Source organism: Crenobacter luteus (assembly GCF_004345725.1).
Taxonomy (GTDB): Bacteria; Pseudomonadota; Gammaproteobacteria; order Burkholderiales; family Chromobacteriaceae; genus Crenobacter; species Crenobacter luteus.
This window is the reverse complement of sequence record NZ_SLXG01000002.1, coordinates 1-218636: the sequence shown is the minus strand read 5'-3', so window position 1 is coordinate 218636 and position 218636 is coordinate 1. Positions and strand designations below refer to the sequence as shown.

Sequence of the window (218636 nt, the reverse complement as noted above, 5' to 3'; positions counted from 1 at the left end):
ACGCCAACCTGACGCGACAGCAGGATGTGCTCGCGGGTCTGCGGCATCGGACCGTCAGCGGCCGAGCACACCAGGATCGCGCCGTCCATCTGGGCAGCACCGGTGATCATGTTCTTCACGTAGTCGGCGTGACCCGGGCAGTCGACGTGCGCGTAGTGACGGGTAGCGGTCTCGTACTCGACGTGCGCGGTGTTGATGGTGATGCCACGAGCCTTTTCTTCCGGCGCGCTGTCGATCTGATCGTAACCCTTGGCCTCGCCACCGAATTTCTTCGACAGAATGGTGGTGATAGCAGCAGTCAGAGTGGTCTTACCATGGTCAACGTGACCGATGGTGCCAACGTTTACGTGCGGTTTGGTCCGCTCGAACTTTTCCTTAGCCATGGCAAATTCCCTGAATCCGATACAAGGTTAAGCGATGGTGCCCATGGGCAGAATTGAACTGCCGACCTCTCCCTTACCAAGGGAGTGCTCTACCCCTGAGCTACATGGGCCCTTAAACAGGCAATTACGCTTGGAGCGGGTGAAGGGAATCGAACCCTCGTCGTAAGCTTGGAAGGCTTCTGCTCTACCATTGAGCTACACCCGCCTTTACGATTTAGAGCACCTCTGCTTCAGTGCCACGCCAAGTCGTCAAAGTAATCTGGTGGAGGGAGAAGGATTCGAACCTTCGAAGGCAGAGCCGTCAGATTTACAGTCTGATCCCTTTGACCGCTCGGGAATCCCTCCTGAAAGAGACCCGAATATTATAGATCGACCCGAATGTCGTCAACACCTTTTTGCGAGAATTTTCGGCTTTTCTGCAGGAATTCAAGCAAAACGCCCTGTCGTTCGACAACACGACAGGGCGTTCGCTTTCGGATCAAAGACTTAGGCCTTGCCGCTGATCACCAGGTATTTCTGGTACAGCTCTTCCTGGGTCTCCGGGTGGCTCGGGTCGAGCGGGATACAGTCGACCGGACAGACCTGCTGGCACTGCGGTTCGTCGTAATGGCCAACGCACTGCGTACAGAGGTTGGGGTCGATCACGTAGATCTCCTCGCCCTGCGAAATGGCGTTGTTCGGGCACTCCGGTTCGCACACATCGCAGTTGATGCATTCGTCGGTAATCATCAGGGACATGGACGGATTCCTTCACACTACTATCACGGACAGCCCGTGATTCTGGCAGCCGTCAACAGCGACGGCAAGCGCAATCGTTCATTAGCTTATTCCACACCGGGGCGCAACAGTACGCAGTGCACCTGGCCTGCGCGCGCCTCGCGGACGACGTCCCAACCCTCCAGCGGCGGCAGCCGGCGCGCCTCGCAGTAGAGCTGCCCCCCGTCGGCCAACAGCGCCCGCACGCGGGGCAGCACCTCGGCCAACAATTCGCTGTCGAACGGCGGGTCGAGCAGGATCAGGTCGAAGCGTTCGCGGCAATGCCTTATATATGTCTGCGCGTCGGCTTCGACGACCTCGATCTCGCTCGCGCCGAGCAGGCGCTGATTGGCGCGCAAGGCGGCGACCACCGGCCGCGACTTTTCGACCAGCACCACCCGCCGCGCCTCGCGCGACGCCGCCTCGAAGCCGAGCGCACCGCTACCGGCGAACAGGTCGAGGCAGGACCAGCCGTACAAGGACTGACCCAGCCAGTTGAACAGGGTTTCGCGCACCCGGTCCGGCGTCGGGCGCAGACCGGGCTGGTCGGGAAAGGACAAGAGGCGGCGGCGGTAACGGCCGGCGATGATGCGCACTTGGTTGCGTGTCGCGCTCATGGGCACTCCAGACGATGATGAGGCCGGCAGTTTAGCGCGTCATGCCGCCCGGCTCACCCGGCGCGTCGAGACTCGTCGGCCCGACGACGACGGTGTCGAGCCGCGCCGGGTCGAGCCGACGCCGCCACGCGTCGCGCACGTCGGCGACGGTCAGCGCGGCGATGCGCGCCGGATAGTCGCCGAGGAAGGTCAGCGGCAGTTCGTAGCGGCCGATCACGCCCAGATAGCCGAGCAACTTGCGGTTGCTGTCGAAGCGCAGCGGGAAGCCGCCGACGATGTTGGCCTTGGCCTGCGCCAGTTCCGCCTCGCTCGGGCCGTTCGCGACGAAGTCGGCGACGGTGGCGCGCGCCACCGCGAGCGCCTCGCCGACCTTGTCCTTGCGCGTCGAGAACGCCAGCTCGAAGGGGCCGGCGCCCTCCAGCGGCGCGAGCGAGCTGGACGCGCCGTAGGTCAGGCCGCGCCTGTCGCGCAGCTCGCGCATCAACCGCGCGTCGAAGCCACCGCCGCCGAGCACATAATTGCCGGCCATCAGCGCGTAATAGTCAGGATCGTGGCGGGTGATCATCGGCAAGCCCATCACCACGTGGGCCTGGCTGGCCGGATGGGCGATCACGCGCAGGCGGCCAGCCGCCTGCATCGACACGCCGGGCAGCGCGGCCGGCGCCGGCCGACCGGTGGGCAGGCCGGCGAGCAGACGCTCGGCCAGGCGCTCGGCCTCGGCGCGCGTCAGGTCGCCGACGATGGCGACCACCGCCGACTCGGGACGGTAGTAGGTGCGCCAGAAGGCCAGCAAGTCGGCGCGCCCGATGCGGCGCAGGCTGTCGGCCGACAAGCGGGCCCCCAGCCCGTAAGGATGGGCGGGGTACATCAGCCGCGACAGTTCGCGGCCGGCGAGAAAGCCCGGGTCGGTCTCGCGCTGGCGCAGGCTGTCGACGCTGCGCTCGCGCTCGCGGCGGAGCACCGCGTCGGGGAAGGCCGGGCGCGCGACCAGCTCGGCCAACAGCGCGACTGCCGGCTCGCGCACCTCGGGCCGGGCGAGCACGCGCAGCGTCAGGGTGGCGCTGTCGGCGTCGACCGAGCCGGACACGCTGGCGGCCAGATCGGTCAGCTTCTCGCGCACCGCTTCCTCGCCGAGCGTCGCGGTACCGGCGTCGAGCAGGCCGAGCGTCAGCTCGGCGACGCCAGGCTTGTCGGCCGGGTCGCGCCGGTTGCCGGCGTCGAAGCTGAGCTGCACGTCGACGATCGGGTTCTCGTGCGCCGCGACGAACAGCACGCGCGCGCCGCTGGCGGCGCGCCAGTCCTGGATCTGCGGCGCGGCCAGCGCCGGTAGCGCGAGCAGCGCGAACACAAGGGCAGTCCAACGGGGCGTCGGCTTCATCGGCTCACCTCCTCCAACTTGGCCGAGGCAGCGGGCCGGCCTTTCATTCCCTGGGCGAGCAAGGTCACGACGGTCAGCTTGTCGTCGACCAGCAGGCGGGCGGCACGCTGCACCGCGGCGGCGTCGACAGCCTGCAGCCGCCGGTTCATTTCGTCCTCGGCTCGCCATGAAAAGCCGAGGCTCTCGAGCGCGCCGATCTGCATCGCCTGGCCGAACATCGAGTCGCGTTCGAACACGCGACTGGCCTCGAGCTGACGCCGCACACGCGCCAGTTCGGCCGCGCCGACGCCGTCCTTCGCGATGCGCGCGACCTCGGCCTTGAGCGCCGCCTCGAGCGCGTCGAGCCCGACGCCGGCGGCCGGTACCGCGGTCAGCGTGAACAGCGCCGCTCCGCGACCGAGCGGGTCGTAACCTGACGAGGCGCTGAGCGCGATCTTCTTCTCGCGCACCAGCCGGCGCGGCAGGCGCGCCGCGTCGTGACCGTCGAGCAGTTCGGACAGCACGGACAAGGCGTAGGGGTCGACATCCGTCAGGCTCTCGAGGCGCGGCACCGGCCAGGCCAGCGTCAGGTAGGACAGCTCGGACGGCGCCTTGACCGTGACACGCCGCATCCCCTGCTGCTCCGGCTCGCGCTGCTCGCGGCGCTCGGGCAGGGGGCGCGGCTTGAGCGCGCCGAACTGCCGGCGCGCCAGCGCGATCACCGCCTGCGGGTCGACGTCGCCGACTACCACCAGCGTCGCGTTGTTCGGTGCGTACCAGTCGCGGTACCAGGCCCTGAGGTCGTCGGCCTTCATATTGCGGATGTCGTCCATCCAGCCGATCACCGGGTGACGCGCCGGATTGGCGACCAAGGCGCTGGCGTACAGCGCCTCGTGGAGCCGGCCGGTCGGCTGGTCGTCGGTACGCCAGCGGCGCTCCTCCCTGACCACCTCGATCTCGCGCCGGAAAGCCTCGTCGTCGACGACCAGGTTGACCATGCGATCGGCCTCCAGCTCGATCGCCAGCGGCAGCTTGTCGGCCGCCAGCTGCTGGAAGTAGACGGTGGCGTCGCGCGAGGTGAAGGCGTTGTCCTGGCCGCCGGCGGCGGCGATGCGGCGCGAGAACTCGCCGGCTGGCACCTTGCGGGTGCCCTTGAACATCATGTGCTCCAGCAGGTGCGACAGCCCGGTGCGGCCGTTGACTTCGTCGACCGAGCCGACGCGGTACCACAACTGCGACACCGCGACCGGCGCGCGCGCGTCGCGCCGCACCACCACCTTGAGGCCGTTTGGAAGCGTCGCCTCGACCGTTTCGGCCGCCGCCGTCGCCCCGCTTGCGGCGAAGACCCCGGCAGCCACGAGCTTGTGCCAGTTTTTCATAGGCTTATTGGGAGCATCCCGGTAATTGACGATACAATTGCACCATTTTCATCGAGTTGCTTGACTCCGGATTCGCATGTTTAGTTTCTTCAAGAAGAAAACCCCGCCCCCCGCCCCCGTCGAGCCGGCCAAGGAAGAGCCGGCCCTCCCCGTCGCCGGGACGACGGTCGAAACCGCTCCGCAAGCAGCGCCGGCCACGCCGCTGGAGCCGCCCGCCGTCGCCGTAGCGGCCGCGCCGGAGCCCGTCGTCACGCCCGAGCCGGCGCCCGTCGAGAGCGCGCCGGCCAAGAAACCGAGCTGGACCGAGCGGCTGAAGGCCGGCCTGTCCAAGACGCGCGACAAGCTCGGCAAGTCGCTGGCCGGCCTGTTCGGCGGCGGCCAGATCGACGAGGACCTGTACGAGGAGCTCGAAACCGTGCTGCTGACCGCCGACATGGGCGTGCCGGCGACCACCGGGCTGCTGAAGGACGTACGCGAGCGCGTCACGCTCAAGGGTCTGAAGGACGCCAGCGAGCTCAAGGGCGCGCTGAAGGAGTCGCTGCACGAACTGATCGCGCCGCTGGAAGCGCCGCTGTCGGTCGAAGGCCGCAAGCCCTTCGTCATCATGATGGCGGGGGTGAACGGCGCGGGCAAGACCACCAGCATCGGCAAGCTCGCCAAGTACTACCAGTCGCAGGGCAAATCGGTGCTCTTGGCCGCCGGCGACACCTTCCGCGCCGCCGCGCGCGAGCAGCTGATCGCCTGGGGCGAGCGCAACAACGTCACCGTGATCGCCCAGCAGGGCGGCGACGCGGCGGCGGTGTGCTTCGACGCGATCCAGGCGGCGCAGGCGCGCGGCATCGACATCGTGCTGGCCGACACCGCCGGCCGCCTGCCGACGCAGCTGCACCTGATGGAAGAGATCAAGAAGGTCAAGCGCGTGATCCAGAAGGCGATCCCCGACGCGCCGCACGAGATCATGCTGGTGCTGGACGCCAATATCGGCCAGAACGCGATCAACCAGGTCAAGGCCTTCGACGACGCGCTCGGCCTGACCGGCCTGGTGCTGACCAAGCTCGACGGCACCGCCAAGGGCGGCGTGATCGCGGCGATCGCCAAGGAGCGCCCGGTGCCGCTGCGCTTTGTCGGCGTCGGCGAGAGCATCGACGACCTGCGCCCGTTCGACGCGCGCGGCTACGTCGACGCGCTGTTCGACTGAGCGCGCCGACCGCGCCGCCGGACCGGCCGAGCCCGGCGGCGCCCGCTCCCGCTCGGCCAACCCGTCAACCCGCGACCTTCCCCGAGGCCCTCATGATCCAGTTCGATCAGGTCAGCAAACGCTACCCCGGCGGCATCGACGCGCTGAAAAACCTCTCGTTCACGATCGCAGCCGGCGAAATGGTCTTCCTCGCCGGCCACTCCGGCGCCGGCAAGTCGACGCTGCTGAAACTGGTCGCCGGCATCGAGCGCGCCACCGCCGGCAACGTGCTCGTCAACGGCCAGAACCTGTCCAAGCTGCGCGCCAGCCAGCTGCCCTACGTGCGCCAGCACATCGGCCTGGTGTTCCAGGACCACAAGATCCTCTACGACCGCAGCGTGCTCGACAACGTGATGATGCCGCTCGACATCATCGGTTACGACCGCCGCGAGGCGCTGCGTCGCGTGCGCGCGGCGCTCGACAAGGTCGGCCTCGCCGGCAAGGAGAAGACCGCGCCGATCCGGCTCTCCGGCGGCGAGCAGCAGCGGCTGTGCATCGCGCGCGCCGTCGTGCACCGTCCGGCCATCCTGCTGGCCGACGAACCCTCGGCCAACCTCGACCGCGCCTACGCGCTCGACATCATGGAGTTGTTCAAATCCTTCCATCAGGTCGGCGTCACCGTGCTGATCTCGGCGCACGACGAGACGCTGATGGAAGACTACGGCCGGCGTATCCTGCGCCTTCGCGAAGGACAGTTTGCCTCATGAAACACTACCTCTACCTGCACTGGCAAAGCGCCAGGACCGCGCTCGCCAAGCTCGTGCGCCAGCCGGTGGCCAACCTGCTGTCGCTGTTGATGCTATCGATCGCGCTAGCGCTGCCGATCTCGCTGTACCTGACCGTTTCCAGCCTGCAGGACTGGATAGGCCGGCTGACCGCGACGCCGCAGATCACGCTATTCATGGAAATGAGCGCCGAGCCGGCCGACCACGCCGCCGTCGACGCCACGCTCAAGGCGCACCCCAAGATCGCGTCCTACCAGTTCGTCAGCCGCGCGCAGGCGCTGGCCGACCTCGAGGCGCGCCACGCGCTCGCCGGCGTCGCCGAGGGACTGGACGGCAACCCGTTGCCCGACGCCTTCGTCGTCACGCCGACCTCGCTCGAGCCGGACGCGCTCGAGCGGCTGCAGAAGGAGCTGTCCGGCCTGCCGATGGTCGCGGAGGCGCAATTCGACGCCCACTGGGCGCGGCGCCTGTATGGGCTGATGGCGCTCGGCCACCATCTGACCCTGGCGCTTGCCGTCGCCTTCGCGGTCGCGCTGGTACTGGTCACCCACAACACCATCCGCATGCAGATCCTCGCGCGCCGCGACGAGATCGAGGTCGCCACGCTGATCGGCGCGCCGGACAGCTTCATCCGCCGCCCCTTCCTCTACCACGCGTGCTGGCAGGGCCTTTTGGCGGCGCTGATCGCCTGGGGCCTGTCGGCGCTGTTCGTCGCCAACGCCAACCCGGCGATCCAGGAACTGGCGCGACTGTACAACGAGCAGGTCGAGCTGCGCGGCCTGGCCCCGCGCGAGCTCGCGCTGCTGACCGCCGGCGCCATCGCGCTGGCCGCCATCGGCGCACGGCTGGCCACCCGCCAGCACCTGCGCCAGCTGGCGCCGCGCTGAGCCGACGCCCGTACGGCACGGCATAGCCCTGCCCTATCGGCCGATAAAAAATCTCATCGGCCGGGAACCGGCAAGCCGCTGGCACTCTCGAATTCCGAGTGCTAGGATTGCCCTACCTAAGGAGGTAGCCCATACATGACAGCGACTTTCGCCTTGCCCGTCCCTTCCGCCAGCGGCAGCCTGGAGCAGTACATCCAGGGTGTGAACAGCATCCCGATGCTCACCGCCGAAGAGGAGCACGCGCTCGCGACCCGCTTCTCCGAACACCAGGATCTGGAGGCCGCCAAGCAGCTGGTGCTGTCGCACCTGCGCGTCGTGGTGTCGATCGCACGCGGCTACGCCGGTTACGGTCTGCCGCAGGCCGACCTGATCCAGGAAGGCAACATCGGTCTGATGAAGGCCGTCAAGCGCTTCGAGCCGAACCGCGGCGTACGACTGTTCTCGTTCGCGGTGCACTGGATCAAGGCCGAGATCCACGAATTCATCCTGCGCAACTGGCGCCTGGTGCGCGTCGCCACCACCAAGCCGCAGCGCAAGCTGTTCTTCAACCTGCGCAGCATGAAGTCGGGCTTCTCGGCGCTGACCGACAAGGAAGCGCACCGCATCGCGAGCGAACTGGGCGTCAAGCCCGAGGAAGTGCGCGAGATGGAAACGCGCATGAGCGGCCAGGACATCGCGCTGATGGCCGACGAGGGCGACGACGAGGGCTTCGCCCCGATCGACTGGCTGGCCGACAGCGAGCACGAGCCGACCCGCCGGCTGGAAAAACAGGCCTTCGACCGCCTGCAAAGCCAGGGCCTGATCGACGCGCTCGACGCGCTCGACCCGCGCAGCCGCCGCATCGTCGAGGCGCGCTGGCTGGCCGACGACGGCGGCGCGACGCTGCACGAGCTGGCCGCCGAGTTCGGCGTATCGGCCGAGCGCATCCGCCAGATCGAAGCCAAGGCGCTGCAGAAGATGAAGGCCGCGATCGGCACCCGCGACGCCGCGCTGGTCTGACCCGCACCCCGCTGGCGACCCAAAAGCCCGGCCAACCGTCAAGGTTGGCCGGGCTTTTGTCATCGCCGGCGTGCTGCGTGCCGGAGCGGGCCGCTGGCCGCCCGGCACCGCGCGCGTCAGCGGTAGCGCTCGGGCAGCGCGGCGACCGCCGTTTCCAGTTGCCGCCGCAAGCCGGCGTAGGCCGGCTCGTCCGCCGGCAACTGCGCGAGAAAGCGCGGCGCGTAGGTCGGGAAGGACTCCAGCGCGCGCGCCAGATCCTGCGTCGCCGCCGCCCCGTCGCCGGCCAGCGCGGCCAGCCGCGCCGACTTGAACAGCACGTCCGGATAAGGACGGAACGCCGCCAGCTGCGCGATCCAGCGGCGCTTGGCGTCGAGCTCGCGCGCGTCGGCCGTCAGATAGTTATCGAGCGTATTGAGCGCGTGGAAGGCGAACAGCGGCTCGTCGCGGACGATCTCGGCCAACCTCGCGGCACGCGCGTCGTCGCGCGCCGCCAGCCCGGTCGGCGAATACAGGCCGACCATCTCCCAGTAACGCGGCACCGCCGCGAGCGACACGACGCCGAGCGCGACCGCGAGCACCAGGTTGGCCGAGCCCGCCGGCAAGGAGCGAGGCGATGCGGCCGGCGCCAGCGCGGTCATCATCACCGCCACCGCGAGAAAATACAGGTACCACAAGGGGTATTCGAGCTGGCTGTGGATCAGCGTCACCGCCAAGAGCGCGAGCGGCAGCAACTGCGCGGCACGCGCCGGCCGGGTGAAATAAGGCCATAGCGCCCACGCGAAGCCGCCCAGCGCCAGCAACGCCCCCGGCGCGCCCATCTCGGCCAACAGCTGCAGCTCGAGGTTGTGCGCGTTCGAGAACAGGCCGCTGTTGAAGCCGGCGTCGGCGAACTGCGGCAGCATCTGCAGCCGCACGCTCTCGGCGGCGAACTGCGACCAGCCGACGCCGCTCAGCGGCGCGGCCTCGAACACCAGCCAGGCCTTGTGCCATTCGTCGATCCGGCGCGCGCCCATGCCGTCGCCGCCGCCGCTCGCGAGCCGTTCGACGCCGCTCTCGACCGCCATCGGGGTATCGGTCAGCCGCGCCAAGAACTCGTTGACCCACGGCAAGGCGAATTGCAAGGCGACGACGGCCGCCGACGCGGCGGCGAAGGCGAACAGCAGGCGGCGCGACTCGTCGCTACGCACGCGCGCGTGCCAGACGCCGGCCAGCGCGACCAGCGCGAACGCGTAGAGCAGCACGGTGCGCGAGCCGGCCCAGGCGACGGACAGCGCCAGCCACAGCAACAGCGCGGTGGCGGCGCGGCGCGACAGCGCGCGCTGCGCGTACAGGTAAGCCGTCGCGGCCACGCCCCAGCACAGGTAATGCGCGTACTGGTTGCGCTGGCCGATATGGCCGAACACGTTGCTGGTCGGGTGCGCGCGGTCGTAGAACAGCAGGCCGCCCATCGCTTCGGCCAGGCCGGTCACCTGGCAGAAGCCGATCGCCGACTGGGCGAGCGCGCCGGCCAGCAGCGCCCAGGCGAGCGCGCGCAGCAGCGTCGCCTCGCCCCAGCGCTCGCGCAGGCCGGCGGTCACCGCCGCCAGCAGCGCCAGCGACAGAAAGCCGAGCGCCGTCGCCCAGTTCATGCCGGGAAAGGCCAGCGGCATCCACAACGGCTGCGCGGCCCAGAAGGCGGCCATCGCCAGCATCCACCACGTCGCGCGCGGCCAGGCGACGGCGGCGGCGCGCGGCGCCAGCAGCCAGGCAAGCACGACCAGCCAGACCACGGTGACCTCGCCCCACCATTGCGGCAGCGGCACATAGTGCAGACGGGACAGGAAGGGCAGCACCGCGACCGCGCACCACGCGACGAGCGCGGCGCGACCGGCAAGGGCGGAAAGGGGCATAGCTCGGTTCTCGGGCAAAACCGCCATGTTAGCGCATTCGACGCCCGATTCTTAATCGCGCAGGGCGCGGAGCCCCGCCGACGCCGCGTCGGCCGCCGCCGCCGGACCGCCGGCGCGGAAGGCCGCCAGCGCCGGCGCGGTGAAGGCCTGCAACGGCGCCGCCGCCGGGTCGCGCAGCGGCGCGAAGTAGGCCGCGTAGCTCGGCGTCAGCCCCGGGTAGGCGGCGATCGCCATCGCCATCGCCTCGACCGCGCCGCGCCGGTCGCCCTCCATCTGCCGCAGCAGCGCGAGCTGCTGCAGCACGCCCGGGTAGGGACGGTAGGCGGCCAGCCGCTCGAGCAGCGGGCGCTGCAGCGCGGCGAGCCGGCGGTTCGGCACCATGTAGCCGGACAGCACCAGGTCGGCCTCGTAGGCCCACAGCGGGTTGCGGCCCAGCGCGACCAGGCCCCGGATGCGCGCGGCGTTCTCGGTCGCGGACGGCGACGGGTGGATCCAGGTGGTCAGCGTGCGGAAATGGCCGACGCCGGTCGCGGCGTAGGCGAGCACCGCGCCGGCGAAGACCGTGACGATCAGCCGGCGCAGCAGCGGCCGCACCGGCAGCGTCACCGCCGGCGCCGGCGAAAAACCGAGCAGCAGCACCACGCCGAGCAGGAAGGGCAGATACCACAAGGGGTACTCGAACAGGCTGTGGATGCTGCTGATCATCAGCATCGACAGCAGGTACAGGCTGCGCACGTTCGCCTCGCGCCGCGAGAACAGCGGCCACGCCGCCCACAAGCCGCCGCCCACGACGACGACCGTCCCGACCAGGCCGGTCTCGGCCAACAGCTGCATCAGCAGGTTGTGCGAGTGCGTGAACAGAGCATCCTCGGGCACGCGGCCGGGCAACACCGCCGCTTCGAGCCGGACGCTCTCGTGCGCGTAGCCCCCCCAACCGACGCCGGTCAGCGGATGCTCGAGGAACACCTGCCAAGCCTTCGCCCACTCGACGCGCCGGCGCGCGCCGAAACCGGCGTCCAGAATGCGCTCCGCGCCGCTCCCGCCGCCGCTCAACCCCAGCCACTGCAACAGTTTGCCGATTTCGGCGCCGAAGAGCTGGGTCGCCGCCAGGCACAGCAAGGCGACGGCGGCGGCGGCGGCGAAACGGCGCAAGTCCGGCTCGCGCGCGCGCCTCAGCCAGAGCAACGTCAGCACCGCGAAGCCCAGCGCGTAGCCGAGCACGACGCGCGAGCCGCTCCACGCCATCAGCAGCGCCAGCACGAAGGCGACCGGCGCCAGCAGCGGCAGGCGCAGACGCCCCGCCGCGTGCAGGTAGCAGGCCGACACCAGCCCCCAGCCGAGATAGTGGCCCAGCAAGTTGCGCTGGCCGATATTGCCGATCACCGAAGTCGGCACCGCCAGATCGAACAGCAGCCAGCCCTGCGCCAGGGGGGCGAGGCCGAGCGCCTGCGCGAAGCCGATCGCCGCCTGCAACAGCGCGCCGACGAGCACGACGGCGGCGAACACGGCGAGCACCGCGTCGCGCCCGAGGCGCGCGCAGGCCTGCCGCTGAACGGCGACCGCCAGCGCCATGCACAGCGGCACCGCGACCGCCTGCACGCCGGGCCCCGGGTAGGCCGGCGCGGTCAGCGCGAGCGACAAGGCCCACCAGGCGGCCAGCGCGACCAGCACCAGCTGGGTGCGGTGCAGCGACGCAGCGTCCGGGGCCCGCCTGCCCCAGGCGGCGAGGAGCGCGGCCAGCGCGAGCGACGCGGCGGTCGCGACGTCGCCCGCCCAGTCGGGCAGCGGCGCGTAGCGCGCCGAATTGAGCAAAGCCAGCGCCAGCGGCGACAGCAGCAGCGCCAGCGCGGTAAACACGCGCAGATTCGACATAGCAAAAAGGCGCCCGCAGGGCGCCTTGTCCGTTTCGGTCAAGTTTTAAGCGAAGCGATCAAGATTCGCGGCAGTTGGACGGCAGCCATTTTTCGTCCATATCAGCACCTTTTTTGCACTTCCACTGGATGCCGCCGCTGGCATCGCTCGGCTCCAACTGCAAAACGGCACCATCTTTGACTTTGCCGTTATAGGTCACGGTCAAAGTGCCACTGCTGCCCAACGCCACCGACTTGACCGCATTGCCGCCAATTGCCGACGCGAGACCCGCCTTGGTCAGCGAGTCCGGCCAGGCCCCATTGCTGGCGTAATACTCGGTCACGGCGGTCTTGGCGCCGGCGGCCAGTTGCAAGCCCTCGCTCACATGCGCACGCTTGGTGTAATCCTGGTAGGCCGGGATCGCGATCGCGGCCAGGATGCCGATGATCGCCACCACGATCATCAGCTCGATCAGGGTAAACCCGTGCTGCTCTCGTTTCATTTTCACTCCCCGTGTCAAAAGAAGAAACAATGCCAAACAAATGTACCACAAACCGCGTCAGTCGCGGCAATTGGATGGCATCAGCCGCTGCAGCGTCGACTCGCCGCCGCAACGCCAGCGGTAGGCGCCGCTGACGTTTTCTTCCGGCGCCAGCCACACCTGGGCGCCGTCCTGCACCTTGCCGTTCAGCGTCAGCTGGATCACGCCGACCGCGCCGGACGCGACCAGGGTCAGCGACTCGACCGCCTGACCGCGGTAGGCCGCCGGCGCCTGCAGCCCGGCGGCGGAGGCGGTGGTCGGCCAGACGCCGTTGGCCGCGTGGTATTCCTCCAGCGCGGTCTTCACGCTGCCGGCGACGCCCATCGCCTCGGCCAGATAGGCGCGGCGGGTATAGTCCTGGTAGGCGGTGACGGCCATCGCCGCCAGAATGCCCACGATGGCCACGACGATCATCAGTTCGATCAGCGTGAAACCCTGCGTGCGATGCTTGTTCATGGCTTGGCCCTCGTGAGCATGTATCAATGGAAGGCGGCGGACGCCGCGCGCGGCCGGGCCGGATGCAGCGCCGCATTGCGTCGCTGCGGGTCGGCCGCGGCACTATGTTAGCATCGCCCATCCCCACCCGAACGGAGACGAACATGGACGAATCCCGCGACTGGCTGGCGCGCAGCCGCCGCGCGGTCTGGCACCCGTGCACGCAGATGAAGCGCCACGAGCGGCTGCCGCTGGTGCCGATCGCGCGCGGCGACGGCGCCTGGCTGGTCGACTTCGACGGACGGCGCTACCTCGACGCGGTCAGTTCCTGGTGGGTCAACCTGTTCGGCCACGGCCACCCGGCGATCAAGGCCGCGATAAAGGATCAGCTCGACACGCTCGAACACGTGATGCTGGCCGGCTTCACGCACGCACCGGTGGTCGAACTGTCGGAAAGGTTGGCCGAGCTGTCCGGCCTCGGCCACGCCTTCTACGGCTCGGACGGCGCCAGCGCGACCGAGATCGCGCTGAAGATGAGCTTCCACTACTGGAAGAACCTCGGCCAACCCAGCAAGTGCCGCTTCGTCAGCCTCGAGAACAGCTACCACGGCGAGACGGTCGGCGCGCTGGCGGTGACCGACGTGCCGCTGTTCTCGGCGACCTACGCCGAGCTGACGCGCGCCGGTCTGCGCGTGCCGACGCCCGACGCCCGCCTCGCCCTCCCCGGCGAAACCGACTTCGACGTCGCGGTCCGCGCGGCGACGGCGCTGGAGAACGTGCTGACCAAGCGCCACGGCGAAGTCGCCGCGCTGATCGTCGAGCCCTTGGTGCAGGGCGCCGCCGGCATGGCGATGTACCACCCCGAATACCTGCGGCGCGCGCGCGCCGCCTGCGACCGCTACGGCGTGCACCTGATCGCCGACGAGATCGCGGTCGGCTTCGGCCGCACCGGCACGCTGTTCGCGTGCGAGCAGGCCGGCATCCGGCCGGACTTCCTGTGCCTGTCCAAGGGCATCACCGGCGGTTTCCTGCCGCTGTCGTGCGTCTTGACGACCGATTCAGTATACGATGCATTTTATGACGAAGACGTCACGCGCGGCTTCCTGCACTCGCATAGCTACACCGGCAACCCGCTGGCCTGCCGCGCGGCGCTGGCGGTGCTCGAACTGTTCGAGCGCGACGACGTGCTGGCCGTCAACCGCGCCAAGGCCGAACGCTTCGGCCGGCTGATGGCGCCCCTGGCCGCGCACGACGCGACGCGCCATTTCCGGCACACCGGCATGATCTGGGCCTTCGACGTCGACAGTCCGCGCGCCGACTTCGCGCCGGCCTTCTTCGCCGCGATGCTCGACAAAGGCTGCCTGACGCGGCCGATCGGCAAGTCGGTCTACTTCATGCCGCCCTACGTCGTCGGCGACGACGAGATCGCCCGCCTCGTCGAGGCGACGCTCGCGACGCTGGCGACGCTCGCGCCCGGCGCGGCGGACGACAGCCCGGAAACCGCCCTACCCTGAATCGAAAGCATGGAAACGCTGCCGTTTGACACCGACCTCGACCGCGTCGCCGAACGCCTTAACCGGCTGCCCTACGCCCAACCCAAACTGGCTGCGCAATGGTTGGCCGAGGGCGTGCACGCCAGCCACCGCGCCGAGCTGAAGCCGGCGCAGCGGCAGAAACTGCTCGGCCTCTACGCCGGGGCGGCCGACACGCTGTGCCGCGCCGCCGAGCTCGTGCTGATGCGCGAGGAGCTCACGCTGTCGAAAGACGCCCAGATCGTCGCCTCGCGCACCCACCGCGCGCTGGCCGAACTGCTGCACGGCACGCTGCTGTGCCTGGCGGCCCAGTTGCAGAAACGGGGCTGGTTCGAGCGCGACCAGCACAAAGCCGAGCTGCTGCGCGAAGCGCTGCGGCGCGCGCGCGCGCTGCTGGGCTGGGCGCGCCAGTACTACCTGCCGCTGCCCAAGAGCTACTGGCAGGACGTGCACGGCCTCTACCGCACCGCGCACGCGCGCGGCTGGCTGGACGAGGGCGCGCGCGGCGAGACGCCGCTCGCCGTCTATCGCGAGATCCTGCTGCTGGGCCTGACCGACACGCGCGGCCTGCCGCCCGAACGGATCCGGCAGCTGCGCGACGCGCTGCCGGCGCTGGCGGACGCGATGCGGCTGCTGCCGCTCGACGGCCCGCTCGAGGGCGGGCGCGGCGCCTACCTCGTCGACACCCTCGCCGACACGCCGCCCTGCTTCATGGCGATCGCGCCGCGCGACGGCCGGGCGGCCTGGCTGCGGATCGACCTGCTCGACTCGCTCGCCGTACTCGCCGCGCACGAGGAAGCGCTCAAGGCCGCGCCGCGCCGGCCGGACGCAGACGACGCGGCGCTCGAGCTGCTCGAAACGCTCGCGCAGGCCTGGCTGCAGCCGCAGCGGCGGCGCCACCCGCGCGACGCAGCCTACGGCGAGGTCGGCGTGGTCAGCCAGCTGGCCGCCATCTGCCGCCACCTCGACCCGGCCGACGGCACGGAGCCGCCGCCGGCGCCGTGCACGCTCGGCGTCGTCAACCAGAGCCCGATCGGGCTGATGCTGCGCGGCAAGCCCGAGGGGCACGGCCTGCGCGCCGGCGACCTGTTGCTGATCAACGACGGCGGCAGCCTGCTCGGCCTGTTCTTCGTGCGCTGGCTGACGCTGCTCCCCGACAGCGCCGAGGTCGAATGCGGCGTCGAGCGCGTCGCGCTGCAGGCCCGCGCCGTCCGCGCGATGCCGAGCATCGCCCGCAGCGGCGAGCCGTTCGCGCCGGCGCTGCTGATCCCCGGCAACCCGCGCCAGGGCATAGGCGAGCGCCTCTTGATGGGCGGCCGCGCCTTCGGCCGGCTGCGCGAGTTCCGCCTCGTCGACGGCGGGACGGAAAGGCTGATCCGCGTCACCCGCCTCGTCAGCCAGTCACCGCATTACCAGTTGATGGAATTCCGCGCCAGCGAGGACTTCTGACCGCCCGACCTTGGCCGAGCCCCGCGCCCGGCCAAGCTCGGGGCCGGCCGCTGCGTTTTGCCGTCACACGCCAGCGCCCGTCGTATAATCCCCCGATCCGTTTTTCGATGAAGACAAGCATGCAATCGGTCATACACGCGGCCAGCCGCATCGTGGTCAAGGTGGGCTCCAGCCTGGTCACCAACGACGGCAAGGGCCTGGACAGGGACGCGCTGGCGCGCTGGGCGGCGGAAATCGCCGACCTGCGCCGGCGCGGCAAGGAAGTGGTGCTGGTCTCCAGCGGCGCGATCGCCGAGGGCTGCCAGCGCCTCGGCTGGAGCACGCGTCCGAAGGCGGTGCACGAATTGCAGGCTGCCGCCGCCGTCGGCCAGATGGGCCTGGCGCAGGCCTACGAGACCGCCTTCGCCCACCACGGGCTGAAAACCGCGCAGGTGCTGCTCACCCACGAGGACCTGGCCGACCGCACCCGCTACCTGAACGCGCGCTCGACGCTGAGCGCGCTGCTGTCGCTGAACGTGGTGCCGATCATCAACGAGAACGACACCGTGGTCACCGCCGAGATCCGCTTCGGCGACAACGATACGCTCGGCGCGCTGGTGACCAACCTGATCGAGGCCGACGCGCTGGTGATCCTGACCGACCAGAAAGGCCTCTACACCGCCGACCCGCGCAAGAACCCGGCGGCCGAATTCGTCCACGAGGCCGAGGCCGGCACGCCGGCGCTCGAGGCGATGGCCGGCGGCGCCGGCTCCAGCGTCGGCACCGGCGGCATGTACACCAAGATCATCGCCGCCAAGCGCGCGGCCAGAAGCGGCGCGGCCACCGTGATCGCCAGCGGCCGCGAAGCCAACGTGCTGTCGCGGCTGGCCGACGGCGAGGCGATCGGCACCCAGCTCATCGCGCCGACCAACCGCATGGCCGCGCGCAAGCAGTGGCTGGCCGACCACCTGCAGTTGTCCGGCCGCCTGGTGCTCGACGCCGGCGCGGCGCGCGCGCTGCGCGAGAACGGCGTCAGCCTGCTGCCTATCGGCGTGATCGGCGTCGACGGCGACTTTTTGCGCGGCGAGGCGGTCGCCTGCGTCGACGAATCGGGCGCCGAGGTCGCGCGCGGCCTGGTCAACTACAGCTCGGACGAGGCGCGCAAGATCATGCGCCGCCCGACGCGCGAGATCGAGGCGGTGCTAGGCTATCTGGTCGAACCGGAGCTGATCCACCGCGACAATATGGTCAGCCTGTAGCCGATACGAAAAAACCGCCCCGAGGGGCGGTTTTGCCATTGTCCCGCGTCCGATCAAAAGTGGTAGGCGAGACTCAGGCCGATCTCGTTGGTTTCGTTCTTCGGCTCCATGCCTTCGCCGACCTGCACACCGGCGGAGCGGATCGGCTGGACGTTGCTGTCGTCGATCCGCCACCCCCGCCAGAACGGCGTGATCGAAACCGCCTTGCCGGCGTCGACCTCGGTCACGAAAGACGCGCTCAGTTCGAAACCGTAACCCTTGGTCTGCTTGTTCGTCAGATCGCTAAAATTCGCGTCGACGTCTCGAAGGCGGGAAACCTGCTCACCCTCGATCAGATGGTTGTAGGACAGCTTGGGCTCCAGACGCCAGCCATTGCCCAGCTCGTGAAGACTGCGCACGCCGATGGTTGCGTAACGATAGGTCGACTCGCGGCGATAACCGCCAGGACCACTCTCTTGCAGATTGTCGGTCAGCTCGCGCACACCGACGCCGAACTCCGGAACGAAACGCACCCCCTTCGCAGTCAGCTCGTGCTGATAGACAAGCCGCAAGTCATGGCTGCGCCGCGACAGGCCGCTATAGCTGCCCGAATCGCTGTCGTAATCGGCATTCCCGCGTACGAAGCGTCCCTCCAGCGCCAAAGCCCCCTGCTCGGACACTTCCATGCGCAAGGCGCCGGTCAGGCCGTACATGCGGGCCTTTTCTTCCATGAAGCGGGAGCCGTCGACGGTTTCCTCGTAATGCTCCCGGTAGCCCTCGATCCCCAGCTTGACGAGGGGCTGCCTTTCGGCGGCGCAAGCCAGCGTCGGCGCCCCCAAGGTGAACAGCGCGGCAAGATAAAGCGATTTATGCATGGCAAGCGATCCTGGCCGTTTTCTGACAAGGGCTTGATTCTGTCATAACGCCCCTCTTTATGCCATAGGTATCACGGGCCGGCGCAGCTCGCGCCGGCCGTGCTGTTGGTCGGGATCGCCTTACTCGCCGTGCTGGCGCTCGTGATGCTTGATCTCGATCGCGCGCACGATCACGTAGGCGATCATGGCGGCGAGGAAGAACAGCAGCATCATCCACGCGATGCTCTGCAGCGTCTCGATCAGCGTGCGGTAGATCTCCAGCGTCCAGCGCATGCCGTTCAGCTCCAGCTTGCTGGCCTCGCGGCTGGCGGTGACGTACTTCTCCAGCTCCCACAGGCGCACGCCGCCCGACACGCCGACCACCATGATCGCGAAGCGCAGATACTTGCGCCACGCGTCGGCCAGTTCGTCGCCGACGATGCGGGCGAGGATTTTCTGCACCGCGGTATCGAAAAAGCGCGCGGTGACGTAGGCGGTGCCGAGCGCGACCACCAACGTCGCCAGCAACAGAGCGTAGAACATGCGACCCCCTTGGCAATGGATGCCGGCGATTGTACGCGAAACGCGTTCCGCCCCACCATTGCCCGTGCGGTCGTCATCGCGTTGACAACTTACCAAGTGGTAAGTAAGGTCGAACGCAAAGCCATGACTGGCAAACAAGGTATAACCGACCATCATGAATGGTGGCCAACACGAGGACGCTCCGATGACCGCTTACCCCACCTTGCTCGCCCCGCTCGACCTGGGCTTCACCACCCTGAAAAACCGCGTACTGATGGGTTCGATGCACACCGGCCTCGAAGAGGCCCCGCACGGCTTCGAGAAGATGGCGGCCTTCTACGCCGAACGCGCGCGCGGCGGCGTCGGCCTGATCGTCACCGGCGGCGTCGCGCCGAACGCGGAAGGCCGCGTCGGCGAGGGCGCGGCGATGCTCGTCGACGAGTCCGAGATGCCGCACCACAAGCTCGTCACCGACGCGGTGCACGAGGCCGGCGGCAAGATCTGCCTGCAGATCCTGCACACCGGCCGCTACAGCTATCAGGAAAACCTCGTCGCGCCGTCGCCGCTGCTGGCGCCGGTCAACTTCTACACGCCGCGCCAGATGAGCGAGGACGACATCCGCCGCACCATCGCCGACTTCGCTCGCTGCGCGAAACTCGCCCAGGACGCCGGCTACGACGGCGTCGAGGTGATGGGCTCGGAGGGCTATCTGATCAACCAGTTCATCGCGCGGCGCACCAACCGGCGCGACGACGACTGGGGCGGCAGCTTCGAGAACCGCATCCGCTTCCCGCTCGAGGTGCTGCGCGCGGTGCGCGCGGCGGTCGGGACGAACTTCATCATCATCTACCGCTTGTCGATGCTCGATCTGGTCGACGACGGCAGCAGCTGGGATGAAGTCGTCCAACTGGCCCGCGAAGTCGAGAAGGCCGGCGCGACGATCATCAACACCGGCATCGGCTGGCACGAGGCGCGCGTGCCGACCATCGCGACGCTGGTGCCGCGCGGCGGCTTCGCGTGGGTGACGAAGCGCCTCAAGGGCGAGGTGTCGCTGCCGCTCGTCACCACCAACCGCATCAACACGCCCGAGGTCGCCGAGCGCCTGCTCGCCGACGGCGCGGCCGACATGGTGTCGATGGCGCGGCCCTTCCTCGCCGACCCGGCCTTCGTCGCCAAGGCGGCCGCCGGCCGGCCCGAGACGATCAACACCTGCATCGGCTGCAACCAGGCCTGCCTCGACCATGTGTTCCAGGGCCGGCTGACTTCCTGCCTCGTCAACCCCTTCGCCTGTCGCGAGACCGAGCTGAAGGTCGAGCCGGCCGCCGTGAAGAAGGCGATCGCCGTGGTCGGCGCCGGCCCGGCCGGCCTCGCCTTCGCCTGCACCGCCGCCGAGCGCGGCCACGCGGTGACCTTGTTCGACGCGGCGGACGAGATCGGCGGCCAGTTCAACGTCGCCAAACGCATCCCCGGCAAGGAAGAATTCCACGAGACGCTGCGCTACTTCGGCGTGCGGCTGGCGGCCGCCGGCGTCGACGTGCGGCTCGGCCGACGCGTCGACGCCGGCGAGCTCGCCGGCTTCGACGAGGTGGTGCTCGCGACCGGCATCAAACCGCGCCAGCCGGACATCGACGGCATCGACCATCCGATGGTGCTCGGCTACCTCGACGTGCTGCGCCACAACAAGCCGGTCGGCCGGAAGGTGGCGATCATCGGCGCCGGCGGCATCGGCTTCGACGTCGCCGAGTTCCTGACGCAGGACGGCGCGTCGACCTCGCTCGACCCGGCCGCCTTCATGGCCGAATGGGGCGTCGACATGAACTACGCCCGCCCCGGCGGCCTCGCCGCGGCCGGCCCGCGCCCGCACCAGAGCCCGCGCGAGGTGTGGCTACTGCAGCGCAAGAACGGCCGCCCCGGCGAGAAGCTCGGCAAGACCACCGGCTGGATCCACCGCGCCAGCCTGAAGATGCGCGGCGTGCACATGCAGGGCGGCGTCAGCTACGATCGCATCGACGACGCCGGCCTGCACGTGACGATAGGCGGCGAGGAAGCGACGCTGGCGGTCGACAACGTGATCGTCTGCGCCGGCCAGGAGCCCTTGCGCGAGTTGGCCGAGCCGCTGGCGGCGCTCGGCAAGAGCGTGCACCTGATCGGCGGCGCCGACGTGGCGATGGAACTGGACGCCAAGCGCGCGATCGACCAGGGCACGCGCCTCGCGCTGAGCCTCTGAGGCCCAGGCAAAAAGGCTCGGCCAACCCTTTGGGGTTGGCCGAGCCTTTTGTCGCCGGCGAAGATGCGCCTCAGTCGAGCGCGCGGCGCATCTTGCGGCCGGCGACCGGCGCGAGGCCTTGCGACTGGTAAAAGGCGAACGAGCGCTGGAAAGCCGGCAGCGGCGGCGTGGTCACCTCGAGCGCGCGCCAGCCGGCCGCGCGCCCAAGCGTCTGCGCCTCGGACAGCAGCCGTCCGCCGACGCCGTGCGAGCGCCATTCGGGGCGCACGTAGCATTCCTGCAGCACGCCGACGCCGTCGTCGCCCGGCCGGGTCAGCGTCGCGACGCCGACGGCGCGGCCGCCCGATTCGGCGATCAGCGCGCGGGTGCCGCCGCCGAGCCGCTCGCGGCAGACGGTACGGTTTTCGGCGGCGTCGAAGGCGATCTGGCCGAGGTCGGTGCGGGCGCAGATTTCGGCCATCAGCGCCAGCACCAGGTCGGCCACGGTATCGGCGTCCTGGAGGCCGGCTTCGCGCACGGTCACGGGGTGTTGTGTCATGGCGGTTGCAAGCTTGGGGATACAACCGGAGTTTATCCCCTCGCGCGCCGCCGCCGATGTGCGGAGATTCCCTAGGTGTTGCGCCGCAGCAATCTCACAGCCGCGGCTCGACCGCCGCGCGCAGGTTGGCCTCGCTGACCTCGCCCAGCAGCCGCGCGACCACCTTGCCGTCGCGGTCGAGCACCACGGTGAACGGCAGGCCGGCGGCCGGGTTGCCGAGCGCGCGCATCAGCTTCATCGTGCCCGCGTCGCCGATCCACACCGGGTAGCCTATCCGCAGCGCCTTGACGAAGGGGCCAACCTCGGCCGGCGTGTCGAGCGCGACGCCGACCATCGCCAGACCGCGCCCCTTGAGCTCGCGCGCGACCTTGTCGAACATCGGCATCTCCTTGCGGCACGGCGCGCACCAGGTCGCCCAGAAGTTGACCACGGCGACCTTGCCGCGGAAGGCGTCGAGCCCGACCGGACGGCCGGACAGGTCGGCGAAGCGCGCCTGCGCGAGCGCCGGGTCGGCCGAGGCCGGCGCGGCGGCGAAGACGAGACAGGCGGCCAGCAGCGCGGCGCGCAGGCGGTTCTTGACGGTGTTCGGATTCATGCCAGCTCCATCGGAAAAATCGTGCACCATTGTAGGACGACCGCGCGCGACCGCGGCCCGTTGCCGCCCCGCACGCTCCCTGCTTGACCGGCTCGCGCGGAGACGGGTTCCGCGCGTGGTAACATCGATCGTTCCCTTAGCCCGCCCATCCTATTGCCATGAGCCTTCTCGTCTGCGGGTCGCTGGCCTTCGACACGCTGCTCGGCTTCGAAGACCGTTTCGCCCGCCACCTGCTGCCCGAACACCTGTCCAAGCTATCCGCCGCCTTCCGCGCGCCGACGATGCGGCGCGAATGGGGCGGCTGCGCCGGCAACATCGCGTACTCGCTCGGGCTGATGGGCGAAACGCCGCGGGTGCTCGGCGCCGTCGGCGCCGACTTCGCGCCCTACCGCGCGCACCTGGAGCGCCACGGCGTCGATACCGGCGCGATCCGCGCCTTCGACGACGCCTACACCGCGCAGTGCTTCATCATCAGCGACGCCGACGGCAACCAGATCACCGCCTTCCACCCCGGCGCGATGGACCGCTCGGCGCACTTGAGCGTCGCCGACCTGCCGGCTCGCCCGACGCTCGCCATCGTCGCGCCCAGCGGCCGCGAAGGCAGCCTCAGGTTCGCGCGCGAGCTGGCCGGACAGGGCGTGCCCTTCGTGTTCGACCCCGGCCAGGAGTTGCCGCTCTTTTCGCGCGACGAGCTCGTCGCGCTGGTCGACGCGGCCGCCTGGGTCACCGTCAACGACTACGAATCGGAACTGCTCATCGAGCGCAGCGGGCTGAGCCTGGCCGAGATCGCCGCCCGCGTCACCGCGCTGATCGTCACGCGCGGCGCAGCCGGCTCGACCATCTACGCCGGCGGCGACGCTCTCGAGATAGCCGCCGCACCGCTCGAGGCGCCGCTCGTCGACCCGGCCGGCTGCGGCGACGCCTACCGCGCCGGCCTCCTGTACGGCCTCGCGCGCGGCCTGCCGTGGGCCGACACCGGCCGCATCGCCAGCCTGTTGGGCGCGCTGGTCGCCGAACAGCCGGGCGCGCAGAACCACGCCTTCGAGCTCGCCGAGCTCGCCGCGCGCTACCGGCGCGCCTACGGCCGCGACTGGCCCGGCGGCGACGCGCACACGAGGACGTCATGCGGCGAGGGTTGAAGAGCGCGCGTCCAACCCCCACCATGAACAAGTTGCCTTCATCTCACTAGGGATCGCCATGCCGGTACCCCACCTCACCACCGCGCTGCAGGGCCCGCTGCTCGAGCTCGAAACGCGCATCCTCGCGGCGCAGCCGCAGATCGAACACTGGTTCCGCAGCCAGTGGCACCAGCACGCCGCGCCGTTCTACGGCTCGGTCGACCTGCGCAACAGCGGCTTCAAGCTCGCGCCGGTCGACATGAACCTGTTCCCCGGCGGCTTCAACAACCTGAACCCCGACTTCATGCCGCTGTCGGTGCAGGCGACGATGGCTGCGGTCGAGAAGGTCTGTCCGGAGGCGAAGAACATCCTGCTGATCCCGGAAAACCACACGCGCAACGCCTACTACCTGCAGAACGTCGCGACGCTGGTACACATCTTCGAGCAGGCCGGCCTCAAGGTTCGGCTCGGCTCGCTGAACCCCGAGATCACCGGCCCGACCGAGCTCGTCGCCGCCAACGGCGACACCGTCACCGTCGAGCCGCTGATCCGCCAGGGACGGCGCGTGCTGCTCGCCGACGGCTTCAACCCGTGCATGGTGCTGCTCAACAACGACCTGTCGGCTGGCCTGCCGGACATCCTCGACGACCTCGAACAGAACCTCTTGCCGCCCTTGCACGCCGGCTGGGCGGTCCGCCGCAAGACCCACTTCTTCGCCGCCTACGACCAGGTCGCCGCCGACTTCGCCAGGCTGCTGTCGATCGACCCGTGGTTCATCAACCCCTACTTCACCAAGGTGGCGGGCCTCGACTTCCACAGCCGCCAGGGCGAGGACGAGCTGGCCGCCACCGTCGACGCGATGATCGCGAAGATCCGCGCCAAGTACGACGAGTACGGCATCGACCAGGAACCGTTCGTGATCGTCAAGGCCGACGCCGGTACCTACGGCATGGGCGTGATGAGCGTAAAGTCGGGCGCGGAGCTGATCGGCCTGAACCGCAAGCAGCGCAACAAGATGGCGGTGGTCAAGGAAGGGCTGGAAGTCTCCGAGGTGATCGTCCAGGAGGGCGTCTACACCTTCGAGAGCGTCGACGACGCGGTCGCCGAGCCGGTGGTCTACATGATCGACCACTTCGTCGTCGGCGGCTTCTACCGCGTGCACACCGGCCGCGGCATCCACGAGAACCTCAACGCGCCGGGCATGCACTTCGTGCCGCTGTCGTTCGAGTCGCCGTGCCTGCCCGACAAGAAGGGCACGCCCGACTGCCCGCCGAACCGCTTCTACGCCTACGGCGTGATCGCGCGGCTGGCGCTGTTGGCCGCCGCGCTCGAACTGGAGGCGACCGACCCGGACGCGGCCTGAGCCGCCGTCCTGCCCCGCCGCCCCGCCCGCCGGGGCGGCGTCGTTTGCGCTACCCTAGAATCCGTTCCCGACGCCAGCCCCGAAAGACCGCCATGCGCATCCTGATCATCGCCGACCCGCTCGAGCAGTTCAAAACCTACAAGGACACCACCTTCGCCATGATGGAGGCGGCGGCGCAGCGCGGCCACGCGCTGTTCGCCTGCGAGGCCCGCCAGATGGCGATCGAGGGCGGCCGCGTGATGGCCGACGTCGCGCGCGTCACCCTCACCGGCGACAAGAGCGAGTGGTTCCGCCGCGGCGACCTCGAACGCCACCCGCTGTTCGCCTTCGACGCGGTGCTGATGCGCAAGGACCCGCCGTTCGACCTCGAATACCTGTACGCGACCCAGCTCTTGACCCTGGCCGAGGCCCAGGGCGCGAAGGTATTCAACAGCGGCCAGGCGATGCGCGACTTCAACGAGAAGCTCGCCATCCTCAACTTCGCCGACTACACCGCGCCGACGCTGGTCTCGCCCGAGCCGGCGCGGCTGAGGGCCTTCGTCAACCAGCACCAGGACGTGATCCTCAAGCCGCTGGACAGCATGGGCGGCGACAGCATCTTCCGCGTCACGCCGCAGGACGCCAACCTGTCGGTGATCATCGAAACGATCAGCCGGCGCGGCAGCCGCACCGTGATGGCGCAGCGCTACATCCCCGAGATCCGCGACGGCGACAAGCGCGTGATCGTGATCGGCGGCAAGCCGGTCGACTGGTGCCTGGCGCGCGTGCCGCTGGCCGGCGAGACGCGCGGCAACCTCGCCGCCGGCGGCACCGGCGTCGCGCGCGAGCTCTCGGCGCGCGACCGCGAGATCGCCGAGGCGCTCGGCCCGGAGCTGCTGCGCCGCGGCATCCTGTTCGCCGGCCTCGACGTGATCGGCGACTACCTGACCGAGGTCAACGTCACCAGCCCGACCTGCTTCCGCGAGATCATGGACCAGACCGGCATCGACGTCGCCGGCCTGTTCGTCGACGCACTGGAGGCCGCGTGCGGCCAGACGGCGTAAGCCGCAGCCAACCCGCGCCGCGAGCCGCCCCCCGGACGACGCCGTCGGCGCGCCGGCGCGGGGCTCGGCCAACCCTGGCCCTGCTCGCCGCCGTCGCCATGCTCGCCGGCTGCTCGCGCGCGCCCGAACCGTACCGACAGGAGAGCTACGCCTTCGGCACCCGCGTCGAGCTCGCCATCGCCGGCGTGCCCGAGGCGAGCGCGCGCCGCGCCGCCGCCCTCGTGCTCGCCGACCTCGACCACCTGCACCGCGCGCTGCACCCATGGCAGGCCGGCAGCCCGCTGGTCGCCGTCAACGCCGCGCTCGCCGCCGGCCGGCCGGCGCGCGTCGGCCCCGAGATCGCCGAGCTGGTCGCGCTGTCGCAGGACTACGCGCGCCGCGCCGACGGCCTGTTCGACCCGGCGATCGGCGCGCTGGTGCAACTGTGGGGCTTTCACGCCGACACTTACGCGCCCGCCGCGCCGCCGCCGGCGAAGTTGGCCGAGCTCGTCGCCGCCAGACCGCGCATGAGCGACGTGACGCTTGCCGGCGATACGCTCGCCTCGGCCAACCCGGCGGTCCAGCTCGACTTCGGCGGTATCGCCAAGGGCTGGGCGCTCGACCGCGCACGCGACACGCTGAAACAGGCCGGCGTCGCGTCGGCGCTGGTCAACATCGGCGGCAACGTGCTGGCGGTCGGCAGGAAGCCCGACGGCGCACGCTGGACCGTCGGCCTGATGGCGCCGCGCGGCGCCGGCGCGATGGCGACGCTGGCGCTCGAGGACGGCGAGGCCGTCGGCACCAGCGGCGACTACCAGCGCTACTTCGAATTGGCCGGACGGCGTCACTGCCACCTGATCGACCCGCGCGACGGCGGCACCGACTGCGCGCTGCAGGCCGCGACCGTCGTCGCACCACCCGGCGCCCGCGCCGGCGCGATCTCCGACGCGGCGAGCAAGCCGGTCTACTTCGCCGGCCCGGCGCGGGCGCTGCACTACGCGCGCCGCTTCGGCGTGCGCGACGTACTGCTGGTCGACGGCCGCGGCGCGGTCTGGCTCAGCGCCGCGCTCGCCGCCCGCCTCGCGTGGCTGCCGCCACGCCCCGCCGCCATCCACACACTGAACGACACGCCATGACACCCCAAGAAGAAAGCCCGTTCAAGGGCAAAACCGGTCTGAATCGCCTGATCAAGGCCTTCGGCTACTCGCTCGACGGCCTGAAAGCCGCATTCCGGCACGAGGACGCCTTCCGCCAGCTGACCGTGCTGGCGCTGATCCTGATCCCGCTAGCCTGCTTCTTGCCGGTCGACAAGGTCGCGCGCGCACTGCTGGTCGCCAGCAGCCTGGCGACGCTGATCATCGAACTGCTGAACTCGGCGATCGAGGCGGCGGTCGACCACACCTCGCTCGCGCGCCACCCGCTGGCCAAGCGCGCCAAGGACATGGGCAGCGCCGCGCAGCTGCTCGGCCTGCTGAACCTGGCGGCGATGTGGGGGCTGGTGCTGCTGGGCTGAGCCGCTCGGCACGCGGTGCGGCTTGGACGGGGCCGGCCCGGCGGCGGCCATCGGCGAAAACGCGCCGTGTCGATGGTAAAGCGGGGCACAACGAGAAACGCCCCGCACGATGGCGGGGCGTTTTCACCGGCTGCGTTCGGTGCTCAGTCTTCGAGACGACGGTAGATCAAGCCGGGACACACCCGGATCGCATTGCCAACGACCTTGACCTCGTCGTCCGGGCCCAGCAACTGCCAGCGCGCGTCGCGGCTTTTGAGCACCCGATACACCGGGTAGCCTGCGCGGTAGCCGATCAAGCCTTCCCCCGCGAAACCGTCCAGCGGCAGGAGGGGCATGTCGCAGCGCGCCAGGAACATCTCGGTCGCGCGTGCGTCCAGACCGGCCAGCTGCTCGCGATCGGCCCGGATCAGGCCGAGAAACAACACGAACAGCGCCAGCAACAGCAAGGGCCATGCTTCACTGATGAAGGCGATCGCCGCCAACACCGAACCGCCGGTGAAAAGGAAACTGCTGTTGGGCTTCATTTTCGGCGATTCATGAAGAAATAAAAACGCCGCCCAGTTCAGGCGGCGCTTCATGCCGAAGTGGCATTCCGGTTCCGTCGCGGTACCGTAATCGCCAGGCCTAACCTGGCTTCTCGATCAGGGCCAACCACACCCTTTACAGTGTTCACTATAAACCCGACCGAGGGATTTTCCAGCATAAAGTTTATTATTTGGCGATTCATTTCGGGTAAACTGCGACGCAGACAAGGGCGAACCCTTGTCGCCAATCATTTGCCGTCGCCAAACGCAAGAACGGCGCCCGCAGGCGCCGTCGTCGCTAGCGGTCGCGGCTCTTACTCCGCGATCTTCTCCTCCTTGCCCTCCGGCGGCGCGATCACCTCGCTATAGCCACACTCCTTCTGCGGGCAGACCTTCTCGGTGCCGCGGCGCTTGGTGGTCTTGATCGTCAGGATCGGCCAGTGGCACTTCGGGCATGGCTCGGCCACCGGCGGGTTCCAGGTCGCGTACTTGCACTTCGGATAGGTGTTGCAGCTGTAGAACAGCTTGCCGTAGCGGCTCTTGCGCTCGATCAGCGAACCCGTCTTGCACTCCGGGCAGGCGACGCCGGTGTCGCGCGGCTTCTCCAGGGGCTCGATGTGCTTGCACTTCGGATAGTTCGCGCAACCGATGAACTTGCCGTAGCGGCCCTTCTTGATGTGCAGCTCGCCGCCGCACTCGGGGCAGCTGCGCCCCTCGACCACGGTCGGCTCGTCGGCCGCCGCGCTCTCGGCGGTCTCGCCGATGTTGCGCGTGTAGTCGCAGTCCGGGTAGCCGGTGCAGGCGATGAAGCGGCCACGCTTGCCGAACTTAATCTGCAAGGGCTTGCTGCACTTCGGACACGCTTCGTCGAGGCTCTCGGTGGTGATCTCGGCGCGCGAGATGCCCTCCTTCTCGGCCAGCTGCTTGGAAAAGCCCTTCCAGAAGCTGTCCATCACCGGCACCCACGGGCGGCCGCCGCTGGCGATGTCGTCGAGCTGATCCTCGAGCTTGGCGGTGAAGTGGTAGTCGACGTACTGGCCGAAGTGCTCGGTCAGGAACTTGTTGACGATCTCGCCGGTGTCGGTCGGCAGGAAGCGCTTCTTGTCGAGCACTACGTACTCGCGGTCCTTCAGCGTCGAGATGATGCTCGCGTAGGTCGACGGGCGGCCGATGCCGAATTCCTCGAGCGCCTTGACGAGCGAGGCCTCGGAGAAGCGCGGCGGCGGCTGGGTGAAGTGCTGCTCGCCGGTGATCGCGTCGACCGGCAGCGTCTCGCCCTCTTCCAGCAGCGGCAGCTTGGCGTTGTCCTCGTCCTCGGCGTCGTCGACGTCCTCCTCGTACACGGCGAGGAAGCCGGCGAACACCAGCACCTGGCCGGTCGCGCGGAACACGCCGTCGCCGACGTTGATGTCGACGCTGGTGGTGTCGAACTTGGCCGGCGCCATCTGGCACGCCAGCGTGCGCTTCCAGATCATCTCGTAGAGCTTGAACTGGTCGGCGGTCAGGAAGGGCTTGACCGACTCGGGCGTGCGGTAGATCGAGGTCGGGCGGATCGCCTCGTGGGCTTCCTGCGCGTTCTTGGCCTTGTTCTTGAACGCGACCGGGTTTTTCGGCAACGACGCGGCGTCGAAGGTGTTCTCGATGTAGTGGCGGATCTCGGTCACCGCCTCGGCGGCGAGCGCGACCGAGTCGGTACGCATATAGGTGATCAGACCGACGGTGCCCTGGCCGACGTCCATGCCCTCGTACAACTGCTGCGCGGTGCGCATGGTGCGGTCGGTGGTCATGCCGAGCTTGCGCACCGCTTCCTGCTGCAGCGTCGAGGTCGTGAACGGCGCGGCCGGGTTGCGGGTCTTTTTCTTCTTCTCGATCGCACCGACCACGGCCGGATGGCCCGCCAGGCGCGCCAGCACGTCCTGCTGCGCGGCTTCGGTCGCGATGTCGAACTGCTCGAGTTTCTGACCGCCCAGCTGCGTCAGCTTGGCCGAGAACTTGGTACGGCCCTTGTGGCTGGCGAGGTGGACGGTCCAGTACTCCTGGCTCTCGAAGGCGCGGATCTCGAGCTCGCGCTCGCAGATCAGCCGCAGCGCCGGGCTCTGCACACGGCCGGCGGACAGGCCGCGGCGAATCTTCTTCCACAACAGCGGCGACAGGTTGAAGCCGACCAGGTAGTCGAGCGCGCGGCGCGCCTGCTGCGCGTCGACCAGGGGCTGCGAGATGTCGCGCGGATGCCCGATCGCGTCGAGCACCGCGTTCTTGGTGATCTCGTGGAACACGACGCGCTGCGCGGTCTTGCCCTTCAGCAGCTTCTTGCCCTCGAGGATCTGCAGCAGATGCCAGGAAATGGCCTCGCCTTCGCGGTCCGGGTCAGTTGCGAGGTAGATGTGCTCGGCGTCGCGCACCGCGCTGACGATCGCGTCGACGTGCTTGCTGTTCTTCGCGATCAGCTGGTACTTCATCGCGAAGTCTTTTTCCGGGTCGACCGCGCCGTTCTTGGGCACCAGATCGCGCACGTGGCCGTAGGAAGCGAGGACTTCGAAGTCCCCGCCCAGGTATTTTTTCAGCGTCTTCGCCTTGGAGGGCGACTCAACGATCAAAAGGCTCGAAGGCATGTCCGCGTCCGCTGGGGCTCCGTCGTGGTGACTGACACATCCTGTATCCGTCAAACAAAACAAGAGCGCAAGGGGCGCTCTTGGGGCTGGGTGAAAGGGCGCGATGGTATCAGCGCACCCCTCCTGCCTCAAGTCGAGGCGGTCTGGCGGCTTTCAAGAGCCGCGCGCGCTCACTGCATGGTCGGCTCGCCGTGGATGGCGGCGAGCAGCTCCTCGCCGACCAGAATGGGCAGCTCGCTCTGCTGGCTCCACAGCACCATCAGCGCGACCAGCTTGGCGAGGTCGACGTCGATGTCTTCCTCGGGCAGCGCCATCAGCCGGTCGATCGCCAGCTCGCGCTGCGCCGGCGTCAGCCCGCCGCTGTCCTCGAGGAACTGCAGCAGGCCGCGCACCTCGACCGGCAGGTGCTCGACCTCGCCCGCGCTGTAGACGCGCAGCGAGCTGGCCTCGTTCGCGCCCGCGAACAGGTCGCCGGCTTCGCTGTCCAGGTGCTCGACCCAGTCGAGCGCCTCGTCGATTTCCTCGGCCTCGAAACCCGCCGCGGCGAGGCGGCGCGACAGGTCTTCGCGGTCGGGGCAGGCTTCCAGGTCGCTGTACTGCTCGAGCAGGTAGCTGAGAACGTCAAACATCGGGGAGGCTTCTATACGCGGGGAGGATTCAGGAGAGGCGCTGGAAGCGGCCGCCGGGCAAGCCCGCGACGCGTCCTTCCAGCTCAAGCTCCAGAAGCATCGCGTAAACCTCCCCAGCCGTCAACTTGAGCCGGTCGGTCAGCGTGTCGACGTCGACCGGGTCGTAGCCCATCGCCGCCAGCAGCGCGCAGCCCGCACCCGCCGGCTGCGGCGCGTCCTCCCGCGCCGGCGCGGCGTCGATGGCCTCGCGCGGCGGCGGCGCGGACCGTGCCGGCCGCCCCACCTCGGCCAACACGTCGTCGACCGTCTCGACCAGCTTGGCGCCGTCCTTGATCAGCCGGTGGCAGCCGCGCGCGAGCGGGTTGTGGATCGAACCGGGGATCGCCAGCACCTCGCGGCCGTTCTCGGCGGCGAGCCGCGCGGTGATCAGCGAGCCGGAGTCGACGCTCGCCTCGACCACCAGGCAGCCGCGCGCCAGCCCGGCGATCACGCGGTTGCGGCGCGGGAAGTGGTGCGCGAGCGCGCCGGCGCCGAGCGGGAATTCGGACAGGATCAGCCCGGCCTCGGCCAACTTGAGGCCCAGCTCGCGGTTGCGCGCCGGGTAGATGCGGTCGATGCCGGTGCCGATCACCGCGATGGTCGAGGCCGGCGCGGCCAGCGCGCCTTCGTGCGCGGCGGCGTCGATGCCGGCCGCCAAGCCCGAAACGATGGTGTAGCCTGCCTTGGCCAGTTCGCGCGCGAACACCCGCGCGTTGTCGAGTCCCTGCGGCGTGGCGTTGCGGCTGCCGACCACGGCGAGCTTGGCGCAGCCGAGCAGCTCACGGCGGCCGCGCCCGAACAGCAAGGGCGGCGGGCCGTGCGTCTCGGCCAGCTCGGCCGGATAGTCGGCGTCGAGCAGCGTCAAGAGGAAGGCGCCGGGCGTCGCGGCGAGCCACGCTTCGGCCGCCTCGACCGCGGCGTTCGCCTCGCCGGCCATCAGCGCGGCGGCGGCCGCCTCGCCGATATGCGGCGCCAGCTGCGCGCGGCGCGCGCCGGCGGCGGCGTTGGCCGAGCCGAAGGCGGCGATCAGCTTCAACAGGCCGACCGGGCCGAGCCCGGGCGTGAGCGCCAGCGTCAGCCAGGCACGGCGTTCGACGTCCATCAGTCGCGCGGCGGGCCGAAGGCGTCGCCGACGTTGATCGCGACCGGGCTTTGCATCACCAGCGCGTAGGCGACGCGGTCGAACACGCGGTAGACGAACAGCGTGCCGGCGACTTCGGTCGGCAGGCGCAGCGTTTCGGCCTGGCCGCCGTCGACGCCGGCGACCCGCACCGCGCCGCCCTTCTTGAACACCGCGAACACGTGGCCGACCTCGACGCCGTCGCGACGGCCGCGGTTGACCACCAGGTTCTGGTACTGGCCGGCTTCGGCGACGCCGTTGTAGACGGCGATCACCTTGCCGCGGATGTCGCCTTCCGGCGCGCGCGGCGCGTAGTTGACGAAGGTGTCCTTCGGCGCCTGCACGAGTCGGTCGCCGACCTGGATTTCCTCGCTGACCGTGCCGACACGCAGGGTCTGCGCCTCGCCGGGCCGGCCGAGGTCGAGCACCTCGAGGTCGCCGCCGTAGACCGCCTCCAAGCCGAGCGTTTCGCGCGTATCCGGGTCGACCAGCGGCGTGCCGGCGCGGTAGGCTTGCCAGACGCCGCCCTCGGTCAGCCCGGCCGCGTAGGCCTTGTCGCCGCTGCCCAGCACCACCCGCTCGTCGGGGCCGGCGATCAGGCGCGGCGCGCGCGCGAACTGGGCCGCGTCGATCACCAGCGGCCGCTTCAGGAACGGTTCGATCAGCCGCGACGGGATGCTCGGCAGCGCGCGGTCGGCGTCCTCGAGCCGCACGCGCGGCGACAGCTTCACGGTGCGTGTGCCGCCCTCGCGCGACAGGCGCGGCTGGCCGTTCACGTAGTCGAGCCGCAACACCTCGCCCGGATAGATCAGGTGCGGGTTGCTGACCTCGTCGCGGTTCATCTGCCACAGCCGCGGCCACTGCCACGGACTTTTCAGGTAGCGCCCCGAAATCCCCCACAGCGTATCGCCGCGGACCACGACGTAACGCGACGGGGCGTCCGGTCGGAGCGTCAGGGTGTCGGCGATCGCCGGTGCGGCGAGCCCGAGAGCGGCGAGCAGCGATATAATTGTCTTACGCATGGCTGAAAGTGACCCAAATGATGCGACGCGAAAGCGCGTCGTTATCGCCCCGACGGGCAGACTTGCAATCCGCATAGTCTAATGGCGGTCGCTGCGCTCGACTACGACTACTTGGAGTGAACCGGCAAGATGGCATTGCTGAATATCCTGCACTACCCCGACGAGCGGCTGCACACCGTGGCCAAACCGATCTCCGCGGTCGACGACCGCATCCGCACGCTGATCGACGACATGGCCGAGACCATGTACGAGGCGCGCGGCATCGGCCTGGCGGCCACCCAGGTCAACGTGCACGAGCGCCTGGTCGTCATCGACGTGTCCGAGGACAAGAGCGGCCTGACCGCCTTCGTCAACCCGGAAATCGTCGAGCGCCGCGGCGACACCGTCTACGAGGAGGGCTGCCTGTCGGTGCCCGGCATCTACGACAAGGTGCACCGCTCCGAGTGGGTGCGGGTGCGCGCGCTGGACCGCGACGGCCAGCCGTTCGAGATCGAGGCCGACGGCCTGCTGGCGATCTGCATCCAGCACGAGATCGACCACCTCGACGGCAAGGTCTTCGTCGAGTACCTGTCGCAGCTGAAGCAGGACCGCATCCGGACCAAGCTCAGAAAACGCGAAAAAAACACGCTGTAATGGCCCTCCCCCCAAGCTTGGCCGAGCCCCACGCTCGGCCAAGCTTTCTTGACGATAGCGCCCGATGAAACTGATTTTTGCCGGAACCCCCGACTTCGCCGCCCGCGCGCTCGCCGCGCTGATCGCCGCCGGTCACGAGATCGCGCTGGTGCTGACCCAGCCGGACCGCCCCGCCGGCCGCGGCATGAAACTGACGCCGAGCCCGGTCAAGGCGCTGGCGCTCGAGCACGGCCTCAGGGTCGAGCAGCCGCTGTCGCTCAGGACGCCCGAGGCGCAGGCGATGTTGGCCGAGGTCGCGGCCGACGCGATGATCGTGGCCGCCTACGGCCTGATCCTGCCGCCGGCGGTGCTCGACATCCCGGCCAGGGGCTGCCTGAACATCCACGCCTCGCTGCTGCCGCGCTGGCGCGGCGCCGCGCCGATCCAGCGCGCGATCGAGGCCGGCGACGCGGAAACCGGCGTCGTCATCATGCAAATGGACGCCGGACTCGACACCGGCGACATGCTGCTGACCCGCCGCGTCGCGATCGACGCGGGCGACACCGGCGGCACGCTGCACGACAAGCTGGCCGAGGCCGGCGCCGAGGCGATCGTCGCCGCGCTGGCCGAGCTTCCCGCGCTCGTGCCCGTGCCGCAGCCCGAGGACGGCGCGACCTACGCCAAGAAGCTGACCAAGGCCGAGGGCGCCATCGACTGGACGCAGGACGCCGACGCGATCGCGCGCCGCATCCGCGCCTTCAACCCGGTGCCGGGCGCGTTCACCACGCTGGCCGGCCAGCCGCTCAAGCTGTGGCAGGCCAGCGCCGAGGCCGGCGACGGCGAGCCGGGGCGGGTGCTCGCCGCCGACGCGGCCGGCGTCGTGGTCGCCGCCGGGCAGGGCGCGGTGCGCGTCACCGAGCTGCAGGCGCCGGGCGGCAAGCGGCTGACGGCGCGCGACTTCGTCGCCGGCCGCGCGCTGGCGGCGGGAACTTTGCTCGGGGCTTGAAATTCCAAAGTGGCACGCCATTTCGTAACAGACTGTAACCACACGGGAAGCGAACGATGAGCAACAACTGGTTCAAGACCACGCTGCTGATGGCGGCTATCGTCGCGCTGTTCGGCACCATAGGCGCGATGATCGGCGGCAAGGTCGGCATGCTGCTGGCGCTGCTGTTCGGCGGCGCGATGAACGTCTGGGCCTACTGGAACTCGGACAAGATGGTGCTGCGCATGTACAACGCGCAGGAGGTCGACGCCCACAGCGCGCCCGAGCTCTACCACATGGTCGCCGAGCTCGCGCAGCGCGCGAACATGCCGATGCCGCGCGTCTACGTGATCCACGAGGACCAGCCGAACGCCTTCGCCACCGGCCGCAACCCGGAGAACGCCGCGGTCGCGGCGACCACCGGCATCATGCGCCTGCTCGACTACCGCGAGCTCAGGGGCGTGATGGCGCACGAGCTGGCGCACGTAAAGCACCGCGACACGCTGATCTCGACCATCTCGGCGACCATGGCCGGCGCGATCTCGGCGCTGGCGAACTTCGCGGTGTTCTTCGGCGGCCGCGACGAAGAAGGCCACCCGGTCAACCCGATCGCCGGCATCCTGGTCGCGCTCCTCGCCCCGCTGGCGGCGACGCTGATCCAGATGGCGATCTCGCGCGCGCGCGAATTCGAGGCCGACCGCGGCGGCGCCGAGATCTCGGGCGACCCGCTGGCGCTGGCCAACGCGCTCTACAAGATCGAGCGCTACGCGCAGGGCCTGCCGATGTACGCGGCCGAGGCGCACCCGGAGACCGCGCAGATGATGATCATCAACCCGCTGTCCGGCGGCGGCGTCTCCGGCCTGTTCCGCACCCACCCGCACACCGAGGAGCGCATCGCGCGCCTGCAGGCGCTCGCCGCCGGCCGCGCCTGAGCCTCGGCCAACCTCTTTTAGATAGGGACGCACGACCAGCCACGGCCGCCCGCCGTGGCTGGCGTCGTTTTACGATAAAGCCATGACCAGCCTCCAGACCCTCGCCACCACCGTCCTCGCCCGCCTCGACGACGGCCGCACGCTGACCGACACGCTCGCCGACCTGGCGCGGCGCCACCCCGAGCTGCCCGCCAGCACCCGCGCCGCGCTGCAGGACGTCGCCTACGGCAGCGTCCGCCGCCTCGCCGAACTGCGCTTCGTGCTGCGCGCGCTGGTGCCGCGCCCGCTGCCCGAACCGGCGCTCGAGCGGCTGCTGATGGTCGCGATCTACCAGCTCGCCCACACCCGCGCCGCGCCGTACGCGGTGGTCGACGGCGCGGTGACCGAGGCCGGCCGGCTCGCCGGCGGCCGCTTCAAGGGCCTCGTCAACGGTGCGCTGCGCAACTTCCAGCGCCAGCGCGACGAGCTGCTGGCGAAGGCGGCGCGCGACCTCGAGGCCGGCACCAACCACCCGCGCTGGTGGGTCGACAAGCTCAAACAGGCGTTCCCGAAGCAATGGCTGGCGATCGTCGAGGCCGACAACAGCCATCCGCCGATGACGCTGCGCGTCAACCGCCGCCACACCGACGCCGACGGCTACCTCGCCACCCTGGCCGAGGCCGGGCTGGAGGCCGAGAAGCTGTCCGGGCACGCGGTGCGCCTCGGGCGCCCGCTGCCGGTGCGCGACTTGCCGGGCTTCGCCGACGGCGTCGTGTCGGTGCAGGACTTCGGCGCGCAACAGGCGGCGCTCAAGCTCGACGTCGCCGACGGCCAGCGCGTGCTCGACGCGTGCGCGGCGCCGGGCGGCAAGACCGGCCACCTGCTCGAGTTGGCCGAGCTCGACCTGACCGCGCTCGACGTCGACGCGACGCGCCTGGCGCGCGTCGCCGACAACCTCGATAGACTGAAGCTGGCCGCGTCGCTGAAGGCCGCCGACGCCGCCCGCGTCGACACCTGGTGGGACGGCGTGCCGTTCGACCGCATCCTCGCCGACGTGCCGTGCTCGGCGTCCGGCGTGGTACGCCGCCACCCGGACATCAAGTGGCTGCGCCGCCCGGGCGACTTCCAGACGCTGGCGCGCCAGCAGTCGGCGATGCTCGACGCGCTGTGGGGCTGCCTCGCCAGCGGCGGGAAAATGCTATACGCTACCTGCTCGATTTTTCCCGAAGAAAACCGCCAGCAACTGGCCGCCTTCCTGGCGCGTCACCCCGACGCCGCCAGCCTCGGCGACGAGACGCTGACCCCGTGCGAGCGCCATGACGGCTTTTATTACGCGCTGCTTGAGAAACGCTAGCCTGCTGCTGGGGCTGTGGCTCGTCCTCGTCCCGGCGGTCATGGCCGACAACATCGCCGCCAGCCGCGCCGAAGCCGAGCTCGTCGACGGCCAGCTCGCGCTCAACACCCGCTTCCAGACCCGCTTGCCGGCCGCGCTGTCCGACGCGCTCGCGCAGGGCGTGCCGCTGACCTTCCGGCTCGACTTCGAGCTGACGCGGCCGCGCGCGCAGGCCTACCGGCTCGACCTGGCCAACTGGTTCGAGCCGCACGCCTCGCTGACCTTCAAGCTCGCCTACCAGTCCTTGACCGGTCGCTACCGCGTCACCATCGGCACGCTGCCGCGCTTCTACCCGACGTTGGCCGAGGCGCTGTCGGCCATCGGCACGATCCGCGGCTGGCGCGTGCTCGAGGCGGGCGCGCTCGCCGGCGTCAACGCCGGCGACGTGCGCGCCCGCGCGCGGCTCGAGCTGGACATCTCCGAGCTGCCCAAACCGTTCCAGTTCAACGCCCTGGGCTCGAACGACTGGGCGCTGTCGTCCGGCTGGGTCGCGCTCGCCGTCAAAGAGGCCGGCTGATGCGCTATCTGGCGATCGCCGGCGCCACGCTCGCCGCCATCCTGCTCTACCTCCTGGCCGTCGCCACCGGCAACACCTCGAAGTTGGCCGAGTACTACTGGTGGGTGTTCGGCCTCAACACCCTGCTGCTGCTGCTGCTGGCCGGCGTGCTCGGCCGGCAGCTGATCCGTCTCAGGAAACGGCTGAAGAACCGCATCTTCGGCGCCAAGCTGACGCAGAAGCTGATGGCGATGTTCGCCATCGTCGCGCTGGTGCCCGGCGTGCTCGTATTCACCATCTCGGCGCAGTTCCTGACGCGCAGCATCGAGAGCTGGTTCGACGTACGCGTCGAGTCGGCGCTCGACCGCGGCCTCGGCCTCGGTCGCAACGCGCTCGAGTACGTACTCGGCGACGTCGCACGCAAGAGCCGCATCGTGCTGGCCGACATCGACGGCCGGCCCGATTCGCTCTTGCCGGCGCGACTCGAGCAGCTGCGCGAGCAGTTCGCGCTCGAACAGGTGGCGATCTTCAGCCAGTCCGGGCGGCTGATCGCCTTCGCCAGCTCGCCCGAGCGCAGCGCGGCGCCGCCGGCGCCGGGCCCGGACACGCTGCGCCGGCTCAAGAGCCGCGTGCCGCTCAAGACCATCGAGAACAGCGGCGACGAGCTGCTGCTCAAGGTGCTGCTGCCCTACCGCACCGCCCGCGAAGAGGCGCGGGTGCTGGCGCTCGAGCAGATGGCGCCGACCGAGATCGCGCGCGACGCCGAAATGATCGAGGCGGCGCGCGCCGACTACCGGCAACTCCTGTTGTCGCGCGACGGGCTCAAGACCTTCTACATGCTGACGCTGCTGCTGGCGCTCTTATTGGCGCTGACCGCCGCGCTCGCCTTCGCGCTGTTCCTGTCCGAGCGGCTGTCGGCGCCGCTGTCGGAGCTGGCAGCCGGTACGCGCGCGGTCGCGCAGGGCGACTTCTCGCGCCGCCACCCGGTATACCGGCGCGACGAACTGGGCGTGCTGACGACGATGTTCAACCGCATGACGCAGCAGCTCGAGGACGCGCGCCATGCCGCAGACGAGAACCGCCAGGCGCTAGAGGCGGCCAAGCTGTACCTGGAGGGCGTGCTCGCCAACCTGACCGCCGGCGTGATGGCTTTCGACGCCGACTGGCATCTGCGCGCGGCCAACCATAGCGCAGCGCGCATCCTCGGCGTCGACTTCGAGGCGCTGGCCGCCCAGCCCTTCCCCGCCTGGCGCACCCCTCACCCGACGCTGTCGCCGCTGATCGATACCCTGCTCGAACACGCCTACGACGACGAGCGCCCCGACTGGCAGCAGCAGATCGACTTTGCCGGCCAGAACGGTACGCGTATGCTGGTGCTGCGCGGTGCACGGCTGCCCGAAGCCTCGGGCAGCGGCTACGTGATGGTGTTCGACGACATCACCCAGCTGGCACGCGCACAGCGCGACGCCGCCTGGGGCGAGGTCGCCAAGCGGCTGGCGCACGAGATCCGCAACCCGCTGACGCCGATCCAGCTGTCGGCCGAGCGGCTGGCGATGAAGCTGGCCGACAAGCTCGACGGCCCGGACGCCGAGATGCTGCGCCGCTCGACCGACACCATCGTCAAGCAGGTGGCGGCGCTCAAGGGCATGGTCGACGCCTTCCGCGACTACGCGCGCGCGCCGCGCACGCAGCTGGCGCCGCTGGAGCTGGGCCAGGTCGTACGCGAGGTGCTGACGCTGTACGAAACCAATCCGGCGGTGAAGGCGAGCTTGTGCGAGCAGCCGCTGACGATCATGGGCGACGCGGCGCTTTTAAGGCAGGTTTTACATAACCTGGTGCTGAACGCACAGGACGCGGTCCTTGACGCTGACATGCCGATGATTCAAATTAGCAGCCGACTCGAAGGAAGGAACGCCGTCGTCAGCATCGAGGACAACGGGCCGGGGTTCAATCCCGACATCCTGCCACGCGCCTTCGAGCCCTACGTAACCAGCAAGGCAAAGGGGACTGGACTGGGGCTCGCCGTGGTGAAGAAGATCGTCGAGGAACACAAGGGCCAGGTCACGCTTGCCAACGTCGAGCCGCACGGCGCGCGTATCCTTCTCACCCTGCCGTTGCTGGAGGCCTAATGCGTAGCAGTGACATCTTGATCGTTGACGACGAAATCGGTATTCGCGAGCTGTTGTCGGAGATCCTGCAAGATGAAGGATATACGGTAGCGCTGGCGGAAAATGCCGAAGTCGCCCGTCAATTGCGCAACCAGACGCGCCCCGCGCTCGTCCTTTTGGACATCTGGATGCCCGACTGCGACGGCGTCACGCTGCTCAAAGAATGGGCCAAGTCCGGCCAGCTCAATATGCCGGTGGTGATGATGTCCGGCCACGCCAGCATCGATACCGCCGTCGAGGCGACGCGCATCGGCGCCTTCGACTTCCTCGAGAAGCCGATCGCGCTGCAGAAGCTGCTGTCGACCGTGCAGCGCGCGCTCAAGTACGGCGACATGCAGGCCAACACCTCGCTGTCGCTCGACAAGCTCGGCAAGAGCGAACCGATCCAGGAGCTCAAGCGCCAGCTCGAGCGCGTGGTCAAGGTCAAGTCGCCGGTGCTGCTGACCGGCGAGTCGGGCTCGGGCTTCGAGCTGGTCGCGCGCTTCTTTCACCAAGGCAACACGCCGTGGGTGACGCCGGGCAAGCTCGAACAGCTGGCCGACGCGCCGCTGGAGCTCTTGCAGAAGGCCAACAACGGCGTGCTCTACCTGCCCGAGATCGGCCAGTACAACCGCCGCATCCAGCAGGGCCTGTTGTTCCTCCTGTCCAAGCTCGACCGCTTCAACGTGCGCCTCGTCTGTTCGTGCAGCCGGCCGCTGCAGGAATTGCTGGTCGACCCGGAGTGCGACAACCGCCTGCTCACCGCCTTGTCGAGCGTGATCGTGCCGATCCCGCCGCTGCGCGAACACGCCGAGGACATCATCTTCGTCGCCGAGCAGATCCTGACCGAGCTGGTCGAATCCAAGCAGGTGCCGCCGCACCGGCTGACCACCGCGGCGCTGAACGCGCTGCGCCAGTACGACTGGCCGGGCAACCTCGAGCAGCTCAGAAGCATCATCAAGAGCCTCGCCTTGACCGCCGAGGCCGACGAGATCGACGCGCCCGAGGTCAACAAGGTGCTCGCGCAGTTCCGCCATGAGAAACCGGTCGAGGAAACCGGCTTCGACTTCAACATGCCGCTGCGCGAACTGCGCGAACAGCTCGAACGCCGCTATTTCGAGTACCATATCTCGCTCGAGAACGGCAATATGAGCCGCGTCGCGCAGAAGGTCGGCCTCGAGCGCACCCACCTGTACCGCAAGCTCAAGCAGCTCGGGATCAAGTTCGCGCGCAAGACCGCCGAGGAATCCTGAGCCGTCGCGACCGACGCGCGAAAACCGGGGCCGCCTGCGCGGCCCTTTTTGTTGTGAAGCCGAACATGACCGAATTGAACGACCAGGCGCTATTGCGCTACAGCCGCCACATCCTGCTGCCCGAGATCGACATCGAGGGCCAGACGCGCCTTCTGAACGCGCGCGCGCTGATCGTCGGCGCCGGCGGGCTCGGCTCGCCGGTGGCGCTGTACCTGGCCAGCGCCGGCGTCGGCACGCTGACCGTCGTCGACGACGACGTGGTCGAGCTGACCAACCTGCAGCGCCAGATCGCGCACGACAGCGCGAGCCTCGGCCACGGCAAAGCCGAATCGGCCGCGCGCCGCATGCGCGCGATGAACCCGGACATCCGTGTCGTGCCGCTCGCCGAGCGGCTCGAAGGCGCAAGGTTGGCCGAGCTCGTCGCGGCGCACGACGTGGTGCTCGACTGCTCGGACAACTTCGCGACCCGCCACGCGGTCAACCGGGCGGCGGTCGTCGCGCGCGTGCCGCTGGTTTCCGGCGCGGCGGTGCGCTTTTCCGGCCAACTGGCGGTGTTCGACCCGCGCGTCGAGACCTCGCCTTGCTACCACTGCCTGTTCCCCGAGGAGGGCGAGGCGACCGACGGCCCGTGCGCGACCTTCGGCGTGCTGTCGCCCTTGGTCGGCGTGATCGGCAGCCTGCAAGCGGTCGAGGCGGTCAAGCTTCTGGCGGGCATCGGGCCGTCGCTGGGCCGACTGACGCTGTACGACGCGCTCTCGGGCGACATCCGCCAGATGCGCGTGCCGCGCGACCCGGGCTGCCCGGTGTGCGGCGAGCGACGCTGACGCCCGGCCGACCGCGGGCCTGCGGCCGGCACCCGACGAAAAAACCCCCGCCTCGGCGGGGGTGTCTTTTTGCGCGCGCGCCGCTCAGGCCCCGATCGCCTTTTCGATCAGACCGTTCAGCTCGGTGAAGTCCGGCACGCCGACGAAGCGCTTGATCACCGTGCCGTCCTTGCCGATCAGCACCGAGGTCGGCGTCAGCTGCACGTCGCCGAAGGCCTTGGCGATCGCCCCCTGGCTGTCGAGCACGACGAAGAACGGCAGTTGCTTGTCCTTCACGTAGGCCTGCACGTAGTGCGGCGGGTCGTAGCTCATCGCGACCGCGACGGTCTCGTAGCCCCGCGGCGCGAAGCGCTCGTGCGTCGCCTTCAGCTGCGGCATTTCCTGGATGCAACCCGGGCAGCTGGTCGCCCAGAAGTTGACCAGCACCACCTTGCCCTTGAGGCTGTCGGTGCTCGCGGTCTGGCCGCCGATCGAGGTGTAGCTCACCTGCGGCGCGCGCGGCGTATCGAACCACAAGGCGTAGCCGGCCAGCGCCAGCACCAGCACACCTGCGATCGCGACGATGGCTTTTTTCATTCTGCGGATTCCTGCTTGTCAGTTTGCGTCTTGGTCGCGCATCGCCTCGAGAAGTTCCTTGAGGCGACCGCCGAGTTCGACGGCGCGCCCGGCCTGGCCGTCGTAGACGACGAAGGTCACGGCGGCCTCGGCGACCACGGTGTCGGTGCCGGCCAGCGTGACCTTCTGGCGCATCACCGCGCTGCGGCGGCCGATTTCCGCGACCCCGGTCGACACCGCGAGCTCCTCGTTCATCAGCGCCGGCCGGCGGTAGTCGATGTTGATGTTGACCACCACCAGCGCAAGCCCCGACGCGAGGAACCACGGCAAATCGCCGTGCTCCTCGAAGAAGGTCCAGCGCGCCTCCTCGAGAAACTCGAGGTAGCGCGCGTTGTTCACGTGGCCGTAGAGATCGAGATGATAGCCCCTTACCTTGATATATGTTTGATGCGGCATGTGATTCCTCGTGACGGTGGCGTGTTGTAGGCCGCCGCGCGGGGCTCAGCCCAGGTCGAGCGGAACGAACGGCTCCCGCTCGAGCGCGGCGTCGACCAGGTCGGTCAGTACCGAATGGATCTCCACCTCGAACCACTCGGTAAACAATGTCGGGGTCAAGGGCGCCGGCCACAGCGCCTCGTCGTCGCACCAGTCGGCCAGCTCGGCGGCGAACAGCGCGCGGTACTGCGCGCGCACGAAATCCTCGGCGCTCGCGTAGTCGTCGGCGGCCGGGATCAGCAGCGCGTTGCAGTCGCCGCGCAGCTCGTCGAGCGACGGCAGCGCCGACACGTCGCCGGGCAGCGACTGGAGCCAGTCGAGAAAAGGCGCCTTCGGGCGCAGGAGGGCGACGCTGCGGTTGACTTCGTACATGACGATCCTTACTGGCTGCTAAGCCGGTTGTCGGCGGTGAAGGTCCACCGGCGGGTGATTTCGAGGGTGGCGTAGCGCTCGGCCAGGGCCGGCGGGAACGGCGCGAACGGCGCGGCGAGCCGCACGATGTTCGCGGCCGCCTCGTCGAGCACCGGCTGCCCCGAGCTGCGGCGGACCTTCACCGAGCGCAGACCGCCGTCGGCGTCGATCAGCACGGTCAACAGCGGCCCGCCGGTCAGTTGCCGGCGACGCGCCTCCTCAGGGTAGTTCAGGGAACCGACGCGCTCGACCTTGAGCCGCCAGTCCTCGAGGTAACGCGCCCAGTCCGGCCCACGCGCGCTGGCGCCGTAAACGGCCTTCTGGCGGCCGCCGGCGGCCGCCGGCGCGGCCTCGACCGCCTCCGCCGTCGCGCCGACGCCGCGCGCCAGCTGCCGCGCCTCGGCCAACAGGCCGAGGCCACCCGCCGCGGGGAGCGTCGGCTCGCTGGCGGCGGGCGGCGGGACCGGTCTGGCCTCGGCCGGCGGCCCGGCGCGCGGCGCAGGCGCTGCAGGCACGGGCCCGGCTGGCGCCGCGGGCGCCGGGGCGCGGCGCGCAGCGCGTGGCACCGCCGCGGCTTCGGCCCGCCGCGGCGCGGGTGGCCGGGCCGGCGGCGCGCGGCCGGCCTCGTCCCCCGCCTCGGCGGCGACCGGCGCCGCGACGGCCGGCGGTACGGCGCGCAGCGACACCGTCAGCGCCGTCCGCGCAGGCAGTGTCGGCACACCCAAGTCGGGCAGTCGCGCGCTCACCAGCAAGGCGAGATGCAGCAGCGCGGAGACCAGCAAGGTCCCGGCGAAGACGGAAACGGACGGGCCGCGCGAAGAAGCACTCATGGACAAAGACACAAGCCGGGCGTGGCGGCCAGTCTAGCACGGGCCGCCGCTACCGGCCTTGCGGGGACGCGAGAGCGGCGCTCAGCCTTCGAGCAGGCTGCGCAGCATCCACGCGGTCTTTTCGTGCACCTGCAGGCGCTGGGTCAGGAGGTCGGCCGAGGGCTCGTCGCTGGCGCGGTCGACGACGTCGAACAGCGAGCGCGCGGTGCGGCACACCGTCTCGTGGCCTTCGACCAGCTGGCGGATCATCTCGTCGGCCGGCGGCACGCCGTCGGCGTCCTTGATCGCGGTCAGCTTGGCGAACTGGCCGTAGCTGCCCGGCGCCGGGTGGCCGAGGGTGCGGATGCGCTCGGCGACCAGGTCGACCGCCAGCCACAGCTCGTTGTACTGTTCCTCGAACATCAGGTGCAGCGTACGGAACTGCGGGCCGGTGACGTTCCAGTGGAAATTGTGGGTCTTCAGGTACAAGGTGTAGGTGTCGGCCAGCAGGCGCGACAGCCCCTGGGCGATCTCTGCGCGGTCTTGCGGGGAAATGCCGATATCCATGCTCGATCTCCTAAAGAAAGCTGGCAGAACTCTGCCGAAGGCGCTCCGAGGGAGTGCGGCGCGCCGGAAAGAAGGCGAAACCGCATCCGTCGAGACTAACGGGCCGGCAGGGCGACGGCAAGCCCCGCTTTGCCCATGTCATGCCCCGGGCGCGGCGGCGGCTCAGTGCAGACGCCGCTGCGGGTCGACCGGCTCGTCGACGCGGCGGAACTCGCCGTCGATCACGTCGCCCGGCTCCGCCGGACGCGCCGCGCGCGGCGGCATGCGCACGCTCGGCCCCTTGAACGGCAACAGCAGCAGCAGCGCGAGCACGTCGCTGATCGGCCCCGGGATGATCAGCAACACGCCGGCCAGCAAGGTGCGCACCGGCCACAGCAGACTGTACAGCGACACCTCGCCGCCGCTGCGCAGCAGCGCGCCGGCCGACAGCAGCATGCCGAGCTTCTGGTTGCGCATCAGCGCCAGGCCGAGCAGCGCGCTGGCGATCAGCCACAGGATCACCGCGCCGCCGCCGAACTTGTCGGTCAGCGCGATCAGCGAGACGATCTCGGCCACGGGATAAAGAAGGAACAACCACAAGAGACCGCGCATGGATAAGGAGCTTCCGATGAATGAATGGATCGTATTGTGTAACGCACCGGACGACGATACCGCAAGCCGTCTGGCCGAGACGCTGGTCGGCGAACGGCTCGCCGCCTGCGTCAACCTGCTCGCGCCCTGCCGCTCGGTATACCGCTGGCAGGGCGCCGTCGAAACCGCCGCCGAGGTGCCGATGCTGATCAAGACCACCGCCGAACGTTACCCGGCGCTCGAGGCAAGGTTGGCCGAGCTGCACCCCTACGAGGTAGCGGAAATCGTCGCCGTGCCGCTGGCCGCCGGCCTGCCCGCCTATCTTGACTGGCTGCGCGACGGCGTCGCCTGAACAATAGGCTCGACGCCACGCCGAGCATATGGGGACATTTCCTGCGCCATCAAGTTCCTTTTGAAACAGAAGTTTACGGACGATCGACGGCAATAGGCGAAAAAAACCCGAAACAAGGTGTTGACACCCCCGCAAGCCATCTATATAGTTGCGGTCTCTCGGGGGTCGTTAGCTCAGCTGGTAGAGCAGCGGACTTTTAATCCGTTGGTCGCAAGTTCGAATCTTGCACGACCCACCACCGAGACCCAGAGGGGGTCGTTAGCTCAGCTGGTAGAGCAGCGGACTTTTAATCCGTTGGTCGCAAGTTCGAATCTTGCACGACCCACCAAACGTTTCAAACGAAAAGCCCGGTCCACACGACCGGGCTTTTCGTTTTTTGCCGTTGCGCGGGGGGCGTGGCCGACGGCTGTATGCGCCAGCCCGCCCGGCCAAGTCCCCTAGGCGCCGTGCTCCGTCGCCACCACCGGCTCCGGCCTCACCCTCACGGCCCACAGCACCCCGGCGATCAGCAGCGCGATGCCGGCGAGCGTCAGCGGCCGCGGCCACTCGCCGCGCAACAGGAAGGCGTAAGCCAGCGCCGCCAGCGTCTCGAACACGATCAACTGCCCGGCCAGCGCCGTGGGCAGGCGCTGGCTGGCTTCGTTCCAGCACAGGGTGCCGAGCCACGAGGCGCACAGGCCCAGCACCGCCATCAGGCCGACAAACGCCATCGGATGCGGGCCGAATGGCATCGCGAACCCGCTGCCGGCGGCCTCCATGCCCCCCCACAACAGCGCGTAGCCGATCAGCGCCAGCGGCAGCGTCGCCACGCCTTGGGCGGTCGCCCAGCTGCGCGGGCTGCGGTCGGGGTGCGCGCGCAACCAGTCGGCGTTGCGTAACGGGTACCAGGTCCAGCAAGCCACCGCCAGCAGGGCCAGCATCACCCCGCTGGCGTAGCGCGTCAGGTCGGCATCCGGGTCGTGGCGCAGCGCGGCCAGTTCGACCTGGTTGACGCAGGCGATGCCGGCGGCGATCAGCAACAGCGACGGCGCCAGCCGCGCCCACGGCAAGCGGCCGTCGCGCCGCGCGTTGCGCAGGTTGGCGCTGACGGCGATCACCACCGGCAACGTGCCGATGATCATCGTCGGCAGCGGCGCGCCGGTGCGCTGGATGGCGCTGGCCAGGCACAGGTAATAGATGAGGTTGCCGACCAGCGCGAGCCTGAGCGCCTCCAGCCAGTCGGCCCGGCTCAGTTGCCGCAGCGCGGCACGGTCGAACCAGGCGAACGGCAGCGCGATCAAGCCGAAGGCGAGATAGCGCCCCACCGACTGCAACGCCGCCGGATAGCCCGGCAGCAACAGAGGGCCGACGAACACCAGCCCCCACATCAGGCCGGCGGCCAGCGCGTATACGATACCCATCCCCATGACGCATTCCTCCATCGAATGCGGCCAGTCTAGGCAGCGCGGCGGCGGCGGTCTTGTACCAGATTGCGCTCGACGAGCGCCCCGGCCTGGCTGGCAGCGCAAGCGGCAAGCCCCTGCCGCGACGGCAGGCTCAGGCCTTGCAGGCGATGCCGTTGCGGCCCGTCATCTTCGCGCGGTACATCGCCGCGTCGGCGCCGCTCAGCACCGCATCCGGCGTCAGGCGCTGCCCGGGGCGGAACACCGCGATGCCGACGCTGGTCGCCAGCGTGATGGCGCGGGTGGCGACGATGGCCGGCGCGGCGACGCTGGCGACGATCTTGTGCGCGATCTCCTCGGCGTCGTCGAACGGCTCGGCCAAGCCCTCCAGCAGCACGGTGAACTCGTCGCCCGCCAGCCGCGCCACGGTGTCGGTCTTGCGCACCGCGGCCTGCAGACGTTGGCCGAACAGCCTGAGGACTTCGTCGCCGACCTCGTGGCCGTAGGCGTCGTTGATCTGCTTGAAGCCGTCCAGGTCGAGGAACAGCACCGCGCCGGCACGGCCGCTGCGTTCGGCGCGGTCGAGCGCGCGCTGCAGCCGGCGCATGAACAGCCGGCGGTTGGGCAGCTCGGTCAGCGCGTCGTGGCTCGCCTCGCGCCTGAGGGTCGCCTCCAGCCGCAGGCGCTCGGAAATGTCGCTGAACGCGATCACCGCGCCGGCGCTGCGCCCCTCGCGCAGGATGGCTGCCGCGCTGACCTCGACCGGCAGCGCCTCGCCGTCCTGGCGCCAGAAGGTCGCCTGGCCGCGCCAGCGCCCGCCCGAGCGCAGCACCTTCAGCAGCGGGCTGGCCTCGGGCAAGAGCGGCGAGCGGTCGGCGTGCATGTGGTGGAACAGCGCGTGCGCCTTGCGGCCGAGGATCTCGTACTCCGGCCGGCCCAGCAGCCGGCAGGCTTCCGGGTTGACGAACACGACGCGGCCGTCGTCGTCGAGCACGTACACCCCCTCGGCCAGGGTCGAGGCGATCTCGAGCACGCGCGCCTCGCTGTCGCGCAGCGCGGCCGTCCGCTCGCGCACCTGCGCCGCGACCCGCGCGGTGTGGCCGGTCGCCAGCATCAGCAGCGCGCCGAGCAGGCCGCAGCCCAGCGTCCCGGCGGCGAGCACGATCCAGCTCTGCCAGCCCTGGCGCGCCGCGACGTACGAGGGCCTGGGCGCGGTTTCCAGCCGGTAGCGGCGGCCGCCGAACACGACCTCGGTCGCCAAGAGCGGCCTCGCCGCCGGGCTGCCGAAGCTGTCGTACAGCGACTGCCCGGTGCCGGCGTCGACCAAGCGGATGTGCAGGATGGCCGCGGCGTCCGGCAGCAGCTTTTCGACGAAATCGGCGGCGCGCAGCACCGTCAGCACCATCCCCTCCGTCCCGTCCGGGCGCCGCACCGTCTGCATCAGCAGCAGGCCGCTTTTTTGCGCGAGCACCAGCCTGAGCGGCGTGCTCGCGACCACCGTGCCGGAACGCCGCGCCGCCTCAATCGCCTCGCGGCGGTCCGGCAGCGACGCGAGGTCGAAACCGAGCGCGGCCCGGTTCGGCGCCACCATCGGGGCGATGAAGGTCACCGGGTAATACGCGGCCCGCGGCGACGCGCGCCGGAAGCGCGAGACGCTCCGCCCCTCGCGGATCTCGAAATCCGGCAGGCGAAGGCGGTGCTGCGCCTCGAAGGCGGCGCGGTCGGCGGCCGTCACGCGCGGCGCCCACTCGATGGCCAGGATGGTCGGGTAGCGCCGCAGCGGCTTTTCGGCGAAACGCGCGAAACGCTCCGCGTCGACCGGACCGCCGCCGGCGAACAGCCCTTCCGCCTGCTCGAGCAAGGCCGCCTGCTCGTCGAGGCGGCGCTGGAAGGTGTCGGCCAGACGGCGCGACTGGAGGTGGAACGCCGTCAGCGCGTCGGCCTCCTCCCAGCGGCTGACCTGCACGTAGAGCGCCGTCAGCGCCGCGAAGGCGACGAGCATGGGCAGGGCGACGGTCGTGGCGCGCCGCCGCCACAAGCCGCGCGGCGCGCCGCAACAGACCAGCGCCAGCGGCAGCACGACCAGCAGGCCGAGCGTGTCGCCTATCCACCAGCGCAGCCAGTGCGCCGCGAAATGGCCGGCGGGCACGATGTCGAGCGCGACCAGCGCGGCCACCGACAGCGAGGCGCTCACCAGGCAGAGCAGCGGCGCCAGCAGATGGAAGAGCAGCAGCTCGCGCGCGCAGTCGAAACGGACCGGATAGCCCAGCGTCCGGCGCAGCGCCGCGCCGCCCCAGGCCGCCTGCAACGTCGACGAGAGCGCGATCAGCAGCGCCGCCGCGGCGGCCGTCGCGCCGCTGCCGGCGCCGACCCACAGATTGAGCAGCAGCGAGCCGAGGAAGACGCCGGGCCAGGCGCGCCGCCCCGCGACGAAGGCGGCGGCGATCGCGACGCCGGCCGGCGGAAAGATGGCCGACGCGTAGCCGGGCGCGATCGCGAGCAGCAGGCTGAGCTTGCCGCTGACGACGTAGCCCAAGCCCAGCAGCAGCGTGAAGACGACGGCCGGCAGACGGCGCCAGACGCCGCCCTGAGACGCAGGAAGGAAAGAGACTGTCATCGAGGTTGGCCGAAGCGTGGTCGGGTAGGCGTGCCGGATGCTGCCGGCATCGCATCCCGCCATCTTAGCGGGACGCGCCGCGCCCTACTATCACCGCCAGAGCCGGGCGGCCATTGCGAAACGCAATAGCCGTCGCCGCCCGGCCGCTGGCGGGGCGCGCCGCGGCTGACTACATTGGGTAGACCGACACCCAGACCGGAGCCCGCCCCGCGCGCCTCCGGCCGCCAGACGAGGCTCGACATGAAAGGCAACAAGGCAGTGCTCGAGGCGCTCAACAAGCAGCTCGCCGGCGAGCTGACCTCGCGCGACCAGTATTTCATCCACTCGCGGATGTACCACGACTGGGGCATGAACAAGCTGTTCGAACGGCTCAACCATGAAATGGAAGAAGAAAGCGGCCACGCGGCCGGGCTGATCAGCCGCATCCTCTTTCTCGAGGGCACGCCGGCGATGACGCCCGGCAAGCTCAACGTCGGCCGGGACGTCGAATCGATGCTCGCCAACGACCTGCGCCAGGAGTACGACACGGTCGCGATGCTGCGCGCGGCGATCGAGGTCTGCGAGCGCGAGGGCGACTACGTCAGCCGCGCGCTCCTGAGCGGCATGCTCGACGACACCGAGGAAGACCACACGCACTGGCTGGAAATGCAGCTCGGCCTGATCAAGCAGATGGGGCTGGAGAACTACATCCAGTCGCAGAGCTGAGCTCCCCCCTTCCGAAACGAGCCTCCCGCCGCGGAGGCTTTTTTCTTGCGCCCCGCCCCAGCCGCGCCATGACTCCGAGCTGATCGGCACGGCCAAAACAGCACGTCGGAATTACGCAATTTCCTGTCGCCGCCCGCTAACGACAACGGCGAAGCGCCGCGCTTAGCATGGGCGGGCCGTCCTCCGCGACCGCATCAGACAACACCAAGGGGCGGGACACGCCCCGACACGGACCCACAAAGGAGAACCCGATGAAGCTCGCCCGTACCCTCCTGGCGCTGGCCGTTCCGCTATGCTTCGCCCACGGCGCAGCCCATGCGGCCCCCGAGCTCGGCCCCGCCCAGCACCACCTAAAGACCGGCCTGTCGGCGCCGGCGAGCAACGCCTGGGTCGAGATCGACACCGCGGCGTTCGAGCACAATATCCGCACGCTGCAAAAAGAACTGGCCGGCAAGTCGCAGATCTGCGCGGTGCTGAAGGCCGACGCCTACGGCCACGGCATCGCCCTCTTGATGCCGTCGGTGATCAAGATGGGCGTGCCCTGCGTCGGCGTCGCCAGCAACGAGGAGGCGCGCGTGGTGCGCGACAGCGGCTTCAAGGGCCGGCTGATGCGCGTGCGCACCGCCTCGCCGCAGGAAGTCGAGGCCGGCCTGAAGTACGACATGGAAGAGCTGGTCGGCAACGCCGACTTCGCGCGCCAGGCCGCGGCGATCGCCCGCCGCCACGGCCGCACGCTGAAGATCCACCTCGGCCTCAACTCGGCCGGCATGAGCCGCAACGGCCTCGAGCTGGCGACCGACGCCGGCAAGGCCGACGCGCTGGCGATCGCCAGACAACCGTCGCTGCGCGTGGTCGGCATCATGACCCACTTCCCGGTCGAGGAAAAAGACGACGTCCTCAAGGGCCTCGCCGCGTTCAAGAACGAGACCGACTGGGTGATCCAGCGCGCCGGGCTCGACCGCAAGAAGCTGATCCTGCACTGCGCGAACTCGTTCGCGACGCTCGAAGTGCCCGAGGCACGCCTCGACATGGTCCGCCCCGGTGGCGCGCTGTTCGGCGACACCGTGCCGTCGCACACCGAATACCAGCGCGTGATGCAGTTCAAGTCGCGCGTCGCGTCGGTCAACCGCTACCCGGCCGGCAACACCGTCGGCTACGACCGCACCTTCACGCTCAAGCGCGATTCGCTCTTGGCCAACATCCCGGTCGGCTACTCGGACGGCTACCGCCGCGTGTTCACCAACAAGGCGAGCGTGCTGATCGGCGGCCAGCGCGCGCCGGTGGTCGGCAAGGTGTCGATGAACACGCTGATGGTCGACGTGACCGACATCCCCGGCGTCAAGGGCGGCGACGAGGTCGTGCTGTTCGGCAAGCAGGGCAAGGCCGAGATCAGCCAGTCCGAGCTCGAGGACTTCAACGGCGCGCTCCTGGCCGACCTCTACACCGTGTGGGGCAACTCCAACCCCAAGGTGCCGAAGGCACGCTGACCGCCCCGACGCGAACCCGCCCCGGCCCACGCCGGGGCGTTTTTTTGTCGTCGGCCGGAAATGACGTGATAATTCGCCTTCGTCGCAATATCGGGAATACGTCATGCGAATCCGCTCCTTGCTGCCGGCCGCGCTGCTGGCCGCCCTGCCGACGCTGTCGGCCGCGCAGACCGTCGACGAAGCGCTGCTCGCCGCGCAGATGGCCTACCAGGCCGCCGACGGCCAGGCCGAACGCGCCGCCGGCGCGCTCAGCGCGAGCGAGACTGCGCTGGCGGCCGCGCGCCAGCGGCTGGTCGATGCGCAGAACGCCGTCGCCCGCGCCGAGGCGGCGCTGGCCGACGCGCGCGCCGCCGACGCCGCCGCGCAGCGGCGACTGTCGGACGCCCGCTCGGCGCTCGACGCCGCCTGGACGCGCAAGGCCGGCGAACGCTAGGCGCCGAAAAAACGAAGCCCGCCGAACGGCGGGCCGGGTAGCGCCTGCGGCGGGTCGCTCAGGGCGCCTCGCCGTGCAGGAGGCGCAGGCGCTGGATATCGGCGTCGGCGCGCGCGCGGATCCGCGCCGCCTCGGCGCGCTGCCGCGCGATGCGGGCGTCGATCGCCGCCAGCGCCGCGTCGCCGGCGGACTTCGCCGCCAGCGCCTCGCGCTCGGCCAACAGCCCCTGCAAGGCGACGCGGTTCTCGGCCAGACGCCGGTCGCGTTCGCGCTCGACGTCGGCCGGGCCGCGGTAACTTTCCAGCAGCGCGCGGTCGCGGCGGGCCGCCTCGCGCACCTGCGCCTCGGCCGCCCGCCGCGCGGCCTCGTCGGCCTCGCGCGCACGTTGCTGCGCGGCGCTCTCGGCCTCGCGCTTCACCCTGCCCTGCCGGTCCAGCTCGGACACGCCCTGCTGCGGCGCCTGCAACGGCGGCCTGTCGCTGTAATGGACCCGCCCCTGCTCGTCGACCCACTTGAACAGCGTCGCCGACGCGAGGGCGGGCGCGCACGCCAGGAGCACCGCGAGCAGGCTTGGCCGCATCAGGCTTTGACCCCGTACTCGGCGCGGTAGGCTTCGACCGCCGCGAGATTGGCCGACAGCTCCGGGCTGCCGGACAGGAAGGCGAGGATGTCGTCCAGCGTCGCGATGGTGATCACCGGCAGGCCGTACTGCTGCTCGACCTCCTGCACCGCCGACAGCGCGCCGGTGCCGCGCTCCATGCGGTCGAGCGCGACCGCCACGCCAGCCGGCTCGGCGCCCGCGTCGCGGATCAGCTTGATCGACTCGCGCACCGCGGTACCGGCGGTCATCACGTCGTCGACGATCAGCACGCGGCCCTTGAGCGGCGCGCCGACCAGCGTGCCGCCCTCGCCGTGGTCCTTGGCTTCCTTGCGGTTGTACGCGAACGGCAGGTTGCGGCCGCCCTCGGCCAGCGCCATGCCGGCGGCGGCCGCCAGGATGATGCCCTTGTAGGCCGGGCCGAACAGCATGTCGAATTGAAGACCGCTGGCGTCGATCGCCTGCGCGTAGAAGCGCGACAGCTTGAGCACGCTGTCGCCGTCGTTGAACAGGCCGGCGTTGAAGAAATACGGCGACTTCCGGCCGGACTTGGTGATGAACTCACCGAATTTCAGCACCTGCTTATCCAGGGCAAAACGAATAAAATCCTGACGAAAATCGCTCATTACCTACCTCACTGCTTGTTGATTACCAATCCTGGCGGCAAGCATATCACGGGAGACCCCTCTTGCTTCGAATCGTCTCGGCCAACCTGAACGGCATCCGTTCGGCCGACAAAAAGGGCTTTTTCGCCTGGCTGGCCGCCTGTGGCGCCGACGTCGTCTGCGTGCAGGAACTGAAGGCGCAGGCGGCCGACCTCGCCCCCCACCAGCGCGCGCCCGACGGCTACCACGGTTTCTTCCACTACGCCGAAAAGAAGGGCTACAGCGGCGTCGGCCTCTACAGCCGTCAGGCGCCCGACCGCGTCGAGGAGGGCCTCGGCGTGCCCGAATTCGACGCCGAAGGGCGTTACCTGCGCGCCGACTTCGGCAAGCTGACGGTGATCTCGCTCTACCTGCCGTCCGGCTCCAGCTCGCCCGAGCGCCAGGAGGTCAAGTTCGCCTTCATGCGCGCCTTCCTGCCGCTTCTGGAGTCGCTGTACGAGGAAGGCCGCGACATCGTGATCTGCGGCGACTGGAACATCGCGCACCAGGAAATCGACCTGAAGAACTGGAAGGGCAACCTGAAGAATTCCGGCTTCCTGCCCGAGGAGCGCGCGTGGCTGAGCGACCTGTTCCACCGCGTCGGCTGGGTCGACGTGTGGCGCAAGCTCTACCCGGACGTGCCCGGCTACACCTGGTGGAGCAACCGCGGCCAGGCCTATGCCAAGGATGTCGGCTGGCGCATCGACTACCAGATCGCCACGCCGCAACTTGCCGCGCGCGCGGTCTCGGCCAAGGTCTACAAGGACGAGAAGTTCTCCGACCACGCGCCGCTGACGGTCGACTACCGGGACGCCGACCATGCTTGACGACGACGTCACGCTGCTCGTCGTGCCCGGCTGGCAGGATTCCGGCCCGAACCACTGGCAGACGCTGTGGGAGCGCGGCTACCCGTTCTCGCGCCGCGTCGAGCAGGCCGACTGGCAGCGCCCGGACAAGGACGCCTGGGTCGCCGCGCTCGCGGCGACCGTCGCCGACATCGACGGCACGGTGGTGATCGCCGCGCACAGCCTCGGCGCCGTCACCGTCGCGCACTGGGCAGCCGGCGCCGACTACGCGGCCTTCCGCCGCGTCAAGGGCGCCTTGCTGGTCGCGCCGCCCGACGTCGAGCGCGCCGACGTCGTCGCCGCCGTGCCGGCGAGCGGCTTTTCGCCGCTGCCGCTCCTGCGCCTGCCCTTCCCGGCCATCCTGGTCGCCAGCCGCAGCGACCCGTTCTGCGACTTCGCGCGCGCCGGTGACTTCGCCGCCGGCTGGGGCGCGAAGCTCGTCGACGCCGGCGACGCCGGCCACATCAACCCCGCCTCGGGCCACGGCCCGTGGCAGGCCGGCCAGCGGCTCTTGCAGACGCTGATGCTCGCCTGAGCTCGGCCAAGCTTATATTTATTAAAGGCGCCACCAACAAAACCCAGCGCAGCGGTCCCGGCTAGGCGCATCGCCGCAGACAGTACAAGAAGTACGGCAAGGCGGTGCAACAACGCCGGGAGGGTTTTGTTGGTGGCGCCAAGGACATGAAGATGAACTGCGAACTCTGCACCACCCTCCCCGGCGTCGAGCTGTACGCCGACGAGCGGCTGCGCGTGATCCTGGTCGACAACGAGCCGGACTACCCGGGCTTTTGCCGCGTGATCTGGCGCGAGCACGCGCGCGAGATGACCGACCTCGCGCCGGCCGACCGCGCCTACCTGATGGACTGGGTCTGGCGCGTCGAGGCCGCGCTGCGCGCGACGCTCAACCCGGACAAGATCAACCTCGCCAGCCTCGGCAACGTCGTGCCGCACCTGCACTGGCACGTGATCCCGCGCTTCGCCGACGACGCGCACTTCCCGGCGCCGGTGTGGGCGGCCAAGAAGCCCGCCGGCGGCGTCGCGCACGGCGCGCCGGATCTGGCCGGGCGGCTGCGCGCGGCGCTCGCGGCCCGGCCGTAAGCGCGCGCCGGCAAACCGCTCCACCGCGCGCGATTCGTGCCGCGCGGCGACACCCGCCAGCCCGGGCCAGCCGGCGTCGCCGGGCCCGGCCAGGCTTGCCGGCCGGTCCGCTTCCCCGCTAGTCTGTCCGCATAAGCGCGCCGCCCGGCGCCGTTCCACCGGGAACCGCTTGCCAGCCGCCCGAGGCAGACGGCTGGCAAGCGGCTCCTCCCGACACGAAGGAGAGAGCCATGTACCGCACCCTGATTTCCGCCGACGAACTGATGGCGCTGCCGGCCGGCGACGTCGTGATCGTCGACTGCCGCTTCAGGCTCGCCGACCCCGACTGGGGTCACGCCGCCTACGCCGACGGCCACCTGCCCGGCGCGCACTACCTGCACCTCGACTACCACCTGTCGGGCGTCAAGAGCGGTCGCAACGGCCGCCACCCGCTGCCGGACGCCGAGCGACTCGCCGTCGTGCTCGGCGCGCTCGGCGCCGGGCCGGACACGCAGATCGTCGCCTACGACGACGCCGGCGGCATGTTCGCCGCGCGACTGTGGTGGCTGGCGCGCTGGCTCGGCCACGAGGCGGTCGCGGTGCTCGACGGCGGCCTGCCGGCGTGGCTGGCCGCCGGCGGTGAACTGTCGAACGAGGCGCCGCAGCCGCCGCGCCTGCCGGCGCGCTTCGCGATCCGTGCCAGCCTCGCGCCGACGCTCGACGCCGACGCGGTGCTCGCCAATCTCGCGTCGCCGCGCTTCGTGGTGGTCGACGCGCGCGCGCCCGACCGCTTCCGCGGCGAGAACGAGACGATGGACCCGGTCGGCGGCCACATCCCCGGCGCGCTCAACCGCCCGTTCGCCGACAACCTCGCCGCCGACGGCCGCTTCAAGACCCCCGACCGGCTCGCCGCCGACTGGCGCGCGCTGCTCGGCCAACGCGCGCCGGGCGACGTCGTCCACCAGTGCGGCTCGGGCGTGACCGCCTGCCACAACCTGTTGGCGATGGAGCACGCCGGCCTCGCCGGCAGCCGCCTCTACCCGGGCTCGTGGAGCGAATGGTGCGCCGACCCGGCGCGCCCGGTCGCCACCGGCGCGGCCTGAACCGCGTCCCGCACGTGAAACGGCCGGCCCCTCCCCGGGGCCGGCCGTTGTCGTTTGCCGACGCACGCCTCAGCGGTAGGTCGCGCCGGACTTCCTGACCACGACGTGGCCCAGGCCGTGCAGCGCGAGGTAGTCCTCGAAGTCGGCGAGGCAGAAGGCGTTCTTCGGCCCGAGCACGATCTCGCGGATCGCCGCGGCCGGAAAGCCGAGCTCGAAGTAGTCGATCAGGCTGGCGCGCGCGAAGCGGAAGCGCCGCTCGGACAGGAAGCCCGGCCGGCTCTGCGTGCCCGGCTCGGGGGTGTAGATGATGCGGTGCTCGCGCTCCTCCTCGAAGTAGTGCAGCTTGAACTTCCAGCGCACCTTGACCGCGTTGTGGCGCGCGCCGGCGTTCGACTCGAACTTCAGCGTCTGCCCGTTGAGCGCGTGTTCGACGAACTTGTCGAGGATCGCGTCGACGCTGTCGTCCTCGATCTTGGACAGCGGACTGTCGCGGCCGATGTACTCGACGTCGGTCAGGAACACCTCGCTCTGCCCGCCGACCAGGTCGCGCAGGGCCGCCGGGTCGAAGCCGATCGCCGCGCCGTGGCCGTCGTCGGCGTAGCCGCGCCACTGGCTGAGCGCGTCGCCGTTCTCGGTGAAGCAGCAGATGTAGGCCTTGTAGTTGAACAGGTCGGCGATCTTCTGCCGGATCGCCGAGCTCAGCTCGGCGAGGTCGGGCAAGGCGTGGCCCTTGCTGCGGATCAGGTCGCCGAGGTTGTGGTCGACGATCTCGTCGAACAGCAGGCCTTCCTTGTAGTCGTTGAGGTTTTCCGAGTCGGACAGCCACAGCGCCTTGTGGCGCACGATGGAGTCGAGCCCGGGGCTGGGCGTGTAGTGGTAGAACAGCATGAGGGCGCGGGTGTTGAACGGGGAGCGGCCAGTGTAGCGCGGCGGCGCGCGCGTGACCGTCCGGTCGGCTACGGAGCGGCGGAAAAGAAAAAGGTTGGCCGAGCCTCGGCCAACCTTTTCCCTGTACCGGCGCCCCGCGCCTTACAGCAGCACGCGCTCGATGCCGCCGTTGCGCGCCTTCTCGACGTAGTCCGGCATCCAGTTGTCGCCGAGCACATGCTTGGCGATCTCGACGACGATGTAGTCGGCGGTGGTGCCGCTGGCCTCGTCGTAGCGCGACAGGCCCTGCAGGCACGACGGGCAGCTGGTCAGGATCTTGACCGGCCGGGCCTGCGGCTGGCCGCCGGTCAGCGCGGCGACGCCCTTGTCGATCTCCTCCTGCTTGCGGAAGCGCACCTGGGTCGCGATGTCCGGGCGGCTGGCGGCGAAGGTGCCCGATTCGCCGCAGCAGCGGTCGGACAGCGGCACGCCGCCGCCCATCAGTTCGTTGACCACCTTGATCGGCTGGTAGGCCTTCATCGGCGTGTGGCACGGGTCGTGGTACATGTACTGCTGGCCGGCGACGCCGTCGAGCTTGACGCCCTTCTCCATCAGGTACTCGTGGATGTCGACGATGCGACAGCCCGGGAAGATGTCCTCGAAGCGGTACTTGGCCAGCTGGTCGTAACAGGTGCCGCACGACACGACGACGGTCTTGATGTCGAGGTAGTTCAGCGTGTTGGCGACGCGGTGGAACAGCACGCGGTTCTCGGTCGTGATCGCCTCGCCCTTGTCCTCGTAACCGGCCGAGGTCTGCGGGTAGCCGCAGCACAGGTAGCCCGGCGGCAGCACGGTCTGCACGCCGACGTGCCACAGCATCGCCTGCGTGGCGAGGCCGACCTGGCTGAACAGGCGCTCCGAGCCGCAGCCGGGGAAGTAGAACACCGCCTCGGCGTCGTCGGCGACCTGCGGATTGCGGATCACCGGCACGACGTTCGGATCCTCGACGTCCAGGAGGCCGCGCGCGGTCTTCTTCGGCAGGCCGCCCGGCAGCGCGCGGTTGACGAAGTGGATCACCTGCGCCTTGACCGGCGGCTTGCCGCCGGTGGTCGACGGCGGCTGCTTGGTCTGGCCGTTCAGGAGCTGGAACTTCTTCGCCAGGTCGTGGCCGAGGCGCTGCGCCTTGTAGCCCCACTCGATCATGCCCTTGCGCATCAGCTTGATCGTCGCCGGGTCCTTGGCGGTCAGGAAGGCCATGCCCAGCGCGGTGCCCGGGTTGAACTTCTTGTTGCCGGTCTTCCTGAGGAAGTTGCGCATCGCGACCGACACGTCGCCGAAGTCGATCTTGACCGGACACGGGTTCACGCAGCGGTGGCAGACGGTGCAGTGGTCGGCGACGTCCGACAGCTCGTCGAAGTGCTTCAGCGACACGCCGCGGCGGGTCTGCTCCTCGTACAGGAAGGCCTCGGTCAGCAAACCGGTGCCGAGGATCTTGTTGCGCGGGGAATAGAGCAGGTTGGCGCGCGGCACGTGGGTCGAGCACACCGGCTTGCACTTGCCGCAGCGCAGGCAGTCCTTGACCATGTCCGAGATCGAACCGATGTCGGACTGCTCGAGGATCAGCGATTCGGCACCCAACAGCTCGAACGACGGCGTGTAGGCGTTGGCCAGATCGCCCCCCGGCAACAGCTTGCCGCGGTTGAAGTGGCCGTTCGGGTCGACCGCTTTCTTGTAGGCGACGAACGGCGCCATCTCCTCCTCGGTGAGGAATTCGAGCTTGGTGATGCCGATGCCGTGCTCGCCCGAGATCACGCCGTCGAGGCTACGCGCGAGCTTCATGATGCGCGCGACCGCGTGGTGCGCGGTCTGCAGCATCTCGTAGTCGTCGGAGTTGACCGGCAGGTTGGTGTGCACGTTGCCGTCGCCGGCGTGCATGTGCAGCGCGACGAACACGCGGCCGCGCAGCACGCGCTGGTGCACGGCGCGCACCGCGTCCATGATCGGCGCGTCGGTCTTGCCGGAGAACAGCGTCTCCAGCTCGGAGAGCAGTTCGTTCTTCCACGACACGCGCAGCTTGAAGTCGCGCATCGCGATGAACAGCGACTCGCCGACCTCGGGCATGCCGTCCTCGAGCGGCGCCTGAGGGTAGCGCGACGCGTAGTCGGCAAACGGCGCGTCCAGATTATCCAGCAGCCACTGCCAGCGCTCGCGCACCGCCTCGATCAGCGCGAGCGCCGCGTCGCGCCTGTCGCCGATCAGCTCGGCCGACGGCAGGTCGGTGTCGAGCTTGTCGACCGGCAGGCGGCCTTCGAAGGTGTCGATGAGCGCGCGGCACAGCGCGAGCTTGTTCTGGATCGACAGCTCGATGTTGATGCGTTCGATGCCGTCCGAGTAGTCGCCGAGGCGCGGCAGCGGGATCACCACGTCCTCGTTGATCTTGAACGCGTTGGTGTGGCGGGCGATCGCGGCGGTGCGCGCGCGGTCGAGCCAGAACTTCTTGCGCGCCTCGGCCGTGACGGCGATGAAGCCCTCGCCCGAGCGCGCGTTGGCGACGCGCACGACATGGCTGGCCGCCTCGGCGACGGCGTTCTCGTCGTCCGACACCAGGTCGGCGATCAGCACCATCTTCGGCCGGCCCTTGGACTTGGCCTTGGTCGCGTAGCCGACCGCGCGCACGTAGCGCCAGTCGAGGTGTTCGAGGCCAGCCAGCTGCACGCCGGCCTCGACGCCCGCGCCGCCCTTCTTGAAGTAGTCGGTGATCTCGACGATCGCCGGCGTCGCCTGCGCGACGGTGCCGAAAAATTCGAGGCACACGGTGCGCGCGTGCGCCGGCATGCGGTGCAGCACGAAGCGCGCGCTGGTGATGATGCCGTCGCAGCCTTCCTTCTGCACGCCGGGCAGGCCGGCGAGGAACTTGTCGGTCACGTCCTTGCCGAGGCCGACCTTGCGGAAGGTGCGGCCCGGGATCGCCAGCTCGCGCGTCTCGAGCACGGTTTGGCCGTCCTCGGCCAACTTCGTGATGCGGAAGGTCGCGGTGTCGACGTCGTGGATCTTGCCGAAGTTGTGGCCGACGCGCTCGATGAACAGCCAGTTGCCGTCCGGGTCGACCATCTTCCAGCTGGCGAGGTTGTCGAGCGCGGTGCCCCACAGCAGCGCCTTCTTGCCGCCGGCGTTCATCGCGACGTTGCCGCCGATACAGGAGGCGTCGGCCGAGGTCGGGTCGACCGCGAACACCACGCCGGCGGCGTGCGCCGCCTCCTCGACGCGACGCGTCACCACGCCGGCGCCGCACTGGATGGTCGGATGCTTGCCCGCCAGGCCCGGCAGCTCGATGTATTCGACGCCGTTGTGGCGGTCGAGCTTCTCGGTGTTGATGACCGCGCTCATGCGGTCGAGCGGCACGGCGCCGCCGGTGTAGCCGGTGCCGCCGCCGCGCGGGATGATGGTCAGGCCGAGCTCGATGCACGCCTTCACCAAGGGCGCGATCTCGGCCTCGGCGTCCGGCGCCAGCACCACGAACGGATACTCGACGCGCCAGTCGGTCGCGTCGGTCACGTGAGAGACGCGCGCGAGGCCGTCGAACAGCACGTTGTCCTTGCGGGTGATGCGGGTCAGCCGCTTGAGAATCTTCGCGCGCAGCTCGCGCGTCTCGGCGAAGCGCGCCTCGAAGGCGGCGACCGCGCCGCGGCCGGCGTCGATCAGCTCGGCGACCTTCTCGTTGCCGACGCGGCGCTTCTCGATCTCGGACAGGCGATGGTGCATCGCGCCGACCAGCGCCGCGAGACGCTTCGGGTTCTCGAGCAGGTCGTCGACCAGGTAGGGGTTGCGCTCCACGACCCAGATGTCGCCCAGCACCTCGAACAGCATGCGCGCGGAACGGCCGGTCCGGCGCTCGCCGCGCAGCACGTCGAGGGTTTGCCAGATCGGCTCGCCCAGCAGGCGGATGACGATCTCGCGATCGGAGAACGAGGTGTAGTTGTACGGGATCTCCCGTACACGCTGGGGGGGGGAAGCAGTCATAAGAGCTTGAACCACAGCTAGAAGGCAATGAAGATCAAAATTTTAGCGGATTTGCCGCAGCGCAGAAAACGACGCTGGGAGCAGGGTCTTCGCGCGGCGCGTCCGGCCAGGCGCTGCGCGCCGCGGCCAATCGAACGCCCATCATAGGGATATTGCGCCGCCGCGCAATCAAGGATCACCCACGAGCCGCGCAGGAATAATGGCAAACCCGCGAGTAAAAACCCTCAAGTCCGGCCGCGCGAGGCCGCCCGCCGCCCTTCCCCCGGCGGCGGGCGCCCCGCTCAGTCCGACTGCTGCGCCATCAGCCGGGTCACGCCGGCGAAGGCCTCGGCGCGCAGACGCTCGAGGTCGAGGCCGGGAATGACGCCGTCGTCGACGACGACGCGACCGCCGACCAGGCTGTAGCGCACCGTAACCGGCTCGCCGGCGACGACCGGCGCGATCGCCGGGTCGTGGAAGCCGAAAAAGCGCGGATGGTCGAGGTCGTACAGCACCAGGTCGGCCGCCTGGCCGACCGCCAGCGTGCCGACCTCGCCCAGGCCGAGCACCTGCGCGCCGCCGGCCGTGCCCCAGTGGATCGCCTCCTCGGCCAGGGTGGCCGACGCGCCCTGCGCCGCGCGATGGATCAGCCACGCGGTATGCACCTCGCCGGTCATGCTGCCCGACTCGTTCGAGGCGACGCCGTCGACGCCGAGCGACACCGGCACGCCGGCCGCCGCCATCTGCGGCACCGGCGCGATGCCGCTGCCGAGCCGGCTGTTGCTGACCGGACAGTGCGCGATGCCGGTGCCGGTCTGCGCCAGGAGGCGGATCTCCGACGGCTCCAGATGCACCAGGTGCGCGAACCACACGTCGGGCCCGAGCCACTCGTGCTCGGCGACGAACTCGACCGGCAGGCAGTTGTAGCGCTCGCGGCAGAAGCGCACGTAGTTGTCGGTCTCGGACAGGTGCGAGTGCAGGCGCAGCCCCATCGCGCGCGCGGCGCGCGAGACCTCGGCCAACAGCGCCGGCGGCAGCGAGAAGGTCGGCGTGGTCGGCGCGAACACCACGCGGCGCATCGCGTCGGGGACGCTCTGGTGGTAGCGCGCCTTCAGGCGCTCGACGTCGGAGAGCATCGCGTCCAGCGTTTCCGGCTGCAGCGCCGTCCGGGAAAAGCCCGGATGGCTGCTGGCCGACTCGAGCGCGCCGCCGCGGCAGAGCACGAAGCGCATGCCGAACTCGTCGGCGACCTCGAACAGCGCGTCGCCGCTGCTGGTGTCGCCGCCGGCGTGGTAGAGGTAGTGATGGTCGGCGCAGGTGGTCGCGCCCGACAGCAGCAGCTCGGCCATGCCCAGCCGCGCCGCGGTGCGCACCAGCTCGGGGGTGAAACGCGCCAGTCGCGGATAGGGCACGCTGGCGAGCCAGCCCTGCAGGTCCTCGTTCATGCCTTCGGGCACCGCCTTGAGCAGGTTCTGGCTCAGGTGGTGGTGGGTGTTGATCCAGCCGGGGTAGACGACGCAGCGGCTGGCGTCGATGACGCGCTCGCCGTCGCGCGGCACCAGGCCGGGCGCCATCTCGACGATGCGACCGTCGGCGACCCGCAGGTCGACCCCGCCGGCGCGGGCATGCTCGCCGCGCCGGCCGGTCATCACCGCGACCGGATTCTTCACCAGGATATTCTGTCGTGCTTTCATGATCCTGTCCTTGTCAGTCGCGGTCGGCGATCAGAGGCTGTGCGGCACGGTTTTCAACTCGGCCTCGTCGGACTTGCCGACGCCGTTGAGCAGAATGTTGAGCGTCACCGACACCAGGCAGGCGATCACCACGCCGCTATGCAGGAAGGGCTGGCTCCAGTCCGGCAACTGCTTGAACAGCGTGGGCGCCAGCACCGGCACCAGCGCGATCGCGATGGTGAAGGCGACGATCATCACGTTGTAGCGGTTGCTCGTGTAGTCGACCTTGGCCAAGGTCTGGACGCCGGCGGCGACCACCACACCAAACATCGCGACCCCGGCGCCCCCCAGCGCGGCCGAAGGCGTCGCGGCGATCACGGCGCCGGCCTTGGGCACCAAGGCCACCAGACACATCAGCACGCCGCTGGTCGCCACCACCCAGCGGCTGCGCACGCCGGAGAGAATGACCAGGCCGACGTTTTCCATGTGGGCGATGAAGGGAAAGGCGGCAAAGCAGCCGGCGATGGTGCTGGCCAGACCGTTGGCGCGCAGGCCGTTGACGACTTCCTTCTCCTGGATCGGCTTGTCGACGATATCGCCGATGGCGACGAACAGCCCCATCGACTCGACCATCTGCACGATCATCACCACCAGGATGGTCGCGATCGGCAGGATGGCGAAGGTCGGGATGCCGAAGTAGAACGGATAGGGTGCCGTCACCCACGGCGACTCCTGCACGCTGCTGTAGTCGCCCATGCCGAGCGCGACCGCCAGCAGGGTGCCGACTATCATGCCGATCAGCACCGCGAGGTTGCGCATCATCGGACCGCCGACGCGGTTGATCACCAGGATGGTGCCGAGGACGACCCCCGCCACCAGCAGGAAGGACGGCGCGCCGAAATCGGCATGGCCGCGACCGCCACCGCTCCAGTTGTAGGCCACCGGGAGAAGCTGCAGGCCGATCACCGTCACGATGCAGCCGATCACCACCGGCGGAAAAAAGCGGCGCAGGCGGCCGACGTAGGGCGCGATCAGCATAGTGATGATGCCCGCGCCGATCACCGCGCCGCAGATCCCGGCGATGCCGATCTGCGGGTTGGTGCCGATGGCGATCACCGGCCCGACGCTGCTGAACGCCGCGCCCTGCAAGACCGGCAGGCGCACGCCGAACTTCCAGAAGCCGACGGTCTGCAGCAAGGTGGCGATCCCGGTGCAGAACAGTGTCGTACTGATCAGCACGATGGTGTCGGCCTGCGACATTTTCAGCGCGGACGCGATCATCAGCGGCACGGCAACGGAGCCGAGGTAACTGATCGCCATGTGCTGCAGGCCGAGACTGGCCATCTGCCGCGCGGGCAGGACCTGATCGACCGGGTGAACGGTTGTCGTCATGTTCTTTCTCCTCTGTCTTTTTTTCTTGCCTGTCATGCCGAGGTCTGCCCCGCGCAGCCTCCGGTCTTTTGACGTCAGTCCGCCAGGCAGGCGGCGAAGCGCTCATTCAACGCCGTACGGTCGAGGTCGCGGCCGATGAAGACCAGGCGACTCGAACGCGGCTCGGTGTTCCACGGCTGGGCCGGCCGGAACTCGATCAGGCTGTGCACGCCCTGCAGCACGTAGCGGTCGTCCTCGCCCTTGACCGCCAGGATGCCCTTCATGCGGAACAGGTCCTCGCCGTGCGTCTCGCGCAATTCGGCGATCCAGCGCTCGAAGGCGGCCAGGTCCACCTCGGCGTCGACCGCGATGCCGACCGAGCCGACGCTCGGGTCGTGCAGGTGGTCGGGCTCGTCGTCGTGATCGTGGTGGTCGTGATGGTCATGCCCGTGATCGTGCTCGTCGTGCGCATGATGGTCGTGCGCGTGCTCGCCGGAGTGGCCGCTGCCGTCGCCGATCTCCATCAGCTTGCGCGTCGCCTCGAAAGCGCCGAGGCCGAGAATGCTCGTCAGGTCGATGCGGGCGTAGCTCGAGGTCACGATCTCGGCGGTCGCGTTCAGGCCGCGGATGCGCTCGCTCAGGGCCGCGACGTCGGCCTCGTCGACGAGGTCGACCTTGTTGATCACCACGCGGTCGGCGCAGACGATCTGGTCGACCGCCTGGTTGTCGACGCCGTCGAGCCGGATGTCGTCGAGGTGGGCGCCGATGTGCTTGGCGTCGACCATCGCGACGATGGCGTCGAGGTTGACCTCGCGCGAGATCGGGTCGTCGATGAAGAAGGTCTGCGCGACCGGGTAGGGGTCGGCCAGGCCGCTGGTCTCGACCAGGATGTGGTCGAGCCGGTCCGGGCGCTCGACCAGCTGGCGCACGATGCGCACCAGGTCCTCGCGCACCGTCGCCGTGCAGCACACGCAGCCGTTGACCATTTCGTAGATTTCCTCGGTCTCGGAGGCGAGCACCAGGTCGCCGTCGATACCGACCTCGCCGAACTCGTTCTCGATCACCGCGATCTTGCGACCGTGGTTCTCGTGCAGGATGTAGTTCAGCAGTGTGGTTTTGCCCGCGCCGAGGAAGCCGGTCAGGATGGTGACGGGGATCTTGCGGGTGGCGCGGGATGCAGTCAGCGGGGCGTTCATACGATCTCCTTCTCGGTGGGGGAATGGTCGACGCGGGCGCGCGGCGCGCGGGCGGCTTCGCCCCAGCGCAGCGCGGTACCGGCGTCGAGGCCGAACAGGTCGAGCACGCGGCCGAGGGTATGGTCGACCATATCCGACAGCGTCTCGGGGCGTGCGTAGAAGGCCGGCACCGGCGGCGCGATGATGCCGCCCATCTCGGTGACCGCCTGCATATTGCGCAGATGGACCAGGGTCAGCGGCGTCTCGCGCGCCAGCAGCACCAGCGGGCGGCGCTCCTTGAGCGTGACGTCGGCGGCGCGCGTCAGCAGCGTCGACGAGGTGCCGTTGGCGACCTCGGCCAGGGTTTTCATCGAACAGGGCGCGACGATCATGCCGAGCGCCCGGAAAGAGCCGCTCGCGATCCCGGCCGCCATGTCGTCCGAACGGTGGTGGTACGACGCGAGCGCGACGACGTCGGACATCTTGTAGTCGGTCTCGTGCGCCATCGTCAGCAGCGCCGAACGGGTGACGACCAGATGGGTCTCGACGTCGAGTTCGCGCAGCAGCTCGAGCAGGCGCACGCCGTAGACGAAGCCGGAGGCGCCGCTGATGCCGACCACGATGCGCGGCCGGGCCGGCAGTGGCAGGCGGGCGTTCATGACCTTGCCCCGGCGGCGCGCGCCAGCAGCGCGCGTGCGCGTTCGAGCGCGCGTTCGTCGAGCCGGGCGCGCACGCCGTCGAAGCCCGAGCCGCGCGTCGCGTCTATGCCCATCCGCGACGTGGTGCCGTGGACCGACGACGAGGGGTCGAGCGGGCTGCCCGGCAGGCCGTCGACCATGAACAGGTCCTGGTGCGGCTGGAAGTGCGTCGCCATCGCCCACAACACCTGCGAGTCGTCGGTCAGGTCGATGTCGCCGTCGACCGCGACCACGGTTTTCAGGTACGGGTCCCAGCCGAGCAGCGCGAGCATCACCTGGCGTGCCTCGCCGTCGCGCGTCACGTCGAGCGACACGTAGCAGTGGAAATGCGAGCCGGAATTCGGGTAGTGGATCGCGCGCACCGACGGAAAGCGCGCCTTGAGCTTCTCGCTCATCTCCGCCTCGCGCGGCAGCCGCGCCAGCGTCAGGTGCTCGGCGTAGAGGCCGCCGACCACGTCGACGAGCCAGGCGTCGCGGCGGCGCATCAGGGTGTCGACGCGCAGCACGTTGTTGGTCGACCGGTCCGACGAGTAGCCGGTGAATTCGCCGAACGGCCCCTCCTCGGCGTAGGCGGCGGGGTCGATCGCGCCCTCGAGCACGAACTCGGCGGCGGCCGGCACGCCGATGCCGTAGCGCGGCGTCTTCACCAGCTCCAGCGGCGCGCCGAACAGGCCGCCGGCGACCGCGCGCTCGTCGGCGCCGAACGGCAGGCGCGAGGCGGCTGCCAGCATGAACAAGGGGTGGGCGCCGACCACCATCGCGACGCGCAGCTCCTCGCCGCGTTCGCGCGCGGTCTGCAGCATGCGCCACAGATGGCCGCGCGAATGCAGGCTGGTGGCCAGCGCGTTGTGCGCGTGCCGCATCGAGCGGTGGTAGCTCATGTTGGCGACGCCGGTCACCGGGTCCTCGGCGACGATCACCGCGTTGGTGACGTAGGGGCCGCGGTCGGTATCGAAGTGCCGGATCATCGGCAGGCGGGCCAGGTCGACCTCGTCGCCGTCGAACACCTGTTCGCACACCGGGCCGCTGTCGACGTAGCGCGGCGCGATCGGCGCGTTGGCGCGCGCCTGGTAGGTTTCGTGCAGACGCGGAGCGTCGACGCCGAAGAGCCGGGCGATGCGTTCGCGCGAGGCGAACACATTGGTCGCCAGCGGCACGCCCAGGCCGTCGACCTGTTCGCACAACAGCATGGGGTGGCGGTTTTCGGCGGCGAGCGCGTCGATCAGCGCGGTGACGTCCTGGTTGGCCGAGAGGGGCTCGGTCACGGTCAGCACGTCGTCGGGAAAGCGTTGTCGGTACTGGAGGGCGAAGTCGTGGAAGTCTTGCGTTTCGCCGAAGGGAGTGAGGGCCATGGGAAACCTCTGCAAAAGGCGGGCGCGCGCCGCGCGCCCGCTAAGGATGACCGCTTCAGTCGCGAAGCCCGATCAGACGTAGGTCGCCTTCAGGCGTTTTTCCGCCTCGGCCAGGTCCTTGGGCGGCTTGGTCGGCTCGATGCCGACCAGGCGTGCGATGTTGTTGCCCAGGTAGTCCTCCAGGTGATCCTCGTCGATGCCCAGCCCTTGGGGCGGGTCGGAGCACAGCACCTCGAGTTCGCGCAGCCACATGCCCGGCTCGTTCGGCGGCGAGTCGGTGCCGAACACGATCTTGTCGCGCGGCAGTTGCTTGGCGAATTCGACGATGCGCGACTGGAAGCACCAGCCCGACTCGCAGTAGACGTTCGGCGTGTCCATCGCCATCCAGAACGCCTCGAACGAGTAGTTGCCGCCGGTCTGGATGCCGAAGTGACCGATGATGAAGTTCACCATCGGGAACTCGCGGATGATCGGGTAGAACATCGTCGGGATGGTGTAGGGGCCGTCGCCGGTGTGGATCAGCACCACGATGTTGTACTTGGCGCAGACCTTCATCGCCGGGCGCAGCCAGTCGAGCGCGCGGTCCGGGCGATAGCCGTGCATGTTGGCGTGCAGCTTCACCATCTTGAAGCCGTACTCCTTGATGTGGAACTCCAGCTCGGCGGCGCCGTTTTCCGGGCCCCAGCGCGGGTTGAAGGTGAAGTTGCCGATGAAGCGGTCCGGGTACTTCTGGCACAGCTCGGCGATGTAGGACATGTAGTCGCGAATGCCCTCGCGGCCGCGGCGGTTGCCGTCGCGGTAGCCGGTGTTGCCCGGCGGCGGCTGGATGAAGCCCATGTCGATGCGGCGCGGCTTGCCGTTGATCATGTAGGGGCCGTCCATCAGCTTGAGCATGCGCTCGCCGTTGAACGGTTCGCCGGTGTGGCGCCAGGCCTCGTCGACGAGGTTGGTCGGGTGCAGGTGGGTATCGATGATCATTGCATTCTCTCCGGCAAGGTCACGCGGTGACGGGGCGGTTGAGGATGGACTCGGCTTCGGCGATGGTTTTCGGCGCCGGCGTCGGCTCAAGGCCGATCATTCGCGCGATGTTGTTGCCGAGGTAGTCTTCGAGCGTGTCCTCGTCGAGGTTGAGGCCCTGCGGCGGCTCGTGGCACAGCACCTCGAGCAGGCGCAGCCACATGCCCGGCTCGTTCGGCGGGGTGTCGGTGCCGAACAGGATCTTGTGCTTGGGCAGCACCTTGGCGAACTCGACGATGCGCGACTGCAGGCACCAGCCCGACTCGCAATAGACGTTGGGCAGCTCCATCGCCCACTGCATCGGCTCGAACACGTAGACGCCGCCGGTCTGCACTCCGAAGTGGGCCATGATGAAGTTGACCTGCGGGAATTCCTTGATCATCGGAATCCACTCGGAGGGGATGCTGTACGGCCCGTCGCCGGTGTGCAGCTTGACCGGCACGCCGAGCTCGGCGCACTTCTCGAAGGCCGGACGCACCCAGTCGAGCGCGCGGTCCGGACGATAGGCGTGCATGTTCGCCTGCATCTGGACCATCTTGAAGCCATGCTCCTTGACGTAGCGCTCGATCGCCTCGACGCCGTTCTGCACGCCGCAGCGCGGGTTGTAGACGAAGCAGCCGATGAAACGCTCGGGGTAGGTCTGCACCATCTTCAGCGTGTACGCCATGTAGGCGTCGATCGACTCGCGGCCGGACAGCTCGCCGTCGGTCCAGGTGTAGATGGTGTTGCCCTGCGGCGGCTGGATGAAGGCCTTGTCGATGCGGCGCGGCTTGCCGTTGATGATGTACGGGCCGTCCATCATTTCCAGCAGGCGCTCGCCGGTGAACGGGTCGCCGTCGTGCCGCCAGGCCAGGTCGACCAGGTCGGTGGGATAGCAGCTGATGTCGATGATCATGTAGTCGATCTCCTGATATCGGGGAAGGATTTACTTCCAGGTCGCGGGCAGGCACGTCTTCGGTTCGGATGACCCTTGCTAAGCGCCGTGCGCTTTCCCCGGCCTTGCCGAGCCGTACGGCGACGTGGCTGCTGCTTGGACCCAGTATCGGGAGTCGAAACGGGCTTCGTACAATACTGTTTGACGCGGGGTTTGATACGTATTCGATATCGTCGGGCGACGACGGACGGGACGGGCGTGGCGGGGAGGAAGGCGCGCAAGGACGGCGAGCACCGCCCCGCGCGGGACGAACAGGGGGACGGCTCAGCCGGCCGGCGAAACCGTCGCAGCCACCAGGGTGCGCACCGCGTCGAGCACCGGCTGCGCACGCGCGCCCTGCCCGCGCGGCCAGACCGCGTAGAGGTTGTAGTGGGTCGGGATCACGACCTCGGTCACGGCGACGAGGCGACCGGCGCGCAACGCGTCGGCGACCAGCAGGCCGCGCCCGAGCCCGGCGCCCAGCCCGGCCTCGGCCGCCGCGACGAGGTTGGCCGCGTTGTCGAAGGACGCCACCGCGCGCGGCTCGGCCGGCTCCAGCCCCGCCGCCTCCAGCCAGGGCGACCAGCTGCGGCGCGTGTAGGCCAGGAGCGGCAGCTCGAGCACCCGCGCCGGCGCCAACGGCCACGTCATCCCCCGCGCCGCCAGCAGCGCCGGCGACGCCACCACCGTCAGCCTGTCGCCCGACACCAGCGCCATTTCGCAGTCGCTCCACTCGCCGTAGCCGTAGCGCAGCGACACATCGACCCGCTCGAACGACGGCCGCTCGGCGCGCGGCGTGCTCATGAACACCGGCACGCAGTCGGGCAACGCCGCCAGCAGGGCCGGCAGGCGCGCGTTGAGCCAGGCCTGCGCAAGCTCGGCGTCGATATCGATCGTCAGCGTCCGCGCCGCCGGCTCCGTCCTGACCGCCAGCAGCGCCCGCTCCATCTGCGCGACGCCGTCGGCGAGCACGCTGGCGAAGCGCTGCCCGGCGTCGGTCAGCACCACCCCTCCGCCTTCCCTGACGAACAGCGCCTGGCCGACGTAGTCCTCGAGCGTGCGTATCTGCTGGCTGATCGCGCTGTGCGTCAGGTCCAGCTCGCGTGCGGCCCGCGAGAAGCTGCCGGCCCGGGCGGCCTGCAGGAAGGCGCGCATCGCCTGCAGCGAGGGATAACGTTTGAGCATGACTGTTAGTCCAACTTACATGTATTGGCGGAAATCGTCGCTGGCCGGCACGCCGCGGCGATCCCGATAATCGGGCGATCGAGGCGCACGTGACAAGAATGCGCCCGGACAACCAGAGGAGACGAAGATGATCGCGATCGCAAGCAAGGACAAGCCACCGCCGTTCGCCCGGCAAGCCGCGCACCCGGAGCAGGATGCCTTTGCGGCCAGCGGGCGGCCGATGCCGGCCGCACCGCTCCCGCCCGTCACCTTCTGACGACGGGGCGACAATGGACATCCGACTGCTACGCTATTTTTCGGTGTTGGCCGAGGAGCTGCACTTCGGCCGCGCGGCGACCCGGCTGCACATGTCGCAGCCGCCGCTGAGCCAGCAGATCCGCCAGCTCGAAGACGTCATCGGCACGCCGCTGTTCGTGCGCAGCCACCACCGCGTCGAACTGACCGCCGCCGGCCGTACGCTCAAGGAGCAGGTCTCGCTGGTCTTCACCCAGCTCGAGCGGGCGATCGACCTGACGCGCCAGGCCGGACGCGGCCAGCTCGGCGAGCTCGAGATCGGCATGATGAGCTCGACCATGGTCGGCATCCTGCCCGACGCGCTGCGCGTCTTTCGCGAACGCTATCCGGGCGTGCGCTGGCGGCTGCACGAGCTGACGCCCGCCGCCCAGCTCGTCGCGCTCAAGGAAAGGCGCATCGACGTGTGCGTGTTCCGGCTCGGCTACGACGACCCGGCCGTACGCAACGAACTGCTGCACCACGAGCCCATACGCGCGGCGCTGCCCGCCGCCCACCCGCTGGCAAGCCGGGCGGCGATCTCGCCCGCCGAGCTCGCCGGCGAAGCCCTGGTCACCTTCGCGCTGGAACAGTCGCGCTTCGCCAACTACCTCTACCAGTGGTGCATCCAGGCCGGCTTCACGCCGCGGATCAGCCAGCAGGTCACCGAGGTCCAGACGCTGCTGAGCCTGGTGCGCACCGGCTTCGGCATCGCGCTGCTGCCGGCGTCGGCCGAACAGCTCGCGCCTCCCGGCGTGGTCTTCCGGCCGCTCTCGCCGGCGATGCCCGAGGTACCGCTGTTCGCCGTCTATCGCGCCGACGACGCCTCGCCCGTCCTCAGGCTCTTTCTCGACACGCTGCGCGAACTCGTCAAGCACAGCGAACGCGCCTCGCACGCCGCGCGCCGCGTCGCGGCCAGCGTCTGAGCGCCCGCTCCCGCCCTTCCCGGCCGCGGCGCAAGGCAAGACGCGCGCGGGCGGCGGCGACACGAGGAAGAGGCTGCGAGGACAACGCGTGAAAACCGCAGGGGCGCGAAATCGCGCCCCTGTCTGATGTCGGTTCAGCCGCCGCTGGCGGCCAGCTGCTCGGCCAAGGCGACCGCCTCGAACAGGCTGCCCGGCTCGGCGCGGCCGCTGCCGGCCAGATCGAGCGCGGTGCCGTGGTCGACCGAGGTGCGCACGATGGGCAGGCCGAGCGTGATGTTGATGCCGGCGCCGAAGCTCGCGTACTTGAGCACCGGCAGGCCCTGGTCGTGGTACATCGCCAGCACCGCGTCGGCCGTGTCGAGATAGCGCGGCTGGAACAAGGTGTCGGCCGGCAAGGGGCCGGTCAGGTGCAGGCCCTCGGCGCGCAGGGCTTCGAGCACCGGCGCGATCACGTCGATCTCCTCGCGGCCCAGGTGGCCCGATTCGCCGGCGTGCGGGTTGAGGCCCGCGACGAGGATATGCGGCTGCGCGACGCCGAACTTGGCGACCAGGTCGCGGTGCAGGATGCGGATCACCTCGGCCAGGCCGTCGCGCGTGATCGCCGCCGACACGTCCTTGAGCGGCAGGTGGGTGGTCGCCAGCGCGACGCGCAAACCGCCGCCGGCGAGCATCATCACCACGCGCGGCGTGCCGGTCTTTTCGGCGAGGTATTCGGTGTGGCCGGAGAACGGCACGCCGGCCTCGTTGATCACGCCCTTGTGCACCGGCGCGGTCACCATCGCGGCGAATTCGCCGGACAGGCAGCCGGCTATCGCGACGTCGAGCGTATCGAGCACGTAGCGACCGTTGGCCGGATCGAGCCGCCCGGCGACCGCCGGCGCCGCCAGCGGCACGTGCAGCACCTCGAGCGCGCCGGCCTCGGGCGCGGCGTCGCGCCGGTAGTCGACCAGCTTGACCACGCGGCCCAGTTGCCGCGCGCGCGCCGCGAGCAGTCCGCGGTCGGCGACGAGCACGCGGCGGCGCCCGGCCGGCCGGCTCGCCAGCGCCAGCAGCAGGTCCGGGCCGACGCCGGCCGGCTCGCCGGCGGTGATCGCGATCGGGGCGGCGTCCATTTATTTCTCGACCAGGCGCTCGTCGACGAAGGCCGAGTCGCGCAGCTGGCGCACCCAGTCGAGGTAGGCTTCCTCGATCTTGCGCGCGCGGATCTGCTGGCGGATCGCCAACTTCTCGCGCTCGCCGGACACGTCCTGCGTGCGCTTCTCCTCGACCTGGATCAGATGCCAGCCGAACGGCGAGCGCACCGGCGCGCTCACCTCGCCGATTTTCAGCGACAGCATCGCGCGCTCGAACTCGGGCACGGTATCGCCGGGCGACAGCCAGCCGAGCTCGCCGCCGCGGCTGTTGCTGGCGTCTTCCGAATAGAGGCGCGCCTGCTCGTCGAAGCGCGCGCCGCGCGCGATGCGGTCGCGGATCTGGTCGATGCGCAGGCGCGCGTCGGCTTCGGACACCGCCTCGTTGGTGCGGACCAGGATGTGGCGCACGCGCAGCTGCTCGACCATCTGCGCCGCGCCCTGCGTGCGCTTGTCGATCAGCTTGAAGATCACGAAGCCCTGCTGGGTACGCACCAGCTCGGTGTGTTCGCCGACCTTGAGGTTTTCGAGCAGCGAGACGAAGTTCGGCGGGAAGCCGGCGGCGCTGCGCCAGCCGAGCTCGCCGCCCGACAGCGCGTTCTTGGCATCCGAGTAGCTCGCGGCGACCTCGGCGAACGGCCGGCCGTCGCGGAGCGCGGCGAGCGCCGCCTGCGCGCGGCGGCCGCGCTCGTCGATCACCTTCGCGTCGGCGCGCTCGGGCACGCTGACGAGGATGGTCGCGAGCCGGTATTCGTTGCGCGACTGGCCCGACAGCGCGCTCTTCATCACCTGCTCGACCTCGCTGTCGGTGACGACGACGCGCGAGTCGACCTCGCGCTCCTTGAGACGGCCGAGCAGGATCTCGCGGCGGATCTCCTCGCGGAAGCGCGCCAGCGGGATGCCGTCCTTCTTCAACCGCGCCTCGAGGCCGGCGACGGTCAGCTTGTTCTGCTCGGCCAGACGCTGCACCGCGCGGTCGAGGTCGCCGTCGGCCAGGGTGATGCCGTTGTTTTGTGCGAACTGCAGCTGCACCTCCTCGGAGATCATCTGCTCGAGCACCTGGCGCTTGAGCGTCTCGGCCTCCGGCGGCGCGACCTTCTGGCGCCTGAGGTTGGCCGAGACCTCCTGGATCCGGGCGTCGAGCTGGCGCGCGGTGATCACGTTCTTGTTCACCACGGCGACGATGCGGTCGACGTCCTGAACGGCGGCGTGCGCGGTACCGAGCGCGGCGGCGAGCAGCAGGGCGATGAGTGTCTGTTTCATAGGCCTTGTCGAGGGTCGTTGATCTTGCTGTAGCCGGGGATCGCCAGACGCAGGGTATCGACCGGATTGCTGCCGATGCCGCCCAGGTCCTTCAGCTCCAGCTGCAGGAAGACCGCGTTCTTGGTATTGGTCAGGTCGGTCACGTAGCGTTGGCCGACCACGCGCGCCGTCCAGCAGCCGTCGTTGTACTCGACGCCGGCGAGCTGTTCGAGCGCGGTCTTGTCGGTCAGCGAGTAGTTGTTGCGCGCGACCACGTACCACTTCCTGGCAACCGGCCACTGCGCGGCGACGTCGACCTGCCGCAACGGCGCGCGGACGCCGCCGAAGCCGACGTCCTCGTCGCGGCCGTAGCGGTAGCGCAGGCTGACGGTCTTGCCCGGCTCGGGCGAGTAGCGCGCGCCCCATTCGTAGCGCTCGGTCTTGCCCAGTTGCTGGTTGTACTGGTAGCTCGCGTCGGCGCGCCAGGCGCGCGTCAAGTCGCCGCCGACGGTGGCGACCAGGTCGGAGCCGCGGTTTTCCAGCTCCTCGGGCGCGCCGGACAGGCTGATGCTGTCCTTCCTCAGGTAGTGGCGCTGGCCGAGCTCGACGCGCAGGCGCTCGAGGCCGGACGCGTCGTCGAGGTAGCGGCTGGACAGCGCAACCGTCAGCGCGTGCACGCCGTTGATGCGGTCCTGGCCGGTGAAACGGTTGGCGGTGAACAGCTGCGCGAAGCTGAAGTTCTTCTCGGCCGAGTCGAAGTTCGGCAGCTCGCTCTGGTCGCGCGTCGGCACGTTGACGTAGAACAGCCGGGGCTCGAGCGTCTGGGTGTGCGAGCGGCCGAACAAGGTGCTTGGGCGCTCGAACACGAGGCCGGCGTCGGTCGAGAAGACCGGCAGCGTGCGGCTGCGTCGCTCGGCCTGGCGCTCGCCCAGCGCGTCCAGCTCGTACTCGGTGACGTGCACGCCGAGCCGCGGGCGCAGAAAGCCCCAGTTGCGCTCGAAGGCCCACGCCACACTGGGGTAGACGACCAGCCGGTTGCCCTCCTGCAGCGTCGGATGGGTGAAGCGGGTGAACTCGGCGAACACGTCGGCCGAGAAGCCCGCCGGCAGCGCCTGCGTCGCGCTGCCGGACAGGCGCGGCAACAGCGCGTACGGCGGCGTCACCGGGGTGTCGGCGTCCTGCAGCGTCTGGTAGCGCAGCAGGCGCAACTGGCCGGACGCGCCGCCGCCGTCCCACGACCGGCCGTAGTTCAGCCAGGCGTCGCGCGCGAGGTTGACGTTGGACGCGATGTCGACGCGCGAGCCGAAGTCCTTGAAGTAGTCGGCGTCCGACACGTAGTTGAGGTCGTAGCCGAGGCTGAAGCCGGCGCCGAGGTTCTGCGCGTGGCGCGCGCGCCACGCGGCGCGGCCCTGCCCGTAGACCTTGTCGTCCGGCATCTGCTCGGTGAAGATCGAGCCGCTGTAGCCGGGCTGCAGGTAGCGGAACTCGGCGCCCAGCATCGCGCCGCGCTCGGCGAACACGCGCGGCGTCAGCGTCAGGTCGTAGTTGGGCGCGAGGTTGAAGTAGTAGGGCAGCGCGAGCTCGAAGCCGTCGGAACCGGTCTTGAGCACCGGCGCCAACAGGCCCGACTTGCGGCCGCCGTCGAGCGGGAAGTCGATCCATGGCGTGTAGAGGATGGGCACGCCCTGAAAGTCGAGCCGCGCGTGGCGCGCGACGCCGACGTTGCGCGTGTAGTCGACGTCTATCGTGCCGGCCTTCAGGTACCAGGAGTCGTCGCCCGGCGCGCAGGTGTTGGCGCGCGCGCGCACGAGCCGGTAGCGGTCGCGGCCCTTGAACTCGATCCTCTCGCCGTCGCCGCGCAGCGTGCGGCCGTCCTCGCCGCGGCCGGCGAAGCTCGCGTCGCTCGCCTCGCCCTCGCGGGTCGCGACGTTGTAGTCGAGCGCGTGCGCGTCGACGCGGTTGGCGCCGTCGACGAACTCGACCTTGTCGCCGGCCTTCACGCGGTTCTCGCTCTGGAAGTAGTCGAGCCAGTCGGCCTTGATCGTCTGGTCGTCGCGGCGGATCACGACGTCGCCGCGCGCCTGGATGCGGCTCTCCATCTGGCCGTCGATGCGGTCGGCGTCGATCACCGTCTGGCCGGGCGCGGCGGGCGGCGGCGTGTCGGCCGCGGCCGGCAGCGCGAACGCGGCCGCCAGCGCCAGGACGAGCGGGGAAGGACGCAAAATGGGCGGCGTCAAAGCCATATCGTGGGTCAACCAAGCCGGTATAGAATCTCGGCATTCTATCTCATTCCCGCAGCTTGAATACCGCCATGGAGCGTCTCGATTTGCTTAAGGCCTGGGTCGCCGGCCTCTACCCCGACACCGCGTTCGAGGTCGAATTCGCCGCCGCCGACGCCGACTTCCGCCGCTACTTCCGCGTCGTCCTGCCCGACGGCGGCAGCCGCATCGTGATGGACGCGCCGCCGGACAAGATGGACACCGAACCCTATGTGCGCGTCCGCGAAGTGTTCGCGATGGTCAACGTGCCGGCCATCCTCGCGCGCGACGCCGCGCAGGGCTTCATGCTGCTCGAGGACCTCGGCCGCGTGACCTACCTGTCCGCGCTGCAACACGACGAGCGCGAAGTCGTCCACAAGCACCTGCTGCTCGAGGCGGTCGACACGCTGATCGAGATCCAGCGGGCGAGCCGACCCGGCGTGCTGCCCGAGTACGACGCCGCCTTGCTGACGCGCGAACTGAACCTGTTCCCCGAATGGTTCTGCGCCAAGGAGCTCGGCCAACCGCTGAACTTCGCGCAACGCCAGCTGTGGGACGCCGGCGTCAAGGCGCTGCTGCCGGCGCTGACCAGCCAGGCCAAGGTATTCGTGCACCGCGACTTCATCGTGCGCAACCTGATGCTGACCCCGGGCCAGCCCGGCGTGCTCGACTTCCAGGACGCCGTCTACGGCCCGATCAGCTACGACCTCGTGTCCTTGCTGCGCGACGCCTTCGTCGAGTGGGACGAGGAGTTCGTGCTCGACGTCGCGGTGCGCTACTGGGAGAAGGCGCGCGCCGCGAATCTTCCGGTGCCGGCCGACATCGACGCCTTCTGGCGCGACTTCGAATGGATGGGCGTGCAGCGCCACCTGAAGGTCGCCGGCATCTTCGCCCGCCTCTACCACCGCGACGGCAAGGACAAGTACCGCGCCGAGATCCCGCGCTTCATCAAGTACCTGAAGAAGGCCACGCGCCGCTACGGCGAGCTCGCGCCGTTCTACCAGCTGCTGGTGCAACTGACCGGCCCGGACGAGGACGACGCCAGCGTCGACCGCGTGTTCAGCGCCACCCGCCTCGCGTCGGGCAAAGCATGAAGGCGATGATCCTCGCCGCCGGGCGCGGCGAACGCATGCGCCCGCTGACCGACGCCACGCCCAAGCCGCTCTTGACCGCCGGTTCGCAGCCCCTGATCGGCTGGCACCTGAAGAGCTTGGCCGAGGCCGGCGTCGCCGACGTCGTCGTCAACCACGCCTGGCTCGGCGACCAGATCGAGGCGCGGCTGGGCAGCGGCGCCGAGTGGGGCGTGCACATCGCCTACTCGGCCGAGGGCGACGCGCTCGAGACCGCCGGCGGCATCGCGACCGCGCTGCCGCTCTTGGGCAAGGCGCCGTTCATCGTCGTCAACGGCGACGTGCTGACCGACTTCCCGTTCGCGCGGCTGATCGACGCCGCGCGGAAGCTCGACGGCGAGCGCCGCCTCGCCCACCTGGTGCTGGTCGACAACCCGGCGCACCACGCCGCGGGCGACTTCTCGCTCGCCGCCGACGGCCGCGTGCTCGACGCGCCGGGGCTGACCTTCGCCGGCGTCGGCGTCTACCACCCGGCGCTGTTCGCGGGCCTCGCGCCGCACCGGCCGGCCAGGCTCGCGCCCTTGTTGCGCGCGGCGATGGCGCAAGGCCGGGTCAGCGGCGAACACTACCGCGGCCTGTGGCGCGACGTCGGCACGATCGAAAGGTTGGCCGAGGCCGACGCGATCGCGCGCGGCTGGCGATGAGCCACCGCCGCATCCTCGGCATCGACCCCGGCTCGCGCGCCACCGGCTTCGGCGTGATCGACGTGCTCGGCCACGAGCGCCACTACATCGCCTCAGGCTGCATCAAGACGCCGCCCGGCGCCGCCCTGCCCGAGCGCATCCGCGTGATCGTCGCGGGGCTGATCGAGGTGATCGACGCCTACGCGCCGACCGAGGCGGCGATCGAGCAGGTGTTCGTCAACGTCAACCCGGCGGCGACGCTGATGCTCGGCCAGGCGCGCGGCGCGGCGATCAGCGCGCTGGTGCTCAAAAAGCTCGCGGTGGCCGAATACACCGCGCTGCAGGTCAAGCAGTCGGTGGTCGGCCACGGCAAGGCGGCCAAGGAGCAGGTGCAGCACATGGTGGTGCACGCGCTCAAACTGTCCGGCACGCCGCAATCGGACGCCGCCGACGCGCTCGCCGTCGCGCTCACGCACGCCAACCACAGCCACGCCGCGCTCGCCGGCCTCGTCGCGCGCGGCTTCAAGGTCAGGGGCGGGCGGCTGGTTTGACGCAGGCCAAGGCGCGCGCGCCGGCGCCGCGCCATGCTTCGGGCACGACATCCCGGAGAAAGCCATGCTGAACGATTTCGTGCTCGCGCGCGTGCTGCACCTTCTCGCGGTGCTGTGGTGGCTGGGCGGCGTGCTGTTCGTCACCGCCGTGCTGCTGCCCGCGCTGCGCCGCCACGTCGCGCCCGAGCGGCAGTACCCGCTGTTCGAGACGCTCGAACACCGCTTCGCCTGGCAGGCGCGCGTCGCGACGCTCTTGGCCGCCGTGTCGGGCTTTTACCTCTTGAGCCTGACGGGCGGCGCAGCGCGCCTGGCCGCCAGCCCGTGGCTGATCGCGATGGTCGCGCTGTGGAGCGTGTTCGCGGCGATGCTGTTCGTGCTCGAGCCGTGGCTCTTGCACCGGCTGCTCGCCGCGCGCGCGTCGCGCGATCCGGCCGGCACGATGCGGCGGCTGCAGGCGCTGCACGTCGCGCTGTCGCTCGCCTCGCTCGCGGTGTTCGCCGCCGGCGTCGCCGGCGCGCACGGCGGCCTTTCCTGAACGGACCGCACCCCTCTAGCGGGGCGCGGCCAAGCTTTACACACGCAAGGACGAACATGATCGGACGCCTGATCGGCACCCTGATGGAAAAACAGCCGCCGCAGGTGGTGGTGAACGTCGGCGGCGTCGGCTACGAAGTCGACGTGCCGATGAGCACCTTCTACCAGCTGCCGCACCTGAACGACCCCGTCACGCTGTTCACCCACCTCGCGGTGCGCGAGGACGCCCACCTCTTGTACGGCTTCGCCAGCCGCGCCGAGCGCGAGACCTTCCGCCAACTGATCAAGGTCAGCGGCATCGGCGCCAAGATCGCGCTGGCCATCCTGTCGGCGCTGACCGCCGACGAGCTGGCGGTCGCGATCGCGTCCGAGGACATCAAGCGCCTGTCGTCCATCCCCGGCATCGGCAAGAAGACCGCCGAGCGGCTGGTGCTCGAATTGCGCGGCAAGCTCGTCACAGGCGGCGTGGTCGCCACGCCGGGCGGCCTGCCGCTGGCGCCCGAGCCGCAGCCTTCCGACGACATCGCCAACGCGCTGCTGGCGCTCGGCTACAACGAGAAGGAGGCCGCCGCCGCGCTCAAGACGCTGCCGGCGAACGTCGGCGTCAGCGAGGGCATCCGCCTCGCGCTCAAGGGACTGGTGAAGGGATAAGCGATGGCCAACGTCGCGGTACTGATCGACGCCGACAACGTCTCGCCCGACTGGATCGGCAACGTGCTCGAGGAGGCCAGCCGGCTCGGCGTGCTGGCCCTCAAGCGCGTCTACGGCGACTTCAGCAAGCACGACCGCGCCTGGCGCGAGCTGTGCGCGCGTTTCGCGATCCACCCGGTGCAGCAGTTTCCGAACACCAAGGGCAAGAACGCGTCCGACATCGCGATGGTGATCGACGCGATGGACCTGTTGCACTCGGGGCGCTTCCACAGCTTCTGCCTGGTGTCGAGCGACAGCGATTTCTCGCGGCTGGCGACGCGGCTGCGCGAGGATGGGCTCGAGGTGTGGGGCTTCGGCGAGCAGAAAACGCCGGCCGCCTTCGTCAACGCGTGCAGCAAGTTCGTCTACGTCGAGATCCTCGGCAGCGAGCCGGACGACGACGCGCCGAGCCGCGAGAACGAGGCGCCGAAGAAGAAGGCCGCGCTGCAACCCTTGTCGCGCGCGCTGCGCCAGCGCTTCCGCCAGGCGATCGAGAGCCGCTGCGACGACGAGGGCTGGGCCAACCTCGGCCCGGTCGGTTCCTTGCTCGGCGAATGGATGCCGGACTTCGACCCGCGCAACTACGGTTTTCGCAACCTGTCCGACCTCGTCAACAAGTCCGGCTGGTTCGAGATCAGCCAGGACGGCGCGCGCGGCAACTTCCTGATCCGGCTCAAGCAGGGCAACGGCAAGAAGGGCTGACACCCGGCGTCTAAAACTCAAAGGCTCGGCCAACCCTCCCAAGGTTGGCCGAGCCTTTTTCACGTCCCACGCCCCGCCCTCAACGGAACGCCGCGCACGGGTCGGGCCGCGGCTGCGGCGCGATAGCCACCGCGACGTCGAAGACGCCGGGCGCGGCCGCCTCCTCGACGTAGCCGACCGACAGCGCCGGCGCCGCCAGCCAGCGCGGCACGCCGACGTCGCGGCGCACGTGGCCGTTGCCGGCGATCAGCGCCACGCCGCGCGCCGCGTGCGCATCGACGATGGCCGCCATCACCGCGTCGCGCGCGATCTGCGCGTCCGCCATCCGCGCCACCACGGCCGCCGGCAGCTTGCCGCAATGGCCGGCCTCGACCTCGCGGCGCTGCGCGGCGACGAGCTCGGCCGGCGGCTCGGCCAACCTGGCCGCCCACGCGTCGCCCAGCACCGGCGCGACGCCCTCGCGCATCACCCGCGCCGCGTCCGCGCGCGACAGGTTGGCCGCGACGACGGGCAGGTCGTAGTCCAGCGCCAGCGCGACCAGCGGCCGGTACAAGCTCCAGTCCCAGCCCGACGCCGCCGGCGCGACGTCGCCGAGGCCGGCGCGGATCACGCAGTCCGGGTCGCGCCCGCAACGCGGCCGCGCCGCGTCGAGCGCGCCCTGCCGTTCGCGGTCGAACTGCTCGAAGGCCAGCGCCGGCCGCCAGCCGCCCTCCACCGCGCGCGCCAGCGCCGCCAGCCGCTTGGCATGGCCGTCGGCGTTGTCGTGCACCTCGCCCAGCAGCACGACGCGGTGCGCAGCCAGCCGCTCGGGCGTCCAGGCCGCGCGCGGGCCCGGGGCGGCGCAGCCGGCCAGCCCCAGAAGGACGGAAAAAACGATCGCGACACGCATGAATCGGGCTCCTCGACAAGGGACGCGGCCACGCCTGGCCGTGCCCCGCTTGCGACTACGTTACACTAGCGGCTGTTCCGTGCCTTTTGCAGCGAAATCCCGCCATGATCGAAACCGACAACCTGATCGGCGGCGCGCCCGAGCGCCGCATCGTCACCCAGCAGAGCCTGTCGCAGCAGGAAGAAGCGCTCGAGCGCGCGCTGCGTCCCAAACTGCTCGACGAATACGTCGGCCAGAAGAAGGCGCGCGAGCAGCTGGAAATCTTCATCGAGGCGGCCAAGAAGCGCGGCGAGGCGCTCGACCATGTGCTCTTGTTCGGCCCGCCGGGCCTGGGCAAGACCACGCTGGCGCACATCGTCGCGCGCGAACTCGGCGTCAACCTGCGCCAGACCTCCGGCCCGGTGCTGGAGCGCGCCGGCGACCTCGCGGCGCTTCTCACCAACCTCGAACCGCACGACGTGCTGTTCATCGACGAGATCCACCGCTTAAGCCCCGTCGTCGAGGAAATCCTCTACCCGGCGCTCGAGGACTACCAGATCGACATCATGATCGGCGAAGGCCCGGCGGCACGCTCGGTCAAGATCGACCTGCCGCCGTTCACGCTGGTCGGCGCCACCACGCGCGCCGGCATGCTGACCAACCCGCTGCGCGACCGCTTCGGCATCGTCGCGCGACTGGAGTTCTACAACGCCGACGAACTGACCCGCATCGTCGCGCGCTCGGCCAACCTTCTGAACGTGCAGCTGTCCGACGACGGCGCCTTCGAGGTCGCGAGGCGCAGTCGCGGCACGCCGCGCATCGCCAACCGCCTCTTGCGCCGCGTGCGCGACTACGCCGAGGTGAAGGCCGACGGCGTGGTCACCGCCGCCGTCGCCGACGCGGCGCTGGCGATGCTCGACGTCGACCACGCCGGCCTCGACGTGATGGACCGCAAACTGTTGCAGGCCATCCTCGAGAAGTTCGCCGGCGGGCCGGTCGGCCTGGACAACGTCGCGGCGGCGATCGGCGAATCGACCGACACCATCGAGGACGTGATCGAACCCTTCCTGATCCAGCAGGGCCTGTTGCAGCGCACGCCGCGCGGCCGGATGGCGACCGCGCTCGCCTTCGCGCACTTCGGCCTGCCGACGCGGGACTGACCATGCGCTTCGGCGTCGACCTCGGCGGCACCAAGATCGAACTGATCGCGCTGGACAGCGACGGCCGCACGCTGCTGCGCCGCCGCGTGCCGACGCCGCAGGGCGACTACGCCGGCACGCTGTCCGCGATCAAGGCGCTGGTCGACGCGGCCGAGGCCGAGCTGGGCGTCACCGCGACGCTCGGCTTCGGCACGCCCGGCGCGCTCTCGACGCTCACCGGCCGCATCAAGAACGCCAACTCGACCTGCCTGAACGGCCAGCCCTTGAAGGAAGACCTGGAAGCGCTGTTCGGCCGCGAAGTGCGCATCGCCAACGACGCCAACTGCCTCGCGCTGTCGGAAGCCGCAGACGGCGCGGCAGCCGGCGCCCCCGTCGTGTTCGCCGTCATCCTCGGCACCGGCGTCGGCGGCGGGCTGGTGGTGAACGGCCGACTGATCGAGGGCGCCAACCGCGTCGCCGGCGAGTGGGGCCACAACCCGCTGCCCTCGCCCGAGGCGGCCGACCTTCCGCTGCCCGCCTGCTACTGCGGCCGCATGGGCTGCATCGAGACCTATCTGTCCGGCCCCGGCATGGCGGCGGACCACGCGCGGCTCAACGGCGTGACGCTCACCGCCGCCGAGATCGTGAAGTTGGCCGAGGGCGGCGACGGCGCTTGCGCGCAAGCGACGCTGGAGCGCTACGAGCGCCGGCTGGCCAGGTCGCTCGCCGGCGTGATCAACCTCGTCGACCCCGACGTGATCGTGCTCGGCGGCGGGCTGTCGAACGTCGCGCGGCTCTATGACACCGTGCCGAGGCTGTGGACCGAATGGGTGTTTTCCGATGCGGTCGCGACGCGGCTCGTGCCGCCGAAGCACGGCGACAGCTCGGGGGTGCGGGGCGCGGCGTGGCTGTGGGCGGAATAAGGCGCCCTATCTCATTGGGTCAACAAACAAGACCCTCAGACAACAAAGCTCGGCCAACCCTCGAAGGTTGGCCGAGCTTTTCAATGCGACGCCGAATGCGCTCAGGCGGTCAGCTTCTCCAGCGCCTCGCGGTACTTGTCGGCGGTCTTCTGCGCGACCTCCAAAGGCACGGCCGGCGCCGGCGGCTGCTTGTTCCAGCCGGTGGACTCGAGCCAGTCGCGCACGAACTGCTTGTCGAACGACGGCGGGTTGGTGCCCTCGGCGTAGCTCTCGGCCGGCCAGAAGCGGCTGGAATCGGGCGTCAGCGCCTCGTCCATCAGCGTCAGCGTGCCGTCTTCGTCGAGGCCGAATTCGAACTTGGTGTCGCAGATGATGATGCCGCGGCTCGCGGCGTATTCGGCGGCGGCGCTGTACAGCGCGATCGCGGTGTCGCGCACCTTGGCGGCCAGTTCCTTGCCGATGACGGCTTCGCACTGTTCGTACGAGATGTTCTCGTCGTGGTCGCCGACGGCGGCCTTGGTCGACGGCGTGAAGATCACCTCGGGCAGCTTGCTGGCCTCTTTCAGGCCGGCCGGCAGCTTGATGCCGCACACCGAACCGCTTTGCTGGTATTCCTTCCAGCCCGAACCGGCCAGGTAGCCGCGCACGATCGCCTCGACCGGCACCGGCTTGAGGCGCTTGGCGACCACCGCGCGGCCTTCGACCAGCGGCAGCTCGGCCGCCGGTACCACGTCCTCGACCTTGTCGCCGGTGAAGTGGTTGGGGACGAGGTCTTTCAGCTTGTCGAACCAGAAGTTCGAGATCGCGGTCAGGATCTGGCCCTTGCCCGGGATCGGGTCGGGCAGGATCACGTCGAAGGCCGACAGGCGGTCGGTGGCGACCATCAGCATGCGCTTGTCGTCGATCTCGTACAGGTCGCGGACCTTGCCGGAGTAGATTTTCTTGAGGCTCAGCGAAGTCGGGGTGCCGGTCATGTTTGCTATTCCAGAAATGACGAGGCGACCGGCTCGCGGTCGCCTCGGGCGTGTTACAGGGTGTCCTTGAGCGCCTCGGCCTGCGTCAGCGCGGCCTCGGCCGAATCGGCGAGCACGGTGAAGTGCCCCATCTTGCGACCCGGGCGGGCTTCCTTCTTGCCGTAGAGGTGCAACTCGACGTTGGGCGCTTCCATCAGCACCGCCCAGTTCGGCTCGCCGCCGCCCTCGAGCCACACGTCGCCCAACAGGTTGACCATCACCGCGGGCTTCAGGAGCGTGGTGCTGCCGGGCAACAGGCCGCACATCGCGCGCACCTGCTGCTGGAACTGGCTGGTGACGCAGGCGTCGAGCGTGTAGTGGCCGGAGTTGTGCGGACGCGGCGCGATCTCGTTGACCAGCAGCGTGTCGTCCTCGAGCACGAAGAATTCGACCGCCAGCACGCCGACGTAGTCGAGCGCGTCGGCCAGCTGGCGCGCCATCTGCTGCGCCTGTTCCGCAAGGGCGGCGGGAATGCCGGCCGGCACGATAGACACGTCGAGGATGCCGTTGACGTGGCGGTTCTCGGCGACCGGGAAGGTGCTCATCTGCGCGTGGGTGACGCGGGTGACGACCACCGACACCTCGGTTTTCAGTTCGACGCGCTTTTCGAGCACGCAGGCCTGGCCGCCGAGGTTGGCGTAGGCGGCGCGGGCGGCCTCGGGCGTGTCGACGCGCACCTGGCCCTTGCCGTCGTAGCCGAGCCGCGCGGTCTTGAGGATGCCCGGCAGATAGGGTTCGAGCTCGGTGTGCAGGTCGTCGACGGTTTCGATCGCCAGATACGGCACGGTCGCGAGGCCGGCCTTCTTGACCCAGCCCTTCTCGACGATGCGGTCCTGCGCGACGGCGACGCAGTCGCCCGACGGACTGACGCGCACGCCGCGGCGCGCCAGATCGCGCATCGCGTCGGCGTTGACGTTTTCGAATTCGGTGGTGACGGCGGCGCAGGTCTTGGCCAACGTTTCGAGCGCCTGCGCGTCGTTGAACGGCGCCGCAAGGTGCACGTCGGCGAAGTCGGCCGCCGGCGCGAGCGGGTCCGGGTCGAGCACGGTGACGCGGTAGCCCATGGTCTTGGCGGCGGCGGCGAACATGCGGCCGAGCTGGCCGCCGCCGAGGATGCCGAGCATGGCCGGCGGCAGGATGGCTTTGGCGCTCATGCGTCGAGCTCCGGCAGGGTCATCGCCAGCACCGTTTCGGTCTGCTTTTGGCGGAAGGCGTCGAGCCTGGCGGCGAGGTCGGCGTCGTGGTTGGCGAGCAGCGCGACCGCGAACAGCGCGGCGTTGGCGGCGCCGGCCTCGCCGATCGCGAAGGTGGCGACCGGCACGCCCTTGGGCATCTGCACGATGGAAAGCAGCGAATCCTCGCCGCGCAGGTAGCGCGACGGCACCGGCACGCCGAGCACCGGCACGGTGGTCTTGGCGGCGAGCATGCCCGGCAGGTGGGCGGCGCCGCCGGCGCCGGCGATGATGGCCTTGATGCCGCGGCCGCGCGCCTGTTCGGCGTATTCGAACATCAGGTCGGGGGTGCGGTGCGCCGACACGACGCGGGTCTCGCAGGGCACGCCGAAGTCCTTGAGCACCCGGGCGGCGTGCTGCATCACCTCCCAGTCGCTGTTGCTGCCCATTACGATGCCGACTTCGATCATGGCGTCACTCCGTGCGGAATAAAGTCCGCCATTTTAGCGAAGGCCGCGTACCGCCCCAATCGGGGCGGTCCCTAGGAGGGCGGCGCGGGCGGACCGGTCTTCCCTTTATAGCTTGGGCAGCTCTTCGCGCGCGCGCGCGGCGGCGGCGCTCTTCGGGTAGAGCTTGATCAGACGGTTGAGCGTCGCGCGCGCGATGTCGGCCTGGCCGAGGTCGCGCTGGCAGTTGGCGACGTTGCGCAAGGCGTCGGGCGCCTTCGGATGGTTGGGGTACTTGTCGGCGAAGCGGCGGTGGATGTCGATCGCCGCGTCGTACTGCTTCTGCGCGGTGTGCGCGACGCCGAGCCAGTATTGCGCGTCCGGCGCCTGGTCGGCCGCCGGGTTGGCGGCGAGGTAGCGCTGCAGCGCGTCGGTCGCCTTCGGAAAGTCGCGGTTGCGCAACAGCGTCAGCGCGCGCTCGAAGTCCGGGCCGGCCTGCGCCTTCTCCTCGGCCGGCGGCGGTGCGACGGCGCTGGCCGGGGCCGGCTTCTCGGCGCCGCCCTCGATCCGGCCGAGCCGGCCGTCGAGGTCGTTGTAGAGGTCGTTCTGGCGCTTCTGCGTGGTCTGCAGGTTATAGGCCTGCATCTCGACCTCGCCCTTCAGGCGTGCGACTTCGGCGCGCAGGCCGTCGATCTGGCCGATCATCTCGAGCAGCTTCTCGTTCGACAGCTTGGTTTCGATCTGCTCAAGGCGCTGCTGCGCCTGCCGGTTGACCGACTCGATCTGGCGGCGGGTTTCCTCGACCTCGCCGGTCGTGGCGCAGCCGGCCACGGCGCCGAGCAGCAGGCCGGCGGCGATCAGGCGGGGGGGCAGTCTCATGGTGACTCCTCGGAACGGACAAGACCGGGCACGCAGGCCCGGTCCGGTTCTGACACAGGGGGCGCGGCGCTTAGCGGCCGTCGTAGACGATGTCGGCGCGGCGGTTCTCGGCGTGGTCGGCCTCGCTGTTACCGGTGGCGCGCGGCTTCTCCTTGCCGTAGCTGACCGCCTCGACCTGGCTCTCCTTGACGCCCAGCACCTGCAGCGACTTCTTCACCGCCTCGGCGCGACGTTGGCCGAGCGCGAGGTTGTATTCGCGGCTGCCGCGCGCGTCGGTGTTGCCCTGGATCTGCACGGCCTGCTCCGGGCGGCCGGCCAGGTAGCCGGCGTGCGCCGACACGGTGGCCTTGTCGGCGTCGCGCAGCGCCGACGAGTCGAAGTCGAAGTAGACGCTGCGCTTGGCCAGCGGGCTGTTCGGGTCTTTCAGCGGGTCGAGCGCGCCGGCACCGCCGGCGCCACCCGCGCCGCTGCCGTCGACGATGGTCGCACCGCTGCCGGCAGCCGCGGCGCCGGCGTCGGCCGGCTTGGTGCTCGAGCAGGCCGCCAGCGCGGCGACGATGGACAAGCCGATCAGCGAGGTCTTCCAGTTCATGGCATTTCCTTTTTCTTGGGTTAAGGCGTATTGAACGGCCCCCAGGCCGGGTCCTGCACGTCGCCGTCGACGGTGCCGAGCCGGATGCGCTGGCCGCTCTCCGGGTGCGCCGCGTACAGCACGCTCTTGCGGCCCTCGTCGCTGGCGTACAGCACCATCTGGCCGTTCGGCGCGAAGCTCGGGCGCTCGTTGTAGGCGGCGTCGGACAGCACGCGCGCGTCGCTGGAGCCGAACTCCTGCAGCATCACGCGAAAGCGCGCGCCCTCCTTGCGGATGTAGGTGAAGCGCCGGCCGTCCGGCGACACCTTGGGCGACACATTGTAGCTACCCTGCCAGGTCAGCCGCTGCGGCGTGCCGCCGCCGGCGTCGACGCGGTAGATCTGCGGGCCGCCGCTGCGGTCGGACACGAACAAGAGGCTCGCGCCGTCCGGCGTCCAGGTCGGCTCGGTGTCGATCGCGTCGCTGTAAGCGACGCGGCGTGGGCTGCCGCCGTCGGCGTTCATCACGTAGATCTGCGAGTTGCCGCTGGTGGTCAGCGTCAGCGCCAGCCGCGTACCGTCCGGACTCCACGCCGGCGCCGAGTTGCTGCCCTTGAAGTTGCCGACCGCGCGCCGCGCGCCGGTGGCCAGGTTCTGCACCCACACCACCGGCTTCCTGGTCTCGAACGACACGTAGGCAAGCCGCGACCCGTCGGGCGACCAGGCCGGCGAGATGATCGGCTCCTTCGAGCGCAGCACCGTCTGCGGCCGGCCGCCGTCGACGTCGGCGATCTGCAGCAGGTAGTCGCGCCCGCTCTTCATCACGTAGGCGATGCGGGTGTTGAACACCCCGCGCTGCCCGGTGACCGCTTCGTAGATCATGTCGGCGATGGTGTGCGCGACGTCGCGCGCGCGCTCGGGACCGACGGTGAACTCGCCCTGCGTCAGCTGGCGGCGGCTGCCGACCTCGACCAGTTCGAAGCGTATCCTCACCTGCCCGCCCGACGCCGGCTCGACGCGGCCGACCGCCAGGTACTTCGCGCCGGCCGCCTGCCAGTCGGCGTGGCGGATCTCGCCCGGCGCGAACGGCAGGTTGGCGACGCCGTCGGTCGGCAGCAGCCGGAACACGCCGGTGAAGCCCAGATCGCCCTTCACCGTCGGCGTCAGCGCTTCGCGCACGCGGCTGGCCTCGTCCTTGAACGGCACGACGGCGATCGGCAGCCGGCCGGCGTCGCCACCGACGATCTCGACCGTCATCTCGGCGCGCGCGACGAGCGCGACGGCGGCGAACACGAGCCCGGACAGCCAGCGGCGCCACGGGGTGGGAATAGTCATCGACATGGATTCTCCTGCTAGGTTCAACGGCGCGGCCGGCTCAACGCGGCCGGAACACCAGCCTGACGGTGCGTACGTCGTCGAACGTCATGCCGTCCATCAGGCTCGGGAAGGTGCGCGCCTCGCGGACGGCGCGCTGCACCGCCGCGTCGTAGCCGGCGTGGCCGCTCGAGCGGACCAGTTGCACCGAGCGCACCTCGAGGCTGGGCAGCAGCGCGACGCGCAGCTCGACCGACGGGTTGCCGGTCAGGTCGTCCGGCACCTCGACCAGCGGCCTCAGCTTCTGCACGACCCGGTTCTGGTAGGCCGCAAGGTTGGCCGAGCCGTTCGCCGCACCGCCCTCGGCGCCCTGCCCCTTCGCACCGGCCTGCGTCGCGCGGTCGCGGCCGGCACCCCGGCTGCCCTGGCCGAGCTCGGCCAACAGGTCGTCGGCCTCCTGGCTGGCGCGCGCGGCCGGCTTGGCGGCTGTCGCCGCCTTGTCCGGCGCGGGCCTGGCGCCGGTCTTCGCCTCGACCTTCGGCTTGGCTTCGGGCTTCGGCTGCGGTTTCGGTTCGGGCCTGGGTTCGGGTCTTGCTTCGACCCTGGGCGGGCGCTCCGGTTTCGGCGCTTCGGCCCGCATGTCGGCCCGCGGCGGCGCCTCCTTCGGCGGCTTGCGTCCGAGGTTGACCTCGGCCGGCGGGGTGGGCGGCGGCGCGGGGGCGGGTTCTGGCGCGGGCGGCGGCGCTTCGACCGGCGCGACCGGCTCGACGTCGGCCGCCGCGCTCTGGGCCGCCGGCGCAGCCGCGCCCTCCCACAGCTCGACCGACAGCGCGCGCGGCGTCTCGCGCTGCGGCTGCCACCACTGCGCCCACAGCACCGCCAGGGCGAGCACGGCGTGCAGCGCGGCGGAAGCGAACCACGGCCAGGCTCGACGCGTGCTCATCGCGCTGCGTTCTCCTGCCTGACGGTCAGCGCGACGCGCTTGACGCCGGCGCGGTACAGCTCGTCGGCGACCTTCACCACGTCCTGGTACTTCGACTCGCCGGACGCCGACACCGCGACCGGGCGGCCGGAGCCGGCCAGCTCGGCGACGCGCGGCAGCGCCGCGGCCATCGACGCGAAGGTCTGCCGGTCGTTCTCGTCGACCAGTTGCACGCCGCCGTCGGCCGCCAGCAGCAATTCGAGCGGCCGGCTGTCCGGCGCGCGCGCGTTCGACACGCTGGGCACGTCGATCACGCCGGGCGTGAACAGCGGCGTGGTCACCATGAAGATCACCAAGAGCACCAGCATCACGTCGATATAAGGCACGACGTTCATCTGGTTCATCTGGCGGCGGGGGCGTCGGTTCAGCATCTCGATGTCATCTCGTCTTTCGTCAGCGCACGCGCGCCAGCGTCAGGCCGTCGCCGATCGGCAGCACGGTCGCGTCGACGCGCGCGTCGTCGCGCAGCGCCGCGTTGAAGGCGGCGAGGATGGCGACGCCGGGCGGGTCGTCGGGCTGCGGCTCGGCGACCCGTCCGTTCAGGAACACGTTGTCGATCGCGATCACGCCGCCCGGGCGCACCAGCTTCAGGCAGGCCTCGAAGTAGGCCGGCGTGTTCGGCTTGTCGGCGTCGATCAGCGCGAAGTCGAAGCTCGCGGCGCGGCCCTCGGCCAACAGCGCCGCCAGCGTGTCGAGCGCCGGCGCGAGCCTGAGGTCGATCCTGTCCGCCACGCCGGCCGCGCGCCAGTGCTCGCGCGCGATCCGCGTGAAGCTGTCGGACACGTCGCAGGCGACGACGCGGCCGTCGGCGGGCAGCGCCTCGGCCACCGCCAGCGCGCTGTAGCCGGTGAACACGCCGATCTCCAGATAGCGGCGCGCGCCGGTCAGCCGCACCAGCCACTGCAGCAGCGCGCCCTGCTCGGGCGCGAGCTGCATCTTCGCGAGCCGGTGGCCGGCGGTCGCCTCGCGCAGCCGCGCCAGCGCCGGCGACTCCTTCACGCCGACGCCAAGCAGGTAATCGTACAGACGCCCGTCGAGCGAAAGGGTTCGCCGCGTCATCTTGTCCCTTTCAAATGACAAAACGCCCGAAAGGGCGTTCTGGCTGCGCTCGCCGGGCTATCAGTCGGGCTGGTAGACATAGGGCTTTTGCGGCACGCGCGCCTCCTTGAAGCGGCGCTGCTCGTCCAGGTCGAGCTTGCGGTCCCACCAGGTCAGGCGCAGCTCGCGGCGCTGCGAATCCACCTGGGGGTTCTGCTCGAGAAAACCGTTCATGAAACGGGTGAAATCCGACTGGTACATGCTCATGCTTGACCTCCACTAAACCGCGCTAGTGTACCGCAAAACGCGCAGCCGGCACCCCCGCTTGTCAGCCGCGTGCCAGCCGAAGTAGAATCGTCGCCGTAGGGCCGGTAGCTCAGTTGGGAGAGCGTCGCGTTCGCAATGCGAAGGTCGTGAGTTCGATCCTCATCCGGTCCACCAGCGAATTCAATGGCTTGCGGGGTGCCCCCTCGCGCAAGCCGTCTGCCCGGCCCGCACCGCCAAGCCCCCCCTTACCCGGGGGCTTTTGCCTTTTCGCCGGCCTTCCCCACCGCCCGGCGCCCCACCCTTTGCCCCCTTGCCGTCGGTCGCCGGCCGGCCCGCCTCACGAAGCGATAGCCACGCCCCCCTTTCCTCCCTAGACTACGAACAGACGACACGTCCCGGGCAAAGCGCATGACTCGAGGGAGTGCCCGCCTGACGATACGCACCACCCCGACACGAGTGCGACCGGCATGAGCAACGACACGCTTTTCGACCTGACGAACTTCTCCGACCTGCTGCTCGACGCGATCTGCGTCGTCGACGCCGAGGGACGCTTCCTGTTCGTCAGCGCCGCCGCCGAGCGCATCTTCGGCTACACGCCCGGCGAAATGGTCGGGCAGCCGATGACGGCACTCATCCACCCGGACGACCTGGACAGGACGCTGCAGGCCGCCCGCGACATCATGGCCGGACGGCCCAACCCCCACTTCGAGAACCGCTACATCCACAAGGACGGCCGGACCGTCCACATCCGCTGGTCGGCCCGCTGGTCGGAGAAGGACCGCTTCCGCATCGCCGTCGCGCACGACATCAGCGAGCGCAAGCGTGCCGAGTCGCTGCAGGCGGCGCTGTTCGCGATTTCCGAGGCGGCGCACGCGGCGGAAGACCTGAGCGCGCTGTACCGGCGCATCCACGCCATCGTGTCGGCGCTGTTTCCCGGGCGGCGCTTCACGGTCGCGCTGCACGACGCACAACACGGACGGGCGGATGTCCCGCGCGATGAAGCGGGCCGCCTTGCCGTGCCGCTGCGCGCCGGCGAGAGCACGATCGGCGCGCTCGTGCTCGAGGGCGGCGGGGACTGCGCACCGCACGCCGCCGAGGATCTGGAACTGCTGCAGTATGTCGGCGCGCAGATCGCGACCGCGATCGAGCGCAAGCAGTTGCAGGGCCGACTGCTGCACATGGCGTGCTACGACGAGCTGACCGGGCTGCCGAACCGGGGCCTGCTGAACGACAGGCTGAAACAGGCGCTCGCCCGGGCGCGCCGCGACGGCAGCCGTCTGGCGCTGCTCTACCTCGACCTGGACAAATTCAAACGGATCAACGACACCCTGGGCCACGAGGCCGGCGACCGGCTGCTGCAGGCATTCGCCGTGCGCCTGAAGACGTGCGTGCGCGAAACCGACACGGTCGCGCGGCTCGGTGGCGACGAATTCGTCGTGCTGATCGAGGACCAGGCGCTGCCCGACTACGCGCATCGCGTCGCGGCGCGCATCCAGCACGCCTTCGACGCCCCGCTGGGCCTCGACGGCCGGCCCCTCCTCACCCGTCCCAGCATCGGCATCGCGCACTTCCCCGAGGACGGCGACGACGAGAGACAGTTGCTCGGCCACGCCGACAACATGATGTACCGCGCCAAGCGGCAGCGCGACGCGTCGCCGCTGGCTTCCGGCTGAGCCCGCACCGGGCCGCCGGGCGGCGCTAAAAGCCCCGCGAACGCGGGGCTTTTTTGCCTCTCCGGCCAGCGCCGGTCGAGCACATACCGGCTCAGCCCAGCCGGTCGCGGATGAAGTTCAGGTGCGCGTCGAGCGCGCCGACGCCGGCCTGCGCGTCGTGCGCGGCGATCGCGTCGTAGATGCCGCGATGCTGGCTGATCATCTGCGCGATGTCGGCCTCGCGCCCGTCCATCTGCCGGTAGTTGCGCGCGATCGCGCTCTCGACGAGCTCGTGGATCGCCTGCATCACGTGCACCAGCGCGACGTTGTGGCTGGCCTCGGCGACCAAGAGGTGAAAGCGCGCGTCCAGCTCGGGCAGCTTCTGCGCCGCGCCGGCGTCGCCCGCGCGGTGGGTCGCCTCCATCTCGTCGATCGCGGCCCGCAGCCGCGCCAGGTCGGCGTCGGTCGCGCGCTCGGCCGCCAGCCTGACCGACAGCGACTCCAGTCCGTGGCGCAGCTCGAATACGTCGGCCACCGCCTTCGGGTGGCGCGCCAAGAGCTGGGTCAGCGGGTCGGCGACCAGCGCCTCGCCCGGGTTGGCGACCAGGTAGCCGCCCTCGGCGCGCGGGCTGATCAGGCCGCGCGACTCGAGCTTGTGCAGCGCCTCGCGCACCGGCGGACGCGACACCGACATGCGCTCGGCCAGCTCGCGCTCGGACGGCAACTCGTCGCCGGGCTTGAGCAGGCCGTCGACGATCATCGTCTCGAGCTGCTCGTAGACCATGTCGGACAGCCGGCGCCGCGGCGGCGGGGAAATCGCATTGAACGGCACGGAACACACCTCTTTCTGACTTGCTGGCAAACCGCCCGCGAAGATACTGCATCGCCCGGGGCTTTGAAAGCGCGCGCCGCCCCGCCCCGGCACAAGGGTTTTCCCTCTCTACCTCGACCGCCGCGTCCCGGCGCACAATCGACCGCAGTGGTATACCAGTATACCGGAATACCGGGATATCGCCGCTCCTTGCGCGCCGCCCACGGCCGGCGCCAGCCCATCCACGCAGGAGGCCCCGTGTCGCACCCGAACACCTTGCCGCCCGACCCGGCCGACCGCGCCGAACTGATCGCGACGCTGACGGCCGCGCTCGCCGGCTGCCGGCTCTTGACCGACGCCGAGGACACCACGCCCTACGAGTGCGACGGCCTGTCCGCCTACCGCCGCGTGCCGCTGGCGGTGGCGCTGCCGGAAACCGAGGACGAGGTCCGCCACATCCTCAAGACCTGCCACGCGCTGCGCGTGCCGGTGGTGCCGCGCGGCGCCGGCACCGGGCTGTCGGGCGGCGCGATGCCGATCGAGAACGGCCTCGTGCTGTCGCTGGCCAGGTTCAAGCACATCCTCAAGGTCGACCCGGTCGCGCGCACCGCGACCGTCCAGCCGGGCGTGCGCAACCTCGCGATCTCGGATGCGGCCGCGCCGTACGGCCTCTACTACGCACCCGACCCGTCGTCGCAGATCGCCTGCACCATCGGCGGCAACGTGGCGGAGAACTCCGGCGGCGTGCACTGCCTGAAGTACGGCCTGACGGTGAACAACGTGCTCAAGGTGCGCGCGATCACCATGGACGGCGAGCCGGTCGAATTCGGCTCGCTGGCGCCGGACGCGCCGGGGCTGGACCTGCTGGGCGTGTTCATCGGCTCGGAAGGCATGTTCGCGGTGGTCACCGAGGTGGTGGTCAGGCTGGTGCCCAAGCCGCAGACCGCGCAGGTGATCATGGCCAGCTTCGACGACGTCGCGCGTGGCGGCGACGCGGTCGCCGCGATCATCGCCGCCGGCATCATCCCGGCCGGCCTCGAGATGATGGACCGCGCCTGCGCGCGCGCCGTCGAAGAGTTCGTGCACGCCGGCTACGACACCGACGCCGCCGCCATCCTGCTGTGCGAGTCGGACGGCACGCCCGAGGAGGTCGCCGAGGAGATCGCGCGCATGAGCGCGGTGCTTGAGGCCAGCGGCGCGACGCGCATCCGGGTGTCGCAGAGCGAGGCAGAACGCCTCAAGTTCTGGTCCGGGCGCAAGAACGCCTTCCCGGCCGCCGGCCGCCTCGCGCCCGACTACTACTGCATGGACGGCACGATACCGCGCCGCCACATCGGCACGCTGCTGACCCGCATCGCCGAGATGGAGCGCGAATACCGGCTGCGCTGCATCAACGTGTTCCACGCCGGCGACGGCAATATGCATCCCTTGATCCTGTTCAACGGCAACGACGCCGACGAATGGCGCCGCGCCGAACTGTTCGGCGCCGACATCCTGGAAACCTGCGTCGAACTGGGCGGTACCGTCACCGGCGAGCACGGCGTCGGCGTCGAGAAAATCAACTCGATGTGCGTGCAGTTCTCGCCCGAGGAGCGCGACGCCTTCTTCGCGGTCAAGCACGCCTTCGACCCGTCCGGGCTGCTGAACCACGACAAGGCGATCCCGACCCGCGCGCGCTGCGCCGAATACGGCAAGCTGCACGTGCACCACGGCCGGCTGCCCCATCCCGAGCTGCCGCGTTTCTGAGAAAGCGACATGACCGACACCCTCGACGCCTTCCGCGACGCCATCCTGCAGGCATCCCAAGACAAGACGCCGCTGTGCCTGCAAGGCGGCGGCAGCAAGCGCTGGTACGGCGAGACGCCGCAAGGCGAGCCGCTCGACACCCGCGCCTACCGCGGCGTCGTCGCCTACGACCCGGCCGAACTGGTGATCACCGCGCGCTGCGGCACGCCGTTGGCCGAGATCGAAGCGACGTTGGCCGAGCAGAACCAGATGCTCGCCTTCGAGCCGCCGCACTTCGGCCCTGACGCCACCTTCGGCGGCATGGTCGCCGCCGGCCTGTCCGGCCCGCGCCGCGCCGGCGCCGGCGCGCTGCGCGACTTCATCCTCGGCGCGCGGCTGATGGACGGGCGCGGCCAGACGCTGAGCTTCGGCGGCCAGGTGATGAAGAACGTCGCCGGCTACGACGTCGCGCGCCTGCTGGCCGGCTCGCTCGGCACGCTGGGGCTGATCCTCGAAGCGTCGCTCAAGGTGCTGCCGCGCCCGTTCGCCGAGGCGACGCTGCGCTTCGAGATGGACGAGGCGACGGCGCTGGCGACGCTGAACGCCTGGGCCGGCCAGCCGCTGCCGGTCTCGGCCAACGTCTGGCACGACGGCGTGCTGCACCTGCGCCTGAGCGGCGCCACCGCCGCCGTCGCGGCCGCGCGCGACAAGCTCGGCGGCGAGAAGCTCGACGACGCCGAAGCGCACAGCTTCTGGCGGGCGCTGCGCGAACAGGCCGCGCCGTTCTTCGCCGCCCGCGCGCCGGAAGAGTCGCTGTGGCGCCTCGCGCTGCCCTCCAGCGCCGCGCCGGTGGCGCTGCCGGGCGCGCAGCTGATCGAATGGGGCGGCGGCCAGCGCTGGTGGCGCAGCGACGCCGACGCGGCGACGGTCAGAGGGTTGGCCGAGGCGGCCGGCGGCCACGCGACGCTGTTCCGCGGCCAGGACCGCGCGGCGGGCGTGTTCACGCCGCTGCCGGCGCCGCTGATGGCGATCCACCGCAAGCTCAAGGCGGCCTTCGACCCGGCCGGCGTGTTCAACCCGGGACGGCTGTACGCCGGCCTTTAAGCGGACGACCCCGATGCAGACCCGACTGGCCGATTTCATCAAGGACACGCCCGAGGGCGTCGACGCCGACGCGATCCTGCGCCGTTGCGTGCACTGCGGCTTCTGTACCGCGACCTGCCCGACCTACCAGGAACTGGGCGACGAGCTCGACGGCCCGCGCGGCCGCATCTACCTGATCAAGCAGGTGCTCGAGGGCGCGCCGGCCACCGCCAAGACGCAGAGCCACCTCGACCGCTGCCTGAGCTGCCGCAACTGCGAGTCGACCTGCCCGTCGGGCGTCGAGTACGGCCGGCTGCTCGACATCGGCCGCCATGTGGTCGACGCGCAGGTGAAACGGCCGCTCGGGGCGCGCCTCGTGCGCCGCGCGCTGGCGACCGTGCTGCCAAACCCGCGCCTGTTCGGCCCGGCCTACCGGCTCGGCCAACGGCTGCGCCCGCTGTTGCCGGCCAGCCTCAAGGCCAAGGTACTGCCGCGAAGCGACGCCGGCGCCGCCCCGCCGCGCCGGGCGCACGCGCGCAAGGTGCTGATGCTCGCAGGCTGCGTGCAGCCGGTGATGCTGCCCAATATCAACCACGCGACGCTGCGCGTGCTCGACGCGCTCGGCATCGAGGCGATCCTGCCGGCCGACGCCGGCTGCTGCGGCGCGCTGCGCTACCACCTCGACGAGCAGGACGCCGGCCTCGCCGACATGCGCCGCAACGTCGACGCGTGGTGGCCGCACGTCGAGGCCGGCGTCGAGGCCATCGTCGTCAACGCGTCCGGCTGCGGCGTCGCGGTCAAGGAATACGGCCGCTACCTGCGGCACGACCCGGCCTACGCCGACAAGGCGGCGCGCGTGTCGGCGCTGGCGCGCGACCTCGTCGAAATCGTCGCGCCCGAAGCCGCAAACCTGGCCGCACGCGTCGCCGCCTCGCCGCGACGGCGCGTCGCCTACCATCCGCCGTGCACTTTGCAACACGGCCAACGGGTGCGCGGCCAGCTCGAAAAACTGCTGCAGACGCTGGGACTTGCGGTGCTGTTGCCCACCGACAGCCACCTATGTTGCGGCTCGGCCGGCACCTATTCGCTATTACAACCTGAGTTGTCTTTGAAATTGCGCGACAATAAGCTCGCAGCGCTCGCCAGAACCACGCCGGACCTCATCGTTTCCGGCAACGTCGGCTGCATCGGGCACCTGCGCGGCGGCACCGCGACCCCTGTCATGCACTGGGTCGAGCTCGTCGACAGGATGCTGACCGACACGGCGCGCTGATCAATCACAACAAAGGAGTGAGACATGCAACACAAGGCCGTTCTGACCCTGGACGAGGTCAACATCATTCTCAACGCCGCGCGCGAAGAGGCCGAAAGCAACAACTGGAAGGTCTCGATCGCGATGGTCGACGACGGCGGCCACCCGCTGGGCCTGGTGCGCATGAATGACTGCGCGCCGATCAGCGCCTATATCGCAATGGAGAAGGCCCGCTCGGCGGCGCTCGGTCGCCGCGAATCGAAGAATTTCGAAGACATGATCAACAACGGTCGCACCGCCTTCCTGTCGGCCCCGCTGCTGAGCGGCATGCTCGAAGGCGGCGTGCCGGTACTGGTCGGCGGCCAGGTCGTCGGCGCGGTCGGCATCTCCGGCCTGACGCCCGATCTGGACGCCCGGATCGCCAAGGCCGGCATCGCCGCGCTGGAACGCTAAGGGCGGCGCGACAGGACGGGCCGCCGGCCCGTCCCTCGCCCGAGGAAAGAAGAACCATGACCGAGTATCTCCGCTGCGGCCGCCTTCAGGTCGCCGCCGTTCTGCACCGTTTCATCGAACAGGAAGCGCTCCCCGGCACCGGCATCGACACCGCCGCCTACTGGCGGGGCGTCGACGCGCTGGTCCACGAGCTGGCGCCGAAGAACCGCGCGCTGTTGGCCGAGCGCGACCGCCTGCAAGCCGAACTGGACGCCTGGTATCGCCAACACCCCGGCCCGATCGCCGACATGGCAGACTACCGGACCTTCCTGAACGACATCGGCTACCTCGTCGACGTCCCGGCCGATTTCAAGGTCGATACCGGCCGTGTCGACCTTGAAATCGCCGCGCAGGCCGGCCCGCAGCTGGTGGTGCCGGTGATGAACGCCCGCTACGCGCTGAACGCCGCCAACGCCCGCTGGGGCAGCCTGTACGACGCGCTGTACGGCACCGACGCGATCGGCGACGACGACGGCGCGGCGCGCGGCGCCGGCTACAACCCGGTCCGCGGCGCCCGGGTGATCGCCTTCGGCCGCGCCTTCCTCGACCAGAGCGCGCCGCTCGCGCAGGGCTCGCACGCCGACGCCGTCGCCTACCGCGTCGCCGCCGGCCGCCTCGAAGTCGCGCTCGCCGACGGCACGGCTGCCGCGCTGGCCGAGCCGGCCCAGTTCCTCGGCTACCGCGGCGACGCCGACGCGCCGGACGCGGTGCTGCTGCGCCACCACGGCCTGCACGTCGAGATCCAGATCGACAAGACCCACGCCATCGGCGCGCAGGACGCGGCCGGCGTGAAGGACCTGCTCGTCGAGGCGGCGATCACCACCATCATGGACTGCGAGGACTCGGTCGCCGCCGTCGACGCCGACGACAAGGTCGCCGTCTACCGCAACTGGCTCGGCCTGATGAAGGGCACCTTGTCCGAAACGGTCGAGAAGAACGGCAAGCGCTTCACCCGCACGCTGAACCCGGACCGCGAATACACCGCCGCCGACGGCGGCACGCTGACGCTGCCGGGCCGCTCGCTGATGTTCGTGCGCAACGTCGGCCACCTGATGAGCAACCCGGCGATGCTCGACGCGGACGGCAACGAAGTGCCCGAGGGCATCATCGACGCCGTCGTCACCAGCCTGATCGCGCTCCACGACCTCAAGCGCGACGGCGCGCGCAACTCGCGCGCAGGCTCGGTCTACATCGTCAAGCCGAAGATGCACGGCCCGGCCGAAGTCGCGTTCGCCGACGAGCTGTTCGGCCGCGTCGAGGACCTACTGGGCCTCGCCCGCCACACGCTGAAGATGGGCATCATGGACGAGGAGCGCCGCACCAGCGTCAACCTCGCCGCCTGCATCGCCGCCGCGCGCTCGCGCGTGGTGTTCATCAACACCGGCTTCCTCGACCGCACCGGCGACGAGATTCACACCTCGATGGAAGCCGGCGCCATGGTCCGCAAGGGCGACATGAAGCAAAGCCGCTGGATCGCCGCCTACGAGCGCAACAACGTCCAGGTCGGCCTCGCCTGCGGCCTCAGGGGTCGCGCGCAGATCGGCAAGGGCATGTGGGCGATGCCGGACCTGATGGCCGCGATGCTCAAAGAAAAGGTCGCCCAGCCCAAGGCTGGCGCCAACACCGCCTGGGTGCCGTCGCCGACCGCCGCCGTGCTGCACGCGCTGCACTACCACCAGGTCGACGTCGCCGCCGTGCAGCGCGAGCTGGAGGCGCAGCCGCCCGTCGCGCTGCTCGACGAGCTCCTGACCGTGCCGGTCGAGCCGCACCCGTCGTGGAGCGCCGCCGAGATCCAGCAGGAACTCGACAACAACGCGCAGGGCATCCTCGGCTACGTGGTGCGCTGGATCGAGCAGGGCGTCGGCTGCTCGAAGGTGCCCGACATCCACGACGTCGCGCTGATGGAAGACCGCGCCACGCTGCGCATCTCCAGCCAGCATATCGCCAACTGGCTGCGCCACGGCATCGTGAGCGAGGCGCAGGTGCGCGAGACGCTCGAACGGATGGCCGCCGTGGTCGACGCGCAGAACAAGGGCGACCCCGCCTACCGCGCGATGGCCGGCCGCTGCGACGAATCGCTCGCCTTCCAGGCCGCCTGCGACCTGGTGTTCAAGGGCGCGGCGCAGCCGTCGGGCTACACCGAGCCGCTGTTGCACCGCTGGCGCCAGCTCGCCAAGGCGCAAAGCTGAGCCGCCGCGCCAGGACGACGCCGCCTGCGGGCGGCGTTTTTGCGTCTGCGGGGCGCCCCGCAGCGCCCCGGCGCGCGCGACGGCGATATAATCGGGGCATCCGAGCCGACCGACGAGCCATGCAGGCCCCGCCCCTCCCCCCCGACGAAACGCAGCGACTGGCGGCGCTCCACGCGCTGGACATTCTCGACACCGCCGCCGACGCGACGCTGGACCGCGTCACGCGCACCGCCGCGCGCCTGTTCCGCGTGCCGGTCGCGCTCGTGTCGCTGATCGACGCCGAGCGGCAGTGGTTCAAGTCGCGCGTCGGCCTCGACGTCGCCGAGACGCCGCGCGAGCTGTCGTTCTGCGGCCACGCCATCCTCGCCGACGCCACCCTGGTGGTCGAGGACGCCGCCGCCGACCCGCGCTTCTGCGGCAACCCGCTGGTCGACGGCGGGCCGCGCATCGCCTTCTACGCCGGCCACCCGCTGCATTCGCGCGACGGCCACCGGCTCGGCACGCTGTGCCTGATCGACCATGTCCCGCGCCGCTTCGACGAGGACGACGTCGCGGCGCTGGTCGACCTGGCGAAGTTGGCCGAGCGCCACCTGCACGGCCTGCACGCGCGCGACCAGGCGCGCGCGATGCACCACACGCTGACCCGCACCGAGGCGCTGTTCGAGAGCACCTTCTCGCAGGCGGCGGTCGGCATGGCGATTACCTCGCTCGACGGTCGCTGGCTGCGCGTCAACGAGCGGCTGAGCGAAATCACCGGCTACCCGCGCGACGCGCTGCTCGCCCGCCGCTTTCACGACATCACCCACCCCGACGACCTGGCCGACGACCTCGGCCAACTCGAACGGCTGATCGCCGGCGCGCTGCCGCACTACGCGCTCGAAAAGCGCTACCTGCGCGCCGACGGCGGCACGATCTGGGTCGCGCTGTCGGTGTCGCTGGTGCGCGACGACGACGGCGCGCCGCTCTACCTGGTCGCGGTGGTCGAGGACATCGACGCGCGCAAGCGCATGGAGGCCGAGCTGCAGCGCGCGCACCGCGAACTCGAGGCGCGCGTCGCCGAACGCACCGCCGACCTGGCCTCGGCCAACCTCGAGCTGAGCCGCGAGATCCATGAGCGCGAACGCTACCAGCGCTGGCTGGCCGAGGAGGAGGCGCGCTTTCGCACCATCCTCGCCAACGCGACCGACGCCTTCGTCGCCGTCGACGAGGCGGGCACCATCGTCGAGTGGAACCGCTCGGCCGAACGCATCTTCGGCTGGTCGCGCGACGAGGCGGTCGGCCGCCCGCTCGCCGACACCATCATCCCCGACACGATGCGCGCCGCCCACCATGCCGGTTTCACGCGCTTTTGCGCCTCCGGCGAGGGCCGCATCCTCGACCAGCGCATCGAGCTGCCGGCGCGCCGCCGCGACGGCAGCGAGTTCCCGACCGAACTGACCTTGAGCGCCAACCATCTGGGCGGCCGGCGCATCGTCAGCGCCTTCCTGCACGACATCAGCGAGCGCAAGGCCGCCGAGACGGCGCTGCGCGACAGCCGCGAACGGCTGCGACTGATCACCGACCACATGCCGGCGCTGATCGCCTACGTCGACAAGGGGCTGCGCTACCGCTTCAACAACCGCGCCTACCAGCACTGGTTCGGCGTCTCGCCCGAAAGCCTGGCCGGCACCGAGTTCCGCGCGCTCTTGGGCGAGGCGGCGTTCGCGCGCACGCACGACGCGATCGCGCGGCTGTCGCGCGGCGAGCCGGTGCACTTCGAGGAGGTGATCGACTGCCGGCTCGGCCGGCTCGACGTGCACACCACGCTGGTGCCCAACCGCACCGCCGCCGGCGACTTCGACGGCTTCTACGTGCTGGCGCTCGACATCACCGAGCGCAAGCGGCTGATGGCGCGGCTGGAGGCCGAGGCGAGCCTGGACGCGCTGACCGGCCTGCCGAACCGGCGCGCCTTCATGCGCCACCTGGGCCGCGCGATCGCGCTGGCGCGCCGCGCGCGGCGCGGCCTGGCGCTGCTGTTCATCGACCTGGACGGCTTCAAGCGCCTCAACGACGACCACGGCCACGACTTCGGCGACGCGGTACTGCGCCGCCTCGCCGCCCTGCTGGCCGGCACGCTGCGCCAGACCGACGTGGTCTCGCGGCTGGCCGGCGACGAGTTCACCGTCATCCTCGAGCAGCTCGAGGCGCCGGCGATCACCGCGCCGGCGGTCGCCGACAAGCTGCTGGCGGCGCTGGCGCAGGTCGACGAGATCGACGGCCGGCCGGTGAGGCTGTCGGCCAGCATTGGCGTCGCGCTCTACCCCCACAACGCGCAGGCCAGCCCCGAGGCGCTGCTGGCGGCGGCCGACCGCGCGATGTACCGCGCCAAGCAGTCGGGCAAGAACCGCTACGCACTGTGCTCGGCCGACGGCTGAGCGCCCCTCCCCGTATCGCGCCGGCCACGAGAAAGCCCGCCATGACGGCGGGCTGTCGGGGGCGGACGGGCCTCAGCCCGGGTCCTGGCCGGCGGCGACTTCTTCGGGCGCCGCCTTCGGCGGCGGCAGCACGAAGCTCAGCGGGTTGCGGACGAAGCGCTTGAGCACCGCCGGCACCAAGGGCAGCGCCTCGCGCGCCTTGAGCTTGCGCGAACGCAGCGCAACCCACAGCGCGAGGCTGAAGCTGACCAGGAGGTTGGTCGCGCCGATCAGCGCGACGCCGGCGAGCGACCACAGCAGCACCGACAGCGGCAGCTGGTAGTCGAGCGTCACCGCCGCGAACGACAGATAGGCCGACGAGAAGGTGATGTGGCGGATGTCGAGCGGCAGGCCGAGCAGAAAGCCTATCGTGCCGGTCACGCCGAGGAACAGGCCGAAGTAGAAGTTGCCGGCCAGACCGCCGAGGTTGTGCTCGATATAGCGCGCCAACCTGAGCGTGCGGCGCTCGCCGACGAGGCGGTTCAGCCAAGGCAAGGCGGCGATGCGCTCGGGAATGCGCCGGTAGATCGCCAGGTTGTCGTAGTAGCCGGCGATCAGGCCGGCGAGGAACAGGTAGACGCCGGCGATCGCCGCGTGGAATACCGCCAGGCTCGCGACCGGGTCGATGTCGGCCAACAGGTGGCGCGCCTTGGCCGCGTCGATCACCGGCGCGCCGGTGAAGAAGCGCCACGCCTCGGCGATCGCCCACGCGGTCGGGATCGCCAGCAACACGTTGCCGAGGATGGCGACGAACTGCGTCCTGAGCACCTTGACGACCAGCTCGGTCAGCTCGTCGACCCAGGCGCGCCCGCCGGCCTTGTCGTGGATCACCGCGGCGATGCGCGCGGCGGTCATCGCCGGCTGCTTGGTCGCGATGGTGAAGTGCAGCACGTGCACCAGCATGAAGCCGAGCGAGTAGTTGAGGCCGAAGGCCAGCGCCTCCCAGATCAAGGGCAGGTGGGCCTTGGCGAGCAGGAGCTTGACCAGCGCCATGAAGCCGACGATCAGCCCGGCGCCGGCGGCGGCGCGCGCCATGCCGCTCCACTCCGAACGCGTCTCGGCGATGTAGTGCTCGCCGTGGCGGCCGGCGTGTTCGGTCACCTGCAGCGCGATCAGCTCGGTGTTGGCGGTGAACAGGTCGCGCACGCTGTACTTGCGGTTCTCGGCGCGCACCAGCTCGGCCAACAGGAGGAACAGCGTGCCGTCCCGGGCCGGGTCGTGACGCCAGTTCAACAGGTCGAGCAGCATGCGCAGCCGGCCGATGTGCTGCGCCAGGCGCAGCACGTGGTAGGTCAGCCCGACCGAGATGCCGTAGCGGGCGGCGTTCTTTTTCGCGCGCGCGAGGATGTCCTCGCACTGGTCGAGCAGCACCAGGATCTGTCTCTCGTCCTCGGCCGGCTCGGCCGACGCCGTCAGCGCCGCGCGGTAGGACTCGGCGTAACGCAGCGTCTCGGCGCCGAGGTGCAGGAACGGCGACTCGAAGCGCTCGATCTCGGGCACCACGCGCACCAGCTCCGGCTCCAGCCCGATCGCGGTGATGCGCGCGGTCAGCACCTGCACCGCCTCGAGCATCTGCAGCCGGGTGTGCTGGGCGACGCGGCAGTCCTCCTCGTCCCAGGCGAGCGCGCGCCACAGGTCGGACCACACGTCGCGCGGCAGCGCCGCGACCCAGCGGTAGTCGTCGCGGCGCGCGAACAGCTCGCCGAACACGTCCTTCAGGTATTCGGGATTGCGCGCCGGCGGCAGCACGCGCTCGCCGAGACGGCGCTTGAAGGCGGCGTAGAAGCCCTCGTTCGACAAGGTGCCGACGTCGGTATAGAGCGCGACCTGGCGGGTGCCGCCCATCAGCGCCAGCAGCGCGCGGCGCAAGCCGGCGCGGTAGTCGGGTTCGCGGTTGAGCAGGAAGGTCAGCGCGCGGGCGTTCTTGGTCGCCTGCTCGACGTCGTCGGCGTCGTCGGGCCGCAGCGCCGCGATCAGCCGCGCCAGCAGCGGCGCGGGCGCCGCGGCGGCGTCGGGCAGGCAGATGGCTTTGAGGACTTCGTCCATGGGCTCCCTCGTGTTGCGGGCGTCGGCGCGAAAGATCGCCGCCCCGGGGCGCCACCTTACCAGAAGCCGCCGCGTTTGCTCAAAAAACAAGCAGGGCCGCCCAAGGCGGCCCTGCCGGCGATGCGCCCGCCCTGGGCGTCAGCCCAGCTTGAAGAAGCGCACGCTCTCCTCCAGCCTGGCCGACACGTCGGCGATGCGGCGCGAGTTCGCGCTGATGGTCTGCATCGCCGCCGAGGTCTCCTCGCTCATCTGCGCCATCTGCTCCATGTTCTTAGCGATCTCGGTGCTGGCGGCCTTCTGCTCGACCACCGACGCGGCGATGCCGTCGATGTCGCTGTTCGAGCGCGCGACGCTCTCGTCGCTGGCGCGGAACAGCTCGGCCACCTGGCCGACGCAGCCGCGGCTGGCCTCGAGCGAAGACAGACCCTGACGCACCACCGCGTCGAGCGCGGCCGACTTGTCGCCGAGCTGGCGGTTGACGTTGTCGATCTCGGACGCCGAGGTCGCCGACTTCTCGGCCAGCTTGCGCACCTCGTCGGCGACCACCGCGAAGCCGCGGCCCTGCTCGCCGGCGCGCGCCGCCTCGATCGCCGCGTTCAGCGCCAACAGATTGGTCTGGTCGGCGATGTCGCGCACCTCGCGCGTCATGTTGGTGATCGCCTGCGTGCTGCTGACGAAATCCTGCACCGACGACGCGAGGTCCTGGATCACCGACTGCATCTGCTGCATCTCGGCCTCCAGCTGCGCGACGCTCTTGGCGCCGTTGCGGCTCATCTCGAGGTTGGCCGAGGAACGGCCGCGCAGCTCGTCGGCCGAGTCGGCGACGGTCGAGATGCTGACGGTCAACTCTTCGACCGCCGCGGCCGACGCGCTGGCCGCCTCGGACTGGTGACGGCTCGCCTCGTGCACCTCCTCGCTGGCGCCGGCCAGCGATTCGACCATGGTGCGCGACTCGCCGACGCCCTCGCGCACGGTGCGCACGGTGCGCGTCAGGCTGTCGACCATGCGCTTGAGCGAGGCCTGCAACTGGCCGACCTCGTCGGCGCGGTCGACGTCGATCGCCACGTCGAGCCGGCCGTCGGCGACCGAATCGGCGACCGCGACCGCCTGCTTGAGCGGCCCGACGATGGAGCGCGAGATCAGCCACGCCGACAGCGCGCCGATCAGCACCGCCAGCGCCGCGAACACCATGTTGAGCGTGTTGGCCGAGCTCATCGCCGCCTGCGCCTCGCGCGACAGCTCGTCGTTGATCGCGAACTCGACCTCCATCAGCTCGCGCAGCGCGCCGAGCACCTTGTAGTTGGTCGGCGACAGCACCATGCTGACGTCGCTGCGCGCCTTGTCGATGTTGCCGCTGGCGTTGGTCTGCAGGATGTCGGCCTGCTGGGCGGCGAAGGTCTGCAGGTGGCGCTCGAGCTCGGCCAACTTGTCGCGTTCCTTCTGGGTGCCGTACTCGCTGCCGATTGCCGTCTTCAGCTGCGCCAGGCTCTCGCGAATGATCTTCTGGTTGGCGTCGATCTTCTCGCGCAATTGTGCCTTGGCGGCCTCGTCCGGCACGAAGTTGTAGTCGCCGGTCGAGCGGAAGGAAATCAGCGCCGCCGCCTGCATCTGCGCGACGCGGCGCATATTGGGGCTACTGATCTCGGTAATCGAGTACACCGACTCGCCGACCGACGCCAGGCCGCGCCAGGCGCCGCCGGCGATCACGACCATGAACAGCAGGAGCAGGCCGAAAGCGAGGGCCAGCCGGGTGCCGATTTTAAGGCGCTGCGAAACTCCCATGATTAAGTCCATCCTCCATCATTGCTTTTATTGGATATCGCGCCCGGTCTTGCGCCGCGCGCGTGGGCCCGCGGGCGGACAGCGCTCATCGCGGCCGCGGGCGAGCCATTATTGATGAAGAGGCCATACGCAACAAGCACGCGCGATGGCATAACTTCATGTCATGAAAATGAACTAGTCGTCGCGCGACAATTGATGACGTACAAATGCCGCCAGCGCGCGGCGCAAGCCCTCGTCGGGCAGCGCGCCGGCCGCGTCGGCCAGCGCCGCGAGTCCCTTTTCGCCGATCTTCAGCCGGTTTTCGCGGTTGCGCGGCGGCGCCAGCGGCGCGGCGACGCGGATGCGCAACACCCGCACCGGATAGCCGGCCTCGGCCAGCCTCGGCAGCAGCGTGCTCTCGAGAAAACGCAGCCGGCTGGCGACGGCGGCGTTGGCGGCGAACACCACCAGCGCGTCGCCGTTGATGCACACCGCCTGGCTGCCCTCGGCCAAGGCGTCCGGCAGCAGCCGGCGCCAGGCGGCGTCGAGCCGCATCAGCTGCTGCGCGCGGCCGGCGAGTTCGGCGAGCTTGCGGTCGCCCTGGATCAGGTCGCCGAGCGGACGGCTGTTCATGACGCTCTCCCCGGTGATTGGTGCGCCATTCTAGCAAGACGCGCGCGCCCGGGCGGCCGGGCGACTTGAAGGGGCGCCGCTCCACCCCCATTTCGGGGTAGCGGGCGGGTGCCCGTGTTATACTCGTCACCATTTTTTTGGCCCCACTGGCCTGGAACCCTCCGGATGATTTCGACGCTCCTCAAGAAGGTATTCGGCAGCCGCAACGACCGGCTGATCAAGCAATACCGAGACAAAGTCGCCCGCATCAACGCGCTCGAAGACGGCATGAAGGCGCTGTCCGACGCCGCGCTGGCCGGCAAGACCGACGAATTCAAGGCGCGCCTCGCGCAGGGCGAAACGCTCGAGGCGCTGCTGCCGGAGGCCTTCGCCGTCTGCCGCGAGGCCAGCCGCCGGGTGCTGGGCATGCGCCACTTCGACGTGCAGCTGATCGGCGGCATGGTGCTCAACGACGGCAACATCGCCGAGATGCGCACCGGCGAGGGCAAGACGCTGGTCGCGACGCTGCCGGCCTACCTGAACGCGCTGACCGGCAACGGCGTGCACGTGGTGACGGTCAACGACTACCTCGCCAACCGCGACGCCGGCATCATGGGCCGGCTGTACAACTTCCTCGGCCTGTCGGTCGGCGTCAACCTGTCGCAGATGCCGCACGACGCCAAGCAGGCGGCCTACGCGGCCGACATCACCTACGGCACCAACAACGAGTTCGGCTTCGACTACCTGCGCGACAACATGGTGTTCTCGATCGAGGAGAAGGTGCAGAAGAAGCTCGCCTTCGCCATCGTCGACGAGGTCGACTCGATCCTGATCGACGAGGCGCGCACCCCCTTGATCATCTCCGGCCCGGCCGAGGACAACGTCGAGATGTACCGCCGCATGAACGCGGTGCCGCCGCTGTTGACGCGCCAGGAAACCGAGGACGGCGACGGCGACTACTGGGTCGACGAGAAGGCCAACAGCCTGATGCTGTCCGAGGCCGGCCACGAGCGCGCCGAGCAGATCCTCGCCGACATGGGCCTGCTGCCGGACGGCGACAGCCTGTACTCGGCGACCAACATCACGCTGATGCACCACCTGATGGCGGCGCTGCGCGCGCACGCGCTGTTCCACCGCGACCAGCACTACGTGGTGCAGAACGGCGAAGTCATCATCGTCGACGAGTTCACCGGCCGCCTGATGCCGGGCCGCCGCTGGAGCGAGGGCCTGCACCAGGCCGTCGAGGCCAAGGAAGGCGTCGAGATCAACCGCGAGAACCAGACGCTGGCGTCGATCACCTTCCAGAACTACTTCCGCCTGTACGGCAAACTGTCGGGCATGACCGGCACCGCCGACACCGAGGCCTACGAATTCCAGCAGATCTACGGCCTCGAGACCGTGGTGATCCCGACCAACCGGCCGATGATCCGCCAGGACGCGCACGACAAGGTCTACCGCACCGCGCGCGAGAAGTACGCCGCGATCATCGCCGACCTCAAGGACTGCCACGAGCGCGGCCAGCCGGCGCTGGTGGGCACCACCTCGATCGAGAACTCCGAGCTGGTCTCGCAACTGCTGCGCGAGGCCGGCCTGCCGCACAACGTGCTCAACGCCAAGGAGCACGCGCGCGAGGCCGACATCATCATCCAGGCCGGCCGCCCCGGCGTGATCACCGTGGCGACCAATATGGCCGGCCGCGGCACCGACATCGTGCTCGGCGGCAACCCCGAGCCGGAGATCAAGGCGGTCGAATCCGACGACTCGCTGTCCGACGAGCAGAAGGCCGCGCGCATCGACGCGATCCGCGCCGACTGGAAGGCCCGCCACGAGGCGGTGCTCGCCGCCGGCGGCCTGCACATCGTCGGCACCGAGCGCCACGAATCGCGCCGCATCGACAACCAGCTGCGCGGCCGCTCCGGCCGCCAGGGCGACCCGGGCTCGTCGCGCTTCTACCTGAGCCTCGAAGACCCGCTGCTGCGCATCTTCGCGTCCGACCGCGTCGCCGCGATCATGGAGCGCCTGAAGATGCCGGAGGGCGAGGCGATCGAACACCCGTGGGTGTCGCGCTCGATCGAGAACGCGCAGCGCAAGGTCGAGGGCCGCAACTTCGACATCCGCAAGCAGCTGCTGGAATACGACGACGTCGCCAACGACCAGCGCAAGGTGATCTACGCGCAGCGCAACGAACTGCTCGAGAGCGCGGACGTGTCCGACGTCACCGCGAACATGCGCGAGGGCGTGATCACCGACCTCGTCGACCTGCACCTGCCGCCCGAGTCGATGGAGGAACAATGGGACCTGCCGGGCCTCGAGAAGACGCTGGAGGCCGAGTACCAGATCGCCGCGCCGGTGTCCGCGTGGATCGCGGCCGAGCCGACGCTCGACATCGCCGACATCAAGGCGCGCGTGCTGGCGTTGGCCGAGGCCGCCTACCGCGCCCGGCTCGAGATGGCCGGCCCGCAGGTGTTCGCGCAGTTCGAGCGCGCGCTGGTGCTGCAGATGCTCGACAACCACTGGCGCGAACACCTCGCCGCGATGGACCACCTGCGCCAGGGCATCCACCTGCGCGGCTACGCGCAGAAGAACCCGAAGCAGGAGTACAAGCGCGAGGCCTTCGAGCTGTTCGCCGACATGCTCGAACGCGTCAAGAAGGGCGTGGTCGGCGTGTTGCTGACGGTCGAGGTGCGCGGCCAGGAGGACGTCGAGGCGGTCGAGCCGCACGCGCCGAGCCACGTGCAGCTGTCGCACGCCGAGCCGGAACCGGCGCTGGCCGGCTACGCCGAGGCGGCCGAGGGCGGCGCCAACCCGTTCGCCCCGGCGGCGCTGGCGGCGCAGGGCATCCGCGTCGGCCGCAACGACCCCTGCCCGTGCGGCTCGGGCCTCAAGTACAAGGCCTGCCACGGCAAGCTGGTCTGAACCCGCCCGTCGCAGCAGCAAAAAAAGCCGGTCTTTCGACCGGCTTTTTGCTTGTCCGACGTTGGCCGAGGGCGGCGTCAGGCGGCGACGCCGTAGCCCTTCAGCGTCGCCAGCCGCACCAGCCCCTCGGGCCAGACGCCGAGCCCGCTCTGCGCGTCGAGATGGCCGCGCGCGCCGGCGCCGGCGAAGCGGCTGCCCCAGTCGCGCGCGATCGCGCGCGCGAAGGCCGGGTCGGCGTACGGGTCGTCGTCGCTGGCGACGACGACGGAGTCGAAGGCGAAGCGCTCGCGCGGCGGGTCGGCAAAACCGGTCGCCGCGGCCGGGAAGCGCGGGCCGTCCGGGTCCGGCACCGCGACCAGCAGCGCGCCGCGGATCGGGCGTCCGCCCGCCGCCGCCCAGTGCGCGACGGCGAGGCAGCCCAGGCCGTGCGCGACCAGCAAGGTGTGCGGGCCGGCGGCGGCGACCGCCGCGTCGATGCCCGCGACCCAGTCGGCGCAGGCCGGCGCCGCGCGGTCGCGCAGCGCGACGCGGGCGAAGGTGGGGTTGCGCCTCTCCCAGAGGCTCTGCCAGTGCTGCGGGTCCGGATCGCCGATGTCCGGCACGATGAGAATGCGGTTTGCCACGCGTCTGTCTCCTTGTTCTTGTTGTCGAAACGAAAACGGCCCGGCAAGGCCGGACCGTGTTGCTCAGATCGTGAAGCGCGCCAGCGCGCCGTTGAGGCTGTGCGCCGCGCTCTCCAGGCTCTTGGCCTCCTGGCTGAGCGCCACCGTCTCCTCGGTGTTGCCGACGGTCTGGTCCTCCAGCGCCGCCAGGTTCTCGCGCATCGCGTCGATGTCGTGCTCGATCGCGCGGCTTTGCGCGACCGCATCGGCGCAGGCATCGCGCAGCGTCTGCATCAGGCCGCGCGTCGCCTCCAGCGCCGAGCGCACCTCGTCCGACGCGCTCGACAGCTCGCCGGCCTCGCCGGCCTGCGCCTCGATGCGGCCGGCGGTGTCGGCGATGGTCGACAGCAGGTGGTCGACGAAGGCGCTGGTCTCGGCCAGCGTGTTCTGCGTCTGGCCGGCGAGTTTGCGCACCTCGTCGGCGACCACGGCGAAGCCGCGGCCGGCCTCGCCAGCGCGCGCCGCCTCGATCGCCGCGTTCAGCGCCAGCAGATTGGTCTGCTCGGAGATGCCGGCGATGCGCGCGAGGATCTGCGTGATCGAGCGCACGTCCTGCGACAGCGCGTCGAAGCGCTCGGCCAACTCGCGGTTGGTATCGACGTGGCCGGCCAGGAGCCCGGCCATCTCGCCGACGCGCTCGCGCGAGCGCTCGATCTGCTCGGACACGCCGTCGATGCGGCCCTCGAGCGCCTCGACGGTGGCGCTCGAGGCGCCGGCCAGCTCGAGGATGTGGCCGGAGCGGCCCGACAGCTCGGTCAGCCGCGTGCGGCTCGACAGCGCGCGTTCGCGCAGCTTGGCCGCGCTTTCCTGCACGTTCTCCGCGGTATGGAAGGTGTTGCGCGCGTTGTCGGCGGCGTCGGTGAGGATCTGGCGGAAGGCGTCGGCCAGGCGGTTGAAGCGCCCGGCGATGCGGCCGACCTCGTCGTCGCCCCTGACCGACAGGCGGCGCGTCAGGTCCTGGCTCTCGGCGGTGCGCTCGATGTGCTCGGCGATGCGCGAGATCGAGCCGGCCAACAGCCGCGCCAGCGTCCAGGCGATCGCGCCGCCGATCAAGAGCGTGACCGCGCCGATCGCCAGCGTCTCCTTCAGCGCCTTCGCACGCGCGGCGGCGACGTCGGCCAGCGGCACGTCGGCCGCCATCACCACGCGCCGGCCGGCGAGTTCGGACGGGATGAACACCGAGCGGAAGGTGCCGTATTCGTCGGTATACTCGTCGTAGGTGATGCGGCCGGAGGCGAAGGCGGCCTTCAGCCCCGCGCTGCCGTCGTAGGGCTGCAGGTGGTGGCCGAAGTCGCCCGACTTGAGTTCGGCCTCGCCGGCGCCGTCGGCGAGGTAGACCACCTTGTCGCCCTGCTGGCCGAGCAGGTAGAGGTAGACCACGCCGAAGGGCTTGGCGTAGGCGTCGAGCCGGCGCGCGTTGGCGAGCATCTCCTCCTTGCCGACGCTGCCGACGGTGAAAGCCTTGTCGAGGAAGGGTTGGCCGAGCAGCGACGGCACCGCGCGCGCGGCGGCGTTCAGCCGCGTGTCGATCAGCTCGACCGCGTGGCGTTCGCTTTCGACGTAGGTGTAGGCCGTGTACGCGGACACGGTCAGCAGGTTCAGCAAAAGGAACAGCCAGGTCAGCTTGGTGCGGACCGAGAGGCGGTTGAGCCAGGGCATGCGGCGACTCCGGGATCTGAAAGATGTCATTGCAATTGGAATAATATTCCCGTTATTTGACAATCATTTTTTGTCGGGCCCGATCCAAAACGGCGCGCGCCGGCCGGGATTTCTCTTCGCGCCAAGCAATGACTTTAGCATACCTTGGCCAGACAGCCGGGCTGACCGGCAAGGCGGCGTCTGGTAATCTGTGTCACAGAATCGCAACCGAAGCCGGCCCACCCGATGTCCACCCCGCCCCTGCTCTACCTCGCCTCCGGCAGCCCGCGCCGCCGCGAACTGCTCGAACAACTGGGCCTGACGCTGCAACGCGTCGCCGCCGAGATCGACGAAACCCCGCTCCCCGGCGAAACCGCGCGCGACTACGCGCTGCGGCTGGCGGTCGAGAAGGCCGCCGCCGGCGAAGCGGCGCGCGTCGCCGCCGGCCTGCCGGCCACCCCGCTGCTGGCCGCCGACACCACGGTGACGCAGGACGGCGAGATCTTCGGCAAGCCCGCGGACGCGCCGGACGCGCGCCGCATGCTGGCAGCGTTTTCCGGCCGCAGCCACCGCGTGCTGACCGCGGTCGCGGTGCGCGACGGCGACGCGCTCCACACCGCGGTGTCGGATACCGAGGTGTGGTTCAAGCCGCTGTCGGCCGCCGAGATCGAGCGCTACATCGAATCGGGCGAACCGTTCGACAAGGCCGGCGCCTACGGCATCCAGGGCCGCGCCGCGGTATTCGTCGAGCGCATCGCCGGCAGCTACACCGGCGTGGTCGGCCTGCCGGTGTTCGAAACCGCCGCGCTCCTGTCCGCCTGCGGCTTCGTCTTCCCCTGAGAGCGGGCTTCGCGCTGGCGCGCGTGCGCGCCAGCACAAAACCCATTCAACAAAGAGACAACGCCATGCTGCACCAACCGATTGCCCTGCCGCGCGACGTGCCGCGGCCCAAGGAACAGATCCTGGTCAACATCACGCCGCAGGAAACCCGCGTGGCGGTGGTGGAAGACAGCGTCGTGCAGGAGCTGCACGTCGAGCGCGCCGCCAGCCGCGGCATCGTCGGCAACATCTATCTGGGCCAGGTGAAAAGGGTGCTGCCGGGCATGCAGAGCGCCTTCATCGAGATCGGCCTCGAACGCGCCGCCTTCCTGCACATCGCCGACGTGTTCGAGCAGCGCCAGCACCCGGCCGAGCCGCAGCGCATCGAACGCATGCTGTTCGAGGGCCAGACGGTGCTGGTGCAGGTGATCAAGGACCCGATCGGCACCAAGGGCGCGCGCCTCAGCACGCAGATCAGCCTGGCCGGCCGCTTCCTCGTGCACCTGCCGCAGGAAGAACATATCGGCATCTCGCAGAAGATCGAGCACGAGGAGGACAGGCTGGCGCTCAAGGGCCGGCTCGAGAAGCTGTTGCCGCCGGGCGGACCGCGCGGCTACATCATCCGCACCAGCGCCGAGACCGCGACCGACTCTGAACTGCTGGCCGACATCGAGTACCTGTCGAAGCTGTGGGCCGACATCCGCTACAAGTCCGAGCACGAGCCGGCGCAGAGCCTGCTGTACCAGGATCTGTCGCTGTCGCTGCGCGTGCTGCGCGACATGGTCAGCGAGTCGACCGAACGGGTGATCGTCGACTCGACCGAGAACTACGCCAAGATGGCCGAGTTCGCCGAGCTGTACGTGAACCAGGCGGTGGCCAAGATCGAGCGCTACAGCGGCGACCGCCCGCTGTTCGAATTGCACGGCATCGAGGCCGAGATCGACAAGGCGCTGGCGCGCCGCGTCAACCTCAAGTACGGCGGCTACCTGATCCTCGACCAGACCGAGGCGATGACGACGATAGACGTCAACACCGGCGGCTTCGTCGGCAACCGCAACTTCGACGAGACCATCTTCAAGACCAACCTCGAGTCGACCTACGCGATCGCGCGCCAGCTGCGGCTCCGCAACCTCGGCGGCATCATCATCGTCGACTTCATCGACATGGATAACGAGGAGCACCGCAACCAGGTGCTGGCCGAGCTCGCCAAGGCGCTGGCGCGCGACCGCACCCGCGTGACGCTGAACGGCTTCACCAGCCTCGGCCTGGTCGAGATCACCCGCAAGCGCACGCGCGAGAGCCTCGCGCACGTGCTGTGCGAGCCGTGCCCGACCTGCCAGGGCCGCGGCGAGATCAAGACGCCGCAGACGGTGTGCTACGAGATCCAGCGCGAGATCGTGCGCGAGGCGCGCAAGTTCGACGCCAGGAGCTTCCGCATCCTCGCCGCGCAGCCGGTGATCGACATGTTTCTCGACGAGGAGTCGCAATCGCTGGCGATGCTGGTCGACTTCATCGGCAAGCCGATCTCGCTGTCGGTCGAGTCGACCTACACGCAGGAACAGTTCGACGTCGTGCTGTCGTGACGCGCGGCGCCTTGCGCATGGCGCCTTCCACCCCATCTGCGTTCACGGCCCGCCCGCTCGGCCAACGCCGGACGCCACGCCCCCGCCGCGCCGGGGGCGTCGTCTTTGCGGTGCAGCAGACATATCCATGTCATGGGCCGCGCGCGCAATAATAGAAAAGACATGAAATCCGGAGTTCGACCATGACCGTCACCGCCCCCGACCCGCTGTGGGAGGCGATCCGCGCCGAGGCCGCCGAGGCCGCGCGCGACGAACCCCTGCTCGCCAGCTTCCTGCACATGACCGTGCTGCGCCACGCCACGCTCGAGGACGTGCTCGCCTTCCACCTGTCGAGCAAGCTCGCCAGCCCGATCATGGACGCGCGCGCGCTGATGGAGCTGTTCTGCGAGGCGCTGGCCGACGACGGCACGATCGCGCGCGCGGTGCGCGCCGACATCCGCGCCTGCTACGAGCGCGACCCGGCGTGCGACGCGTACTCGATGCCGCTGTTGTACTTCAAGGGCTTCCACGCGATCCAGAGCCAGCGCGTCACCCACTGGCTGTGGAAGAAGGGCCGCCGCACGCTGGCCTACTTCCTGCAAAACCGCATCTCCGAGGTGATGGGCGCCGACATCCACCCGGCGGCGGCGATCGGCGAGGGCATCATGCTCGACCACGGCACCGGCGTCGTCGTCGGCGAGACCGCGGTGATCGGCGACAACGTGTCGCTGCTGCAGGGCGTCACGCTCGGCGGCACCGGCAAGGTGCACGGCGACCGCCACCCCAAGGTCGGCGACGGCGTGCTGATCGGCGCCAACGCGAGCATCCTCGGCAACATCACGATAGGCGACGGCGCCAAGGTCGGCGCCGGCAGCGTGGTGCTCGACGACGTGCCCGCGCACACCACCGTGGTCGGCGTACCGGCGCGCGCGGTCGGCCGCCCCGACGAGGACATGCCGGCGCTGGGCATGGACCAGCGCGTCTGAGCGCCTGCGCGACGCCCATAGCCTGGCTATCGGCCATATAAAAACATTCGATTTTGGCTATGTAACGAGAATGGCTATCATCCCATCAAGGTCGATAGGGAGAACCGCCATGCTCAAGACCGCCACCTTCGCCGCCTGCCACTTCAGCGTCGCCTTCGGCGTCGCCTACCTGCTGACCGGCAGCGTCGGCGTCTCGGGCCTGCTGGCCGTCGTCGAGCCGCTGGTCAACACCGTCGCCTACCACTTCCACGAGAAGGTCTGGGACGCGGTTCGCGCGCGGCGCGGCATCGCCCGGCCGGACCGTCGCCTCGGCCCCGCGCACTGAAGCGCCGGCGACCCCGCCCGCAGTTCTGCATCCGCCGCGGCGCGCCGAACGAAACGGCGCCGGGGCGCCCGCGGCGCTGGTGGTAGAATCGCCGCATGGAACCGAACGTCGCGCAACCCCACGGCAGCCTGCTCGCCGGGCTCAACAACGAACAACTGTCCGCCGTCACCTGGCCGAACAAGAGCGCGCTGGTGCTCGCCGGCGCCGGCAGCGGCAAGACGCGCGTGCTGACCACGCGCATCGCGTGGCTGTTGACCACCGGCCAGACCAACCCGGCCGGCGTGCTCGGCGTCACCTTCACCAACAAGGCCGCGCGCGAGATGCAGACGCGGCTGGCGGCCATGGTGCCGGTCAACGTGCGCGCGATGTGGATCGGCACCTTCCACGGCCTGTGCAACCGCTTTTTGCGCCTGCACCACCGCGACGCCGGCCTGCCGAACACCTTCCAGATCCTCGACTCGGCCGACCAGCTGTCGGCGATCAAGCGGCTGATGAAGAGCCTCGACGTCTCCGACGAGCGTTTTCCGCCCAAGGCGGTGCAGGGCTTCATCAACGGCAACAAGGAAAACGGCCAGCGCGCCGACGTGCTGTCGGCCGGCGACCCGTACACGCGCAAGCTGATCGAGCTGTACGCCGCCTACGACGCGCAGTGCCGCCGCGAGGGCGTGGTCGACTTCGCCGAGCTCCTGCTCAGGAGCTACGAGGTGCTGGTCGCCAACCAGCCCTTGCGCGCGCACTACCAGGCGCGCTTCACCCATATCCTGGTCGACGAGTTCCAGGACACCAACCGGCTGCAGTACGCGTGGCTCAAGCTCTTGGCCGGCGACATCGGCTCGGTGTTCGCCGTCGGCGACGACGACCAGTCGATCTACGCCTTCCGCGGCGCCGAGGTCGGCAATATGCGCTCGCTGTTGGCCGACTTCGCGATCGCCGAGCCGATCCGGCTGGAGCAGAACTACCGCTCGGCCGGCAACATCCTCGCCGCCGCCAACGCGCTGATCGAGCACAACGACGGCCGCCTCGGCAAGAAGCTGTGGACCGACGCCGGCGACGGCGAGCCGATCCGGCTGTTCGAGGCCCATTCCGACGTCGAGGAGGCCGCCTTCATCGTCGACGAGGTCAAGGCGCTCGAACGCGACGGCTGGCGCCTGTCCGACATCGCGCTGCTCTACCGCAGCAACGCGCAGTCGCGCGTGCTCGAGCACGCGCTCGTCAACGCCAAGCTGCCCTACCGCATCTACGGCGGGCTGCGCTTCTTCGAGCGCCAGGAAGTCAAGCACGCGCTCGCCTACCTGCGCCTGATCGCCAACCCGGACGACGACAACGCGCTGCTGCGCGTGATCAACGTGCCGGCGCGCGGCATCGGCGCGCGCACGGTCGAGAACCTGTTGGCGATCGGCCGCGAACAGGGCGTCAGCCTATGGCAGGCCGCCTGCTCAGGCGGCGCCGGCCGCGCCGCCGGCAAGCTCGCCGACTTCGTCGCCCTGATCGAGTCGCTGCGCGCCAAGCGCGACGCCGCCGCGCTGACCTTGGCCGAGACCGTCAGCCTCGCGATCGAGCACTCCGGCCTCAAGGCCATGTACGAGGCCGACAAGAAGGACGGCGAGGAACGCCTCGCCAACCTCGACGAACTCGTCAACGCCGCCGCCTCCTACATGCCGGACGAGCCGGCCAACGCGCTGGTCGAATTCCTGACCGCCGCCGCGCTCGAGGCCGGCGAGCACCAGGCCGAGGCCGGCGAGGACGCGCTGCAACTGATGACGGTGCACGCGGCCAAGGGTCTGGAATTCTCGGCGGTGTTCGTCTCCGGCCTCGAAGAAGGCCTGTTCCCGCACGAGAACAGCATGGCCGAGCGCAAGGGGCTGGAGGAGGAACGCCGGCTGATGTACGTCGCGATCACGCGCGCGCGCCGCCGGCTGTACCTGTCCTGCGCGCAAAGCCGCATGCTGCACGGGCGCTCGAGCTACCCCTTGCGCTCGCGTTTTCTCGAAGAGCTGCCCGAAGCGCTGCTCAAGTTCCTGTCGGCCAAGCCCGCGCCGCGCGCCGAGCGCGCCGCGTGGGCCCAGCCGGCCGCCGCGCCGCGCCCGACGCGCTCGGCCAACCTTGGCGGCTGGCGCATCGGCCAGTCGGTCGAACACGCCAAGTTCGGCCTCGGCGTGGTGATCGACGCCGAGGGCGCCGGCGGCGACGACGTGCGGCTGGCGATCAACTTCGCCGAGCACGGGATCAAGTGGCTCGACCTGCGCTACGCCAAGCTGAACCCAGCCTGAAAGGCGACACGATGAGCGCACCGAGCCCCCCTCCCAACCCGCTGGCCCGGCTCGCCGCCAGCCGGCTCGGCCACGCCGAAGCGGACGCGGACGCCGAACGCGGCCGGCGCAACCCTTACGCCCACCGGCTGTTCCTGGTGATCGACAGCGTGCCCGAGATGCAGCGCGCGCTGGCGATGACGCTGGCCAGCTTCGGCGCCGACAAGGTCGAGTACGCCGGGCGCGCGTCGGACGCGCTCGCCAAGCTCGCCAAGTACGACTTCGACGTCGTGCTGTGCGACTACGACCTCGGCAACGGCTACGACGGCCTCTACCTGTTCGAGGAGGTCAAGGCGCGCAACCTGATCAAGCAATCGTGCGTGTTCATGATCGTCACCGGCGAGCGGCGCGCGCAGCGCGTGATCTCGGCCGCCGAGCTGGCGCCCGACGACTACCTGCTCAAGCCCTTCACCGGCGAATTGCTGAGCCAGCGGCTCGAGCGCGCGATGCGCCGCCGCGAGGCGTTCAAGGTCGTCGACGCGGCGGTGCAGCGCCACGACTACCTGTCGGCGATCGAGATCTGCAACCGCATGCTGGCCGAGCGCGGCGAGTTCACGCTCGACTTCATGAAGCTCAAGGGCTCGCTGGCGCTGAAGATCGAGGACTTCCACACCGCGCGCGCGCTCTACCGCGAGGTGCTCGCGGTCAAGGAGGTCGGCTGGGCCAAGCTCGGGCTGGCGAAGGCGCTGACGGGGCTGCGCGCCTACGACGAGGCGCGCGGCCTGTTCGAGGAGGTGCTGCTCGAAAACGGCCGCGTGATGGAAGCCTACGACTGGCTCGCCAGGCTGCACAGCGCGAACCACCGCAAGGTCGAGGCGCAGGCGGTGCTCAAGACCGCGACCGAACTGTCGCCGGTGGTGATCCGCCGCCAGCAGGCGCTCGCCGAGCTCGCGCTCGGCAACAACGACCTGGCGACCGCCGAGGCCGCCTGCCAGACCACGCTCGATTTGGCCAAGTACACCTGGCACCGCCAGCCGACGCTGTACGCCGACCTCGCGCGCGTGCAGTTGGCGCGCGGCGAGACCGCCCAGGCCGGCCGCACGCTCGCCAGCCTCAGGCGCGACTACCGCTACGACGAGGTCGGCGAATGGATGGCCGACGTGATCGACAGCCAGATCCACGCCCAGAGCGGCCAGGCGCAGAAGGCGCGCCAGCTGCTGGCCGCCGCCAAGGAACGCCACAAGCTACTGTCGCCGCGGCTGACGCCCGACGCGCAGATGGCCTTCGCGCGCGCCTGCTACGCGCAGAAGGACGACGCGGCCGGCGACGCGGTGATGGGCGAGCTGGTGCGCAACCACCACGACGACGAGGCCCTGCTGTCGCGCATCGGCGCGCTGTTCGACGAGACCTCGCGCGGCGAGGCCGGCCGCGAGCTGATCTCGGCCAACGTGCAGACCGTGGTCGACCTGAACAACGCCGCGGTCAAGGAGGCGCAGGCCGGCCGCTACGAGGCGGCGATCGAGCGCTTCGCCCGCGCGCACGAGGAAATGCCCGACAACATCCAGGTGACGCTCAACCTGGTCAACGCCACGCTGGCGATGGTGCACCGCCAGGGCTGGCACGAGAGCCACATGCGCCGCGCGCACGAGCTGATGCTCAAGGTGCGCAAGACGGTGCCGACCCACGCCAAATTCCAGAAACTGCAGCAGGCCTGGCGACAGACCGTCGACAAGCTCGGCATGTCGCAATGGTCGCTGTGAACGCGCCGCGACGCGGCGCCCGCCACCGAAGATGAACACCGTCCAGACCCCCGCCCCCGCGACGACGCGCGTGCTGTCGCTCATCCCGCCGATGACGCAGCTGAACACCCCCTACCCGTCCACCGCCTATCTGACCGGCTTCCTGCGCTCGCACGGCGTCGACGCGCGCCAGGAGGACCTCGCGCTCGCCTTGGTGCTCGAACTGTTTTCGCCGGCCGGGCTCGACGCGGTGCGCGAGCGCATCGACGCGCTGCCGCCGCGCCGGCGCAGCGCCAACGTGGCCGCCTTCGTCGAGCAGTTCGAGCGCTACCGGGCAACGGTCGCGCCGACCGTCGCCTTCCTGCAGGGCCGCGACTCGACGCTCGCCCACCGCATCGTCTCGCGCAACTACCTGCCCGAGGGCGCGCGCTTCGCCTCGCTCGACGTCTACATCGACGAGGACGGCGGCGACCCGCTGGCGTGGGCCTTCGGCGCGCTCGGCCTGCAGGACCGCGCGCGCCACCTGGCGACGCTGTACCTGAACGACCTGGCCGACGTGCTGCGCGACGCGGTCGACCCGCGTTTCGAGTTCGTCCGCTACGCCGAATCGCTGGCGATGAGCCAGCCGAGCTTCGACCCCTTGGCGCGCGCGCTCGCCGCGCCGACCAACCTCGTCGACGACACGCTGGTCCGGCTCGCGCTCGCGGCGCTCGAGCGCCACGCGCCCGACCTGGTGCTGCTGTCGGTGCCCTTCCCCGGCGCGGTCTACGCCGCGTTCCGCATCGCGCAGGCGATCCGCGCCGCGCGCCCGGGCGTCAAGCTTGCCTTGGGCGGTGGCTACGTGAACACCGAACTTCGCGAGTTGGCCGAGCCGCGCGTGTTCGATTTCTTCGACTTCGTGACGCTCGACGCCGGCGAGCGCCCGCTGCTGGCTCTCCTGGAGCACCTGGCCGGCAAGCGCTCGGCGTCGCGCCTGGTGCGCACCTTCGTGCGCGACGAACAGGGCCGGGTGCGCTACCAGCACTTCCCCGAACCCGACGTGCCGTTCGGCGAGGTCGGCACGCCGACCTGGGACGGGCTGCCGCTTGACAAGTATCTGTCGCTCCTGGACATGCTCAACCCGATGCACCGGCTGTGGAGCGACGGGCGCTGGAACAAGCTGACCGTCGCGCACGGCTGCTACTGGAAGAAGTGCAGCTTCTGCGACATCAGCCTCGACTACATCTCGCGCTACGAGGCGGCCACCGCCGAGACGCTGGTCGACCGCATCGAGGCCATCGTCGCCGAAACCGGCCAGACCGGCTTCCACTTCGTCGACGAGGCGGCGCCGCCCAAGGTGCTGCGCGCGCTGGCCGAGGAGCTGCTGCGCCGCGGCGTGTCGATCTCGTGGTGGGGCAACGTGCGCTTCGAGAAGTCGTTCACGCCCGAGCTGTGCCAGCTGTTGGCCGAGTCGGGCTGCATCGCGATCTCGGGCGGGCTGGAGGTCGCGTCCGATAGGCTGTTGAAGCTGATGAAGAAGGGCGTGTCGGTCGAGCAGGTCGCGCGCGTCACGCACGCCTTCGCCGAAGCCGGCGTGCTGGTGCACGCCTACCTGATGTACGGCTTCCCGACCCAGACCGTCGAGGACACCGTCGACGCGCTCGAATACGTGCGCCAGCTGTTCGACAACGGCTGCATCCAGTCGGGCTTCTTCCACCGCTTCTCGTGCACCGTGCACTCGCCGGTCGGCAAGAACCCCGAGGAGTACGGCGTCGAGCTGATCCCGCCGCCGCCGGGCGCCTTCGCCAAGAACGACATCGGCTTCATCGACCCGACCGGCGTCGACCACGACGCGCTCGGCCGCGCGCTGAACAAGGCGCTGTACAACTACATGCACGGCATCGGGCTCGACGAGGACGTACGCGCCTGGTTCGAGCACCGCGTGCCGCGCTCGCGCGTGCCGCGCCACTTCATCGCCCGCGCGCTGTCCGGCGCCGACCGGGGCCGCCGCGGCTAACGCGGCGCTCGGCCAACCTTTTCCCCCGGCGAGGCCCGCGAGCAGCGCGGGCGCGCTTCGACAGGCTCGTGCCAGGCAGCACCGGGCGACGGCAGGAAACGGGGCCGGCCTGCTTTGCCTGACGACAAGCCGGCGGCGTACCATGCAAGCGAACACAACAACGTCCTGCCCCCATGCCTAAAACCTCGAAAACGCCAGCCTGCCACGCTTGTCGGGAAAGCCCCCCGCTCGACTTCGACTTCACCATGGCCTTTCAGCCCATCGTCGATGCGCGCGCGCAGCGCGTGTTCGCCTACGAAGCGCTGGTGCGCGGGCGCGACGGCAGCGGCGCCGGGGCGGTGCTGTCCCAGGTCAACGAAAACAACCGCTACCGCTTCGACCAGTCGTGCCGGGTGGCGGCAGTCGAACTGGCCGCCCGGCTCGCCATTCCCTGCCATGTCAGCATCAACTTCCTGCCCAACGCGGTCTACCACGCGGCAACCTGCATCCGCGCCACGCTGGAGGCGGCCGAACGGTTCGACTTCCCGACCGAAAGGCTGATTTTCGAGATCACCGAAAACGAACAGCTGGTCGACAAGGACCACCTCAAGAGCATCATCAACGAATACAAGCGCCAGGGCTTCAAGACGGCGATCGACGATTTCGGCGCGGGTTATTCCGGACTCAACCTGCTGGCCGAATTCCAGCCCGACATCATCAAGCTCGACATGGCGCTGATCCGCGACATCCACGTCGAGCCGGTGCGCCAGGCGATCGTGAAGGGCATTCTCGGCGTCTGCCAGTCGCTCGGCATCGACGTCATCGCCGAGGGCATCGAACACCCGGACGAACTCGCCGCGCTGCAGGATTTCGGCGTCCGGCTCTTTCAGGGCTACCTTTTCGCCAAGCCGGGCTTCGAACAGCTGCCGCCCGTGGCCTGGCAGGCGCCGGCGTAAAGCCGCCGGCGTCAGCGCGTGAGCTGCGACGAGAGCGCGCTGACCACCTCGACCACCCGCTGCGCCCCCAGCCGGATCTCGCCGATGGCCTGCCCCGCCTGGTTGGCCAGGCGGGTTCCCTCGTCGACCTCGGCGAGGCTGCCCGCCATGCCGTCGATCACGGACAAGGTCTCGGCGCGGATGGCCTCGATCATGTCCGCGATCTCGACCGTCGACTTCGTGGTGCGCTCGGCCAACTTGCGCACCTCGTCGGCCACGACCGCGAAGCCGCGGCCCGCGCTGCCCGCGCGCGCGGCCTCGATCGCCGCGTTCAGCGCCAACAGGTTGGTCTGATCGGCGATGTCCTTGATGGTGTTGACGATGGACGTGATGCCGTTGGCCTGCTCCCCCAGCTGGCGCACCTGGGTGGACGCGGCGCGTACCTTCGCGGTCAGCGCGTCCATCTTGGCGATCGCCTCGAGGATCACCCGTTCGCCCTCGCCCGACAGCTTTTCGGACCCCCGCGAAATCTCGCAGGCGGCGTGCGCCGCCTCGCGCTCCGCGCGGTGGCGCTCGACCGTCGCGGTCACGTCGGTGGCGAACTTGTACACCCGGGTCAACTCGCCGTCCTCGTCGCGGATCGGGTTGTAGGTCGCTTCCAGCCACACGGTGCGGCCATCGCGCGCCGCCCGCTCGCACTGCCCGCCGAAATACTCGCCGCGCTGCAGGCTGTCCCAGAATTGCCGGTAGGCGGGGCTGGCGGCGTAGTCGGGCTTGCACAGCGCCCGGTGCGGTGTGCCGACCAGCTCGTCCAGCCGGTAGCCCATCAGCGTGAGGAAGTTGTCGTTGGCGCTCAGGATCGTGCCGTTGCGGTCGAACTCGATCACCGCCATCGAGCGGTCGAGCGCCAGCAGCAGGCGGCGGGTCCGATCGGCTTCCTCGACCCGCCCGGTGATGTCGCTGGCGATCTTCACCACCTTCACCACCTCGCCGGCCTTGCCGAGCACCGGGAAATAGGTCGCCTCCAGCCAGATCGGCCGCCCTTCCCGCGTCAGGCGCCGGAACTTGCCGCTGAACGATTCGCCGCTCTTGAGCCGGCGCCAGAACGCCTGGTATTCCGCGCCGTTCGCCACCTCGGGAGGGCAGAACACGCGATGATGGACGCCCTTGAGCTCGTCGGCACGATAGCCCATCGTCTGGCAAAAGAGCGGGTTGGCCTTGAGGATGGTGCCGTCGGCAGAAAACTCGACCAGCGCCGTGGTGGCGTCGAGCCCGCGAAACAGCTGCTGCAGCCGGCGAGCCTCTTCGCGCCCGGCCTCGATCTCGGCCGTGTTGACGATGGAATAACCGAACATTGCTCTTGCCTCCGATGATCTGTTCGCCCTTTCGTGAGCGGACGTCTATGCCCCCGCCACGAATGGAAATTCATTCAACATAAAGTGCCGGCTCGATTTCTCGCTGACACGGATCGACGCCGGTTCGGACGTGACGACAAGGGGAAGGACAGGCCGTCGGACAACTCGACACGCATTTTGTACTATACAAAAAGTCGCACAAGGGGTCGACCGAAACCGGGACAAGGCAGCCGAGCTCGCACGGCAGCGGCGCCAGCACGGTCGTAAACAGCACGCGTCATGAAAGGAGGATGCCCGGCACGCCTTCCGCAGCGCGGCGGGCGACCTGAGCCGGCCGCTGAAAGCCGAAAACCAAAAAGGCTCGGCCAACCTCCGAAGGTTGGCCGAGCCTTTTTCCGTCGCGCCGCTCAGATCGAATAGTCGCCGTCGGCGAGGAAGACCGACACCTTGCGCGGTTTGAGGAAAACCGACTCGCCCGGCAGGATGGCGAGCTCGCGGAAGACCTCCTTGGCGAGCACCGCCTCGAGCGTCTGGCCGTCGCCGGTGGCGACCTCGATGCGCACCAGCGGGCCGACCGCGTGGATGTGCTCGACGGTGCCCGACGCGAGCGCGTCGTCGGCCGCGCGGCTGACGATCAGATCGTGCGGCCGCACGTAGGCGAGCGCCTGGCCCTCGCCCGGCGGCGCGGCAAGCGGGTGCGCGTAGTCGCCGATGGTCAGGTGCGCACCGTCGACGCGGCCGTGGAACAGGTTCACGTCGCCGAGGAACTGGGTGACGAAGGGGCTGGCCGGGTGCTCGTAGATATCGTCGGGCGCGCCGACCTGCTCGATGCGGCCGTGGTCCATCACCACCACGCGGTCGGACACCTCGAGCGCCTCCTCCTGGTCGTGGGTGACGAACACGCTGGTGACGTGGATCTCGTCGTGCAGCTCGCGCAGCCAGCGCCTGAGGTCCTTCCTGACCTTGGCGTCGAGCGCGCCGAACGGCTCGTCGAGCAGCAGCACCTTCGGTTCGACCGCGAGGCTGCGGGCGAGCGCGATGCGCTGGCGCTGGCCGCCGGACAGCTGGCCCGGGTAGGCGTCGGCGAGCCAGTCGAGCTGGACGAGCTTGAGGAGCTTCATCACCTTGTCGCGGATCTCTTCCTTGCTCGGGCGCACCTTGCGCGGCCGCACCGACAAGCCGAAGGCGACGTTGTCGAACACGGTCATGTGGCGGAACAGCGCGTAGTGCTGGAACACGAAGCCGACCTGGCGCTCGGACACGTGGGTGTGCGTCGCGTCCTCGCCCCCGAACAGCACGCGGCCCGCATCGGGCGTCTCCAGCCCGGCGATGATGCGCAACAGCGTGGTCTTGCCGCAGCCGGACGGGCCGAGCAGGGCCACGAGTTCGCCGGACTCGACGGTGAGGTTGACGTTGTCGAGCGCGGTGAAGTCGCCGAAACGCTTGTGGATGTTGCGGATTTCGATGCTCATGGATTCACCCGTTTGAGTTACGCGGACGCGAGGCGCGCCTCGCGGGTCCGGTTCAGCGACGCGGCCTGCGCGCGCGCGATCTTCCATTCGACGAGGCTCTTGACCACCAGCGTCAGCAAGGCGAGGAAGGCCAGCAGCGAGGCGCAGGCGAAGGCGCCGACGAAGTTGTACTCGTTGTAGAGGATCTCGACGTGCAGCGGGATGGTGTTGGTCTCGCCGCGGATGTGGCCGGACACCACGCTCACCGCGCCGAATTCGCCCATCGCGCGCGCGTTGGTCAGTATCACGCCGTACAAGAGGCCCCACTTGACGTTGGGCAGCGTCACGCGCCAGAAGGTCTGCCAGCCAGAGGCGCCGAGCACCATCGCCGCCTGTTCCTCGTCGGCGCCTTGCGCCTGCATCAGCGGGATCAGCTCGCGCGCGACGAAGGGGAAGGTGACGAACACGGTGGCCAGCACGATGCCCGGCACGGCGAACACGATCTTGACGTCGTGCTCGGCCAACCACGGGCCGAGCCAGCCCTGCGCGCCGAACAAGAGCATGTACATCAGGCCGGCGACCACCGGCGACACCGAGAACGGCAGGTCGATCAGCGTGACGAGGAAGCTCTTGCCGCGGAACTCGAAGCGCGCGATCGCCCACGCCGCGGCGACACCGAACACCAGGTTGAGCGGCACCGCGAAGGCGGCGGTCAACAGCGTCAGCTTGATCGCCGACCACGCTTCCGGCTCGGTCAGCGAATCGACGTAGAGCTGCCAGCCCTTGGAAAAGGCCTCCCAGAACACCGCGGCGAGCGGCACAAGCAGAAACAGCGCGACGAAGGCGAGCGCGAGCGTCGTCAAGGCGACGCGCACCCAGGCAGCCTCGGCGGTCGCGCGGGAAGAAACATCGGACATGGCCGCTCCTTAACGTTTGCCGCCGTGGCGGCGCGACGCCCACCACTGGATGGCGTTGATGGCGAACAGCAGCACGAACGACAGCGCCAGCATCACCACGGCGACCGCGGTGGCGCCCAGGTAGTCGTACTGGTCGAGCTTGGAGATGATGATCAGCGGCGCGATCTCGGACACCAGCGGGATGTTGCCGGCGATGAAGATCACCGAGCCGAACTCGCCGGTGGCGCGCGCGAAGGCCATCGCGCCGCCGGTGATCAAGGCCGGCACCGTCGCCGGGAAGATCACGCGGCGGAAGATCTGAAAGCGCGAGGCGCCGAGGCAGCTCGCCGCTTCCTCGAGTTCCTTCTCGAGGTCCTCGAGCACCGGCTGCACGGTGCGCACGACGAAGGGCAGGCTGACGAAGGTCAGCGCGACGACGATGCCCAGCGGCGTGAACGCGACCTTGAGCCCGAGCGGCACCAGATGTTGGCCGAGCCAGCCGTTCGGCGCGTACAGCGTGGTCAGCGCGATGCCGGCCACCGCGGTCGGCAGCGCGAACGGCAGATCGACCAGCGCGTCGACGAGGCGCTTGCCCGGAAACGGGTAGCGCACCAGCACCCAGGCGAGCAGAAAGCCCATCACGATATTGATCGCCGCGGCGACGCCGGCCGCGCCGAACGACAGCTTCAGCGACGCGACCACGCGCTCGGCGCTCACCGTGTCGACGAAGGCGGCCCAGCCCATGTCGGCGGTCTTGAGCACCAGCGCTGCGAACGGCAACAGCACGATCAGGAGCAGCCAGAACAGCGTGAGGCCGAACGACAGGCCGAAGCCCGGCAGCACGCTGTGTTGTCGGTTAAGCAGCTTCATCGCTTATTTCTTCGCGTAGATCTGGTCGAACACGCCGCCGTCGGCGAAGTGCGTCTTCATCGCCGCGCGCCAGCTGCCGAACACCTCGGCGACGCGGAAGGTCTTGACCGGCGGGAACTGCGCGGCGTAGCGGGCGGCGACCTGCGGGTGCTGCGGGCGCAGGTAGTTCTGCGCGGCGACGGTCTGGCCCTCGACGCTCCACAGCTGGCGCAGGTAGGCGTCGGCCGCCTGGCGCGTGCCCTTCTTGTCGACCACCTTGTCGACCAGCGCGACCGGGTTCTCGGCCAGCACCGACAGCTTCGGGTAGACGACGTCGAAGCCGCCGCGACCGAACTCGCGCGCGACCATCTCGGCCTCGTTCTCGAAGGTGACCAGCACGTCGCCGACCTGGCGCTGGATGAAGGTCGTCGTCGCCGCGCGGCCGCCGCTGTCGAGCACCGGCACGTTCCGGAACAGCCGGGAAACGAAGTCGCGCGCCTTGGCCTCGCTGCCGCCCGGCTGCCTGAGCGCCTGGCCCCAGGCCGCCAGATAGGTGTAGCGGCCGTTGCCCGAGGTCTTAGGGTTGGGCACGATCACCTGCACGCCGGGGCGGACGAGGTCGTTCCAGTCGCGGATCGCCTTCGGGTTGCCCTTCCTGACGAGGAACACGGTGATCGAGTTGAACGGCACGCTGTCGTTCGGCAGCCGGCGGGCCCAGTTCGCCGGCAGCAGGCCCTTGTCGGCCAACAGGTCGATGTCGGTCGCCTGGTTCATCGTGATCACGTCGGCGGCGAGGCCGCCGACCACCGACAGCGCCTGCTTCGACGAGCCGCCGTGCGACTGCTGTACGGTGACGCGCTCGCCGGTTTTGGCCTGGTAGGCTTGCTGGAACAGCGGGTTGTAGTCCTTGTAGAAGTCGCGCATCACGTCGTAGGAGACGTTGAGCAGCGTGACGTCGGCGTGCGCGGCGGTACCGGCGAGCGCCAGCAGCGGCGCGAACAGCAGGGGGCGGAGTTTCATGCGGATGGCCTCGGAATGACTTCGGGTTGACGTCTTTCAGCTTATCCGCCACCAACATAGAACCAAAAATAATGTTTTATTTATTTGTTATTTGTTTTTGATATATAAAAGCAAGGGTCGGCCCTGAGCGGCGCATCGTGTATGCTGACGCCCGGCCAGAGCCGTTGGCCGAGCCCCCGCGCGCGCGGAGCCTCGGCCAACGTCTTTTGCGCTCCGAGGAAGATCCATGACCCAACTGACCGTCCACCCGCTGCGGCGGCCGCTGAACGACGAGGCGCACGCGCGCCCGCCGGTCGCCGTGCCGTCGCCCGCGCGCCTGACCTCGCTGACGCTGCTGTTCGAGAAGAACGACGCCGGCCAGCGCGAGGCGCTCGCCGAGCTGGCGCGCCGCCTCGGCCTGCCGGCGCCGGCGCCGGACGCGGGCAACTACAGCGGCGTCGCCGGCGAACTTGGCTTGCGCTGGTCGCTGCACACCGAGTTCGCCCACTATGTATTCATCCTGCCGGGCGCCTGCCCGGACCCGTTCGACCGCACCGCGCTCGACCGCCTGCCCGACGACTGGCTGGCCAGCCTGCCCGGCGCGCTGATGGTCGCGATCCACGCGGTGCTGCTGCCGGCCGGCGAGGAAAAGCCGGTGCAGGAGATCGCGCGGCGCTGGTTCGCCGGCCGCGAGCTGATCGGCGGCGAGATCGCCGATGGCAACGGCGTCGCCTACACCGACTTGCGCCTGCACCCCGACCCGCACCTGGCCGAGGGCTTCTCGCGCTACGTGGTCGTCGACCGCGCGATGGGGCCGAACCAGAGCGGCCGCATGCTGCAGCGCCTGTTCGAGATCGAGACCTACCGGATGCTGGCGCTGCTGGCGCTGCCGATCGCCAAGCAGCAGATGGGCGAGATCAACCGGCTCGGCCAGAAGCTGCGCGACGTGACCGAGGGCATGCTGGAGGAAGAGCGCCAGGACGCGACGCTGTTGACCGAGCTGACCGAGCTGGCGACGCGCGCCGAGCGCATGGTCGGCGAGCACCAGTACCGCTTCTCGGCCAGCCGCGCCTACTACCAGCTGGTGACGCAGCGCGCGCTGGAGTTGCGCGAGCGGCGGCTGACCGGCCTGCAGCCGTTCCGCGAGTTCCTCGAGCGGCGCCTGGCGCCGGCGATGGCGACCTGCGAGACGGTGGTCGGCCGTCAGGACCGGCTGGTCGCGCGCGTGCAGCGCACCACCGCGCTGTTGCGCACCCGCGTCGAGGTGTTGCACGAACAACAGAACCGCGCGCTGCTGGCGAGCATGGACAAGCGCGCCGAGCTGCAGCTGCGGCTGCAGGAAACGGTGGAAGGGCTGTCGGTCGGCGTGCTGACCTACTACGCGGTCGGCCTGCTGGGCTACCTCTTCAAGGCCGCCAAGGCCGCCGGCCTGCACGTGAACGCCGAACTGGCGACCGGCCTGGCCGTCGTACCGGTCGCGGCGCTGGTCTGGTTCGGCGTCAACCGCGTCAAGCGCGCGCTCGGCCACTGAGGCCGCGCGCCGCCTAGGGCGCCGGCGCGCAGGCGACGCGCAGCTTCTCCTGACCGTATTCGCGCAGCGTGGCCTGCCACCGGCTGTCGCAGTCCAGCCGGCGCAGCAGCGCGTCCAGCTCGGCGAACAGCGCCGCGTCGCGGCGGCGGACCATCAGGTGGCGGGTCAGGCTCGTCAGGCGCGGCCGCGCCGACAGGTGGAGTTGATCGATGGGAAAGGACGGGTCGCGGCGCAGATAGCCGAGCAGGCTGAGCTCGGCGAACGCGAAGTCGCTGTCGGGCCTGAACAGCAGCTTCATCAGCGCCAGCCGCGCGTCGGGGGCGTCGACCCGCGCGAGCCGGCCGGCCGCGATCAGCGGCTCGAGGTCAGGGTAGCGGTGGCCGGACACGGCGGAAAAGCGCAGCCCGGCGAGCGACTCGACGCCGCTGAAGTCCACCGGCCGCTCGCGGCGCGACACCAGCAGCGACACGTCCTTCAGCAGCGGCGGGCTCCACAGGTAGCGGCGCCGCTGCGCGTCGTCGAGAAAGCCGGGGTTGGCCCAGGCCACCACCAGCGGCTCGCGGCTGCTCGCCAGCTCCTGGTCGAAGCGCCGCCGCGGCAGCAGCTGCGGGACGAAACGGTAGCGACCGGCGGACAGCTCGGTCAGCCGCCGCGCCAGCGCCGGGGTGAGGCCGGCGCGGTCGTGGTCGTTCCAGGGCAGGAAGTTGTAGTAGCTCAGCACGCGCACGCGCTGCGCCTCGGCCAGCGCCGACGCGGGCAGGCAGGCGAGCATGAGCAGCCAGAGCGCCACGACGATGGCAGGCATCGGATTTCCCTCGCTTGCGGCGTCCGGAAAAGCGCCGCCTTGTCCGCCGCCGGGAGCCGCCGTTTGGCCCGGCCCCAGACGATGTGCGGGGGATTTTAATCCGTACGTCATCATCGTGTCATGGTTTTGACACGCACCCTTCTTACACTCCGCCCCAACCTTGACGGAGTGAAGTCCCATGCCGCTGGATACCCCAGAACCCCGCGCCGCCGCGCACGTGGCCGGCGATCTGCTGCAAAGCCCGCCCACCGTGTCGCCCGCGCACAGCAACTACCAGGTGCTCGAGCTGTTCTCGGCCGACGCATCGTTGAGCAACCTGCCGGTCGTCGACGACAAGCGCCCGGTCGGCATCATCAACCGCAACACCTTCATGAGCACGATCGCGCGGCCCTTCCACCGCGAAATCTTCGGCCGCAAGCCGTGCACCGCGTTCATGAACGCCGCTCCGCTGGTGGTCGACTACCACACGCCGCTGACCGAGTTGTCGTTCCAGGCGCTGTCGGCCGGCGAGTCGGTGCTGTCGGACGGCTTTCTCGTCACCGTCGACGGCGACTACGCCGGCCTCGGCCAGGGCGTGTCGCTGATGCAGGCGCTGGCCGACCAGCAGGCCGAGAAGCACCGCCAGATGATGGACAGCATCCACTACGCGTCGGTCATCCAGCAGTCCTTCCTGCAAAGCTCGCGCCGCGACATGGCCGCCGCGCTGACCGACTACTTCATGGCCTGGGAGCCGCGCGACGTGGTCGGCGGCGACTACTACTACTTCGTCAGGCGCGACGACGGCTTCTTCGTCGCGGTGATCGACTGCACCGGCCACGGCGTGCCCGGCGCCTTCATGACGCTGATCATGGCGTCGGCCCTGAAGCAGGTGCTGACCACGCGCGACCTGCACGACCCGGCCGCGCTGCTTGGCGCGATCAACCGCCAGGTCAAGGAGTCGCTCGGCCAACTGTCGCGCGACGAGCTCGAGCACGACGACAACGTCGAGATCCGTTCCGACGACGGCATGGACTGCGCGTTCTGCTGGTACGACAAGGCGACGCGCACGCTGACCTACGCCGGCGCCAAGACGCCGATCTTCGTCATCGAGCCGGGCAGCGACGAGGTCGCCGTGCACGACGGCAACAAGAAGGGCGTCGGCTACGTGTCGACCCCGCTCGACTACCAATGGGAGAACCGCCGCGTGACGCTGGCGCCCGGCGCCCAGCTCTACATCAGCACCGACGGCATCATCGACCAGATCGGCGGCCCCAAGCGCATCTGCTTCGGCAAGAAGCGCTTCAAGGAAGCGCTGCTCAAGTACCGCCAGCAGCCGATGACCGAGCAGCGCGGCCGCCTCTTGGACGTCTTCCACGCGTGGCAGGGCGAGAACGCCCGCCGCGACGACGTCAGCCTGTTCGGCGTGCGCCTGCCCTGACCCCTTTTGACACGGACCACCATCATGGGCCTGATCGCCTTTCACCGCTTCCAGGACCTCGCGCGCGAGGAAAACGTCGTCTTCTACTACACCGGCTACTTCTCGCAGGCGATGGTCACCGCGATGGGCGACGCGCTGCGCCGGCGGCTCGACCGCTCCGACGCCGCCAACGTCACCCGCCGCAAGCTGTTCTCGGTGTTCATGGAGATGGCGCAGAACGTCGTCCACTACTCGGCCGACCCGCTGACCGAAGCCGACGACGGCGAGATTCGCCGCGGCGCGCTGTGGGTCGGCGAACGCGACGGCCACTTCTACGTCGTGTGCGCCAACCCGGTCGAGAACGACAAGGTGGCGCGCATGAAGGAAAAGCTCGAGCCGCTGCGCAGCATGACCAACGCCGACATCAAGGCGCTGTACAAGGAAAAGCTGCGCGCCGACGGCGAAGCCGGCAGCAAGGGCGCCGGCCTGGGCTTTTTGACCGTCGCGCGCGACGCGTGCGAGCCGATCGAATTCGACTTCGTCGACGAGCCGGACGAGGGCTCGACCACCACCCTGTTTTATCTGAAAGCCTCCATCTGACCATGCAGAACGTCTACCTCGCCGCGACCGCGGCCACGCCGGAAGTCGACTTCCGCTTCGATACCCACAGCTTGAGCCTCAAGGGCGAGAGCTACCCGGAGAACGCGCAGGCCTTCTACGGCCCGCTGCTCGAGATGACCGCGCGCTACCTGGCCGGCCTCGACCACGCGCGCATCGTCGTCGACGTGCAGCTGGCCTACTTCAACAGCTCGAGCACCAAGCTGTTGATGAGCCTGTTCGAGCTGTTCAACGACGCCGCGGTCAAGGGCAACTACGTGACGCTGAACTGGCACTACGACGAGGACGACGACACCATCCTCGAGTTCGGCGAGGAAATCGCCGACGACTACCCGGCGCTCGACTTCGTCGCGCACGCGCTGGTCGCCTGAGGCGGGCGCGGTCGGGCCGGCCTTGGCGGGCCGCGCCGCATCGGATAAGCTTTTCCGATCCGATAAAGACACGCCAGAGCCCGCCATGAACGTCCACGACTACATGCAACAGGTCGGCCGAGCAGCCCGCGCCGCCAGCCGCGCGATCGCCCGCGCCGACACCAACCAGAAGAACCGCGCGCTGCTGGCGATCGCCGACGCGCTCGAACGCGACCACGAGAAGCTCGTCACCGCCAACATGCAGGATCTCGCCGCCGCCGAGAAGGCCGGCCTCGAGGCCGCGCTGGTCGACCGGCTCGCGATCACCGAGGCCACCGTGCGCTCGATGGCCGAGGGCCTCAGGCAGATCGCCGCGCTGCCCGACCCGGTCGGCGAGATGGACGACTTCACCTTCCGCCCGTCCGGCATCCAGCTCGGCAAGATGCGCGTGCCGCTCGGCGTGGTCGGCATCATCTACGAGTCGCGCCCGAACGTGACCGCCGACGCCGCCGGCCTGTGCCTGAAATCGGGCAACGCCGCGATCCTGCGCGGCGGCTCGGAAGCCTTCCACAGCAACCAGGCGATCGCCGCCTGCGTGCACGAGGGCCTCGCCGTCGCCGGCCTGCCGGCCGGCGTGGTGCAGATCCTCGAGACCACCGACCGCGCGGCGGTGACCGAACTGGTCACCATGCCCGACTACGTCGACGTGATCGTGCCGCGCGGCGGCAAGGGGTTGATCGAGCGCATCAGCCGCGAGGCGCGCGTGCCGGTGATCAAGCACCTGCACGGCAACTGCCACGTCTACATCGACGACACCGCCAACCCGGACAAGGCGTTCAATATCGCGATCAACGCCAAGACGCACCGCTACGGCACCTGCAACACGATGGAAAGCCTCCTGGTGCACGAGGCGTTCGCCGAATTCATCCTGCCGAGGTTGGCCGAGGCCTACTGGGAGAAGGGCGTCGAGTTGCGCGGCTGCGACCGCACGCGCGCCATCCTCGGCGACAAGGTGGTGCCGGCGACGGCCGAGGACTGGGAAACCGAGTACCTCGCGCCGATTCTGGCGGTCAAGGTGGTCCGCGACCTCGACGAAGCGATCGAGCACATCAACGCGCACGGCAGCCACCACACCGACGCGGTCGTCACCGAGGACTACGGCCGCGCGCGCCGCTTCCTGCGCGAGGTCGACTCGGCCAGCGTGATGGTCAACGCCAGCACCCGCTTCGCCGACGGCTTCGAGTACGGCCTGGGCGCCGAGATCGGCATCTCGACCGACAAGATCCACGCGCGCGGCCCGGTCGGCCTCGAGGGCCTGACCAGCCAGAAGTGGGTGGTGCTCGGCGACGGCCAGATCCGCCAGTAAGCGCTCGCACCTTCGACACCGACAAAGCGGGCCTGGCGCCCGCTTTTTTCACGCCCGCGCGGCCGCGACGGCCCGCACCGCCGCGGCCAGCCGCCCCTTGCCCGCCCCGGGGAGGCAGGACAAGCGGAGCGACTTCGTCTACGGTGTGAAGTGCGGACATCAAACGCCCGGCCGGCGCGCCGAACGCCGCCGTGCCCCCGCTAGCGCGGCCGCCTGCGCGCGCTCCCGATCATGGCCTCCCGACCGCACGACGGGCTTAACATCCGCTAACGCCTTGCCGCCACCGCGGCGGAACCCCGACGGCATCCGGCCGACCCAAGGCGGGTGCCGTTCGTTTTCCGAGGAGTGCCGCCATGCCCCCCATGCTCCGCCCGACGCGCCGCCGCGCGTACGCGGTCGCCGCCGTCCTCGCCCTCGCCGCCTGCGCCGGCGGCGCGCCGCGCGGCGGGCGCGACACGCCGCGCGTCGAAGCCGTGCGCGCCGGCCGGGTGCTGGTCGACGTCGCCAGCGCCCGCGCGCCGCAGGCGGTCGCCGACTGCGTCGTCGACGGCGTGCGGCGCTTGAAGATCCCCGACGACTACCTCGCGCTGCGCTCGCAAGCGGGCGGCGGCCGCGTGGTGATGCTCGCCAACCCGGCGACCGGGCGCACCGGCCTGACCGTCGACGTCGCCGCGCGCGCCAACGGCTCGCAGGTGAGGCTGTACGAAAACGGCATGGTCGTCTCGGCGCAGTGGCGCGCGCTGGTACGCCGCTGCGCCGGCTGAACGCCCAGCAAGAAAAAACCGCCGCCCGGACGCTTCCGGCGCGGCGGTTTGGCGTTGATCGGCGCCGATCAGCGCGTCATCTGCGCGTAAAGCCTGGTGAGGACCTGCGGCAAGGTCTCGGCCTGCTGCACGACGACGAAGCCGTTGCTGCCGAAGATGTGCGGAAGATACGCGCTCGCCTCCTGATCGACCGTCACGCAGAACGGCGTCACGCCGAGCGCGCGCGCCTCGCGCACCGACTCGCGCGTGTCCTCGACCGCGTAGCGACCGTCGTAGTGGTCGAGGTCGCTGGGCTTGCCGTCGGACACGATCAGGAGCAAGCGCCGCTCGGCCGGCTGCTCGGCGATCACCGCGCTGGCCTGGCGGATCGCCGCGCCCATGCGCGTGTAGTAGCCGGGCCGGAGCGCCAGCACGCGGCCGCGCGTTTCGTCGTCGTAGCGCTCGGAGAAGTCCTTGAGCACCAAAAAACGCACCTCGTCGCGCTGGATCGACGAGAAGCCGTACAGGCCGAAGCGGTCGCCGCTGGCGGTCAGCGCCTCGGCGAACAGCGCGAGGCTGTCGCGGATCACGTCGATGATCTTGTGCCCGGACGGCAGGCGGTTCTCGGTCGACAGCGACAGGTCGGCGAGCAAGAGGCAGGCGAGACTGCGCTCCTTCTGCGGCCACGCCTGGTAGAGCCCCGGCTCGCCGATCGCGTGGCCGCTGTGCCGCTCGACGAAGAAGCGGATCACGCGGTCGAGGTCGATGTCCGGGCCGTTGAACTCGCCGCTCTTGCGGCTGCGTTCGGGCGTCAGCGCCTGGAACTGGCGCTGGATGTGGCGCGCGAGGCTTTTGAGCCGGTCGGGCAACGGCTGTCGGCTGGCGCCCGCCGGCAGCATCGGCTTCAGGAGGCAATAGTCCGGCACCAGCGCGTTCTTGCGGCAGTCCCACTCGGGCAGCTTGATGCCGGGGCCGAGCGGCGTGTCGTCGTTCTCGGTGTGCCAGGCGAAGCCGTAGGTCATGCCGCTGGTGGCCGGCGGCGCGTCGTCGCCGTCGATCGCGCCGGTCGCGCGCGGGCCCTTCTCCTCGTCGCCCTGGCCGCCCTCGCCGCCGCCCTGGTTGTCGCGGTGGTCGCTGAGGTAGTCCTCCCAGCGCGGCTTGGCCTCGAACTTGAAGTCGGTCAGCGCGACCTTCTTCTCCTCGCCGGCCTGCTTGTCGCCCTGCTTGGCGCGCGGGCCGTTATCCGGCGTCTCGGTCGGCGCGGCCGAGCCCGCTTGCTTGTTCGCGCCGGCGTCGGGCTTGGCCTGCGGGCGCGGCGGGTTCGGGTGCAGCCACAAGGGTACCGGCGCGAGGCCGGCAAGGTTGGCCGAGGCCGGCTGTTCGCGTGCCGGATCGGTCAGCGCGGCGCGCACGGCGAGCTCGGCCAACCTTTGTTCGTCGGGAAGGCTGTCCGGCTCGGGGCGCAGCGCAAGGAAGGCTTCGACGAGCGATCGGTACTCGGCGGCGAGCCCCGGCTGGCGCGCCAGGCACGCGGCGGCGGCGACGCGGTTGCGGTTCAGCCAGTCGAGCGTCTCGTCGACCGGCTCGGCCGACAGCGCGGCCAGCCACAGGTAGAGCCGGCGGTTGAGTTCGGCGGTGTCGAACAGCGCGATCGATTCGGGCAGGTAGAGCGTCGCCTCGTCCTGCCAGGCGTGCGCGCCGTGGCCGCCGGCGGGCTTCAGTTTCAGCGCCGGGTCGCCGCCGAGCGCGCGGAACAGCACCGGCAGCAGCGTTTCCATCGCCGCGAGGGGCACCGCCGCGTCCGGGTGCACCGGGTAGGCGTTCATCGCGCGCCCCTTACGCGGCGAACTGCGCGTCGACGATGGCCGCGAGCGCGGCGACGGTGTCGGTGTCGTCGCTCAAGGGCTCGACCAGCGCGGTGCGGCAGGCGCGGCGCGGCGCCATGCCGGCGGCCATCAGCTTGGCCGCGTACACCAGAAGGCGCGTGCTGACGCCCTCCTCGAGGTCGTAGCCGGCCAGCCGGCGCAATTGCCCCGCGAGCGTAACGAGCTGCGCGATGCGCGCGTCGTCGAGGCCGGACTCCTGTTTCAAGACCGCGGTCTCGACCTCGGGGCGCGGGAAGTCGAAGGCCAGCGCGACGAAGCGCTGGCGCGTCGACGGCTTGAGCGATTTGAGCACGTGCTGGTAGCCCGGGTTGTACGAGACGACCAGCATGAAGTTTTTGGGAGCAATCAAGGTTTCGCCGGTGCGCTCGATCGGCAGCACGCGGCGGTCGTCGGTCACCGGGTGCAGCACGACGGTGGTGTCCTTGCGGGCCTCGACCACCTCGTCGAGGTAGCAGATGCCGCCCTCGCGCACCGCGCGCGTCAGCGGGCCGTCGACCCAGTAGGTCGCGCCGTCGCCGATCAGGTGGCGGCCGACCAGGTCGGCGGCGGTCAGGTCGTCGTGGCAGGACACGGTGATCAGCGGCAGATTGAGCCTGGCGGCCATGTGCGCGACGAAGCGGGTCTTGCCGCAGCCGGTCGGGCCCTTGATCAGCACCGGCAGCTGCTGGCGCCAGGCGGCCTCGAACAGTTCGCATTCGTCGCCGACGGGCTGGTAGAAGGGCAGTTCGCGCTCGGGGGCGGTCATGGTGTTGTCTCCGTGGTTTTTATCGTCTGGCCGCTATTGTAGAGTGTCGCACCGCGCAAGGCTGCCGCGACGCGACAAATCCATTCGACATAAAATGCCCGCATGCCGCACCAGACCCTGCTTTTCGCCGCCGCGCTCGTCGCGCAGCCGGCCGCCGCCGAGCCGCTGACCTTGCACTACTTCGAGCGCCCGCCGTTCTACTACACGCGCCCCGACGGCCTGCCGACCGGCCTCGTGATCGAGCCGCTCAGACGCGCGCTCGTCGTCGCCGGCGTCGCGCACCGCTGGCAGACGACGCCGTCGAACCGGCAACTGGCCAAGATCGAGGCGGACAAGGCGATGGACTGCGGCGTCGGCTGGTTCCGCACGCCCGAGCGCGAGCGCGTCGGCCGCTTCAGCGCGCCGCTGTACCGCGACCGGCCGCAGGTCGTCGTCGTCGACGCGACCCAGCCCGTCCACGGCTCGGCGACGCTGGCGCGGCTGTTGGCCGAGCGCGACTGGGTCTTCCTGCGCCGCGAGCGCTTCTCCTACGGCAACGCGCTCGACGCGATGCTGGCGGCGAACAGGCCGCGCGAGATCGCGACCAGCGAGCCCATCGCCGCGATGGTGAGGATGATCGCCGCCGGCCGCGCGAGCTATACCTTCGTCAGCGCCGAGGAGGCCGGAGCGATGCGGCAGGACGGGGTCAGGGTGGCGACGCCGCCGGACATGCCGGCCGGCGAGACGCGCCACCTGTGGTGCAGCCGGCGCGTGCCGGCCGAGACGCTCGCGCGGCTGGACGCCGCGCTGGCCAGGCTCGCCGACGGCGAGCGCGCGCCTAGCGCGCCTTCGGCTTCGCCGCCGCGATCGCCTTGAGCGCCTCGGCGACGGCGAACAGGCCGAAAGTGGCGGTGACGACCATGCTGGCGCCGAAGCCGGCGCACGACAGCCCCTGCGGCGCGGCGCCGTGCGCGGTGTCGACGTCGCAGGCAGCGGCCTGCGGGTAAGTCAGCGGCTCGGTCGAATAGACGCAGGGCACGCGCATCCGGCCCTCGCGCGGCAGGCCGTAACGGCGCCTGAGGTTGTAGCGCAGCTTGGACAGCAAGGGGTCGTTGGTGGTCCCGGACAGGTCGCCGACGCGGATCAGCCCCGGGTTCATCTGCCCGCCGGCGCCGCCGGACACGATGAAGGGCTGACGGCGCTTGACGCACCAGGCGGCGATCGCGGTCTTGACCTTCAGGCTGTCGATCGCGTCGAACACGAAGTCGTAGCCGCGCCCCAGCAGCGCTTCCAGATTGTCCTCGTCGACGAAGTCCTCGACCTCGGTGACGACGCACGCCGGGTTGATCGCGCGCACCCGCTCGGCCAAGGCGGCCACCTTGGCCATGCCGAAATAGGGGTCGAGCGCCGGCAGCTGGCGGTTGACGTTCGATTCGGCGATGTTGTCCAGATCGATCAACGTCAGCGCGCCGATCCCGCTCCTGGCCAGCGCCTCGACCGCCCACGAGCCGACGCCGCCGACGCCGATCACGCACACGTGCGCGGCGGCGAAGCGCGCCAGCGCCTCTTCGCCGTACAGACGGGCGATGCCGCCGAAGCGGCGTTCGAGGTCGGCTTGGGACATGGGGAAACTCCAGACGGAAGGGCAGCGGCGAAGCATAGCGAATCGCGCCGCACAAGGCCAGACGGCCGCGACGGCGACGCGGCAAGCGACTGATCCGCAAGGCAAAATCCCGCGCCGCAACATGCCGCGCGCTTGGCCTTTCCCCCCCGCGGGCCTATGCTCAGAAAGAGCCCCGGGGCGCGCCGCGCCGCTGGGGTTCAGCCTTCCTTACCAACGTCGAAGTCAAGGAATTCCACCGATGAAGCCGACGCCGCAATTCGATATCGACCTGGACAAGCACTACAACGCCACCGTCGTCATCGCCTGCACCGAGTGCGGGCACGAAACCCGTCATCACCTCAAATCGCTGCAACCGGGCAGCCCGATGCGCTGCAAATGCGGCGCCGACATCTCGATGACCGACAGCGCCGTGGCGCTGGCCCAGCGCCGCGTCGCCGAAATCAAGCAATCCTACCGCCTGCAGTAGGCGTCGTAGCCCGATGAAACGCTGACGCCGCCCCGCGCGGGCTGGCACAATCGGGCGACCGACCCGATCCCCCTTCGATGGCGACCCCGCGGGTCGCCATCGTCCGTTTGCAGGCCCGCGACAAGGACAAGCGATGAGCTGGACAGACCTCAGAAGCGACACCGTGACCCAACCGACGCCGGCGATGCGCCGCGCGATGATGGACGCAGAAGTCGGCGACGACGTGTACGGCGACGACCCGACCGTCAAGGCGCTCGAAGCGGCCGCCGCCGAGCGGCTCGGCAAGGAGGCGGCGCTGTTCGTGCCCTCCGGCAACTTCGGCAACCAGCTCGCGCTGCTGACCCACTGCCAGCGCGGCGACGAGGTGATCCTCGGCGACGACTGCCACATCGTCTGGCACGAGACCGGCGGCGCGGCGCTGATCGCCGGCGTGCAACTGCGCACCGTCGAATCGGACCGCGGCGTGATGCCGCCCGACGCGATCCGCCGCCGCATCCGCGTCGGCGAGGACATCCACTGGCCGCGCACCGGCCTGATCTGCGTCGAGAACGCGCACTCGAACGGCCGCGTGATCCCGCTGTCGGTGATGGCGGAAACCGCCGCGCTGGCGCGCGAACACGGCGTGCCGGTGCACCTGGACGGCGCGCGGCTCTTCAACGCGGCGACGCACCTGAAGGTCGACGCGCGCGACATCGCGCAACACGCCGACACGGTGATGATCTGCCTCTCGAAAGGGCTGGCGGCGCCGGTCGGCTCGCTCGTCGCGGGCAGCGCCGACTTCGTCGCGCGCGCGCGCCGCAACCGGAAACTGCTCGGCGGCGGCATGCGCCAGGCCGGCGTGCTGGCCGCGCCGGGGCTGATCGCGCTGAACGAGATGAGCGCAAGGTTGGCCGAGGACCACGCGCGCGCCAGGACGCTCGCCGCGGGGCTCGCCGCGCTGCCGGGCGTCGCGGTCGACCTCGACGCGGTGCACATCAACCTCGTCTGGTTCCGCCTGCCCGACGGCGTCGACGGCGCGGCGCTGACCGCCTACCTGCTGGAGAAGGGCATCAAGGCCAACCCGCCCGAGGACGGCCTGATGCGTTTGGCGACGCACTGGCAGGTCGACGACGCGGCCGTCGAGCGCACGCTCGCGGCGATGCGCGCCTTCCTAGCAGGCTGAAGCCCGCCGCGTCCGGCCGCCGCCGCGCTGGCCGGACGCGGCGCGATCGCTTAGTCTCTCGCCTTTACGATTTCCCCGCCCCCACGCGATGAGCGACCATCACGACCCCTATCTGTGGCTCGAAGACCTCGACGGCGAGCACGCCGCCGCCTGGGTCGCAGGGCAGAACGCGCGCACCCGCGCCCGCCTCGACGCCGACCCGCGCTTCGCGCCCGTGCGCGACGCGGTGCTCGCGACGCTGCGCGACACCCGCCAGATCCCCTTCTTCACCGAATACCAGGGCTGGCTGTACAACTTCCACCAGGACGCCGAGCACCCGCGCGGCGTCTACCGGCGCACCACGCTCGAGCATTACCGGCGCAACGACCCGGACTGGCAGATCGTGCTCGATATCGACGCCTTGGCCTTCGCCGAGGGCGAGGACTGGTACCTCGACGGCGTGTCGCACTACACGCAGTCGCCCGAACACTGCCTCGTGCACCTGACGCGCGGCGGGCAGGACGCCACCGTCAGCCGCGAGTACCACCTCGGCCAACGCGCCTTCGTCGACGGCGGCTTCGCCTTCCCCGAGGGCAAGAACCACGTCACCTGGCGCACGCTCGACGAGGCCTTCGTCTGCCCGGCCTGGTCCGACGAGCAGCTGACCCGCGCCGGCTACCCGCGCGAGGTGTGGCTGGTCCGGCGCGGCGAGCCGTGGAGCGCCGCGCGCCGCGTGCTGCAACTGCCCGAGGACGCGATGATGGCGATCGCCTGGCGCTTCCTCGGCGACGGCGTCGCGCCCATCGACATCGTCGAGGCGAGCGACGGCTTCTACAGCAAGCAGTACTTCATCCTCGGTGCCGACGACGCGCTCACGCCGCTGCCCTTGCCGCCCAGGGCCGACATCGAAGGGTATCTGGCCGACGCCTTCGTCGTCAGGTTGGCCGAGCCGTGGCGCTGGGGCGACGCCGACTTCGCCGCCGGCAGCTTGCTCGCCGTGCCGCGCGCGACGCTGCTTGCCGGCGCCGGCCCGATCGAGACGTTGTTGACGCCGGGCGCGCGCCAGTCGGTCAGCGCGGTCGAGACCACGCGCCGCTTCGTCGTCGTCAACCTGCTCGACAATGTGCAAAGCCGTCTCGTCGCCTTCGAGCCGGGCGACGCCGGCTGGCGCCGCTTCGAGCTGGCGACGCCCGAGACCGGCGTGATCGAGTTCGTCGACCAGCCGTGGCAGACCGACGTGCTGAGCTACAGCTTCAGCGACCACCTGACGCCGGCCGGGCTCTACCGCGTGACGCTGCCCGACGGCGCGCCCGAATGCCTGCGCCAGCAGCCGGCGGCCTTCGACGCCTCGCCCTACGTCGCCGAGCAGCGGCAGGCGACCGCGCCCGACGGCGAGCTCATCCCCTACTTCGTCGTGCGCCGCCGCGACGCGCCCTTCGACGGCTCGACGCCGACGCTCCTGTACGGCTACGGCGGCTTCGAGGTGCCGATGCTGCCGCACTACGTCGACAACTTCGGCCCGCACTGGCTCGAGAAGGGCGGCGCCTTCGCCATCGCCTGCATCCGCGGCGGCGGCGAGTTCGGCCCGGCCTGGCACCAGGCGGCGCAAGGCGCGAACAAGCCGGTCAGCTTCGCCGACTTCGTCGCCGTCGCCGAGGACCTCGTCGCATCCGGGCTGACGCGGCCGGACAAGCTCGCGATCGAGGGCGGCAGCAACGGCGGGCTCTTGGTCGGCGCGGCGATGGTCGCGCGCCCCGAGCTGTTCGGCGCGGTGGTGTGCGAGGTGCCGCTGTTGGACATGCTGCGCTACACGGAACTGTTGGCCGGCGCGAGCTGGATCGACGAGTACGGCGACCCCGACGACGAGCGCGACGCGGCGGCGCTGGCGGCCTACTCGCCGTACCAGCGCGTCGCGGCCGGCGTCGCCTACCCGAGCGTGCTGTTCACCACCAGCGCGCGCGACGACCGCGTCCACCCGGGCCACGCGCGCAAGATGGCGGCCAAGCTGCTGGCGCACGGCCAGGACGCGCTCTTTTTCGAGACCGACGGCGGCGGCCACAGCGGCAACACCGACCAGGCGCAGACCGCCGAGGAGCTGGCGCGCGTGCTGGTCTACCTGTACCAGCGGCTGGTCGACCCGTGCTGAAACGCCGACGCAAAAAAAGCCGCCCCGTGGGGCGGCTTTTTCTTGCCCGGGCGGGCGGCTCAGAACGCCAGGCCGGCGCCGAGGTAGGCACCGTCGGCCAACGTGCGGCTGCGCGCGGCGTCTTCGCGCTTGATGCGGAAGTAGCGGTAGCCGGCCTCGAGCGAGACCAGCGGCAGCGGCTGCCAGCGCACGCCGGCGGTGTGGTCGTTGACCGACTTCACGCTGCCGCTGGCGGCGCTCTCGGGCGCGTGGTAGGCCTGGCCGAACAGCGCGAAGCCGGCCGGCAGCTCGACGTGGACGCGGGCGCCGACGAGGCCGGCGCTGGCCGAACCGGCGTCGCTGTCGATCGCCAGGCCCTTGGCGCCGACGGCCAACGTGACCGGGCCGGCCGGCAGCGCGAAGTCGAGACCGGCGCCGCCGGCCGAGTCGCCGCCGTCGCGCTTCAGGTAGTCGAGCGTGATGCCGGGGCCGACGCCGCTCGGCGTGCGGTTGAAGTGGACGAAGTCCTCGCCGGCGCCGAGCGTCAGCGTGCCGGCCTGCGCGGCGGCGGCGGTGGACAGGAGGGCGGAGGCGATCAGCAGTCGGGCTCGCATGCGGGTTTCCTTATCGATGGGACGAAAAGCGTGGTTCGCCGGCATCTTACACAAGTTCGCCGCCGGCGACGCGATCCGCCGCGCGCCGCGCGCGCCAAGTGCTTGATCGGCAAAGGGTTGACAGCGTCCGGCCGAGCCGCCACGCTAGCGGGTTTTTCCGCCCGCCGAAGTTTCCCATGCAACGCGCCGACCTGCTCCTCGTCGAACGCGGCCTCGCCGCCAGCCGCACCGCCGCCCAGAACCTGATCGACGCCGGCCGCGTGACCGTGCTCGAAGCCGGCCGCGCGCGCCCGGTCGCCAAATCGAGCCTGAAGCTCGCGCCCGACGCCGAACTGGCCGTCGCGCCGGACCCGTCCGACCGCTACGTGTCGCGCGGCGGGCTGAAGATGGAGGGCGCGTTGCAGGAGGCCGGCCTCGACGTAGCGGGCCTTTCGGTGCTCGACGTCGGCATCTCGACCGGCGGCTTCACCGACTGCCTGTTGCAGGCGGGCGCCGCGCGCGTGGTCGGCGTCGACGTCGGCCACGGCCAGCTCGCGGCGAGGTTGGCCGAGGACGCGCGCGTGACGCTGTTCGAGGGCGTCAACGCGCGCGCGCTCGACGCGGCGACCATCCTCGCCGCCAACGGCGGGCAGCCGTTCGACCTGATGGTGTGCGACGTGTCGTTCATCTCGCTGACGCTGGTGCTGCCGTCGGCGCTGCCGCTGGTGCGGCCGGGCGGCCACCTGTTGAGCCTCGTCAAACCGCAGTTCGAGGTCGGTCGCGCCGGCGTCGGTCGCGGCGGCCTGGTGCGCGACCCGGCGCTCTACCCGCTGGTGCGCCGCAAGATCGAGGATGCCCTCGTCGAGCTGTCCGCCCGCCCGCTCGCCTGGTTCGACAGCCCGATCAAGGGCGGCGACGGCAACCGCGAGTTCTTCGTGTTCGCGCGCAGCGGCGCGGCACAACAATGACAAATGCGTTTTTTGCGCCGCTGTTTTACACTTCCATCTTTGCGCCGGAGACGGTGCCGCCCGTTCCCGCCATGCTGAACGCCGCCGCGCAGGCGGCGCCGTCGCCGGGCGTCCGTCCACCCGCCGCACAGGGAGTCCCGACGCCATGACCGTTTTCCTGATCCTCCTCGCGCTGCTCGGCCTCGGCGCCGGCCTGTGGCTATTGCGCCACCACCGCGCCCATTCGAAGCCGGCCGCGCCGCCGCGCGAGGCCGTCCCCTACGCGCCGCAAACCCAGGTGCGCGCCGTCGAGGCGCAGAGCCACCTGACCGGCGCCGCCTTCGGCCAACTGTTGAAAGCCGCGCACGGCGACCGCCAGCGCGTCGAGCAGTGGATCGTCGCCGAGCAGCGCCACGACCCGCTGCTGCGCCGCGACGAGGCGATCGAGCGCCTCGCGCGCCGGCTCGAGCGGCGCGCGCGCGAAACCGCCTGAGCCGCGGTTCGCGACCTTACGACCGGCTGCACCGTCCCGACGGCAAAACGGCTCGGCCAACCCGGAAGAGGTTGGCCGAGCCGTTTGCTTGCGCGCCGCGTTCAGCCCTGCTGCACCGCGACCGCGCGGCGGCGCGCCAGCGCGCCCTCGACCAGCGAGTACGCGCACGGGATCACCAGCAGCGTCAGCGCGGTCGAGCTGACCATGCCGCCGATCACCGCGATCGCCAGCGGGCCGTTGGTCTCGGCGCCGGCGCCGAAGCCGAGCGCGGCCGGCAGCATCGCCAGCACCACGGTCAGCGACGTCATCAGCACCGGCCGCAGCCGCACCGGGCAGCTTTGCGACAAGGCCTCGTCGATCGCCAGGCCGCGCGCGCGGTACTGGTTGGTGACGTCGACCAGCAGGATCGCGTTCTTGGCGACCAGGCCGATCAGCAGCACCAGGCCGATCGCCGAGTAGACGTTGAGGCTCTGCCCGGCCGCCCACAACGCGAACAGGCCGCCGACCACCGCCAAAGGCTCGGCCAACATGATGATCGCCGGCTGCACGAAGCTGTTGAACTGCGCGGCGAGGATCAGGTAGAGCATCAGGCTGGAGAGCGCCAGCACGAAGAACAGCTCGCCGCCGGTGCGCGCCAGTTCCCTTCCCTCGCCGAGGAACTCGATCCGGTAGCCCGGCGGCAGCGCGCCGGCCGCCGTCTCGCGCACGATCGCCATCGCCTCGCCCAGCGTCTGCTCGGGGCTGGCCGACAGGCTGACCGCGTACATCAGGCCGAGGCGGTCGATCTGCGACGGGCCGAGCGTCGTCTTCACGTCGGCGACGCTTGCGAGCGGCACCAGCGCGCCGCCCGGCGCGCGCAGGTAGACCGACCCGAGGTCGGCCGCGCGGCTCAGCGTGGCGTCGGCCGCCTTGACGCGGATGTCGTAGCGCTCGCCGTCGCCGTCCGAGAAGCGCGCGACGTTGGCGCCGGCGGTCAGCAGCTTGAGCGCCGACAGCACGTCCTGCGTCGACAGCCCCAGCCGCGCGGCCGCCTCGCGCCGCACCGTCACCGACAGCATCGGCTGGCTGGCCTCGCTCTCGGCGTCGAGCCGGCCGATGCCCGGCACCGCCGACAGCCGCGCCGCCAGCGCGTCGGCCGCGCGCGCGGCGACCGTCTGCTCGGGACCGACCACGGCGAACTTCAGCTTGCCGCCGCGGCTCTCGCCGGCGCGCGGGAAGGGAAAGGCCGACACGCGCGCCCCCGGCACCGCCGACAGGCGGCGGCGCAATTCGCCGATCAGCTCGCCCTGCGAACGCTCGCGCTCGCCGCGCGGCGACAGGCCGACGACGAAGGTCGTCTGCGTCGCGCTGTTGCCGGCGAAGCCGCCGACGATGGTCAGCACGCGCTGGATCTCGGGCACCTTGGCCAGCTCGGCCTCGACCGCGCGCGCCCGCCCGTCGGTGTAGCCGACGCTGGAGCCGACCGGCGTCCTCAGCTGCACGAGGAAACGGCCCTCGTCCTCCTCCGGGTAGAACTCGGTCTTCATCAGCGCGACGATGCCGAGGCTGGCGACCGCGAGCACGAGGCTGCCGGCGAGCACCGCCCGGCGGTGGCCGAGCGACCAGGCCAGCGCGCGCCGGTAACCGTCCTCGAGCCGCACGAACTGGCGCTCGAACCAGCGGTAGACGCGGCCGTGGCTCGGCGCCGCCTTCAGAAAGCGCGAGCACAGCATCGGCGTCAGCGTCACCGACACGAACAGCGACACCAGCACGCCGAACGACACCACGATCGCGAAGGCGTTGAACAGCCGACCGACGGTGCTGGACAGGAATACCACCGGCAGGAAGATCGCGACCAGCGACAGCGTCGCCGCGACGACGGCGAACACCACCTCGCGCGTGCCGTGCTCGGCGGCGGCCAGCGGCGCCTCTCCGCCCTCCTCGCGGCGGTGGATCGCCTCGAGCACGACGATCGCGTCGTCGACCACCACGCCGATCAACAGCAGCAGCGCCAACAGCGTGATGGTGTTGAAGGTGTAGCCGAGGAAGTACATCAGCGCGACCGCGCCCAACAGCGACACCGGGATCGCGGTGGCGACGATCACCGTCGCGCGCGCGTTGCGCAGGAAGGCCCACACCACCAGCGCCGCCAGCAGCGTGCCCTCGAACAGGTGGTCCTTGAGCGCGCCGACCATCTCGTTGATGAAGGTCGCGGTGTTCGACGCGACGGTCAGCGTCATGCCCGGCGGCAGGCTGGGGCGGATCTGGGCGTCCAGCCTTCTTAGCACCTCGCCGGCGATCGCCACCGTGTTGGTGTTCGGGATGCGCACGATGCCGATGCTCACCGCCGGCGTGCCGTTCAGCCGCGTGAAGCTTCTGAGGTCGCCCTCGCCGTCGATGACGCGCGCGACGTCGGCCAGCTTGACCGGCGCCTGACCCTGCCAGCCGACGACCAGGCCCTCGAGCGCGGCGACGGAATGGAACTCGGCGTCCAGGTCGATCAGGTACTCGCGCGGACCGGCGGTCAGGATGCCGCCGGCCTCCTGGCGATGCTCGCGGCGGATCGCCGCCTCGACGTCCGAGGCGGTCAGCCGGTGGCCGGCCAGCCGCAGCGGGTCGACCTCGACGCGGATCACGCGCTGGCCGCGGCCGCGCACGTTGACCGCGCCGACGCCGTCTATGGTCTCGAGCTGCTTCTTGACCACGTTGTTCGCGTAGCGGTACAGGTCGCGCTCGGTGCGCTCGCCGGTCAGCGTCAGCCACAGTATCGGCGCGGCCGAGCTGTCGGCCTTGGTGACCACCGGCGGGTCGGCCTCGTCGGGCAGGCGACGCCGCGCGGTCTCGAGCTTGGTCTGCACCTCGTTGAAGGCGACGTCGATGTTCTTGTCGAGCGTGAACACGATGGTCACCGTCGAGCGGCCGGGCGCCGAGCTCGACTGCAGGATGTCGACGCCGGGCACGCTGTTGACCGCGCTCTCGATCACCTGCGTGACGCTCTGGTCGATCACGTCGGGCGTCGCGCCGGCCAGCGTGGTCGACACCGACACCTGCGGCTGCTCGATCGCCGGGTAGCGGTCGACGCCGATACGCTGGTAGGCGACGACGCCGAAGATCACCACCACCGCCGACAGCACGAAGGCGAGCACGTGGCGGTGGATGAACAGGGAAACCGCGTTCACGCGCCGCCCTCCGCCCGGGCCGGCTCGGCCAGCTTCACGCGGGCCTTGTCGGCGAGAAAGCCGGCGCCGTCGACGGCGACCGTGTCGCCGGCCTTGAGCCCGGCGAGCACCTCGACGCGGCCGTCGGCGGCCAGGCCGGTCGTCACCCTGACCTCGCGCGCCGTCTCGCCGTCGACGACGAAGGCGACGCGGCCCTTGGGCCGGTCGACCAGCGCGCCGGCCGGCACCGCGAGCGCGCGGCGACGCGACAGCTCGACCACCACGTTCAGCGCCTCGCCGACGCGCAGCGGCAGCGCCGGAAACTCGGCGTAGGCGACGCGCGCACGGCTGGCCGCGTCGAGCGTGCTGGCCAGCGCGACCACGTGCCCCGCGCCGTCGCGGCCGTCGACGCGCACCGTCTGGCCGACGGCGAGCCGCTCGCCGGCCTCGCCGGCGAGCGCGAACTTCACGCGCGCCGCGCCGTCGCCTGCGACGCGGAACAGCGCCTTGCCGGCGGGCACGTAGTCGCCGACGTTGACGAACTTCTCCTCGACCACGCCGGCCAGCGGCGCGCGCACCCAGGCGCGCGCGGCGTCGCGCGCGCGCTGCTGCGCCTCGGCGCGCGCGGCGGCCAGCTGCGCGTTCAGCGCGGCTAGCTCGGCGCGGCTCTTGTCGAGCGCGGCCGGCGAGATGAAGCCCTGCCGCTCGAGCGACTGGTCGCGACGGAACTGGGCGCCGGCCTGCGCGGCGAGCGCCGAGAGCCGCGCGACCTCGGCGTCGGCCGCGCGGCGCGCGTCGGCGAGGTCGGCCGCCTCGAGCCGGGCCAGCGGCGCGCCGGCGGCGACCGCTTGCCCTTCCTTGACGACGATCGCCAGCACGCGGCCGGCGACCTCGGCGGCGACCTCGGGCGCGTTGCCCGACTCGACCTCGGCGTAGGCGCGCGCCGTGTCGACCAGCTCGGCCGGCGCGGCGCGCGCGACCGAGACGGTCACCGCCGGCGGGCCGGCGGGTTTCCTGGCGGCGTCGCCCTTGGAGCAGGCGGCGACGGCGAGGGGCAAGAGAAGCAGCAGAATGGAACGCATGGCGGACAGGGGCGAAAACGATGAGGAAAAGACCGTACCGGGCGGGGCAGCGTTCCGCCCGTTCACGAACGGTTTACAAAAGCGCCGGCCGACGCGACGACGCCCGGCCAGGCCGGGCGTCGCGGAAGACGGCGGGAGGACTCAGTCCTTGAGCTTCCAGCGCACCGGCTCGCCGGCGCGCATCGGCACCAGCTCGGTCTCGCCGAAGGCGACGGTGTGCGGCACGTACCAGTCTTCCTTGACCAGCGTGACGGTGTCGGCGTTGACCGGCAGGCCGTAGAAGGCCGGGCCGTTCAGGCTGGCGAAGGCCTCGAGCTTGTCGAGCGCGCCGACCGACTCGAAGGCCTCGGCGTACAGCTCGATCGCCGCGTGCGCGGTGTAGAGGCCGGCGCAGCCGCACGCCGACTCCTTGGCGCCCTTCGGGTGCGGCGCGCTGTCGGTGCCGAGGAAGAACTTGGCCGAGCCCGAGGTCGCCGCCTTCAGCAGCGCCTCGCGGTGGCTTTCGCGCTTGAGGATCGGCAGGCAGTAGTAGTGCGGACGGATGCCGCCGACCAGCATCGCGTTGCGGTTGAGCAACAGGTGGTGCGCGGTGATGGTCGCCGCGACGTTGGCCGGGGCCTCGGCGACGAATTCGGCCGCCTGGCGGGTGGTGATGTGCTCCATCACCACACGCAGTTCCGGCAGGCTCGCCAGAAGCGGCTGGAACACCGTCTCGATGAACACCGCCTCGCGGTCGAAGATATCGATCTCGCCGTGGGTGACCTCGCCGTGCACCAGCAGCGGCAGACCGACCTCGGCCATCGCCTCGAGCGCCGGCATCGCCTTGGCTAGGCTGGTCACGCCGGCGTCGGAGTTGGTGGTGGCGCCGGCAGGATACAGCTTGACGCCGTGCACGAAGCCGGAAGCCTTGGCCTTCCGGATTTCCTCGGGCGCGGTGTTGTCGGTCAGGTACAGCGTCATCAGCGGCTCAAAGCCCGAGCCGGCCGGACGGGCGGCGAGGATGCGTTCGCGGTAGGCGGCAGCCAGCTCGACGGTGGTCACCGGCGGCTTCAGGTTAGGCATCACGATCGCGCGGCCCATCTGGCGCGCGGTGGCCGGCACGACGGCGGCGAGCGCGTCGCCGTCCCTGAGGTGCAGGTGCCAGTCGTCGGGGCGGCGGAGGGTCAGCGTGGCGCCGGCCGGCATCGGCTCGGCCAACTTGCGGTAGTCGGTCATGGAAATCTGCCTTGTCTTGGATGGGGAATTACTTGCGGCGCAGCACCAGGCGGAACTTGCCCTCGGCGGTGGTCGACGATTCGACCAGGCCGTTGCCGGTCTGGCGGCAGAAGGCCTCGAAATCCTTGGGCGCGCCCGGGTCGGTGGCGATCACCTCGAGCACCTGGCCGCTCGTCATGTCGGCGAGCGCCTTCTTGGCGCGCAGGATGGGCAGCGGGCAGTTGAGGCCGGACAGGTCGAGCTGTTTATCCAGTTGCATGCGGTCTTTCGGAAGCGGCACGCCGGCGGCGCCGGGCAGGCGCGGCCGCGCGCTTGGGTTACAATCGATGCTTTATTGTACCGCCGCCGCCGTTCCGGCGCGCGCCCCGCTGACCATGTGCGTGATCGCCCTCGCCTACAAGAGCCCCGCGCTCGGACCGCTGTTCCTCGTCGCCAACCGCGACGAGCGCTACGCGCGCGCGGCCGCGCCGCTGGGCTACTGGCCGGACGCGCCCGGCGTGCTCGGCGGGCGCGACCTCGAAGCCGGCGGCAGCTGGCTGGCGGTCAGCGCCGAGGGACGCTTGGCCGCGCTGACCAATATCCGCAGCGGCCGCCCGCAGCCGGGCCGCGTCTCGCGCGGCCACCTGGTGCGCGACTTCGTGACCGGTGCGATGAGCGCGCGCGAGTTCGCCGCCGAGCTGGCGGCCCGCCGCGGCGACTACGCGCCGTTCAACCTGCTGTTCGGCGAGGTCTCCGACCTCTACCACTTCCACAGCGCGACCGGCGCGTTCGCGCGGCTCACGCCCGGCATCCATACACTGTCGAACGCGACGCTCGACACACGCTGGCCCAAGACCGACAAGTTGGCCGAGCGTCTCGCCGCCTGCCGGCGCCGCCCGTCGAGCGACGAGGCCTTCGCCTGGCTCGCCGACCGCGACGAGGCGCCGCTCGACGCGCTGCCCAACACCGGCGTCGGCCTCGCGCTCGAGCGCATGCTGTCGCCGGTGTTCATCCACGGTCGCGACTACGGCACGCGCGCCTCGATGGTGCTCGCCGCCCACGCGCGCGGCGACGTCGACTTCGCCGAGCGCAGCTTCGGCCCGTCCGGCCGCGAGACCGGACGCGTCGCCTACACCCTACGCCTTGCCCCGAGGAGAACCGCGTGACGACACGCAAGACCTGGCTCATCGCCGCCGCCCTGGCCGGCCTCGCCCTGACCGCGCACGCCGAGACGCGACGCGGCTACAACAGCAACTACGCCTTCGACGTCGACAAACCTTGGGTCGAGTCCGGCTACGCGCTGCCGGCCTACCCGAAAACCGGCGACTGGCTGCCCTTCTTCGTCCACCGCGACTACCCGAACAAGAGCGCCGTCGACGCCGGCACGCTCACGGTCGGCGACGACGGCGTGGTGCGCTACGTGCTGCGCGTCGAGAGCCCGTCCGGCGCAAAGAACGACAGCGTCGAGGGCTTGCGCTGCCAGACGCGCGAGCTCAAGCGCTACGCCTTCGGCGACACCATCAACGGCCGCTGGATCGAGTCGCTCAAGCCCGCCTGGGGCAAGATCGAGCTCGACGACCGGCTGCACCGCGCGCTGCACGCGATCGTCTGCCCCGACAACTGGGTGCCGAAGTCGGCCGCGGAAGCGGTCGCGCAGCTGAAGAAGGCCGCCGACTGAGCCTCATCAGGTAAGACCCTCGACTGGGGGGCAACCCGGCTTGGCGGTCCTCGCCGCCGCGCCCAGAATCATCGGACGATATCCATCCCGATGTACTAGCGCGCCATGCCCCCCTTGTTTACCGGCCATCTCCAGATCCTGCTGTCCGCCGCCGCCTTCGGCACGATGGCGATCTTCGCCAAGCTCGCCTACCAGCACGGCCTGTCCGCGTCGCAGGTGCTGTTCTGGCGTTTCGCGATCGCGGCGCTCGCGCTCGCGCCGCTGATCGCCTGGCGCCGCCTGCCGTGGCCGTCGGCGCGCACCACGCTGCAACTGGCGGCGATGGGCGGCGCCGGCTACGCGCTCGCCTCGCTGTGCTACTTCACCGCGCTCGACTACGCCGCCGCCGGCACGGTCGCGCTGCTGCTCTACCTGTACCCGGCGCTGGTCGTGCTGCTGTCGCGCTGCCTGCACGCCGAGGCGCTGACGCGCCGCCGCAGCCTCGCGCTCGCGCTCGCGCTGTCGGGCCTCGCGGCCACCGTCGGGCTCGACCTGACCGGCCTGCCGCTGGGCTTCGCGCTCGGCACCGCCGCGGCGCTGTGCTACGCCGGCTACATCGTCGCCGGCGACCGGCTGGCCGGCCGGGTCCACCCGCTGGTCGGCGCCTTCGTCGTGATCGCCGCCGCCGCCGCGAGCAACGGTGCGCTGCTGCTCTGGCAGGGCTTCAGGCTGCCCGACTCGCCGGCGGCGTGGAGCGCGGTGCTCGCGCTCGCGCTCGTGTCGACCGTCGCCGCCATCGTCGCCTTCCTCGCCGGGCTGGCGAAGGTCGGCGCGACGCGCGCCTCGCTGCTGTCGACCGTCGAGCCGCTGGTCACGCTGCTCCTGGCCGCCGCCGTGCTCGGCGAACCGCTGACCGCCGCGCAGTTCGTCGGCGGTGCGCTGATCCTGTCGGCGGTCGCGCTGACCACGCGCGACGCCGACGCCGGCCGGATGCGGCTGGCCGACGTGCGCGACTGAACGCGCCGCGCACCAAAAAGCCTGGCCGGACCCCGAAGGGTCCGGCCAGGCTTTTTGGTACGCGTTCCGCAGCTACCTCAGGCGCCGGCCTGCCAGTGCCCGCTCTTGCCGCCTTCCTTTTCCAGCAGCCTGACGCCGTCGATCGTCATGCCGCGGTCGACCGCCTTGCACATGTCGTAGATGGTCAAGAGGCCGATGCTGACCGCGGTCAGCGCTTCCATCTCGACGCCGGTGCGGCCGACCGTCTCGGCGGTCACCTCGATGCGCACCGCGCTGTCGGCCTCGGCCAACTCGAACTCGACCGCGACGCGCGTCAGCCCGATCGGGTGGCACAGCGGGATCAGCTCGCCGGTTTTCTTGCTCGCCATGATCGCCGCCAGCCGCGCGATGCCGATCACGTCGCCCTTTTTGTGGCCGCCGCCCTTGATCAGCGCGAAGGTCGCCGGCTCCATGCGGATCCAGCCCTCGGCGACGGCGCGGCGCGCGGTCTCGGCCTTGGCGCCGACGTCGACCATATGGGCCTGGCCGGCTTCGTCGAAATGGGTCAGTTGCGACACGGGGATATCCTTACAAAAGCACGTTGCGCGCCAGCCAGAACAGCGCGACCAGGCCGGCCACGTAGGCCGACCAGCGGATCGCGACGGCGGCGCGCCGCAGGTAGTCACGGTTGCGCGTCAGCGCGTAGCAGATCAGCGCCCAGCCGAGCACCAGCGCGAGCACGACGAGCCACAGCCGGAACAGCCACAGCATGGCCGCCCCTCACGCCGCGACGGGCAGCCGGTGGAAGCTCGACGGCGCCTCGTCCGGGTCGGCGAAGCGGACGACCTCGTAGCAGTCGGGACGCGCCAAGAGTTCGCGCAGCAGCTTGTTGTTCAGCGCGTGGCCGGACTTGTGGCCCGAGAAGGCGGCGATCAGCGGATGGCCGACGACGTAGAGGTCGCCGATCGCGTCGAGGATCTTGTGGCGGACGAACTCGTCCGGGAAGCGCAGGCCCTCGGGGTTCAGCACGTATTCGTCGTCGATGACGATCGCGTTGTCGAGGCTGCCGCCGAGGCCGAGGCCGTTCTTGCGCATGTACTCGACCTCGTGCATGAAGCCGAAGGTGCGCGCGCGCGCGATCTCGTCGATGTAGGAGCGCTGCGCGAAGTCGATCTCGACCGTCTGCGGCGCGAGGTTGAACGCCGGGTGGTTGAACTCGATCGACAGCGTGACCTTGAAACCCTCGTGCGGCACCAGCCGCACCCACTTGTCGCCCTCGACTACCTCGACCGGTTTGAGCACGCGGATGAAGGCCTTGGGCACCGGCTGCTCGACGATGCCGGCCGACTGCAACAGGAAAATGAACGGCGCGGCGGAGCCGTCCATGATCGGGATCTCCGCCGCCGTCACCTCGACGATCAGGTTGTCCAGCCCCAGCCCGGCGAACGCCGACATCAGGTGCTCGATCGTGCCCACGCGCACGCCGGCGTCGGTCACCAGCGTGGAGGAGAGTCGCGTGTCGTTCACGAGCGCCGGATGCACTTTCACATCCACCGCTTCGGGCAGGTCGGTGCGGCGAAACACGATGCCGGTGTCGGGCGGCGCCGGCAAGAGGGTGAGTTTCACCCGCTCGCCGGAATGCAGTCCCACTCCGGTCGCCGTGATCGGCTGTTTCAGCGTGCGCTGCAGGATCATGGTCCACCTGTTCGGGTCAAGGTCGTCGACGCCGATTCTAGCACACGCCACCACCGCGCCTGATCGATTAAACCGTTAATGTTTATAGCGTTACGCTATCAGTCTGCCTGCTTGCGCAGGAAGGCCGGGATGTCGTAACTGTCGCTGACCTCCGGGTTGGAGAAGTCGACCGGGCCACTCGGACGGCCGCCGCGCGCGCGGCGCACCACCGCCGGCGCCTCGAACTCGTCGTAGTTCAGCACGTCGACCGGGCGGTCGTCGGTACCGGTCTTGACGATCTTGATGTACTCCGGGCGTTCCTCGCGCTGCGGCTTCTTGGTGCCCAGGCCGGTCGCGATCAGCGTGACGCGGATGGTGTCTTCGGACATGCCCTCGACCTCGGCGGTGCCGAACTTGATCTGCGCGTCCTCGTCGGCGTACTGGCGGATGATGCCCATGATCTCGCGGTACTCGCTCATCTTCAGGCAGCCCGGCGCGGTCGAGATGTTGACCAGCACGCCGCGCGCGCCGTCCAGCGTGATGTTGTCCAACAGCGGGCTGGCCACCGCCTGTTCGGCGGCGACGCGCGCGCGGTCGATGCCGGCCGCGTGCGACGAGCCCATCATCGCCAGGCCCATCTCGCTCATCACGGTGCGCACGTCGGCGAAGTCGACGTTGATCAGGCCCGGGCAGGTGATCACCTCGGCGATGCCGGCCACGGCGCCGCGCAGCACGTCGTCGGCGGCGCGGAAGGCTTCGCGCATGGTGACGTCTTCGCCGAGCACCTCCATCAGCTTCTCGTTCGGGATCACGATCAGCGAGTCGACGTGCTTCTTCAGCTCGTCGATGCCGGCCTGCGCGACCTTCATGCGCTTGCCTTCGTGCGCGAACGGACGGGTGACGACGCCGACGGTCAGGATGCCCAGCTCCTTGGCCACCTCGGCGACGACCGGCGCGGCGCCGGTGCCGGTGCCGCCGCCCATGCCGGCGGTCAGGAACACCATGTTCGCGCCGCGCAGCGCGTCGGCGATGCGCTCGCGGTCTTCGAGCGCGGCGTTGCGACCGACCTCCGGGTTGGCGCCGGCGCCGAGGCCGCGCGTCAGGTTCTGGCCCAGTTGCAGACGGATCGGCGCGCGGTTGCGCTTGAGCGACTGCGCGTCGGTGTTGGCGCAGATGAACTCGACGCCGGCGACGTGGCCCTCGACCATGTTGTCGATCGCGTTGCAGCCACCGCCGCCGACGCCGATCACCTTGATGACGGCCTCGGAAGCCGTCTCCTGCATCACTTCGAACACCATGCTCATTTCTCTCTCCTCAAAGACGAGCTTGCTTCAATTACCGATATCACGCGAACACACGCCGCCGCCGGCCGGGCACCGCGCCCGGCCACGCCCGCCGGCGCGATCAGAAGTTGCCGACGAACCAGGCCTTCATGCGGCCGAACATCGAGCCGATGCTGCCGGCTTCGGCCTTGTGGCCGACCGGGGTCTGCAATTGATCCTTACCGTACAGCAAGAGGCCGACGCCGGTCGAGAAACGCGGGTTCTTCACCACCTCGGACAGGCCGCCGACGTACTTGGGCACGCCGATGCGCACCGGCATGTGGAACACCTCCTCGGCCAGCTCCATCATGCCCGGCATCAGGCTGGCGCCGCCGGTCAGCACGATGCCCGACGACAGCATGTCCTCGAAGCCGGAGCGGCGCAGCTCCTGCTGCACCAGCTGGAACAGCTCCTCGACACGCGGCTCGATCACCTCGGCCAACGTGACGCGCGACATCTGGCGCGGGCCGCGCTCGCCGACACCCGGCACCTCGATCATCTGGCTCGGCTCGGCCAGCGCGGTCAACGCGACGCCGTGCTGGATCTTGATGTCCTCGGCCTCCTTGGTCGGGGTGCGCAAGGCCATCGCGATGTCGTTGGTGATCTGGTCGCCGGCGATCGGGATCACCGCCGTGTGGCGGATCGCGCCGCCGACGTAGACCGCGATGTCGGTCGTGCCGCCGCCGATGTCGATCAGGCACACGCCCAGATCCTTCTCGTCCTCGGACAGCACCGCGACCGCCGACGCCATCGGCTGCAGCACCAGGTCGGACACCTCGAGGCCGCAGCGACGCACGCACTTGGCGACGTTCTGCGCGGCGGACACCGCGCCGGTGACGATGTGCACGCGGGCCTCGAGCCTGACGCCGCTCATGCCGAGCGGCTCGCGCACGCCTTCCTGGCCGTCGATGCTGTATTCCTGCGTCAGGATGTGCAGCACCTGGTGGTCGGGCGGAATGGTCACCGCGCGCGCGGTCTCGATCACGCGGTCGATGTCGGCCTGCGTCACCTCGCGGTCCTTGATCGCGACCATGCCGTGCGAGTTGGTGCTCTTGATGTGGCTGCCGGCGATGCCGGTATACACCTCGTTGATCTTGCAGTCGGCCATCAGCTCGGCCTCTTCCAGCGCGCGCTGGATCGCCTGCACCGTCGATTCGATGTTGACCACCATGCCACGCTTGAGGCCGCGCGACGCGGTCTGCCCCATGCCGATGATGTTGAGCCGGCCCTCGTCGAGTACCTCGGCGACGATCGCGACGATCTTCGACGTGCCGATGTCGAGCCCGACCAGCATGTTCTTGCTTTCCTTCGGTTTGCTCACCGTGTAGCTCCAGCCGTTATTTGTGTCCTCTTGCCGGCAGCACCCTTGTAGTCGGGGATCCGCACGGCAAATCCGTTCGGGTAGCGCATGTCCACCGTTTCGATGCGGTAGCCCAGGGCCGCCAGCGAGCCCTTCCAGTGGCGGGCGAAGCGCTCGGCGCGCGCCAGCACGTCGCCGCGTCCCAATTCCAGCTTCACGCCGTTGTCCAGCTCGACGCGCCACGCGCGCCGCGCCGACAGCGTCAGCACCTCGGGCTTGAGGCCCGACGGCGCCAGCGCCGCGCGCAGTTGGCCGAGCATGGCGCCCATCTCCTTTTCGCTGCCGGGCGGCCCGTAGAACACCGGCAGCTTCGCGTCGCTGGCGGCGTCGAACCACACGCTCTGCGTGCTGATCAACCCGCTGCCGCCCCAGCGCGCCATCGCCTCGTGCTCGACGACGCTGATCTCCAGCGTGTCCGGCCAGCGCCGCCGCACCTGCGCCTCGCGCACCCACGGCAGCTTCTCGAACGCCGCGCGGGTCTTGTCGATGTCGAGCGTGAAGAAGGTGCCCGACAGCTCGTGCGCGGCGATGTACTTCAACTGCTCCGGCGTCACCTTCCTGAGCGCGCCGTCGATCTGGATCTTCTTCACCGGAAACCACGGCGAGTGCACCAGCCACACGCCGCCGGCGTACAGCAGCATGAACAGCGACGCCAGCAGCAGGAAATTCGCCAGGCTCCCGAGCGCGCGATGGTTATCCCACATGGGCCATGCCGAGAATGGTCAGGCACAGCTCCTCGTAGCTGAGGCCGGCGACGCGCGCCGCCATCGGCACCAGGCTGTGGCTGGTCATGCCCGGTGCGGTGTTCACCTCCAACAGGTAGATCTTGCCGGCTTCGTCCATCAGGAAGTCGACCCGGCCCCAGCCGCGACCGCCGAGCACCTTGAACGCGCTGCGCGCCAGCTCGCGCGCCTCTTGTTCGACCGCGTCGGGCAGGCCGCTCGGACAGCGGTAAACGGTGTCGTCGCGGAAGTATTTGGCCTCGTAATCGTAGAATTCGGTCGCCGGTTCGATCTTGATCGTCGGCAGCACCGTGTCGCCGACGATGGCGCAGGTGAACTCGCCGCCGCCAACGAAAGCTTCGGCGATCACGATCGGGTCGTAGCGCTTCGCCTCTTCGAACGCCGCGCGCAATTCGCCGTGCGACTTCACCTTGGTCACGCCGATGCTCGAACCCTCGGTGGCCGGTTTGACGAACAGCGGCAGGCCGAGTTCTTTTTCGACCGCGTCGAAGTCGGTCGCGTCGTCCAAGAGGCGGAAGGCCGGTACCGGCAGACCGGCGCCCTGCCACACCAGCTTGGTGCGCCACTTGTCCATGCCGATCGCCGACGCCATCACGCCGCAGCCGGTGTACGGGATGCCCATGGTCTCGAGCGCGCCCTGCAGCGTACCGTCCTCGCCGAACGGGCCGTGCAGCGCGATGAACACGCGCTCGAAGCCCTCGTCCTTCAGCGCCGACAGCGGTTTTTCCGCCGGGTCGAAGGCGTGCGCGTCGACGCCCTGCGCCTGCAGCGCGGCCAGCACGCCGCCGCCGCTCATCAGCGACACCTCGCGCTCCGCCGAGGTGCCGCCCATCATCACTGCCACTTTGCCAAACTGCTGCATCTTCTCTGTCTTTCTGCTCCGGGCCGGCCCTCGGCCAACCCTGAATCCTTACTTGCCCGCGACCAGCTTGCCCGGCACCGCGCCGATGCTGCCCGCGCCCATGGTGACCAGCACGTCGCCGTCGCGCAGCGCGGCCAGCGCCGTGGCCGGCAATTCGGCGATGTCCTCGACGAACACCGGCTCGACGCGGCCCACCACGCGCACCGCGCGCGCCAGCGAGCGGCCGTCGGCGGCGACGATCGGCGCCTCGCCGGCGGCGTACACCTCGGTCAGCAGCAACGCGTCGACGGTCGAGAGCACCCTGACGAAGTCCTCGAACAGGTCGCGGGTGCGGCTGTAGCGGTGCGGCTGGAAGGCCAGCACCAGGCGCTTTTCCGGGAAGGCGCCGCGCACCGCCTCGAGCGTCGCGGCCATCTCGACCGGGTGGTGGCCGTAGTCGTCGACCAGCGTGAAGCTGCCGCCCGACGCGAGTGCGACCTCGCCGTAGCGCTGGAAGCGGCGGCCGACGCCGGCGAACTCGGCCAGGCCCTGCTGGATCGCGGCGATGTCGGCGCCGCACTCGAGGCCGATCGCGATCGCCGACAAGGCGTTGAGCACGTTGTGGCGGCCCGGCAGGTTCAGCACCACCGGGAAGCGCGTGACCGTGCCGTTCCTGACCACGCAGTCGAAGTGCATCTGGCCGGCGGCGGCGACGACGTTCTCGGCGTAGATATCCGCGTCGTCGGTGAAGCCGTAGGTGGTCACCGGCTTCTTCACCTGCGGCAGGATCGCGCGCACGTGCGCATCGTCGACGCACAGCACCGCACGGCCGTAGAACGGCAGCCGGTGCAGGAAGTCGACGAAGGCCTGCTTGAGCTTGTCGAAGCTGTGCTCGTAGGTGTCCATGTGGTCGGCGTCGATATTGGTCACGACCGCCATCACCGGCGCCAGGTGCAGGAAGGACGCGTCCGACTCGTCGGCCTCAGCGACCAGGAACTCGCCCGAGCCGAGCCGGGCGTTGGCGCCGGCGGCGGTCAGCTTGCCGCCGATCACGAAGGTCGGGTCGAGGCCGGCGGCGGCCAGCACCGACGCGGTCAGGCTGGTGGTGGTGGTCTTGCCGTGCGTGCCGGCGATCGCGATGCCCTGCTTGAAGCGCATCAGCTCGGCCAACATCATCGCGCGCGGGATCACCGGGATGTGCTTGTCGCGCGCGGCGGCCACCTCGGGGTTGTCGGCCTTCACCGCGGTCGAGGTCACCACCACGTCGGCGCCCTCGATATAGGTCGCGTCGTGGCCGAAGAACACGCGCGCGCCCTGCTCGGCCAACCTTTTGGTCGCCGCGCCGTCGGCCATGTCGGAGCCGGACACGGTGTAGCCGAGGTTGAGCAGCACCTCGGCGATGCCGCACATGCCGACGCCGCCGATGCCGACAAAATGAATGTGTTTGACCTTGTGTTTCATCGTTTCCGTCTCCGCCGGCCAGCGCCGGCGCTTATTCCTGGGTCAGCGCCTCGCACACGTCGGCCACCCGGGCCGCCGCGTCGGTCAGCGCCAGCGCGCGGGCCTTTTCGGCCATCGCGAGGCAATCGTCGCGCGAGAGCGTCGCCAGCCACGCGGCCAGCCCCTCGGCGTTGAAATCGGTCTGCGGCAGCAGCGTCGCCGCGCCGGCGTCGGCGAGAAAGCGCGCGTTGCCGGTCTGGTGGTCGTCCACCGCGTGCGGGTAGGGCACCAAGAGGCTGCCGACGCCGGCGGCGGCCAACTCGGCCACCGTCAGCGCGCCGGCGCGGCAGATCACCACGTCGGCGGCGGCGTACTCGGCCGCCATGTCGGCGATGAAGGCGCGGCAGTCGGCCGTCACGCCGGCCTTGGCGTAGTTCGCCTGCAATTCGGCTATCGCCTTCGCGCCGGCCTGGTGGACGACGAGCGGGCGCTGGCCGGCCGGGATCCGCGCCAGCGCCGCCGGCACGGTGTCGTTGAACACCTTGGCGCCGAGGCTGCCGCCGACCACCAGCACGCGCAAAGGGCCGCTGCGGTTCGCGAAGCGCGCCGCCGGCGGCGCGATGCCGGCGATGTCGGCGCGCACCGGGTTGCCGACCAGGCCGTCGCGGCCCGGAAAGGCGCCCGGGAACGCGAACAGCGTGCGGCTGGCGACCCGCGACAGCAGCCGGTTGGTCAGGCCGGCGACCGAGTTCTGCTCGTGCACCACCAGCGGCTTCCAGAAGAAGCGCGTCATCAGACCGCCGGGAAAGCCGGTGTAGCCGCCGAAGCCGATCGCGATGTCGGGGCGGTGGCGGAAGATCACCGCCGCGCTCTTGACGAGCGCGCCGGCCATCACGAACGGCAGCGCGAGCTTGCGCGCGACGCCGTTGCCGCGCACGCCGCGGATCCTGACCGTCTCGATCGCGAAGCCGTGCTCGGGCACCAGACGCGTCTCCATGCCGCCCTCGGCGCCCAGCCAGACGACCTTCCAGCCGCGCGCGGTCAGCTCCTTCGCGACCGCGAGGCCGGGGAAGATATGCCCGCCGGTGCCGCCGGCCATGACCATGATGGTTCGCTTCGCCATTTTCCTTGCCTTCGGCCAACCCTGCCGGTCGACCGCGTTAATCTTTGTTACAGGACGGCAACAGGCCGCCGGATGACCCGGACCGTCGATTCTAGCGCCACCGCGGCCGTCTGCGCCTTGTCGCCGCGCGCAGCGCCCCGGGGGAGGGGCAAACCTTAGAAGCGCGCACGATCCGTCTGTTTTAGCTTCGCCCTTTTGCCCCTTCGGGACTTGTCATGCGTGGCTACACTTTGTAGCCACGCATGATCCGTCGATTTTCCCAGTCGACGCGGACCAGCACCGCGACGGCGACCAGGTTCATCAGCATCGCCGAGCCGCCGAAGGACATCAGCGGCAGCGTCAGGCCCTTGGTCGGCAACAGCCCCATGTTCACGCCGATGTTGAAGAAGCTCTGGATGCCGAGCCAGATGCCGACGCCCTGCGCGAGCAGCGCCGGGTAGTAGCGCTCGAGCTTCTTGGCCTCGACGCCGATGTGGAAGGCGCGCCGCACGATCCACACGTACAGGCCGATCACCACCAGGATGCCGACAAAGCCGAACTCTTCCGAGATCACCGCCATGATGAAGTCGGTATGCGCCTCGGGCAGGTAGAACAGCTTCTCGACGCTGCCGCCGAGGCCGACGCCGAACCATTCGCCGCGGCCGATCGCGATCAGCGAGTGCGATAGCTGATAACCCTTGCCGTACGGGTCCTCCCACGGATCCATGAAGCCGAGCACGCGCTTGAGGCGGTACGGCGAGGTGACGATCAACAGCACGATCGCCGCCGCCGCCATCACCGCGAGGCCGCCGAAGATGCGCAGATTGATGCCGCCGAGGAACAGGATGCCCATCGCGATCGCCATCACCACCATCAGCGCGCCGAAATCCGGCTCCATCAGCAAGAGGAAGGCGACCACCACGATGGCCGAGAGCATCGGCAAAAAGCCCTCGGTGACGCTGTGCATCTTGGCGCTCTTGCGCACCGTGTAGTCGGCGGCGTAGATCACCGTCGCGAACTTCATCAGCTCGGACGGCTGGAAGTTCAGCACCACCAGCGAGATCCAGCGCCGCGAACCGTTCACCACCTTGCCGATGCCCGGGATCAGCACCGCGACCAGCAGCACCAGTCCGATCAGGAACAGCCGCCCGGCGTGCTTCTGCCACCAGGCGGTCGGCCGCGTGAACACCGCGCCGGCGCCGACGAGGCCGATGCCGAGGAAGAGCAGGTGCCGCGTCAGGAAGAAGAAGCGGCTGTTGGTCGCCGGGTCGGCCTCGGCGTAGGCGATCGACGCCGAGTACACCATCACCAGGCTGATCGACAGCAAGAGCGCGAGCGCCCACAGCAGCGCTTCGTCGAAGGCCGTGACGGGCGAGAAGCGCCGCGCGCCGGAGACGATCATTTACGCGCGCTCCGCCTTGATCGCGGCGACGGTGTCGACGAACACCTCGGCGCGGTGCGCGTAGTTGCGGAACATGTCGAGGCTGGCGCACGCCGGCGACAGCAGCACCACGTCGCCCGGCTCGGCCAGCTTCGCCGCCGCGCGCGTCGCCTCTTCCAGCGTCGTGCAGTCGTGCAGCGGCAGCGCGAGACCTTCGAGCGCGGCGCGGATCTTGCCGGCGTCGCGGCCGATCAGCACCACCGCGCGGCCGATGCGCGCCAGCGCCGGCTTGAGCGGCGAAAAGTCCTGACCCTTGCCGTCGCCGCCGGCGATCAGCACCACGCGGCGCGTCATGCCGTCGAGCGCCGCCTCGGTCGCGCCGACGTTGGTGCCTTTCGAGTCGTCGATGTAGGCGACGCCGTCGAACTCGTCGACCAGCTCGACGCGGTGCGGCAGGCCGCGGAAGGTTTTCAGTCCGTCGAGCAGCGCGGCGCGCGGCAGGCCGACCGCCTCGGTCAGCGCCAGCGCGGCCAGCGCGTTGGCGGCGTTGTGCAGGCCCTGCAGACTCAGGTCGGCGATGTCGAACACCGCCTCGCCGGCGACGGTCAGCCAGTGGCCGCCGTCCTTTTCGACCAGGCCGTAGTCGGCCGGGCCCTTCAGCGAGAACCACTTGACCGTGCGGCCGGCGCGGCTCATCGCGCGCGTCAACGGATCGTCGCGGTTGAGCACCTGCACGCCCTCGCCGTTGAACACCGCGGTCTTGGCGTGCGCGTAGTCGAGGAGATCGGCGTAGCGGTCGAGGTGGTCCTCGGAAATGTTCAGCACCGTGGCCGCGTCCGGCTCGAGCGACCAGGTGGTCTCGAGCTGGAAGCTCGACAACTCGAGCACCCAGACGTCCGGCAGCTTGCCGCTCTGTTCGCGCTCCAGCAGCGCCGCCAGCACCGGCAGGCCGATGTTGCCGGCGACCACGGTATCGAGGCCGCCGACCGCGCACAGGTGGCCGACCAGGCTGGTGACGGTGCTCTTGCCGTTCGAGCCGGTGATCGCGATCACCTTGGCGCCCTGCCCCTCGATCGCGCGCGCGAACAGCTCGACGTCGCCGAGCACCTCGCCGCCGTCGACCTCGAAGGCGGCGATCGCCGGCGTCGACACCGGCACGCCGGGGCTGACGACCAGGAGGTCGGCGTCGGCAAAGGTCAGGCTGTCGAAGGGGCCGGCGCGCAGTTCGACCTTGGGCAGTTGCTCGGCCAAGGTCTGCGCGTTCGGCGGCGCCTTCCGGCTGTCGGCGACGGTGACGCGCGCGCCGTGGGCGACCAGCCAGCGCGCGGCGGCCAGGCCGGTGTCGCCGAGGCCGACGACGACGATATGTTGTCCCTTGAAGTTCACCGGCGGCTCCTTAGCGCAGCTTCAGCGTGGCGAGGCCGGCGAGCACCAGCATCATCGTGATGATCCAGAAACGGACCACGACCTGCGTCTCCTTCCAGCCCTTCAGTTCGTAATGGTGATGCAAGGGCGCCATGCGGAACACGCGCTTGCCGGTCAGCTTGAACGACGCGACCTGGATCATCACCGACAGCGCCTCCATCACGAACAGGCCGCCCATGATGAACAGCACGATCTCCTGGCGCACGATCACCGCGACGGTGCCGAGCGCGGCGCCGAGCGCCAGCGCGCCGACGTCGCCCATGAACACCTGCGCCGGGTAGGCGTTGAACCACAGGAAACCCAGGCAGGCGCCGGCCATCGCCGCGCAGAACACCACCACCTCGTGCGCGCCCGGGATGAAGGGCAGGCCGAGGTATTTGGCGAACACCGCGTTGCCGGCGACGTAGGCGAAGATCGCCAGCGCCGAGGCGACCAGCACCGTCGGCAGCGCCGCCAAGCCGTCGAGGCCGTCGGTCAGGTTCACCGCGTTCGAGGTGCCGACGATGACGAAGTAGGTCAGCACGCAGAAGCCGATCGCGCCCATCGGGTACACCACGTTCTTGAAGAAGGGCACGATGAACTCGGTCGACGCCGGCAGCTGGGCGGTGGTGATCAGGTAGACGCCGGCGGCGATCGCGATCGTCGACTGGCACACCATCTTGAAGCGCGCCGACACGCCCTTCGGGTCCTTGTAGACCACCTTGCGCCAGTCGTCGTAGAAACCGAGCGCGCCGGTGCCGAACATCACCACCAGCAGCAGCCACACGTAGACGTTGGCAAGGTCGGCCCACAACAGCGTGGTGATGCCGATCGCCAGCAGGATCAGCGAACCGCCCATGGTCGGCGTACCCGCCTTGACGAGGTGGGTCTGCGGGCCGTCGCTGCGCACCGCCTGACCGACCTTCAGCTCGGTGAGCTTCCGGATCACCCACGGCCCCATCAGCAGCGAGATGCCGAGCGCCGTCAGGCACGCCAGCACCGCGCGCAGCGTCACGTAGTTGAACACGCTGAACGCGCGGATGTATTCACTCAGCCATTCGGCCAACCAGACCAGCACTTACTTCTCCCCTGCGTTGTTCGTTGCGGCCGCGGTCAGATGCTCGACCACGGTTTCCATCTTCATGAAACGCGAGCCCTTGACCAGCACCGTCGCGCCGGCGGGCAAGGTCGCGTCCAGGTGCGCCAAGAGCGCCGCGCGCTCGTCGAAGGCGACCGCGCCGGCGCCGAAGGCGTCGGCAGCGTGGCGGCTCAGCGGGCCGAGCGTCACCAGCGCCTCGATGCCCTTTTCCTTCGCGTAGGCGCCGACCTCGGCGTGGAGCATGGGCGCGGTGTCGCCCAGCTCGCCGATGTCGCCCATCACGAACACGCGCGGCGCCGGCATCGCCGCCAGCACGTCGAGCCCGGCCTTCATCGAGTCAGGGTTCGCGTTGTAGCTGTCGTCGATGACGACGCGGCCGTCTCGGCCTGCCTTGCGCTGCAGCCGGCCCTTGACGCCGCCGAAGGCGGCGAGGCCGGCGGCGATGGTCGACAGCGGCACGGCCAGCGACAAGGCCAGCGCGGCGGCAGCCAGCGCGTTCTTGACGTTGTGCTCGCCCGGCGCCGGCAGCGCGACGGCGATATCGCCCTGGGGCGAAACCAGCGTGAAGCGGCTGCCGGCCGACTCGAGCGCGACGTCGCGCGCGAACACGTCGCCGGCCGCGAGGCCGAAGGCGAGCGTTTCGTGGCCGGCGGCGGCGGCGCGGAACAGCTCGACGTGCGCGTCCTCGGCCGGCACCACGGCGACGCCGTCCGCGACCAGACCCTCGTAGATCTCGGCCTTGGCGCGCGCGATGCCCTCGACGCCGCTAAAGCCGCCGAGGTGCGCGCGCAGCGCGTTGTTGACCAGCGCGACGTGCGGCCGCGCCAGCCGCGTCAGGTAGGCGATCTCGCCCGGGTGGTTCATGCCCATCTCGATCACCGCGTAGCGGTGCGCGGCGCTCAGCTTCAGCAGCGTCAGCGGCAGGCCGATGTCGTTGTTGAGGTTGCCGGCGGTGGCGAGCACCGCGTCCGCACCGGCGTGCGCGGCGAGGATCGCGGCCAGCATCTCCTTGACCGTGGTCTTGCCGTTCGAGCCGGTGATGCCGACCACGCGACCGCCGAAACGGTCGCGCCAGGCGGCGGCCAGACGGCCGAGCGCGAGGCGGGTGTCGTCGACCGCGATCAGGTTCGCGCCCTCGAGCGCGAAGCCGCGGTCGACCAGCGCGGCGGCGGCGCCGTCGGCCAGCGCCTGCGCGACGAAGTCGTGCGCGTCGAAGCGCTCGCCCTTCAGCGCGACGAACAGGTCACCGGGTTTCACCGCGCGGCTGTCGGTGGTGACGCGCGCGAACGCGACGTTCTCGCCGCGCGCTTCGGCGCCGATCAGGCTTGCGGCCTCATACGTCGTCAGCATGCTGCTCCCCCCAGGCGGTGAGCGCCGCCTCGGCGACGCGGAAGTCGGAAAACGGATGCTTGACCTTGTCGATTTCCTGGTACTCCTCGTGGCCCTTGCCGGCGACCAGCACGATGTCGCCCGGCCGCGCCGACTGCACCGCCCAGCCGATCGCCTGCGCGCGGTCCTGGTCGACGTGGCCGGCCTGCTCCATGCCGGCGAGGATGTCCTCGATGATGGCCTGCGGCTCCTCGGTGCGCGGGTTGTCGCTGGTGACGACGGCGACGTCGGCGTACTTTTCGGCGATCGCGCCCATCATCGGGCGCTTGCCCTTGTCGCGGTCGCCGCCGCAGCCGAACACGCAGTAGAGCTTGCTGCCGGCCGGCCGGATCTCGGCCAGCGTCGAGAGCGCCTTCTCGAGCGCGTCGGGCGTGTGCGCGTAGTCGATCACGACCAGCGGTTCGCGCGCGCCGCCGACGCGCTGCATGCGGCCGCGCGCCGGCTGGATGCGCGACAGCACCTTGGCCGCCTCGGCCAACGGCACGCCGTTCACGCACAGCGTCGCAAGACAAGCCAGCAGGTTGGACGCGTTGAAGCGGCCCAGGAGCGCGGTCTTGATCGTGGCCTCGCCCCACGGCGTGCCCACCACGAGCGCGAGACCGTCGAGGCTGGCGGCAAGCTTGAGCGGGCGCACGTCGCCTTGTTCGAGGCCGTAGCTGACCACCTGGGTCAGCGCCGGGTCGATCTGCGCGATCAGCTCGCGGCCGAAGGCGTCGTCGGCGTTGATCACCGCGTGCTTGAGACCTTCCCAGTGGAACAGCTTGGCCTTGGCCGCGCCGTATTCCGCCATGCTGCCGTGGTAGTCGAGGTGGTCGCGCGTCAGGTTGGTGAACACCGCGGTCGCGAAGCTGACGCCGTTGACGCGGCTCTGGTCGAGGCCGTGGCTGGATACCTCCATCGTGACGACGCGCGCGCCCTGGCGCTGGTACTCGGCCAACCTTTGCTGCACGGTGACCGGGTCGGGCGTGGTGTGGCTGGTCTCGGTCAGCTCGCCGTAGAAGCCGTTGCCGACGGTGCCGATCAGCGCCGCCTTGCGGCCCAGCAGCGAGAAGGCCTGCGCCAGCCAGTGCGAGATCGAGGTCTTGCCGTTGGTGCCGGTGATGCCGACCACCGTCATCTTCAGGCTGGGTTGGCCGAGCACGTGCGCGGCGACGATGCCGGCGCGTTCGCGCAGCTGCGGCACCGGCAGGTTCGGCACCTGCCAGTCGGGGTTCCAGGCGAAGCCGTCGGCGTCGTCCCACAGCACCGCCGCCGCCCCCTTGGCGAGCGCGGCCGGGATGAAGTCGCGGCCGTCGCTGTACTCGCCGCGACAGGCCAGAAAGAGGTCGCCCGGCAGCACGCGGCGGCTGTCGGACTCGATGCGGCGCGGGTTCACGCCGAGGGTGGTCAGTTGCGCCGGGTCCCAGTCGGACAGCGGCGTTACGCGGCTTTTCATGCGTCTTCTCGAATTTCCGGGATCTGGTCCAGCGGAATCAGGGTGTTGTTGGACGGCGCATCCGGCTTGACGCCGAGGATGCGCAGGCTGCCGGCGGTGATCGCCGAGAACGCCGGGCCGGCGACGGTGCCGCCGTAATAGCTGCCGCCCCTGGGCTCGTCGATCATCACCGCGACGATCAGGCGCGGCGCGGTCGCCGGCGCGAAACCGACGAACAGGCCGATGTGCTTGTTCGCCGCGTAGCGGCCGCCCTCGAGCTTGCGCGAGGTGCCGGTCTTGCCGGCGACGTGGTAGCCGAGCACCTGCGCGCGCACGGCGGTGCCGCCTTCCTGCGTCACCGACATCATCATCTCGCGCATTTTGCGCGCGGTGTCGGGCTTGAGCACCGGCCGGGCCGGCAACGGCGAGGCAAGGCGCGTGAACGACACCGGCAGCAGGCCGCCGTCGTTGGTGAAGATGGTGTAGGCGCGCGCGAGCTGGATCAGGCTGACCGACACGCCGTAGCCAAACGACATGGTCGCCTGCTCGATCGGGCGCCAGCCCTGCCAGTTGCGCAGGCGGCCGCTGGCCTCGCCCGGAAAGCCCGAGCGCGTCGAGCGGCCGAAGCCGAGCTGGTCGTAGAAGGTCCACATCTGTTCGGGCGCGAACATCAGCGCCATCTTCGACGAGCCGACGTTGCTCGACTTCTGGATCACCTCGGTCACCGTCATCGCCGGTTTCGGATGCGAGTCGCGCACCGTCGCCGGGCCGATCATGTACGGCTTGGTGTCCATCCAGGTGTCCGGCCTGACCTTGCCGGCCTCGATCGCCATCGACACCGGGAAGGGCTTCATCGTCGAGCCCGGCTCGAACAGGTCGACCACCGCGCGGTTGCGACGCATCTCCGGCTCGAGCGCGCTGCGGTTGTTCGGGTTGTACGACGGGTAGTTCGCCAGCGCGAGCACCTCGCCGGTCTTGCCGTCGAGCACCACCACGCCGCCGGCCCTGGCCTTGTTGAGCTCGACCGCGTTCCTGAGCTCGCGGAAGGCGAGGTACTGGATACGCTGGTCGATCGACAGGGTCAGCGTCTGGCCGTCGCGCGGCCGCTCGATCGCCGCGAGGTCCTCGATGATGTGACCGCGGCGGTCCTTGAGCACCACGCGGCTGCCGTTCTTGCCGGCGAGCATCTTCTCGCGCGCCAGCTCCAGACCCTCCTGGCCGCGGCCGTCGACGCCGGTGAAGCCGACCACGTGCGCCATCACCTCGCCGGCCGGGTAGTAGCGGCGGAACTCCTGCTGGCGCGCGACGCCCGGGATGCCGAGCGCCATCACCTCGGCGGCCAGTTCGGGGCTGATCTGGCGCTTCAAAAACACGAACTCGCGTTTCTTGTCCGCGAGCTTGGCGGCGACGTCGCCGACGGGCATTTCGAGCAGGCGCGCCAGCGCGGCGAGCTTGTCCGGCGGCACCGGCGGCATGTCCTCGGGGCTGGCCCAGATCGACTGCACCGGCGTGCTGATCGCCAGCGGCTGGCCGTTGCGGTCGGTGATCACGCCGCGGTTGGCCTCCAGCACCAGCGTGCGCCGGAAGCGCGCTTCGCCCTGGTTCTGCAGGAAGTCCTGCTGGACGGTCTGCAGGTAGAGCGCGCGGACGATCAGCAAGAAGAACAACGCCCCAAGGCTCCACAGGACGAAGCGGACGCGGCCCGGCGCCATGATGAGCCCCGGGCGCGGCGCGTTGCGACGAGCGAAGGACTGGGGCTGGCGCATCAGGCGTCCCCCTCGGGCTTGACGATCTGCACCTCGCGCGGGTCGGGCGTGTGCATCTGCAAGCGGCTGGCGACCGCCTTCTCGATGCGCGCGTGCGCGCCCCAGGTGCTCTGCTCGAGCAGCAGGCGGCCGTAGTCGACCTCGAGCGTGCGGGCGAGCTTCTGCGCCTTCTCCAGCTCGCTGTAGCGCTTGCGCGCCTCGTACTGGGCGGTGACCACCGACCAGGACGACAGCACGATCAGCGCGAGCAGGGTGGCGTTGAGCCGGTTCATGCGTCGCCCTCTCGCCACGGCGCGTCGGTGCGCGCGGCGACGCGCAGGATGGCGCTGCGCGAGCGCGGATTGGCGCGCACCTCCTCCTCGCCGGCCTTGACCGCCTTGCCGACCAGCTGCATCGGCGCCGCGGGGATGTCGGCCGCGCGCACCGCGACCCACGACGGCAGCTCGTCGGCGCTCGACACATCCTTCAGGTAGTGCTTGACGATGCGGTCCTCGAGCGAGTGGAAGGCGATCACCGCCAGCCGGCCGCCGGCCGCGAGACGGCGCGCCGCCTGCGGCAGCACCGCCTTCAGCTCGTCGAGTTCGCGGTTGATGTAGATGCGGATCGCCTGGAAGGTGCGCGTCGCGGGGTCCTGACCCGGTTCGCGAGTACGGACGTTTTTCGCGACGAGCCCGGCGAGCTCGCGCGTGGTCGTGATCGGGGATTCAGCCCTTGTCGCAACAATGGCTGCTGCAATCTGGCGAGCAAACCGCTCTTCACCATAGGTTTTGATCACCTCTCGGATATCGGCCTCGGACGCCTCGGCCAACCACTCGGCGGCGGTGAGGCCGCGCGTGGTGTCCATGCGCATGTCCAGCGGCGCGTCGAATCGGAAACTGAACCCGCGCGAGCCGTCGTCGATCTGCGGCGACGACACGCCCAGATCCATCAAGACGCCGTCGACCATCCCGACGCCAAGGCGGTCGAGTTGGCGCGCGAAGGTCTCGAAACCCTCGTGCACGATGGTGAAACGGGGCTCGGCGGCGGCGAGGCGCTCGGCCTCGGCGACCGCCTGCGGGTCCTTGTCGAAGGCGATCAGCCGGCCCGAAGGGCCCAGCTGCGCCAGGATGGCGCGGCTGTGGCCGCCGCGCCCGAAGGTGCAATCCACGTAAACGCCGTCCGGGCGGATCGCCAAGGCGGCGACCGCCTCGTTCAGAAGGACGGTGACGTGTTGAAAACCGGCGCTCACAGCGAGAAATCTCCAAGATGCTGCTCGAGGTCAGCCGGGTCGATGGAAAGGGCTTCGTCGGTCACGCGCTCCCAGTCGGCCGCGTTCCACAGCTCGAAACGGTTACCCATGCCGACCAGCGCGACCTCCTTGTCGAGCCGCGCGCGCTCGCGCAGGCGCGACGGCAGCAGCACGCGGCCGTTGCCGTCCATGTCGAGCGGCTCGGCGTGGCCGAGCACGACGCGCTGGTAGGCCTTCACCGCCGGGTTCGTCGTCGGCAGCTTCAGCAGGCGCGCCTCGACCTCGCGCCAGTTGGGCTCGGGGTAGATCAGCAGGTGGTCGGGGGCGTCGAGCGTGACGGTCAGCCGCCGGCCGAAAGCGGACAGCAGGCTCTCGCGGTGCCTGGCCGGAATGGCCAAACGCCCCTTGCTGTCGAGAGACACGATGCTGACGCCGCCGAACATTGTTTTGGATTGCCGACCGTTTGATTCGCCTGAACAAGGGGGGGCTTTTACCCCACTTTTCCCCACTTCCGCCCACGTGCCGCCACTATAGGGAAGAAGGCCAACAGGGTCAATCGTCGGTATGCCCTTATTCTTCTTTTCCGACAAAGACTTATCGGGGCAAAACATGGCGATAAGCGAGACAAATCAGAGCGTTAACCAAGCCATTAAAAGTACAATGTCAAGAAACCCGCACCACAACCGCACAATGCACAGCGATTCACGGCCTGAACGCGCAAAAAACACGGGGCGGCACCCGAAGGTGCCGCCCCATTTTCATGCAGATGTAATTACGCGAGCTTGGCGCGCAGGATCTCCTGCACCTGGGCCGGGTTGGCCTTGCCCCTGGACGCCTTCATCACCTGCCCGGCCAGCGCGTTGAGCGCCTTTTCCTTGCCGGCGCGGAACTCTTCGACCGCCTTCGGGTTGGCGGCGATCGCCTCCTCGACCATCTTCTCGATCGCGCCGACGTCCGACACCTGCTTGAGGCCGTCGCGCTCGATGATCGCGTCGGCCGACAGCTCGGACTCCCACAGCGCGTCGAACACCTGCTTGGCCAGCTTGCTCGACAGCGTATTGTCGGCGATGCGCGCGACCAGGCCGGCCAGACGCTCGGCCGAGATCGGGCAGGCGGCGATGTCGAGGCCGTCGCGGTTCAGCCGCGCGGCCAGTTCGCCGTTGACCCAGTTGGCGGCGAGCTTGCCCTGGCCGGTCGCCTTCGCGACCGCCTCGAAGTAGGCGGCGATCGCGCGGCCGGCGGTGAGCAAGCTCGCGTCGTAGGCGGACAGGCCGTAGTCGGCGATAAAGCGCGCCTTCATCTGACCCGGCAGCTCGGGCATGTCGGCCTTGATCGACTCGATCAGCGCCTCGGACACCACCAGCGGCAACAGATCCGGGTCGGGGAAGTAGCGGTAGTCGTGCGCGTCTTCCTTGCTGCGCATCGCGCGCGTTTCGCCCCGGTCAGGGTCGAACAGCACGGTAGCCTGCTGCACGCGGCCGCCGTCCTCGAGCGTCTCGATCTGCCACTGGATCTCGGCCTCGATCGCCTGCTGCAGGAAGCGGAAGGAGTTGAGGTTCTTGATCTCGCGGCGGGTGCCGAACTCGGTCTGGCCCTCGGGACGAACCGACACGTTGGCGTCGACGCGGAAGCTGCCTTCCTGCATGTTGCCGTCGCAGATGCCCAGCCAGGTCACCAGCGTGTAGAGCGCGCGGGCGTAGGCGACCGCCTCTTCCGGGCTGCGCATGTCGGGCTCGGAAACGACCTCCAGGAGCGGCGTGCCGGCGCGGTTCAGGTCGATGCCGGTGGCGCCGTGGAAGTCCTCGTGCAGGCTCTTGCCGGCGTCTTCCTCGAGGTGGGCGCGGGTGACGCGGATCACCTTCTCGGCGTCGCCGACCTGGATCGAGAGCTTGCCGTGCTCGACGATCGGCAGCTCGAACTGGCTGATCTGGTAGCCCTTAGGCAGGTCAGGGTAGAAGTAATTCTTGCGCGCGAAGATCGACTTGCGGTTGACGGTCGCGTCCAGCGCGAGACCGAGGCGCACCGCCTTGTCGACCGCCGCGCGGTTCATCACCGGCAGCGCGCCGGGCAAGGCGATGTCGACCACGGCGGTCTGCGTGTTCGGCGCCGCGCCGAAGGCGGTGCTGGCGCCGGAGAAGATTTTCGATTTAGTTGAAAGTTGCACGTGCACTTCCAGACCGATCACGACTTCCCATTTCATCGTCGGAAAATCCTTTTCATGCATTCGCGCTTGGCCGGGCCTCGGCCAAGCTGGTGACTGTCGATGAGCGTGCGCCCGGCTCAGAGCGCCGGCGCGCGGGTGTGCCAGTCGGTCGCCAGCTGGAACTGGTGCGCGACGTTGAGCATCTTCGCTTCGCTGAAATAGTTGCCGATGATCTGCAGGCCGACCGGGCGGCCGTTGGCGGCGAAGCCGGCCGGCACGCTCATCGCCGGCAGGCCGGCGAGGTTGACCGACAGCGTGTAGACGTCCGACAGGTACATCTGGACCGGGTCGCCCGACTTCTCGCCGAGGTTGAACGCCGCGGTCGGCGCCACCGGGCCGAGGATCACGTCGCAATCGCCGAAGGCGCGCTGGAAGTCGCCGGCGATCAGGCGGCGGATCTTCTGCGCCTTCAGGTAGTAGGCGTCGTAGTAGCCGTGGCTGAGCACGTAGGTGCCGACCAGGATGCGGCGCTTGACCTCGCTGCCGAAGCCCTCGGCGCGCGTCTTCTCGTACATCTCGGTCAGGTCGCCGTACTCGGCGGCGCGGTGGCCGTAGCGCACGCCGTCGTAGCGGGACAGGTTCGAGCTCGCCTCGGCCGGCGCGATCACGTAGTAGGCCGGGATGGAGAGCTCGGTATTCGGCAGGCTGACCTCGACCACCTCGGCGCCCAGCTTCTTGAGCTCATTGACCGCGTTCTCGATCACCGAGGCGACGTCGCCCGACAGGCCGTCGGCGAAGTACTCGCGCGGCAGGCCGACCTTCAGGCCGCCCAGGGGTTGGCCGAGCTCGCGGGTGTAGTCCTCGGCGGCGCGCTCGAGGCTGGTCGAGTCGCGCTCGTCGAAGCCGGCGATCACGTTCATCAGCTGCGCGCAGTCCTCGGCGGTCTGCGCCATCGGGCCGCCCTGATCCAGCGAGCTCGCGTAGGCGACCATGCCGAAGCGCGACACCACGCCGTAGGTCGGCTTGATGCCGGTGATGCCGCAGTGGCTGGCCGGCTGGCGGATCGAGCCGCCGGTGTCGGTACCCAGCGCGGCCGGCGCGAGGCGCGCGGCGACCGCGGCGGCCGAGCCGCCCGAGCTGCCGCCCGGGATCGCGGCCAGGTCCCACGGGTTCTTCACCGCGCCGTAGAAGCTGTTCTCGTTCGACGAGCCCATCGCGAACTCGTCCATATTGGTGCGGCCGAGCGACACCAGGCCGGCGGCGCGGCACTTTTCGACCACGTGCGCGTCGTACGGGGCGACGAAGTTGTCGAGCATCTTCGAGCCGCAGCTGGTCTTCCAGCCTTGCTGGCAGAAGATGTCCTTGTACGCCAAGGGCACGCCTGTCAGGAAGCCGGCGGCGCCGGCGGCGCGCGCCGCGTCGGCCGCGGCGGCCTCGGCCAAGGTTTTGGCCGCGTCGACGCTGACGTAGGCGTTGAGCGACGGGTTGAGCGCGGCTATGCGCGCGAGGTAGTCGGTGGCCAGTTCGACGGCCGACGCCTCGCCGGCGGCGAGCAGGCTCGCCAGCGAGGTCAGGGTGTGGTTCGTGCTGTTCATGATGGTGTCGGATCGGGGAGTTAGGCTGCGCGGGGCGACGTCGCTTCCGCGCGCGCTCATTCGATGACTTTGGGAACCAGGTAGAGACCGGCCTCGACCTGCGGGGCGACCGCCTGGAAGGCGTCGCGACGGTCGGCCGCGGTGACCTCGTCGTCCCTCAGGCGCAGCGAGACGTCCTGCGGGTGGGCCATCGGCTCGATACCGTCGGTATCGACCGCGTTCATCTTCTCGATCAGGCCGAAAATGCGGTTCAGATCGGCGCTCACCGCCTCGATTTCGGCACCGGAAACCTCGATCCGGGCGAGCCTGGCGATGCGGGCAACATCCTCGTGGGTCAACGACATGGCGTCCTCGTCAAAACCTTTAATAATTCAAGATTTGTAGGGTATCATAACCGGCTTTATCATCCCAAGATTGCCAGCGGTTCGCCGCCCGGAAAGACCCCGGCGCTGTCGTCCCATGCGGGCCGCCCGAAGTGCCGTTTTGGCTCATCACTAACGAATAACCAGGAACGCCCAATGCTTCGTTCGCTGACCGGCTACTTTTCCAACGATCTTGCCATCGACCTCGGCACGGCCAACACCCTGATCTACATGCGCGGCAAGGGCATCGTGCTGGACGAGCCGTCGGTGGTCGCCATCCATAACGACGCGGCGTCCAACAAGAAGTCCATCCTCGCCGTCGGTCTCGAAGCGAAGAAGATGCTCGGCCGCACGCCGGGCAGCATCCAGGCGATCCGCCCGATGAAGGACGGCGTGATCGCCGACTTCACCGTCACCGAGCAGATGCTCAAGCAGTTCATCAAGAAGGTGAACCCGAACCGCTTCTTCGCCGCCAGCCCGCGCATCGTGATCTGCGTGCCGTGCGGCTCGACCCAGGTCGAGCGCCGCGCGATCAAGGATTCGGCGCTGGCCGCCGGCGCGCGCCGCGTCGAGCTGATCGAGGAGCCGATGGCGGCGGCGATCGGCGCCGGCCTGCCGGTCGAGGAGCCGACCGGCTCGATGGTGGTCGACATCGGCGGCGGCACCACCGAGGTCGGCATCATCAGCCTGGGCGGCGTGGTGTACTCGAACTCGGTACGCGTCGGCGGCGACAAGTTCGACGAGGCGATCATCAACTACATCCGCCGCAACTACGGCATGTTGATCGGCGAGACCACCGCCGAGGACATCAAGAAGGAAATCGGCTCGGCCTTCCCGGGCGCCGAGGTGCGCGAGATGGAGGTCAAGGGCCGCAACCTGGCCGAGGGCATCCCGCGCGCCTTCACCGTGTCGAGCAACGAGATCCTCGAGGCGCTGACCGAACCGCTGAACCAGATTGTGTCGGCGGTGAAGATCGCGCTGGAACAGACGCCGCCGGAGCTGGGCGCCGACATCGCCGACAAGGGCATGGTGCTGACCGGCGGCGGCGCGCTGCTGAAGGACCTCGACCGCCTGCTGGCCGAGGAGACCGGCCTGCCGGTGTTCGTCGCCGAGGAGCCGCTGACCTGCGTGGTGCGCGGCTCGGGCAAGGCGCTCGACAAGATGGACAAGATCGGCACCATCTTCACCAACGTACCCTGACCGCTGAACGCTCGCGCCGCCCGACCGGGCGGCGTCTTCGTGTATGAACTTCTCCAATACGCCCAGTTTCATCAGCCACGGGCCGCGCCCCGGCCTGCGCCTGACGCTCGCGGTCGCGGCCTCGGTCGCGCTCCTGGTCGGCGACGCCCGCCTCGGCCTGATGGGCCCGGCGCGCGAGGCGCTGTCGGTCGCGCTCTACCCCTTGCAGTGGCTGGTCAACGCGCCGATCTCGGCCGCGCAGCACGCGAGTGAATTCTTCGTCGACCAGGCGCGTCTAAAGCAGGAAAACGCCGCGCTCAAGACGCGCGAGCTGCAACTGTCCGCCAAGCTGGCCGAGCTGACCACCGTGAAGAACGAGCTGGCCGAGCTGAAGGCGATGCACGCCTTACGCAGCCAGCGCGCCGAAAAGAGCGTGCTGGCCGAGGTGCTGTACACCGGCCGCGACCCGTTTTCGTACAAGCTGATCATCGACAAGGGCCAGAACGCCGGCCTGGTCGAGGGGCAGCCGGTGGTCGGCGACAGCGGGCTGATCGGCCAGGTCACCCGCGTGCAACCGCTGACCGCCGAGGTGACGCTGGTGATCAACAAGGGCCAGATGGTGCCGGTGATGGTCGAACGCACCGGCGTACGCGCGATCCTGTACGGCTACGGCGGCGGCGTCGAGCTGCGCTATCTGCCGGTGCACGCCGACCTGAAGGCCGGCGACACCCTCGTCACCTCGGGCATCGACGGCGTCTACCCGGCCGGGCTGCCGGTGTCGCGCGTCACCCACGTCGAGCGGCGCGCCGGCGCGGCCTTCCTGAGCGCGTCCAGCCTGCCGGTCGACGGCGTCTACCGCCAGCGCTTCGTGCTGGCGCTCGAGACCGGCGCGAATCGTCCGCCGGTCACGCAACCGCAACCGTAAAGACATGGATCGACCCCAGGAACTCCTGAAGCCGGTCAAGCGCCGCTTCATCTATTTCACCTTCGCGCTGGCGATCCTGGTCGAGCTGGTGCCGCTGCCGCAAGACTCGATGCGCTGGCTGCCGGACTTCGTCGGCCTGTTGATCCTCTACTGGGTGATCAACCTGCCCAGCCGCGTCAACGTCGGCACCGCGTTCGCGCTCGGCCTGATCGCCGACGTCGCCACCGCCGGCCTGTTCGGCCAGCACGCGCTCGCCTATTCGGTCACGGCCTATCTGGCGCTGTCGCGCCAGCGCCAGCTGGTGATGTTCAACCTCGGCCAGCAGGCGCTCGCGGTGCTCGGCCTGCTGCTGGCCAACCAGGCGATCATGGTCATGGTCCGCATGGTCACCGGCGCCGCCTTCGTCGGCTGGGGCTACTTCCTGCCGCCCTTGATCGGCGCGCTGCTGTGGCCGCTGCTGACCAAGCTGCTCGTGCTGCCGTACCGACGCCACTCGCTGCTGTAAGGCTTCGCCATGCGCCCCACCCGCTTCAAGAACGCCCAGGCCGAGGAGAGCCAGCTGCAATTGCGGCTGGTCGTCGCCTACGTCTTCATGATCCTGATGTTCCTCGTGCTCGCGGCGCGTTTCGTGTGGCTGCAGGTCATCCAGCACGAGCATTTCTCGACGCTGGCGCAAAACAACCGCATCACGCTGGTGCCCATCCTGCCCAACCGCGGCCTGATCCTCGACCGCAACGGCGTGGTGCTGGCGCAGAACTACTCGGCGTACACGCTCGAGGTCACGCCGTCCAAGACCGGCAACCTCGACCAGACGGTCGCGGCGCTGTCGCAACTGGTCGAGCTGACGCCGCGCGACCTGCGACGCTTCAAGAAATTCCTCGCCGAGAGCAAGGACTTCGAGCCGGTGCCGCTGAAGATGAAGCTCAGCGACGAGGAGGCGGCGCGCGTCGCCGCCCACGCCTGGCGCTTTCCCGGCATCGAGGTCAAGGCGCGGCTGTTCCGCGACTACCCGTTCCGCGAGATGACCAGCCACGTGGTCGGCTACATCGGCCGCATCAACCAGAAGGACAAGGAGCGGCTGGCCGAGGAGGGCAAGTCGTCCAACTACCGCGGCGCCGACTACATCGGCAAGCTCGGCCTCGAGAAGGTCTACGAGGACGACCTGCACGGCACGGCGGGCTTCGAGGAGGTCGAGACCGACGCCGGCGGGCGCGCGGTGCGCTCCTTGCGCCGCACGCCGCCGGTGCACGGCAACAATCTCCGGCTCGCGCTCGACATCCGGCTGCAGGAGCTGGCCGACAAGCTGTTCGGCCAGCGCCGCGGCGCGCTGGTCGCGATCGACCCGCGCGACGGCGGCGTGCTCGCCTTCGTCTCCAAACCCGGCTTCGACCCGTCGCTGTTCATCGACGGCATCGACAGCGCGACCTGGAAGGCGCTGAACGAGGACTGGGAAACGCCGCTGGTCAACCGCGCGCTGCGCGGCGTCTACCCGCCGGGCTCGACCTTCAAGCCCTTCATGGCGATGGCGGCGCTCGAGGCCGGCGCGATCAGCCAGACCGAGGTGCGCCCGGCGCCCGGCTTCTTCACGCTGCCCGGCTCCAGCCACCGCTTCCGCGACTCGAAACCGTCCGGCAACGGCTCGGCCAACCTCGCGCGCGCGGTGGTGGTTTCCAGCGACACCTTTTTCTACAAGCTCGCCTGGGAGATGGGCATAGACCGCATCCACCCCTACCTCGCGCAGTTCGGCCTCGGCCGCAAGACCGGCATCGACCTCGACGGCGAGGCCATCGGCGTGCTGCCGTCCAAGGAGTGGAAGGCGCGCCGCTTCGCCAAGTATCCGGAAAATGTGCGCCGCTGGTACCCGGCCGACGTGGTCAGCATCGGCATCGGCCAGGGCTACAACGCCTACACGCCGCTGCAGATGGCCAACGCCACCGCCATCCTCGCCAACAACGGCGTGGTGTTCAAGCCGCACTTGGTGCGCGAGGTCGTCGACGCCAGAAGCGGCAAGGCGCGCCTGATCGAGCCCGACCCGGTGCGCCGCCTGCCTTTTCGCGACGACAACTTCGCCTACGTGAAGCGCTCGATGGAAGGCGTGCTCAAGCCGGGCGGCACCGCGTGGCGCGTCGGCCAGAACCTGCCGTACACGATGGCCGGCAAGACCGGCACCGCGCAGGTGGTGCAGATCCGCCAGGGCGCCAAGTACAACGCCGCCGCGCTGGCCGAGCGCCACCGCGACCACTCGTGGTTCGTCGCCTTCGCGCCGGTGGAGAAACCGGTGATCGCCGTCGCGGTGATCGTCGAGAACGCCGGCTTCGGCGCCGCCGCCGCCGCGCCGATCACCCGCGCGCTGTTCGACTATCACCTGACCGGCAAGGTGCCGGCCGACCTCGCCGGCCAGCTCAGGACGATACGGACGGCGACCGTCAGCGCCAGCGAGGCGTCGCAGGCCCAGGCCGAGCGCGCCGCCGCCGAACAGGAGGGCAGCGATGCAACCCCATCCCCTTAAGCGGCTGTGGAGCTTCGTCAAGACGCCGCTCGACGGCCCGCTGATGCTGTTCCTCGCCATCATCTACGCGCTCAGCCTGGTGGTGCTGTACTCGGCGTCGAACCAGTCGTTCTACCGGCTCGACGACAAATTCGTCTACACCGCGATCGGCCTGGTCGTGATGTGGGGGCTGGCCTACCTGCGGCCGCAGACGCTGATGCACTTCGCGCCGCCGATCTACGCGGCCGGCGTGCTCTTGCTGCTGGGCGTCCACTTCTTCGGCATCACCGTCAACGGCTCGACACGCTGGCTGAACGTCGGCGTGACGCGCATCCAGCCGTCCGAGATCATGAAGATCGCGCTGCCGATGATGCTGGCCTGGTACTTCCAGAAGAACGAGCTGTCGCTGCGCTGGTGGCACTACATCGTCGCCGCGGCGCTGATCGCCGTGCCCGGCGCGCTGATCCTCAAGCAGCCCGACCTCGGCTCGGCGACGCTGGTGATGGCGTCCGGCTTCTTCGTGCTGTTCTTCGCCGGCCTGTCGTGGAAGGTGATCTTCGGCGGCCTCGCGCTGTTCGGCGCCAGCCTGCCGGTGGTGTGGAACCTGATGCACGACTACCAGCGCCGCCGCGTGCTGACGCTGCTCGACCCGACGCAGGACCCGCTCGGCGACGGCTATCACATCATCCAGTCGATGATCGCGATCGGCTCGGGCGGGCCGTGGGGCAAGGGCTGGCTGAACGGCACGCAGACCCACCTCGACTATATCCCCGAGCGCACCACCGACTTCATCTTCGCCGTCTACTCGGAGGAGTTCGGCCTGATCGGCAACCTCGTGCTGCTGGCGCTGTATCTGCTGGTGATCAGCCGCGGGCTGATGATCACGCTGCGCGCGCCGACGCTGTACGGCCGGCTGATGGCCGGCGCGCTGACGCTGACCTTCTTCACCTACGCCTTCGTCAACATGGGCATGGTCGCCGGCATCCTGCCGGTGGTCGGCGTACCGCTGCCGCTGGTCTCCTACGGCGGCACCGCGACGCTGACCATCCTGATCGCGATGGGCATGCTGATGAGCATCGCCAGCCAGCGGCGCTGACGGCACCGCCCCAGAAAAAAGCTCGGCCAACCTTGTCGAAGGTTGGCCGAGCTTTTTCATGGCGACGGCAGGCTCAGGCGAACAACAGCCGCCAGACGAGGTACACCACGAAGCTGAGCACGATCGCCAGCAGCGTCTTCTTCGTCCTGATCGCCACCGCCGCCGCGACGACGGTGCCGACCAGATAGGGGTTGGCCGGCGTCGGCGACCAGGCCCCGCCCGGCAGCAGCGCCATCGGCACCACCAGCGCCGGCAGCACCGCGACCGGCACGTAGCGCAGCGCGCGGCGTACCGCCGGCGGAAAGCGCAGCGTGCGCGCGAACACGAGGAAGCTGGCGCGCGTCAGGAAGGTCACCGCCGTCATGCCGGCGATCAGCCACAGCGCATCCTTCATGCCGCGCCCTCCTTGCGCGCGCTCGCCGCCTCGGCCGCGAGCCCGGCGGCGACGCCGGCGACCGCCGCCGCCATCAGGCCGAGCTTGTACGGCCAGCCGTGGCCGAGCAGGGCGACCGCGCTGGCCGCGACCGCCGCCGCCAGTGACGGCCGGTGTTTGAGCTGCGGCGCGACGATGGCGGCGAAGGTCGCCAGCATCGCGAAGTCCAGCCCCCAGTCGGCCAGCCCCGGCGCCTCGCGCCCGAGCAGCACGCCGACGGCGGTGAAGGCCAGCCAGTTCAGGTACATCGCCAGCGAGGAGCCGAAGGCGTAGGCGAGGCCGCCGTCGGCCAGGCCGGTGCGCAGCCGGTGCTCGACCACCGCGTAGCTCTCGTCGGTCAGCCAGAACGACAGCGGCAGGCGCGCCGCCAGCGGCCAGCCTTGCGCGTACGGCAGCAGCGACGCGCTGTAGAGCGCGTGGCGCAGGTTGACCACCAGCGTGGTCAGCCAGATCACCGGCAGCGCGGCGCCGGCGCCGATCAGCGATACGGCGACGAACTGCGACGAGCCGGCGAACACGCAGGCCGACATCGCCAGCGTCGCGACCGGCGACAGGCCGGCGCCGACCGCCAGCGCGCCGAAAATCACGCCGAACGGCGCGGCGCCGACCAGCATCGGCACCGTATCGCGCACGCCGGCCAGCCAGGGGGAAGCGGGTTTCATCGCCAAGGAACCTTCGGGAAAAGCGTCACGCCCTCCAGCCTAGCGGCCCGCGCGGCGCGCGGCTTGAACGATCTTGCGGCCCGGCACGCCGACCGGCGGCGGCCGCGCCTCAGCCGCGCAGCGCCTTCTGGTAGGCGGCCGGCGTGACGCCGAGCGCGCGGCCGAAGGCGCGCGTCAGGTGGCTCTGGTCGGCAAAGCCGAGCCGCTGCGCGACCTCGGCCGGCGCGACGCCCTGCGCGAGCAGGCCGCGCGCGCGCGCGATGCGCAGCTGCGTCCGCCACGCGGCCGGCGGCAGGCCGTAGGCGCGCCGGAACAGCCGCGACAGATGAAAGGGCGACAGCGCGACCTCGGCGGCGAGTTCGGACAGCGTCAGCTTCTCGTCGAGCGCCTCGGCCAACCTTTCCTTCGCGCGCGCCAGCGCAGCCGGATGGTCGGGCGCCGGCGCCGCGACGACGCGCATGTGGCGCAGCATCAACGCGGCAAAACCGTCGAGCAAGGCCGATTCGCGCACCAGCGCGTCGGTCTCGCGCTCGAGCAAACGGTGCAGCGCCGCCAAGCGCGCGGCGAGCGCCGCGTCGGCGAGCACGCTGGCGTCGAACACCGGCAGCGGCCCCGGGCGGCCGCCGACCTCGCCGGCGACGCGCGCGACGAAGTCGAGCGACGGGTAGAACACGCGGTAGGCCCAGCCGTCGGCCGCGCCGGCCTCGCCGGTGTGCACCTCCTGCGGGTTGATCACCGCGATCGTGCCGGGGCCGGCGCGGCACAGCTGGCCGCGGTAGCGGTAGGTCTCGACGCCGCCGGTCAGCACCGCGACGACGTACTCGTCGTGCAGGTGCGGCGCGAACGCGTGCTCGACGTAGCGCGCGTCGAGGCATTCGAGCGGCGCGACGTCGTCGGCGCGGAAGAAGCGGGCGTATTCGGTATCGTTCATCGGCAAAGCGCAGGGTGGCACGCCATTGTCGGCGCGCGCGGGCGCGCTGCCAAGCCGGGGTGCGACAAGACGCCGCACACCAAGCGCGCGGCGCGATGCTAAGCTCGTGATCCGACCCTCTACATCCGGAGCCTGCCCATGCCGCGCCGTATCGCCCTCGCCGCCCTCGCCCTGATCCTGCCCGTCGCCGCGCTCGCGCACGACTACGCGCTCAAGGACCTGCACATCGACCACCCGTGGAGCCGCAGCACCGCACCCGGCGCGCCCAGCGGCGCCGCCTACCTGGTGCTCGACAACCGCGGCGACAGCGCCGACACGCTGGTCGGCGCGAGCAGCCCGCGCGCCGGCCGCGTCGAGATCCACCGCCACGAGCACGACGGCGGCGTGATGCGGATGCGCCGCGTCGACGGCGGCGTGACGGTCGAGCCCGGCAAGACGGTGCGCTTCGAGCCGGGCGGCTACCACCTGATGCTGATGCGGCTGAAGGCGCCGCTCAAGGCCGGCGAGCGCTTCCCGCTGACGCTGCGCTTCGCCAGGGCCGGCGCGGTCGACGTCGAGGTCGCCGTCGACGACGGCAAGGGCCAGCCGGCCTCCCCCGCCCACCACGGCCACTGAGCCCCCCGCGCCCGGCCGACCCGATCTCGGGTCGGCCGGGCCGTTTCCGGCGCTAGCGGACGACGACGCCGGCCGCCATCGCGCGGCGCGCGGCCAGCGCGGTGCCGGCGAAGTCGCTGAACACGCCGTCGACGCCGAGCGAATAGAACAGCCGGTACTCGGCGGCCGGATCGCCCCGGTAGTCGGCGGCGAGCCAGCGCGGCTCGTCGCGGAAGGTGAAGGCGTGCACCGCGAGGCCGGCGGCGTGCGCGTCGCCGATCAGCGAGGTCGGCGCCAGGAGCCGCGCCGGGCCGCCGGCCGGGTCGGGAAACGCCGGCACGATGTAGGCCTTCCACGGCCCGATCGCGTCGGCGAAGCGCCGCACCTCGGCCAGGCCCTCGGGCGTGACGAGCTCGCCGTAGCGGCGCGGATCGCCGGCCAGCACGAAGTCGTACGGCGACCCGGCGTCGACGCCGCCGTCCGGCCGCACCGCGTCGCCGTCGATCAGCAGCACCTTCCGCACCGGAGTGCGCGCGGCGAGCGCCTTCAGATTGGCGGTCTCGAAGCTCTGGATGAACACCGGCGCGGCGCGCGCGTTCAGGCCGTGGCGCGCCAGCGCCGCCACCAGCGCGCCCTCGAGCGGCAGGCCGATGGCCGCGTGCCAGCTCGGGTGCTTGGTCTCGGGGTAGACGCCGATCGCGCGGCCGAGCCGGCGCGACAGCCGCGCGCGCAGCGCGAGCACGGCGTCGAAGGTCGGGATCGCGAAGCGGCCGTTGAAGCGCTGCGGCCGCTCCGGCCACGGCTGTACCGCGCACAGCGTGGCGACCTCGGCCAACGTGAAGTCGCAGGCGAACCAGCCCTCGCGCGCGCGCCCGTCGATGACGGCGGTGCGCCGGCGCGCGGCGAACTCCGGCCGCGACGCGACGTCGGTACTGTCGGTCAGGTCGGGCTCGTGGCGCGCGATCAGCGCGCCGTCGCGCGTCGCGACCAGGTCGGGCTCGAGATAGTCGGCGCCCAGCAAGGCCGCGCGCGCGTAGGCCTCGAGCGTGTGCTCGGGCAGCGCGCCCGAGGCGCCGCGGTGCGCGATCACCAGCGGCGGCGCGCCGTCCAGGGTCGGAAACATCGGCACCTCCTCGCCGGCCCGGCAGCGGCCGGCTCCCTGGCATTATGGACGGCGGGCGCACGCCCGCGCCGGCGCGCCGACAGGTTTTCCACATGGCACGCCGAACCGCTATCATGTTTGCATTCCGATTACCGCGCCGTCCCCCTAGATGAGCTCAAGCCCGCCCCTGTCGCCGCTGCGCCGGCTGACCCAGCCCGCCTGGCTGCTGGCGCTGCTCATGCTGACCGGCGTCGCCGGCTGCTGGCTGATGATCGAGTTCGCCAGCCGCGAGGCCGACGCCCGCCACCGCCGCTTCTCCGTCGCGCAGATGGCGCACGAGATCGACATGCAGCGCGACGCGCTGAACATGCGCCTGGCCGACTACACCGTCTGGGACGCGATGTACGACGCGACCGCGCAGCCGGCCGTCGACGCGGCCTGGCTGCGCGACAACCTGACCGGCTCGATCCAGCGCAACTTCGACATCGGCCTCGCCCAGTTGCTCGACGCCGACGGCACGCCGCTCTACACGGTGCGCGACGGCCGCATCGCGAGCGGGGCCGACCGGCGCGAGCTGTTCACCGCGGCGCAGTGGCAAAGCCTGCGCCGCAGCGTCGACCGCTACGACCCCTACGGCAGCCAGGGCTACCCGAGCACGCTGGTGCGCGTCGACGGCCCCGGCGGCCGGCCGCGCTTCTTGCTCACCGCGCTGCAGCGCGTGGTGCCGGAGAGCCGCACGCCGGAGCGCGCCGCGCCGCGCCGCTACCTGCTGTTCGCGCGCGAATTCGGCCCGGCGCTGCTCGAACAACTGGCCCGAAACCGCGCGGTCCACGCGATGCGTCTGGGCTTCGCTGCGCCCGAGCCGCCGCGCGTCGGCCTGCGGCTGAACGACGTCAACGGCGAGGCGATAGGCTGGCTGAGCTGGAGCGAGGCGACGCCCGGCGGCGGACTGCGCGCCGAACTGCTGCCGCGCTTTGCCGGCCTGTTCCTGCTGCTGGCGGCGCTCGCCGCCTTCATCCTGCGCCGCGCGCGCCGTAGCGAGCGCGCGCACCGCGCGGTCACCGAGCGACTGGCCCGCCAGGGCGCGACGCTGCGCGAGCTGGTGGTCGGCCGCCGCGAGGACGCCGACGCGCTACCCGACTACCTCGACGCGCTGGTGGCGGCGATCGCTAGCACCCTCGACGCGCCGCGCGTCAGCCTGTGGCGCTTCTCGGCCGACAAGCGCGAGCTCGAATGCCTGGCCGGCGTCGACCAGGGCCCGGCCCCGCTGCGCGGCGCGCGGCTGACGGTGGCCGAACACCCCGACTATTTCGCCGCGCTCGGCCGCTCGCGCGTGCTGGTCGCCTCGCAGGCGCGCCGCGACCCCCGGCTGGTCAGCCTGCGCGGCTACCTGTTCCCGCACCGCATCGAGTCGATGCTGGACGCCGCCATCGTGCTGGGCGGCCGCGAGTATGGCGTGATCTGCGTCGAAGACCGCCGCGCCGGGCGCGTCTGGCACCAGGACGAGGTCAACTTCGTCAGCTCGGCCGCCGACGTGGTCGCGCTGGTGCTCGAATCGGGCGCCCGCCTCGAGGCCGAGGGCGAGCTCTACCGCCAGTTCTACTACGACCGCTTCACCGGCCTGCCCAACCGCGCGCGGCTGATGATGCAGCTGGACGAGCAGATCGCGCAGGGCGAAGGTCGGCCGTTCGGCTGCTTCCTGATCGCGATCGAGGGGCTGGCCAGCATCAACGGCCTGTACGGCCGCGAGCACGGCGACCAGCTGATCGCGGCGCTCGGCGAGCGGCTCGAACGCTTCTTGCAGACCGGCGAGATGCTGGCGCGCTCGGCCGACAACCGCTTCTGCCTGACGCTGGCCGGCCGCGACGCGGCGGCGATCGAGCGGCGCGCCGACGAGCTGACGCGCGCCGCCACGCTGCCCGCGCGCGGCGAGGGGCCGGCGACGCCGCAGCCGGTGCTGCGCGGCGGCCTGGCGATCTACCCCTACGACCTGCACGACGCGCGCGCCGCGCGCAAGCTGGTCGACCACGCCGAACTGGCGCTGCAGACCGCACGCGCGCAGCCGGGCAACGGCTGGCGGCGCTTCGACCTGAGCATGAGCGACGAATGGCTGCGCCGCCAGCAGCTGGCGCACGACCTGCGCGGCGCGGCCGAGGCCGGCCAGCTCGCGCTCCACTACCAGCCCTACCTGACGCCGGACGGCCGCCGCGTCGCCGGCGCAGAGGCGCTGCTGCGCTGGCAGCACCCGGAGCGCGGCATGATCCCGCCGGCCGACTTCATCCCGTTGGCCGAGGAGACCGGGTTGATCGTCGACGTCGGCGAATGGGCGCTCGCGACCGCCTGCGCGCAGGCGGCACGCTGGCGCGCCGCCGGCCACGGCGGCTTCACCGTGTCGGTCAACGTCTCGCTGGTGCAACTGGAGAACGAATCGTTCGCCGCGCGCACCGCCGCGCTGCTCGACGCGCACCGGCTGCCGGCGGAGGCGCTCGAACTCGAGGTGACCGAAAGCCTCGCGCTCAGCCACTCGGCGACGATAGACCGCAACGTCGCCGCGCTGCGCGCGCAGGGCATACGCTTGGCGATCGACGACTTCGGCACCGGTTACGCCTCGTTCAGCTACCTGCGCCGCTTCCCGGCCGAAAAGCTGAAGATAGACCGCGACTTCCTGCTGCACGTGCCCGACAACGCGCAGGCCGCGAGCCTGGTGCGCATGATCGTCGCGATGGGCCACGCGCTGGGCGCCAAGGTGACCGGCGAGGGCGTCGAGAACGCGCGCCAGCTCGCCTTCCTCGCCGAGGTCGGCTGCGACTTCGCGCAGGGCTTTTTCCTGTCGCGCCCGCTGGACGCCGACGCGATGGACCGCTTCCTCGACGCGCCGTGGGCCGCGCGCGCCGGCGACGAGACGTTGCGGCAATGAAACACCGCGGCACCCGCATGCATCCCGTCCTTGTTCGCCTGGTGCGCTTGCGGCAGACTCTGGCGCGGGGATTGTTCAACAATCGGACGCCGTCCGGCCTTGTCCCCCGCCGCAGGCCCCATCAGACAGAGACGCCAAGTTCACGCCAAGATACGACTCGCGACGATGGAGGAGCGGACCGCCCACGGTCCCGAACGACAATAGCAACAGGGCGCCTGCGGCGCCTTCTTTTTTCCCGAGCCCGCCATGAACGACCCCGTCCGCCCCCGCCTCGCCATCCATTACTGCACCGGCTGCCGCTGGCTGATGCGCGCCGCCTGGACCGCGCAGGAGCTGCTGACCACCTTCGAGGCCGAGCTCGGCGAAGTGGCGCTGATCCCCGGCAGCGGCGGCGTGTTCCAGGTCTGGGCCGACGACGCGCTGCTGTGGGACCGCAAGCGCGACGGCGGCTTTCCTGAGCTGCGCGAGCTCAAGCAGCGCGTGCGCGACGCGGTCGCGCCCGACAAACCGCTCGGTCACAGCGAGCGCCCGCTCGCCTGAGCGGAAGCGCCGATGGCCTTCGACGACCGCTTCCGCCTCAGCGCGCACGCCGTCATCGTCGACGCCGCCGGCCGCGTGCTGCAGCTGAAAGCGAACTACGGCGACTTCGGCTGGGGCCTGCCCGGCGGCGCGCTCGAGCCGGGCGAGACCATCCACGAGGCGCTCGTGCGCGAGTGCCGCGAGGAGCTCGGCGTCGACGTCGTCGTGCACCGGCTGACCGGCGTCTACTACCACGCCGCCTACGCCTCGCAAGCCTTCATCTTCCACTGCGCGCTGCCCGAAGGCGCCGTCATCACGCTCGGCGACGAGCACAGCGCGTGGCGCTACTTCGCGTTGTCGGAGCTGTCGGCGGTGCAACGCCGCCGCGTCGACGACTGCCTGAACTACGACGGCGCGGTCCGGAGCGCGCGCTTCTGAGCCCGACGCAAACAGGCTCGGCCAACCGTCACGGTTGGCCGAGCCTGTTTCTTCTTCGTTTACAGCAGTTCGAGCCGCCCTTCGCGGATGTCGTCCAGCATCGCGTCGCGCGCGGCCCAGGTATCGGCGACGCTGGGCCGCACGGCGAGCCGGTCGAGGTAATCGACCAGGTCCGGCACCTCGGCGACCAGGTCGCGGCCGAGCACCGCCTGCGTCGAGCGCGCGACGACGGGCAGCACCGCCGCGGCGACCACGTCGGCCAGCGTGAACGCCTCCCCGGCCAGCCACGGCGCAAAGCGCGCGCGCAGCAGCACCGCGGCGAGACCGCGCTCGATGCGGTCGGTCGCGTGCGCGCGCTGCGCCTCGTTCTGGTGGTGGCCCCACAGCCACTCGCTCATCAAGGGCCGCGCCGCCTCCAAGAGGCCGTACTCGAGAAAGCCGGCCAGCTCGCGCACCTGCGCGCGCGCCAGGGGCGAGTCGGGCAGCAGCGCCGCGGTCGGGTAGGCGTCCTCGAGCCATTCGACGATGGCGCCCGACTCGGCCAGCGGCTGGCCGTTGATCTCGACGCACGGGATCTTGCCCAGCGGGCTTTTGGCGAGGAAGGCCTCGCTCTGGCTCGGCGAGGTGGGGACTTCGCGGTAATTCACCCCCTTCTCGATCAGCGCGATCCTGACCTTGGTGTAATGCGGCGACAGCGCAGCGCCGTACAGCGTGATCATGCGACTCTCCTTGCGGGCTGAAGTGGACGGCTTCCCCGCACGGTATAGCCCGGATTGTGCGCCGCGTCAGCTGCGTTTGGCGTCGATCAGCCCCGCCTTTTGCGCCAGCGCCTTCTTGATCACCGGCACCGCCAGCAGCGCGACGCGCTCGCCCTCGAGGATGGTCTGGTTGCGCGCCGCGAACGCGGTGCCGCCGAGCTTCTGCACCTGCGGGCGGATGATCACGTCGGCCTGCTTGAGCTCCTGCGCCAGCGCGACCTTGTTCATGATGTTGATGCTCTGGTCGAACATCGCGAGGAAGCCGCCGGCGCCGCCCTGCGGCCGCGCCGAGATGTCGACCGCGATCACGAAGTCGGCGCCCATCTCGCGCGCGGCGCTGACCGGCACCGGCGACACCAGCCCGCCGTCGACGTAGCGGCGGCCGCCGATCGCCACCGGCTGGAACACGTTCGGGATGCTGGCCGAGGCGCGCACCGCCTGGCCGGTGTTGCCGCTGCGGAACACCTTCTTCTCGCCGGAGTCGAGGTCGGTCGCGACCGCGCCGAACGGGCGCGCGAGCTTCTCGATCGGCCGGTTGCCGACCATCTGGTTGACGAAGCCGGCCAGCGCCTCGCCCTTGATGAAGCCGCTGGTCGACAGCGTCACGTCGGCCAGCTGCTTCTCGTCGAGCTCGATCGCCTTCTTCTGCAGTTCGATGCCGGAAAGCCCCGACGCGTACAGGCTGCCGACCACGCTGCCGGCGCTGGTGCCGGTGACGATGTCGACCGGGATGCCGGCCTGCTCGAGCACCTTGATCACGCCGATGTGGGCGAAGCCCTTGGCGGCGCCGCCGCCGAGCGCCAGCGCGACCTTGAGTTTCGGCGGCGGCTTGACTTCGGCGGGCTTGACCGGCGCGGTCGGGGTGGTGCAGGCGGCGACGAACACGAGGCCGGCGAGGGCAAGACTACGCTTGAGATTCAATCGGGAAAGCATGCGGTATCCATGAAAGACGTTGGCCGAGCGCACGTGTCGTCTCGGCCAACCTTGGGGATGCGGACTCAGCGCGAAGCGTCGCCGCGCCTGACGAACTCGATCACCTGGCGCCCGTCGGGCAGCGCGTTGCCCTTGGGTTTCGGGCTGCCCTTCCAGGCGTGGCCGTATACGACCTCGTAGGTGGCCGGGAGTTTCCCGTCGCGACGGTGCGCCTCGTAGCGCTCGACCACGCCCTGCCAGGCGTGCTTGCCCAACAGGCCGCGGCGGCGGCCGTCGGTGACGTTGTGCGCGCCGATCGCCTTGAGGTCCTGCATCACGCCGCGCGCGTCGTCGTAGGTCAGCACGATCTTCTCCATGTCCATCACCGGCGTCGCGAAGCCGCCCGAGAGCAGCGCGTCGCCGAGGTCGTGCATGTCGATGAACTGGTTGACGTGGGTCGCGCCGTCGACACCGGCGAAGGCGCCGCGCAGCTCGCACAGCGTGTCCGGGCCGAGCGTCGAGAACATCAACAGCCCGTCCGGCTTCAATACGCGGCGGAACTCGGCGAACACGCCGTCCGGCACGTTGACCCACTGGATCGCGAGGTTGGACCAGATCATGTCGACGCTCTCGTCGGCCAGCGGCAGCCGCTCGATGTCGGCGCACACCTGCCACGGCGCCTTCTTCAGCAAGCGCCCCAGAAAGCCGGCGCCGTCCTTCTGCTTCTCGCGGCTGGCGGCGAGCATCGCGTGCGCGAGGTCGAGCTCGACGACGCGCGCGTCCGGGTAGCGCGCCTTCAGCGCGGCGGCGCCGTAGCCGGTACCGCTGCCGGCGTCGAGGATCACCGGCGGCGCGACCTTGATGTAGTCGAGGCGCTCGGCCATGCGGTCGGACACCTCGCGCTGCAGCACGGCGGCGGAGTCGTAGCGGGTCGCGGCGCGCTCGAAGGCGGCGCGCACCTGCGCCTTGTCGGTGTAAAACGGTTCGCTCATGCGTGTTGTTCCAGGTGGCGCACCAGCGCCACGGCAAAGTCGGATTCGTGCGACAGGAAGGGCGCGTGCGAGGCCTGCTCGAACACCGTCAGCGTCGCGTCGGGCAGCGCCTCGGCCAACCAGCGGCCGGCGGACAGCGGCGTGATCATGTCGCGCGCGCCGTAAAAGAGTTCGACCGGGCAACCGATATCGCGCGCCAGCGGCCGCGCGTCGTCGTCGAGCAGCCACGACAGCGCCGCCGCAAGGCCGACCGGACGGCCGTGCGCGAACAGCGTGTCCTTCAAGGCCTTCAGCGTGTCGCGCGCGTCGGGCGCGCCCAGAAGCTGCAGGCCGAGGAAACGCTGCAGCGTCAGCTCGAACGCGCCGGCCAGGTTGGCGCCGACGGTCTCGATCGCCTCGCGGCTCTGCGCGTGCGGCCAGCCGTCGTCGCGCACGAAGCGCGGGCTGCTCGCCACCAGCGCGACGCTCTTGACGCGCTCGGGGTGCCGCGCGGCCCAGTGCTGCGCGATCAGGCCGCCGAGCGACCAGCCGACCAGCTGCACCGGCAACGGGAAGTGGCCGGCCAGACGGTCGGCGACGTCGGCCGGGCCGGCGGCCCCGTCCAAGGGGCTGTGGCCGTGGCCGGGCAGGTCGACCCGGTGGACGGTGAAGCGGTCGGCCAGCCGCTCGGCCTGGCGTTCGAACACGCCGCCGTGCAGGCCCCAGCCGTGCAGGAAGACCACGTCCGGCCCGCGGCCGGTGGTCTCGATGAAAACGCTCATGGGTGGGCAGGTGGGGGAAAAAGGCTATTTTCGCAAGAGCGCGATGCGAAAGAAACCGCCAAAGCCGGCGTCTTCGTCATGAATTTTCGTCAGACGCGTTGCCGCGAGAATATCGCCGAGCCGCCGGTTGATGTCGGTCGCGACGAGGCGGGCGATCAGGTTGAGCAGCCGGCGCGCGAGGCCCGGGCGCGCGCCGTCGGGCAGGAACTTGTCGAACACCACGACGCGGCCGCCGGGCTTGAGCACCCGCTCGACCTCGGACAGGCAGGCGACCGGGTCGGGCACCACGGCGAGGATCAGGTGCAGCACCACGGCGTCGAAGCTCTCGTCGGGGAAGGCCAGCGCCTCGGCGTCCATCACGCGCGCGTCGACGGCGAGGCCGAGGTGCGCGGCGCGCGCGGCCAGCGCGTCGACCATCGCCGGCGTCAGGTCGATCGCGGTCAGCGCGCGCTGCGCCAGCAGGTAGTCGAGGTCGAGCCCGGTGCCGGCGCCGACGATCAGCACGCGCTCGTCGGGCTGCGGCGCCAACAGCGCGATCGCGCGGCGCCGCTGGCGCGCGAACGCGCCGGCGACGCGGTCGTAGATCGGCGCGTACAGCGTGTAGCGCCAGCGGTTGAGGCGGGTCAGCAACGGGTGGAGCGGCGCCATCGTCCGCCCCTCAGGCGACGCCGAGCGCCGTTTCGGCCTCACCGCCGAGCCGCGCCCAGTCGATCGCCGCCGCCGGCGCCGGCGGTGCGAAGTGGAAGCCCTGCAGCCTGGCGCAGCCCATCTCGCAGAGCTTGTCGCGCTGCGACGCGGTCTCGACGCCTTCGGCGACCACGTCGAGGCCGAGCGCCGCCGCCAGCGCGAGGATGGCGCGCACGATGGCCTGCGATTCCTCCTTGCGGTCGACCTCGGCGACGAAGGCCTGGTCGATCTTCAGCAGGTCGAAGCGGTAGCGGTGCAGGTAGGACAGCGCCGAGTAGCCGGTGCCGAAGTCGTCGAGCGCGAAGCGCACGCCGAGCCGCGTCAGCGCCTGCATCACGGTGACCGCGATGTCGGGCACGTCGATCAGCGCGCTCTCGGTGACTTCGAGGTGCAGCGTGCCCGGCGGCAGCGCGTAGTCGTCGACCAGCGCGCCGAGCCAGTCGACCAGCCCGGGGTCGTGGAAGTTGGCCGAGGACAGGTTCAGGTGCAGCGACAGCCGCTCGACGGGCCGCCCCTCGGCGCGCCAGGCGGCGAACTGGCGGCAGGCCTGCGTGATCATGTAGCGGTCGAGCCGCGAGACCAGCCCGCTCTCCTCGGCCAACGGCAGGAACAGCGCCGGCGGGATCAGGCCGCGCACGGGGTGGCGCCAGCGCACCAGCGCCTCGAAGCCGACCAGCGCGCCGCTTTGCGCGTCGACGAAGGGCTGGAAATAGGGGACGAGCTGGCCGTCCTCGTCGAGCGCGCGACGCAGCTCCGACTCGAGCGCGAGCTGGTCGGCCTGGTTGCGGCGCAGCTCGTGGTTGAACAGCGTGTAGCCCTGGCGGCCCTGCTGCTTGGTGCGGTACATCGCGTGGTCGGCGTCGCGCAGCAGGTCCTCGGCGTGCAGGTAGTGCTCGGCGTCGGCCAGCACCACGCCGACGCTGGCCGAGGTGAACACCTCGCGACCGGACAGCATGATCGGCGTCTCGAACTCGGCGACGATGCGCCGCGCCATCGGCTCGCAGCCCTCGAAGCTGGCGGCGCCGAACAGCAGCACGGCGAACTCGTCGCCGCCGAGGCGGGCGAGGAAGTCGTAATGACGCAGGCAGCCGCGGATGCGCGAGCCGGCCTCGTACAGCATGTGGTCGCCGGCCAGGTGGCCGAGCGTGTCGTTGACCAGCTTGAAACGGTCCAGGTCGATGAACATCACCGCGAAGCGCTCGCCGCCGTTGCGGTAGTGATCCCAGGCGCGCTTGAGCGCCTTGCCGAAGTAGGTACGGTTGGGCAGCCGCGTCAGCGGGTCGTGCAGGCTGTCGAACTCGAGCTGGGCGTTGGCCGCGTCGAGCGCGCTGGTGCGCTCGCGCACGCGCTCCTCGAGCTCGCCGTACGCCAGTTGCAACGCCTCGAGCGCGCGGACACGCGAGAGCGCGGCGCCGATGTGGTTGGCGACGAACTCGAGTACCTCGCGGTCGCGCAGGGTATAGCGGGCGGTCTCGTCGTAGCTGTGCACCGACAGCACGCCCATCAGCCGGTGCTCGCAATAGAGCGGCACGCCGAGCCAGGCAGCCAGCCGCGGCGTAATCCCGGCCAGGTCGCCGTCCGGCTCGGCGTCGTGCTCGAGCACCGCGCGCCCGCTGTGCAGCACCTTCTCGATCAGGCCGCGCCCGGGACGGCGCGCGCGGCGCTGCGGCGCGTACTCGTCGGCGCAGTAGGGGAAGCTCAAGAGGTCGGCGTCCATGTCGTAGAGCGCGACTAGGCAGTTGGCCGCCGGCAACACCTCGGCCAACAGGCGGTGCAGGCCGGCGAGGAAGGCTTCGAGCGACAGGCTGGTATTCGACAGCTCGGCGATGCGGAACAGCATGCCCTGCAGGCGCTCGGCGCGCTGGCGCTCGGCGATCTCGGCGCGCAGACGCGCGTTGGCGCCCTCGAGCTCGCAGGTGCGCGCCCAGACCTGGCGCTCCAGGTGCGTGCGGTACAACAGCTTGCTGAGCGCGAAGCCGATGTGGCGGGCGACGAACAGGAACAGCGACTGCTCGGCGACGGAGAACGGGCGCTGCTCGTCGTAGCCTTGCGCCACCACCGCGCCGAGCACGCCGCCGCCGGCGTTGAACAGCGGCACGCCGAGCCAGAAACGCGGCAGGCGGCCGGCGTCGAAACCGGCCTGCTCGGCGAGTGCGCCAAGATTGTCGCGCGAGAGCACCAGCGGACGACCGTGGCGGATCAGGTGGGCGATCAGCGCGACGCGGCGCTCGCCGAGCGCAATGCCGGCGCTCGGCGCCGGCGCCGGCTCATGGCTGTCGCAGAAGAACGGAAAGCGCAGCGTGCCGGCGTCCTCGTCGTACAGCGCGAGCTGGAAGTTGCGCAGGTCGAGCAGGCGGGAAACGCGTCGGTGCAACTGCGGCAGGAAGGCGTCGAGCGAGGCCCCCTCGTCGGCGAGCTGGCTGATGTCGAGCAAGGTCGCGTGGGTCAGGCGGGAGACGGCCAGCTCGGCGCGCAGCCGCGCGCAGACGAGGTGACCGGTCAACAGCGACGCGAGCTCGCCGATGTCGCGGTCGGGCACGCCGCGCCAGATCAGCCAGCCGAGTTCGGCGTCGTCGGACACCAGCGCCAGCGCGCCGCCCTGCGGACCGGGCTGGCGGCCCTGCGCGAGCTCGTCCGGCCCGACCAGCGCGTCGGCGGCGCCGGTCTTTGCGATGCGCAGCCAGCGCCCGTCCTCGCGCGACCAGACGGCGGCGGCGGCGAGCCCGCCCCACTGCTCCAGGAGCGTCAGCGCGGTCCGTGCCGCCTGCTCAGGGGAAAACAGGTATTCAGCCGTGCTTTTCATAGCGTGATGGTAGCCGGCTTTCTCCGTCCTCCCTCGGGGGCGGCGCGGGCGCGCGGTCTACGGCTTCTCCTCCCAGTCGATGCTGTCCAAGGCATCGATCAGACGATCGATATCGGCCCCCTCGTGGGCCGCGGTCAACGACACCCGCAATCTGGCGCCGCCCTCGGGCACGGTAGGCGGCCGGATCGCCGGTACCCACAGCCCCGCCTCGCGCAGCCGGGCGGCACACTGTAGAACAGCTTCGTTACGACCAATGATAATGGGCTGAATCGGCGTTCGGGAAGCAGTCAAAGGCCATACTTTTGCATCGGCCGCCCGCCGCAGGCGCACAATGTGCGCCGCCAGCCTCGCCCGGCGCGCCGGCTCGGCGGCCATCACCCGCAGCGCCGCACGGCAGGCCTCGGCCACCGCCGGCGGCTGCGCCGTGGTGTAGATATAGGGTCGCGCGCGGTTGACCAGCCAGTCGACCAGCTCGCGCGAACCGGCGACGCAGGCGCCGGCGACGCCCGCCGCCTTGCCCAGCGTCGCCATGTAGACCACCAGCGGATGGCCCAGCAGGCGCGGATGCTCGTGAAGGCTGCCGCGCCCGTCGCCGAGCACACCGAAACCGTGCGCGTCGTCCAGGTACAGCCAGGCGTCGTAGCGCTCGGCCAAGGTCAGCAACCCGTCGAGCGGCGCCTCGTCGCCGTCCATGCTGTAGACCGCGTCGACCGCGATGAGCCGGGTCGCCGCCGGCGTCGTCGCCAGCAGGCGTTCCAGATGGTCGAGGTCGTTGTGGACAAAGCGCCTGAACGTCGCGCGCGACAGCTGGCAGGCGTCGTTCAACGACGCGTGGTTCAGCCGGTCGGCGAACACCGCGTCGCCGCGACCGACCAGGCTGGTCACCACCGCGAGGTTGGCCGAGTAGCCCGAACCGAAGGTCAGCGCCGCCGGCAGCCCCAGCCAGACGGCCAGTTCGTCCTCCAGCGCCTCGTGCGCCGCGTGATGGCCGGCGACCAGATGCGACGCGCCCGAACCCGTACCCCAGCGCGCCACGCCGTCGGCCATCGCCTCGGCCAAGGCCGGGTGATTGGCCAGCCCCAGATAGTCGTTGCTGGCGAACGCGAGGTAGCGCACGCCGTCGACGACGACGTGCGGACCCTGCGGCGTGTCGACGACGGGACGACGACGCAAGCGGTGCTGGTCGGCCAACGCGGCCAACGCCGCGGCGATCTGTCTCGAATTCATTTCATCAGGATCAAAATGAAAGGCGATTTATCAAGACAGCATATTAGGAGATGCTATCAGATAAATCGCCTGGTATATAAGAACAACTAAATAAGTGTCGCGCCGGCGCCTACAGCGGCGTGATGTCGAGCTTGGCCAGCAGCGCGCGGTCGAAGTTCTCTTCCGGGTTCTCGGTGGTCAGCAGCTTGTCGCCGTAGAAGATCGAGTTCGCGCCGGCGAGGAAGCACAGCGCCTGCATCGCCTCCGGCATCGCACGGCGGCCGGCCGACAGGCGCACGAAGCTTTGCGGCATCGTCAGCCGCGCGACCGCGATGGTACGCACGAACTCGGTCCAGTCGAGCGCCTCGGCGTCCTCGAGCGGCGTGCCGTCGACCTTGACGAGGTTGTTGATCGGCACCGACTCCGGCTGCGGGTCGAGGTTGGCCAGCTGCGCGATCAGGCCGGCGCGGTCGTTCTGCGTCTCGTCCATGCCGACGATGCCGCCGCAGCAGACGTTCAGGCCGGCGCGGCGCACCTTGCCCAGCGTATCGAGGCGGTCCTCGTAGTCGCGCGTGTGGATGATGTCGCCGTACTTGTCGGGCGCGGTGTCGAGGTTGTGGTTGTAGTAGTCGAGGCCGGCTTCCTTGAGCCGCTCCGCCTGGCCGTCCTTCAACAGGCCGAAGGTGCCGCAGGTCTCCAGACCGAGCGCCTTGACCGCCTCGACCATCTCGATCGCCTTGGACAGGTCCTCGTCCTTCGGGCCGCGCCAGGCGGCCCCCATGCAGAAGCGGCTGGCGCCGTTCTCCTTGGCCGCGCGCGCGGCGGCGACCACCTGCTCGACGCTCAGCATCGGCTCGTTCTCGACCGGCGTGTCGTGATGCACCGACTGCGGGCAGTAGCCGCAGTCCTCCGGACAGCCGCCGGTCTTGATCGACAGCAGCGTCGACAGCTGGACGCGGGTCGGGTCGAAGTGCATGCGGTGCACCTCGGCGGCGCGGTAGACGAGCTCCATGAAAGGCAGCGCAAACAGCGCCTCGACTTCCTCGACGCTCCAGCGCGGGGTTTCCGGGTGCAGCGTCGGCGGACGGTAAAACTGGACGGTAGCCTGTTCCATGATGTTCACATAACCTGAAGGACGAACGCGAGTGCGGCCAATGCTGAGCGATGCCTGCCGCGCTGTCAAATTGGGAGGGCCAGTTGCTGAACAAGCGCCCGTTTTTTCAACAGGACTGCCGCCTGTGCGGCCGCTACCGTGGCCGGGACGGCCTGTGCGACGGCTGCCGCGCGATGCTGCCGGCGCTCGCCGGCCCCTTGTGCCCGGTATGCGCCGAACCGCAGGCCGTCGCGCTGCCCGACGGCGCGCCCTGCGGCCGCTGCCAGCGGCAGCGGCCGGCCTTCGACGCGCTGTTCGCGCCCTACCGCTACGACTATCCGCTCGCCGAGCTCATCCATCATTACAAGTACGGCAGGGCGCTCGGCGACGGCGCCTTGCTGGCCTCGCTGCTGGCCGAATTCGCCGGCCGGACCGGCGGCTCGGCCGACCTCGTGATCCCGGTTCCGCTGGCAAAAGAACGGCTTGCCGAACGCGGCTTCAACCAGAGCGACGCGCTGGCCCGCACGCTGGCTGCTATAATCGGCGGCACTTTTTCGCCACGACTGTGTTGGCGAAAACGCAACACCGCCCGCCAGGCCTCGCTCGACCTTGCCGCAAGACGCCGCAATCTCGCCGATGCTTTTGGCGTAGAGCCCGGACTCCACGGGCTTTGTGTCGCCATCGTCGACGACGTCGCCAGCAGCGGCTCGACCCTCTCGGCGCTCGCCTCGGCCCTCAAAAAAAGGGGGGCGAAACGGGTCGACGCCTGGGTGCTCGCGAGGGCGATTTTCCCTAAAACTTGACCAAGTTTTTGATTACTTGGAACAATCCATCCCGCCAACGATGTTCACAGTTGTTCTTTTTCAGCCGGAAATACCGCCCAACACGGGCAATGTGATTCGTTTATGCGCCAACACCGGCTGTGAACTGCACCTGGTCAAACCACTCGGTTTCCCGCTCGACGACGCCAAGTTGAGACGCGCCGGACTCGACTACCACGAGTACGCCACGCTCACGGTGCACGAAGACTGGGACGCCTGTTTGACCGCCTTGGCGGGGCGACGGATTTTCGCCGCCACCACCAAGGGGGCCACCCGGTACGACCAGGTCGCCTTCCACCCCGGCGATGTGCTGCTTTTCGGTCCGGAATCGCGCGGACTGCCGGACGACGTGCTCGCACGTTTTCCCGCCGAGCGCCGGATCAGGCTGCCGATGCAGCCGAGCTCACGGAGCATGAACCTGTCCAATGCCGTCGCGGTGACGGTGTTCGAGGCATGGCGTCAGCAGGGGTTCGCCAACGGGAGGTGAGACAGTTCGCAGGTTGAGCGCAACAGCATAAGGGAGGTCTCATGCAACCTGTTTTCCGATGGCTGTGGCTTGTGCTCGTCAGTATTGTGCTGGTGGCCTGTTCCACCGTGAAACCCGCCAGCGCTAGCAATCAATCTTCGACCAAGTCGCCGAAGAAAGTCGCCGTCAAGAAGTCCAAGGGCGGTGCTTACTTCCAAAACGACGGCCCCGCCGACCATATCCCCGTCAATCTGGATCTGGTCCCGGACGCCATTCCGCAAAACGAGCCGCTGATCAAGGCGGCCAATCGCCCCTACTCCGCACTGGGCATGAGCTTTACCCCGGTCACCGACGCGAGGCCCTACAAGGCCCACGGCCGCGTGTCCTGGTACGGCAAGCAGTTCCACGGTCGCAAGACCACGTCGGGCGAACGCTACGACATGTTCGCGATGACCGCCGCCCACCCGACGCTGCCGATTCCGAGCTACGCCCGGGTCACCAACCCGAAGAACGGCAAATCGGTCGTCGTGCGCATCAACGACCGCGGCCCCTTCCACAAGGGCCGGCTGATGGACCTGTCGTACGCCGCCGCGCATCGTCTCGGCTTTATCAACGCCGGCAGCGCCGACATGATCGTCGAGCGCGTCTGGCCGGGCAGCAACGGCGACGACGTCGTCACCCAGCCGAACCGCATCCAGGAAGCCAAGGCGCAGCCGGTCTTCCTGCAACTGGGCAGCTACACCAAGCTCTCCAGCGCCGAGGCCAAGCTGTCGCAGATGCAGGACAAGCTCGACGACAGGCTCGAGCGCAAGCTGCGCATCGTCAACCAGGAAGGCGCCTACCGCGTCCGCCTCGGCCCGTTCGACAGCAAGTCGGCCGCCAACGAAGCGGCGCAGGCGATCAAGGTCAACCCGGTGCTGGCGCTGTAAGCGACCCGCCACCTTTGAACCGCAGGCCAGGGCATGTCCCTGGCCTTTTTCATGCCTTTACCACCGCAACGGTGCGCCGGATGCCGCAGCGCACCAGAACGGCCGCCGCCGCGCCCCGTCGTGGTGCGCGCGGCCGGCAAAACCGGGCAGCGAACGCGGTTTTGCCCACCAATACGCTGGCATGGACCTTGCTGCGTCCCCCGTCGAGCGCCGGCAACGACGCCGGCTTCAGGAGGACCGTCCCATGCATGCCCTGACCCTGCCCGAGCGCGGCCACTTCGACGAGATGCTGCTGCAAAGCGGCGCCGTCCGATCCCAGTACCAGGGCTTCTCCGAATGGCTGCAGGCGCAGTCGCCCGAGGTGCTGCACCGCAAGCGCGAGGAAGCCAACCAGCTGTTCCACCGCGTCGGCATCACCTTTTCCGTCTACGGCGACGATGCCGGCGCCGAGCGGCTGATCCCGTTCGACACCATCCCGCGCATCGTACCGGCCGCCGAATGGCAAACGCTCGAGGTCGGTCTCAAGCAGCGCGTGCGCGCGCTCAACGCCTTCCTGCACGACATCTACCACGACCACGAGATCGTCAAGGCCGGCGTGATCCCGGCCGGGCCGGTGTTCGGCAACGCGCAGTACCAGCCGATGATGCAGGACGTCGACCTGCCGGACCGCATCTACGCCCACATCGCCGGCGTCGACATCATCCGCCACGCCGACGGCGGCTGCTACGTGCTCGAGGACAACCTTCGGGTGCCGTCCGGCGTGTCCTACATGCTGGAAAACCGCAAGATGATGATGCGGCTGTTCCCCGAGCTGTTCGCGCGCCACGCGGTCGCGCCGGTCGACCACTACCCGGCGCTGCTCCTGGACACGCTGCGCAAGGCCAGCCGCGTCGCCAACCCGACCGTCGTCGTGCTGACCCCCGGCCACTTCAACAGCGCCTACTTCGAGCACGCCTTCCTCGCGCAGCAGATGGGCGTCGAGCTGGTCGAAGGCCGCGACCTGTTCGTGCGCGACGACCACGTCTACATGCGCACCACCGCCGGTCACAAGCGGGTCGACGTGATCTACCGCCGCATCGACGACACCTTCCTCGACCCGCTGGCGTTCCGGCCCGATTCGCTGCTGGGGGTGCCCGGCCTGATGTCGGTCTACCGCCAGGGCAAGGTGGTGCTGACCAACGCGATCGGCACCGGCGTCGCCGACGACAAGTCGATCTACCCCTACGTGCCGGCGATGATCCGCTTCTACCTCGACGAGGAACCGATCCTGTCCAACGTCGAGACCTGGCTGTGCCGCGAACCCGAGCAGCTCGACTACGTGCTGCGGCACCTTCCCGAGCTGGTGGTCAAGGAAGTCCACGGCGCCGGCGGCTACGGCATGCTGATCGGCCCGGCGGCGACGCGTGCCGAGATCGACGCCTTCCGCGCGCGGCTGATCGCCGACCCGGCCGGCTACATCGCGCAGCCGACGCTGTGCCTGTCGTCGTGCCCGACCTTCGTCGAGGGCGGCATCGCGCCGCGCCACATCGACCTGCGCCCCTTCGTGCTGTCGAGCGGGCAGGACATCAAGCTGGTCGCCGGCGGGCTCACGCGCGTCGCGCTCAAGGCCGGCTCGCTGGTGGTCAACTCGTCGCAGGGCGGCGGCACCAAGGACACCTGGGTTCTGGAGGACTGAATCATGATGCTATCGCGCACCGCCGATCACCTGTTCTGGATGGCCCGGCAGATGGAACGGGCCGAGAACCTCGCCCGGCTGCTCGACGTGAGCCTCGCCGTGTCGATGCTGCCGCAGTCGCGCGGCGGCTCGGCCGACATCGCCGCGCCCTTGGCGCTCACCGGCATGCTCGAGACCTATCTCGACCGCCACGACGCGATCGACGCCCGCCGCGTGCTGCACTTCATGGCCTACGACTCGGCCAACCCGGCCTCCATCCTGTCCAGCCTGAAGGCCGCCCGCGACAACGCGCACGCCGTGCGCGGCAAGATCACCGCCGAGATGTGGATGTCGATCAACGCCACCTGGCTGGAGGCGCGCGAGCTGGCGGCCGCCGGCGGCGACTTCCAGGGCTTCTTCGACTGGGTGAAGGAACGCTCGCACCTGTTTCGCGGCGCCACCCACGGCACTTGCCAGCGCACCGACGCGTTCTCCTTCATCCGGCTCGGCACCTACCTCGAGCGCGCCGACAACACCGCGCGGCTTCTGGACGTGAAAAGCCAGCTGCTCGGCCGCGAGGACGACGACAGCCCCGACTACCACGCGTGGAGCGCGCTGCTGCGCGCGGTCGGCGCCTTCGAGGCCTACCACGCGCTCTACCGCGACGCGCTGTCCGGCCGCCGCGTCGCCGAGCTCTTGCTGCTGCGCCCGGACATGCCCAGAAGCCTCAGGGCCTGCTTCGACGAGATCCGCAAGTGGCTCGAACGGCTCGAGAGCGACAACGGCCGCCCGGCCAAGCGGCTGGCGACCGAGCTGCAGGCGGCGCTCGCCTACAGCACCGTCGACGAAATCTTCGCCGAGGGCCTGCACCCCTACCTGACGCGCATGCTCGGCGACATCGACCGGCTCGGCGGCACGGTGCAGCGCGCCTATCTGGAGGCCGCCTGATGAAGCTCGCCATCCGCCACGAAACGGTGTACCGCTACGACAGCCCAGCGCGGCGCAGCACGCAGACGCTGCGCATGACGCCGCGCGACAGCGCCCACCAGCGCATCGCGTCGTGGCGGCTGACGCTGCCCGGCCCGGCGTCGGCCCACGTCGACGGCTTCGGCAACGCGGTGCACCTGATGACGCTGGACGCGCCGCACGAGGAGATCCGCCTGTTGGCCGAGGGGGTGGTCGAAACGCAGGGCGGCGGCTGGCACGACGACGCCGGCCGGCTCGACCCGCGCGTGTTCTGCCGCGCGACCGCGCTGACCCGTCCCGACGACGCGATCCGCGCGCTCGCGCGCGCCGCCGCGGACGCGCACCCGGCCGCGCCGCTCGACGCGCTCGCCGCGCTGTCGGCCGCCGTGCTGGCCGCGATGCCGTACACCCCGGGCCGCACCGACGCCGCCACCGGCGCCGCCGCCGCGCTCGCGCTCGGCGCTGGCGTCTGCCAGGACCACACCCAGGTCTTTCTCGCCGCCTGCCGCGCGCTCGGCCACCCGGCGCGCTACGTCAGCGGCTACCTGCTCAACGACGACGCCGACCACGCCGCCAGCCACGCCTGGGCCGAAGTCTGGCAGGACGGCGCCTGGCACGGCTTCGACATCAGCAACCAGCGTGCGCCGGACGCACACCACCTGAAGCTGGCCGTCGGCCTCGACTACCTCGACGCCTGCCCGGTGCGCGGCGTGCGCCTCGGCGGCGACGGCGAACGGCTCGCCGCGCGCGCCGACGTGCGCCCGCTGGAACAATGAAGAAAGCGAGCCCGCGATGACCTATTGCGTCGCCATCAAGCTGCGCGACGGCCTGCTGTTCGCGTCCGACACCCGCACCAACGCCGGCGTCGACCACGTCGCCACCTTCGGCAAGATGCGCCAGTTGGCCGAGCCCGGCCGCATCCGGCTGGTGCTCTTGAGTTCCGGCAACCTCGCCACCAGCCAGAGCGTCGCCAGCCTCTTGGAGCTCGGCGTCCGCGGCGGCGACCCGGCGACGAACATCCTCGCCGTCGACTCGCTATACGACGCGGCGGTTCGCCTCGGCGCGACGCTGCGCGAGGTGATCGCGCGCGACGCCCGCCCGGACGAGGGCACCGACTTCTCCTCGCACTTTCTGCTCGGCGGCCAGGTCGCCGGCGAGCCGCCGCGGCTGTTCCACGTCTACCCGCAGGGCAACTTCATCGAGGCGACGCGCGACACGCCCTACTTCCAGATCGGCGAGGCCAAGTACGGCAAGCCCATCCTCGACCGCGTGCTCGACTACGACACCCCGCGCGACGAGGCGATCAAGTGCACGCTGATCTCTTTCGACTCGACCATGCGCTCCAACCTGTCGGTCGGCGCGCCGCTCGACCTGTTCTGGCATCCGCGCGACGACTTCGCCGCGCGCGAACCGACCCGGCTGGCCGAGCACGACCCCTACCTGGCCGGCCTGCGCGAACAGTGGGGACGGGGGCTGCGGCAGGCGTTCGCGACGTTGCCGGAACCGGACTGGCTGGCGGACTGAGGGATATTTATGGATAGGGAGAGGAAAGCGCGCGGCGCGCGCGATAAAAAGCCCCGGCTCAAGGAGGATGCGCCGGGGCGAAAGGCCTCGATGGTCAGCACCAAGGCACCCGCTCAGGGAGGGAAAGCGGGAGGTGCGTAACACCTGTGGGTTTTGTCGGCGCACCCCGCGCAAAGTTCCCACGCCGGTCAGGCCAGCAACGACGAGGGCTCGGCCAAGCTAACCGGGTTGGCCGAGCCCTCGCCGCGCACCGACGCGATCAGGCCCCGTCGTCGTCGAGACCCTCGAGCAGGTCCGGCGCCGCCGCGGTGTAGGGCGCGAGCCATGCGCCGACCACGCCCTCCACCGTCTCGACGCCCTGCTTCTTCAGGCTGGAGAACAGCTGCACCGACACGCCGGGGTAGTCGGCCAGCGCCTGCTTCACCGCCGCCAGCGACTTGTTCTGCTCCTGGCGCGACAGCTTGTCGGCCTTCGACAACAGGATGTGCACCGGCTTGCCGGTGTCGCGGAAGAAGTCGAGCATCTGGCGGTCCAGATCCTTGAGCGGATGGCGCACGTCCATGATCATCAACAGCCCGATCAGGCTCTGGCGCGTCTGCAGGTAGCGACCCAGAAGCTGCACCCAGTGCGCGCGCACCGCCTCGGGCACCTCGGCGTAGCCGTAGCCGGGCAGGTCGACCAGATAGCACTCCTCGGTCTTGTCGAGCGTGAAGAAGTTGATGTGCTGCGTGCGGCCCGGCGTCTTCGACACGTAGGCGAGCCGGACATGGTTGGCCAGCGTGTTGATCGCGCTCGATTTGCCGGCATTCGAGCGGCCGACGAAGGCGATTTCGGCGCGCGTCGGCGGCAGGTCTTTCAGGTGGTTGACGGTGGTGAAAAACCTGGCGTTCTGGAAAATCGACATAAGTAGTAAGGGTACAAACGGTTGGTATAGAATAGCAGGTTTGAAATTGCCACCTATACAGATAGTTACGCATTCTTTCTCGAGGAGCGACCATGAAAGGTAAGATGCTGTTGGCGATCGCGGCTGCGGCCCTCGCCGGGGGCGCGTTTGCGGCCAGCCCGGTCTACAAGGGCGACCCGGCCAAAGGCAAGCTGATCGTCGACCAGGTATGTGCCGCCTGCCACGGCGCGGACGGCAACAGCGCGGCCTCGGCCAACCCGACGCTGGCCGGCCAGCACCAGAAGTACCTGTACGAACAGCTCAAGGCGTTCAAGGCCGGCACGCGCAAGAACCCGACCATGATGGGCATGGCCTCCCCGCTGTCGGACGACGACATGTGGAACGTCGCCGCCTACTTCAGCCAGCAGAAGGTCAAGCCGCGCGAAGCCGCCGACAAGACGCAGATGCCGCTGGGCAAGAAGGTCTACACCGCCGGCAACTTCGGCACCAAGGTGCCCGCCTGTATGGCCTGCCACGGCCCGGCCGGCGCCGGCATGCCGGACCGCTACCCGCGCCTGACCGCACAGCACGCGCCCTACATCGTCAAGCAGCTGAACGACTTCAAGGCCGGCGCCGACCGCCAGAACCAGACCATGGCCGACATCGCGTCGCGCATGAGCGACGCCGAGATGAAGGCGGTGGCCGAGTACATCTCGGGCCTGCGTTAAGCCGCCCGCGCGTGCGGCAACTTTCCGGCACGACCGGGTTCAAAGGGGAAGCCTCGAATCGGGCTTCCCTTTTTCGCATTCCAATAATATGACCGTTCGCCAGACATCCTTCCGCCACGCCCTGTACGAGCTATTGAGCTCGATGCGCTTCGCCATCGGGCTTCTGACCATCCTCGCGATCGCCTCGGTGGTCGGCACCGTTCTCAAGCAGAACGAGCCCTACCCCAACTACGCCTTCGAATTCGGCCCGTTCTGGTTCGAGGTGTTCGAGACGCTGGGGCTGTACGACGTCTACCACTCGGGCTGGTTCCTGACCATCCTCGCCTTCCTGGTGATCTCGACCACGCTGTGCATCGTGCGCAACGGCCCGGGCTTCATCAAGGACATGAAGGCCTTCCGCGAGAAGGCCGGCGACAACTCGCTGGCCGCGATGAAGCACAGCGCCGAGCTGTCCGGCTCGCCCGACGCGGCGACGCTGTCGGCCTACCTCGCGCGCCACGGCTTCCGCCACAAGCGCCACGAGCGCGACGACGGCAGCGTCGTGATCGCCGCCAAGAAGGGCTCGGCCAACAAGCTCGGCTACTTCTTCGCCCACATCGCGCTGGTGGTGATCTGCATCGGCGGCCTGCTCGACGGCAACCTGCCGCTGAAGATCGGCGAGCTGCTCGGCCGCATCGTGCCCGAAACGCGCGACGTGCCGCAGTCGCAGGTGCCCGACGAAAGCCGGCTGTCGCCGGCCAACCTCTCCTACCGCGGCAACGTGACCATCGCCGAGAACAAGAGCGCCGACGTGATCTTCCTCAACGCCGGCAAGGGTTACCTGGTACAGGAGCTGCCGTTCATCGTCACGCTGAAGAAGTTCCACGTCGACTACTACAGCAACGGCATGCCCAAGCTGTTCGCCAGCGACATCGTCGTCACCGACAAGGCCAGCGGCCGCGAGACGCCGGCCACGGTCAAGGTCAACCACCCGCTGATCGTCGACGGCGTCGCCATCTACCAGGCCAGCTTCGGCGACGGCGGCTCGCCGGTCACCTTCAAGGCGTGGAACCTCGGCCAACCGTCGCAGCCCCCTGCCACCGTCAAGGGCGTGTCGCTGGCCAGCCAGCCGCTGGAGGCGGGCGGCGCGCGCTACACGCTCGAACTCGGCGAGTTCCGCCTGTTCAACATCGAGGACACCCGCAGCGGCGAGGAGCTGGCGGCCAAGGACTTCGAAGCGCGCATGAAGGACGCGCGCGAGGTCAGGCAGGACGCCAAATTCATGAAGAACCTCGGCCCGAGCATTGCCTTCAAGCTGCGCGACGCGCAGGGCCAGGCGCGCGAGTACATGCACTACATGAGCCCGATCGAGCAGGACGGCGCGCGCTACCTGATCGCCGGCGTCAGAAGCCAGGTGTCCGAGCCGTTCGCCTACCTGCGCCTGCCGCTCGACGATGACGACAAGATCGACAGCTTCATGCGCCTATACGCTACGCTGAAGAATCCGGCGCTGTACGACGAGATCGCCCGGCGCACCGCGCAAAAGGCCGCCGCCGGCGGCGTGATCAGCGCGGACATGCAGCAGCAGTTCGAGAACAGCGTGAAGTGGATCCTCGCGCGCTTCGGCGAAGGCGGCTTCAAGGGGCTGGAAAGCTTCCTCGACGAACGCGTGCCCGCGGACAAGCGCGCCGCGGTCGCGCAGACCTACGTGAAGATCCTGCAGGGTGCGGTGATCGACGTGATGGACGTCGCGCAGGAAAAGGCCGGCCTCGCGCCGTGGCCGAAGGACGGCGCGCACTACCGCATGCTGCTGGACGGCCTGGTCGCCACCAGCGCGATGGCCGACTACCGCGCGCCGGTCTTTTTGCAGCTGACCGACTTCACGCAGGTGCAGGCGTCCGGCCTGCAGCTGACGCGCTCGCCGGGCAAGAACCTGGTCTACCTCGGTTCGCTGCTGCTGGTGATCGGCATCATCCTGATGTTCTACGTGCGCGAGCTGCGGATGTGGTTCCTGCTGCGCGACGGCAAAGTGCGTGTCGCGATGGCCTCGAACAGGCATAATCGCGAACTGGATCAAGAGTTTGCGCGTCACCGCGACGCGCTCGAGCAAGTATCGAGGGGTTGACGATGGAACTGTCGGATTCGCTGGGCACGACCCATCCGCTGAAAAAACTGACGCCGGGCGACTGGCTGTACGCACTCGTCGTGCTGGCCGCCGCCGGCGTCGCCTTCGCGCGCTACGGCGACGCGATGGACGTCTACGAGGACGCGATCCTCGCCGGCTCGACGCTGGGCCTGATCGCGCAGGGCTGGTTCTGGAAGGCCTTCCGCTGGTATTTCCCGCTCAGCGGCGCGCTGGCGCTGGCCGGCATCGGCCTGTACGAGCAGGACCTGGCGCGCGCGCAAAGCGCCTTCGGGCTCAAGTACCTGCTGTCGAGCCAGTCGGCGATCATGTGGATGTGCACGCTGTTCTTCCTCGCCACCGCCGTGTACTGGCTGGGCCTGTTGAAGCGCTCGGACCTGCTGACCCGCATCGCCTCGGGCCTGACCTGGTCGGCCGCGGTGATGGGCCTGACCGGCCTGTTCGTGCGCTGGTACGAGAGCTACCTGATCGCCCCCGACGTCGGCCACATCCCGGTGTCGAACCTTTACGAAGTGTTCGTGCTGTTCTGCCTGATCACCGCGCTGATGTACCTGTACTACGAGGCCAAGTTCGCCGCACGCCAGATGGGCGCCTTCGTGCTCTTGGTGATCTCGGCCGCGGTCGGCTTCATCCTGTGGTACACCTTCGACCGCCAGGCGCACGAGATCCAGCCGCTGATCCCGGCGCTGCAGTCGTGGTGGATGAAGATCCACGTGCCGGCCAACTTCGTCGGCTACGGCGCCTTCGCGCTGGCGGCGATGCTCGGCGTCGCCGAGCTGATGGCGCTCAAGGGCTGGCTGGCGGGCAAGCTGCCGGCGCCCGAGGTGCTCGACGAGGTGATGTACAAGGCGATCGCGGTCGGCTTTTTGTTCTTCACCATCGCGACCATCCTCGGCGCGATGTGGGCGGCCGACGCCTGGGGCGGCTACTGGAGCTGGGACCCGAAGGAAACCTGGGCGCTGATCGTCTGGCTGAACTACGCCGCCTGGCTGCACATCCGCCTCGTCAAGGGCTGGCGCGGCGCGCCCTTGGCGTGGTGGGCGGTGATCGGCCTGTTCGTCACCACCTTCGCCTTCATCGGCGTCAACATGTTCCTGTCGGGCCTGCACTCCTACGGCAGCCTGTAAACCCCGCCCCCGTCAAAAGGTTGGCCGAGCCCGCGCGCAACGCCGCGAGGGCGACCGAGCGAGGCCGCGTCGCGAGCGAAGACTCGGCCAACCTTTTCTTGCGCGCCCGCCACCGCGATCGCCCCGTCGCCATCATGCCCTGGTATCTCTACGTGCTCGAATGCGCCGGCGGCCGGCTCTACACCGGCGTCAGCACCGACGTCGCGCGCCGCTACCGGCAGCACGCGAGCGGCCGCGGCGCGCGCTTCACGCGCGCCCATCCGCCCGAGCGGCTGGTGCTGACGGTGGAGTTTCCCGACAAGTCGGCGGCGCTGAAGGCCGAATGGGCGCTCAAGCAGATGACGGCGGCGGCCAAGCGCGCGTGGTGCGCGCGCTACGCCGCCGCGGAAGGCGGGGAAGGCTAGTCGGCGACGACCAGACGGTCGCGCCCGCCGCGCTTAGCGACGTAGAGCGCCTCGTCGGCGCGGCTGAGCAGCGCCGACAGCGCGTCGTCGTCGCCGCGCCACGCGGTCAGGCCGCAGGACAGCGTCAGCGTCGGCACGCCGTCGGGCCACAAGGGCGCCATCGCGCCCGGCAGGGCGGCGCGCAGCGCGTCCAGCCGGCGCCGCGCGGCCGCGAGGTCGTGCGCGGGAAACAGCAGCAGGAACTCCTCGCCGCCCCAGCGCGCCGCGTCGCCGTCGGGCAGCAGGCCGCACAGCGCGTGGCCGAGCGCGGCCAGCGCCTTGTCGCCGGTGTCGTGGCCGAAGCCGTCGTTGATGCGCTTGAAGTGGTCGACGTCGGCGATCGCCAGCGCCAGCGGCGCGCCGCCCTCCTTCGCGTCGGCCACGGCGTCGTCCAGCCGCCCCAGCATGTGGCGGCGGTTGGGCAGGCCGGTGACGACGTCGCGCAGCGACAGCCAGTGCAAGCGGTCGTTGAGGTCGCGCAGCATGCTCTGGTAGCGGTCGCTGATGCGCATGATCTTCTCGATCTGCCGCAACTGCTTCTCGTAGCGCACCGCGTAGCTGCGGCCGCGCTCGCGCTCGGCGCCCTGGTAGCGGTCGGCGATGCGCGTCACCCGCTCGATCTGCGCCGCGAGGTCGCGGTAGCGCGCGTACAGCGCCGCCAGCGCCACGTGCAGCGCCGCCGCGTCGTGCGCCGGCGCGGCCAGCAGCGCCTCGACGCGCGTCTCGAGTCCGTCGTCGCCGTTCATGGTCGCCTCCCTCAGGCGCGCGCCAGGATGTCGAAGGGGAAGCTGTAGTCCTCGCGGAACTCGGCGGCCAGCTCGGCGACGCGCTCGTTGTCCGGGTCGTACAGCCACTCGACGCGCACGCGACGGCCGGCGTCGTGCGCGCCCTGCAGCAGGTCGAGGATGTCCATCATCGCGCGGATGCTGCTGGTATTGAGGTAGAGCAGCGACAGCGACAGCGTCAGCGGACGGTCGCTGTCGCCGAGGTAGGCGTCGACCCAGTCGATCACCGGCTGGAACAGCTCGAAGGAATTTTCCGGGTAGGAGTCGCCGCTCATGGTCAGCAGACCGGCGGCCCAGTCGGCCGCGATCGCGGGCGTGGAAGCGGTGGCGGGAATCGCAAGCGTCAGCATGTCAGTCTCGTTCAGATCACGACCCGCAGACTGAAGAAGGCCAGTCCGTCGGGCAGGGGCTTGAGGGTGGCGGTCAGCGGCGCGCTGGCCTTGCGCGCGAGGTCGATCAGGCCGAGGCCGGCGCCGGTCTTGGCGCCCGGCTCGCGCGGCGCGCGCAGCTGCGTCTTGTAGGCGGCCTTCAGCGCGGCCTTGTCGAGGCCGGACAGCGCGTCGACGCGCGCCATCAACGCGTCGCCGTCGGCCTGACGTACCGCGTTGCCGGCGCTGACGATGTAACGGCCGTCGCGGTGCGACACCACCACCGTCCCCTCGGCGTTTGCCCCTTCGAAGCCCTGTTCGCGCACGTAGTGACGAATGTTCTGCGTCAGCTCGATATAGGCGGCGAACACGTCGGTGACCGACGACGGCGACTCCTTCATCCCTTCCAGATAGTGGCGCAGCGCCTTGCCGATCTCCTCGATCAGCTCGGCCGAGAACGGCCCGTTGAAGCACAGCATGATGCCCTGACGGGTGAAGGCATCGCGCAGGAACAGCACATCCGCTTCTTCTGTCATGAAGTCTCCTCAGTGTGTCGGAGGGAGGGCGTGCCGGAAACCGAGCACGGTGATGTCGTCGCGCAGCGGCGCGTCGCCGCGGTGCGCGTCGAGGGCGGCCAGCAGCGCGACGCGCTGCTCGGCCAACGGCCGCGGCGCGAGCTCGGCCAACAGCGCGATGAAGCGCTGACGGCCGAAGCCGAAGCCCTTGTCGCCGCCGGCCTGGTCGAAGAAGCCGTCGGTCGCCAGCGTGCAGACGGCGTCCGGCGCGAGCTCGACCGCCAGGTTGCGGTGCGCGTCGGTCCGCCGCTCGGCCAGGCCGTGCGGACTGCCCGGGTATTCGACGCAGCGGCCGCCGGCGGCGACGAACAGCGACAGGTGGGCGCCGGCGAACAGCATCGGCGAGCCGTCGGCCGGCAGGTAGCAGAAGGCGGCGTCGACGCTGGTCGCCAGGCGGGACGGCGCGCGCGCGAACTCGGCGCGCAGGATCGCGTCGATGCGGGCCAGCAGCGCCGCCGGGTCGGCCAGGCCGAGCTCGGCGACCGCGAGGTCGAAGGCGGCGCGCGCGACCAGCGTCATGAAGGCGCCGGGCACGCCGTGGCCGGCGCAGTCGATCAGGCCGATCAGCCGGCCCGTCTCGTCCGCGCGGTACAGGCAGGCGTCGCCGCCGACGGTGTCGCGCGGCAGCCACATCAGGTAGTGCGCGTCGCCGAAGGCCTCGGCCAACGGCGCGGTCGGCAGCATCGCCGACTGGATCATCGCCGCGTAGCGCAGACTCTCCTCGATCGAGCGCTGCGCGCCGGCCAGCCGCGCGTTCGTCTCGGCCAGCTCACGCGTGCGCTCGGCGACGCGCGTCTCCAGCGCGCCGGTATGGCGGCGCACCTCGGCCGCCATCGCCGCGAAGGCGCGCGTCAGCGCGCCCAGCTCGTCGCGGCGCGCCGACGCCAGTTCGATTTGATAGTCACCGGCCGCCATTTTCTCGACCGAGCGGCTCAGCCGGCCCAGCGGCCGGAGCACCAGCCGGTCGAGGCCGAACGAGGCGGCCAGCGCGAACAGCGCGAGCACCGCCAGCCCGACCATCGCCAGCCGGCCGAAGAAGGCCTCGTCGAGCACGCGCGCGGCGACCGGGTCGACCGCGCTCAACACGTACCAGTCGAGCGACGGCAGGTAGGCGACGCCGACCTCGCGCGGCGCGCCGGACAGCGTCAACGGCAGCGTCGCCACCGGCGCGCCGGCCTTCAGCCGCGCCATCGCCGCCGCCAGCGCCGCGCGCTCGGCCGGCTCGGCCAACAGGCGGTCGAGCGTCTTGTCGGACCGGCTCTTGGCGAAGCTCGCGTACTCGATCTGTTTCGGGTCGGGGTGGGCCTGGATCGCGCGCCGGCCGTCGACGATCAGGTTGCCGACACCGACGCGGCCGGCGGACACGAACTCGTTCAGAAAGCGCGTCAGGTCGAGGCCGGAGCCGACCAGGCCGAGCGGCCGGCCGGCGTCGTCGCGCACGACGACGTTGAACCACACCTTGGTCTGGCCGAGCGTCGCGTCGCGGTTCACGTTCAGCGCGGCGTCGCGCACGGTGGCGAGCGTCGCGTAGTACCAGCCGTCGTCGCGCTTGCCGCGCGACAGCGTGTAGCGCGGCTGTGCGGCCGACGTCCGGTCGTCGGCAAAATAGTAGTGGCCGCTGGCGTCGACGGCGACGAAGTAGGCGCGGTCGGCGAAGGCGCGGCGGAAGCCCTCGGCCTCGGCGGCGAAGCGCGCGCGCGCGACGGGATCGGCCTCGGCGGCCAGCCAGGCGCGCGTCGTTTGCAGCTGCGCGAAGCGCTGAGCCAGCGCCAGCTCGCGCTCGATCAGCGTCAGCAGCTTCTGGCGCTGGAACAGCGCGTGCTCGCGCGCCAGCGCGGCGGCGTCGTTGCGGCGGATGGTGTCGACGGCGGCGCCGCCCAGCCACACGGCGACGGCGAGCAGCAGCGCGCACAGCGCGGCGAGCACGAGCATTGCCCTGAACCTGAGACTCACCGCCACCCCCATCGCGCCGGAATGCGCCGCCGTTTTCGTTAAACCATGCCGAATGCTGTCGAAAGCCAAAAGGGCCCCGTCGGGCAGCATAACGAGCTCATGTCAAAGGCGTCAACGTAGCAACGACCCGATGACAACAGGCCGAAAACGGGCAGCGAATCCGGCCCCGAAACGTTTATGCTTCTATCAGTTGGCGCACCGCCATCTTCACACGAGGCGACGACACGACCATGGAACACCTGAATGCCCTCGGCCAACCTCTGGGCGCGCCGATGCCCGACTGGACCCCACCGCCGCGCCCGTCGCGCGCGCCGCTCGAAGGCCGCACCGTGCGGCTCGAGCCGGTCGAGATCGCGCGCCACGCCGAAAGCCTGTTCGCCGCGAACACGCTCGACCGCGACGGCGCGATGTGGACCTACCTGCCCTACGGCCCGTTCGCGCACTACGCCGACTACCGCGACTGGCTGACCGCCTACGTCGGCAACGACGACCCGCTGTTCTTCGCCGTCGTCGACAGCCGGAGCCACGAGGCGCTCGGCCTGGCCGCCTACCTGCGCGTCGACCCCGACGCCGGCTCGATCGAGATCGGCCACCTCGCGTTCTCGCCGCGGCTGCAGAAGAGCACGCCGGCGACCGAGGCGGTCTACCTGCTGCTGAAGGAGGCGTTCGCGCTCGGCTACCGCCGCGTCGAATGGAAGTGCGACGCGCTGAACGCCGCGTCGCGCCGCGCCGCCGAACGCTTCGGCTTCACCTTCGAGGGCGTGTTCCGCCAGCACCGCGTCGACAAGGGACGCAACCGCGATACCGCGTGGTTCGCGATGCTCGACGGCGAATGGCCGGCGCTGCGCCACGCCTACCAGGCCTGGCTGGACCCGGCCAACTTCGACGAGGCCGGCCGGCAACGCCAGTCGCTCGGGGCGATGATCGCCGCTTCGCGCGGCTAGCCGCGCCGTTCGCGCAGGATACGCCACCGACATGACGCGGCGACGACAGCCCGCGACCCACCCCCGGCTGCGGCGCGGCGCGACGCAAAAAAGGCTCGGCCAACGTTGGCCGAGCCTTGTGTTTGCAAGCCAAACGACGAACGGGCCGTCGCGCGCTCGGCGCCTTAGCGCGCCAGCACGTCCGCCATCGCCGCGGCGACGTAGTCGACGTTGCGATTGTTCAGGCCGGCGACGCACATGCGGCCCGAGCGCACGAGGTAGATCGCGTATTCCTCGCGCAGCGTATCGACCTGCTCGGGCGAAAGGCCGGTGTAGCTGAACATGCCGCGCTGGCTCAGGAAGTAGGAGAAGTCGCGGCCCGGCACCTTGGCGCTCAGCACGTCGTAGAGCTTTTGGCGCATCGCCTTGATGCGCTCGCGCATTGCCGTCACCTCGCCTTCCCACTCGGCGCGCAGCGCCGGATCGAGCATCACGGTCGCCGCGACCTGGCCGCCGAAGGTCGGCGGGCTCGAGTAGATGCGGCGCACGGTGGCCTTCAGTTGGCCGAGCACGCGCCCGGCCTCTTCCTGGTCGCCGCACACCACCGACAGGCCGCCGCAGCGTTCGCCGTAGTACGACAGGTTCTTCGAGAAGGAATTGCTGACGAAGCAGGCGACGCCGGCGTCGGCCATCGCGCGGATCGCGTGCGCGTCTTCCTCGATGCCGTCGCCGAAGCCCTGGTAGGCGATGTCCAGATACGGGATCAGGCGGCGCGCCTTGACCACCGGGATCACCTCGGCCCACTGCGCCGGGGTCAGGTCGACGCCGGTCGGGTTATGGCAGCACGGGTGCAAGAGCACGATGCTCTGCTCCGGCAGCGCTTTCAGCGCGGCCAGCATGTCGGCGAAGCGCACGCCGCCGGTCGCCGCGTCGTAGTAGGGATAGTCGTGGACGGTGAAGCCGGCGCCCTCGAACATCGCGCGGTGGTTGTCCCAGGTCGGATCGCTGACCCACACCTCGCTATCCGGGAAGTAGCGCTTGAGAAAGTCGGCGCCGACCTTGAGCGCGCCCGAGCCGCCGATGGTCTGGATGGTGGCGATGCGGCCGGCCTTGACCGCCTCGTGATCGGCGCCGAACACCAGTTCCTGTACCGCCTGGCGGTAGTTGGCGGCGCCTTCCATCGGCAGGTAGGAGCGCGGCGCGGCCAGCTTGGCGCGCGCGGCCTCGGCCTTCTGCACCGACGGCAGCAGCGGGATGCGGCCTTCCTCGTCGTAGTAGAGACCGATGCCGAGGTTGACCTTGTTCGGGTTGCCGTCCTTCATATAGGTTTCGACGAGGGACAGGATGGGGTCGCCCGGGTAGGCGTCGACGTGCGAGAACATCATGATGGGGAACCGTTCTTGGGGGAAATGCGACCCCCTATGTTGACACGGGCGGCGCGGTCAGCGAAACCGCCGCGCGCTGGCCGCGCCGCGGCGCGCGTGCCACAATGCGCGCATCCCGATTCCGCGCTTTTCCGTACCGCCATGGCCCTCCGCTATCAGATCGTCCCGGTCACCCCCTTCCAGCAGAACTGTTCCATCCTGTGGTGCGACGTCACCCGCCGCGCCGCGGTCGTCGACGCCGGCGGCGATCTCGCCCGCATCGAGGCGGCCGTCGCGCGCCTGGGCGTCACGGTCGAGAAACTGCTCCTGACCCACGGCCACATCGACCACGCCGGCGGCGCGGCGGCGCTGGCCACCCAACTCGGCGTACCGATCGAGGGCCCGCAGAAGGCCGAATCGTTCTGGCTCGACCAGCTGCCGCAGCAGGGCAGCATGTTCGGCTTCCCGCCAAGCCCGGCGCTGACGCCGGACCGCTGGCTCGAGGACGGCGATACCGTCGCCGTCGGCGACGAGACGCTGCGCGTGATCCACTGCCCGGGCCACACGCCGGGCCACGTGGTGTTCTACAGCGAGTCGGCCGGCTTGCTCGTCGCCGGCGACGTGCTGTTCGCCGGCTCGATCGGCCGCACCGACTTCCCGATGAGCCGCCACGAGGACCTGATCGCCGCGATCCGCGACAAGCTGTTCAAGCTGCCCGACGACACCGAGGTGATCCCCGGCCACGGCCCGAACACCACCATCGGCGCCGAGCGCGCGAGCAACCCCTTCGTCGCCGACGCGCGTTACCGTTAAAAAACTTTCCCTCGCCGCGCCTTGCCGTTACCTTTCGTTGAAGACAATCAGCGGAGACGGTCATGTGGCGCCAGCGAGCCATCCTGTGTGCAAGCCTGTGCGTCGCGGCGTGGACGACGCCCGCCGCCGCGACGCCGCTGCGGATAGCCGTGTTCGACCCCGGCCCGCAGGACCTCGCCGTCGAGACGCGGCTGTCCGCCGCCTACGCGAAGCTCGGGCGCCGGGTCGAGTTCGTCGTGCTGCCCGGCGAACGCGCGCTGCGCGCGACGCTGGCCGGCGCGACCGACGGCGAGCTGATGCGCGTCGCCGGGCTGGAGCGCGAGCACCCGCAACTGGTGCGCGTGCCGGTAGCGCTGGCCGCCATGCAGGCGCGAATCTACGCGCGGCGCGGCTCGACCTTCCGGGCCGATGCGGGCTGGGAGGCGCTGCGCCCCTACGCGTTCGCCTACGCGCGCGGCACGCGGCTGATCGCCGAGCGCGTCGCCGGCATGCACGGCGCCTCGCCGGTCGACAGCGTCGACCAGGCCTTCGCGATGCTGGCGGCGCACCGCGTCGACCTGGTCGTCGCCGAGCGCGGCGACGGGGAGGCGAAGCTGCGCCGGCTGGGGCTCGCGCAGCGCGTCGTCGTCGTCGCACCCGCGCTCGAGACCGTCCCGCTCTACCACTACCTCAACCGCCGCCACGCCGCGCTCGTGCCCGCGCTGACCGACGCGCTGCGCCGGCCCTGACCCCGCCATGCCCCTGCCCGACGACTTCGCCGCCCAGCTCGCCGCCCAGCTCGCCGCCGTCCCCGAAGGCCGCGTCGTCAGCTACGGCCAGTTGGCCGAGCTCGCCGGCCAGCCGCGCCACGCGCGCCACGTCGGCCGCTGGCTCAAGCTGCTGCCCGACGGCAGCGGCCTGCCTTGGCAACGCGTAATCGCCGCCGACGGCGCCATCCCCGAACGCGGCGAAGGCCGCGCCGACTGGCAGCGCCTGCTGCTCGAGGAGGAAGGCGTGCCGTTCCGGGCCGACGGCCGCGTCGACATCGCGCGGGCGCGCTGGCGGCCGGAGCGCTGAGCCCGCCGACGACAAAGGCCCGCATTCGCGGGCCTTTGTCGTGCCGATGCGGCGGGAGCCGATCGGGATGCGTTCAGCCGCGCAGCCGCTGCGTCAGCCCCTTCAGGAAGTAGCGCAGCAACTGGTCGCCGCAGCGGCGGTAGTTCGCGTGCCCGGGCTTGCGGAACAGCGCGCTCAGCTCCGGCTTGCCGACCTTGAAACCGGTCGACTCGAGCAGCGCGAGGATGTCGTCCTCCCTCAGCTCGAAGGCGACGCGCAGCTTTTTCAGGATGACGTTGTTGCTCACGACCGTCTCCGGCGGCGGCGCCGGCCGGCTCTCGTCGCGGCCGCGCCGGTAGACGATCAGCCCGTCGAGAAACGCCGCCATCACCGCGTCGGGGCAGTCGCGGTAGCCCTCCTCGTCGTCCTTCTTCAGGAAGGCGGCGACGTCCTCGCGGCTCACCGCGCCGCCGACCAGGGCGACGATCTCGGCCAACCTGACCTCGCTCAGGTCGAGCATGTAGCGCACGCTGCGCAGCACATCGTTGTTCATCATCGTTGTCGTTCCAGGTCGTTGCGCCGGCGCGCCACGAGCGGCGGCCGGGGCCGCCATTGTAGCGGCTCAGCCGCCGCGCCCGCCGTTGACCTTCTGGTACAGCGCGATCAGCCTTGATGTCGAGCTGTCGTGCTCGGCGGCGCCGAGCTGGCCGGTCAGCTCGCCGTGGATGGTCTTGGCCAGCTGCTTGCCCAGCTCCACCCCCCACTGGTCGAACGAGTTGATCTGCCACACCGCGCCCTGCACGAAAATCTTGTGCTCGTACAGCGCGATCAGCGCGCCGAGGTGGCGCGGGTCCAGACGCGTCAGCAGCAGCGTGTTGGAGGGCCGGTTGCCGCCGAACACCCGGTGCGGCACCAGCGCCTCGAGCTCGGCACCGCTCAAGCCCCTGGCCGC

Annotated in this window: 206 protein-coding genes, 6 tRNA genes and 1 pseudogene; 97 read left to right on the top strand and 116 right to left on the bottom strand. The window is 69.9% G+C overall.

Annotation, left to right across the window (positions count from 1 at the left end):
* From EV683_RS02565 to EV683_RS02530, 8 genes are all read right to left on the bottom strand, one after another.
* Positions 1-383: GTP-binding protein (locus tag EV683_RS02565; RefSeq protein ID WP_207910381.1), on the bottom strand; the 383-nt coding region annotated here is incomplete at its 3' end.
* Positions 384-418: 35 nt separating this feature from the next.
* Positions 419-493 (bottom strand) — tRNA-Thr (locus EV683_RS02560).
* A gap of 21 nt (positions 494-514) precedes the next feature.
* Positions 515-588, bottom strand: a tRNA-Gly gene (locus EV683_RS02555).
* Between the two features lie 55 nt (positions 589-643).
* A tRNA-Tyr gene (locus EV683_RS02550) sits at positions 644-728 on the bottom strand.
* Between the two features lie 141 nt (positions 729-869).
* Positions 870-1121, bottom strand: a complete 252-nt coding sequence (locus EV683_RS02545; RefSeq protein ID WP_066613907.1) for a YfhL family 4Fe-4S dicluster ferredoxin — start codon at positions 1119-1121, stop codon at positions 870-872.
* Positions 1122-1207: 86 nt separating this feature from the next.
* Positions 1208-1756 carry a 16S rRNA (guanine(966)-N(2))-methyltransferase RsmD gene (gene rsmD, locus EV683_RS02540; protein WP_131861732.1) on the bottom strand — a complete coding sequence of 183 codons (549 nt, stop codon included), beginning with the start codon at positions 1754-1756 and terminating at the stop codon, positions 1208-1210.
* A gap of 31 nt (positions 1757-1787) precedes the next feature.
* Positions 1788-3134, bottom strand: a complete 1347-nt coding sequence (locus tag EV683_RS02535) for a M16 family metallopeptidase (protein ID WP_131861731.1) — start codon at positions 3132-3134, stop codon at positions 1788-1790.
* Positions 3131-4492, bottom strand: coding sequence for a M16 family metallopeptidase (locus EV683_RS02530; RefSeq protein WP_066613914.1), 1362 nt, complete (start codon positions 4490-4492; stop codon positions 3131-3133). Before EV683_RS02530 ends, EV683_RS02535 begins: the two co-directional genes overlap by 4 nt.
* A 76-nt stretch (positions 4493-4568) precedes the next feature.
* Between EV683_RS02530 and ftsY the strand changes: the two genes are divergently transcribed.
* The 4 genes from ftsY to rpoH all read left to right on the top strand — a co-directional run bounded on the left by ftsY (position 4569) and on the right by rpoH (position 8340).
* Positions 4569-5690, top strand: coding sequence for a signal recognition particle-docking protein FtsY (gene ftsY, locus EV683_RS02525; protein ID WP_131861730.1), 1122 nt, complete (start codon positions 4569-4571; stop codon positions 5688-5690).
* Positions 5691-5782: 92 nt separating this feature from the next.
* Complete coding sequence (gene ftsE, locus EV683_RS02520; RefSeq protein WP_066610019.1) at positions 5783-6436, top strand: cell division ATP-binding protein FtsE; 654 nt, start codon at positions 5783-5785, stop codon at positions 6434-6436.
* Positions 6433-7341 carry a permease-like cell division protein FtsX gene (ftsX, locus tag EV683_RS02515; RefSeq protein ID WP_131861729.1) on the top strand — a complete coding sequence of 303 codons (909 nt, stop codon included), beginning with the start codon at positions 6433-6435 and terminating at the stop codon, positions 7339-7341. The genes ftsE and ftsX overlap by 4 nt, the downstream gene beginning before the upstream one ends.
* 135 nt (positions 7342-7476) lie before the next feature.
* Positions 7477-8340 carry an RNA polymerase sigma factor RpoH gene (gene rpoH, locus EV683_RS02510; RefSeq protein ID WP_066610015.1) on the top strand — a complete coding sequence of 288 codons (864 nt, stop codon included), beginning with the start codon at positions 7477-7479 and terminating at the stop codon, positions 8338-8340.
* 116 nt (positions 8341-8456) lie between these two features.
* Here the strand turns inward: rpoH and EV683_RS02505 are convergent, their stop codons facing one another.
* Genes EV683_RS02505 through EV683_RS02490 form a run of 4 tightly spaced genes read right to left on the bottom strand, consistent with a single transcriptional unit; the run spans position 8457 to position 13077 of the window.
* Positions 8457-10229, bottom strand: a complete 1773-nt coding sequence (locus EV683_RS02505) for a PglL family O-oligosaccharyltransferase (protein ID WP_066610013.1) — start codon at positions 10227-10229, stop codon at positions 8457-8459.
* Between the two features lie 51 nt (positions 10230-10280).
* On the bottom strand, positions 10281-12101 hold the full coding sequence (locus EV683_RS02500; protein WP_131861728.1) for a PglL family O-oligosaccharyltransferase: 1821 nt from the start codon (positions 12099-12101) through the stop codon (positions 10281-10283).
* A 58-nt stretch (positions 12102-12159) separates the two neighbouring features.
* Positions 12160-12582 (bottom strand): pilin, encoded by a 423-nt coding sequence (locus tag EV683_RS02495; RefSeq protein WP_131861727.1) that lies wholly within the window; start codon positions 12580-12582, stop codon positions 12160-12162.
* A gap of 57 nt (positions 12583-12639) precedes the next feature.
* Entirely contained in the window at positions 12640-13077 is a 438-nt protein-coding gene (locus tag EV683_RS02490) for a pilin (protein ID WP_131861726.1), read from the bottom strand.
* A 143-nt stretch (positions 13078-13220) separates the two neighbouring features.
* Here EV683_RS02490 and bioA point away from each other — a divergent pair, with 143 nt between their 5' ends.
* From bioA to proB, 3 genes are all read left to right on the top strand, one after another.
* Positions 13221-14570: an adenosylmethionine--8-amino-7-oxononanoate transaminase gene (bioA, locus tag EV683_RS02485; protein WP_131861725.1), complete on the top strand. Its 1350-nt coding sequence runs from the start codon at positions 13221-13223 to the stop codon at positions 14568-14570.
* Positions 14571-14579: 9 nt separating this feature from the next.
* On the top strand, positions 14580-16037 hold the full coding sequence (locus EV683_RS02480; protein ID WP_131861724.1) for a hypothetical protein: 1458 nt from the start codon (positions 14580-14582) through the stop codon (positions 16035-16037).
* A gap of 119 nt (positions 16038-16156) precedes the next feature.
* Positions 16157-17275 (top strand): glutamate 5-kinase, encoded by a 1119-nt coding sequence (proB, locus tag EV683_RS02475; RefSeq protein WP_131861723.1) that lies wholly within the window; start codon positions 16157-16159, stop codon positions 17273-17275.
* Positions 17276-17328: 53 nt separating this feature from the next.
* On the opposite strand, the gene EV683_RS02470 is transcribed toward proB, so the two are convergent.
* The gene (locus EV683_RS02470) at positions 17329-18129 is read right to left on the bottom strand and encodes a hypothetical protein (RefSeq protein ID WP_066609998.1); all 801 of its coding nucleotides are present in this window, start codon (positions 18127-18129) and stop codon (positions 17329-17331) included.
* 120 nt (positions 18130-18249) lie between these two features.
* Entirely contained in the window at positions 18250-18651 is a 402-nt protein-coding gene (locus EV683_RS02465; RefSeq protein ID WP_066609996.1) for a hypothetical protein, read from the bottom strand.
* Positions 18652-18835: 184 nt separating this feature from the next.
* Between EV683_RS02465 and EV683_RS02460 the strand changes: the two genes are divergently transcribed.
* On the top strand, positions 18836-20857 hold the full coding sequence (locus EV683_RS02460; protein ID WP_131861722.1) for an NADPH-dependent 2,4-dienoyl-CoA reductase: 2022 nt from the start codon (positions 18836-18838) through the stop codon (positions 20855-20857).
* Positions 20858-20927: 70 nt separating this feature from the next.
* On the opposite strand, the gene EV683_RS02455 is transcribed toward EV683_RS02460, so the two are convergent.
* Complete coding sequence (locus EV683_RS02455; RefSeq protein ID WP_131861721.1) at positions 20928-21395, bottom strand: GNAT family N-acetyltransferase; 468 nt, start codon at positions 21393-21395, stop codon at positions 20928-20930.
* A gap of 94 nt (positions 21396-21489) precedes the next feature.
* Positions 21490-21990: a TlpA family protein disulfide reductase gene (locus tag EV683_RS02450; protein ID WP_066609990.1), complete on the bottom strand. Its 501-nt coding sequence runs from the start codon at positions 21988-21990 to the stop codon at positions 21490-21492.
* A gap of 158 nt (positions 21991-22148) precedes the next feature.
* Here EV683_RS02450 and EV683_RS02445 point away from each other — a divergent pair, with 158 nt between their 5' ends.
* The 5 genes from EV683_RS02445 to EV683_RS02425 all read left to right on the top strand — a co-directional run bounded on the left by EV683_RS02445 (position 22149) and on the right by EV683_RS02425 (position 27006).
* The gene (locus EV683_RS02445; protein WP_131861720.1) at positions 22149-23129 is read left to right on the top strand and encodes a carbohydrate kinase family protein; all 981 of its coding nucleotides are present in this window, start codon (positions 22149-22151) and stop codon (positions 23127-23129) included.
* Positions 23130-23187: 58 nt separating this feature from the next.
* Positions 23188-24471, top strand: coding sequence for a glutamate--cysteine ligase (gene gshA / locus EV683_RS02440; RefSeq protein ID WP_131861718.1), 1284 nt, complete (start codon positions 23188-23190; stop codon positions 24469-24471).
* 92 nt (positions 24472-24563) lie between these two features.
* Positions 24564-25514 carry a glutathione synthase gene (gene gshB / locus EV683_RS02435; RefSeq protein ID WP_131861716.1) on the top strand — a complete coding sequence of 317 codons (951 nt, stop codon included), beginning with the start codon at positions 24564-24566 and terminating at the stop codon, positions 25512-25514.
* A gap of 98 nt (positions 25515-25612) precedes the next feature.
* A complete protein-coding gene (locus EV683_RS02430) occupies positions 25613-26629 on the top strand; it encodes an FAD:protein FMN transferase (RefSeq protein WP_066609983.1) in 1017 nt (338 codons plus the stop codon).
* Positions 26626-27006 (top strand): diacylglycerol kinase, encoded by a 381-nt coding sequence (locus EV683_RS02425; RefSeq protein WP_066609978.1) that lies wholly within the window; start codon positions 26626-26628, stop codon positions 27004-27006. The genes EV683_RS02430 and EV683_RS02425 overlap by 4 nt, the downstream gene beginning before the upstream one ends.
* 143 nt (positions 27007-27149) lie before the next feature.
* Here EV683_RS02425 and EV683_RS02420 read toward each other — a convergent pair whose 3' ends face one another.
* The 5 genes from EV683_RS02420 to EV683_RS02400 all read right to left on the bottom strand — a co-directional run bounded on the left by EV683_RS02420 (position 27150) and on the right by EV683_RS02400 (position 32952).
* Positions 27150-27584, bottom strand: coding sequence for a hypothetical protein (locus tag EV683_RS02420; protein WP_243694703.1), 435 nt, complete (start codon positions 27582-27584; stop codon positions 27150-27152).
* 260 nt (positions 27585-27844) lie between these two features.
* Positions 27845-30142 (bottom strand): type I DNA topoisomerase, encoded by a 2298-nt coding sequence (gene topA, locus EV683_RS02415; RefSeq protein ID WP_131861714.1) that lies wholly within the window; start codon positions 30140-30142, stop codon positions 27845-27847.
* 170 nt (positions 30143-30312) lie between these two features.
* Complete coding sequence (locus tag EV683_RS02410; protein ID WP_066609970.1) at positions 30313-30771, bottom strand: Smg family protein; 459 nt, start codon at positions 30769-30771, stop codon at positions 30313-30315.
* A 28-nt stretch (positions 30772-30799) separates the two neighbouring features.
* Complete coding sequence (gene dprA, locus EV683_RS02405; RefSeq protein WP_131861712.1) at positions 30800-31912, bottom strand: DNA-processing protein DprA; 1113 nt, start codon at positions 31910-31912, stop codon at positions 30800-30802.
* The gene (locus EV683_RS02400; protein ID WP_066609959.1) at positions 31912-32952 is read right to left on the bottom strand and encodes a LysM peptidoglycan-binding domain-containing protein; all 1041 of its coding nucleotides are present in this window, start codon (positions 32950-32952) and stop codon (positions 31912-31914) included. Before EV683_RS02400 ends, dprA begins: the two co-directional genes overlap by 1 nt.
* A 129-nt stretch (positions 32953-33081) precedes the next feature.
* Here EV683_RS02400 and def point away from each other — a divergent pair, with 129 nt between their 5' ends.
* From def to EV683_RS02360, 8 genes are all read left to right on the top strand, one after another.
* Positions 33082-33585, top strand: coding sequence for a peptide deformylase (gene def / locus EV683_RS02395; RefSeq protein WP_066609957.1), 504 nt, complete (start codon positions 33082-33084; stop codon positions 33583-33585).
* 64 nt (positions 33586-33649) lie between these two features.
* Positions 33650-34570 carry a methionyl-tRNA formyltransferase gene (fmt, locus tag EV683_RS02390; protein ID WP_131861711.1) on the top strand — a complete coding sequence of 307 codons (921 nt, stop codon included), beginning with the start codon at positions 33650-33652 and terminating at the stop codon, positions 34568-34570.
* Between the two features lie 56 nt (positions 34571-34626).
* Positions 34627-35481 (top strand): zinc metalloprotease HtpX, encoded by an 855-nt coding sequence (gene htpX / locus EV683_RS02385; protein WP_131861709.1) that lies wholly within the window; start codon positions 34627-34629, stop codon positions 35479-35481.
* Between the two features lie 82 nt (positions 35482-35563).
* Positions 35564-36814, top strand: coding sequence for a 16S rRNA (cytosine(967)-C(5))-methyltransferase RsmB (rsmB, locus tag EV683_RS02380; protein WP_131861707.1), 1251 nt, complete (start codon positions 35564-35566; stop codon positions 36812-36814).
* Positions 36801-37370 (top strand): DUF4390 domain-containing protein, encoded by a 570-nt coding sequence (locus EV683_RS02375; RefSeq protein WP_231879808.1) that lies wholly within the window; start codon positions 36801-36803, stop codon positions 37368-37370. The genes rsmB and EV683_RS02375 overlap by 14 nt, the downstream gene beginning before the upstream one ends.
* Positions 37370-39478, top strand: a complete 2109-nt coding sequence (locus tag EV683_RS02370; RefSeq protein WP_131861705.1) for a sensor histidine kinase — start codon at positions 37370-37372, stop codon at positions 39476-39478. The genes EV683_RS02375 and EV683_RS02370 overlap by 1 nt, the downstream gene beginning before the upstream one ends.
* Positions 39478-40749, top strand: coding sequence for a sigma-54-dependent transcriptional regulator (locus EV683_RS02365; RefSeq protein ID WP_066609935.1), 1272 nt, complete (start codon positions 39478-39480; stop codon positions 40747-40749). Before EV683_RS02370 ends, EV683_RS02365 begins: the two co-directional genes overlap by 1 nt.
* A gap of 65 nt (positions 40750-40814) precedes the next feature.
* On the top strand, positions 40815-41573 hold the full coding sequence (locus EV683_RS02360) for a HesA/MoeB/ThiF family protein (RefSeq protein WP_131861703.1): 759 nt from the start codon (positions 40815-40817) through the stop codon (positions 41571-41573).
* A gap of 84 nt (positions 41574-41657) precedes the next feature.
* Here the strand turns inward: EV683_RS02360 and EV683_RS02355 are convergent, their stop codons facing one another.
* The 6 genes from EV683_RS02355 to EV683_RS02330 all read right to left on the bottom strand — a co-directional run bounded on the left by EV683_RS02355 (position 41658) and on the right by EV683_RS02330 (position 45001).
* Positions 41658-42149, bottom strand: a complete 492-nt coding sequence (locus tag EV683_RS02355) for a peroxiredoxin family protein (RefSeq protein WP_131861702.1) — start codon at positions 42147-42149, stop codon at positions 41658-41660.
* 18 nt (positions 42150-42167) lie between these two features.
* A complete protein-coding gene (locus EV683_RS02350; protein WP_066609931.1) occupies positions 42168-42584 on the bottom strand; it encodes an acyl-CoA thioesterase in 417 nt (138 codons plus the stop codon).
* A 45-nt stretch (positions 42585-42629) separates the two neighbouring features.
* The gene (locus tag EV683_RS02345; RefSeq protein WP_066609929.1) at positions 42630-42995 is read right to left on the bottom strand and encodes a VacJ; all 366 of its coding nucleotides are present in this window, start codon (positions 42993-42995) and stop codon (positions 42630-42632) included.
* Between the two features lie 8 nt (positions 42996-43003).
* Complete coding sequence (locus tag EV683_RS02340; protein ID WP_207910380.1) at positions 43004-43549, bottom strand: energy transducer TonB; 546 nt, start codon at positions 43547-43549, stop codon at positions 43004-43006.
* Positions 43550-43945: 396 nt separating this feature from the next.
* A complete protein-coding gene (locus EV683_RS02335) occupies positions 43946-44410 on the bottom strand; it encodes a Dps family protein (protein WP_066609925.1) in 465 nt (154 codons plus the stop codon).
* A gap of 162 nt (positions 44411-44572) precedes the next feature.
* On the bottom strand, positions 44573-45001 hold the full coding sequence (locus tag EV683_RS02330) for an FxsA family protein (RefSeq protein WP_131861698.1): 429 nt from the start codon (positions 44999-45001) through the stop codon (positions 44573-44575).
* 16 nt (positions 45002-45017) lie between these two features.
* Here EV683_RS02330 and cutA point away from each other — a divergent pair, with 16 nt between their 5' ends.
* The 3 genes from cutA (at position 45018) to EV683_RS02315 (ending at position 45660) form a co-directional block, all read left to right on the top strand.
* Positions 45018-45332, top strand: a complete 315-nt coding sequence (cutA, locus tag EV683_RS02325; protein WP_082824088.1) for a divalent-cation tolerance protein CutA — start codon at positions 45018-45020, stop codon at positions 45330-45332.
* A 162-nt stretch (positions 45333-45494) separates the two neighbouring features.
* Positions 45495-45570: transfer RNA gene (locus EV683_RS02320), tRNA-Lys, on the top strand.
* A gap of 14 nt (positions 45571-45584) precedes the next feature.
* A tRNA-Lys gene (locus EV683_RS02315) sits at positions 45585-45660 on the top strand.
* A gap of 109 nt (positions 45661-45769) precedes the next feature.
* Here the strand turns inward: EV683_RS02315 and EV683_RS02310 are convergent.
* Together EV683_RS02310 and EV683_RS02305 are read right to left on the bottom strand one after the other, a co-directional pair.
* Positions 45770-46738, bottom strand: coding sequence for a DMT family transporter (locus EV683_RS02310; protein WP_131861696.1), 969 nt, complete (start codon positions 46736-46738; stop codon positions 45770-45772).
* Between the two features lie 130 nt (positions 46739-46868).
* The gene (locus EV683_RS02305; protein WP_165916773.1) at positions 46869-49331 is read right to left on the bottom strand and encodes a diguanylate cyclase domain-containing protein; all 2463 of its coding nucleotides are present in this window, start codon (positions 49329-49331) and stop codon (positions 46869-46871) included.
* Between the two features lie 240 nt (positions 49332-49571).
* Between EV683_RS02305 and bfr the strand changes: the two genes are divergently transcribed.
* From bfr to EV683_RS02290, 3 genes are all read left to right on the top strand, one after another.
* Positions 49572-50036, top strand: coding sequence for a bacterioferritin (gene bfr / locus EV683_RS02300; protein WP_066609909.1), 465 nt, complete (start codon positions 49572-49574; stop codon positions 50034-50036).
* Between the two features lie 251 nt (positions 50037-50287).
* Entirely contained in the window at positions 50288-51523 is a 1236-nt protein-coding gene (alr, locus tag EV683_RS02295; RefSeq protein ID WP_131861693.1) for an alanine racemase, read from the top strand.
* A 103-nt stretch (positions 51524-51626) separates the two neighbouring features.
* Positions 51627-51956: a hypothetical protein gene (locus tag EV683_RS02290; protein ID WP_131861691.1), complete on the top strand. Its 330-nt coding sequence runs from the start codon at positions 51627-51629 to the stop codon at positions 51954-51956.
* 58 nt (positions 51957-52014) lie between these two features.
* Here the strand turns inward: EV683_RS02290 and EV683_RS02285 are convergent, their stop codons facing one another.
* Together EV683_RS02285 and pyrE are read right to left on the bottom strand one after the other, a co-directional pair.
* Entirely contained in the window at positions 52015-52536 is a 522-nt protein-coding gene (locus EV683_RS02285) for a DUF4124 domain-containing protein (RefSeq protein WP_131861689.1), read from the bottom strand.
* Positions 52536-53180: an orotate phosphoribosyltransferase gene (gene pyrE / locus EV683_RS02280; protein ID WP_066609897.1), complete on the bottom strand. Its 645-nt coding sequence runs from the start codon at positions 53178-53180 to the stop codon at positions 52536-52538. The genes EV683_RS02285 and pyrE overlap by 1 nt, the downstream gene beginning before the upstream one ends.
* Before the next feature lie 62 nt (positions 53181-53242).
* On the opposite strand from pyrE, the gene EV683_RS02275 reads away from it, so the two are divergent.
* The 4 genes from EV683_RS02275 (at position 53243) to EV683_RS02260 (ending at position 56223) form a co-directional block, all read left to right on the top strand.
* Positions 53243-54025, top strand: a complete 783-nt coding sequence (locus EV683_RS02275; RefSeq protein ID WP_131861686.1) for an exodeoxyribonuclease III — start codon at positions 53243-53245, stop codon at positions 54023-54025.
* The gene (locus EV683_RS02270) at positions 54018-54578 is read left to right on the top strand and encodes an RBBP9/YdeN family alpha/beta hydrolase (protein WP_066609894.1); all 561 of its coding nucleotides are present in this window, start codon (positions 54018-54020) and stop codon (positions 54576-54578) included. Before EV683_RS02275 ends, EV683_RS02270 begins: the two co-directional genes overlap by 8 nt.
* Positions 54579-54730: 152 nt before the next feature.
* The gene (locus EV683_RS02265; protein WP_131861684.1) at positions 54731-55141 is read left to right on the top strand and encodes an HIT family protein; all 411 of its coding nucleotides are present in this window, start codon (positions 54731-54733) and stop codon (positions 55139-55141) included.
* A 230-nt stretch (positions 55142-55371) separates the two neighbouring features.
* Positions 55372-56223 carry a sulfurtransferase gene (locus tag EV683_RS02260; RefSeq protein ID WP_131861682.1) on the top strand — a complete coding sequence of 284 codons (852 nt, stop codon included), beginning with the start codon at positions 55372-55374 and terminating at the stop codon, positions 56221-56223.
* A gap of 69 nt (positions 56224-56292) precedes the next feature.
* Here EV683_RS02260 and EV683_RS02255 read toward each other — a convergent pair whose 3' ends face one another.
* From EV683_RS02255 to EV683_RS02210, 10 genes are all read right to left on the bottom strand, one after another.
* Positions 56293-57111 (bottom strand): DUF2971 domain-containing protein, encoded by an 819-nt coding sequence (locus EV683_RS02255; RefSeq protein ID WP_131861680.1) that lies wholly within the window; start codon positions 57109-57111, stop codon positions 56293-56295.
* A gap of 141 nt (positions 57112-57252) precedes the next feature.
* Positions 57253-61110 (bottom strand): DUF3683 domain-containing protein, encoded by a 3858-nt coding sequence (locus EV683_RS02250; protein WP_131861678.1) that lies wholly within the window; start codon positions 61108-61110, stop codon positions 57253-57255.
* Positions 61111-61391: 281 nt separating this feature from the next.
* The gene (locus tag EV683_RS02245; RefSeq protein ID WP_131861677.1) at positions 61392-62783 is read right to left on the bottom strand and encodes an amidohydrolase family protein; all 1392 of its coding nucleotides are present in this window, start codon (positions 62781-62783) and stop codon (positions 61392-61394) included.
* A 30-nt stretch (positions 62784-62813) separates the two neighbouring features.
* The gene (locus EV683_RS02240) at positions 62814-64154 is read right to left on the bottom strand and encodes a nucleobase:cation symporter-2 family protein (protein WP_131861675.1); all 1341 of its coding nucleotides are present in this window, start codon (positions 64152-64154) and stop codon (positions 62814-62816) included.
* A gap of 74 nt (positions 64155-64228) precedes the next feature.
* Complete coding sequence (locus EV683_RS02235) at positions 64229-65329, bottom strand: CobW family GTP-binding protein (protein WP_066609878.1); 1101 nt, start codon at positions 65327-65329, stop codon at positions 64229-64231.
* The gene (locus EV683_RS02230) at positions 65326-65967 is read right to left on the bottom strand and encodes a UbiX family flavin prenyltransferase (protein ID WP_131861673.1); all 642 of its coding nucleotides are present in this window, start codon (positions 65965-65967) and stop codon (positions 65326-65328) included. The genes EV683_RS02235 and EV683_RS02230 overlap by 4 nt, the downstream gene beginning before the upstream one ends.
* Positions 65964-67358 carry a UbiD family decarboxylase gene (locus EV683_RS02225; RefSeq protein WP_131861671.1) on the bottom strand — a complete coding sequence of 465 codons (1395 nt, stop codon included), beginning with the start codon at positions 67356-67358 and terminating at the stop codon, positions 65964-65966. The genes EV683_RS02230 and EV683_RS02225 overlap by 4 nt, the downstream gene beginning before the upstream one ends.
* Positions 67359-67430: 72 nt before the next feature.
* Positions 67431-68336: an amidohydrolase family protein gene (locus tag EV683_RS02220; protein WP_066609869.1), complete on the bottom strand. Its 906-nt coding sequence runs from the start codon at positions 68334-68336 to the stop codon at positions 67431-67433.
* A 19-nt stretch (positions 68337-68355) separates the two neighbouring features.
* Positions 68356-69270, bottom strand: a complete 915-nt coding sequence (locus EV683_RS02215; RefSeq protein WP_131861669.1) for an amidohydrolase family protein — start codon at positions 69268-69270, stop codon at positions 68356-68358.
* A 303-nt stretch (positions 69271-69573) separates the two neighbouring features.
* Positions 69574-70473 carry a LysR family transcriptional regulator gene (locus tag EV683_RS02210; RefSeq protein ID WP_131861667.1) on the bottom strand — a complete coding sequence of 300 codons (900 nt, stop codon included), beginning with the start codon at positions 70471-70473 and terminating at the stop codon, positions 69574-69576.
* Between the two features lie 127 nt (positions 70474-70600).
* Here EV683_RS02210 and EV683_RS14665 point away from each other — a divergent pair, with 127 nt between their 5' ends.
* Together EV683_RS14665 and EV683_RS02205 are read left to right on the top strand one after the other, a co-directional pair.
* Positions 70601-70729 carry a hypothetical protein gene (locus EV683_RS14665; protein ID WP_269446750.1) on the top strand — a complete coding sequence of 43 codons (129 nt, stop codon included), beginning with the start codon at positions 70601-70603 and terminating at the stop codon, positions 70727-70729.
* 13 nt (positions 70730-70742) lie between these two features.
* Positions 70743-71669, top strand: coding sequence for a LysR substrate-binding domain-containing protein (locus EV683_RS02205; protein WP_131861665.1), 927 nt, complete (start codon positions 70743-70745; stop codon positions 71667-71669).
* Between the two features lie 134 nt (positions 71670-71803).
* On the opposite strand, the gene pdxA is transcribed toward EV683_RS02205, so the two are convergent.
* From pdxA to EV683_RS02190, 3 genes are read right to left on the bottom strand one after another with little or no spacing between them, the layout of a single operon-like run.
* Positions 71804-72781, bottom strand: coding sequence for a 4-hydroxythreonine-4-phosphate dehydrogenase PdxA (gene pdxA, locus EV683_RS02200; RefSeq protein WP_131861663.1), 978 nt, complete (start codon positions 72779-72781; stop codon positions 71804-71806).
* Positions 72782-74062: a peptidylprolyl isomerase gene (locus EV683_RS02195; RefSeq protein WP_131861661.1), complete on the bottom strand. Its 1281-nt coding sequence runs from the start codon at positions 74060-74062 to the stop codon at positions 72782-72784. It lies immediately after the preceding gene.
* Positions 74059-76278, bottom strand: coding sequence for an LPS-assembly protein LptD (locus tag EV683_RS02190; RefSeq protein ID WP_243694702.1), 2220 nt, complete (start codon positions 76276-76278; stop codon positions 74059-74061). The genes EV683_RS02195 and EV683_RS02190 overlap by 4 nt, the downstream gene beginning before the upstream one ends.
* Positions 76279-76352: 74 nt before the next feature.
* Here EV683_RS02190 and amgK point away from each other — a divergent pair, with 74 nt between their 5' ends.
* The 6 genes from amgK to EV683_RS02160 all read left to right on the top strand — a co-directional run bounded on the left by amgK (position 76353) and on the right by EV683_RS02160 (position 80529).
* Entirely contained in the window at positions 76353-77393 is a 1041-nt protein-coding gene (gene amgK, locus EV683_RS02185) for an N-acetylmuramate/N-acetylglucosamine kinase AmgK (RefSeq protein ID WP_131861657.1), read from the top strand.
* Positions 77390-78073, top strand: coding sequence for an N-acetylmuramate alpha-1-phosphate uridylyltransferase MurU (gene murU, locus EV683_RS02180; RefSeq protein ID WP_131861655.1), 684 nt, complete (start codon positions 77390-77392; stop codon positions 78071-78073). The genes amgK and murU overlap by 4 nt, the downstream gene beginning before the upstream one ends.
* The gene (gene ruvC / locus EV683_RS02175) at positions 78070-78603 is read left to right on the top strand and encodes a crossover junction endodeoxyribonuclease RuvC (protein WP_131861653.1); all 534 of its coding nucleotides are present in this window, start codon (positions 78070-78072) and stop codon (positions 78601-78603) included. Before murU ends, ruvC begins: the two co-directional genes overlap by 4 nt.
* A 64-nt stretch (positions 78604-78667) precedes the next feature.
* Positions 78668-79138, top strand: coding sequence for a hypothetical protein (locus EV683_RS02170; protein WP_131861651.1), 471 nt, complete (start codon positions 78668-78670; stop codon positions 79136-79138).
* A gap of 56 nt (positions 79139-79194) precedes the next feature.
* Positions 79195-79788: a Holliday junction branch migration protein RuvA gene (gene ruvA, locus EV683_RS02165; RefSeq protein ID WP_131861649.1), complete on the top strand. Its 594-nt coding sequence runs from the start codon at positions 79195-79197 to the stop codon at positions 79786-79788.
* 3 nt (positions 79789-79791) lie between these two features.
* On the top strand, positions 79792-80529 hold the full coding sequence (locus EV683_RS02160) for an NYN domain-containing protein (RefSeq protein WP_131861647.1): 738 nt from the start codon (positions 79792-79794) through the stop codon (positions 80527-80529).
* A 79-nt stretch (positions 80530-80608) separates the two neighbouring features.
* On the opposite strand, the gene EV683_RS02155 is transcribed toward EV683_RS02160, so the two are convergent.
* Entirely contained in the window at positions 80609-81418 is an 810-nt protein-coding gene (locus tag EV683_RS02155; protein WP_131861645.1) for a ChaN family lipoprotein, read from the bottom strand.
* 104 nt (positions 81419-81522) lie between these two features.
* On the opposite strand from EV683_RS02155, the gene ruvB reads away from it, so the two are divergent.
* Both ruvB and EV683_RS02145 read left to right on the top strand, forming a co-directional pair.
* Positions 81523-82557, top strand: a complete 1035-nt coding sequence (ruvB, locus tag EV683_RS02150) for a Holliday junction branch migration DNA helicase RuvB (RefSeq protein WP_131861643.1) — start codon at positions 81523-81525, stop codon at positions 82555-82557.
* Positions 82558-82559: 2 nt separating this feature from the next.
* On the top strand, positions 82560-83459 hold the full coding sequence (locus tag EV683_RS02145; RefSeq protein ID WP_131861641.1) for an ROK family protein: 900 nt from the start codon (positions 82560-82562) through the stop codon (positions 83457-83459).
* Positions 83460-83560: 101 nt separating this feature from the next.
* Here the strand turns inward: EV683_RS02145 and EV683_RS02140 are convergent, their stop codons facing one another.
* From EV683_RS02140 to EV683_RS02095, 10 genes are all read right to left on the bottom strand, one after another.
* Positions 83561-84433 carry a phosphoribosylaminoimidazolesuccinocarboxamide synthase gene (locus EV683_RS02140; protein ID WP_066610238.1) on the bottom strand — a complete coding sequence of 291 codons (873 nt, stop codon included), beginning with the start codon at positions 84431-84433 and terminating at the stop codon, positions 83561-83563.
* Positions 84434-84486: 53 nt separating this feature from the next.
* Entirely contained in the window at positions 84487-85626 is a 1140-nt protein-coding gene (locus EV683_RS02135; RefSeq protein ID WP_131861639.1) for a 5-(carboxyamino)imidazole ribonucleotide synthase, read from the bottom strand.
* On the bottom strand, positions 85623-86114 hold the full coding sequence (gene purE / locus EV683_RS02130; protein ID WP_131861637.1) for a 5-(carboxyamino)imidazole ribonucleotide mutase: 492 nt from the start codon (positions 86112-86114) through the stop codon (positions 85623-85625). Before purE ends, EV683_RS02135 begins: the two co-directional genes overlap by 4 nt.
* A gap of 105 nt (positions 86115-86219) precedes the next feature.
* Positions 86220-86969, bottom strand: coding sequence for a tol-pal system protein YbgF (ybgF, locus tag EV683_RS02125; RefSeq protein ID WP_131861635.1), 750 nt, complete (start codon positions 86967-86969; stop codon positions 86220-86222).
* 70 nt (positions 86970-87039) lie between these two features.
* Entirely contained in the window at positions 87040-87561 is a 522-nt protein-coding gene (gene pal, locus EV683_RS02120; protein WP_066610231.1) for a peptidoglycan-associated lipoprotein Pal, read from the bottom strand.
* Positions 87562-87581: 20 nt separating this feature from the next.
* A complete protein-coding gene (gene tolB, locus EV683_RS02115) occupies positions 87582-88874 on the bottom strand; it encodes a Tol-Pal system beta propeller repeat protein TolB (protein ID WP_243694701.1) in 1293 nt (430 codons plus the stop codon).
* A 40-nt stretch (positions 88875-88914) separates the two neighbouring features.
* On the bottom strand, positions 88915-89796 hold the full coding sequence (tolA, locus tag EV683_RS02110; RefSeq protein ID WP_131861631.1) for a cell envelope integrity protein TolA: 882 nt from the start codon (positions 89794-89796) through the stop codon (positions 88915-88917).
* On the bottom strand, positions 89793-90206 hold the full coding sequence (locus EV683_RS02105; protein WP_066610222.1) for a biopolymer transporter ExbD: 414 nt from the start codon (positions 90204-90206) through the stop codon (positions 89793-89795). The genes tolA and EV683_RS02105 overlap by 4 nt, the downstream gene beginning before the upstream one ends.
* A 22-nt stretch (positions 90207-90228) precedes the next feature.
* Positions 90229-90894 carry an O-methyltransferase gene (locus EV683_RS02100; protein ID WP_131861630.1) on the bottom strand — a complete coding sequence of 222 codons (666 nt, stop codon included), beginning with the start codon at positions 90892-90894 and terminating at the stop codon, positions 90229-90231.
* Between the two features lie 60 nt (positions 90895-90954).
* A complete protein-coding gene (locus EV683_RS02095) occupies positions 90955-91140 on the bottom strand; it encodes a DUF3460 family protein (protein WP_407919274.1) in 186 nt (61 codons plus the stop codon).
* Between the two features lie 98 nt (positions 91141-91238).
* On the opposite strand from EV683_RS02095, the gene EV683_RS02090 reads away from it, so the two are divergent.
* Together EV683_RS02090 and EV683_RS02085 are read left to right on the top strand one after the other, a co-directional pair.
* Positions 91239-91314, top strand: a tRNA-Ala gene (locus EV683_RS02090).
* A gap of 293 nt (positions 91315-91607) precedes the next feature.
* On the top strand, positions 91608-92813 hold the full coding sequence (locus EV683_RS02085; protein WP_131861628.1) for a diguanylate cyclase domain-containing protein: 1206 nt from the start codon (positions 91608-91610) through the stop codon (positions 92811-92813).
* Positions 92814-92904: 91 nt separating this feature from the next.
* Here EV683_RS02085 and EV683_RS02080 read toward each other — a convergent pair whose 3' ends face one another.
* Positions 92905-93624: a FadR/GntR family transcriptional regulator gene (locus EV683_RS02080; protein ID WP_131861626.1), complete on the bottom strand. Its 720-nt coding sequence runs from the start codon at positions 93622-93624 to the stop codon at positions 92905-92907.
* 237 nt (positions 93625-93861) lie between these two features.
* On the opposite strand from EV683_RS02080, the gene EV683_RS02075 reads away from it, so the two are divergent.
* The 6 genes from EV683_RS02075 to EV683_RS02050 all read left to right on the top strand — a co-directional run bounded on the left by EV683_RS02075 (position 93862) and on the right by EV683_RS02050 (position 102758).
* The gene (locus tag EV683_RS02075; protein ID WP_131861624.1) at positions 93862-95349 is read left to right on the top strand and encodes an FAD-linked oxidase C-terminal domain-containing protein; all 1488 of its coding nucleotides are present in this window, start codon (positions 93862-93864) and stop codon (positions 95347-95349) included.
* 9 nt (positions 95350-95358) lie between these two features.
* Entirely contained in the window at positions 95359-96432 is a 1074-nt protein-coding gene (glcE, locus tag EV683_RS02070) for a glycolate oxidase subunit GlcE (protein ID WP_131861622.1), read from the top strand.
* Positions 96433-96445: 13 nt separating this feature from the next.
* On the top strand, positions 96446-97684 hold the full coding sequence (gene glcF / locus EV683_RS02065) for a glycolate oxidase subunit GlcF (protein ID WP_131861620.1): 1239 nt from the start codon (positions 96446-96448) through the stop codon (positions 97682-97684).
* A 24-nt stretch (positions 97685-97708) separates the two neighbouring features.
* Positions 97709-98116: a heme-binding protein gene (locus EV683_RS02060; protein ID WP_066610209.1), complete on the top strand. Its 408-nt coding sequence runs from the start codon at positions 97709-97711 to the stop codon at positions 98114-98116.
* Between the two features lie 56 nt (positions 98117-98172).
* The gene (locus tag EV683_RS02055) at positions 98173-100344 is read left to right on the top strand and encodes a malate synthase G (RefSeq protein WP_131861618.1); all 2172 of its coding nucleotides are present in this window, start codon (positions 98173-98175) and stop codon (positions 100342-100344) included.
* Between the two features lie 119 nt (positions 100345-100463).
* Complete coding sequence (locus EV683_RS02050; protein WP_131861616.1) at positions 100464-102758, top strand: PAS domain S-box protein; 2295 nt, start codon at positions 100464-100466, stop codon at positions 102756-102758.
* A gap of 72 nt (positions 102759-102830) precedes the next feature.
* Here the strand turns inward: EV683_RS02050 and EV683_RS02045 are convergent, their stop codons facing one another.
* From EV683_RS02045 to EV683_RS02035, 3 genes are all read right to left on the bottom strand, one after another.
* Entirely contained in the window at positions 102831-104843 is a 2013-nt protein-coding gene (locus EV683_RS02045) for a site-specific recombinase (RefSeq protein ID WP_066610203.1), read from the bottom strand.
* Between the two features lie 138 nt (positions 104844-104981).
* Entirely contained in the window at positions 104982-106625 is a 1644-nt protein-coding gene (locus EV683_RS02040) for a methyl-accepting chemotaxis protein (protein ID WP_165916772.1), read from the bottom strand.
* 174 nt (positions 106626-106799) lie between these two features.
* A complete protein-coding gene (locus EV683_RS02035; protein ID WP_066610200.1) occupies positions 106800-107237 on the bottom strand; it encodes a DciA family protein in 438 nt (145 codons plus the stop codon).
* Positions 107238-107402: 165 nt separating this feature from the next.
* On the opposite strand from EV683_RS02035, the gene secA reads away from it, so the two are divergent.
* The gene (gene secA, locus EV683_RS02030) at positions 107403-110132 is read left to right on the top strand and encodes a preprotein translocase subunit SecA (protein ID WP_131861612.1); all 2730 of its coding nucleotides are present in this window, start codon (positions 107403-107405) and stop codon (positions 110130-110132) included.
* A 77-nt stretch (positions 110133-110209) separates the two neighbouring features.
* On the opposite strand, the gene EV683_RS02025 is transcribed toward secA, so the two are convergent.
* Together EV683_RS02025 and EV683_RS02020 are read right to left on the bottom strand one after the other, a co-directional pair.
* The gene (locus EV683_RS02025; RefSeq protein ID WP_131861610.1) at positions 110210-110755 is read right to left on the bottom strand and encodes an RBBP9/YdeN family alpha/beta hydrolase; all 546 of its coding nucleotides are present in this window, start codon (positions 110753-110755) and stop codon (positions 110210-110212) included.
* A 63-nt stretch (positions 110756-110818) separates the two neighbouring features.
* Positions 110819-112453 (bottom strand): methyl-accepting chemotaxis protein, encoded by a 1635-nt coding sequence (locus EV683_RS02020; protein ID WP_165916771.1) that lies wholly within the window; start codon positions 112451-112453, stop codon positions 110819-110821.
* A gap of 225 nt (positions 112454-112678) precedes the next feature.
* Here EV683_RS02020 and EV683_RS02015 point away from each other — a divergent pair, with 225 nt between their 5' ends.
* The 8 genes from EV683_RS02015 to EV683_RS01980 all read left to right on the top strand — a co-directional run bounded on the left by EV683_RS02015 (position 112679) and on the right by EV683_RS01980 (position 123043).
* Positions 112679-113272, top strand: a complete 594-nt coding sequence (locus EV683_RS02015) for a Maf family protein (RefSeq protein WP_131861607.1) — start codon at positions 112679-112681, stop codon at positions 113270-113272.
* A 65-nt stretch (positions 113273-113337) separates the two neighbouring features.
* Positions 113338-114834, top strand: a complete 1497-nt coding sequence (gene rng, locus EV683_RS02010) for a ribonuclease G (RefSeq protein ID WP_066610193.1) — start codon at positions 113338-113340, stop codon at positions 114832-114834.
* A gap of 182 nt (positions 114835-115016) precedes the next feature.
* A complete protein-coding gene (gene cysE / locus EV683_RS02005; protein ID WP_066610189.1) occupies positions 115017-115799 on the top strand; it encodes a serine O-acetyltransferase in 783 nt (260 codons plus the stop codon).
* Between the two features lie 109 nt (positions 115800-115908).
* Positions 115909-116124 (top strand): DUF2061 domain-containing protein, encoded by a 216-nt coding sequence (locus tag EV683_RS02000; RefSeq protein ID WP_131861606.1) that lies wholly within the window; start codon positions 115909-115911, stop codon positions 116122-116124.
* A 95-nt stretch (positions 116125-116219) separates the two neighbouring features.
* Complete coding sequence (locus EV683_RS01995) at positions 116220-118394, top strand: UvrD-helicase domain-containing protein (RefSeq protein ID WP_131861604.1); 2175 nt, start codon at positions 116220-116222, stop codon at positions 118392-118394.
* Positions 118395-118405: 11 nt separating this feature from the next.
* On the top strand, positions 118406-120133 hold the full coding sequence (locus tag EV683_RS01990) for a response regulator (protein ID WP_131861602.1): 1728 nt from the start codon (positions 118406-118408) through the stop codon (positions 120131-120133).
* Positions 120134-120164: 31 nt separating this feature from the next.
* Positions 120165-122108, top strand: coding sequence for a B12-binding domain-containing radical SAM protein (locus EV683_RS01985; RefSeq protein WP_131861601.1), 1944 nt, complete (start codon positions 120165-120167; stop codon positions 122106-122108).
* 245 nt (positions 122109-122353) lie between these two features.
* Positions 122354-123043, top strand: coding sequence for an EAL domain-containing protein (locus tag EV683_RS01980; protein WP_131861600.1), 690 nt, complete (start codon positions 122354-122356; stop codon positions 123041-123043).
* An 11-nt stretch (positions 123044-123054) separates the two neighbouring features.
* Here EV683_RS01980 and EV683_RS14660 read toward each other — a convergent pair whose 3' ends face one another.
* From EV683_RS14660 to EV683_RS01955, 5 genes are all read right to left on the bottom strand, one after another.
* Positions 123055-124377: a methyl-accepting chemotaxis protein gene (locus EV683_RS14660; RefSeq protein ID WP_131861598.1), complete on the bottom strand. Its 1323-nt coding sequence runs from the start codon at positions 124375-124377 to the stop codon at positions 123055-123057.
* Positions 124378-124784: 407 nt separating this feature from the next.
* Positions 124785-125849: a sulfate/molybdate ABC transporter ATP-binding protein gene (locus EV683_RS01970; RefSeq protein ID WP_131861596.1), complete on the bottom strand. Its 1065-nt coding sequence runs from the start codon at positions 125847-125849 to the stop codon at positions 124785-124787.
* A gap of 17 nt (positions 125850-125866) precedes the next feature.
* Positions 125867-126745, bottom strand: coding sequence for a sulfate ABC transporter permease subunit CysW (gene cysW / locus EV683_RS01965; protein WP_131861594.1), 879 nt, complete (start codon positions 126743-126745; stop codon positions 125867-125869).
* Between the two features lie 9 nt (positions 126746-126754).
* The gene (gene cysT, locus EV683_RS01960) at positions 126755-127594 is read right to left on the bottom strand and encodes a sulfate ABC transporter permease subunit CysT (RefSeq protein WP_131861592.1); all 840 of its coding nucleotides are present in this window, start codon (positions 127592-127594) and stop codon (positions 126755-126757) included.
* 3 nt (positions 127595-127597) lie between these two features.
* Complete coding sequence (locus EV683_RS01955; RefSeq protein ID WP_131861590.1) at positions 127598-128593, bottom strand: sulfate ABC transporter substrate-binding protein; 996 nt, start codon at positions 128591-128593, stop codon at positions 127598-127600.
* A gap of 226 nt (positions 128594-128819) precedes the next feature.
* Here EV683_RS01955 and EV683_RS01950 point away from each other — a divergent pair, with 226 nt between their 5' ends.
* A complete protein-coding gene (locus EV683_RS01950) occupies positions 128820-130103 on the top strand; it encodes a DUF3422 family protein (RefSeq protein WP_131861588.1) in 1284 nt (427 codons plus the stop codon).
* Between the two features lie 13 nt (positions 130104-130116).
* Here EV683_RS01950 and EV683_RS01945 read toward each other — a convergent pair whose 3' ends face one another.
* A complete protein-coding gene (locus EV683_RS01945; protein WP_131861586.1) occupies positions 130117-130908 on the bottom strand; it encodes a type 2 periplasmic-binding domain-containing protein in 792 nt (263 codons plus the stop codon).
* A gap of 178 nt (positions 130909-131086) precedes the next feature.
* On the opposite strand from EV683_RS01945, the gene EV683_RS01940 reads away from it, so the two are divergent.
* The 5 genes from EV683_RS01940 (at position 131087) to EV683_RS01920 (ending at position 135402) form a co-directional block, all read left to right on the top strand.
* Positions 131087-132325 carry a PP2C family protein-serine/threonine phosphatase gene (locus tag EV683_RS01940; RefSeq protein ID WP_066610173.1) on the top strand — a complete coding sequence of 413 codons (1239 nt, stop codon included), beginning with the start codon at positions 131087-131089 and terminating at the stop codon, positions 132323-132325.
* A 24-nt stretch (positions 132326-132349) separates the two neighbouring features.
* The gene (locus tag EV683_RS01935; protein WP_131861584.1) at positions 132350-132904 is read left to right on the top strand and encodes a SiaB family protein kinase; all 555 of its coding nucleotides are present in this window, start codon (positions 132350-132352) and stop codon (positions 132902-132904) included.
* A gap of 2 nt (positions 132905-132906) precedes the next feature.
* A complete protein-coding gene (locus tag EV683_RS01930; RefSeq protein WP_066610169.1) occupies positions 132907-133293 on the top strand; it encodes a DUF1987 domain-containing protein in 387 nt (128 codons plus the stop codon).
* Positions 133294-133378: 85 nt separating this feature from the next.
* A complete protein-coding gene (locus EV683_RS01925) occupies positions 133379-134638 on the top strand; it encodes a glutamate-5-semialdehyde dehydrogenase (RefSeq protein ID WP_131861583.1) in 1260 nt (419 codons plus the stop codon).
* A 353-nt stretch (positions 134639-134991) separates the two neighbouring features.
* A complete protein-coding gene (locus tag EV683_RS01920) occupies positions 134992-135402 on the top strand; it encodes a hypothetical protein (RefSeq protein WP_131861581.1) in 411 nt (136 codons plus the stop codon).
* 68 nt (positions 135403-135470) lie between these two features.
* Here EV683_RS01920 and EV683_RS01915 read toward each other — a convergent pair whose 3' ends face one another.
* Together EV683_RS01915 and EV683_RS01910 are read right to left on the bottom strand one after the other, a co-directional pair.
* On the bottom strand, positions 135471-137207 hold the full coding sequence (locus EV683_RS01915; protein WP_131861579.1) for a nitric oxide reductase activation protein NorD: 1737 nt from the start codon (positions 137205-137207) through the stop codon (positions 135471-135473).
* Between the two features lie 10 nt (positions 137208-137217).
* A complete protein-coding gene (locus EV683_RS01910; RefSeq protein WP_131861577.1) occupies positions 137218-138012 on the bottom strand; it encodes a CbbQ/NirQ/NorQ/GpvN family protein in 795 nt (264 codons plus the stop codon).
* Positions 138013-138114: 102 nt separating this feature from the next.
* Here EV683_RS01910 and EV683_RS01905 point away from each other — a divergent pair, with 102 nt between their 5' ends.
* Positions 138115-138867, top strand: a complete 753-nt coding sequence (locus EV683_RS01905; protein ID WP_131861575.1) for a substrate-binding periplasmic protein — start codon at positions 138115-138117, stop codon at positions 138865-138867.
* Here the strand turns inward: EV683_RS01905 and EV683_RS01900 are convergent.
* On the bottom strand, positions 138830-139615 hold the full coding sequence (locus EV683_RS01900) for a tRNA threonylcarbamoyladenosine dehydratase (RefSeq protein WP_131861573.1): 786 nt from the start codon (positions 139613-139615) through the stop codon (positions 138830-138832). The genes EV683_RS01905 and EV683_RS01900 overlap by 38 nt on opposite strands.
* Positions 139616-139853: 238 nt before the next feature.
* Between EV683_RS01900 and EV683_RS01895 the strand changes: the two genes are divergently transcribed.
* The 3 genes from EV683_RS01895 to EV683_RS01885 all read left to right on the top strand — a co-directional run bounded on the left by EV683_RS01895 (position 139854) and on the right by EV683_RS01885 (position 143368).
* The gene (locus EV683_RS01895) at positions 139854-140081 is read left to right on the top strand and encodes a hypothetical protein (protein ID WP_066610150.1); all 228 of its coding nucleotides are present in this window, start codon (positions 139854-139856) and stop codon (positions 140079-140081) included.
* Between the two features lie 133 nt (positions 140082-140214).
* On the top strand, positions 140215-141243 hold the full coding sequence (ltaE, locus tag EV683_RS01890) for a low-specificity L-threonine aldolase (RefSeq protein ID WP_131861571.1): 1029 nt from the start codon (positions 140215-140217) through the stop codon (positions 141241-141243).
* Between the two features lie 88 nt (positions 141244-141331).
* A complete protein-coding gene (locus EV683_RS01885) occupies positions 141332-143368 on the top strand; it encodes a prolyl oligopeptidase family serine peptidase (protein ID WP_131861569.1) in 2037 nt (678 codons plus the stop codon).
* A gap of 59 nt (positions 143369-143427) precedes the next feature.
* On the opposite strand, the gene EV683_RS01880 is transcribed toward EV683_RS01885, so the two are convergent.
* The gene (locus EV683_RS01880; RefSeq protein WP_066610144.1) at positions 143428-143961 is read right to left on the bottom strand and encodes a YfaZ family outer membrane protein; all 534 of its coding nucleotides are present in this window, start codon (positions 143959-143961) and stop codon (positions 143428-143430) included.
* Positions 143962-144137: 176 nt separating this feature from the next.
* On the opposite strand from EV683_RS01880, the gene EV683_RS01875 reads away from it, so the two are divergent.
* Together EV683_RS01875 and EV683_RS01870 are read left to right on the top strand one after the other, a co-directional pair.
* The gene (locus EV683_RS01875) at positions 144138-144908 is read left to right on the top strand and encodes a TlyA family RNA methyltransferase (RefSeq protein ID WP_131861567.1); all 771 of its coding nucleotides are present in this window, start codon (positions 144138-144140) and stop codon (positions 144906-144908) included.
* A gap of 145 nt (positions 144909-145053) precedes the next feature.
* Positions 145054-145380: a hypothetical protein gene (locus EV683_RS01870; protein WP_066610140.1), complete on the top strand. Its 327-nt coding sequence runs from the start codon at positions 145054-145056 to the stop codon at positions 145378-145380.
* 101 nt (positions 145381-145481) lie between these two features.
* Here EV683_RS01870 and EV683_RS01865 read toward each other — a convergent pair whose 3' ends face one another.
* The 4 genes from EV683_RS01865 to EV683_RS01850 form a co-directional block, all read right to left on the bottom strand.
* A complete protein-coding gene (locus tag EV683_RS01865) occupies positions 145482-148538 on the bottom strand; it encodes an efflux RND transporter permease subunit (RefSeq protein ID WP_066614825.1) in 3057 nt (1018 codons plus the stop codon).
* Positions 148535-149599, bottom strand: coding sequence for an efflux RND transporter periplasmic adaptor subunit (locus EV683_RS01860; RefSeq protein ID WP_131861565.1), 1065 nt, complete (start codon positions 149597-149599; stop codon positions 148535-148537). Before EV683_RS01860 ends, EV683_RS01865 begins: the two co-directional genes overlap by 4 nt.
* 141 nt (positions 149600-149740) lie before the next feature.
* Positions 149741-150814: a dihydroorotase gene (pyrC, locus tag EV683_RS01855; protein ID WP_243694700.1), complete on the bottom strand. Its 1074-nt coding sequence runs from the start codon at positions 150812-150814 to the stop codon at positions 149741-149743.
* Positions 150815-150842: 28 nt separating this feature from the next.
* Entirely contained in the window at positions 150843-151073 is a 231-nt protein-coding gene (locus EV683_RS01850) for a sulfurtransferase TusA family protein (protein WP_066614829.1), read from the bottom strand.
* 67 nt (positions 151074-151140) lie between these two features.
* Here EV683_RS01850 and EV683_RS01845 point away from each other — a divergent pair, with 67 nt between their 5' ends.
* From EV683_RS01845 to EV683_RS01835, 3 genes are all read left to right on the top strand, one after another.
* Positions 151141-151959 carry an NRDE family protein gene (locus EV683_RS01845; RefSeq protein WP_243694699.1) on the top strand — a complete coding sequence of 273 codons (819 nt, stop codon included), beginning with the start codon at positions 151141-151143 and terminating at the stop codon, positions 151957-151959.
* Complete coding sequence (locus EV683_RS01840; RefSeq protein WP_131861563.1) at positions 151956-152471, top strand: CNP1-like family protein; 516 nt, start codon at positions 151956-151958, stop codon at positions 152469-152471. Before EV683_RS01845 ends, EV683_RS01840 begins: the two co-directional genes overlap by 4 nt.
* A gap of 105 nt (positions 152472-152576) precedes the next feature.
* A complete protein-coding gene (locus tag EV683_RS01835) occupies positions 152577-153467 on the top strand; it encodes a DMT family transporter (RefSeq protein WP_131861561.1) in 891 nt (296 codons plus the stop codon).
* Positions 153468-153544: 77 nt separating this feature from the next.
* Here EV683_RS01835 and moaC read toward each other — a convergent pair whose 3' ends face one another.
* From moaC to gatC, 21 genes are all read right to left on the bottom strand, one after another.
* Positions 153545-154024 (bottom strand): cyclic pyranopterin monophosphate synthase MoaC, encoded by a 480-nt coding sequence (gene moaC, locus EV683_RS01830; protein WP_131861559.1) that lies wholly within the window; start codon positions 154022-154024, stop codon positions 153545-153547.
* Positions 154025-154034: 10 nt separating this feature from the next.
* Positions 154035-154217 carry a hypothetical protein gene (locus EV683_RS01825; protein WP_131861557.1) on the bottom strand — a complete coding sequence of 61 codons (183 nt, stop codon included), beginning with the start codon at positions 154215-154217 and terminating at the stop codon, positions 154035-154037.
* 9 nt (positions 154218-154226) lie between these two features.
* Entirely contained in the window at positions 154227-155138 is a 912-nt protein-coding gene (lpxC, locus tag EV683_RS01820; RefSeq protein ID WP_165916774.1) for a UDP-3-O-acyl-N-acetylglucosamine deacetylase, read from the bottom strand.
* 101 nt (positions 155139-155239) lie between these two features.
* Complete coding sequence (ftsZ, locus tag EV683_RS01815) at positions 155240-156424, bottom strand: cell division protein FtsZ (RefSeq protein WP_066614842.1); 1185 nt, start codon at positions 156422-156424, stop codon at positions 155240-155242.
* 100 nt (positions 156425-156524) lie between these two features.
* Positions 156525-157736, bottom strand: coding sequence for a cell division protein FtsA (gene ftsA / locus EV683_RS01810; RefSeq protein WP_197457492.1), 1212 nt, complete (start codon positions 157734-157736; stop codon positions 156525-156527).
* Between the two features lie 23 nt (positions 157737-157759).
* Complete coding sequence (locus tag EV683_RS01805; RefSeq protein WP_131861555.1) at positions 157760-158506, bottom strand: cell division protein FtsQ/DivIB; 747 nt, start codon at positions 158504-158506, stop codon at positions 157760-157762.
* Positions 158496-159407, bottom strand: a complete 912-nt coding sequence (locus EV683_RS01800) for a D-alanine--D-alanine ligase (RefSeq protein ID WP_131861553.1) — start codon at positions 159405-159407, stop codon at positions 158496-158498. Before EV683_RS01800 ends, EV683_RS01805 begins: the two co-directional genes overlap by 11 nt.
* A gap of 48 nt (positions 159408-159455) precedes the next feature.
* Complete coding sequence (gene murC / locus EV683_RS01795) at positions 159456-160847, bottom strand: UDP-N-acetylmuramate--L-alanine ligase (protein ID WP_131861551.1); 1392 nt, start codon at positions 160845-160847, stop codon at positions 159456-159458.
* 31 nt (positions 160848-160878) lie between these two features.
* Positions 160879-161949, bottom strand: coding sequence for an undecaprenyldiphospho-muramoylpentapeptide beta-N-acetylglucosaminyltransferase (gene murG, locus EV683_RS01790; RefSeq protein ID WP_197457491.1), 1071 nt, complete (start codon positions 161947-161949; stop codon positions 160879-160881).
* 223 nt (positions 161950-162172) lie between these two features.
* Entirely contained in the window at positions 162173-163330 is a 1158-nt protein-coding gene (ftsW, locus tag EV683_RS01785; protein WP_066614849.1) for a putative lipid II flippase FtsW, read from the bottom strand.
* On the bottom strand, positions 163331-164695 hold the full coding sequence (murD, locus tag EV683_RS01780) for a UDP-N-acetylmuramoyl-L-alanine--D-glutamate ligase (RefSeq protein WP_131861549.1): 1365 nt from the start codon (positions 164693-164695) through the stop codon (positions 163331-163333).
* 10 nt (positions 164696-164705) lie between these two features.
* The gene (gene mraY, locus EV683_RS01775; RefSeq protein WP_066614851.1) at positions 164706-165791 is read right to left on the bottom strand and encodes a phospho-N-acetylmuramoyl-pentapeptide-transferase; all 1086 of its coding nucleotides are present in this window, start codon (positions 165789-165791) and stop codon (positions 164706-164708) included.
* Positions 165792-167162, bottom strand: a complete 1371-nt coding sequence (locus EV683_RS01770) for a UDP-N-acetylmuramoyl-tripeptide--D-alanyl-D-alanine ligase (RefSeq protein WP_131861547.1) — start codon at positions 167160-167162, stop codon at positions 165792-165794. It abuts the gene before it with no gap.
* Positions 167146-168636, bottom strand: coding sequence for a UDP-N-acetylmuramoyl-L-alanyl-D-glutamate--2,6-diaminopimelate ligase (locus EV683_RS01765; protein ID WP_131861545.1), 1491 nt, complete (start codon positions 168634-168636; stop codon positions 167146-167148). Before EV683_RS01765 ends, EV683_RS01770 begins: the two co-directional genes overlap by 17 nt.
* Positions 168633-170381 carry a peptidoglycan D,D-transpeptidase FtsI family protein gene (locus EV683_RS01760; protein WP_066614856.1) on the bottom strand — a complete coding sequence of 583 codons (1749 nt, stop codon included), beginning with the start codon at positions 170379-170381 and terminating at the stop codon, positions 168633-168635. The genes EV683_RS01765 and EV683_RS01760 overlap by 4 nt, the downstream gene beginning before the upstream one ends.
* A complete protein-coding gene (gene ftsL, locus EV683_RS01755; RefSeq protein WP_066614858.1) occupies positions 170381-170653 on the bottom strand; it encodes a cell division protein FtsL in 273 nt (90 codons plus the stop codon). Before ftsL ends, EV683_RS01760 begins: the two co-directional genes overlap by 1 nt.
* The gene (gene rsmH, locus EV683_RS01750; RefSeq protein ID WP_131861543.1) at positions 170650-171609 is read right to left on the bottom strand and encodes a 16S rRNA (cytosine(1402)-N(4))-methyltransferase RsmH; all 960 of its coding nucleotides are present in this window, start codon (positions 171607-171609) and stop codon (positions 170650-170652) included. The genes ftsL and rsmH overlap by 4 nt, the downstream gene beginning before the upstream one ends.
* Positions 171606-172052 carry a division/cell wall cluster transcriptional repressor MraZ gene (mraZ, locus tag EV683_RS01745; protein WP_066614862.1) on the bottom strand — a complete coding sequence of 149 codons (447 nt, stop codon included), beginning with the start codon at positions 172050-172052 and terminating at the stop codon, positions 171606-171608. Before mraZ ends, rsmH begins: the two co-directional genes overlap by 4 nt.
* Positions 172053-172381: 329 nt before the next feature.
* A complete protein-coding gene (gene gatB / locus EV683_RS01740; protein WP_066614864.1) occupies positions 172382-173809 on the bottom strand; it encodes an Asp-tRNA(Asn)/Glu-tRNA(Gln) amidotransferase subunit GatB in 1428 nt (475 codons plus the stop codon).
* A gap of 80 nt (positions 173810-173889) precedes the next feature.
* On the bottom strand, positions 173890-175347 hold the full coding sequence (gene gatA, locus EV683_RS01735) for an Asp-tRNA(Asn)/Glu-tRNA(Gln) amidotransferase subunit GatA (RefSeq protein ID WP_131861541.1): 1458 nt from the start codon (positions 175345-175347) through the stop codon (positions 173890-173892).
* A 56-nt stretch (positions 175348-175403) separates the two neighbouring features.
* Positions 175404-175691, bottom strand: coding sequence for an Asp-tRNA(Asn)/Glu-tRNA(Gln) amidotransferase subunit GatC (gene gatC, locus EV683_RS01730; protein ID WP_131861539.1), 288 nt, complete (start codon positions 175689-175691; stop codon positions 175404-175406).
* A gap of 174 nt (positions 175692-175865) precedes the next feature.
* On the opposite strand from gatC, the gene EV683_RS01725 reads away from it, so the two are divergent.
* The 5 genes from EV683_RS01725 to rodA are packed head-to-tail and all read left to right on the top strand — an operon-like array spanning position 175866 to position 181397.
* On the top strand, positions 175866-176909 hold the full coding sequence (locus tag EV683_RS01725; protein WP_066614870.1) for a rod shape-determining protein: 1044 nt from the start codon (positions 175866-175868) through the stop codon (positions 176907-176909).
* A gap of 43 nt (positions 176910-176952) precedes the next feature.
* Entirely contained in the window at positions 176953-177813 is an 861-nt protein-coding gene (mreC, locus tag EV683_RS01720) for a rod shape-determining protein MreC (RefSeq protein ID WP_066614872.1), read from the top strand.
* A gap of 4 nt (positions 177814-177817) precedes the next feature.
* Positions 177818-178318, top strand: a complete 501-nt coding sequence (gene mreD, locus EV683_RS01715; protein ID WP_066614874.1) for a rod shape-determining protein MreD — start codon at positions 177818-177820, stop codon at positions 178316-178318.
* A gap of 9 nt (positions 178319-178327) precedes the next feature.
* Complete coding sequence (gene mrdA, locus EV683_RS01710) at positions 178328-180322, top strand: penicillin-binding protein 2 (RefSeq protein ID WP_066614876.1); 1995 nt, start codon at positions 178328-178330, stop codon at positions 180320-180322.
* On the top strand, positions 180303-181397 hold the full coding sequence (gene rodA, locus EV683_RS01705; RefSeq protein WP_066614878.1) for a rod shape-determining protein RodA: 1095 nt from the start codon (positions 180303-180305) through the stop codon (positions 181395-181397). The genes mrdA and rodA overlap by 20 nt, the downstream gene beginning before the upstream one ends.
* Before the next feature lie 73 nt (positions 181398-181470).
* On the opposite strand, the gene EV683_RS01700 is transcribed toward rodA, so the two are convergent.
* The 3 genes from EV683_RS01700 to EV683_RS01690 form a co-directional block, all read right to left on the bottom strand.
* Positions 181471-181791, bottom strand: coding sequence for an AzlD domain-containing protein (locus EV683_RS01700; RefSeq protein WP_131861537.1), 321 nt, complete (start codon positions 181789-181791; stop codon positions 181471-181473).
* Positions 181788-182492, bottom strand: a complete 705-nt coding sequence (locus EV683_RS01695) for an AzlC family ABC transporter permease (RefSeq protein ID WP_131861536.1) — start codon at positions 182490-182492, stop codon at positions 181788-181790. The genes EV683_RS01700 and EV683_RS01695 overlap by 4 nt, the downstream gene beginning before the upstream one ends.
* Positions 182493-182601: 109 nt before the next feature.
* Positions 182602-183423 carry an AraC family transcriptional regulator gene (locus EV683_RS01690; RefSeq protein WP_066614883.1) on the bottom strand — a complete coding sequence of 274 codons (822 nt, stop codon included), beginning with the start codon at positions 183421-183423 and terminating at the stop codon, positions 182602-182604.
* A 138-nt stretch (positions 183424-183561) separates the two neighbouring features.
* On the opposite strand from EV683_RS01690, the gene EV683_RS01685 reads away from it, so the two are divergent.
* Positions 183562-184038 carry a copper chaperone PCu(A)C gene (locus tag EV683_RS01685; RefSeq protein WP_131861534.1) on the top strand — a complete coding sequence of 159 codons (477 nt, stop codon included), beginning with the start codon at positions 183562-183564 and terminating at the stop codon, positions 184036-184038.
* Positions 184039-184090: 52 nt separating this feature from the next.
* On the opposite strand, the gene EV683_RS01680 is transcribed toward EV683_RS01685, so the two are convergent.
* Positions 184091-185140 (bottom strand): glycerophosphodiester phosphodiesterase, encoded by a 1050-nt coding sequence (locus EV683_RS01680; RefSeq protein ID WP_131861532.1) that lies wholly within the window; start codon positions 185138-185140, stop codon positions 184091-184093.
* Between the two features lie 148 nt (positions 185141-185288).
* Between EV683_RS01680 and EV683_RS01675 the strand changes: the two genes are divergently transcribed.
* The 3 genes from EV683_RS01675 (at position 185289) to EV683_RS01665 (ending at position 188993) form a co-directional block, all read left to right on the top strand.
* Positions 185289-188036 (top strand): bifunctional diguanylate cyclase/phosphodiesterase, encoded by a 2748-nt coding sequence (locus EV683_RS01675; protein ID WP_131861530.1) that lies wholly within the window; start codon positions 185289-185291, stop codon positions 188034-188036.
* A 246-nt stretch (positions 188037-188282) separates the two neighbouring features.
* Positions 188283-188576 (top strand): Rdx family protein, encoded by a 294-nt coding sequence (locus tag EV683_RS01670; protein WP_066614889.1) that lies wholly within the window; start codon positions 188283-188285, stop codon positions 188574-188576.
* 12 nt (positions 188577-188588) lie between these two features.
* The gene (locus EV683_RS01665; RefSeq protein WP_131861528.1) at positions 188589-188993 is read left to right on the top strand and encodes an NUDIX domain-containing protein; all 405 of its coding nucleotides are present in this window, start codon (positions 188589-188591) and stop codon (positions 188991-188993) included.
* A gap of 59 nt (positions 188994-189052) precedes the next feature.
* On the opposite strand, the gene EV683_RS01660 is transcribed toward EV683_RS01665, so the two are convergent.
* The 8 genes from EV683_RS01660 to bioB form a co-directional block, all read right to left on the bottom strand.
* Positions 189053-189712: a glutathione S-transferase family protein gene (locus EV683_RS01660; RefSeq protein WP_131861526.1), complete on the bottom strand. Its 660-nt coding sequence runs from the start codon at positions 189710-189712 to the stop codon at positions 189053-189055.
* A gap of 66 nt (positions 189713-189778) precedes the next feature.
* Positions 189779-190684: a patatin-like phospholipase family protein gene (locus EV683_RS01655; protein WP_066614894.1), complete on the bottom strand. Its 906-nt coding sequence runs from the start codon at positions 190682-190684 to the stop codon at positions 189779-189781.
* A 65-nt stretch (positions 190685-190749) separates the two neighbouring features.
* A complete protein-coding gene (gene bioC, locus EV683_RS01650; protein WP_066614896.1) occupies positions 190750-191655 on the bottom strand; it encodes a malonyl-ACP O-methyltransferase BioC in 906 nt (301 codons plus the stop codon).
* Entirely contained in the window at positions 191652-192416 is a 765-nt protein-coding gene (gene bioH, locus EV683_RS01645; protein WP_131861524.1) for a pimeloyl-ACP methyl ester esterase BioH, read from the bottom strand. Before bioH ends, bioC begins: the two co-directional genes overlap by 4 nt.
* Before the next feature lie 24 nt (positions 192417-192440).
* Positions 192441-193064 carry a class I SAM-dependent methyltransferase gene (locus EV683_RS01640; protein WP_131861522.1) on the bottom strand — a complete coding sequence of 208 codons (624 nt, stop codon included), beginning with the start codon at positions 193062-193064 and terminating at the stop codon, positions 192441-192443.
* Positions 193065-193074: 10 nt separating this feature from the next.
* On the bottom strand, positions 193075-195906 hold the full coding sequence (locus tag EV683_RS01635; RefSeq protein ID WP_131861520.1) for a sensor domain-containing phosphodiesterase: 2832 nt from the start codon (positions 195904-195906) through the stop codon (positions 193075-193077).
* A gap of 57 nt (positions 195907-195963) precedes the next feature.
* A complete protein-coding gene (gene bioF / locus EV683_RS01630; protein ID WP_131861518.1) occupies positions 195964-197133 on the bottom strand; it encodes an 8-amino-7-oxononanoate synthase in 1170 nt (389 codons plus the stop codon).
* A gap of 109 nt (positions 197134-197242) precedes the next feature.
* Positions 197243-198226, bottom strand: a complete 984-nt coding sequence (gene bioB / locus EV683_RS01625) for a biotin synthase BioB (RefSeq protein WP_082824247.1) — start codon at positions 198224-198226, stop codon at positions 197243-197245.
* Between the two features lie 50 nt (positions 198227-198276).
* Here bioB and EV683_RS01620 point away from each other — a divergent pair, with 50 nt between their 5' ends.
* The 7 genes from EV683_RS01620 to EV683_RS01590 all read left to right on the top strand — a co-directional run bounded on the left by EV683_RS01620 (position 198277) and on the right by EV683_RS01590 (position 204565).
* Positions 198277-199008 carry a ComF family protein gene (locus tag EV683_RS01620; RefSeq protein ID WP_131861516.1) on the top strand — a complete coding sequence of 244 codons (732 nt, stop codon included), beginning with the start codon at positions 198277-198279 and terminating at the stop codon, positions 199006-199008.
* A gap of 40 nt (positions 199009-199048) precedes the next feature.
* Complete coding sequence (trmL, locus tag EV683_RS01615; protein ID WP_066614908.1) at positions 199049-199513, top strand: tRNA (uridine(34)/cytosine(34)/5-carboxymethylaminomethyluridine(34)-2'-O)-methyltransferase TrmL; 465 nt, start codon at positions 199049-199051, stop codon at positions 199511-199513.
* Positions 199514-199554: 41 nt separating this feature from the next.
* Entirely contained in the window at positions 199555-200421 is an 867-nt protein-coding gene (locus EV683_RS01610) for a septal ring lytic transglycosylase RlpA family protein (RefSeq protein WP_066614910.1), read from the top strand.
* A gap of 244 nt (positions 200422-200665) precedes the next feature.
* Entirely contained in the window at positions 200666-202096 is a 1431-nt protein-coding gene (locus tag EV683_RS01605) for a circularly permuted type 2 ATP-grasp protein (protein WP_131861514.1), read from the top strand.
* 3 nt (positions 202097-202099) lie between these two features.
* Positions 202100-203023, top strand: coding sequence for an alpha-E domain-containing protein (locus EV683_RS01600; RefSeq protein WP_207910379.1), 924 nt, complete (start codon positions 202100-202102; stop codon positions 203021-203023).
* On the top strand, positions 203023-203817 hold the full coding sequence (locus EV683_RS01595; protein WP_131861512.1) for a transglutaminase family protein: 795 nt from the start codon (positions 203023-203025) through the stop codon (positions 203815-203817). Before EV683_RS01600 ends, EV683_RS01595 begins: the two co-directional genes overlap by 1 nt.
* 16 nt (positions 203818-203833) lie before the next feature.
* Positions 203834-204565, top strand: coding sequence for a proteasome-type protease (locus tag EV683_RS01590; RefSeq protein ID WP_131861510.1), 732 nt, complete (start codon positions 203834-203836; stop codon positions 204563-204565).
* Between the two features lie 259 nt (positions 204566-204824).
* Here EV683_RS01590 and yihA read toward each other — a convergent pair whose 3' ends face one another.
* The gene (gene yihA / locus EV683_RS01585) at positions 204825-205469 is read right to left on the bottom strand and encodes a ribosome biogenesis GTP-binding protein YihA/YsxC (protein ID WP_066614918.1); all 645 of its coding nucleotides are present in this window, start codon (positions 205467-205469) and stop codon (positions 204825-204827) included.
* Between the two features lie 92 nt (positions 205470-205561).
* Between yihA and EV683_RS01580 the strand changes: the two genes are divergently transcribed.
* The 4 genes from EV683_RS01580 (at position 205562) to EV683_RS01565 (ending at position 209829) form a co-directional block, all read left to right on the top strand.
* Complete coding sequence (locus EV683_RS01580) at positions 205562-206176, top strand: c-type cytochrome (protein ID WP_066614920.1); 615 nt, start codon at positions 205562-205564, stop codon at positions 206174-206176.
* A gap of 88 nt (positions 206177-206264) precedes the next feature.
* A complete protein-coding gene (locus EV683_RS01575) occupies positions 206265-208280 on the top strand; it encodes a cytochrome c biogenesis protein ResB (RefSeq protein WP_131861508.1) in 2016 nt (671 codons plus the stop codon).
* Between the two features lie 2 nt (positions 208281-208282).
* Entirely contained in the window at positions 208283-209425 is a 1143-nt protein-coding gene (gene ccsB / locus EV683_RS01570) for a c-type cytochrome biogenesis protein CcsB (RefSeq protein ID WP_066614924.1), read from the top strand.
* A 134-nt stretch (positions 209426-209559) separates the two neighbouring features.
* Entirely contained in the window at positions 209560-209829 is a 270-nt protein-coding gene (locus EV683_RS01565) for a GIY-YIG nuclease family protein (protein ID WP_066614949.1), read from the top strand.
* Here EV683_RS01565 and EV683_RS01560 read toward each other — a convergent pair.
* Genes EV683_RS01560 through siaA form a run of 4 tightly spaced genes read right to left on the bottom strand, consistent with a single transcriptional unit; the run spans position 209826 to position 213561 of the window.
* Positions 209826-210614, bottom strand: a complete 789-nt coding sequence (locus EV683_RS01560) for a diguanylate cyclase (RefSeq protein ID WP_131861506.1) — start codon at positions 210612-210614, stop codon at positions 209826-209828. The two genes, EV683_RS01565 and EV683_RS01560, sit on opposite strands and share 4 nt — an antisense overlap.
* Positions 210615-210625: 11 nt before the next feature.
* Positions 210626-211003: a biofilm regulation phosphoprotein SiaC gene (gene siaC / locus EV683_RS01555; RefSeq protein WP_066614927.1), complete on the bottom strand. Its 378-nt coding sequence runs from the start codon at positions 211001-211003 to the stop codon at positions 210626-210628.
* Between the two features lie 11 nt (positions 211004-211014).
* Positions 211015-211557, bottom strand: coding sequence for a biofilm regulation protein kinase SiaB (gene siaB / locus EV683_RS01550; protein WP_131861504.1), 543 nt, complete (start codon positions 211555-211557; stop codon positions 211015-211017).
* A 9-nt stretch (positions 211558-211566) separates the two neighbouring features.
* Positions 211567-213561, bottom strand: coding sequence for a biofilm regulation protein phosphatase SiaA (gene siaA, locus EV683_RS01545; protein ID WP_279432272.1), 1995 nt, complete (start codon positions 213559-213561; stop codon positions 211567-211569).
* Between the two features lie 218 nt (positions 213562-213779).
* Between siaA and EV683_RS01540 the strand changes: the two genes are divergently transcribed.
* The gene (locus EV683_RS01540) at positions 213780-214493 is read left to right on the top strand and encodes a GNAT family N-acetyltransferase (protein ID WP_131861500.1); all 714 of its coding nucleotides are present in this window, start codon (positions 213780-213782) and stop codon (positions 214491-214493) included.
* A 164-nt stretch (positions 214494-214657) separates the two neighbouring features.
* Here the strand turns inward: EV683_RS01540 and EV683_RS01535 are convergent, their stop codons facing one another.
* Positions 214658-215854: an amino acid aminotransferase gene (locus tag EV683_RS01535; protein WP_131861733.1), complete on the bottom strand. Its 1197-nt coding sequence runs from the start codon at positions 215852-215854 to the stop codon at positions 214658-214660.
* Between the two features lie 144 nt (positions 215855-215998).
* Here EV683_RS01535 and EV683_RS01530 point away from each other — a divergent pair, with 144 nt between their 5' ends.
* The 3 genes from EV683_RS01530 to EV683_RS01520 all read left to right on the top strand — a co-directional run bounded on the left by EV683_RS01530 (position 215999) and on the right by EV683_RS01520 (position 217705).
* A complete protein-coding gene (locus EV683_RS01530) occupies positions 215999-216649 on the top strand; it encodes an MBL fold metallo-hydrolase (RefSeq protein ID WP_131861498.1) in 651 nt (216 codons plus the stop codon).
* Positions 216650-216711: 62 nt separating this feature from the next.
* Positions 216712-217377, top strand: a complete 666-nt coding sequence (locus EV683_RS01525; RefSeq protein WP_066614935.1) for a type 2 periplasmic-binding domain-containing protein — start codon at positions 216712-216714, stop codon at positions 217375-217377.
* A 7-nt stretch (positions 217378-217384) separates the two neighbouring features.
* A complete protein-coding gene (locus EV683_RS01520; RefSeq protein ID WP_131861497.1) occupies positions 217385-217705 on the top strand; it encodes an MGMT family protein in 321 nt (106 codons plus the stop codon).
* 73 nt (positions 217706-217778) lie between these two features.
* Here the strand turns inward: EV683_RS01520 and EV683_RS01515 are convergent, their stop codons facing one another.
* Positions 217779-218240, bottom strand: coding sequence for a YehS family protein (locus EV683_RS01515; protein ID WP_131861495.1), 462 nt, complete (start codon positions 218238-218240; stop codon positions 217779-217781).
* Between the two features lie 66 nt (positions 218241-218306).
* A pseudogene (locus EV683_RS01510) lies at positions 218307-218636 on the bottom strand (glucose-6-phosphate isomerase); the annotation flags it as partial.

Excerpts from the sequence above, each read along its gene's own strand:
- EV683_RS02500 (WP_131861728.1), bottom strand. The coding sequence starts at position 12,101 with ATGTCGAATCTGCGCGTGTTTACCGCGCTGGCGCTGCTGCTGTCGCCG.
- EV683_RS01825 (WP_131861557.1), bottom strand. The coding sequence starts at position 154,217 with ATGCTGTGGCTGTTCCGGCTGTGGCTCGTCGTGCTCGCGCTGGTGCTC.
- glcF (WP_131861620.1), top strand. The coding sequence starts at position 96,446 with ATGCAGACCCGACTGGCCGATTTCATCAAGGACACGCCCGAGGGCGTC.
- gatB (WP_066614864.1), bottom strand. The coding sequence starts at position 173,809 with ATGAAATGGGAAGTCGTGATCGGTCTGGAAGTGCACGTGCAACTTTCA.
- EV683_RS02465 (WP_066609996.1), bottom strand. The coding sequence starts at position 18,651 with ATGTTCTACGCTCTGTTGCTGGCGACGTTGGTGGTCGCGCTCGGCACC.
- EV683_RS02240 (WP_131861675.1), bottom strand. The coding sequence starts at position 64,154 with ATGACGACAACCGTTCACCCGGTCGATCAGGTCCTGCCCGCGCGGCAG.
- EV683_RS01850 (WP_066614829.1), bottom strand. The coding sequence starts at position 151,073 with ATGCAACTGGATAAACAGCTCGACCTGTCCGGCCTCAACTGCCCGCTG.
- glcE (WP_131861622.1), top strand. The coding sequence starts at position 95,359 with ATGACCGACACCCTCGACGCCTTCCGCGACGCCATCCTGCAGGCATCC.
- EV683_RS02535 (WP_131861731.1), bottom strand. The coding sequence starts at position 3,134 with ATGAAGCCGACGCCCCGTTGGACTGCCCTTGTGTTCGCGCTGCTCGCG.
- EV683_RS02260 (WP_131861682.1), top strand. The coding sequence starts at position 55,372 with ATGTACCGCACCCTGATTTCCGCCGACGAACTGATGGCGCTGCCGGCC.
- EV683_RS01970 (WP_131861596.1), bottom strand. The coding sequence starts at position 125,849 with ATGAGCATCGAAATCCGCAACATCCACAAGCGTTTCGGCGACTTCACC.
- EV683_RS02530 (WP_066613914.1), bottom strand. The coding sequence starts at position 4,492 with ATGAAAAACTGGCACAAGCTCGTGGCTGCCGGGGTCTTCGCCGCAAGC.
- EV683_RS02195 (WP_131861661.1), bottom strand. The coding sequence starts at position 74,062 with ATGAAACAGACACTCATCGCCCTGCTGCTCGCCGCCGCGCTCGGTACC.
- EV683_RS02425 (WP_066609978.1), top strand. The coding sequence starts at position 26,626 with ATGACACCCCAAGAAGAAAGCCCGTTCAAGGGCAAAACCGGTCTGAAT.
- EV683_RS01870 (WP_066610140.1), top strand. The coding sequence starts at position 145,054 with ATGACCGTTTTCCTGATCCTCCTCGCGCTGCTCGGCCTCGGCGCCGGC.
- EV683_RS02290 (WP_131861691.1), top strand. The coding sequence starts at position 51,627 with ATGCGAATCCGCTCCTTGCTGCCGGCCGCGCTGCTGGCCGCCCTGCCG.
- EV683_RS01760 (WP_066614856.1), bottom strand. The coding sequence starts at position 170,381 with ATGCGCCAGCCCCAGTCCTTCGCTCGTCGCAACGCGCCGCGCCCGGGG.
- murG (WP_197457491.1), bottom strand. The coding sequence starts at position 161,949 with ATGGCGAAGCGAACCATCATGGTCATGGCCGGCGGCACCGGCGGGCAT.
- bioA (WP_131861725.1), top strand. The coding sequence starts at position 13,221 with ATGGACGAATCCCGCGACTGGCTGGCGCGCAGCCGCCGCGCGGTCTGG.
- EV683_RS02160 (WP_131861647.1), top strand. The coding sequence starts at position 79,792 with ATGGCCAACGTCGCGGTACTGATCGACGCCGACAACGTCTCGCCCGAC.
- EV683_RS02285 (WP_131861689.1), bottom strand. The coding sequence starts at position 52,536 with ATGCGGCCAAGCCTGCTCGCGGTGCTCCTGGCGTGCGCGCCCGCCCTC.
- EV683_RS01560 (WP_131861506.1), bottom strand. The coding sequence starts at position 210,614 with ATGAACGGCGACGACGGACTCGAGACGCGCGTCGAGGCGCTGCTGGCC.
- EV683_RS01945 (WP_131861586.1), bottom strand. The coding sequence starts at position 130,908 with ATGCCTGCCATCGTCGTGGCGCTCTGGCTGCTCATGCTCGCCTGCCTG.
- EV683_RS01860 (WP_131861565.1), bottom strand. The coding sequence starts at position 149,599 with ATGCGTTCCATTCTGCTGCTTCTCTTGCCCCTCGCCGTCGCCGCCTGC.
- murU (WP_131861655.1), top strand. The coding sequence starts at position 77,390 with ATGAAGGCGATGATCCTCGCCGCCGGGCGCGGCGAACGCATGCGCCCG.
- EV683_RS02335 (WP_066609925.1), bottom strand. The coding sequence starts at position 44,410 with ATGGATATCGGCATTTCCCCGCAAGACCGCGCAGAGATCGCCCAGGGG.
- EV683_RS01910 (WP_131861577.1), bottom strand. The coding sequence starts at position 138,012 with ATGACCGCCCCCGAGCGCGAACTGCCCTTCTACCAGCCCGTCGGCGAC.
- EV683_RS02235 (WP_066609878.1), bottom strand. The coding sequence starts at position 65,329 with ATGAACGCCCCGCTGACTGCATCCCGCGCCACCCGCAAGATCCCCGTC.
- EV683_RS01540 (WP_131861500.1), top strand. The coding sequence starts at position 213,780 with ATGGAACACCTGAATGCCCTCGGCCAACCTCTGGGCGCGCCGATGCCC.
- EV683_RS02245 (WP_131861677.1), bottom strand. The coding sequence starts at position 62,783 with ATGAAAGCACGACAGAATATCCTGGTGAAGAATCCGGTCGCGGTGATG.
- EV683_RS01525 (WP_066614935.1), top strand. The coding sequence starts at position 216,712 with ATGTGGCGCCAGCGAGCCATCCTGTGTGCAAGCCTGTGCGTCGCGGCG.
- ftsY (WP_131861730.1), top strand. The coding sequence starts at position 4,569 with ATGTTTAGTTTCTTCAAGAAGAAAACCCCGCCCCCCGCCCCCGTCGAG.
- EV683_RS01685 (WP_131861534.1), top strand. The coding sequence starts at position 183,562 with ATGCCGCGCCGTATCGCCCTCGCCGCCCTCGCCCTGATCCTGCCCGTC.
- EV683_RS01845 (WP_243694699.1), top strand. The coding sequence starts at position 151,141 with ATGCTTTATTGTACCGCCGCCGCCGTTCCGGCGCGCGCCCCGCTGACC.
- pyrC (WP_243694700.1), bottom strand. The coding sequence starts at position 150,814 with ATGACCGACTACCGCAAGTTGGCCGAGCCGATGCCGGCCGGCGCCACG.
- EV683_RS02050 (WP_131861616.1), top strand. The coding sequence starts at position 100,464 with ATGCAGGCCCCGCCCCTCCCCCCCGACGAAACGCAGCGACTGGCGGCG.
- cutA (WP_082824088.1), top strand. The coding sequence starts at position 45,018 with ATGAATGAATGGATCGTATTGTGTAACGCACCGGACGACGATACCGCA.
- EV683_RS14665 (WP_269446750.1), top strand. The coding sequence starts at position 70,601 with ATGATCGCGATCGCAAGCAAGGACAAGCCACCGCCGTTCGCCCGGCAA.
- EV683_RS02145 (WP_131861641.1), top strand. The coding sequence starts at position 82,560 with ATGCGCTTCGGCGTCGACCTCGGCGGCACCAAGATCGAACTGATCGCG.
- EV683_RS01575 (WP_131861508.1), top strand. The coding sequence starts at position 206,265 with ATGACCGTTCGCCAGACATCCTTCCGCCACGCCCTGTACGAGCTATTG.
- EV683_RS01675 (WP_131861530.1), top strand. The coding sequence starts at position 185,289 with ATGAGCTCAAGCCCGCCCCTGTCGCCGCTGCGCCGGCTGACCCAGCCC.
- EV683_RS01695 (WP_131861536.1), bottom strand. The coding sequence starts at position 182,492 with ATGAAACCCGCTTCCCCCTGGCTGGCCGGCGTGCGCGATACGGTGCCG.
- EV683_RS01990 (WP_131861602.1), top strand. The coding sequence starts at position 118,406 with ATGAGCGCACCGAGCCCCCCTCCCAACCCGCTGGCCCGGCTCGCCGCC.
- EV683_RS01635 (WP_131861520.1), bottom strand. The coding sequence starts at position 195,906 with ATGAAAAGCACGGCTGAATACCTGTTTTCCCCTGAGCAGGCGGCACGG.
- EV683_RS01515 (WP_131861495.1), bottom strand. The coding sequence starts at position 218,240 with ATGATGAACAACGATGTGCTGCGCAGCGTGCGCTACATGCTCGACCTG.
- EV683_RS01880 (WP_066610144.1), bottom strand. The coding sequence starts at position 143,961 with ATGCGAGCCCGACTGCTGATCGCCTCCGCCCTCCTGTCCACCGCCGCC.
- def (WP_066609957.1), top strand. The coding sequence starts at position 33,082 with ATGGCATTGCTGAATATCCTGCACTACCCCGACGAGCGGCTGCACACC.
- ruvA (WP_131861649.1), top strand. The coding sequence starts at position 79,195 with ATGATCGGACGCCTGATCGGCACCCTGATGGAAAAACAGCCGCCGCAG.
- EV683_RS02265 (WP_131861684.1), top strand. The coding sequence starts at position 54,731 with ATGAACTGCGAACTCTGCACCACCCTCCCCGGCGTCGAGCTGTACGCC.
- ltaE (WP_131861571.1), top strand. The coding sequence starts at position 140,215 with ATGAGCTGGACAGACCTCAGAAGCGACACCGTGACCCAACCGACGCCG.
- gatC (WP_131861539.1), bottom strand. The coding sequence starts at position 175,691 with ATGTCGTTGACCCACGAGGATGTTGCCCGCATCGCCAGGCTCGCCCGG.
- EV683_RS01765 (WP_131861545.1), bottom strand. The coding sequence starts at position 168,636 with ATGAAAAGCCGCGTAACGCCGCTGTCCGACTGGGACCCGGCGCAACTG.
- mraZ (WP_066614862.1), bottom strand. The coding sequence starts at position 172,052 with ATGTTCGGCGGCGTCAGCATCGTGTCTCTCGACAGCAAGGGGCGTTTG.
- EV683_RS02015 (WP_131861607.1), top strand. The coding sequence starts at position 112,679 with ATGTCCACCCCGCCCCTGCTCTACCTCGCCTCCGGCAGCCCGCGCCGC.
- EV683_RS01940 (WP_066610173.1), top strand. The coding sequence starts at position 131,087 with ATGCCGCTGGATACCCCAGAACCCCGCGCCGCCGCGCACGTGGCCGGC.
- ccsB (WP_066614924.1), top strand. The coding sequence starts at position 208,283 with ATGGAACTGTCGGATTCGCTGGGCACGACCCATCCGCTGAAAAAACTG.
- EV683_RS02210 (WP_131861667.1), bottom strand. The coding sequence starts at position 70,473 with ATGCTCAAACGTTATCCCTCGCTGCAGGCGATGCGCGCCTTCCTGCAG.
- EV683_RS01590 (WP_131861510.1), top strand. The coding sequence starts at position 203,834 with ATGACCTATTGCGTCGCCATCAAGCTGCGCGACGGCCTGCTGTTCGCG.
- EV683_RS02430 (WP_066609983.1), top strand. The coding sequence starts at position 25,613 with ATGCTCGCCGGCTGCTCGCGCGCGCCCGAACCGTACCGACAGGAGAGC.
- EV683_RS02355 (WP_131861702.1), bottom strand. The coding sequence starts at position 42,149 with ATGAAAAAAGCCATCGTCGCGATCGCAGGTGTGCTGGTGCTGGCGCTG.
- EV683_RS01875 (WP_131861567.1), top strand. The coding sequence starts at position 144,138 with ATGCAACGCGCCGACCTGCTCCTCGTCGAACGCGGCCTCGCCGCCAGC.
- EV683_RS01600 (WP_207910379.1), top strand. The coding sequence starts at position 202,100 with ATGATGCTATCGCGCACCGCCGATCACCTGTTCTGGATGGCCCGGCAG.
- EV683_RS02060 (WP_066610209.1), top strand. The coding sequence starts at position 97,709 with ATGCAACACAAGGCCGTTCTGACCCTGGACGAGGTCAACATCATTCTC.
- rodA (WP_066614878.1), top strand. The coding sequence starts at position 180,303 with ATGCAACCCCATCCCCTTAAGCGGCTGTGGAGCTTCGTCAAGACGCCG.
- EV683_RS02410 (WP_066609970.1), bottom strand. The coding sequence starts at position 30,771 with ATGTTTGACGTTCTCAGCTACCTGCTCGAGCAGTACAGCGACCTGGAA.
- secA (WP_131861612.1), top strand. The coding sequence starts at position 107,403 with ATGATTTCGACGCTCCTCAAGAAGGTATTCGGCAGCCGCAACGACCGG.
- pdxA (WP_131861663.1), bottom strand. The coding sequence starts at position 72,781 with ATGGACGCCGCCCCGATCGCGATCACCGCCGGCGAGCCGGCCGGCGTC.
- EV683_RS02270 (WP_066609894.1), top strand. The coding sequence starts at position 54,018 with ATGCTTGACGACGACGTCACGCTGCTCGTCGTGCCCGGCTGGCAGGAT.
- EV683_RS02545 (WP_066613907.1), bottom strand. The coding sequence starts at position 1,121 with ATGTCCCTGATGATTACCGACGAATGCATCAACTGCGATGTGTGCGAA.
- siaC (WP_066614927.1), bottom strand. The coding sequence starts at position 211,003 with ATGCTGACGCTTGCGATTCCCGCCACCGCTTCCACGCCCGCGATCGCG.
- htpX (WP_131861709.1), top strand. The coding sequence starts at position 34,627 with ATGAGCAACAACTGGTTCAAGACCACGCTGCTGATGGCGGCTATCGTC.
- EV683_RS01895 (WP_066610150.1), top strand. The coding sequence starts at position 139,854 with ATGAAGCCGACGCCGCAATTCGATATCGACCTGGACAAGCACTACAAC.
- EV683_RS01985 (WP_131861601.1), top strand. The coding sequence starts at position 120,165 with ATGAACACCGTCCAGACCCCCGCCCCCGCGACGACGCGCGTGCTGTCG.
- ruvC (WP_131861653.1), top strand. The coding sequence starts at position 78,070 with ATGAGCCACCGCCGCATCCTCGGCATCGACCCCGGCTCGCGCGCCACC.
- yihA (WP_066614918.1), bottom strand. The coding sequence starts at position 205,469 with ATGTCGATTTTCCAGAACGCCAGGTTTTTCACCACCGTCAACCACCTG.
- EV683_RS01665 (WP_131861528.1), top strand. The coding sequence starts at position 188,589 with ATGGCCTTCGACGACCGCTTCCGCCTCAGCGCGCACGCCGTCATCGTC.
- EV683_RS01655 (WP_066614894.1), bottom strand. The coding sequence starts at position 190,684 with ATGCTTTCCCGATTGAATCTCAAGCGTAGTCTTGCCCTCGCCGGCCTC.
- dprA (WP_131861712.1), bottom strand. The coding sequence starts at position 31,912 with ATGGACGTCGAACGCCGTGCCTGGCTGACGCTGGCGCTCACGCCCGGG.
- EV683_RS02215 (WP_131861669.1), bottom strand. The coding sequence starts at position 69,270 with ATGATCATCGACATCAGCTGCTATCCCACCGACCTGGTCGACCTGGCC.
- EV683_RS02470 (WP_066609998.1), bottom strand. The coding sequence starts at position 18,129 with ATGCATAAATCGCTTTATCTTGCCGCGCTGTTCACCTTGGGGGCGCCG.
- ftsW (WP_066614849.1), bottom strand. The coding sequence starts at position 163,330 with ATGATCGTCTCCGGCGCGCGGCGCTTCTCGCCCGTCACGGCCTTCGAC.
- EV683_RS01565 (WP_066614949.1), top strand. The coding sequence starts at position 209,560 with ATGCCCTGGTATCTCTACGTGCTCGAATGCGCCGGCGGCCGGCTCTAC.
- EV683_RS02040 (WP_165916772.1), bottom strand. The coding sequence starts at position 106,625 with ATGGGAGTTTCGCAGCGCCTTAAAATCGGCACCCGGCTGGCCCTCGCT.
- EV683_RS01605 (WP_131861514.1), top strand. The coding sequence starts at position 200,666 with ATGCATGCCCTGACCCTGCCCGAGCGCGGCCACTTCGACGAGATGCTG.
- EV683_RS02460 (WP_131861722.1), top strand. The coding sequence starts at position 18,836 with ATGACCGCTTACCCCACCTTGCTCGCCCCGCTCGACCTGGGCTTCACC.
- proB (WP_131861723.1), top strand. The coding sequence starts at position 16,157 with ATGCAATCGGTCATACACGCGGCCAGCCGCATCGTGGTCAAGGTGGGC.
- cysT (WP_131861592.1), bottom strand. The coding sequence starts at position 127,594 with ATGAAGCTGCTTAACCGACAACACAGCGTGCTGCCGGGCTTCGGCCTG.
- EV683_RS01580 (WP_066614920.1), top strand. The coding sequence starts at position 205,562 with ATGAAAGGTAAGATGCTGTTGGCGATCGCGGCTGCGGCCCTCGCCGGG.
- rsmB (WP_131861707.1), top strand. The coding sequence starts at position 35,564 with ATGACCAGCCTCCAGACCCTCGCCACCACCGTCCTCGCCCGCCTCGAC.
- bfr (WP_066609909.1), top strand. The coding sequence starts at position 49,572 with ATGAAAGGCAACAAGGCAGTGCTCGAGGCGCTCAACAAGCAGCTCGCC.
- EV683_RS01950 (WP_131861588.1), top strand. The coding sequence starts at position 128,820 with ATGACCCAACTGACCGTCCACCCGCTGCGGCGGCCGCTGAACGACGAG.
- tolB (WP_243694701.1), bottom strand. The coding sequence starts at position 88,874 with ATGACTATTCCCACCCCGTGGCGCCGCTGGCTGTCCGGGCTCGTGTTC.
- EV683_RS01885 (WP_131861569.1), top strand. The coding sequence starts at position 141,332 with ATGAGCGACCATCACGACCCCTATCTGTGGCTCGAAGACCTCGACGGC.
- EV683_RS01980 (WP_131861600.1), top strand. The coding sequence starts at position 122,354 with ATGGCCTTTCAGCCCATCGTCGATGCGCGCGCGCAGCGCGTGTTCGCC.
- fmt (WP_131861711.1), top strand. The coding sequence starts at position 33,650 with ATGAAACTGATTTTTGCCGGAACCCCCGACTTCGCCGCCCGCGCGCTC.
- EV683_RS01610 (WP_066614910.1), top strand. The coding sequence starts at position 199,555 with ATGCAACCTGTTTTCCGATGGCTGTGGCTTGTGCTCGTCAGTATTGTG.
- bioC (WP_066614896.1), bottom strand. The coding sequence starts at position 191,655 with ATGAGCGAACCGTTTTACACCGACAAGGCGCAGGTGCGCGCCGCCTTC.
- ftsE (WP_066610019.1), top strand. The coding sequence starts at position 5,783 with ATGATCCAGTTCGATCAGGTCAGCAAACGCTACCCCGGCGGCATCGAC.
- EV683_RS02135 (WP_131861639.1), bottom strand. The coding sequence starts at position 85,626 with ATGAGCGCCAAAGCCATCCTGCCGCCGGCCATGCTCGGCATCCTCGGC.
- ftsZ (WP_066614842.1), bottom strand. The coding sequence starts at position 156,424 with ATGAGCATGGTGTTCGAAGTGATGCAGGAGACGGCTTCCGAGGCCGTC.
- purE (WP_131861637.1), bottom strand. The coding sequence starts at position 86,114 with ATGATCGAAGTCGGCATCGTAATGGGCAGCAACAGCGACTGGGAGGTG.
- EV683_RS02330 (WP_131861698.1), bottom strand. The coding sequence starts at position 45,001 with ATGCGCGGTCTCTTGTGGTTGTTCCTTCTTTATCCCGTGGCCGAGATC.
- gatA (WP_131861541.1), bottom strand. The coding sequence starts at position 175,347 with ATGAACAGCACGAACCACACCCTGACCTCGCTGGCGAGCCTGCTCGCC.
- EV683_RS01520 (WP_131861497.1), top strand. The coding sequence starts at position 217,385 with ATGCCCCTGCCCGACGACTTCGCCGCCCAGCTCGCCGCCCAGCTCGCC.
- bioF (WP_131861518.1), bottom strand. The coding sequence starts at position 197,133 with ATGAATTCGAGACAGATCGCCGCGGCGTTGGCCGCGTTGGCCGACCAG.
- EV683_RS02055 (WP_131861618.1), top strand. The coding sequence starts at position 98,173 with ATGACCGAGTATCTCCGCTGCGGCCGCCTTCAGGTCGCCGCCGTTCTG.
- EV683_RS02140 (WP_066610238.1), bottom strand. The coding sequence starts at position 84,433 with ATGACCGGCACCCCGACTTCGCTGAGCCTCAAGAAAATCTACTCCGGC.
- EV683_RS01680 (WP_131861532.1), bottom strand. The coding sequence starts at position 185,140 with ATGTTTCCGACCCTGGACGGCGCGCCGCCGCTGGTGATCGCGCACCGC.
- EV683_RS01530 (WP_131861498.1), top strand. The coding sequence starts at position 215,999 with ATGGCCCTCCGCTATCAGATCGTCCCGGTCACCCCCTTCCAGCAGAAC.
- ftsX (WP_131861729.1), top strand. The coding sequence starts at position 6,433 with ATGAAACACTACCTCTACCTGCACTGGCAAAGCGCCAGGACCGCGCTC.
- EV683_RS01770 (WP_131861547.1), bottom strand. The coding sequence starts at position 167,162 with ATGCTGACGACGTATGAGGCCGCAAGCCTGATCGGCGCCGAAGCGCGC.
- murC (WP_131861551.1), bottom strand. The coding sequence starts at position 160,847 with ATGAAACACAAGGTCAAACACATTCATTTTGTCGGCATCGGCGGCGTC.
- EV683_RS02370 (WP_131861705.1), top strand. The coding sequence starts at position 37,370 with ATGCGCTATCTGGCGATCGCCGGCGCCACGCTCGCCGCCATCCTGCTC.
- EV683_RS02450 (WP_066609990.1), bottom strand. The coding sequence starts at position 21,990 with ATGAATCCGAACACCGTCAAGAACCGCCTGCGCGCCGCGCTGCTGGCC.
- ftsA (WP_197457492.1), bottom strand. The coding sequence starts at position 157,736 with ATGCTGGTCGGGCTCGACATCGGCACGTCGAAGATCGTCGCGATCGTC.
- tolA (WP_131861631.1), bottom strand. The coding sequence starts at position 89,796 with ATGAGCACGCGTCGAGCCTGGCCGTGGTTCGCTTCCGCCGCGCTGCAC.
- ruvB (WP_131861643.1), top strand. The coding sequence starts at position 81,523 with ATGATCGAAACCGACAACCTGATCGGCGGCGCGCCCGAGCGCCGCATC.
- EV683_RS02225 (WP_131861671.1), bottom strand. The coding sequence starts at position 67,358 with ATGGCCCTCACTCCCTTCGGCGAAACGCAAGACTTCCACGACTTCGCC.
- EV683_RS02230 (WP_131861673.1), bottom strand. The coding sequence starts at position 65,967 with ATGAACGCCCGCCTGCCACTGCCGGCCCGGCCGCGCATCGTGGTCGGC.
- EV683_RS02085 (WP_131861628.1), top strand. The coding sequence starts at position 91,608 with ATGAGCAACGACACGCTTTTCGACCTGACGAACTTCTCCGACCTGCTG.
- EV683_RS02365 (WP_066609935.1), top strand. The coding sequence starts at position 39,478 with ATGCGTAGCAGTGACATCTTGATCGTTGACGACGAAATCGGTATTCGC.
- siaB (WP_131861504.1), bottom strand. The coding sequence starts at position 211,557 with ATGACAGAAGAAGCGGATGTGCTGTTCCTGCGCGATGCCTTCACCCGT.
- EV683_RS01670 (WP_066614889.1), top strand. The coding sequence starts at position 188,283 with ATGAACGACCCCGTCCGCCCCCGCCTCGCCATCCATTACTGCACCGGC.
- EV683_RS02100 (WP_131861630.1), bottom strand. The coding sequence starts at position 90,894 with ATGACGCGGCGAACCCTTTCGCTCGACGGGCGTCTGTACGATTACCTG.
- EV683_RS02490 (WP_131861726.1), bottom strand. The coding sequence starts at position 13,077 with ATGAACAAGCATCGCACGCAGGGTTTCACGCTGATCGAACTGATGATC.
- EV683_RS01930 (WP_066610169.1), top strand. The coding sequence starts at position 132,907 with ATGCAGAACGTCTACCTCGCCGCGACCGCGGCCACGCCGGAAGTCGAC.
- ybgF (WP_131861635.1), bottom strand. The coding sequence starts at position 86,969 with ATGAGACTGCCCCCCCGCCTGATCGCCGCCGGCCTGCTGCTCGGCGCC.
- EV683_RS01995 (WP_131861604.1), top strand. The coding sequence starts at position 116,220 with ATGGAACCGAACGTCGCGCAACCCCACGGCAGCCTGCTCGCCGGGCTC.
- EV683_RS02205 (WP_131861665.1), top strand. The coding sequence starts at position 70,743 with ATGGACATCCGACTGCTACGCTATTTTTCGGTGTTGGCCGAGGAGCTG.
- EV683_RS02170 (WP_131861651.1), top strand. The coding sequence starts at position 78,668 with ATGCTGAACGATTTCGTGCTCGCGCGCGTGCTGCACCTTCTCGCGGTG.
- siaA (WP_279432272.1), bottom strand. The coding sequence starts at position 213,561 with ATGGGGGTGGCGGTGAGTCTCAGGTTCAGGGCAATGCTCGTGCTCGCC.
- EV683_RS02495 (WP_131861727.1), bottom strand. The coding sequence starts at position 12,582 with ATGAAACGAGAGCAGCACGGGTTTACCCTGATCGAGCTGATGATCGTG.
- EV683_RS01955 (WP_131861590.1), bottom strand. The coding sequence starts at position 128,593 with ATGAAACTCCGCCCCCTGCTGTTCGCGCCGCTGCTGGCGCTCGCCGGT.
- EV683_RS01915 (WP_131861579.1), bottom strand. The coding sequence starts at position 137,207 with ATGAACGCCTACCCGGTGCACCCGGACGCGGCGGTGCCCCTCGCGGCG.
- EV683_RS02105 (WP_066610222.1), bottom strand. The coding sequence starts at position 90,206 with ATGCTGAACCGACGCCCCCGCCGCCAGATGAACCAGATGAACGTCGTG.
- EV683_RS01660 (WP_131861526.1), bottom strand. The coding sequence starts at position 189,712 with ATGATCACGCTGTACGGCGCTGCGCTGTCGCCGCATTACACCAAGGTC.
- mreC (WP_066614872.1), top strand. The coding sequence starts at position 176,953 with ATGAACTTCTCCAATACGCCCAGTTTCATCAGCCACGGGCCGCGCCCC.
- EV683_RS02360 (WP_131861703.1), top strand. The coding sequence starts at position 40,815 with ATGACCGAATTGAACGACCAGGCGCTATTGCGCTACAGCCGCCACATC.
- pal (WP_066610231.1), bottom strand. The coding sequence starts at position 87,561 with ATGAACTGGAAGACCTCGCTGATCGGCTTGTCCATCGTCGCCGCGCTG.
- EV683_RS01725 (WP_066614870.1), top strand. The coding sequence starts at position 175,866 with ATGCTTCGTTCGCTGACCGGCTACTTTTCCAACGATCTTGCCATCGAC.
- cysW (WP_131861594.1), bottom strand. The coding sequence starts at position 126,745 with ATGTCCGATGTTTCTTCCCGCGCGACCGCCGAGGCTGCCTGGGTGCGC.
- EV683_RS02045 (WP_066610203.1), bottom strand. The coding sequence starts at position 104,843 with ATGGACGAAGTCCTCAAAGCCATCTGCCTGCCCGACGCCGCCGCGGCG.
- amgK (WP_131861657.1), top strand. The coding sequence starts at position 76,353 with ATGGAGCGTCTCGATTTGCTTAAGGCCTGGGTCGCCGGCCTCTACCCC.
- alr (WP_131861693.1), top strand. The coding sequence starts at position 50,288 with ATGAAGCTCGCCCGTACCCTCCTGGCGCTGGCCGTTCCGCTATGCTTC.
- EV683_RS02305 (WP_165916773.1), bottom strand. The coding sequence starts at position 49,331 with ATGACAGTCTCTTTCCTTCCTGCGTCTCAGGGCGGCGTCTGGCGCCGT.
- EV683_RS02455 (WP_131861721.1), bottom strand. The coding sequence starts at position 21,395 with ATGACACAACACCCCGTGACCGTGCGCGAAGCCGGCCTCCAGGACGCC.
- bioB (WP_082824247.1), bottom strand. The coding sequence starts at position 198,226 with ATGGAACAGGCTACCGTCCAGTTTTACCGTCCGCCGACGCTGCACCCG.
- rng (WP_066610193.1), top strand. The coding sequence starts at position 113,338 with ATGCTGCACCAACCGATTGCCCTGCCGCGCGACGTGCCGCGGCCCAAG.
- EV683_RS01905 (WP_131861575.1), top strand. The coding sequence starts at position 138,115 with ATGCCGCACCAGACCCTGCTTTTCGCCGCCGCGCTCGTCGCGCAGCCG.
- EV683_RS02250 (WP_131861678.1), bottom strand. The coding sequence starts at position 61,110 with ATGACTGCTTCCCCCCCCCAGCGTGTACGGGAGATCCCGTACAACTAC.
- rsmD (WP_131861732.1), bottom strand. The coding sequence starts at position 1,756 with ATGAGCGCGACACGCAACCAAGTGCGCATCATCGCCGGCCGTTACCGC.
- cysE (WP_066610189.1), top strand. The coding sequence starts at position 115,017 with ATGACCGTCACCGCCCCCGACCCGCTGTGGGAGGCGATCCGCGCCGAG.
- EV683_RS02220 (WP_066609869.1), bottom strand. The coding sequence starts at position 68,336 with ATGATCATCGATACCCACCTGCACCCGACCAACCTCGTCGACGAGGCC.
- trmL (WP_066614908.1), top strand. The coding sequence starts at position 199,049 with ATGTTCACAGTTGTTCTTTTTCAGCCGGAAATACCGCCCAACACGGGC.
- EV683_RS02505 (WP_066610013.1), bottom strand. The coding sequence starts at position 10,229 with ATGCCCCTTTCCGCCCTTGCCGGTCGCGCCGCGCTCGTCGCGTGGTGC.
- EV683_RS02480 (WP_131861724.1), top strand. The coding sequence starts at position 14,580 with ATGGAAACGCTGCCGTTTGACACCGACCTCGACCGCGTCGCCGAACGC.
- EV683_RS02310 (WP_131861696.1), bottom strand. The coding sequence starts at position 46,738 with ATGGGGATGGGTATCGTATACGCGCTGGCCGCCGGCCTGATGTGGGGG.
- EV683_RS02445 (WP_131861720.1), top strand. The coding sequence starts at position 22,149 with ATGAGCCTTCTCGTCTGCGGGTCGCTGGCCTTCGACACGCTGCTCGGC.
- pyrE (WP_066609897.1), bottom strand. The coding sequence starts at position 53,180 with ATGAGCGATTTTCGTCAGGATTTTATTCGTTTTGCCCTGGATAAGCAG.
- EV683_RS01935 (WP_131861584.1), top strand. The coding sequence starts at position 132,350 with ATGGGCCTGATCGCCTTTCACCGCTTCCAGGACCTCGCGCGCGAGGAA.
- ftsL (WP_066614858.1), bottom strand. The coding sequence starts at position 170,653 with ATGAACCGGCTCAACGCCACCCTGCTCGCGCTGATCGTGCTGTCGTCC.
- topA (WP_131861714.1), bottom strand. The coding sequence starts at position 30,142 with ATGCCTTCGAGCCTTTTGATCGTTGAGTCGCCCTCCAAGGCGAAGACG.
- EV683_RS02255 (WP_131861680.1), bottom strand. The coding sequence starts at position 57,111 with ATGCTGTTCTACCACTACACGCCCAGCCCCGGGCTCGACTCCATCGTG.
- EV683_RS01535 (WP_131861733.1), bottom strand. The coding sequence starts at position 215,854 with ATGTTCTCGCACGTCGACGCCTACCCGGGCGACCCCATCCTGTCCCTC.
- EV683_RS02035 (WP_066610200.1), bottom strand. The coding sequence starts at position 107,237 with ATGAACAGCCGTCCGCTCGGCGACCTGATCCAGGGCGACCGCAAGCTC.
- gshA (WP_131861718.1), top strand. The coding sequence starts at position 23,188 with ATGCCGGTACCCCACCTCACCACCGCGCTGCAGGGCCCGCTGCTCGAG.
- EV683_RS02350 (WP_066609931.1), bottom strand. The coding sequence starts at position 42,584 with ATGCCGCATCAAACATATATCAAGGTAAGGGGCTATCATCTCGATCTC.
- EV683_RS01835 (WP_131861561.1), top strand. The coding sequence starts at position 152,577 with ATGCCCCCCTTGTTTACCGGCCATCTCCAGATCCTGCTGTCCGCCGCC.
- bioH (WP_131861524.1), bottom strand. The coding sequence starts at position 192,416 with ATGAGCGTTTTCATCGAGACCACCGGCCGCGGGCCGGACGTGGTCTTC.
- EV683_RS02345 (WP_066609929.1), bottom strand. The coding sequence starts at position 42,995 with ATGTACGAAGTCAACCGCAGCGTCGCCCTCCTGCGCCCGAAGGCGCCT.
- EV683_RS01925 (WP_131861583.1), top strand. The coding sequence starts at position 133,379 with ATGAACGTCCACGACTACATGCAACAGGTCGGCCGAGCAGCCCGCGCC.
- EV683_RS02420 (WP_243694703.1), bottom strand. The coding sequence starts at position 27,584 with ATGAAGCGCCGCCTGAACTGGGCGGCGTTTTTATTTCTTCATGAATCG.
- EV683_RS02155 (WP_131861645.1), bottom strand. The coding sequence starts at position 81,418 with ATGCGTGTCGCGATCGTTTTTTCCGTCCTTCTGGGGCTGGCCGGCTGC.
- EV683_RS01690 (WP_066614883.1), bottom strand. The coding sequence starts at position 183,423 with ATGAACGATACCGAATACGCCCGCTTCTTCCGCGCCGACGACGTCGCG.
- EV683_RS01620 (WP_131861516.1), top strand. The coding sequence starts at position 198,277 with ATGCCTGCCGCGCTGTCAAATTGGGAGGGCCAGTTGCTGAACAAGCGC.
- EV683_RS01595 (WP_131861512.1), top strand. The coding sequence starts at position 203,023 with ATGAAGCTCGCCATCCGCCACGAAACGGTGTACCGCTACGACAGCCCA.
- EV683_RS02095 (WP_407919274.1), bottom strand. The coding sequence starts at position 91,140 with ATGAGCATGTACCAGTCGGATTTCACCCGTTTCATGAACGGTTTTCTC.
- EV683_RS02020 (WP_165916771.1), bottom strand. The coding sequence starts at position 112,453 with ATGCCCTGGCTCAACCGCCTCTCGGTCCGCACCAAGCTGACCTGGCTG.
- EV683_RS02000 (WP_131861606.1), top strand. The coding sequence starts at position 115,909 with ATGCTCAAGACCGCCACCTTCGCCGCCTGCCACTTCAGCGTCGCCTTC.
- EV683_RS01640 (WP_131861522.1), bottom strand. The coding sequence starts at position 193,064 with ATGGCGCCGCTCCACCCGTTGCTGACCCGCCTCAACCGCTGGCGCTAC.
- EV683_RS01800 (WP_131861553.1), bottom strand. The coding sequence starts at position 159,407 with ATGCAGCAGTTTGGCAAAGTGGCAGTGATGATGGGCGGCACCTCGGCG.
- mreD (WP_066614874.1), top strand. The coding sequence starts at position 177,818 with ATGGATCGACCCCAGGAACTCCTGAAGCCGGTCAAGCGCCGCTTCATC.
- EV683_RS02400 (WP_066609959.1), bottom strand. The coding sequence starts at position 32,952 with ATGCGTAAGACAATTATATCGCTGCTCGCCGCTCTCGGGCTCGCCGCA.
- EV683_RS01920 (WP_131861581.1), top strand. The coding sequence starts at position 134,992 with ATGCCCCCCATGCTCCGCCCGACGCGCCGCCGCGCGTACGCGGTCGCC.
- rpoH (WP_066610015.1), top strand. The coding sequence starts at position 7,477 with ATGACAGCGACTTTCGCCTTGCCCGTCCCTTCCGCCAGCGGCAGCCTG.
- EV683_RS14660 (WP_131861598.1), bottom strand. The coding sequence starts at position 124,377 with ATGTTCGGTTATTCCATCGTCAACACGGCCGAGATCGAGGCCGGGCGC.
- EV683_RS01700 (WP_131861537.1), bottom strand. The coding sequence starts at position 181,791 with ATGAAGGATGCGCTGTGGCTGATCGCCGGCATGACGGCGGTGACCTTC.
- gshB (WP_131861716.1), top strand. The coding sequence starts at position 24,564 with ATGCGCATCCTGATCATCGCCGACCCGCTCGAGCAGTTCAAAACCTAC.
- EV683_RS01805 (WP_131861555.1), bottom strand. The coding sequence starts at position 158,506 with ATGTGGGATAACCATCGCGCGCTCGGGAGCCTGGCGAATTTCCTGCTG.
- mrdA (WP_066614876.1), top strand. The coding sequence starts at position 178,328 with ATGCGCCCCACCCGCTTCAAGAACGCCCAGGCCGAGGAGAGCCAGCTG.
- EV683_RS01900 (WP_131861573.1), bottom strand. The coding sequence starts at position 139,615 with ATGTCCCAAGCCGACCTCGAACGCCGCTTCGGCGGCATCGCCCGTCTG.